This window comes from Oceanobacillus sp. FSL W7-1309, from assembly GCF_038002145.1.
In the GTDB taxonomy this organism is placed as follows: domain Bacteria; phylum Bacillota; class Bacilli; order Bacillales; family Amphibacillaceae; genus Oceanobacillus; species Oceanobacillus profundus.
Window position 1 is genome coordinate 518,544 of the sequence record NZ_JBBOBX010000001.1, and the last position, 230,686, is coordinate 749,229.

Consider the following 230,686-nt stretch of genomic DNA (forward strand, 5'->3'; position numbering starts at 1 on the left):
TCTTGCTAACTTAACAACTTCTTCTCTCGCCACGTCTTTCTTTTTCTGCCAATGATTTGTTGTCATGACAATACTTACTCCTGCAATGATTTCGTTTTTATGGTTAAACACTGGAGCAGCGACACAATGAATTTCTTCGGCAGATTCCTCATGTTCTTCGGCAAATCCACGCTCTCTAGCCAATGTTAGTTGTTGATATAACTCATCTACTGACTCAATAGTTTTTTCAGTCTTTGCTGGTAAAGGTTCATCTGGATAAATCGCTTTTAATTCTTTATAACTAAATTGGGAAAGTAATATTTTTCCAATCGATGATGCATAGGCAGGAAATCTCATACCTGGCTCCGTGACTAATTGGAGCATGGAATCTCCTCTCATTTTACCTGTGTAGACGACATACCCATTATCGAATATACCCATTTGTAAGTTCTCATTAATGACTTTTTGTGTTATTGCACCCTCCTCGTAATAAGCTTGTAAAATATTAAACTGACTTAAATAGGAAGCACCAATATTTGCAATCGTAGTACCTAAAGAATATACACCACCATTATTTTTTCGAATCCATCCTAATTTCTCAAGCGTATTTAACAATGTAAACATACTACTTTTATTAATATCAAGTTTCTTTGATAGATCTATCATCCGGTATTTATTTGGATTCAAAGCAAGTAATTTTAGAATTTTATCTGTTCTCTCTATAGCTGGGCTCCAATACTTTTCTTTCATTTTTTATCTCCTCTAACTTACCTTACTATTATTCAGAAAGAAGTAATAAACTTATCTCTGGTATTATTATAAGTATAACCAAATTTAATAGCATCAGTAAAATAAATGGAATAATACTTTTTATCAGCTGATTAAACTGGATATTAGCTAATGATTTCGCGACAAACAAGTTCACACCTAAAGGTGGGGTAAGCAATCCGATAGCCAAGTTAAAAATCATTAATACACCAAAGTGAATAAGATTAATATCATAAGTATTTAGTAACGGTAGTAAAATCGGAACGATTAAAATGATTGCTGCATTTGTTTCCATAAATGTCCCGACAACTAGTAATACTAGAGTTATAATAAATAAGAATACTAAAGGACTTTCCGTAACAGATGACAATGCACCTGCAATTTTCGATGGAATTTGTTCAACAGTAATTAACCAACTCATTAGGTTTGCTGTTGCTACAATGAATAATACCATTGCTGACAATGTTCCCGCTTCAACAAAAACACTTTTTAACTCAGATATTTTCATCGTACGATAGATAAATAAAGAAACGATTAAACCATAAATACATGCAACAGCACCTGATTCCGTAGGAGTGAACCAACCTAAATAGATTCCACCAAGTATGATAAGTGGCATTAATAAACCAAGGATAGAACTTTTAAGACTCTGAAAGAATTTTTTAATACTTGTTTTTTCTGAACCCTTATATCCTTTTCTCTTAGAAATGATAAAACAATAGATAATTAAAGTTAATCCCATTAGAAGTCCAGGTAATACTCCTGCAATAAATAAGTCTCCCACACTTGCATTTGCAGAGATTCCAAATGTAATAAAAGGGATACTAGGTGGTATAATAATACCAATTGTTCCACTAGCTGCAATTAGTGCGATTGAGAACTTCTTATCATACCCTTCTTTAATCATAGCAGGTACTAAGATACTTCCAATCGCAACTACTGTTGCTGGAGCAGAACCAGATATGGCTGCAAAGAACATACTAGAAATAACTGCAATAATCGCAAACCCGCCGGTAATGGACCCGACAATACTTGCAGCTAAATCAACCAAGCGTTTTGATATACCACCAATCTCCATAATTTTCCCTGCAATCATAAATAAAGGAATAGCCATTAAAGAAAAGACGTCTAATCCTGTAATCATTCTTTGTACCGCTACAAAAAGATCTAAATCCCCCAAGTACAGTACTAAAATGGACGCTAACCCCACAGCGATAGCAAGAGGTACGTTTAATAATAAAAGACCTATTAATGATGAGAATAGCAATGCTGCCATCTCTCTCCCCCCCTTCGATTATTAAGAAACCTTCTGATCTAAATTATTTGTATTTTCAATAGTTTTTCCATAGAAAATATCATTAACAAACAAAATAATATATCGTATTAACATTAAAATAGACCCTACAACAATGGAGAAATAAACAATATACATTGGAATTTGCATTGCAGGAGAGGTTTGCCCCGTTTGCATTAGATTATTAACGAAAGGAATACCTGCTAAAATGACTACAAGACAATAGATCGAAGAAACAATATAACTTATTGTCCGTAACACTTTGTTAGCTTTTTCATTGAAATAAACTACTAAAACGTCCAACGTAATATGAGCTCCCTTTTTCACCCCATAACTCACTGCGATAAACGTTGCCCAGATCATTAAATATCGAGACAATTCTTCAGACCATCTTAATTGGGCATCAAAAAAGTAACGACTAATAAAACTAGCAAAAACAGCCATTAACATCGAGAATAATAGAATAAATATCAAATTCTCCTCAACCTTAGTTAAAATTTTATCTGTCTGGTTTAATATTTTCTTCACATGATTCACCCCTTTAGGAAAAGTAAGAACAATAAAAAAGGATAACTTCTTTATTGTTCTATTTTTATGTTAATTTGACTCTACTTCAGCAATAGCATCTTGTAATTCTTGATATATGTCTTCCCCAATTTTAGGGATATAAGAATCTACAACTGGTTCCGCTAATCTCTTGAATTCTTCTACCTGCTCATCCGTTAATTCTAGCACTTCTACACCTTGCTCTTTAATGTAGTCAATACCCGCTGCTTCTTGATCTCTGTTCATTTGCCGTTGAATATCACTCCAGTTCTTCGTTTCCTCTACTAGAATAGTTTGTACATCTTCTGGCAGACTGCTGAAATAAGCGTCATTTACAATAAATGCATACACTCCATTTACGTGAGAAGTTAGAGAGATATATTTTGTTACTTCATAGAAACGCATTCCCTCGATTAGGGAGAAAGGGTTTTCATATCCATCAATAACATCTTGTTGTAAAGAGCTATATAATTCTGGAAACGCAATTGGAGTCGGGCTACCACCAAATGCTTCAATCATATCCATATGTGCTGGGTTTTCTTGTGTTCTAATTTTTAAACCTTTAACATCATCTGGAGTTTCGATTGGATGAGAGTTGTTTGCCATATGGCGAATTCCGTTTTCTCCCCAAGCTAGACCTCTAATCCCTGTTTCTTCTAACATTGAATCAAACAAACTATCCCCAAATGGACCATCTAGAACAGCATCTGCAACCTCTTGACTATCTAAAATATAAGGCAAGTCAAGAATCATCATTTTTTCAAAGAATCCAGAGAATGGTGCAGTAGACAAAACTGCCATTTCAATCGATCCCATTTGTACACCTTCAAGTTGCTCTCGTTCACCACCTAACTGGCTATTAGGATATGTTTCAATAATAATTTTGCCTTCGCTTCGATCTTCAACTGCTTTTTTAAATTCTTGTAAAGAGTTTTCTAACCTGTCATCTGTTGCAGCAGATGAGTGAGCAACACGAATGGTGAATGTTTCACCATTTCCGTCTGCACTATTATTATCCCCTCCAGAGGCACCGCTAGAAGCATTTCCACAAGCAGCTAACAATAATACTAATACGATGATTCCGCATAACTTACACAAAGCTTTCATGTTTAACATCCCTTTCATTTAAGATTCCGTCATAAGAATTCTTAATAATTTTTTCCACATCTTTTGCAGTAGTTAATCTAGGATTAACCAACACATTTCCACTTCTCATGGAGTCTTTGACAAGTTTATCTAATTGCGAAATATCTACACCTAATTCCTTTGTATTATTAGGGATATCGTATGAGTGATTCCATTCCGCAATAGTATCAATTACTTTATCCGCAATAATTTCTTTAGAGTCATTAGCAGTATCAATCCCCATCGCTATAGCAATATCTACCATTTGATCCAAACATGCTGGTGCATTAAATTTGAGAATAAAAGGCAATAGTGTTGCATTGGCGATACCATGCGGTATATCGAATAGCCCTCCAAAAGATTGAGAGATAGCATGTACATTCCCCAATCTAGTTTGCGAGAATGCTAAGCCTGCCAACATTGATGCCTCTAACATATTTTCTCTACTTTCTCTATCTGTACCGTAGAAATAAGCTTTGGATAGATTTACAGATATTAAAGAAATAGCATGAAGAGCAACAGAACCACTAATTGGATTATTTTCCTTTGAAATATAAGATTCAATGGCATGTGTTAAAGCATCCATACCTGTCGCAGCTGTAATGGATGGAGGACATTTCATTGTAAGTGAAGCATCCAAGATTGCTAAATCAGGGAAAATTTTTTCGCTAATGATAGCAGCTTTAAATAATGTATTTTCATCCGTAATCACTGTAGAAGCTGTTACTTCACTACCAGTTCCTGACGTGGTAGGGATAGCAACGGTGTAAATTGGCTCATTTACAAGTTTCTCTACCCCTTCGTAATCAAGGATATCTCCTTTATTCGTAGCCATTACACCAAGTGCCTTCGCCGTATCAATGGAACTTCCTCCACCGAACCCAATCACCGCATCAAAGGAATGATTGGACAAAACTTCTGCACCTTTTCTTACTGTTGATGTTTTTGGATTCGGCTCTACTTCATCAAATATTTCATAATGAATATTATTCTCTTCTAAAGACTGTAGAGAAGAACTTAATAATCCTGCAGTAGTAATCCCTTTATCCGTAACAATCAGTACGGAATATTTATTTTCATACTTTAATATTTCTCCTATTCTACTTGCACTATTTAATTCAAAGATAACCTTTGTAGGCATATAATAAGTATAATTATACAAACTTTATTCCTCCTCGATTACGATCTTCTAAAATGCCTCAAGCTCCATTTTGAGGCAATCACAATAAATTGTAAGCACTTTCATTTGTTCCACCGACCCATTATCTATTTATAGAATAATAGAGAATCGGTTCTTAGTTTAACTTTTAGTTTGAATAACCTTCGCTACTCCTAATCCTTCAGCTCCTAATTTGGATGTTTTTGCTTCAGGATAATAGCGTTCAATCATTTGTAGACCTAATGCAGCACGGTGCACTCTTTCTTTTACTAAAGATACATTTGTACTTTCCCATTGTTTTCCAGATGGGTAAACATCAGGGTGGTTTCTTAATCCGAACTTAATATATAATGGGGACAACACACGAATAATTTCAGGAATTTCATAATACCTTAGAAAACCACCAAAGTTATCTGGGACTTCAACATATAAATCAATTGGAATATCAATTGATTGTCGAATAGCAGCAAGTTTAGGTAAAGTTAGCGCTGTTGGAACATTATAAGTATCCGCACCAAGATCTTGCATGAGTTTTACCGATACAGGATTACCTGCACCAATTTGTACCGACGCTTTTATGATAAAGTTATTCGGTAATTGACCTTCTTTTTTCATTTCCTTCGTTAATAGCAATAATCCTTCGTCTGCTACTAATGCTCCGCGGAGCCCTAAGCTAGCTCCTCTTTTTAAATCTTCCATAGCATATATTAGTTGGTCAACACCTTCGTGACGTAACCCCATCGCCTTCCCACTAGAAGTAAAAGGTTGTGCACTAATATCCCAAGTACCACGTGGACCTACGAATAAACTTAATTCCATTCCTCTTTCTGCCGTTAACTCACACATTTCTTTAATTTCATCATCCGTTAACAACATAATACCGCTACCTTGGGAAATGCGGTGAATTTCTAGTCCGTATCGATCAATCTCTTTTAAGGTTTCTCTCAGCGCTACCGGACCTTCCGTGCTAGGTAATTCGATTCTATATTGTGCACCATCTGGAAAACGTTTCGGTGATGTCGGTAATTTCCTTAAATCACTAGAAGGGTAACCGAGTTTTTCCAGTAATTCTTGAGATTGTTTCATAATCACACTCCTCCATTCGGTTACGTGTCTTTCCCAGAGATAAGGGGATAAAAGAAGACACCAATATCCCCTGTCCCCGGAGAACTAAGCTCAAATTTAACCTTTAACAAATACAGTCTTGATTTCTGTGTAGAACTCTTTTGCCGCTTCGCCTTGTTCTCTAGAACCAGTACTTGTTGCCTTCATTCCACCAAATGGAGCCTGCAACTCTACACCAGCACTTTCCGCGTTGATTCGAACAAGTCCAGCTTCAATTTCATCTACAAATTCCAGGAAAGATCCGATATTTGTTGTAAAAATAGAAGCACTTAATCCGCATTCAGTATCATTTGCTTGAGTAATCGCATCTTCTAGATCTGTTGCCTTAAATAATGCGATAACTGGTCCAAATATTTCTTCTTTTGCAATTCTCATATCGGCATCAACATCTCCAAAAATAGTTGGTGTAACGAAGAATCCATTACTATATTCTCCATCTGTCAGAACTTCCCCACCAGCAAGTAGAGTTGCTCCTTCTTCCCTTCCAATTTCTAGATATTCTTTAACAGTGTTAAATTGTTGTTCATGCGCACATGGTCCCATCCAAACGTCTTCCCCTAGTGCGTTACCAACTTTGATTTCTTCCGTTTCTTGAATAAGTTTCTCTACGAATTGATTATAGATGCCTTCTTCTACAATGACTCGACTAGTTGCGGTACACTTTTGTCCAGTAGAACGGAATGCCCCACTTATTACTGCCTCGACCGCAACGTTAAGATCAGCATCCTTTGTAACGATAACTGGGTTTTTCCCACCCATCTCTAGTTGGAACTTAATACCACGTTCTGAAGCAGATCTCGCAACTACTTTTCCAATGGTATCCGAACCAGTGAAGGTAATTGCTTGAATTTTTGAATGATCAATAAGGTTTTGTCCAACAACTGATCCAGATCCAGTCACAAAGTTAAGTACACCTGCTGGTAAACCAGCTTCCGCCAAGCATTCTACAACTTTAGCTGCAGTTACTGCCGCTTCTGTAGCAGGTTTAAATACGACTGTGTTTCCATATATTAGTGCAGGTGCAATTTTCCAAATTGGAATTGCAACCGGAAAATTCCACGGAGTGATAATCCCAACAACTCCCACTGGTACACGCTTCGTATATAATAGCGCATCTTTATCTGTCGAAGGAATCATGTCTCCATCTTTTCTCATTCCTTCACTAGCATAATAGCGAAGAATTGCTACACCACGAGCCGTTTCTCCTTTCGACTCAGGAAGAGTTTTCCCCATCTCTCTTGCCATCGTCTCAGCTATTTCATCTAATCTACCTTCTAGGATATTTGCAGCTTTATATAAATATTGAGAACGTTCCACTTTTCCAATCTTTCGCCAAGATTTCCTAGCTTGGACAGCTGCTTCTACAGCCATATCTAAATCCTGCTTATCTGATTTTTGAACATATCCAACAACCTCATGTTTATTTGATGGATTCATACTCTTTAATGTTTCATTTGAAGAAGATTCTTCCCATTTGTTATTGATTAAATTTTTAAATGTCCTTTCGGTAGTAACCGTTTCCATTTTACTTCCTCCTTTTAGAATTGTTCCTAGATTCTTACTTAGAATCAAAAGGCTTAATTAAGTAATTTAAGTTTTGGTTTATTATAATAAACCACATTCTTTATAATAAACTTTTATGTTTTAGAGACTATCATATTTCATGAATTGTTGCAATACTTTATTTAGATTTAATTTACCAATAAATTAAAAAAGCCTTACAGTCAACATTTCGTTAAACTGTAGGGCTTTTAATTAGTTTATTCTAGAATTTAAACTATGCATAGAATCAAATAAAAAAGTGTTTTTAAGATCCTCTCAACTAATAAATATTCAATAGACTTTTAAGTAACCCAAAGAAAAGCTATCCACCTTATTACCAATCTCATAAAATGAATAACTGCCATAAGCCCGCCAAGTACCGCATGAACTGAATAGGAATAGTGCAATAAATAAGAAAGTAAATTCAAGTGGTTCTGTAATACCAGTTAAAACCGCTGTTAATGCAACAGGTACAATTAGTCCCCAATTGTCTTTTTACGTTTTTCTGGTTTACTTGCTAGAATAATAGCAATTGCAATACCTAGTGATCCAAACACTTTTGTATTCCCATACATCATAAATCCAGCTCTTGGAAATAGAGTCGTCATAGACTCAGAGGAAGCAGCAATGTTCCCTAAGTTGGTAAACCAGTTTGTGAGAAGTCCCTCATTAACTGCAGCAGGAACATATACAAATGGTTGCCACATAAAGTGATGTAAGCCAGTTGAACCATCTTGAACCCTTCCATCCATTTCATCTGGTTCCTCAACAATTTGTTGGATGATCGTTATCGTTTCATTCGCCTCCTCCAAAGATTCACTCATGGATTCATTTACAAGCGTTAAGCTAGATGATTCTTCTTGTATTCCAGCCGACATTTGCTGTACAGCATCAAGAATATGCTGACTGGACTCATGTATCGTTGTATTATCGGTACTAAAGTGGTTGATATTATTTTCTAATATATCCGTTCCTTTTTCAATGGCATGGCTTTGGTATTAGACATCTATTTCACTCCTTCTTGGAATCTGTTGATGAAAAACCTTTGTTGTAGTACAACACAAGAATACCTAGAAGCAAGGTCACTGGATTAAAAAATAAAAAAGGCTATTCTCAAAATAATTCTGACCTTTTTAAGCTTGGAACTTCATATATGCTAAATTTAAAACAGACAGTTCACCAATCTCGATGTTTAGAATAAAACCAATTTGTAAATACTAGTTTCAAAGAACAAAAGAAAGGTGGAATTAATATGCCCCGAATTTCCATGGTGCCCTTCGATAATTTAGTGAGGATATACAGTGAAACTCCTCATAAGAATGATATGGAAGCAATGAAACACCTTGAAATTGCTTTTGAGAAAGGTATGATAGAAGTTTTAAAAGAGATTGCTTACACTGAACTCTTAAAGTATGAAAATAGAACTGATAATCTAAACTATAGTGACAATGCATATACAGAATTGGACGATTCATTAAACAATGCCCTAGAGCAATGCAGTACCAAAGAACAAGAAGATGCATTTTTTAATCTTGAATCAGCGCTCAACCGAATAACCGTACTTGAATCTGAAAAACATTTTATTGGCGGTTTTATTACAGGATACAAATTTTTAAAGGAGATTGGACAATAGGGCTATTATTTTAAGATAAAAATCGTTGCATGGTGGAGTGACAGGTAACTAATTATGTTACAGTTGCGTTAATGGATTCAGTCATTCATCATGAATACATCTTGAGCTTTACTAAGAACAGTTATCGCAGTAACAGAGTATCAAATCAACAATCTAAATGTTTTCCTTAAATTCAACAATAATATTGACCTTCACAAATCGATTATAGAATTATTGCATATGGGTAATGTATTCATGTATAATAAGTTAAGAAGCAATATAGAATAAAATAGACTGAGTGCTACTAACGCTCAGCCAAAGCAACTACATGCCGCATGAAGAGCGGCTGACCAGAATAGTTGGTTAAGTTTTAAAAAGTAACCTATCCTAAACTTTGATCGGGCGAAGGACGGTTACTTTTTTCTTGTTTCTTTGACGATCTGCACAACTAGTGCTAGCACATTTACTAGAACTATACTCGATGTCAGTGCAATGATGATTGCTTCATATGCCGTCATTTTATACCACCTCCCCTCATGGAAGATGGTCAACCGTCCATCCGCTTTATGTGGTTGCTACAACTCTATTTATAGCAATATTCTTAAACAATATCTATCGAATCTATTGGGTTGCTTCAGGCGAGAAATATCAGGATGCATACCGAGAACTTGACTTGCCCAATAGGTAGGTCTTTTTTTTGTGTAAAAATCATAAAAATCGAAGTGATTCCTAAAAGCAATAGCGGTCTGACCCCAGAATCTGTAAAAAAGCAAAAAGTACCGTTTCTATCTCAACGGTACTCTAAATCAGTTATTAACTTCCCATTTTACGGCGAGTCATACTCGGTTTCTTCGCGAGTTGGCTTTGCATATGCTTTGCTCCGCCTTTGCCGTTTTTGGTGTTTGTATTGTTTGCTTGCGCTTGTTTCTTTCGTTCCAGCTGCTGTTGTACAATCTCTCTGGTACTAAGTTTTTTTTCGTTGGACATGTATTGTCTCCTCCGTTCATTTACTCTTATTATAATCTATTTTTGTTACATTTAGCTATCTATATTTTCCAAAGCTTTTGATGCTGTCAATCAATAACTTCATACGCAACCTGAAACGGAAAGTGACGGGCCCCGTGTCAAGCACATATGAAACGAGAGAACCCTCCACCTATTTCATGATATACTGGGCTTTAAGCAATACTAAGAAAACAAATATAAGAAAAAATAACATAAAAGAGGTTAACAAATGACAGAGATACGTTTTACCGATTATAAACTAAGCGAAGACATCATGACTGCTCTAAAGAGCTTAGGTTACGAAAAGCCAACAGAGGTGCAAAGCAAGGTTATTCCACTTGTGTTAGAGAAGAAAGATCTCGTTGCGAAATCACAAACTGGTAGTGGGAAAACTGCTTCTTACGGGATTCCAATCTGTGAGCTAGTCGACTGGCTCGAAAATAAGCCACAGGCTCTTGTCTTAACTCCAACAAGAGAACTCGCTGTCCAAGTGAAGGACGACTTGACCAATATAGGAAGATTGAAACGAATTAAGGCCACAGCCATCTATGGGAACAGCCAATTGCCATTCAAAAGACCGAATTGAAACAAAAAAACCATGTAGTAGTTGGCACCCCCGGACGTGTATTTGATCATATTGAAAGAGGTACACTTGCCCTCGAGAAGATTCACTATCTTGTTATTGATGAAGCAGACGAAATGTTGAATATGGGATTTATTGAACAAGTAAAAGCGATTATTAATAAGTTACCTAAAAAAAGAGTAACTCTGTTATTCTCGGCTACCCTACCAGAAGCAGTAAAAAGCTTAGCACAGAATTATATGAAAGACCCGATTGATATTGAAATAAAAGCTTCTGGAATGACGACGGATAAAATCGAACATTTTCTTTATAATGTTCACGAACAAAATAAACTCTCCTTGCTCAAAGACATAACGATTGCTGAAAATCCAGACAGCTGCATCATTTTTTGCCGAACAAAAGATAGAGTCGATACGTTGTGTGAGGCATTAACCGATTCAGGCTATAGCGCCGATAAAATCCATGGCGGTATGGAACAAGACGATCGTTTAGCAGTCATGAATGATTTTAAAAAAGGAGAATTCCGTTATTTAATTGCGACAGATGTAGCTGCAAGAGGAATTGATATTGAGAATATTACCCATGTCATTAATTATGATATTCCATTAGAAAAAGAAAGCTATGTCCATCGTACAGGCAGAACGGCACGAGCAGGCTCCAGCGGAAAAGCGATTACCTTGGTAACACCATTTGAAGATCGCTTTTTGAATGAAATAGAGGGATATGTTGGTTTTAACATTCCAGTGAAGCATGCACCGACAGTGGAAGACGTTGCAAATAACAAGTCTGCTTTCAAGGAAAAAATGAACAAGCGACCAACCTTGAAAAAGTCTAAAAGTGAGCAACTAAATAAAGAAATCATGAGGTTATATTTTAATGGCGGAAAGAAAAAGAAGCTTCGAGCAGTTGATTTCGTTGGCACAATTGCAAAAATAGATGGTGTAGCTGTAGAGGATATTGGTATCATTACAATCCAAGATACGGCATCTTTCGTGGAAATATTAAATGGAAAAGGGCCACTTGTGTTGAAATCGATGAAGCATACGAAAATAAAAGGGAAATTGTTGAAAGTTTATGAAGCGAATAAAAGGTAAGAAAGCAGGCCATTCAGGTGCTTACCCCTAAACATACTAATCTTAGTATGTTAGGGGTAAGCACCTGTTTAAAATAACTTTACATAAATGGGTACTCTCGCTAACTTAATCTATTAAATTACTGTCCCATCCTTCAAATAAAAGGCTGGCATTATCGTAGAGTTTATTTTCCCATCTTTCAAGTAAAAGATTGGCGTCACTATTGAGTCTGTTATACGCTTCTTGTTTGATTAGTCCGTTTTCTCGCTGATTATCAAGTAAAACTTTAAATCCATTCAAATGCTTGACCATTTTCTCGCTATTCTCTTGATTTTCATAAATTTCTAGTGCAGCTAAATGGTTATCTACTAAACGAGCATCCCTATCATTCTCAAATTGATCCTCTTCCGTAAAGCGTACCATAACATCTCTCATGTCAGTTATGTTGTCTGTCCAATACCTAGGTATTTCTGTAAGAAAATCATCGCCATTCAGGTCATCAATAGAACCATCAGCCATGTGAGAAATAATCCCCCATAACCCGTTTTCCACACGATCTACTAGATCTTGATTATAGCCGAATTGGGGTTGTTGACCAGGCATTTCGAAAAGAACAGTTGCCGTTCCATTAAGAGCAAATGCAGATCTAGCTTGTCCAGGAAAATCACGTTCTTGAAAGGCAATATACTGGGCTACACCAGGCTCCTCTTTATCTGAGAATTCCTTTACTCCACGAGCTGCAGCTAACGCATAACGTTTTGATTTATCCTGATCCAGTAATGGATAGTCATCGTATTTTGTACTATCGTCTGGCCCCAAAGGTGGATAGTCTATAGCAATTGTAACGTCTTCACCTGTTTTATTCATTACTGGGGTCCCCATGTGATGCAGATCAACATAAGCTTCTACATGACTAAACTCATCTTGCAACTCCACGTAAAGATCTCTCAGTAGTTGAGATTCCTTCGTTATAAAGAAACCAAAATCATTCGTGTGTCCAGGTAAATCTTCCGCTGCAACTTCATAGTTCAAATCAGCATTAAAATCACGATTAATATCAAAGCCACCATTTCTCTCATTATAATACCAAGCTGGTGCAGCACCCTCTAGATGTGGGTAAGCAGAAACAACTTCGTCCCACGGAAAGATATTTTGTCTTTGCGGTATCTCGAGACCATCAACATTATATCGTGGAATAGCCACTATAGTAATCTCATTACGAACAGATTGAGCGAAGGAGCTATCGCTAGTCCCAAGGTATTCTAGTATTTCCACAAGTGCCTCGCCACCACTTTTTTCATTGCCATGTATGCTACCAGTGATTAGTAACACTTGATCACCAGTACCAACACGTACAGACATTACTTCATTTCCTTGCGTGGAATAACCGGCGACATCCGTCTCAACTTTTCCATCACTAGCCTCCAAAATTTCGCTTAGTTTTACAAGAAATTCTTCATTGGTCATCCAATCTCTTTCAGATTCAGCAGATATTCCACTCACTGGAATCAACATTATCAGAAAGACAATTATAAAAAACATAAATTTCTTCCAACTGTCATTTTTCATATTAGCCACCTTAATACCCTCCTCGTAATATCAATTTACCTTTTCACGTTGTTCCCGATAGTAACAGAAATAGTAGTTTTATCATGAATCCCTATATTCTTTCCTAAAAATCCCTCCCTTCATCTTTACTCCTTTATATATTTATTTTATAATTAAAACTATTCTTTCTACTTATCGCAATTTCCTTCTAGTAAATTAAAAATGAATCTAATCTACTCCTTCGTTTTTTTAAAATCGAGTCCTTATCACTAGCAATTATTCATAAATTAGGTTTAATGGTCCTCTATGTAAGGACTAGGTCTCGCCAAAAAACAAATCATTTTCTTCCTCTTATCATGTCCTCCTAAGAAGACGATGGAGGTTTAACTTTTTGCTGGCTTTTTAATTGAACCATCCGAAGTCTTCTGTGTCTGATAACTATCGTTAATAACATGAAAGATTTCTCTCAGGTCTTTTAGCCAGTGATTGGCGGGTTGGGTCTCGAATAGGTTAATGGCTGCCGGCTGATTTTCCGATCTGAGCAGACGACAATAAAGTAATCCCGATCCACACCGCCTAGAAATTGTTTCAACAAATCATAACTATCTTCTCTGAACGGCTCTTGTACAGCATACTTGATTCTTTCATTCATCTTAGGCTCTAACGATGTACACGTTTTGCTAATGTCTGTTTCGTTTCCTTTCCGTTTACCTCACATGCAACAATTCAAGTTATTCTACAATTAATGCATACTTTTTCATTTACTTTTCCGCCTCAAATTAAAATATGCCCTATTTCCAACAATAGGAATTAGGGCTATATAATTGATTCATAATATATATTTAATAACTTATTTGGAAATTTAGGTTGGATTAATTCTATCACTCTTGAGATATTCGGAGAGAGGCACTCCAAACAATTTACTTTAATCCATTAACGTACAATTACACCCACTGAAATTCACCACCGATTGCCAAACTGTTTACCAGTTAAAACCTCTTATATAATTAGAGAGCACACCTATGGTGGTGTGAAACTTTTATATAGGAGGTTTTTTGTTTGGTTCATTATCGAAAGATTTTGGACTTACATCATGACAACTGTTGCTTGGAAAGACGTTAAAACGATATCTTGATAGTTGTCCCTTTTCCAACTTGGCCCGCAAGCTCAACTTCCCCTCCATGAGCTACTATAATATCCCGAGCAATTGCCATTCCAAGGCCGGTTCCTCGTATATTTCCAGTATTTGTACCACGATAATAGCGGTCAAAAACTTGGGTCTGCTCTTCAGGGGAAATACCTTTTCCATTGTCGTGTATGGTAATAGCGTCTTCTGTAATATTTACAAAAACTTCTACATTTTCATCATTATGAATGAATGCATTATACATAAAGTTGAGCAAAGCGCGTTTCATTAAATGCTGGTCTATTTTCCAGCTTAGTTCGCTATTTTCACTATGGAAATGAATTTGCGACGAGCCAAATTGAGGGTCATTTAGTAAATCAATGACCATTTCTCGAACAAAGCCTTCCATATTTGTGTCCTGTCTTTGAAGCGGCATTTCTTGGTTCCTGAGTCGCATGGTAAGATTGAAGTCATCTAGTAATTCCTTCATATAAAGAGACTGTCGCTCGATTACCTCTGCATACTTTAGGCGTTCATGTGACGAAACATTGTCGTCGCTTAAGAGTTCTGCATAACCACGAATGGAAGCGAGTGGAGTTTTGATGTCATGCGAGACATTACGAATCCAATCATTTCGCATTTTTTCTAATTTATTGCGTTCTTTTTCGTGTTCTTGCAATGTCGCCGAAACATTATTTAGATTTGCAAAAACTGGTTTGTATATACCCGGGCGTTTTGGTTTTTCTGTGTGGAATTGTCGTTCCTTTAGTTCATTAATTCGTTCAATAATGCGATTTATGGGTCTTGTTAAAATAGTACTGAACAAGAGGCCAATGACTGCCGCAATAATTAAATCGACGATGATAATGACTCCAAAAAACCGAGAAGCATACATCATGATTGCGGCTGGATTCAGCATAAATACTTCACGTTTTTCATTGGAATCTGGCACACCAATTAAGTAACTATACCCTTCATACTCGCCTATAAAGTACGTATGCAATTCATCATCCATATACTTATATTTGTGTATAAGCTCCATGGGGGTGTAATTTGTCGCGACATGATCTGGAGTTTGATAGGACGAAATCACATTTCCATTGTCATCTAAGATTTGCAGCCAGGCACCAAATCCTTCTAAGGCAGTCTCTCCTTCTTCTGTCACATATGGTTGATTATCCTCTAATCTTAGGTATTGGCTGAATGTGCGAGTGAAATTTTCACCAGAACTGTTTTCTGAATCACCTGTATTCTGGGATGCTTGATAAATAAGCAGTCCAAATAAGATTATAGTGTTTACAATAATGACAATAAATACGATGCTTAAAATGGATATTAAATAACGAGCGGTTAGCTTCCATTTCATTTTCTATCACCTATCCTTAAAAAGGAAAGTCTATATTTATGCACAAATCCATAACTTAAGTTTAATTATGTGGCACGAATCGATAACCTAGTCCCTTTACCGTCAAAATATAGGAAGGATCAGACGGATTGTCTTCAATTTTTTCCCGAAGCCTGCGAATGTGCACCATTAATGTATTATCAGCACCATAAAAGTCTTCTCCCCATACATTTAGAAATAAGGTTTCTTTGCTGAGGATTTGGTTCGGATTCCGCATAAATGATGCCATTAATCCAACTTCTTTAGCGGTTAACTCAAGTATTTGACCGTCCTTTTTTACCTCCGTTTCATCTGAATTGATTTCAAAAGGACCAACGTTTGTCGCCTTAGCTGCTGTTGTCTTTGCAGTTGCCTCTATCGTATAGACACCTGCGCGCCTAAGTTGTGCCTTCACGCGATAGGCCATCTCCTTTGGACTAAAAGGCTTCGTAATATAATCGTCTCCACCGATTGCCAGACCTAATATTTTATCCACTTCATCGGACTTAGCAGACAAGAAGAGAATAGGGATACGTGAAACTTCTCTTATTCTTTTACACAAATCATAACCTTCACCATCAGGAAGCATAACATCTAATATTACTAGGTTTGGTTGGAAAGCTTGAAATCTTTTCCATCCTTCTTCTATCGTGCCTGCCAAATTGATTTCAGAAAACCCTTCCTTTGTTAAGCTTGTTTTTATTAATTGGCATAAGTCTTGTTCATCGTCAACAATGAGAATCCGTGGTCTTTCCATGTTTATCACCTTTTCATACTTGTTATTATCATCTAATTTATTCTATCTTAACAGGAATTTGCGAGGAAAAAACGTATTTAAGGTTTTTGTAAGGTTCCTGTGATTGTAGTTTAAGGATGGAGGGATATAGTAAAGACAACATACGAAAGAGGTGGAGGAATAATGGAATCCTTATTACAGGTGAAAAGTGTTGAGAAAGTCTTTGGAAAAGGAGCGAATACATTTAAAGCGCTGGAGGACATTTCCTTTACGATAGATCATGGTGAATTTGTAGGAATCATGGGACCATCCGGTGCTGGAAAGTCAACATTACTTCATGTATTAGCGACAATTGATACCCCTTCTAAAGGTGATATTTATATAGAAAATGATAATATCGCAAAAATGAAAAGGGATCAGCTTGCTGATTTTCGCAGGGACCATCTCGGATTTATATTTCAAGATTACAACCTACTAGATTCTTTAACGGTACGTGAGAATATCGTATTACCGCTTGCAATTGCAAAAAATTCTATAAAAGAAATTGATGTAAAAGTAGATTCAATGGCAAAAGCATTCGGGATTGAAGCAATACTCGATAAATATCCCTATCAAATTTCCGGTGGCCAGAAACAACGCACTGCATCTTGCCGAGCGCTCGTTTCTAACCCAAAATTGATTTTTGCAGATGAGCCTACTGGGGCACTTGATTCCAAGTCAGCAACGGATTTATTAAAAGCCTTGAGTTCATTAAATGAAGATCAGGAAGCAACCATCATGATGGTGACGCATGATGCATTTGCAGCAAGCTTTTGCAGAAGAATACTATTTATCAGTGATGGACGTTTATCCAGAGAAATGATTCGTGGTACACACTCACGAAAAGAGTTTTACCAAATGATTTTAGAGAAATTAGCACAACTGGATGGTGACGGGCATGACATTGTTTAATTTAGCACTGAAGAATATCCGTCGAAACATGAAAAGTTATGGACTTTATATTGGCTCAACTATTTTTTCCATCATTATATTTTTTACGTTTGCAACGTTAAAACATAGTGGTGATATTAGTGGGTTGGCAGAACAGTCAAAACAAATCAGCGGTATAATGAGTGCTTCCGCGTTTGTGCTTATCATTTTTGTTGCAATCTTTATTCTGTATTCAAATTCTTTTTTTATGAGGAAAAGAAAGAAGGAAGTAGCATTATACGCTTTAATGGGTGTACGAAAACAAAAGATTGGTTTTCTATTGTTCTTTGAAAATATGGTAATAGGGATGGTTTCCTTAATCGTTGGAGTAGTGTCAGGTTTCTTCCTATCTCAACTACTACTCTCTCTTCTTTTAAAGTTAATGGGATTGAATATCGGGATTGGTCTAGCATTCTCACCAAATGCTGTTATCGAAACAATTATCGTATTCTTGATTATATTCCTCTTTACATCGTTGCAAGGTTATCGAGTCATTTATCGATTTAAATTGATTGATTTATTTCATGCATCGAAAAAAGGAGAAGAATTGCCAAAAGCTAGGGTTATTTCAGTCATTCTTGGACTAGCTACATTGGCGGGCGCTTATTGGTTAGCATTACAAGATTTAACTTCGGAAGCGTGGCGGCTCTTAGGCCTAGCAATGCCAATTGTAATCATTGCCTTAACCGTGTTGGGTACGTATCTCATATTTAACAGTGTGTTGGTTTTCGTACTTCAAATGTTGAAAAAAAGGAAGTTCTGGGCATGGAAAGGTCTCAATTTAATGACTGCTTCCCAATTGTTGTATCGAATTCGTGGAAATGCAAAGACATTAACCATTATAGCTACGTTAAGTGCAACAACGATTACAGCGGGTGGTGCAGTGTTTGGATTGTATTATGACACGGAGGAAAACGTAGAACAATATACACCATTCTCCTTTATGTGGGAAGGGCAAGAAGAAGCTATCGATGATTCTATTGTAAAAGAATCGATTCATGTAGACACCAAGAATATTCGTATGAACAGTGAACAAATGGAAAAAGCGTATACAGTTATTGACCATTCTGCATTTGAGCAGTTGGCCGAAGCGCTTGAATGGGATATTGATTCCTTAAACATAACCGAGGACGAAGTTGCCTTGATAGAACCTTTTTATGATGAACAATGGACGGAAGATGTAAAGGAAGTTTCTTTTAATAAAGTAGATTATGAAGTTGTACAAATTTATGGAGAATCTATCTTCAATATTTCTACAGTGCCTGGTACGGTAATTGTTGCTCATGATAAAGCTTACAATGATTTGAATGCTGAAGAATCGACTTATCAAGCAGTGCAAGTAGAAAATTATAAAGAGCACTTAGACTTGTCCCAGGAATTAGAAGCGAAGTCATCAACAGTAGACTTCTCCAGCGCAGCGCAAGATTTTCAAGATTCTTTAGAAGGATCAGGAATCATGTTATTTGTTGGTAGTTTCTTAGGTCTCGTTTTTCTTGTTGCCACTGGCAGTATTATTTTCTTTAAAATGATGACAGAGGCTGAAGATGATAAGGATAAGTATTCCATATTATATAAGATTGGTGTGCCTGAAAAAGAGATAAAGCGTACCATTCGTTACCAAGTAGGATTCATATTTATAGCACCGCTCATCCTTGGATTACTGCATGGTACAGTCGCTTTGATTGCATTTTCTAGCCTTTTCCAAATGGAACTATGGGTACCAATCACAATTTGGATGTTGGCGTATGTGTTCATTTATATTATTTATTATTTTATCACCATACGAGGGTTTCATAAGACCATTTTTAATACAATTCAGGAGGGAAATTAAATGAAAAAAATAATTGGTATAACGATTGGTATAGTTTCTATTCTATTGGTGGCTGCAGTAGTGATACTGGCCACGGTTGATTTTAATCGCTTTGGAAAAGAAAATGTATATGTGCAGGTTGGAGTCCCTTCTTATACAGATGAGTCTCAGCTTGACTCGGGAGAAATTATGACAACCTATTGGTATGAACTTCCCGCATATCATGAAGATGGTAACGTGTTGAATGTAGAGTTTTCTGCACAAAAAGAATTAAAACAAGGTGCGTACTTGAAATTGTATGTTAAACAAGAAAATGAAGTTACATCTTATGATGAAGTGTCTTGGGAGGAGGTTCCAGAATCCGTCCAAGAAGAATTAGAGCAATAAATACCCGGCGGTAGAAAAAGGATTTATATAGGCCTGCTCTACTTCTGGACAATGTTGCCTTTTAAGTAGAAAGACTATTAACCACATGAAAATGGACCGAAGAAGAGGATTTAAACCATGATGAACGCATTCGTTGGGCCATGGAGATTATTAATATGCAATTAGAAGATAAGAGTTTTAAATGATTACTGAACAGCCGTTGGGACAGTGATATCCCAATGGCCGTTTATCTATAGTTTATTACAAATTACACCCCCCTGTTAGACTTTGGTAAACACACTGCAATCAATGGTAATTTCATGACACTTGATGGTAAATAGCATGGCAAGAGGGGAAATTCGGCAGTATCCATCTAAGAAGATAGGTAGTGACAGACACCTTAAATTAAAGGTTGTGTAAGCAATTTTAAGGCAATAAGGCAATTACACAGTACGAATGCTGTACTTACTACATAAATAATTGGATACAAAAGGATTAAAGTAGCAGATGAAATATTATACATCTCACATGAAAAAACTAGTTATGCACAATGAAGAATTACAAAAAGAGTTAAAAAACTAATGAAAGAACACGATCTTGAAAAGAGCTTTGCGCTTAAGGCTTTGTACCATGCCGAGGTTGCTGCAGGCGCTTCAGGCGGGAAATATCAGGATGCATATCGGGAACTTGACTTACCCAATAGGTAGGTCTTTTTTTTTGAAAATCGAAGTTCTAAAAACAGAAGCGTTCTGATCCTAGAGTCTGTGTAAACAGCAAAAAGTACCGTTTATATATAAACGGTACTTTTTAAATTAGCATTAACTTCCCATTTTACGGCGCGTCATACTCGGTTTCTTCGCGAGTTGGCTTTGCATATGCTTTGCTCCACCTTTGCCGTTTTTGGTGTTTGTATTGTTTGCTTGCGCTTGTTTCTTTCGTTCCAGTTGCTGTTGTACAATCTCTCTGGTACTAAGCTTTTTTTCGTTGGACATGTATTGTCTCCTCTTCTTTCGTCATATTCTTATTATAGTCTATTTTTGTTACATATAGCTATCTATATTTTACACCGTTTTTAATGTTACCAATCCATAACTTATCACTCAAGCGACAGGCACCGGATGTCAATCACATGAGACGAGAGAACCCCTCCCCTTGTTTCATGATATACTGGTCTTTAAGCAATACTAAGAACGGAAATACAAGAAAAAAACAACAAAAAAGAGGTTAACAAATGACAGAGATACGTTTTACCGATTATAAACTAAGCGAAGACATCATGACTGCTCTAAAGAGCTTAGGTTACGAAAACCCAACAGAGGTGCAAAGCAAGGTAATTCCAATTGTGTTAGAGGAGAAAGATCTCGTTGCGAAATCACAAACAGGAAGCGGGAAGACAGCTTCTTATGGGATTCCAATCTGTGAGCTAGTCGATTGGATCGAAAATAAGCCACAGGCACTTGTCTTAACCCCAACAAGAGAACTCGCTGTCCAAGTGAAGGATGACTTGACCAATATAGGAAGATTGAAACGGATAAAGGCAACAGCCATTTATGGGAAACAACCGATTGCCATTCAAAAGACCGAATTGAAACAAAAAAACCATGTTGTAGTTGGGACCCCTGGACGTGTATATGATCATATTGAAAGAGGTACACTTGCCCTCGAGAAGATTCGCTATCTTGTCATTGATGAAGCAGACGAAATGTTGAATATGGAATTTATTGAACAAGTAAAAGCGATTATTAATAAGTTACCAAGAGAAAGGGTAACCCTGTTATTCTCGGCTACCTTACCAGAAGCAGTAAAAAGCTTAGCAGTGAAGTATATGAAAGACCCAATTGATATTGAAATAAAAGCTTCCGGACTGACGACCGATAAAATCGAACATTTTCTTTATAACGTTCCTGAACAAGGTAAACTTTCCTTGCTTAAAGACATAACAGTGCTTGAAAACCCAGACAGCTGCATCATTTTTTGCCGAACAAAAGATAGAGTCGATACGTTGTGTGAGGCATTAACCGATTCAGGCTATAGCGCGGCTAAAATCCATGGCGACATGGAACAAGACGATCGTTTAGCAGTCATGAATGATTTTAGAAAGGGAGAATTCCGTTATTTAATTGCGACGGATGTAGCTGCAAGAGGAATTGATATTGAGAATATTACCCATGTCATTAATTATGATATCCCATTGGAAAAAGAAAGCTATGTCCACCGAACAGGAAGAACGGCACGAGCAGGCTTGAGTGGAAAAGCGATTACCTTGGTAACGTCATTTGAAGATCGCTTTTTGAATGAAATAGAGGAATATATTGGTTTTAATATTCCAGCGAAGCATGCACCGGCAATGGAAGTCGTTGCACGTAATAAATCTGCTTTTCAGGAAAAAATGAACCAGCGACCAACCTTGAAAAAGTCTAAAAGTGAGCAACTAAATAAACAAATCATGAAGTTATATTTTAATGGCGGAAAGAAAAAGAAGCTTCGAGCAGTTGATTTCGTTGGCACCATTGCAAAAATAGATGGTGTAGCTGTAGAGGATATTGGTATCATTACAATCCAAGATACGGCATCTTTCGTAGAGATATTAAATGGAAAAGGGTCACTTGTGTTGGAATCGATGAAGCATACGAAAGTAAAAGGAAAATTGTTGAAAGTTTATGAAGCGAATAAGAAATAAGGAAGCAGGCCATTCTTAGGTCTGCTTTTTATATTTGGAGTTGAAATATGGGTGAAACATGGGGACGGTTCTCTCGTTTCATGGAACGAGGAACCTGCCCACGGATTATTTTAGAGCAGATATGGTAATCTATTGACAGGCTGCAAAGATCTACCTCCCCTTATAATTCGGTTTATCCTTTTCAGCAAATGCTCGTAATCCCTCTACTCGGTCTTCTGTAGCAAAATTAACCAACCACGCTTCTGCTTCTATTACCATGGCCTTCTACAAAGGAACTGAACCTCAACCCCATGATTAATTGCCTTTCTGCTTGCATCACAGCAATTGGACTATTTTTAAAGATACTTTTTGCTAGGGCGATACTTTCTTCCAACGCGCTTCCTATCGAAGCTAGGGGGGACGTTTGAGGATATTGATTGAATCTAATGATTGATGTGTTCGATTGAATATTAAAGTGAACCCTATCCCGAGTATAATAGCTACCAAGGATAGGGTTCGTCGATATAAGTTATTCTATACAGGTAAACGCTCTCTTAATCCCTACTAAACACGTCTCGCGTATAAACTTTCTCTTTCACATCTTTCAACTCATCAGACAAACGGTTTGCAACAATTACATCAGCTTCCTGTTTAAACGCTGCAAAATCCTTAATCACTCGTGAGCTATCAAATTCATTAGAATCAAGTACTGGTTCGTAAATGACTACTTCTACTCCTTGATCCTTTATTCGATTAATTACACCTTGAATAGCTGATTGTCTAAAGTTATCGGAACCTGTCTTCATTGTTAAACGGTAGATACCAACAACCTTAGGATTTCGTTTTGTAATCATATCAGCAATATGGTCTTTTCGTGCAGAGTTAGCATCAACAACTGCCTTAATAATAGTATTCGGTACATCTGCATAGTTTGCGAGTAGCTGCTTTGTATCCTTCGGTAAGCAATAGCCGCCATAGCCGAACGAGGGGTTGTTGTAGTGATCACCAATTCGAGGATCTAGTCCAATTCCTTCAATAATTTGCCTGCTGTTTAACCCTTTTACCTCGGCATATGTGTCAAGCTCATTAAAGAATGAAACACGCATTGCTAAATAGGTATTTGCAAATAATTTAATCGCTTCAGCTTCAGTAGAATCTGTGAATAACACAGGGATATCTTCCTTGATTGCACCTTCAGCTAATAAATCAGCAAACTTCTCCGCACGTTCTGATTGCTCCCCTACAATGATTCGAGATGGATATAAATTATCATATAAGGCTCTACCTTCTCTTAGAAATTCTGGAGAGAAAATGATGTTATCATTCTTAAATTTTTCACGTACTGATTTCGTATATCCCACTGGGATTGTTGACTTGATAATCATGATGGCATTCGGATTTATGCCGATAACCGTTTCAATTATCGATTCAACCGAGCTTGTATCAAAATAATTCTTATCTGGGTCATAATTTGTTGGTGTTGAAATAATAACATATTCAACATCTTTAAAAGCTGCTGTTGAGTCTGTAGTAGCTGTTAAATTTAGTTCCTTTGTTTCTAAGAATGTTTGAATTTCTTCATCAACAATTGGCGATTTCTTATTGTTAATCATGTCTACTTTTTCTTGGTTGATATCTAGTGCAGTTACTTCGTTGTGTTGCGCTAGAAGTACTGCGTTGGATAGGCCGACATATCCGGTACCTGCTACTGTTATTTTCATGAGAACTCACTCCTTATTTAATTTTAAATGTACATAGCGAGCTTTAATAAACTACTTCTTATCATAATACTCTACATACCAATCAGCGAACTTCTGTAACCCTTTTTCAATAGACGTTTGTGGTCTAAATCCAACAGCTTCATGTAGGCGGCTGTTGAAGCATAGGTAGCTAGGACCACTCTAGGCTTAATAGGTTCAAATACTTTATCAAACTCTAATTTTCTCCTGGATGATTTTACTTAAAGCTTTCAAATTCGCAATAGTTACCATCAATTTCTCTAGAATATTGTGTCCAGTGTTAAAAGCACTATGTGTACTCTGATAAAACGTTTCATGACAATTACGATATTATAAATATATGTACGCTTACTGTAAAGACTCTTCTCAAAATCTTCACTGGTATGTTAAGGAAAGTAAAACGAATTTAGGTAGTCTGTATTTAAATTGACTTCTAGTGCATGAATCATTAACTCCTTTGACATTTAGATAGTTGATATACTATAAAAGTTTTACAGTCACTTACTTCCGACACCGGCATATGCCTAAATCTTATTATAGAGCCTGTAAATCAATACAAATAAATGATGACTTTTAAAGGTACAATTATTCACCATAGGATTGGTTCCGCAAATAAAACTTTTGTATGTACTGGATATAAAATCTATATCGATATGAAGTAGTTATGCTGACAATTATGGAGTCAAGTAACTTAAGAAATATAAGTCTCTTACGATATGTCATCGACATGATCTATCTTAAAATTTTAATTTATTTTGCTAACTTTTAATTTTCGATTCGTATACGATTCGACATCATTTCATTTAGATAGTGTACCACATTTTCCCTTCCCCTGATGTTAACTTTTTTATAGATTCGACTGATATGTACTTTTACAGTTCCTTCTCTAATCTGTATATGTTCTGCGATTTCTCTATTCATTAAACCCTTTTTGAGAAAATAAGCAACTAGAGATTCTTTTGTCGAAATGTGAATTCCATTTTCCACTAAACATTTCTGAAATAGGTCAAAATTATCTTTCTTTAATTCATCTAAACGTCCTAATAGATTTATAATTACGCTGGAAGGAGCATAATAATGCGCATCTTGAACAGAAAGAATGACTGGCATCAGTTTTTCTTCAAAGTCCATATGCTTTTCGATGATGCCATCACTGCCAGCTTCAATGAATGCTATTGAATTATCTAGCTGTGAAGCATCTACTATCGTGATAATTTTGACAAAAGGGGTGGCCGCTTTTATTTGTTTAATAGCGGCTGTTGTCTCGGACATTGGAATTAATTCTGCGTCCAACAAAATAACATTCGACTTCTTTTCAATGACGAGAGCGGATGTTGTATACAACACACATCCAATTAACTCCGTTTCTGATTCTTCCTTAATTTTCTGTATAATCAACCTAGAAAATGAGGTCTTACTTATGTATAAAATAGTCACCATTCAACTTTCCTACCTATTCTTTAGTTTTTACTGTCTTAACAACATTTAGTAACAAGCTTCTATTTTAGTGACTTCTTACAATAAAAGTCACTAATAGGTCATTTCCTCTAATTTGAATTCTGCCGTGTGACCTTGTTGATAAATTCAACAATATTCGCTCGGTTTCATATATTCTGTTTATTATAAATCTAGCTAAAGTAATTTTTTACCGTGCCTTCTCCAAGAAATAGTTTTGTGGGCAATTTGCAATATGAATGCAATGCCTGTCTCACGCTTTGTAAAGGAATATCCAAGACGTTCAAGACGTAATGTAAATATTTGCTCACTATTCTTTGTCAGTTGACTTATTCGAGCAACAAGCATCCGTGCGTGCTACTTCGCCTGAAAAGATTGTTTTTTGTTTTTCCCCGATAGGCGATTCGAATAGCTTCCAGCAAGTGCTCAGCGTAAACTGCTTTCACTAAAAATCCATCTGCACCAACATTAATTCTGGAAATTATGAAACACTTACTTCTGGATACTTCTTTTTCATATATTTTGTTGTGCGAATCTCGTCCATTTGTGGTATATGAATATCCATGATCACAATATCTGGTTTTAGGTATTCCATCTGCTTGTTCGCAATTTCTCCGTTATCCACTGCACCGATAACGTTTATATCATCTGTTCTTTTAACAATGGCTTCTATACCATCATAAAAGTAACCTCTAATTTTCTACGATGAGAAAATGTATCACCTGATTAACCCTTTTTTAGATATTTTCTATTCTATCCTTATTCTTGCTATTTTTTTCTAGTTTAGTTTTTAGTCAATATAAGATTGGAATCAATGAATTGATTAGCGAATTTTTGAATGTTGTTCCCAATTTTTCAACGTGGCTTACTACTGTTACTTGTGTTAAAGCAACCATTTTAACGGACTTTGCAGGCAGTTCAATTAGCAACAAATTTCGCTCTTGGGAACGATAATTGACTTTACGTAATTATCATATTCACTATTTCTATGAGAAAGTGCGATTATTGTAGTTATGCCTCGAGCACCTGTTGCTCTTACCATATCTATACAAGTCTACTTTTTTATCACCATCACGTACTCAAAGTAAGATTTGAGAATGTATACAATATCTATCACATTTCCACTCTCACCGATTATTTTATAAAACAAAAGAATAAATAGTTACACAAGCATCAATACAGTTGATATCCATATTTTTTATTGCATCAAGAAGTGATTTAGAATACAAAACCTAATGATTCACGATAATGCTTCTGTATTTATTTCCAATTCGTTGGATTCCAGATTTCACTAAATTACGAATTACTTTATGTATTTGTTTTGATAGCTATAATTCATAATGTATTTTTATGGTAATTAACTAAGTAATTTTACCTAGTATTATTATATCATATAGAACCGTAAAATTATAGGTGTCTAAAGTCATGAAAACAGGATGTGGGACGGTATCTATACTGATCATTTAAAGCATTTTTACTTGAAAAGATTCAACCGTTGTATTCGAAATTTCTGTTACTAGAGCCGGACCTGTTGTAATCTCAGTTACAAACTGATGAATATAACCACTTATCACCTGATTTTTTTCTGATAATTGTTCACTTTCACTGCTCATTTCTAAGTTTAATCCTTCTTTAACGGTATCAGAAAGTGTTGGAGGTGGTGATAAAAGATTTTGGGAATAGTTTTTGATTTGTATGGGAATTTTTTTGTTTCATAAATCAAGGACAAGATGTGACATCATAACACTTTTTTAGATCTTTACCAAACCTTTACATTACAATCATGTTACAAATGTCCTATTAATCTATAATAATTTTGAAATAATAGCTATAATAGTGTTAGTTTCTGTTAGAACATGGATATTCAGAAATAAATTGGCGAATTTTCCAGGATAAAATCATAACCTGCCGAACTGGCAAGTATTTACTGGAATTACTATACTATTTGATTACAACAGGGGGATAAAAAATTGGCGAACAAGAAAATTATTATGTCGGTTACTGCAAGTGCGGCGATTGCATCAGCTATTTTTGCAGCTGAGGAAGCAGAAGCAGCATCACACAAGGTTAAGAGCGGAGATTCACTATGGAAGATTGCACAGCAATATGGTACAAGCGTATCTGAACTGAGATCGATTAATAATTTGAGATCGGATTTAATTTTCCCGAATCAAGTCATTCAGACTACGAAATCATCTTCGAGCACGGGATCATCATCAAGTACGAATACAAACACTTCAACTAATAAATCTACTACATATACAGTAAAACGAGGGGACACGTTAAGCGGCATTGCCTCCAAACATGGAATCTCATTATCTAACTTGATGAAATGGAACAACTTAAACACAACCTTAATTTACCCTGGGAATAAGTTTGTTGTAAGTAAGAACGGAGCGTCTACTGGAAATTCTGGATCATCAAACTCATCTGGTTCTAGTTCTTCTGGATCTAGTTCATCCGGCAATTCTTCAAGCTCATCTTCTGTCTACACCGTTAAGTCAGGCGACACGTTATCACGTATTGCTACACGACATGGTGTTACAGTTAGCAACTTGAAAAAATGGAATAGCTTAAGCTCTGATCTCATTTTAATCGGACAGAAGCTAAGTATCGGAAGTAGTTCAAATGGCTCATCCGGATCTAACTCAGGCGGAAGTTCAAACAATGCTCCAGCAACTGATGTAAGCTACAATGTGGACAAGCTTATTAGCACAGCTAAAAGCATGAGTGGCGTCAAATATGTATGGGGTGGTTCTACACCGAGCGGATTCGATTGTAGTGGATTTATCTACTATGTATACAAACAAGCTGGGATGGACTTGCCTAGAACATCAGCAGCAGGCTACTTCGACCGTTCCTTTTACGTGAACACACCACAAGTAGGAGACCTTGTATTCTTTGAAGGAACATATAAATCAGGCATCTCTCATATGGGAGTCTATCTCGGAAACAACCAATTTATCCACGCAGGAACATCAAACGGCGTACAAATTACGAGCTTAGACAATTCCTATTGGAAGAAGCATTTTGATAGCTTTAAAAGATTTTACTAGAATGATAGAAGACCTTCAGCTGTGGCTGGAGGTCTTTTTTTGTGTGGGCGGGGTGGTGCGTTAATTTTTTGTTTGGTGTCGTAGCTTGAGGCGGATGGTGAGTTAATTTTGTGTTTGGTGTCGTAATGTGCGGCGAGGGGTCGTTAATTTTGTCTTTGGTGTCATAGCTTGAGGCGAGGGTGCGTTAGTTTTCTGTTTGGTGTCATAGCTTGGGTGGATGGTGCTTTAATTTTCTGTTTGGTGTCGTAGCATGGGCGGATGGTGCGTTAATTTTGTGTTTGGCGTCATAGCTTGGGTGGATGGTGCTTTAATTTTCTGTTTGGTGTCGTAGCATGGGCAGATGGTGCTTTAATTTTGCGTTTGGTGTCATAGCGTGGGCGGATGGTGCGTTAATTTTGCGTTTGGCGTCGTAGCGTAGTGGGAGCGTGCTTTAATTTTCTGTTTGGTGTCGTAGCGTGGGCAGATGGTACGTTATTTCTGCTTATTTTTTATCCATCTTTTATTTGCTGGTTCATAGGTTAGATTTATATTCTTTAATGCTTTGTTTACCATGTATCGGGAGTTTACCTGGAGGAAATTTTTACATTCCTGATTCGTTATCCATTGGTACAGCAATAAATATTCTTTAATTGCTAGGTGATGTGCGTGTCGATCTTTATGCTCGCATTTTGGGCACACCCAATTTCTGGGTGTCCGCTGCATTCCAAGCATGTCACAGTTCGTGCACTTTACGCCGTTCACTAAGTCCTCTCTTTTGATCTCATGCTCTTTCATAATATCTCGGTCAAAGTCAATGCATTTCTTTAAAATCATATGTCCGATTTTTTGATGGATGATTTTGTTCGTGTTCTCAAGCTTTTTTTCAATGTCTAGTATGATGTGGGGAATCCGTTCGCCGTGTGCAACTACTTTGGCTATTGGCTCTGTATCTCCTATAACTTTTATTATGGTAGATGGTTCGCTTATTGCGACGAAATAATAGATGGGAATATTTGTGAAGCCGTTATGATGGAGCCAGTTTTGAAGTTTAAGCTGTTGTAATTCTACCTGTGTAATTGGGTGGCTAAACCCTGTCTCTTTCTTGCCGTCTTCTCGAATAAACTGGTTAAGTGTTGTATCAAAAATAATTGTGCCACTATAGTTTTTCACTTCAACGATATAAATTGCGTGCTGCGAAATGATAATATTATCAAGCTGAACACTTTTCCCATCCAGTTTTAAACAGACATCCTGGAGAATCGTAGTGATCTGTTCAAGAAATTGCAGATAATAATCGACCTTCACCTCACCCATATATCCTTTCATGTATTTTCCATATGCTCTATCGATCTGCTGAATTCTAGGAAAATTACGCTTTAAGCGTGTTCGCAGTATTTCATATTTACGTAGTATCAAAGGTTTCGTGCGCTTTCTTATAATCATCCCACCGCTCCTCTCTATCATTAATTTTTCTCTCCTTAATATATACTGGATAAGCAATGTATACAAAAGCCCAAAATAAAAAAACATCTTCTATATAGACCATGAAAAACAAATTATTTCTTAACGATAAATTAAAAATTTGGAGTAGAAGATGGCTAATAACTGCATTTTAATCGTGTTATTTCAAACCTAGTAAATTATTGCTATTTTTTAAGCAAAAAAATCCTCCGAACAGTATTTCGAAGGTGTTTTTGTTCCATTTAATTCGTTGCTTTTAGCAAGATTGCTTGTAATATAAACCCCACAACCACCCCTGGGATAATCCCTAAAGTGGATAGCCAGATTGGCCCTAATAATACTCCAAATAGTTTTAATTCAGACGAAAACATACATGCAAAGGTAACAAAATAGGCGGAAAATACAAACGGTAAAAAGGAAAAGGCTCGCTTTCCTCCTCCCGCATCTTTATATGCATCCCACATCGCAAAGAAATATAAACAAGGATAAAACAAAATCCATTGATAATCCGCTTGTTGAATTGCTTGACTTATTTTTCCATGATAGCTGAGCACGACAACTTTATTAAGATTCCCCTCTACATTAATCAAAAGCTCTAAAAAAATCACCATGATTCCTTTGGCATATTTTTTATTTAATAATTGGCCTAATCCTGGTAAAGCAATACTCCATAAAAGTTTTTCACCTGCGCCCTTATCTGCCATAACATCTCAATGACCACCTTACCTTCAATTGTCTTTTGCTAAATCTTTGCGGTTCGGAGCCATTGGGGGCTGTTCTAACCATTGGTTTTTGATCATTATATCTGCCCCATCTTCAGAAAGCTTCTGGATCTCAAGTGATAACCTGTTATACATTGCACCTAAATCCATTCTGGGGCTTACAGAAATGCTTGTACCATAAAAGCCAACACTTAAAGAAATCAAAGCGGTTGTATAATACATCATTAATCGATCAGAGAATGTGTATGCGGTACTAGTTGTTATATCGGCATCCCATGTCATTGCAACAGGCAAATTGCTTTCCTTTAATTTTCCAGTAAACAGTTCAATATGCTTTTTAGCAACTTCTATACATCTCAGCATAAATTTTGTGACCTCTTTTGATTGAGATACTTGACTAAATCCTGTTAATGTAGCTGTTCCTAAAGCATTTCGTTGAATGTTCGCATAAAGCGTTGCTATTTCAGCTGCTATTAATGGTCTTTTTTCTCCAATAACGTCCCACATAAAACCTTGTTTTTTTACAAATTCAATTTCTCTATCTTTAGACACGTATGGCGCTCTGATATAAATCCCCTTTTCTAACAATAAGTCCTTTGACATCTCGAATAATTCCATTGTTTCTTTTATACATTCTTTATAAAACGCTGTAATGTCTGTTCTTACAGAAGAGTATAAGCTAGATGCTAAAGTTAAAAGTCCTATTCCGGCCATTTGATGGATATAATTTAGTACAAACCCATCAGAATATAATCTGGGAGCGGTCAAATCAACATCACCCTCTACTGAAAAACCAAGAGGGACTTGATGTTTTTCCTTTGTAAGAATTGAGCTGATTTTTTGCAAATGGGACTGCGATAATTTCAAAGCATGTTCGATAACTTGCTTGATCTCCCCATCCTCAGCTTTTTCAAGAAAAAAGCTTAATGCACATACACTTGCACTCTCTTCCATGTATTGATAAAGAAGCTGTGATAGCTCTCCCGATGTCAGCCTTATTTGTTTTTCCTGTTCCACACAAAACCCTCCATTGTAGAATAACTTTTATTCGTAGTTATCCTTTGTCATTAATGGTAAAGTATGCAGGTGTTTTTCTAAAATTACTGCAAAAAATTAGGATATATTTTGTTACGAAAATATATTTAGTACCGAGACAGCAATTATAAAGCTATTTATTATAGGTAGATCAAAAACACCAAAAATCGGCCTACTAAAATAAAATCCCCCTTCAGCTCAAAATGTCTACTTGATAGGGCATGTTCAACAAGTAAAGTCGAGGCAGTTCCGTACATTGCCTCAACTTTTACTTGCACACGCCTTTACATTTTAACCCGCCATTATTTTCACGTAAAAGTGCCGTTCTCTCGGCCCATCAAATTCGCAGAAATATACACTTTGCCATGTGCCTAATATGGGCTGCCCATCTGAAATGATTAAGGTTTCACTTGCTCCGATTACAGAGGATTTCATATGGCCGTCCGAGTTTCCTTCCATATGAATGTATTCCTGCTTGTTCGGAAATGTTTCATCCAGACCGTGTTTAAGATCTGTTTTCACATCGGGATCAGCGTTTTCGTTAATGGTAATTGCTGCTGTTGTATGTGGACAGAAGATAAGCATAATTCCATCTTGGACATTGCTTTCAGCCAATGCTTCTTCTAAATAATGATCTAGATTTGTGAATGATTGCTTTTCGTTCGTATGGATTGTAAACTTTCTCAACAAAATCAACTCCTAACATTTCTTTCGTCTATCATAGCTAAACTTTCGATCCATTCCAAACATAACATGAAACCTTTTTTATGTAGAATCGTATAGCTGAGTTAGAGGGTTATTTTAGTCTGAGGAGGATATGATGAGGAAATTTCTATTGATTGGACTAGTAATATTAGCCGGTTGTTCGTCCGCTTCGCCTACAGCTGAGGAGAGTGCACGGGAAGTGATTGATTTTCTTGTAAATGAAGATTTTGAAAAGGTTCATGATGATTTTTTTGGTGAAAAATTACAAGAATCCACTTCACTAAAGGAATTGGAAGAAGTTTGGAAAGCTGAAGCAAGTGGAACATTTATTGGAGTGGGATCTTTGGAATCTTCCGAAAGAGGTGACGCTTATCAAGTTGTTGAAGCTGAAATCGAGTATAGTGAAGTAATTTTTCAATTACGTTTGACATTCGATGAAGCGCTTCAATTGGTTGGAATGAATTTATCTCCTGGAGGGGTAAATGTTGATGTACCGGACAGTGTCACGGAGGAGCAAGTAACAGTCGGCCAAGGAACTGAATATGAGCTGGAAGGAACACTAACACTACCGAAGCAACATCAGGAGCTGGGTGATCTGTCAGGGGTTGTACTCGTTCATGGCTCAGGTCCTAGCGATAGAGATGAAGCTGTCTTCGGTTATAAGCCTTTCCGAGATATTGCTTGGGGTCTTGCTGAACAAGGGATTGCAGTATTAAGGTACGATAAACGAACGTATACCTATGGCAGCACAATGTCCCCCGATGAATTGCAGTCCTTAACTGTTTACGAGGAAACCATTGAAGATGCTGTTCGAGCTGCTGAGCTGTTAAAACATGATTCGCGCATTGATTCGAATAGCGTTTACTTAGGCGGACATAGTCTCGGTGGGATGCTCGCCCCAAGGATTGACCTAGAGGGAGATTTTGCTGGTCTTATTATACTCGCAGGTTCACCGAGGAGTTTATGGGAGATTATTTATGATCAAAGTATGGATATGTATGAAGATGAGAACCAGATAGCGTTTGTGCAAGCGGAATATGAAAAAGCAAAAGGGTTAAAGGATATGACAGAGGATGAGGCTTTATCAGAAACGCTGTTTGGTCTCCCTGCCTATTACTTTCAAGAAATGGATACCTTTGATGCAGGAGCTTTAGCTGCAGAGTCCGAAAAACCTCTATTGCTTTTGCAAGGAGAAGATGATTTCCAAGTTTACGTCGATAAGGATTTTGCATTATGGCAGGAAGCCTTAGCTGACAAAGAAAATGCAACATTTATTAGCTATCCCGGACTGAATCATTTTTTAGTTGACTATGATGGTCCTGATGCAGGAACAATTGCCGAATACGAACATCCTGGTGTTGTCGATAAGCAGATAATAGAAACAATAGCAGATTGGATTCTGGAGCAAACGAACAAATCACAATGATAGAAAGGTGAGCCTAATATGAAGAAGCTTTTATTTATCTTGCTAGCACTATTAGTTTTAATGGGATGTGGCGAACCAACAGGTGACCAGGCTTCTGAAAATGCAACCGATAGCAGCACTTCGGATGAACAAAATGAAGATACAGATGATGCGGATTCTAGTGAAAAGAACGGTTCAGATGAAGATACAGAAGAGATAGTCACTCTTGCGGTAGAATTTATCGGGCAGCTTGCTAATGGAGAATTCGAAACAGCAACCCAACATTTTAACGGAACGATGGAAGCACAACTCACACCTGTCGCACTCGATGAATTATGGGTGGCACTTGAGGATCAGCTCGGTGGATTCATCGACCAAGAATATAGCTCGATTGAACAAGTCGATGACCACCAAGTTGTATTAATTGATGGGCTTTTCGAAAGTGCCGATGTCGTATTTAGTGTCACGTTTGACAATAACAATCAAATTGCTGGTTTTTACATTCAATAAATGATGGAGAGCTTAAAACTCTCCATCTTAGCCCCAAACTAAATTTTATCGCATCACGATAAGAGCGCCTAAATTAAAATTAACGCACTAACGTATCTCGCTTGGTTTGGACACCTAAATCATATTTAACGCACCATCGCACACCGCTAAAACACCTTCATCCAATTTAACGCACTATCGCATCTCGCTAAGACACCTTAATCATATTTAACGCACCATCGCAACTCACTATGACACCTTAATCAAAATTACAGCACCATCACTCACCGCCAGGACACCCTAATCCAATTTAACGCACTATCTCATCCTACTATGACACCTATATCAAAATTACAACACCATCACTCATCGCCAGGACGCCCTAATCCAATTTAACGCACTATCGCATCTCGATAAGACACCTTAATCATATCTAACGCACCATCGCACACCGCTAAGACACCTAAATCATATCTAAAGCACCATCGCACCTCACTATAACACCTATATCAATTTCATCGCTCCGCTCTCACTATCTAACGAAAAAACAAATCGTAACAATTACTGTTTACAAATCGTAATGATTACGATATGATAGGAAATATTAAAAATACAAAACAAGAAAGGAATACGATAAATGAAAATTATCCAGGCTTTATTTATTTTTAGTTTTACAGCATTTTTAATGATTGGTTGTACATCAACTGAAGAGGATCCAGCCAATGCCAATAATTCAGATAAGCTTACTGTCTATACGTCTGTTTATCCATTTCAGTATGCTGTGGAGCAAATTGGCGGCGATTCTGTTGAAGCCAAAACCGTTTATCCACCTGGCGCAGATGCACATACATATGAGCCAACATCCAAAGATATGACGGCAATTGCTGATAGTGATGCATTTATTTTTATAGGTGATGGTATGGAGGGCTTTGCGACAAGTGCAGCAGATGCGCTTGCTAATCAAGATGTAGAATTAATTGAAATCGGAAAGTATGAAGAGCTTTTCCATGGGCATGGTGGCGGCGATAATCACGATCATAGCGATCATACCGAGGATGGACATAATCATGGGGAAGACAGTCATGGGCATGATGAAGATCACGAACACGATGGCAGCGAACATGAACATGGTGATGATCACGAACACGATGGCAGCGAACATGAGCATGGTGATGAGCACGAACACGATGGCAGCGAACATGAGCATGGTGATGAGCACGAACACGATGGCAGCGAGCACAATCACGAAAATGATCACGAACATGATAACAGCGAGAACAGCGATACTGAAGATGACCACGAACATGATGGTCACAGTCACGGAACAACTAGTGATTCACATGAAGAAAATAGTGTTTCCATTACTATCGATGGCCTGGCTGGACATTACCATACTGGCGATTCTATCCAGTTAACCGCCCATTTAAGCGAAGACTCTGACCATGACCATTGGCATTGGTATACGTTAGAACCTGGTGCTGATGATTGGGAGACGGTGCCCGATAACGGAACCGCTACATTTGGTGGAGAGGCTACTATTGATGGACAGCAAATTAAAGCAGTCCTCTTCGGAGACGATCATGAAGTAGTAGCAGAATCAGAGGTCGCAACAATTTCAATCGATGACCATACTGGCGATCATGATCCACATCTTTGGATTGATCCATTGCGAATGATCGAAATCTCTCGCATTATCAAGGATGAGCTGATTGCATTAAATCCCGATGCAGAGGCTGATTACAATGCGAATTTTGAAGCATTAGAAGCGGAACTTCTAGCATTGGATAAGGAATTTTCAGAGCTGTTAGCGACCAAAGAAAATAAATATATCATGGTACCGCATGCTGCTTACGGATATTGGGAAGAGCGCTATGGTGTAAAACAAATTGCGATTAGCGGGCTTTCAACAAGTCAAGAGCCTTCGCAAAAGCAATTAACTGAGGTTATAAGCCAGGCAGAGGAACATAATTTGGATTATATTCTCTATGAACAAAACAGTCCAAATCGACTTTCCGAGGTTATCCAGGAACAAATTGGTGCAGAAGATTTAACGATTCATAATCTCTCTGTCCTAACAGATGAAGATATTAAAAATAAGGAAGACTATATTTCCTTAATGCGATATAACTTAGAAATACTCGACCAAGTGACGAAATAATTATGTGTTGTCCTCATTTTTTTGGCAGAAAGGAAAGTGTAAAACTTTTCTTTCTGCATAAATGCGACTAAGGCATTTGCCGAATGCCTTAGTTTTCTATAGGGCAACTAACTTATGGAGGGAAAATGAATTTGCTACGACAACTACAACATAAAATTCCAGTTACGATTCTTACCGGTTTTCTAGGCGCAGGAAAAACCACATTATTAAATCGCATTCTTAATGAAGATTCGCAGCAGAAAACAGCTGTGATTGTGAATGAGTATGGGGATTTATCGATTGATAGTCAGCTGATCACCGATACAAAAGAAGAAATTATTGAAATCAACAGTGGCTGTATTTGCTGCAATGTTCGGGGTGACTTGATTTCTATTCTCTCTTCTATGCTGCGACAGCAATTAAATGGCGAAGTTCAATTTGACCGGGTCATTATTGAAACGACAGGACTTGCCAATCCAGCGCCTGTCGTTCAAACCTTTTTAATGGATGAGGCAATGTCCCGCTGGTTTGAACTAGATAGCGTTTGTACGGTACTTGACTCGAAGCACCTCCCTCAACATATTGATTCAGAGGAGTTACAGGAGCAAATCGCCTTTGCAGATGTGCTTATTTTTAATAAAACAGATCTTGTAAATAAAAGAGAACTGAAGAAGCTTCAAACGCGGATTACACAAATGAACTCGAATGCAAACGTAATACACTCTATTAATTGCGATATTAACACCAGTGATATTATTGGCATTCAATCATTTGATCTCGGACACAAGCTTCAAATACACCCCAATTTATTAACGGACGAGCATCATCATCACCATGATACTGTAAACTCTTTTGTATTTACTGACGATCGTCCCCTCAATTTGGATCGTGTAAACAGATGGTTCAGCTATCTCGTGCAAATTAAAGGTGAAAGCTTGTACCGTTATAAAGGAATTCTTCATATTGACGGAATGGATGAACGCGTTGTTTTCCAGGGTGTGCATATGTTATTTTCCGGTACAAAAGACCGTACATGGCTGCCAGCGGAAACGAAGCAAAGCGAAATCGTCTTTATCGGAAAAGAACTGGATAAATATGAATTAGAAAAGGGATTTTACGCTTGTCTGCAATGAACAATCTATTATGAAATAAAAGAAAGAAGGTAATACAGTGGCTAAGAAATCAAAGGTCGCAAAAGCAAAGAAGCAACAAGCACTTGTAGAAAAATATGCTGATTTAAGAAGAGAATTAAAAGCAAAAGGGGATTACGAAGCACTTCGCAAACTGCCGAGAGATTCTTCCCCTACACGACTGAATAATCGCTGTGAAGTAACCGGGCGTCCAAGGGGCTATATGCGAAAATTCGGCATGTCCCGGATTGCTTTTCGAGAATATGCACATAAGGGGCAACTGCCTGGTGTGAAAAAATCGAGCTGGTAGTAAGCGCTCGAGCAAAAAAAGGGTCTCCCTCAAACTCTAGGGAGACCCTTTTTTTAAATTACTTCGTATCGAGGGGTTCTAAACGCGCTTCGATTGCTTCCCGCTGATCTTCGAAGTAAGGCGGCAATGCTAACGATTCACCTAAATGCTCGAATTCCTCATCTGATGTAAATCCAGGACCATCTGTAGAAAGCTCGAATAGGATTCCATTAGGCTCTCTAAAATAAAGTGCTTTAAAGTAAAAACGCTCCACAACACCTGAATTACCAAAGCGTGCTTCTGTGATTCGATCTCGCCATTTTCTCAATTCCTCTTCATTTTCCACACGGAATGCAACGTGATGCACACTACCACGACCAGGACGTTCTTTTGGTAGATCGTTTCGAGTTTCTAGATGGATTTCTGCTCCTGTCCCACCCTCTCCAGTAGAAAAAACTAAAATATCATCTTGCCCCTCAACCAATGATGGATAGCTTCCAACTTGTGTAAATGTTAACAGCTCGGTGAGAACTTTAATTGTTGGTGCTGGATCTTGAACCGTTAATTTTACCGGACCAAGCCCGATAATACTCGTATCCACTGGAACAGGGCTGTGTTTCCATGGCGTTCCACCTGCAACACCCTGATTTGTTTCATCTGAAACTAAGGTTAAACGCTGTTTCTCTGGGTCACGGAAATGAATGACACGACGCCCCCCCTGCTCCATAATCCCATCATGTTCAACCTCATATTCATTAAAGCGGTTTTCCCAGTAAGTAAGTGCGGCATCATTCGGTACACGTAATGATGTTCCCGAAATGCTGCTCACACCTTGATACGTATTCCCTGCTCGTGGAATCTCAAAAAACGTTAAATCTGTTCCTGGATTCCCTACCTCATCTGCATAAAACAAATGATACATGGATGTATCATCCTGATTTACTGTTTTCTTAACAAGACGCATCCCTAGAACAGTTGTGTAAAAATGGTAATTCGCTTTTGCATTGGCAGTGATCGCTGAAACGTGATGGATTCCTTTTAATTGCATGACTTTTCCTCCCAGGATTTTATTATGAATTAAACTATTTTTAATTAATTTATATTTAATTAATTATATAATACAATTTATTTTATTATTTGTCAACAAGCTATAAAATTAACTTAACCGATTATAGCTGGTAAGAAACATAGTCTTATCTGAAAAAAATGTCATATTATGTTCGTCAGCTTCTATGCTATAATACAAACGAGGAGGTGATAAGAATGGACAAGTCGGATCAAATTATTGAAATGCTTGGGGAAATTAAGAGCAAGTTGGATGAGCACAGTCAAATTTTAAAGGAACATAGTCAAATCTTGAATGAACATAGTCAAATTCTCGGAGAGCACAGTCAAACACTAGAAAACCACAGTTCACAATTAAAAGAACACGGGCAAATTCTAACTGCATTGCGTGCGGGACAGGATCATTTAAAAGCAGAATTCGACGGGATGAAACTAGCAAATGCAAAAGAATTTGGAGAATTGAAAGAAGAAATAAATACGATTTCGATCAATCAGGAGCTGCTTCGCGATGACACATGGACAAATAAAGTAGACATACATCGCATCAAGAAAACGATGGGAATGGCCTAACATCACCTCGTTTTGCCTCTTAGAATGAACGCTCCCGAATCTTACCTACACTTAAAAGCAGGTTGGACATCCTATCCAGCCTGCTCTTCTCTTATCTATATGGCTTTTAACAATAACTTCTTCAAAAGCGGTGCAAAATGCTCCGGTAATTCAGCGACACTTGGTACCATCACACGTTCCCTGCCATAGATATTTTCCATCGTTGCATCTTCACGCTCGCCAATTTCACCATCAGATAAAAACATTCCGATAACATCAATTCCTTTTTTGCGCGCTTCGGAAACAGCGAGATGTGTATCGACAATGCCATTTTGATCATAGCCCGCTGCTGCAGGCTCTCCGTCGGAAAATACTAAGAGGAATTTATTTTTCTCGCGCCGTGCTTCTAAATCCTTTAAGGCGACACGAATGCTGAAGCCATCACGATTATCCTCTTCAGGCTCGAGCTGCATGATTTTTGGACCATTGTTTTGATAAAAGGAATCGGTATGGGCATGAATTATATGAAAATAATTTGGCTGATAGCCTTCCCTTACTTCATTCGCATCCTCCCAGAATCCGATGATGGAATGAGGTATTTGTAATTGCTTCAGCACCTCATGAAACAGCACAATTCCTTTTTTCGTTTCTTCCATTTTTCCAACCATGGAAGCCGAACAGTCAATTAGCAATGTAAAAACCGCATCGAATTCTTTCGATTCCTGATCCTTTTTATAAAAAACTCGTGACGTATCATCCAATACAAGCGGCAGTAAGTTTCTCGATAATCGTCCTGCAAGCAGATCTTTTCGCGGTGTCGTTTTCTTATGTTCGATTGTCTTCTTAATCGTATTTGCAAGCTTGCGGTGGAACAGATCAATTTCCGCTACATATTCTCGGTAAAGCTCCTCATCTTCTCTTGACGGGGCATGCGCCTCTTTTATCAGCTTAACAGCATCAGCATTCTCTTCCCCATAGCTGCTTTCCGATCCTTGCTTCTGGTCCTTCGCCGCCTGCTTATCCACTGCTTCCATCTTCGAATAGTCCTCTTGCTTACTTTCGCCGGACGTTCCTTGAATGGAAGCCATCGCCTGATCGGCATCCTCCGTTTCGCGTGCTCCGCCACCTAGCATGCTTGTTTTCGAACCTTGCTCCAGCTCAAATTGCAGGAAGTTTTGCTTCCGGTCTTCATTTTTATTTTCGCGGTGCCAGGTAGAAAACGTCTCATCGAAGTATTCGCTTTTTTCCTTATCCACCTCGTCTTCATCGTCATTGACCAATTCATCTGTACGAGTTAGCTCATCAAAAAGGGTGTTTTTCGTATAGGTCTCCAGATGGCCAATTGGAAAAATAAAATATTCATTAATGGAATCCTTATAATCTCGGTTCAATCGAAAGACAATTTGCTCGCAAATTCTTACGGTTGCATCCGTACTTCTTGCTTCATAAACAGAATAAAGAAGCGGCTTCAGCTGTTCAAGATGTGACAGCTGCTCCTCATTTGCCCTTGGGAAATTAGGATCCGGACTGTCTGCCTGAATCAGTAAATAAATAAGGCAAAATAATTCATCGAGCGCAAAGCTTCTCGTCACATTTGCCGCTAATTGCATGTCAAAGTAATTCCTTAAATAATTTCTCCGTTTTTTGAACATGGCCACTGTTCCCGGACGGGTTTTTTTCACAATTTCTTCTAATCGAATATCCTCAAGGAGCGCGAATAATTGTGTAGCGAATTTAGGCAGATCGGATTCTTGAATACTTTCCATATATGCTTGCACCGTGGGTATATCAGAATAATGCAGCGTACCAATCGTTCTTAGAAGCACATCCGATTTAAATCCTGCTTCCTTCGTGTCCTGATCCAGCTTACGCCAAATCTGGCTTACTGTAACTCTTTCATCGACTAGGTCAATTTGTGAGCCATAGCTATATTCAAAGTCTAGATTCGGATTTCCAGATAAAACGGTCGCTAGATCCTGTAACTGCATAAAAAGTTTGGTGTCCACTTTCGAATCATGGAAACGGGTCATCCGGCATTCTCCTTTTTAAAATAGCGTTTCAGCTAAGTTCTTCACAAATTCACGCTCTCGCTCTTCATCCAATTTGTCAACGATTGAGCGTAAAATCGCACGTTTGGGAGGTATCAAGACACTCAAATCACAAGCATCAAGTAACGCACGAATTGATGCCGCATCCTCGGATAGCTTTCCTTGAAAGACAGCTGTAATTAAATCTCCAGATAATTTTACAAATAAATTAATTAATGTCTCATCTGCCAACTTTGTATTGGAAACGATAAGTTGCTTCAATTGCTCGCCCTCGATGTATGGAACCTCAATGACGATAAAACGGTTTTTCAACGCTTCGTTAAGCGGAACAGTACCAATATACCCTTCATTAATCGCAGCAATCACGCCAAAACCTTCCTTGGCAGTAATCATTTCATTTGTAAATGGATTCGTGATTGTTCTCCGATAATCAAGCACCCCATTAATAAGCGGCAATGTTTCCGGCTTAGCCATGTTTACCTCATCAATATATAAGAAGCAACCAGCCTTCATCGCATTTGTCACCGGTCCCGGGATAAACTCAATCACCTGCTTCTCACCTTCGTAAGCAAGTGTTTTAAACCCAAGCAAGCTTTCCGCATCCAAATCCACCGAGCAGTTCACACTGAACATCGGCTGCTGGAACAGCTGGGATAGCGTCTCCGCAAATTTCGTTTTTCCCGCTCCAGTAGGACCTTTTAACAATACATTTTTTCCCATACTTAACGCAGTAATAGCATCCGTTAGCAAATCCATATGTGGCGGCACATAGCCACCAGGCCGAATTAAATCTTGAAACTCCTCTGCTTGTCTTGCTTTTTGCGTCTCCTCTAGTTGTTGGTTTATATTTTCAGGTAACTGATAGTTTATATTCATTGTAAAAACTCCTTCCTAAGACATTGTATACGTGATTAGGGGGAGAAATCAAAGATTGCCTTCTGCATTATGGCGGAATGATTGTGTGGAAATGCTATTTATTTTGGAAGTGCGTGCTGAGATGGTGCCTTATTTTTGCGTTTGGTGCTTTAGCAGGGCGGGAGGGTGCCTTATTTTTGCGTTTGGTGCTTTAGCATGTAGCGGTGGTGTCTTATTTTTGCGTTTGGTGCTTTAGCAGGGCGGGAGGGTGCCTTATTTTTGCGTTTGGTGCTTTAGCAGGGCGGGATGGTGTCTTATTTTTGCGTTTGGTGCTTTAGCAGGGCGAGATGGTGTCTTATTTTTGCGTTTGGTGCTTTAGCGAAAAGGGGTAGCGTCAGGAAAATGCGTATGAACAACGATAAGGTAATCCAGATATAAAATAAGCCTAATTTCTCGGTAGTTTTAGTGAGAAATTAGGCTTTGATTACTTCCATTAACGACCCTTACAGCTGAAGACGGTTGTTTTCTTAGAATGGAAGTGCTTTTCATGTTCCATCTATCTATGAGTAGCTATCATTTACTTTTTTTGTTATATACAATTGCAGTAATTACATTAAGTACAATAGTAACTATAGAAAGCAGGAAAGAAAGACGAACCACACCCTTAGAGGTGTCCATAAGAGCCGACCAATCCTCTATCCTGACTAAGTAATCGTTATACAAAATTTGAAAACATAGCGAGATTACACAGGCACTAAAACTTGCTATCGAAAATAAAATCCAAGTTTTGTTATTATCTTTATTACGCTTTGCCAGACTTGCAATAGGCAATATCCATGCAATTAAACCCAGCACAAGGCTTCCGATATTTAACAAACCATACATAATCATGTCTCCTTTCTATTTCTAATCCATATTTTCAATTATTTTCTTGAGTTTGAAAAATCCTGATAAATATTTCGTTGAGTAAAGAGTCAGTATTAATCCGCCAAGCCATATCAGCGATACAATGAAAATGATGCCTAATGGGAAGTAACTATAAAGAAACATATTTAATGCTAATACACATGAAATGATAACCGAAATGACTGTTAGAGGGATAAGTTGAACCAGTTTGCGCTTGATAATCTTTCTGCACATAGCGAGTTTCGTTTCACGATCACTGAATATTTTTTCTTCGCTACACTGTAAAGCAGGTTTTGAAAAATAAAATCTGCCGTCTTTTTCAGCCACGAATTCCCATCCAAAATCAGTAAATAATTGTACATATTCACTTTTACGCTGCTCTTTCGGATTAAAGTCTATCTGATAGATAGCAGCTTCTTTATCGCATTTTTCAAAAAAATATTTCTTGCCTCTTGTATCGGTCAATCTCCATCCAGCGTTGTGTTGAGAGGATAAAAATTCTTGCTCCTCCTCAAAATCGGATATATAAAAACTCCTTCTGATTGTTTTCTTTTCAGTCATTATTGCATCCCTCCCTATGCTCTTGTGTTTTTATATAATCTTTCAATACGCAGGATTTCAATGTCTAATATTTCACGTCCTAAATCAGTGATTTTATAAAATTTTCGATTGCTCTCTGTTTTCACAAGAACAATTAGCCCATCTTTCTCCATTTTGGACAAACTGGTATAAACCGTCCCTGCCCCTAAATCTATTTCACCTTTTGTGAGGGTTTTTACGTGTTTCATGATACTATAACCATGCATTTCACTTTGCAAAGCAAACAGGATATAAAAGCTGGTTTCTGTCATTGGCATATAAAACCTACGTATTCTTTTATCCAATCAAACACCACCTTCCTTATAGCGTACTACGATATAAATGATTATAGCGAAGTGTGATATATTTGTCAAAACCTGATTTTAAAGAACGGAATAATCACTGAAAGCCGTGAATTACGCTTCTAATAGCAATTCACTACTAACAAATATAACTAATTTACAAAAAATTTACAAAAAACAGTAATATTATCCTATTTGGTTTTAAGGGGTAGTTTACTAGAATGGAAAGTGACAGGGGTGGTACTTAGGTAGTTTTACTAATGGGCTCAGTTGTGATAGTCGGAGGGGAGTGATACTGACGGGCAATAAGGCAATAAAGCATTAAAACATTTCTATTAATCAACTAAAACTACAAAATACTTTTAAGTAGAATGAGAGGAGAAATCAAAATGAAAAACAAACTGAAAACGGCGGCTTTCATTGCATTAACTACTCTTATGGTATTGGGTAATTTTAATCCAGTTTCCGCAGCAACTGAAACGGATGAATTTAAATATTTAAAGGACGCAATCGAAACAGTTGACGCTGTACCTTCTGAGGAAAGAGATCAATACTTGGAAGATAACCGTGATTGGATTGATGAAGTTGGAGTGAGACTGGAATCTTATGTAGAATCCTTTCCAGAAGGGGAGCAAAATGATGTAGTTACGCGTCTTTTAAGCGATAACGCTATAGGAAAAATCGAAATCGCACTTAGCGGAAATCTTGATGAATACTTTAATAACGTATGGACTTCTACACGTGGGGGTTATTACACATATTCAATGGAACCAAAGTGGTCCGTCAGACTTTGGGGACCAACAATGGAGGCTGCTTGGAATGAATTAGGAAGAAACTATAGTGGTATCCGAAACGACAACGGAAGCTTATGGAACCAATATAAATGCCATTGGGATTATGATGTTTTTGGTGCAGTAGCAGGAAGCTGGGATTTAGAGGTGGGTAGACCGATTGTTTCTGACTGGGAAATGTTCACGTCTCGTTGCAATCCGTCGTAATTAAATAATCAAATTTATTGAGTAGCAAAGAACAATTTTTAATCTAAGTATTGCAGTAGCGCAACAGACGATAGGAAGCAGAGTTGCTATAATCTGGTAGACTGTGTTGGCTAAGAGAAAACGTGGTGAAAACCGGAGGAGCAAAGCGCCATGATAATCTGGCTGCAAACCTAATAGACCAATGTAACCAATCTATTTATATGGTGAGCTCATCCGAGAAGAGGTTGCGTTACATACTCTAAGACCACTAAAACTGTCTTAACGTTGTTAATCCGCATTTTCCTGACGGTATCCCTTACAGGCAAAAGGAGCTTGGATTCGGTTCCAAACTCCTTCTTTTAATACTCTTTCCTCAATTCTAAGAAATGAATTGATAGAAGGATGGTATTCTTTATTTTTGATTGCGTGTCCAGTTACGGAATTTCACATAACATGGAATGCCTTGAGTGAACTACCCACCACTTAGCTAACCTTATGGTCTGCTTGAAGTGGGGGCTTCTCGACTTATCGTTACTTTTACTGTACTAGCTAACGAAAAATGACCGAGCTAACCCTCTTGTTCCAAGAGTTTTTGTTTCTATGATAATGCTAATAAGCGTAATCCTTCATTCTTGATATTGATAGCTGAATTGTAGTCACGATCTGCCACATAACCGCAAGAGCATTGGTATGTACGGTCAGATAGCGCCATAGGCTTTTCTGCACCACAACAAGAACATTTTTTAGTAGAAGGAAACCATTTGTCAATTTTCATGAGTTGCTTCCCCAGTTCTTTTAGCTTGTATTCTAAAAACGTAGTGAACATACCCCACCCATTATCATGAACGCTTTTACCAAAGTAAAGGGTTTTAGACATACCTTTCATATCTAAGTCCTCTATACTAACCGCATCGTAGTTTGAAGCCAATTCCTTTGACTTATTATGAAGGAAGTTTTTACGTTGATTTGCGGTTTTTTCTTGCAATCGAGCTACTTTCAATCGTTGTTTTTCCCATCGTGCAGAACCATACTTTTTTCGAGATAAAATACGCTGTTCCTTTGCTAGTTTGTCTAATGATTGACAATAGAAACGAGGGTAATTGGCTTTCTCACCCTGTTCGCTTTCAACATATAGACCATCCATTGCAAAGTCTAATCCGACAACATGTTGAACGTTTACAGGCTTAATCTCTTTCTCATATTCTGTCAAAATAGAAATATAGTATTTTCCTGATTTTGTTTTGGTAATCGTACAGGGACTTTATTTTATAATCAGAAGGGAGGTCTCGATGCTGTTTGATTTTTAGTGTCTGTTTTATTTTGGGCAATTTGATATGGCGATCTTTCAATTTGATATTTTCATTTACCATATTTGTTGTATAGGATTGTTTATCTTTTTGGCTTTTGAATTTCGGGTAGTTTGCACGACCTTCAAAAAAGTTTTTATAAGCTACTTGCAAGTTAATCTGTGCATTTGCCAAAGCCAATGAATCCACTTCTTTTAAGAATGAAAATTCATCTTTATATTTAGCAGGAGTCGGAAACTTTTGTTTGTTGAGTTTTTCATTGTCGTCTTTGTATTTCTCATACGTTTCTTTACGGTCTGCTAACATTTTGTTGTAGACAAAACGAACACACCCAAACGTTTTAGCAAGAAATATTTCTTGGTCTTTATTCGGTAATAATCGAAATTTGAAGGCTTTATGTTGCTTCGTCATATCCATTCACCTGCTTCGATAAAGAATATATGTTCTTATTATATCGTAGGAAGGGATGCTTGGCTATCGCCAACCGAAATTCATCTCCCACCTACTCATTAGGCTAACGCCATAATGCCATTCACATTCCTTGAGGATGGGAGACTTCTTTCGGAAATCCGTTAAAACGTATGGTTTTATCCGTTTCCCTCACGCCGTGACTTTCCGCTTCTCTATAAATCTTTTTTCTAGCATGGACAGGCACAAATTCCATTAATCCAATGGGTTTCCCGTCTTCGATGAGCTTAATAGAAACGAACGGTCCTTCTTCACCATTTCCGTTATCATCACGTCGATATATTTATAATTAATGACCTTCAGCCATTGATGGGAACGTTTATTGATATGATACTTCGAATCCTTTCGCTTCAGGACAATCCCTTCCAAGTCTGTCTTATTCCTTTACTAAATGGAAATACGGCACGCCACCCCTTCGCCCCATTGAACCTGCACTGTCTTTTCCGAATGGAATTCCAGCTGATTCAGAAGTTCTTTGCGTTCGATAAGCGGGAAAGACGTAATCCTTTCACCGGCATAAGCTTCATCCGCAGTACGTTTCCAGTCACAATTTCATGGAACAAATTTACAGATAAAAGGTTTGCTTCTTCTTTATCACAGATGACCGTCACTTCCCCTCTAGTCCTGTCAGGGTAGCAACTTCCATCAAAACGAGCTGTTTCATCAAGTTTTTCTACAGGTGTTCTATAATCAACCGTTTGTGCAATATACGGGATAAAATTATCTATAACCCCTCTTTTTCAGCAGCTTGATTTTTTCAAAGTGCTTATCTTTATATTTCTGAAAAAGTCCAACTACAATTGTTAGCCAAAATCCACTAGCGAAGTATCCGCCAATAATATCACTCGGATAATGTACACCAAGATAGACTCTACTGATTCCAATCAAAACAATAAATAGGCTGCTAAATAGTATTAAGATGGTACGTCCAGTGCGATTTGGAATATGACGCCATAAGAGGAAAGCTAGAATGCCATAAAATGCAAAGGCATTCATTGCATGACCACTAGGAAAACTATAACCACCAATATCAATTAGACGGTGAAACTCTGGACGTGCTCGATGAAAGATTTGTTTTAAAATCCAATTTAGGATTGGCGTACTAATAACAACCGACCAAAGTAAAATGATTTCTACTCGATGTTTCATTACAACATATAGAAACAGAGAAGTCAGCAGAACAATGACAAGCATGGCAGAAAAAGAGCCAATGAATGTGAAAAACTTCATGATGGACGTTAGTGTTGATGTTTCGAATTCTTGAATATAGGCAATCACTGTACGATCAAAGTTCGTAATATCTTGATTGACTGCAAAAATCACCATTATACTAAATCCGAAAAGCGTGACTAAACCGGTAATCAATGCTCCTGTCGAGTGCTTTTTATGTATCATGCTGAAAAACTCCTTAGGATGAAATTACCTTTTATTTAGAGATATACGGAATCTTACCGCCTTCCCCAACAATACTTTCTTTGCGTATTATTACCTTACTTCCACTACTATATTTAAATTGTTAAAAGTTATCTGCTATCCTGGAGTATCCATTTGTATTGCATTTTTGCGTCTATTTTATTATATATTGGGACAGATGACGGATCTTAGAGGATACGGCACCAGCGCATGGAACGAAATCATGGAAAAACTTATTCAAACGACGTACCACTGTTGAACGTTTTCCATCCTGTCACAATCCTTAATTTCTCTCCAGAACGCGTCCGAACACATGGCTTTCATCTGGTGTTTGAAACTCTATCAACAATGGCTCACTCTTCATTCTATTTTTTTATTATGCTCCAATCGCACCTCAAAACGGACACCCAACAACGTTCGGATACCCCCATACCATGAAAAAATTTTAACTAACTAAGTTCTTAGTCATGAATCAGGAAGCTCGTCCCCGCCAATTAATCACAATAATTCCAGCTGCAACTAGTAAAATCGCAAAAAGAATAAATACATTTAACGTCTCCCCGGGAATAAACATCGCGGATAGCACAGTTCCCGACACAGGAACGACAAATTTGTAAATACTTATCTCGCCAGCTTTATTATATTTTAAAATCGAGTACCATAATGCAAACGCAACGGCCGATAGAATTGCGGAATAGATAAATAAAATCGTTCCGAGACCATTAAAGTTAATCGCATTTTCACCTAGCTGCGGATAGCCGACCGCAAGTAAAAGCACAGCACCTATTGTTAGCTGCCAGCCTGTCAATGCGAATGGATGGATACCAACCGCTAATTCTTTTGCCATAATCGTTCCAATTGCACCTGTCAGCGCAGCTAATATCATGTAGCCTTCCCCAGTAAATTGAAATGCCAGCTCAAATTCCTGTCCCCAATTCGCAACGATAATCCCGGAAAAACCGGCGATTAGGCCGATAACTTTTTTCCAATTCATCCGATCATTTTTGTAGTAGTAATGTGCTAGGATAACGGTAAAGAAGGTGGCACTTGCTGATAAAATCGATCCTTGCATACCTGACACTTTTGCTAAACCATTGTAAAAGAAAAAGTATTGTAACGAAGTTTGAATAAATCCAAGGATAACAATGACCATCAGCTGTCTTTTTGTAATGATAACTTTCTTTGGGTTGGTTAGAAGCAGTCCAACAAGCACAATAAGTCCAGCTAGTAAAAAGCGCCAGCCGGCAAAGACAATTTTTGCAAAGGTATCATCAGGTGCCATTTGCAGTTCTTCATAGCTTACCTTTAAAACAGGAAAAGCACTCCCCCATAAAAGCGAGCAAAAGATTGCAATACCAATGACTGCCCATTTATTTTGAAACATGTTTTTCACGTTTGATTCATCTCCTGCTAATTCTTCTAGTAGTAACAATAGTCTAATGTAGCTTATAGATAGGTATTTGGTCAAGCAAAGAAAACTTGGCATTCGCAAGCTTTTAACGAATGTCTTAGTTGAACTTATATAAAAAGATAGTTTTAAAATAACCCAGCTGGAATTAGCCGGGCTATGCCTTAACAGTTAAATAATCGGATAATACTGTTCATATCCCGGATTGCAGTAATAAGGTGGTCTTGGCCCGATTTTCGGAACAAGCCACAAATTCGGGTTATCATCATATCGCATTTTTTCTTTTTCGTCGGAATGCGTAACTAATAACAGTTTTACCTCTGGATTGTAATAATCATGCATCGTTATAAACCCCTCCTGCCTATGCTTTCCAATTACTTTATTCACCTCACACCGTTCATGAGCACGTACATTTAACCGATGCACAACATCCGCCCATTTTTCATAAATTAATTTCAGTATGAATGATGGAGGAGGAATATAATGACAAAGGATTATGGAGACGAGCAAACTTATCCTATGTATCCCAATTACGGAAAAATAACGCGGTATGAGGATATCGCTATTACGGTTCCTGAACAACGTCAATATCGACAGCCAGGTGTAGAAGCCAAAATGGTACCGAGACCAATCATCGAAAATCCGAATTATAAAGGAAGTGGAAAGTTAAAAGGTAAAGTTGCTCTGATTACTGGCGGTGACAGTGGAATGGGAGCTGCTGCGGCAATTGCTTTTGCAAAAGAAGGAGCAGATATTGCCATTTCCTATTTGGATGAACATGATGATGCAAACCGAACGAAAAACAGAATCCACGAGCTTGGCAGAGAGTGTCTCCTGTTACCTGGTGACCTTAGAAACAAACAGCAATGTATCGCTATTGTTGAAGAGACAATTAATACTTTCGGGAAGCTTGACATTCTGTGCAATCATGTAGGTATCCAATTTCAACAACTAAGTTTGCTCGATATTACCGATGAACAATTCGATGACACATTCAAGGTAAATATCTATTCCCATTTTTACACCACACGCGCTGCACTTAAATACTTAGAAGCAGGTAGCTCCATTATTAACACCTCTTCTGTTGTCGCTTTTGATGGAAATGATCAGCTCATTGATTACACAGCAACTAAAGGTGCAAACATCGGCTTTACACGAGCATTGGCAAACAGCTTAGTACGTAAAGGAATACGTGTTAATGCAATTGCACCTGGACGAATATGGACACCCCTCATTCCATCCAGCTTTTCCGCCGACCAAGTTCCCCTTGCAGGTAATCCAATGGATCGTCAAGGCCAGCCGTTTGAAGTGGCTCCGACATTTGTCTATCTTGCTTCAGATGATTCAAGATTTGTAACAGGACAAACGCTGCATGTGAATGGCGGGCAGGTGCTTTCATAGTATTATGTTTATATCTTAATGAATGACTCTTTACTGTTTGGATGGATCGTGCGTTAGTTTTCGGTTTGGTGTTATAGAGATGGAGGATGGTGCGTTAGTTTTGGGTTTGGTGTCATAGAGATGGGGGATGGTGCGTTAATTTTGGGTTTGGTGTCATAGAGATGGAAGATGGTGCGTTAGTTTTGGGTTTGGTGTTATAGAGATGGGAGATGGTGCGTTAGTTTTAGGTTTGGTGTCATAGAGATGGCGGATGGTGCGTTAGTTTTAGGTTTGGTGTCATAGAGATGGAGGATGGTGCGTTAGTTTTCGATTTGGTGCTTTAGCCAGGACGGATGGTGCCTTATTTTGGATTTGGTGCTTTAGCGACGGTGGATGGAGGGCAGTCAAAACCGACTGCCCTATTTCTAGATTAATCTACTTCAACAGGCCAACTAACTGCAGTCCGTGTAAAATTCCATCTTCTCCTACATCTTTTGTCACAAATTTCGCAGCTTTTTTAGCTAAATCATGTCCATTTCCCATGGCAACACTATTATGAACATACGTCAGCATCTCCACATCATTTAATCCATCACCAAATGCATATACGTGTTCAGGCGAAACACCTAAATGCTTTACTAGATTTTCAATGCCCATCGCCTTTGACCCACCTAATGGCAAAACATCTACTGAATATTGATGCCAGCGGACAAAATCAAGCTGATCTACTGCTTCTTTGTATGCTGCTTCATGCTCATTCTTACAAAAAAGCAGCGTTTGGTAGATTTCATTATTTTCATAGAAACTGGGATCAAATCCCACTTTATTATTCACTTTCAACGAATCGATTGCCTCTGCCAATTCAGCATGCTCTTCCACATTCGAATACCAGCCTTCATGATCCATGTAGATCAGCGGATGCCCATGCTTCCTAGCATGGACAGTTAATTGTTCCAACAAATCGCGTTTGATTGGGTTTTTATAAACGATTTCACCGTCTCTTACAACATATTGCCCATTAAAACCTACAAACGTATTGATATTTAACACTTCACGCAGGTCTTTAAAATTAAAGGGTGAACGGCCAGTCGCAATGGCAATTTCATGTCCTTCTCCTTGAAGCGTTTGAATAGCTTCCTTTGTTGATGCAGGAAGTTGTTTCTCATCGTTATACAACGTTCCATCTATGTCAAAAATAATTAACTTTTTTTGCATGTTGCTACCTCTTTCTATGGGGGTTCTACTGTTTAGCTTAAGGGAAAAGGTGGGGGAATGCAATTTATTCGGTTAGATAGAAATAAGAATGGGAAAGAATTTGTTGCAGAGAGATGTTTCGCTCGGATATTTAAAAATGTCACGCAGCTCTTTATTTTATAAACTCCCAACAAACTCTTTATAATCCCTGGCTTTAATCAACCTTTCAACCATCGTACTACTATCAATTATCTCTCCGAGCATTTCGTACATTGCCTGCAGGTCTTCTTGTGAATCTTTCTTAACACATAGAAGGCATATAAATTGAACAGGTTTGTCCCCCCATTTTATTGGCTTTTCTAATGTACATACAGTCAGAAAGGTTTTTTCTGTTTTTGGTGTGATTGGATGTGGTATTGCCACTAAATTGCCATACGAAGTAGGAGCAACTTCCTCCCTTTCGTATACCGCTTCTAGAAACGTCTCATCCACTAAATCTTTCTTTAGCAATTCATCATTTAGAAAGCTCAAAACCTCATCCATCGTTTGGTGCTTTTTCCGAGGAAACATTAGCTCTTCACTAAAATAGGTATTTATAGATTGACCCCGTTCCCCTATAAATCGCCCAATTTTTGTTAAATCTTGATCTCCTAAAATGGCATTAACTTGAACAACTGGTACTGGGATATTATCTTGAATGGGAATTGAACTGACAATAAAATCTATATCATACAAACTATAATCACGTAATTTATAATATTCTGTTGTTCCAACAATATCTAAATCCTTACCAAATTGATTTTTCAATTTATAATAGATTAATTGCGCTGTTCCAAAGCCTGACGCACATATGATTAAACAGCGCTTTGGTCCACTTTTCAGCTTTCTTCTTTCTATCGCTGCTCCTATATGAAGGGCAATATAGCCAACCTCAGGTTCATCTATTTCAGTCCCTGTTTCTTCTCCGATAATTATTCCGGCATAAACAGCTGCTTCAAATGCTAATGGATAATTCTTTTTTATATCTTCCAGCATCGGATTACGGATGTTCATTCCATACTTATACCGATTAACAGCCGGCTTCAAATGAAGACTTAACCCAAGTATTAACTCCTTATCCTCGTTAATTCCAAGGTTTAATTCTTGCTCGATTTTATTCAATGCCGATGTGACAAGATGAAGAATATCCTCATCAATTACCTCTTCAACGGCATCATTCGCCTGAGAAAGCATTTTTGTTCCAAGTAAATGTATTGCAATATAGGCTACCTCCAATTGTGGAAATTCAACTTGGAACTTTTCTTCTATCTCTTTTACGATTTCCTGCGCAACTTTGTATTCTTTTTGTTTTAAAATATCCTGTAAATCCATATTGTATAATTTCACATGATTACCACTTTTTATTCGCTTATAAGCAATGGCAATATGAACGAGTAAATTATTCAATGCTATGTCTGATAGCGTGATGGAATGAGCGTTAATTTGCTTGATGATAATCTTTAAAAAACCATCAAGTACTTTCTGATCGAAGGAAGCTAGATATGGATCCATCAATTGCTCTCCAATATCTTCATTCCAATCAAAAATATATTCTGCCATACAAAAACGGAGTTTCATTTCATTCCCTATTACTTTCAAACCATAATTTGGACGCACATCTAAACTAAGTTCGTATTTAAATAGTATTTCTCTAACTTGCTTTAAATCATTTTGAATAGTAGACCTGCTGATATACATCTCATCAGCTAAATCATCTAACTTAATATAATTCTTATTAAGCAGAAGTCGTATGATGATATATTTCGTTCTTTCTTCCGGTGTCTTTGGAACAAATCCGTTTATCGACTGACCATCATTTGATATTTCTGTTAAAAAATCTCGGAAAAGTTGTTGTTCTTCCATAATTTTCAGCTGATATCCCTTGCCCTTTAATGACTCAATCATAGCTCCATTTCCCTCTAGTAGCATCGAAAGATTTTTTATATCTTCTCTCGTAGTTCGTACGGATACTTGTGTTATAGAAGCTAAGTACGTCCCGGTAATAGGAGATTCAACTGCGATTAATTCTCGTAATATCACTTTCATTCTGTATTCTAGCATTTTCTTAATCCACCCTCTTTCGGTGTACCAATTACGATTAACATGAATCTTTTATCACTAACCTTGCCCTCTATCATTATTTTAACCATAAAAGGCTCTGATACCTATGCAGAACCAGAGCCTTTTAGAAAAAAATACTATTATAATGGAATCTTCTATACACTTTTTTTGAGTCCGCATCATGTTCTATAGGATATTCTTTAGAAAAACAATCCAATTCTTATTAAAAGCCGTTACGCTCAGACACTTCTTTGATCCAGTGTGCACTTTTCTTCGGTGTGCGTTCTTTTGTCTTTACATCAACTGAAAAGAACCCATAGCGGTTTTTATAGGCGTTCATCCATGACCAGTTGTCCATAAATGTCCAGAGGTGGTAGCCTTTTGCATTACACCCTTCCTGGATTGATTGATGCAACCACTTTAAATGCTCACGGATAAAGTCAATTCGGTAGTCGTCCTGGATTTCTCCGTCTTCTAAGAAGCGTTCTTCATTTTGAACTCCCATACCATTTTCTGAGATGAAGGATTCAATATTGCCATAGTTTTCTTTTAGATTAATCATAATGTCATAGATACCTTTTTCGTAAATTTCCCATCCGCGATAAGGATTCATTTTACGACCTGGCATTTCATAGTTATCGAAAAACCAATCTGGCATGAAAGGTCCATAAGGGTTTGGCAAATGTTCCTTTGCTTTTACACGACGTGGCTGATAATAATTGACACCTAGAATATCAGCAGTGTTTGCTTTAATTAGCTCACGATCTCCATTTTCTGTCATAGGTAATTGACCATGTTCACGTAGAATTTCAATTAATTCTTCAGGGTACTCCCCTAAGACAGCTGGATCCAGGAAGCTACGGTTGAAAAATAAATCTGCAATTTGTGATGCTCTTAAGTCAGCAGGGTTTTGACTACGCGGATAAGATGGCGTCAGATTTAAAATGATACCAATTTTTCCTTCGCTAATATCACATGTACGGAAAATCTCCACTGCTTTTGCATGAGCAACCATTGTATGAAATGCAACTTGTACTGCACGTCTTCCATCGACTACATTAGGATAATGGAAATCATAAAGATAACCGCCTTCTACCGGAACAATTGGCTCGTTAAATGTAAACCATTTGGAAACACGATCACCAAATAGATGGAAAGCTTCTTTGGCATATGCTGCATATGCATCAACAACAGATCTGCTTTCCCAGCCACCTTCTTCTTGTAACTCGAATGGCATATCAAAATGGTATAGGTTTACAAAAGGCTCAATCCCATTAGCAAGCAGTTCATCAATTACATGATTATAGAACTTCAAAGCCTCTTGATTTACTTCACCACGTCCACCAGGGATTAGCCGAGACCAGGAGATTGATAAACGGAATGTATTGTGACCAATTTCCTTCATTAATTGGATATCTTCTTTATAACGGTAATAAAAGTCAGATGTGGACTCTGGACCTACACCTTCAAAAAAGCGATTTGGTTCGACTTCGTACCAATGGTCCCAGATATTTTTTCCCTTTCCTCCCGCATTGGCAGCTCCCTCCATTTGCGTTGCCGATGTTGCACTTCCCCACCAAAATCCTTCCGGAAATTTATATTGAACTGACATTTCATATACCTCCTCATTATTTGCTGCGATAGAGTTCAATAAATTCTACTGCTAAATCCCTCACAGTCATAGCGTTCATTAAATGGTCCTGTGAATGAATTAAAATCACATTTACATTTGCCTCTTCCCCATTAGCTTCTTCCTGTAATAGCTTTGTCTGGAAACCATGTGCCTTCGTTAGCTCTTCACCTGCTTCTGCTATTTTTTGATCAGCTTCTTCAAAATTACCCTCTTTTGCATCTTGAATAGCCTCCATCGCACTAGAACGACCATTTCCTGCATATAAAATAATTTGAAATGCAATTTCTGTAATATTATCCATTCGCAGTCACCTCTCATAAGTTGCTAATCTATCATCTTAAGAATAGAGTGGCCCCGCATAATTGGGGCCACTAATCTATCTACTTATTGCCACTTTTCTCTTTCTCATAATAGTTTTTATCCAGAATTTTCAGGAACGGCCACCAGATTACCATTACGACCATTAAATTAAATGCCTGCAGTACTGCACCTTGCCACGCATTGCCTGTTGCTAAAAATCCACTTATCAGCGGTGGTGTAGTCCATGGGACAATTATTCCAGCTGGCTTCGGTACGATTCCAGTTGACATTGCAATATACGTAATGACCGTTATAACAACTGGAGCGATAATCCAAGGAATCAGGACTAATGGGTTCATAACAATCGGCAATCCAAAGATAATTGGCTCGTTTACGTTGAATATGCCCGCTGGCGCACCAAGCTTCCCTAGCTCTTTTAACTGCCTGCTTCGCCCTATCATAAAGATCAGAATGATAACCGCTAATGTCATACCTGTTCCACCCATACCGACTAAGAAAGTATCAATAAACTGTTTTGTTACAACGTTTGGCAACTCAAGACCTGCCTGGAATGCTTGTAAATTTTCATCGTTTAAGGTGTACCAAATTGGATCAAATACAGAGTTTACGATAATCTGACCATGTAAGCCAAAGAACCAGAAAACTTGAATTAAAAGTACTGCCACAATAGTTGCTGGCAAACCACTGCCTAGAGTAGTCAATGGCTGTTGAATAATGGTATAGATAAAGTTCTGTATGGTTTCAAATGGTGTATAGCTGAAAATAATACGAATTATTAAAAATAATGATAACGTTAATGTGATTGGAATTAATGCGCTAAATGATTTAGAAACTGCATCCGGAACGCCTGGTGGCATTTTGATTGTCCAATTTTTCTGAGTGAAAAACCGATATAGCTCAGCAGATACAAATGCCGTAATGATTCCTAAGAACATACCTTGTGCACCTAAGCTTACTGTTGGAATAACACCTGCCACTCCCTCAAGTACTTGCGGTGTTAAGATTAAAAACGAAGCTAAAGCAGTTGCTCCACCATAAATAGCCTCCAAACCGTATTGCTCAGTTAGCTTATATCCGATACCAATAATGACAAACAGACCCATAATACTTAAGGTTGCGGCTGAAGCTGGTCCTAATGCAGTTTGATACGTTGCAAATGCTTCTTCCCCAATCAATTTATCTAAAAATGGCAGATTTGCCAGAACAACGAATATTGAACCAAAAATAATTAATGGTAGTGAAACCATGAAGCCATCACGCAGAGCTGTCAAATATTTGTTATTGTTAAGCTTGTCCGCAATTGGTAACAGTATATTTTCCAAGACCTCCATAAACTTGTTCATTTTTATGCTCCCCCTCTTGGTGACTATTCACCAATTAACTCCAATGCTTTATTTAAAACCGCTTCTCCATCTACGCGACCATAAGCCATGGGATCAATAATGTCTAATGGAACTCCAGCTTTCTCTGCGACTACAGAGAATTTCTTCTTCATAAATCTCATTTGCGGGCCGATTAAAAGAACATCTGCCTTTTCGATTTCAGTTGGTGCCTTGTCTTGTGCAACAGCCCAAATATTGACTTCAATCCCTTTCGAAGCAGCTGATTCCTTCATCTTGTTCACTAAAAGACTTGTTGACATTCCTGATGAGCATGCTAATAATATATTTTTCATCTGATAATTCCCCCTGAATTATAATGTAGTTTGTTTTTGAACCTATATTTATCGTACAGCTAAAGCGGTTTCATTAACACGCATTGTTTTTCCTCTTTAAAGAGGAAGTTGTTAAACGCTTTCATTTTTTTTTACCAGACACCAAGCAAAAAATAGCAATCTGTTATGAATCATTAATAGAATGAAAAACTCCCTACCATCAAGTAAGGAGTTTAGTCAGTTTAAATTACAGCTTTAGTCAGTAACTCTTCGACAACTAATTGTGATTTTAATCCCTCTACTCCATCGACAAGAAGTTGTGAGTCGTTGGTAACACATTCCACGAAATGTTCAACCGCGTCAACAAATCCTTTTTGCTTTAAGGTCGTTTCCCAGGATGGGGAAGTCTGTATGGTAAGTTTATCTTCTTGAACAGTTTCCATCACATTCAAGTTTTTCACACGAATTAGTGCTCCATCTGTAAGTAACTTTAATTGCTCTAAACTCGTTCCAGCCTTTCGATGCATTGAAAGATTAAATGAAGCTCCATTTTCAGCTTCGAAAACATGCTGAGCAAAAACGAGCTGTTCAGTCAAATTAGTTGTCATCTTTTGATACATCAACTTCAATTCACCACCATGAAACCACCTCATCAAGTCAACGATGTGAATGTAATCGTCAAGCATCGTAAAACGGCAACTCGCCGGACCAATGTTATTTGTACGGTGTTTCTCAACATAAATCGCAGCAGGATCCCCTCCCCTTTGCTTCGCTTCCACATACATCGGTGCAAAACGACGATTAAATCCAACCATTAGTTTTCGACGTTTTTTTTCACTTAACTCAACTAGTTTTTCCGCTTCTTCAACTGTAGCAGCAAGTGGCTTATCCACATAAACATCTTTTCCATTTTTAAGAAGTTCCGATACTACTTCAAAATGGGACTCCGTTGAGCTATGGACAAATACCGCGTCACTTGCTTGTATTAATGCTGACATACTATGAAAATCCTGAATTCGATACTGCTGGCAAATTTGCTTTCTTTTTTTCTCGTTCGGGGAAAAGGCCCCGACAAATTGCCACTTCGTTTCTTTCGTTAAAGTTGGTAAATAAGCTTTTTGTGCAATACCTCCAAGTCCAATCATAGCAATTCTTGGCAATTTCATTTAGACACTCCTTAAATAAGGCTTCTTTTATTTATGTTCTTTCATGTTATTTAATATTGGATAATAATACAAGTACTTAGGTAATGAGAAACATGATTTATGGATTTTCTCGAAACGGTTGCTTTTAATCCATTCATAGATAATAGCAATATGAAAAAAACGAGTAATCACTTCCGTCAGTGATTACTCGATCCTTATTTTAAGCTCCTATTTTTTCTTTTACATACTTTTCATTTTTACTGAATATTGTAAGACCAGTTGTGTTTTTATGGAATTTAGGAAAGAAAAAGCTTGCGATATATCCAAACCCAAATGATGTAAAGAAAGATACCATACTTACAGCAAATGGGGTTAACTCCGTTTGCTGGATAAAGTACGAAGCAATTGCACTTAGGAATAGTCCAACCAATACACCTGGAGCATTTGCTCGTTTCGTGAAAATTCCGAGTGCAAATATACCAGCAATTGGTACACCAAATAATCCGGTTATAGCCAAAAATAAGTTCCATGTTTCTGCACGATTCGTGGAAATGAGATACAAAGCAACAGCTAATCCAAGAACACCAGTAATGATTACTACCCATCTTGCAAGTGCGACATCATTTGTTTTCTTATGATTGAAAAATCGCTGTTTAAAATCAACCAATATACAAGCTGAAATACTGTTAAGACTCGATGAAATGGTAGATTGAGCAGCCGCAAAAATAGCAGCAATTAGTAAACCTGCAACACCTACTGGCAATGAAGTCACAATAAAATATGGAACGATTGCTGAAGTGTTAAACCCATCAGGAAGTGCTTCCACATTACTGTAATAGCTGTAAAGCACCGTTCCCATACCATAAAATATAGGAATTGTGATTAATGCAAGAATTCCATTTGTCCACAAGGATTTATTTGTATCCTTGATAGAACTTGTTGTCTGGTAGCGCTGTACAACATCCTGACTCGCTGTATACTGATGCAGATTATTAAAAATGGAACCAAGGAAAATAATTGGTATTGCTGCAGCTGCAGTACCAAACTGAAAGTTTTGCGCTGTAATAAATTTTTCATTCGAAATCGCATCATTTAATACAGTTGAGAAACCACCATTAACTGCGGATATACCAAGTACAACAACTAATATTGCACCGCCAAGTAGTATAATCCCTTGAATAACATCACTCCAGATTACACCTTCCATACCACCTAAGAATGTGTAGATAATACATAACCCTCCAACAGCTGCAGCAATAAGCACTGGATTAATTTCTGAAACGGAAGTAATGGCTAATGTTGGCAAATAAATAACAATCGCTACACGTCCAATATGAAATAAAACAAATAATAAGCTCCCTATCACCCTTAGTGAAGGGCCGAATCTTTCTTCGAGATATTCATACGCTGTTGTTATATTAAGTTTTCTGAAGAAAGGAATGTAGAAATAAATCAAAATCGGTATAATTGCAAATATTGCAAGGTTTCCTGCTGCATAGGACCAGTCCGTTAAAAATGCCTGCTCTGGAGTAGACATAAATGTAATCGCACTCAAAGTTGTCGCATAAATACTGAAGCCCGCTGCCCATGCAGGAATTTTACCACTTGCTTTAAAGAAGGCATCTGTATCCTTACCGGCTTTTTTCGTGAAGTATAAACCTACGCCAAGCATAGCGATTAAATAAACAACTAATACGATCCAGTTTACTGTACCAAGACCCACTTTTTCCATTATTTTTCCCCCTCTTTGTATGCGCTTAAATATTTATTATTCAAAAAATTAATTGATAGGAAAAGCAGTTCAACTGCTTTTCCTTGTTTGGTCTTATGAAAACTTGGCATACGGTAAATAAATTGTTGAAAGCTTATTTTTTTCTTAGAAGCTCTTATTCTATTATTCTTGAAATTCAAGCTTCCTGAGCGTGCATGATTCTGCATAAAAATGCTTTTCCTCTGAGAAGTATGTGTTTTGGACTATTAATTGCTCACTTGTACAGAAAAAATACAAGTACACTTTCGACTTAAATCACAAATTAAAATCTCTCACCAGTTTTTCCACAGCTTCCCTTTTTGCTGGATCAAATGAACTCATTGGCTGCTTCACTGTTCCGGCATCGATGCCCTTCACATTCAATATCTCCTTCAATGTCTGATACAACCCAAGCTCTAAAACTTTTTCTATGATATCGTTCATAACATGCTGCACTTCATAGGCGCTGGCAACTTCTCCCCGCTGCACCATTTCAAAAATTTGTTTTGCAAGATTACCATGGATATTATAGGTACTTCCAATTGCACCGTCTACACCAGAGACCGCACCATATATTAGCATTTCGTCAAATCCTGAATAGATCAGTTTATTTGGGTATTTCTTACGCAGACGCTCTAACATAAAGAAATTGCCATCTGTATATTTAACACCGATAACTTTTTCATTTTGGAAAAGCACATCAAACTGTTCCAATGACATGGATACGCCTGTCAAAGCAGGAATAGCATAAATAATCATATTGTTGCCTGTTGCTTCTATAATCGTTTCATAGTAATTCTTAATCTCGTCAAACGTAAATTTATAATAGAATGGTGTAACAGCTGAAAGGCTATCATACCCCAATTCTGTTGCATACTTCCCAAGTTCCACAGCCTCATCTAGATTGATTGAGCCAACTTGTGCGATTAGTTTAACCGCTCCATTCGTTTCTTCATGTGTAATTTTAAAAATTTCCTTCTTTTGATCGGTTGTCAGCATAAAGTTCTCCCCAGAGCTTCCGTTTACATATAACCCATCAACCTGCTGCACGTCGATATTATTTCTGATTACTTCCCGTAACCCCTGTTCTTTAATTCTTCCCTGATCATCAAAAGGAACGAGTAACGCTGAAAATATACCTTTCATGAAAATTCCTCCCTTAATTTTATAATTGCTAAAACGCATTCATAAAGTTATAATATTGTCAGACCAATTTTCATTTTCATCATAAAAGGGTTTTCACAAAATGTCAACACTTTTCGTAAGGGGTTTCATTATAACTATGAAAATATGATATGATTTAGGAAAAAAAACGAGGGATCGACGTGGAAATTCAGAAGACTTCTCTAGTGAATATTGTTATCGAAAGAATAAAAAACTCTATTCTAGAAAATAAGTTAAAACCAAATGATAAATTTTTAACGGAAAAGGAGCTTACGGAGCAGCTGAAGGTAAGTCGAACTGTAGTAAGAGAAGCATTAATCTCACTTCAAGCTGTGGGGATTTTAAAGATTAAGCCCGGTGGCGGAATCTACATTGCAGACACGAAGCTTGGAACGATCAATTCCATTTTAAAACATCATTATGAAACATACGGTGTAAAAATAAGGGAATTAATCGAAATTCGAAAGATCATCGAACTTGGGGCATTGCGCCTGATTATTGAAAAGCAGGTTCCATTGGATATACAACAGCTAAAAGAAATAAATGAGTCCTATCTCCAAGCGATTACAACCAATGGAGATACAAAGAAATTCGATCGTATTTTCCATCAATCCCTTATTAAAGCAACTGATAACGATACCTTTTATGACTTCAGTGAAATTATTCATCAGTACTTTGCTCTCGTAAGAATAGATTTGACAGAGAATCAGGATTCCTTAATAGAATCGTACAAACAGCACAATGAAATTGTTGATGCTATTAAGGATAATGATCTGCTTCATGCACAGAAAACAATGACTGCCCACTTTGAACCTATTTTTACTTTTATTAAGAAAATGGAGGAAGAATCGTGAAAATGGATCCAGTCGATGTGACAGAAAGAAAGTCTCTTAAAAAAACGGTCATACAGGAAATTAAAAAATATATAATCGATCAGCAACTAAAGGCAGGAGACAAACTTCCGACAGAGCGTACATTTACTATGATGTTCGGGGTAAGCAGGTCTGTAGTCAGAGAGGCCTTAAGTTATCTCGAAAATACTGGGGTTGTTACAACAACACAGGGAAAAGGTGCATTCATAAATGAATCAAACATAGAAAATCTTCTAAACAGCTTTTTTTTCCTTTGGCAAGTTAATGATGGACAAATCGAGGACATATTAAGCTTAAGAATCATTTTTGAGTCAAGTGCCATTGATGAAATAATTCGGCAAAATCGAATGGACGAACTTACTGAATTAAAACATAGGGTGGATGACAGTAAAAACTGCCAATCATTGGAGGAATTCAGGGAAGCGGATATTGCTTTTCATAAACATCTTCTAGAAGCAACGAATAATAAGCTGTTTATTCAAATGACAAACATGATTACAACCTATTTTTTCGAAACGGAATATATTGAAATGACGATAGACGAATATCAAAAAGCTGCATCAGAGCATTTACAAATTGTAGAAGCAATGATTAAAGGAAATGCCGAGCAAGCAAAAGCATTACTCACAAGACATATTCAAAACACAAAGGTATAGGGGGCTTCATATGGGTATTTACCTATCCATTGATATTGGGGGTACATACATTAAATATGCCCTGATGGATGAGCAGCATAGACTTTATAACCATCAGAAGATGGAAACACCCGTAAATATCAATCATGCCATTTTAAAACAGATTGAAACAATAGTAGAGAACACAACAGCTCAGTACGAGATTAATGGAGTCGGCATCAGCACCGCAGGGATTGTAGACAGAACGACAGGGGAAATAATTTACGCTGGACCGACCATTAAAGACTATAAAGGTACAGCTTTCAAATCTTTGCTGAATGATAAATATAAGCTGCCAGTACATGTTGAGAATGATGTAAATGCAGCACTGCTCGGAGAAATTTGGAAAGGTGCTGCTAGAAATCAAAATAACGTTGTTTGCATTACCTTGGGTACAGGAATTGGCGGTGCACATTATGATCATCAACTAGAGGATGGATTTAATTATCAGGCAAATTCAGTGGGATATTTATTGTATGACCCAGAAACACGAACAAACTATGAAGAACGCGCATCAACAGCTGCTTTACATAAGAGAATAGAAAAAGAATTAGGAACCGAATTCTCAGTAAAATCCGTTTTTGAACATGCGAAAAATGGAAATGAATCCTGTATTTCCATTATTGTACCCTGGGCAAAAGAAGTAGCAAAAGGACTAGCGCAAATTATTTTAATATCAGACCCAAAATGCATTCTAATAGGTGGTGGCGTTTCAGCTCAAGGGGATTATCTTCTCAAACAGATTCAAAATCAGCTCGACGTATTCCTACCGGAGAATTTCCTGAAAACGGAGCTGAAGATAGCTGAATTATTTAATGACGCTGCATTATATGGAGCTGTGTATCCTTTTTTTAATACGAAAAATAACACTTTTTGAATAGGGGGAAGTAAGATATGCTAGAAAAAGTAAAAGGAAATTTGATTGTATCCTGTCAGGCACTACCTGATGAACCATTACATAGTTCATTTATTATGTCCAAAATGGCATTAGCAGCATTACAAGGTGGAGCAAAAGGCATTCGAGCCAACTCTAAAGCGGATATTATCGCAATTAAAAAAGAAGTCGACCTGCCAGTAGTAGGTATTGTAAAACGTGATTATGAAGATAGCTCTGTCTTTATAACTGCAACTTATAAAGAAATAGACGAATTAATAGAGAGCGACTGTGAAATGATTGCAATGGATGCGACAAACAGGAAGCGCCCAAATAATATTGAACTTGCAGAGCTTGTGAGCTATACACGGGAAAAGAATAGTAAAATCCAGCTCATGGCCGATATTGCTACACTCGAGGAGGCTGTTCAGGCAGAGCAACTTGGGTTTGACTGTATATCCACTACCTTGCATGGTTACACCGAAATAACAAAAGGCAAAAAGCTTTACCATGATGACTTTAAATTTTTGAAGGATGTTTTGGAACATGTGAACATACCGGTTATTGCTGAAGGAAATGTGATCACACCAGAAATGTACAAACGTTGCATGGAACTTGGCGCATATTCCAGTGTCGTTGGTGGAGCGATTACAAGACCGAAAGAAATTACAAAACGTTTTATTGAAATGATGGCGTGATAATCAAGTAGGATAAGTGAATAACTCTTCAGAACCCGGAGTGCCGATTTCCCCACACCGGGTTTTCTAGAAATTAGTTCCTAGTATTGCGCAGTTCTTTAACAACTCTGAAAATCGAATTGATAGATTTGGAGCTTTTGGGTTTTTACAGATGACATCGTTCTTTTGACTTCTGCTACTTAACACTAGCTCTTTCTTGGTTAAGTAATTTAGATTATGGCTTTAATCTGCCTTTATAGTGGTTTTTACAATAGCATTAATGCTACTCTTTGTGTTAATGCACGTTTATGTTGTTATTTTAGAATGATAAAAATATTATATAGGGGAGGAACGATATGCTTATAGGCGGAATTGAAGCAGGTGGTACTAAATTTGTGTGTGCTGTTGGAGATGAATCTGGAAATATTTTTGACAAGGTAACTTTCCCTACAGAAGAACCAGAAAAAACACTGGATGCAGCAAAGCAATTCTTTAACAAACATGATATCCAAGCACTAGGTGTAGGAAGCTTCGGTCCTGTGGACTTGAATAAAAAAAGCAAGACATTTGGCAGGATTTTAAATACACCAAAGTTAAAATGGAAGCAGTTTCATCTGTTAGAGCAGCTAAAACAAGATTATAATATACCAGTAACTTTGGATACAGATGTCAATGCTGCAGCATTGGGAGAATATAAATATGGTGCTGCAAAAAATGCCGCTAGTATTCTCTATATTACAGTAGGCACTGGCATTGGAGCAGGGTTTGTGAAAGACGGCCAAACTTATATTGGCAAAAGCCATCCCGAAATGGGCCACATCTTTATTCAACAAAGAAAAGACGATAATTTTGAGGGTAACTGTCCTTACCATGGTACCTGTTTAGAAGGTTTGGCTTCAGGACCAGCGATTGAAAAACGCTTTGGTAAAAAAGGAGATTTATTAGGAGCAGATCATATTGCATGGGAAATAACAGCAGATTATTTAGCACAAGCAATCATTAATTATCTTCTTATTCTTTCTCCTGAAAAAGTGATTATTGGTGGCGGCGTAATGAAACAAAAGCAGTTGTACCCGCTTATCCGTAGAAAGGTACTGGAGTTTTCGAATGCTTATATGGAACTTGAAAATTTGGACGAAATGATTGTAGCCCCTAAATTAAATGATGAGCAGGGGATTAAGGGTGCTATTGCGTTGGCTTTGTTGGGGTGAATGGGAAAAAGCTGTTGCTATGTGTTTGCAACAGCTTTTATAGTGTAAAAAATCAAATTTTAACAGGACTTGTTCCCTCTAGGAATGCGAAACAACCAGCTCTGCTTCCCCAGAAAGTTCATACGCTCCAACACGATGAGGAATGACAAAGTGACTCCCCTTCCCTATTTCAAAATCTTGACCATTCACTGTTAGCTTTGCTTTACCGGCAATTACACTAACCTGTAAAAAGTCTTTGTCCATGTCGAGCGAAGCCTTCCCCTTTAAATCCCAGTGATACACAGAAAAATACTTCTCTTCCACTAATTTCTTAACTGTTAAATCATCTACGGCATTTTCGGTTTGTTCCACCTCTGCATCTTGATGTGGAACTGTTGTTACCTGCTTTGCACGTTCCAAATGCAACTCACGTTTATTTCCTGCTGCATCTGTCCGATCATAGTCATAGACTCGGTACGTAATGTCTGAACTCTGCTGTATTTCCAAGATTACGATTCCCTTACCAATTGCATGAATCGTACCACTTGGCACATATACAAAGTCTCCAGCTTGTACACTGACACGTCGTAACAACTGATCCCATTCGCCACGATCAATCATATCTTCAAGTTCTTCTCGTGTCGTTGCATGATGTCCCAACACAAGCTCTGCACCCTCTTCTGCACTTAAAACATACCAGCACTCTGTCTTTCCATATGGTACATCTTCTACCTCTTGTGCAAATTGATCATTCGGGTGTACTTGTACAGATAAGTCATCAGCTGCATCTAAAACTTTTACCAATAAAGGATAAGCGCCATCATTGTCTTTACCCTTATTAAATAGTTCACCATGTTCCAGCCAAGCATCTGCTAACGTCTTTCCCTTTAATGGACCATTCTCTATAACGCTTGGCCCATTCGGATGAGCAGAAACAACCCATGCCTCGCCAGTGTGTTCATAAGGAATCTCATAATTAAATTGTGTATTTAACTTTTGTCCACCCCAGATTCTTTCTTGAAATACAGGTTGTAGAAAAATAGGTTCGTTATACATAGCGTCCTCCATTAATCGTAATTTTTCTTTTATGTACAGTGTCATTCTAACATAAGAGGAACAGAAGAAAACACAAGGTTCTCTTCTGTCATTTTAGTTCCAATTAGCTTATCGTATCTAATAACTCATAAGCTTCTTCTGAACTGTGCACATTCAATAGTTGCTCTCTAAATGCATCATCCATCAATTTACGTGATAACATTTGTAAAATCTTTAAATGAGCGTCCCCTGCACTTTCCTCTGGTACTGCAATCATAAAAATTAGCTTCGCTTCTGTTCCGTCTAAACTCTTCCAGTCAACACCGTCTCGCTTAATCCCAAATGCTACCGCAGGGCGTTTTACTGTATTAGACTTACCATGTGGGATAGCGATATTCATACCAAGTCCTGTTGTGCTTTGACTTTCACGATTTAAAATCGCTTGTCTAAAAGCTTCCTTCGAATTTAAAATACCGGATGCATCAAACTTTTCAATTAGCTCATCAATCACGTCATCACGTGTTTCCCCAGCTAAATTCGTTTCAATTAAATCAACATTCGTAATAGAAGTTAGCTTATTGATTTCTTCCATTTCAGCTTCTTCTTCAACTTCTTCAGGAGCAGACGCTTCTTGTACTTCCTCATTTGTGTCACGGAGCGTACCACCGCCAGCAACTGCGACAGCTGGCTCACCATTTACATCTTTCTTCAAGAAGTTAACCATAAATGCCGTAACAATAACCCCAACAATTGCTGCAATAAAGAACATCACCACATTATTTACGGCACCTAGTACAGCTACAATTGGACCACCATGTGCAACTCTGCCACCTACACTGCCAATCATCGCAATAACGGATCCGGCCATTGAACCTACAACAATACTTGGGATTACACGAAGTGGATCTTGTGCTGCGAATGGTATTGCACCTTCTGTAATACCAAAAAGTCCCATCGTAAACGAGGCTTTTCCAGCTTCCCTTTCATTATCCAGATATTTTTTCTTATTCAGCATCGTTGCTAGTCCCATTCCGATTGGAGGAATACAGATAGCAACAGCAATTGGTCCCATAATTTCATAGTTACCTTCAGCTATCATGGCAGAGCCAAACAGGAAAGCAACTTTATTGAATGGTCCTCCCATATCTACTGCAATCATTGCACCGAGAATAAGTGCCAGCAAAATCGAGCTTGCACCTTGCATCCCAGCAAGCCATACAGTTAACGCTTCAAAAACCTGTGCAACTGGTGCGCCAATAACAAAGATAAATAATAGTCCAACGATAACCGATGCAATAATCGGGATAAATATGATCGGCATGACAGGTAGAACAGCTTTTGGTACTTTAATTTTCTTAATAGCAAGTGCGACATAACCAGCTAGAAAGCCTGCAATAATTCCGCCGATAAACCCTGCCCCGGCTTCACTTCCGTAAAAACTTCCGTTAGCAGCAATGTAACCACCAATCATACCCGGAACAAGCCCTGGTCGATCAGCAATACTTACAGCAATGAACCCTGCTAATATTGGAACCATAAACATAAATGCCGTACCACCAAGGGATTCAATTTGTTTCCAGATCGAATCTTCCGGTATCACGATTCCACCTGGAGTTTGCTCTCCGCCAAGCGTCAATGCAATTGCAATCAATAAACCACCAACAACAATAAATGGAACCATATAGGAAACACCATTCATTAAATGTTTATAAATAGGATTTTCTTTTTTCTTACGTTCGTTTTTAATATTTGCTGCATCCCTTAATTCAGGACGATATATAGCAACATCACCACTTTGAATTCGTTCAATCAATTCCTTTGGTTTACGAATTCCATCCTGTACACCTGTCACAATCAATTTCTTCCCTATAAAACGTTCCTTTGATACCTCTTTATCAGCAGCAATAATAATTGCATCCGCTTCTTCGATATCTTGTTCTGTTAATGGATTCTCTACACCAATTGATCCTTGTGTCTCCACTTTTATATCAATACCCATTTCTACGCCTGCTTTTTGTAAATTTTCAGCAGCCATGTACGTATGTGCAATTCCAACTGGACAAGCTGTCACAGCTAATACTTTCATCATGTCTCCTCCTCTTTAAGAAGTAATCGCTTTCTAAACTTATTATAACCCTGCCTTGTCCATGAATAAGTTTTTATTTTTACCAGAACTAGTGGTAATAAATGATTAATTAGATTTCACTATACAAAAAAAGAAAGCAGGCATAATAACCTACTCACTTCTCTAAAACGTCTATAAATGCATGCATGTCCTGCGCATCTGCTAATTCCTTTCCTAGCGATGGATCTTCACTGATTCCTGCAATTTGTCCAATAACTTCCCTCGTTATTTTATGATCGACATTTGCTATAGCAAGCATGAAGACAACAGATACAAATTCATTTCCCCATTCAATCGGATTCTCCAAAATAGCTACGGCAATCGCTGATTTATGAATCAGATTTGGATCAGCATGAGGGATAGCAATACCTCCACCAATTGACGTTGCTGATTTTCGTTCTCGAAGTAACGCATTATGCGTAAAGTTTTCCTTTACATATCCTTTTTGAATCAGTGCATTTCCAAGTAGTTCAACTACCTCATAACGATGTTCCTTGTCCACACCTAAGAAAAACAAATCATTAGAGATTAATCTTTGAAGTGAAGTGCCTCCACTTTTTACAACCTTATGATCCAGCTCATCTATAAACTGACTAAGCGTTTCCTTATCTTTTGTCTCCAAGAGAGGAGATATAATGATATAGGGCACCTCCACTTTTTCTAGTGGAACCGTAGATATAATAAAGTCTACTTGTTCTTTCTTTAAAACTTTATCTACCTCTGCTTTACTTACACAAGCGGCAATTTCTATCCCTTTATAATTTTGGGTAATCTTAGCTTCAAGTAAATGAGACATACCTACTCCCATATGGCAAACTATTAAGGTCCTCCTACGTTTACTTTTGGAACCTTCCATTCTTTCTATAGAAGCCTGAAAATGTAAAACGAGATATGCAGCCTCATCCTCTTTAATATCAAGGTTATGCGTCTGTTTTACCTCTCCTAATGTTAGAATAACCATGCTAAACATGTAGGGATACATCTTTTTAATTTCAGATAACATTGGGTTTGTAATGGGAAAACCATATCGGATGCGATTAATCACTGAATGCATATGCACAACTAAACCGCTTTCTAATACTGCATCTTTTTCAAATGGAAACAATGTTAATTTGCTTAGCTTCCTAGTAAGGCTAGATACTACCTCCAGCAAAAAGTCATCGGAACTTAATTTATCTGTCCCGCTGCTTTCTGTCACCTTACTGCTTATAAGATGCCATGTAAAATAAACACGTTCATCCTCAGGGAAAGAAATCCGAAATATCGCTTCCAATTGTTCAAAAAAAGAGGCAGCATAACGATATTCTTCCTGACCAAAAACATGAACTTTTTCTTCCTTAGGAACAAGAACAGGCGATTTTTGTCTCGTACGCTTCAGCATGATGAGAGCATGTACAAGGAGACTCTCCATTGCTTCATCTGTAAAAGATAATTGATAGTTCAGCCGCAGATCACGCAACGCTTTCTTAACTGCCGCAATCTCATGAGGCAAAAATAAATCAAGGACGTAATTTCGATCGGCTGTTGAAACTAGTAGCGGCAGCCGCGATAACGCTTGGCGTTTCTGCAATTCTGTTCCCTTAATCATATGCCCAAGACCTGGTTTAGAAATCAATTTTAAATCAAAAGATGCTAACCAAAGCTCTATGTTTTCTAATTCTTTCTTTATAACAGTCTTTGCCGCATAATATTTATCTACAAAGGCTTGGATAGTAATTGGATAATTACTCGTGAGTAATTGAAAAGCAATTTCAATAATTCGTTCTCCCTTGTCTTGGAAAGGAGACGTTGATAAAAGCAAATGCAATACTTCAAGGCGTTCCGTTTCATCCATTTCGAGCGTAATGCCAACACCTGGTTTTCGCTTGATATTACCTCTTGAAATCTCCGGTAAATATAAATCAATTTGGTTTAAATCATTTCGCACTGTCTTTTCCGAACAATCCAGGCGCAAAGCAAGTTCTTGGATAAGCAGCGGGACTTGATATTCAGTTAAAAGTATTTTTAGTAGTTCTTTTTGTCGCTCATTCATCGTTTATCTACTCCTATGTATGAGTTTAGCTAATAGGTGATGGAGAAGCAATGAATATCTATCGGAAAATTTTTTCTATATTTATCGTTTAAAGTCCGAGTACCACCATAGCTAAACTCATTTGGTATTAACTCCAGCTTAATCCTATATTGAACGACTTTCCCAAATAAAAGAATGCTTAAAAAAAACTGCTACTATCCATTTGTATTACATCCGACTCAGTTAGTACTTAGTCAATTCCCCCTTGTAATAATCCAGTTTCAATGAATATCCTTTGACAGATAAACATTCTTTCAGCTATCGTTAGTACAATCAATAATGTTATGTTACACTAAACCAAATCTTCGAAATGAAAGGAGAATGTTATATGAGTAAAAAATGGTTATTAGGTTTATCCCTTGCCTTATCCGTACTTGTAATAACTGCTTGCAGTAATGGAGATGAGGCAGCTGAAGACAATAAAGAGGAAACAAACACACAAGAAGAATCTCAGGGAGACGGGGAAGGTGCTGAACAGCCCGAGATGCCTCAAGCTGACTTGGAAGGTATCCCTGAAGTAGTTGCAGAAGTAAATGGAGAAGAAATAAGCAAGGAAGAATTTGAAACTACGTACCAAGCGCAATTTCAGCAAATGGCTATGCAGTCTCAGATGACTGGACAAGAGCTTGATCAGGATCAATTAAAAAAGCAAATTGCAGAAAGTATGATTGGTTCGGAACTGCTCATACAGGAAGCGGACAACCGTGGTTTTACTGCTTCGGAGGAAGATGTCAATAAAACAGTGGATGATTTAGTAAAACAAAATGGGCTTCAATCGAAGGAAGAGTTCATAACCGCTCTTGAAGAACAAGGTCTCCCTGAAGAAGAGGTAATGACCCAGGTTGAAACGCAAGTAAAAGTGGATCAACTTATTGCAGACGAGTCTGGTGACACAAAGCCAACAGAGGAAGAATTAAAAGAAGCTTATGATCAAATGAAAACTCAACAGGAGCAAATTGGCGGAGAGGAAGCAGAAGTCCCATCTTTTGAAGAAATGAAACCTAATCTTGAAGAACAACTCAAGATGCAAAAGGAAGGCGAAGCAGCTCAAAAGCTAGTTGAGGAACTTCGGAAAAACGCAGACGTCACTGTCAATATATAATCTAATAAAACCAGGTTCCTTTTCGGACCTGGTTTTATTATGTATGTATAGCCAATGAGTAGTTATAGAGCTGCTTCCCTATTACGCGGAAAGAATAATATAAAATAATTGGCTAACCAGGAGAAAAAAACTCGCAAATGCTAGTATGTTTCATGCGTATTTAGCGTTGGAATTGGACATCCCATTTTTGAAAAGGAATGGTAAACAGGCAAATCCTATACTTTCCTACTTCGGAAAAGAGGTAACTATGGGATCCTTATATCAACATACATTGGACTATTTCAAGCATAAAATCGTTGTATTCCACGATGATCCCACAGGTATTCTAAATGGATAGTAAAGCCGTTTTCCCAACACGCCCTATTATTTTAAAAATTGAAATCCGCATAAAACTTAAGTACAGTAAAGTTAAACGATACATTCATGGAGGTTTAATATGGACAAATTCATGGAACGAGCAATTGAACTAGCGACAGAAAATATTCAAGAGGGTGGACAGCCATTTGGTGCTGTACTCGTAAAAGAGAATAACATCATAACTGAAGGCGTAAATGAACTGCACAAAACATTTGATGTTAGTGGCCATGCAGAGTTACTTGCTATCCGACGTGCGCAAGCTAAATTAGAAACGAACAATCTATCTGGTTATACGATGTACGCGAGCGGTGAACCTTGTCCAATGTGTTTAACTGCGATGTACTTTGCGGGAATCGAACAGATATTTTATTGTGCAACCGTTGAAGAAGCGGCTGAAGTTGGGTTAGGTAAATCAAAGGAAATCTATGATGATCTTAAAAAAGCAAAAACAGAACGCACCTTATCAATGAGACGAATGCCATCGCGTGAAGGGCAAGTAGATCCAATGAAACTCTGGGAGGAGAGATAATTAGTTGAGATATCAGCTAATTCCATCTTAATACGAGTATAATTTTTGATATTTTTCCCATTTTATTGATATGAAAATCTCTAGTTCCAGATCGTAATCAGGGATCCTGTTGCTGTCTTTTTTAGAATTATGCTTGGATTCGACTTATCAAAAAGATTCTGCTCTGAACGAGGATAAACGTCCGTTCTTTCTGCCTATTTGTCAGGTTATTCAACTCTATCCAGTAAACTCGCTGTTAAAAAGGTTCCCATTCGTCTCAATATTAAATAGCGAAGATCCATAAAAAGACAGTTACTCTGCCTTCTTATGGATCTTAATCTTCATTTATTCTTGACCTTATTAACATATAATCAATTAAAACCTATCTAATCTTCTCCAGAGGGAACAGGTATCGAATCGTCAGTTGCTAACGGAATACCAAATTCTGGTGTTCCATCAGCTTTCCAGTAAATCTTTTGGATTCGAGTACTGCGTTGCCCTCCCCCTTCTGATTCAGGAATAGCATGGTAAACGATCCAATCTTCTGTCCCATCTGGTGACTCTACAAAACTATTATGTCCTGGTGCAAACACTTTATTTTCCAAACTTTTCTTAAAAACCGGCTGTGTTGATTTTTCCCAAGCACTTGGTTTCATAACATCTAAATTGGCAGATAGAGTTAACATTCCTAACGAATAATCATCTGACCATGTGGCACTTGCTGAGTAAACCAGGAAAAGTTTAGATTTTCTTTTTAGTATGACGGGGCCTTCATTTATCGCCATACCCCCTTGCATTTCCCATTCATATTCTGGTTTCGTTAACATTACATTTTCACCAGTCAACGTCCATGGGTCAGTCATTTCAGCAATATAAAGCGCTGATCCATAAGCAGGAAAATGCCCATATCCCGCATAAACAAAATATAATTGATCCTTATATTCGAAAACTGTACCATCCAGTCCAGGGTATTCTGTATTTACATATCCGCGTTCAATCCATTGACCTGTAAAAGGATCCTCAGAGTTATTTTCCAGAACAAATATTTTACGTGATTCATCATCGCCAACTCCATCATTTGCAGTAAAATAAACGTACCATTTCCCGTTTATTCTATGAATTTCCGGTGCCCATATATTCTTGCTGTTTATCCCTGCTAATGGAGGAGTCCAGATGGTCTTACACTCTCCTTTGGAAATCCCGCTCAATGTGCGGGATTTCCATAAATCGAGCCTATTGCCTATGGTAATCATTAAATAATACATATCATTTTCTTTATAAACCCATGGGTCAGGACCGGGATCTAATAATGGATTCTTAAACGTTTTCCCCATGAAGTACTTCCTTTCGTATAGCTATTACATTTTTTGTAGCAGCATTATTAATTACAGTTAAGGATTGTTCAAGAATACCTGAATCCTTCTGCTTATTACTATTTAATGGAATCATTAATTTCCTTTATCTTTTTCAGTTCAATTTTTGGTGTTCGATCTTCTTTTAATAATCCATTAATCTCCTGCTGTACATCTGTTGTCTGTGTATAGCAGTATCCAGAAATATACGGAATTGATTTTATTGCATCTGTGATATTGCGGTATCTGGTTAGAAATTCCTCCTCTGTATTCACTTGATTCCCGTATCCCCAGCCGCTTTCATCATTAAAGGCAATTCCGCCATATTCTGTTATCATAATTGGCTGACCTTTATATTCATATCCTTCTGCAAATGCATACTTTCCTTTGTTATGAGGTATTTCATTATTTACTATTCTATTTTTATCTTTATAACGTTCTAAAAATGCTTCCCCAAACTCTTCATAATCATGAAGGGCAATAATATCTGAAACTGTGTGTTCCCACCCATCATTCACGATAACCGGGCGATTTGGATCAATTGCCTTTGTTAAGTAGTAAATTGATTCTGTAAATGCTTGCTGCTTTTTATCCTTTAATATATTTGGCACACCCCATGATTCATTGAATGGCACCCATGTCACAATAGATGGATGATTATAATGCTGCTGAATGATTTCCAGCCATTCTTTCGTAAAATTATCTACTGCTTCATCAGAAAACTCATATGTAGCAGCCATTTCAGACCATACAAGCAATCCCTTTTTATCGCACCAATATAAGAAGCGTTCATCTTCAAGCTTTTGATGTTTGCGTACGCCGTTAAAGCCCATCTGAATTGTCTTCTCAATATCCTCCAGCATTGCTTCATCGGATGGAGGTGTAAGCATCGTATCTGTCCAGTATCCTTGATCCAATAGTAATTTTTGGTATATTGGTACATTATTAAGAAGTACTTGACCATCTTTAATAGAAATTTTTCGCATGCCGAAATATGAAATTACTTCATCTACCAATCTGCCATTTTCATAGAGTCTAAATGTAACATCATATAAATTCGGTTGTTGCGGTGACCAATGCATTACTTTCCATTCATGTATCTCAGAAAGAAGATCCACTGCAAAACTCATTTTTGAACGATCTGGTGTTATCGAAAATTGCTTAACTCTTTCACCCGAAAAGCTGATTATTGTTTCCACATACCAATCCTCATTAAATGAACCATTCAATGTATAGTCAAAATTAACAGAATGTGTATCCACATCAGGAGTAATTTTTACATTATCAATACTAGCTTCCTCCAAGAATTCCAGCCAAACACTTTGCCAAATCCCTGTAGTCTGTACATACCAGCATCCGAAGTTTTCGTCTTTCCACCGCTGTTTTCCTCTTGGCTGATAGCAGCTCATACTGTCTTCCGCTTTAACAACAAGTTCATTCTTTTCATTATAATCAATCGCATCCGTAATATCGAAATGAAAAGAAGAATTACCACCAACATGACTTCCGATATATTTACCGTTTACCCATACCTTTGTTACATAATCCGATGCTTGAAATCTCAAAATTACCCGTTTTCCTATTTCTTCCGCTGGAATTTCAAACGTTCTTTGATACCAAACATAGGGATGAAAAGCTTCTTCTCCAATTCCGCTCGCTTTTGTTTCATACGTAAACGGTACTTGAATATCTGTTGTAAAGCTTGGCTCATTCGACCATTGCTGTTTCTCGCCAATATTTTTGTCATCAAATGCAAATTTCCATGTTCCATTCAGATTTAACCATGAATCTCTTTGAAATTGCGGACGTGGATATTCTGTCCTCTGATATGTTGCAGTTGTTTGTGTCATTTATATTCTCCTATTCTATGATTTAATATTGTTTTGATTGATAGCGTTTACCTAAAAGTTAATTCTCCAATTTAACGCGGGGGTATACATCGGTCTTCTCAGCCCATTCTTTCCAAGTTGCTTTCATCTTTTCCACGAGCTCGGGATAGTCATTCGCTACATTATTCATCTCTGTCCGGTCGTTATTCATGTTGAATAGCTCCCATTCTCTTTCTTTTATTTTCACAAGCTTCCACTCTCCCTGGCGAATTGCACAATGTTCTTCATGTTCAAAACACAATGTTCGGGTATCTGTTGTCTCTCCCTTAAAAACAGGCAGTAAACTTTCCCCTTCCATCGGCGGTATCTTATTTCCTTGATACTCATCTGGATACTGTGATCCGGTAATATCAACAAAAGTTGCCATAAAGTCAATAAAGTGACCTGGACGATGATCAATCTCGCCTTTTCGCTCAACCTCTGCTGGCCAGTGAACAATCAATGGCGTACTAATTCCTCCTTCATGGGAATAGTGCTTATACATTCGAAGCGGTGTACTGCATGCATTTGCCCAGCCAGACCCGTAGCTGTGATAGGTTTCTGGACCTCCCATGCGTTCCAAGTCTTCTTTTCGGTGCAAAATGTTTGAAGTTGTTTGCCAGTCATCAAATCCCCAAGGATCCCATTCCGCGCATGCCCCATTATCCGAGCAAAACAGTATCAGCGTATTTTCAAGTTCATTATGTTCTCGAAGGTTTTCAATCACCCTGCCGACATTCTGGTCCATACGGTCAACCATGGCGGCATAAATCGCCATTCTTCTTACTAGATCTTTTTTACGGTCTGGATCAATCGTTTCCCAAGCTGGATTGACACCGCTGATATTTCGATCCCGATCCCAATATTCTGACCGTGGTGGCAGCTGCATCTCTTCATCCACCTCTTGCAGCTGTTTCATTCGCACCAATCGTTCTTCCCGTATTTTATCCCAGCCTTTTTCATATAATTTCTCATACTTCTTAATATCTTCTTTCGGTGCCTGAAGCGGAAAATGTGGTGCATTATATGCCAAGTACAGAAAATAAGGCTGTTCCTCACTGCGGGATTCCTCTATAAAATCTAATGCGTGATCTGTAATCGCATCTGTAGCATAAAATTCTCCCTCGGTATAACTTCTTTGCGGTCGATCCTCAGGCAAGCGAACATAGTTCTTCTTGTCCCAAAAACTTGCAAAACCTCCCAATAAGCCATAAAAGTCATCAAACCCGCGTTCAATTGGCATATGTTTCCCAACATGCCACTTTCCAGATAAATAGGTGTGATAGCCACCTTCTCTTAACACTTCAGCAAGGGTGACAGATTGTTCTTTCAAATATCCGCGGTATCCTGGTGTTTCCCGATCCTCATCCATTAACCCTATACCAGCCTGATGTGGATATAATCCGGTTAAAAGAGAAGCTCGGCTCGGACAGCAGCGTGCTGAATTATAAAATTGAGTGAAGCGTAACCCATCCTTCGCCAGCTGATCCAGATTTGGTGTATTAATTTCACCCCCATAGCAGCCTAAATCAGAATATCCCAGGTCATCTGTCAAAATCAGTAATATATTTGGCTTGCTTTTTACCATTCCTATCCCTCCAAGTTTGAGGATTGTCACACTGTCTAAATAACCCTCAATTCTTTAATTCATTAAATCACTTGCTATCAAATTCTACTAATCTACCAGCCTTTAGTTATTTCTTTCACTAATCACAATCCCTTTACGAGATTATAAATATTAACTAACACAATAATTAAAATTGTGAAGTTAAAAACGCCCCAAATTGCCTTACTCGAAACCTTAAACAATAAAATATTTCCAATTAATCCTCCAGCAACACCTCCGACAATCATAAATGGAAGCATAGACAGGTCCATCCCCTGATATCTGGTAGTGAATGCTACCAATAGTAACGATGCCAGCTGTGAAAAAAATATAATGAACGTCGAATTAATGACAACTTCCTTGCCAGTCATGGAAAATAATAAAACCAATACAGCTACGTTTAAAGGACCGCCTCCGATTCCTAGAAATGCTGAGAGCAAACCCAATATTAGCCCTGTTGAAAAGATAATGGCTTTATTTGCTATCAGATAACTTGGTGTATGGCTATTCCATTTGAAGGATGCATAGATAATAATCAATAGAAAAGCAAGTAATCCTGATTGTATGGCTCCTACAATATCAGCTAACTTCAGGTTAACTACGTAAAAATTAAATACTCCTTTACCAATTAGACCACCCACTATCGATCCAACAGCAATTAGTAAGCTAATCTTGAAATCTATCTTTACTTTGGTTGTTTTTATTCTTAACAGTGTTACAGTGGACATTGCCATAACGGTTGACGCGGATAAGACTCCGATTGTTTCCAAATCATAATGCCCAACATAATCTAGAACCGGCTTGATAATTATTCCTCCACCTAAGCCAGCCATTGCACCAATTACGGAGGAAATAAATCCAATTAAAAAGTATAGAATAATTATTTATATCATCTCCGTTTGGTAGAACAATCCTATTCAATCATTTTCTAAGACGAACCTCTCTCAGTTAGGGATTATTCTCTTGAGACCTTTCTTTGTCTATTTCACACATCACTTACACAGCGAAAACCTATATTCCCTGAAGAGCTGTCCATCGTATTTGAACTCCTTGCAGCTACACGATAGCGATTACAATAAGATTTATGACATAGATAAGACCCACCACGCATGCTCTTCTGTGTTGAATGTTCCATGTCTTTATTAAACCAATCCGAGCACCATTCCCATACATTTCCGGACATATTATAAAGTCCATAATTATTTGGCGGAAATGACTTTGCTGGGGCTGTTCCTAAATAACCATCTTCTTTTGAATTATATTGTGGAAACTTTCCCTGCCAAATATTGCAGTAATGCTTTTCATCTGGAGTCAGCTCATCTCCCCATGGATATTTCTTCTGTTCAAGCCCTCCGCGAGCAGCAAATTCCCATTCAATCTCTGTCGGCAGACGCTTTCCTGCCCATTCGCAAAAGGTATTGGCATCATGCCAGGATACATGTAATACAGGATGATCCAACCGCTGCTCAATCGTTGATCCGCTCCCTTCAGGCTGATACCAAAAAGCATCTCTCACCGCATACCACCAAGGCACGTCCTGTAATTGCTTTTCATTATTCAACTGTTCAAGCGTTAAAAATTCATGAAATACAAAGGACCAGCCAAACTTTTCTGCCACTGTCTGATAATTCGTCTCTTCAACGAACTGTTTAAATTCTTTGTTCGTAACGGTGTGATTATCGATATAGAACGGTTCTACCTTTACATTTCTTACTGGACCTTCTCTGTCAGAGGGAAAGCCTTCCTCATCATCCGTTCCCATCAAAAAATCACCACCGGATATATACACCATTTTGTCTTTAAATCTGATCTTTCCTCCCCAATAATCAGAGGGGGCTATGCTATGATTAGTTTGAGAAATATCTGTTCTGCTTACAGAGCAACATGAACAGGTTTTATTCGTATTCACTCGAATCTGTTCCCCCTTTAATTAAGTGGATTTGTGGGAAATAAGATTTTCTCGACTACCAAAAACCACTGCCTCATTCATCCTTGCTTTCAAAAGAGTCTATTAAGCTTGCAGTATCCGCGTTTAATTCTTCATATACACGTCCAGGTACATCAGCTTTATTTTTCTCCAGGTGCTTCAGAAAATCATTCAGATGTTTACTAGCCTTGTGCAGATCGCCCTTATCCTTATGATGCTGTGATTGCTTTAGTTTGTTATGCAGTTTCATATATAATGAATGACTGATATTACCTGTATCCCTGTTTAATTCGAGTGACTTCTGTAAAGAATCCAGACTTGGCTCAATAGGTTTCACAAGGAAATTATCAAATTCAGCATTACTGAAATGACTTCTTACCCCGACACTACCATGAGAGAATGCTGTAACACTGTTATCGGTATAATCAATTTTTGGATTGTCCATATCTCCAACATATACTTTTATGTTCGCATCCTTCACAACTACTTTCATATGCTGCCATTCATCTTCTAACTCTGTCATTTCTGTACCTGCTAAATACTCCCAATTGTAATTTTGCTTTCCAAGATGGACGCCTTCTTCGTTCAAATATGCAACATAGCCCTGCATAAAATCAGGATTATTCTGTGCTCGTTCCATCCCATTTGCTGGATTATTTACTCGAAAGATAAGCCCGCCATCTCCAATTCCATCAACAAGTTTAATATCTGCTTCTACACTATAATTCTTCCAATCTTTTTCACCAATTACGGACTTCCCAAAAGTTCCAACGCTAGAAGTATAGGTTCCATCAGTTTCAATTTCTTCTTCTTCTTCTTCAGTATTCTCATAGAATTCTATACTATGAAAATCAAATTCACCATTTACTGTTTCCACCGTAATTGAATGGTTACCAGCAGGAAGGGAGACGTTTTCCTTCACAACATCGGACCAATTATCCCATCCCCCTGTACGAGGAACATTGATAACTCCAGTAAGGTCTATCTCGTCATTAAGCCACAACCTTACCTGGCCACCTTCCAAGTCCGTTGTTACACTCATTTTCATGTTAAAGTTACCACTCTCAGCCATGTTTACATTATATTTATACCATTCCCCTGTCTGATTCCAGCCAATATTATATGTCCCATCTGGATGATTCCTGATGTCGACACCACCCTGTCTGTACACACGTCCAATATTTTCAGGGGTATTATCATGATAAGCGATGCCTTCTCCACCTGTTATATAATCAACTGCCATCACCTTTCCTGGGAGACTTTTATATTCATCAAAGGTATGAAATATCATTTTTGAGAAATCAAACTCTCCTTGAACTGCCTCAACTTTGAGCGTATGCTTACCTTTTGGTAAATGGATGTCTTTTAATGTAATTGTTTCCCAATTATTCTTATCACCAGTGTTTGGAATATCCATAACATCAATCAAATCTGTATCATTCAATACTAGTTTTAACTGAGCATTATCCTGTATGGACGCAACAGCTAAATCAATACCATACTCACCCTCTTCGGCTATATCAACGTCATAGTTGAGCCATTCTTCTGCTTCAAAGCTTTCAACGGCAAATCCATCATCAGGAGTCGAACGAATGTCAACGCCATCATCGCGATACTCTCCACCACTATTTTCTTCCGTTTTATCATGATAAGCTATTCCTTCTCCACCAAGATTATAGTCTTCAGCCTCTATTAATCCAGGCAATGGCTTATGAATATCAAAGGAGCTGAAACTAAATCTTGAGAAATCAAACTCTCCATTAACAATCTCGACTGTGATTGTATGTTCCCCTTCTGGTAAGGTTATACCTTCTTTCGTTACAGGGTTCCAGTTATTCCACCCCCCTGTACTTGGAACATCAATCACTCCTGTTAAATCCGTTTCATCATCCAGCCACAACCTTACTTTCGCATCAGTAAATGTGGTTGAAGCATCTAGTCTTAAGTTATACAGCCCCGTTTCCTTTACATTTACATTGTATTTCAACCATTCACCCGTCTGATTCCATCCAACAGCAGTACCACCCTGAGGCTTATTCCGAATATCAACGGAATCCCCTCTTAGGACACCACCTATATTTTCAGGTGTTGTATCGTGATAGGCTACTCCTTCTCCACCAGAGTTGTAATAAGCGGCTTCTATTACTCCAGGCAATGGCTTATAATTATCAAAAACACTTGGTTCATCTGTATTTGTATCCACCTTCCAGAAACCATCATGTGGTGCCCATCCGTCATCATTACCATCATTAAAGTCATCAAAAAGCACAGATTCAACTTTGTGTTTACTAACTTTCATACTTGCAAAATCAAATTCTCCTTGGACAACTTCCACTTTTATTGTGTGATTACCTTTTGGCAAAGTAATCCCATCAATGGATAAGTTTTCCCATTGATTGCCGTCTCCTGTATTTGGTACATCAACGACACCTGATAAATCCGTCTCATCATCTAACCGTAGCCTGACTTGAGCATTCTTGTCAGATGCTACCCTCAAACTGACATCGTATTTTCCACTATCTTGTATATTGGCATTATATTTCAGCCATTCACCTTCCTGAAAAGAACTTATTTTAAAACCGCCTTCAGAATTAGCTTCAATGTCAACAGCATCCCGTCTGTACTCCTCATTAATTTCATTTGTACTTTCACGGAACCCTTTTCCATCACCACCAGAATTATAATGTACGGCTTCAATAGACCCTGGTAACGGTTTATATGCATCAAATGCATTACTACCGTCTACCTTATTACTCGAAGCAATAAAACCAAATTCTGCATGAACATCGGAAGTGGTATAACCAATTTTTCCACCGTTCAGTCCATCTATTTCCCTAGTCTGTTTTAGCATTCCATCAACATATATGTTAAATTCTCTGTTTGACTTTTCCACTCTTATTTGGTGAAGATTAGCGTAATCATAATCAGACGGAAGTTCAGAAGCCTCCCATTCTTGATCAACTCCATCCACCCGGAAAAATGTTTCCAGTCTATTTTTATCAGGGCTTAATACAGCTAATCCATAGTTATCTTCATCTTTATATGAAAATACTGCACCAAATCTTGGATTGGAACTCGAACCTTGTTCCTTCTTTTTCATGTTAAATTCTGCAGTATAGTCATCATTTGTCTCGTTTTTTGTAACCTGACGATGCCAATTTGTATCACCAAGGGATTCCTGCTCTAACCAATCATTTGAAATACTCCAGTTCCCTCCATTTACCGTTATCCAATCATTACCTACTTCATTACGCTTAAAGCGATCACTGAAATCCGGCATATCGGGATTTTGCTGTTTAAACGTTGTAGGTCCGAGTAATAGCATCTTATCACCGTTCCAAACGATTCTATCAAGGTTCGTTTCACGGCCTGGATTTGCATGACTATGATATACCATGTAATGTGTGTCAAGATCAGGTCCACGGACGATCGAATTATGACCAAGTCCAACATGGGAACCTTCTGTGTTAATTAATATAGGATTTTGTTTTGTTTCATTTGTAAATCCTTCTGTAGGTGAATTACTGCTACCATAATCAACCCGATACGCTTTATTCCAAATATGATTTCCCGTATAGGTCATAAAGTACTTTCCATTTCTTTTCAACAGTGTTGAACCCTCAGTCCAACCATCCATTGATGCTCCTGTATTTATAGCCTCTCCAAATGTATATGGGTCGTCCATAGGTCTTGCCATAATGCTGTTGGTGCCAGTACTATAAAAATACCACTGGCCATCATCATCAATAAAAACACTTCCATCTATTCCCATCCCTAGATTGTCCGTCTGCTTAACAAATGGTCCAAGTGGACCAGAACTTTTATAAACGTAATGACCATTTCCACCTGGTGATGTATACATATAGAAAGCACCATTCCAATACGTTACCTCTGGTGCATATGCCGCTTTCGTACTAGGCTCTTCTGTAACTAGCCCACCATAATCCCAATCAACTAAATCCGTTGACGTCCAAACCTTCACTCCACTTTTATCATCCACAGTACTGACATAAAGATAATAGATGCCATTGTACTTTAAAATATATGGATCACCTTCCCCATAAAAATCCCCATGTTCCCATATCCAGGAATCAGGTATATCCAAGGGGTTACTGTATGAAAAAGACGGTTGCGGAGCACTCAACATAACGGCAAATACAGTTGCAAATAACAGTAAAATCATTTTTTTCATAGAAAGTTTCTCCTTATTCTAATAATGGATTCTATCTATGTTACGTTCTTTAAATATAAGCAATTGCATAACTCAGTAAGCTCAACGTTTCTTAGCCAGTTTCTCTTTGTCTTAACCTTTAAGTCCTGTAAAGCTGATTCCTTTAATAATTTGTTTTTGAAAGATTAAGAACACGATAATAACTGGTATCGATGCAATAGCATTGGCTGTCATTGGCAGTACATAGGCTTGCGAATAGCTGGAATTAAATACTGGCAGACCTACTGGCAATGTATAGAGCTCCTCAGATAATATGGACAGGTATGGCCACAAGAAATTATTCCATGACCCAATAAATGTAAAGATAGCTATTGCGGCTAAAGCTGGTTTAGCTAGAGGTAAAGCGATTTTGTAAAACAGTTTAATATTTGAACATCCATCCATTTTCGCACTTTCGAATAACTCCTTTGGTATTCCATCAAAGAAGCTTTTTAATATGATGACACCTAATGGTGAAGCAATCATCGGTAAAATAAGCCCTGCATAGCTATCAATCAAGTTTAAACTTTTCGCTGTTTCATATAGCGGAATAATCGTTGCTTCTCCAGGTATCATTAAACCTACCAAGAAGAATATAAAAATAGTTCTTTTGAAACGAAATTTCATTTGAGATATTGCAAACGAAGCTAATGATGTCACAATTAACGTTAAAATCGTTGTAATCAGCGCGACGATAAAACTATTAAACGTCCAGCGAAGTATTAACGTGTCAGAAATTATATTCGTGTAGTTCGAGAATGTAAATGGTGGCAAAAACCATTCGATTGGATTAGTTGTGCTGTATCCATCTGGTTTCAAGGAAACAAAGATCATCCAAATGATCGGCAGAATGAACAGAACAGATACTGCAATCGCTACCGTTACTTTAACCGGATGAAAAGGATCGCGACTCCTGTTTAATGCTGCGGATCTTTTCTTTTTACTTTTCGGTCCTTCTCCATTTCTTTTCTCGACTGGTTTTTGTTCCGCTATATTTGGGATTGGATTAGGTTGTCCCATTTTAACTTTCCCCCGTTCTCTGTGGCCTTAGCTGGATTATCGACAAAATTAATAGAATAAAGAATAATGCAAAGGACATTGTAGCAGCATATCCTAAATTATTTTGTGTAAAGCCAGTTTCATAGATATATTGAATGAGAGGTCTAGTCGCACCACCTGGTCCACCGCCAGTGATTAGCATAATTTGTGCAAACACTTTAAATGAGGCAAGAACCTGCAGCAGCAAAATGACTTTGGAAATCGGCTTAAGCTGCGGCAATGTAATGTACCAAAACTGCTGCCAGCGGGTTGCCCCATCTATTTCACTTGCCTCGTATAATGATTCGGGTATGTCCTGTAGTGCGACAAGAAATAGAATCATATTCGTTCCTACCGTCCACCATAAGGTAACAACTACAATCGTAATCCAAGCAAGATATTTATCAGCCAGCCAAAAAGGCTCCCCTTCGATTCCTATGCTATGAAGAATGGTATTAACGAATCCGTTATATGGTTGCAGCATAAAAATTGCTAGAAAGGAAATAACGGCAACAGATAAGATACTTGGGATAAAATAAGCTCCCCTGAAAAAGGTCTGAATCTTCGTATTTAAGTTAGCGAGTAATGCCAGTCCTAGTGCAAGCACCATCATTGTTGGTGTTGTTAAAATAACAAACAGCGTTGTATTTCCAAGACTTCTCCAGAAATAAGAATCACTGAACATGACCTTAAAGTTTTCCAACCCAATAAAGTCCAATTTTCCAATTAATGACCAATCATAGAAGCTCATTTCCAGCCCTTTAATAACGGGAAAAATAGTAAAGATCATGTATACGATAAAAAAGGGAATTAGAAAGGGCACTGCCTTCATATCCTGTAACCATGACTTGTTTTTCATAAAATACCCCTTTTCTATTAAAAGTCAGAAGCTCCTAAAGTATATTAGGAGCTTAGACAGTTCAAATTATCCTCCTATTAACGCCTTTACTTCTTGTTCAATCAATTCAAATGCCTTCTCAGGAGATTCCTCATCTGTCCAGATCAGATCAAGATTGCGAATAAGTATATCTTGGATACCACGTGCATGTACGGTTTGATCTGGAAAATTAACATAGTTTGCTACTTCTGCGTAATCACTCCGATATGGAAGTTCCGCATATTCTTCTGATTCAACAACCGTTGTCTTTGCTGGAATATGTCCTGCTTCTGCCCAAACTACACCTTTATCTGTAGCGTAGTTCATAAATTCAATCGCAGCTTTTTGAACTTCCGGTTCCGCATCTTGACTAGCAGGGATTACGAAGGTGTGCGAATTGCCGAATGCAGCCTCTTTGCCAAATATATTTGGTGCAGGTATTGCTGTAAATTCTAATCCTTCCGTTGCTTCCCAAGTACCAGTTGCCCACACCCCAGTGGACATAGTTGCTGCATTGCCAGATTGGAAATCAGCATAGAAATCCGCTAAATTCAATGGAATAACTTCATGCTCGTACCATAAATCATGCATATAGTTTGCAGCTTCAATTGCTTTATCAACATCAAGTACGTATTCAGGATTTTCTAAATCATCCGTTACAATATTTTCTCCACCTAATTGACTATAGAAGGAAAACCATAACCGATAGGAGTCTACACCAGCAGTAGAAAATGCCATCGGAAATTTATCTTTCGGTAATTCTTCTTTAAGCGTTGTCAAGAATTCAACAAACCCTTCTGGTGTCTGTTCCATTTTTACACTGCCATCTTCATTCAGAAGTCCTGCGTCACCGGCAAGCTGATTATTCACGAAAAAGATATGTGGATGTGTGTCGATTGGTATAGCAAAGTGTTGCCCATCAAAAACTGTCGAATCCAGAACGTTTGGATTGAATTCATCCCAGTTAACGCCAACTTCTTCACCATATGTGTCTAATTCCTGCACTAGTCCCTGATTAACCAATTCCGGAAGTACATTCGAATGGGAAATAGCCAAATCCGGTCCTTTACCTGCGGAGACACTCGTGATCAATTTTGTATAATACTCTTCAAATTCTTGTTGAATATTGTTTATGAAAATCTCATCCTGACTTGCGTTAAATTCGTCAACAATTTCTTTCATAAACGCTGCATCCCCACCACCAAATAAGTTCCACATAACAACCTCTGTAGCACCCTCCGGCACCTTAACTTTCCCACCAGCATCATCTGAACCGCCACTGCATGCTGCAAGTGTGATGGCAGTAATAATTATTCCGATAAGCAACATTAACTTCTTTTTCATCATTGAACCTCCCCTTTATATTTAAGAATTGCAAATGAATAGATACTAACTTTTAGCTGCCTCCTTTCATCGATTACGGTTTTAATGTAAAGTTAAAACACGGCTCATGAATTCGCTTTCAAACAAAAGCAAAAAAATAAGAAACCGCCTAAGAAAAATACTATTATTGCATTAATTAAATTAATTAACTAACATAATAATAAACTCGATCTTTTCACTTGTCAATATCAATTATTCGAATAAACTCAAAATTAATTTATTAAGAATAATGTCTTAATATGTTGCTTATTGGTTTATAATATTCAAGATTCAGATGAGATATATTAGATTAACGAGCATTATTAACAGGATTTTTGATGTCAAACACATATTATTACCGCAATTAAAGAACTGAATCCTGAACCTATCCATCCTCCTATTCATTCTTTTATCTCCAGTCTCTAACTTTAAACATGGCTCTATAAGTGTTCATAGGTGTAACGTCCCTCCATATTTATATCTCATTATATTTCTTCTTGTTTTTTTAAAATAAATATAGTAACATTAACTTAATTAAATTAATTAACTATTATACATTCTTATTATAATTGCAATATCTTAAGTACTTATCTCTTTTTTAAAGACCACGATACTACAGGAGGTTATTATGAATATAAGGAAACTAACAAAAGAATTCCAGGATAAATTCAGCACTTTCCAAACACCAAGACCCTTCTTCGCCCCAGGAAGAATCAACCTAATCGGCGAACATACGGATTATAATGGCGGACATGTGCTGCCAGCTTCAATTTCTTTCGGAACATATGCGCTTGGCCTAAAGCGTCAGGATCGAAAGTTACGCTTTTACTCCGTGAATTTCCCTGATGCAGGGATAATGGAATGTGATCTGGATGATTTAATTTATCAGAAAGTACATGAATGGGCGAATTATCCAAAGGGTATGATTCTTTATCTGCAGAAAGCAGGATATCAATTCGACCATGGTATTGATGTTTTATTTTATGGAAACATCCCAAATAGTGCAGGGCTGTCTTCTTCTGCATCAATTGAAATGGCCATGGGTGTCTTATTAGAAGGTTTGTTTGAACTGAATATTGACCGGATTGATTTGATTCGCATTGGACAGAAAGTGGAAAATAATTATATTGGTGTTAATAGTGGAATTATGGATCAGTTCGCGATTGGCATGGGAAAGCAGGATCATGCGATTCTCTTAAACTGCCAAACATTGAACTACCAATGTGCACCACTCATTTTAGGGGATCATGTTATCATCATCATGAACACGAATAAACAACGGACATTAGCAGGATCTAAATATAATGAACGCCGGACACAGTGTGAAGCAGCACTCTCTGATTTACAGACTGTACTGCCTATTCAAACACTTGGAAATGTAACAATTGATGCTTTTGAGAACAATCAACGGTTCATTAAAAATGAAATAAACCGGAAACGTGCGAGACATATTGTTTACGAGAATGCCAGAACAATAGAAGCCCTTGAAAGGTTAAAGCAAAATGACCTTATTGGATTTGGAAAACTCATGAACGCCTCCCATATCTCATTAAGAGATAACTATGAGGTTTCAGGAATTGAGCTTGACACGATTGTCGAAGCTGCTTGGAATCAGCCCGGGGTCCTTGGTGCACGTATGACAGGTGCAGGATTTGGCGGCTGTGCGATTGCAATTGTAGCGCGTGAGGAAGTGGAGAAGTTCAAGAATATTGTAAGCGCAGTCTACACTGAAAAAATTGGCTATGCACCAACTTTCTATATGGCAGAAATCTGCGATGGAGCAAAAGAAGTCACAGAAGGAGCGTTAAAATGAGTGTATTAGTTTTAGGCGGTGCTGGTTACATTGGGTCACATGCCGTTTATCAATTGATTGATCGAGGGGAAGATGTCGTTGTCATTGATAATCTGCAAACAGGACATCAGGAAGCCGTCCATCCAAGCGCACAGTTTTATCAAGGCGACATTCGGAATGCAGCTTTCCTTCAAGACGTTTTTACCAAAGAAAGCATTGAGGCTGTTATCCATTTTGCTGCAAGCTCCCTTGTTGGGGAGTCAATGGAAAAACCACTCCACTATTTTGACAACAATGTTTATGGAACTCAAGTATTGCTAAAGACTATGGTCGAGCATGAGGTGAAGACTATTGTCTTCTCCTCCACTGCCGCAACTTATGGAGAGCCCGAATCCGTTCCAATTACGGAGACAATACCGACAAAGCCAACCAGCACGTACGGCGAAACAAAATTAACAATGGAAAAGCTGATGAAGTGGACAGAGCGAGCACATGGAATTAAGTATGTATCCTTGCGTTACTTTAATGTTGCTGGCGCCCGGCACTCAGGTGAAATTGGTGAAGACCATCGCCCGGAAACACATCTTGTTCCAATCATTATACAGACAGCACTTGGTCAGCGCGATTATATAACGATCTTCGGTGAGGATTATGATACACCGGACGGAACATGTATACGTGATTATGTTCATGTGGAGGATCTTATTGAAGCACATCTACTAGCACTTGATTATCTAAAGCTTGGGGGTAAAAGTGATGTTTTCAATCTCGGAAGCAACCAAGGCTTTTCTGTAAAAGAAATGATTGATACTGCACGTGAAGTAACCCGTAAGGAAATATATGCAAAGTCAGGAAGGAGACGTGCAGGTGATCCAAGCATACTGGTTGCCAGTTCAAATAAAGCCAAAAGTATGCTTGGCTGGGAACCGAGACGCACTTCTATCAAACAAATTATCAAGGATGCATGGAACTGGCATACATCTCACCCGAATGGATATGGAAAGGACGTGAAGAAGTGATTTTTCAGTATGTTAATGGACTTATTCAACAAGCAATTAAAGCAGAACTAATTGAACAGGCAGATAATATTTATGTTCGCAACCAAGTCATGAATCTATTAAATTTGGAGACTTTTCCTGAAGAGCCTGATTGTGTCACAGATGAATCGATTCCCGACATGCTTGAAAAAATAATCGAATATGCTATTGAACATGAAGTAATCGAGGACGTATTCGACGATAAAGAGATTCTCACAGCTAATATAATGAACTGCTTTGTAGCTCGTCCATCTGTTATTCATGCTACTTTTAATGAAAAATATGAACAGTCACCGAAAGCAGCAACCGATTATTTTTATAACTTGAGCAAAAACAGCAACTACATTCAGATGAATCGGATTGAAAAAAACATTCACTTCAAATCGGACACAGCATACGGCGAACTAGACATCACGATTAACCTGTCCAAACCTGAAAAAGACCCCGTGCAAATCAAACGAGAACGTGAAATGAAACAAAAGCTGGATTATCCAAAATGTCTATTATGTGTGGATAATGAAGGATATACTGGTAGAACAGGGCATCCCGCACGTGCGAATCATCGTGTCATTCGCGTTCCACTGCTAGGAGAAAATTGGTACCTACAGTACTCTCCATATGTTTATTATAATGAGCACAGTATTTTGCTGTCAGAAGAACACCGGGACATGAAAATTGATAGGAAAGCTTTTGAACGCCTATTAACTTTCACAGAAATATTTCCCCATTACTTCATTGGATCAAATGCAGATTTACCGATTGTTGGAGGTTCCATATTAAGTCATGACCACTATCAGGCAGGACGCTATGATTTTCCGATGACGAATGCAGCGAGTGCTTTTGATTTTATCCTGGAAAAGTTTGATAATGTTTCTGCTTCTGTATTGAAATGGCCTTTATCCGTTATCCGTCTGAATAGTTCTAACAAGGATTTACTACTTGACGCTGCTAATCATATTTTACAAATCTGGAAAAGTTATTCCGACGAACTTGCAGACGTGAAAGCATTTACTGGTGATACACCTCACAACACGATTACACCAATTGCTCGTTCTCGCGAAGACGTATATGAGCTTGATCTTGTATTACGAAACAACCGTACATCTGATGAACATCCACTGGGGATTTTTCACCCACATGCAGATGTGCATCATATAAAAAAAGAAAATATCGGACTGATTGAAGTTATGGGGCTCGCCGTTTTGCCAGCAAGATTGGAGATGGAACTGGCTGAAATCAGGCAGTTTTTAATTGGAAAATCCAGCGATGTAGCTGCATATCACCTGGAATGGGCTGATCAAATCCAAAGTGAGTACGGTGAGATTCTCGATTCTAGGATGGCTGATGAAATTTTAAAGAAAGAGCTTGGCAAAAAATTTGCCAGAGTTCTGGAAGATGCCGGTGTTTTCAAGGAACGGCAAGCATTTGAAAGATTTATCCATACATTAAATAAGCAGGTGGCACAATAATGAAGATTGAAACAACTGATATTTTAGGAAAATGGAAAGAATACACACTAGTAAATGAACAAGGAATGTCTGTCAGTGTAATAAATTTTGGCGGAATCATTACAGAAATGCTTGTTCCCAATCGAAATGGAAAACTGGAAAATGTCGTAATTGGATTTAAAAATTATGCAGACTATGAAACGAACCCGAATTATTTCGGTGCTTTAATCGGTCGTGTTGCTGGAAGAATTCAAGGTGGGGAGTTTGTGCTTAATGGTAAAACCTATAGTTTAGATCACAATGATGGGGATAATCATCTTCACGGAGGTGCGTCAGGCTTCCATCAGGTAATCTGGAATGTTGATCCTTTTCAAACAAGTGACACAGTCGGGTTGAAGCTGACTCACAAAAGTTTAGATGGTGATGGAGGATATCCTGGCAATTTAGATGTAACTGTTACCTATATTTTGAATAACGATAACCAATTTACAATCGACTATGCTGCAACCAGTGATCAGGTCACTCCAATAACATTGACGAACCATTCTTATTTTAATTTAAGTGGAGATTTGAAAAACACCATTCATCATCACCACATAACGATAGATAGTGAAGAAATTGTCAAACTTGATGAGAAACTTATTCCAACAGGAAAATTAATGAATGTATTCAATACTTCCTTTGATTTTCGTGAAAGCCGGTCATTGCGCGAAGGATTCAATGACAAGTCTGAACAAAATACAGTTGCTGGAAATGGTTATGATCATTATTTTATTTTCAATAAGAAGAAAGAAAATGCTGTTACTGTAAGTGATGAGAAGTCTGGACGCTTGCTGATGATAAAAACAGATCAGCCAGGGATGGTTATGTATACCTCGAACATGCTCGAAGAGGGGATGGAACTGAAAGAAGGCTTTTCAGAGAAGTATTTAGGAGTATGCTTTGAAACCCAAGCGTCACCTGCATCTTTGCATTATCCAGGATTTCCGTCAGTTATTTTAAAAGCAGGAGAACAGTATAAAAAACAGACCGTATTTTCTTTCAGCATAGTAAGATAACAAGGGTCTAACTGATACCCTGAGAAATGTTAATAAAAGAGGATAGTTCTCCATGTGTAACACGAAGGAATATCCTCTTTTTTAACGCCAGGAAACTATAAAATTTGAATGCTGTGGATAACTTAGTTACCTAAACGGACACGTCCAGCGCTTGTGCTTTTGTTCTTTTTTCATCAAACTGGATCAAACAATTCCACCAATAATAGCGAGACTGCCCCTAACAGGGTTGCATCTTCACCAAGTTTTGTTACTGTTACTTCGGTTTCTTTTGCAGCCGGACTGAGTACACGCTGTTCAATCGTTTGCTTAATTTTTGGCAAGATGAATTTTTCACTCTTCATCACCCCTCCGCCGAGAACAATTTTCCTTGGGTTTATTAGATGTATTAAATTTGTTAAGCCGATACCAATAATCATTCCAGTTTCTTCAAGAATTTCAATATATGCCGTATTACCAGATTCGGCCAATTTGTATACTTCTTCGCCTGTAATTGTTTCTGATTTCTCCTCTAGCTTTTTTCTGGTTCTCTCAGCAATAGCGACACCACTGGCGAAGGTCTGCAAACAACCGCGGCTTCCACATTCACAAATCTCTCCATTAATATCTATCGTCATATGGCCTATCTCACCAGCAATATCCTGAGCGCCGTGGTACAGCTTTCCATTAATAACAACACCTGAACCGACGCCTCTTCCAATATTTACAGCAACCATACTATCCGCATCGCCGTGTCCTCCAAACCATGACTCGCCAAGTGCCATTGCTCTGGCATCATTTTCAACGTTGACCACTAAGTTAAATTCTTCCTCAAGTTTTTGCTTGATTGGAATATTTCTTAAATCCAGGTTTGGTGCTACAAGTGAGGTACCAGTTTCTATATCCACAACCCCATGCATTGCTACTCCAATCCCTAGAATTTTATCATGATACGGTTTTGATGTTTGTAAAATCTTATGTATATTTTCTTTTAAAATACTGATAAACTGATCATTTGTAATTGGAATGTTTAGCTTACTAGAAACACGTTCAACGATCTTCCCAGATAAATCAGCAAGAATACACTCAACCGTTTCTGGACCAGCATCTACGCCAACAACATAGAAGGCATTATTATTAATATGAAGCATCGTCGGTTTTCGCCCACCCTTGGATTCGCCGAGATCACTCTCTCTAACTAATTCCTGTTCGATCAATTCTTTCACAATACTGCTTACCGTTGGTGGGGTGAGCTTTGTATCCTTAGCTATTTGAGCCCTGGAAATAGGTTCCGATGTCCTTATTTTATTGAGAATGATTGATTTATTGACTGATTTCATTAATTGGAATGTGCCCCGCTGCATGAAAAGTCCTCCTATATCTCTTGATACTTGTAAATATATTATAACATAATTAATTAAATTAACTAATTAAATACAACCACTTGTAGAAAATATTCCTGCAAAGAGTACAAGATATGTCTAGAAATATGGAGTCCATTATGTCTGATGTTGAGATTGAAGAATAAAACTATCTAAAAATGATAAAACCATTGTACAAGTAAAGATTTGCAGGCATTTGCATTCCGAAGAGGTTATTCCAAAATCTATTACACCCTCATTATGCATCTTTTATACAACGAAAGCCGATGTTTCCTGATGAACGATCAAGTGTATTAAAGCTTTTGATTGTTTCTTTTATGAAGTGCATTTATTCACCTGCTCTCTCCTTTAATTTAGCAGAATATTTAAATTCAGACAAGAAATCATTTACTAGTGGCAAGATAATCAAAAATGACACGTTATTAATCGAATAAGACGGAGTACCTATTAAGAAAATGCATAAAAAGAAGCGAGGGAAATATCCCTCGCTTCTCTCTCACCTTCTTTACTTCAATTTCATCGCCTCAGCAATAATTTTAGGAAGATCCGTATTATCATGGAACCCAACAAATTTATGTGTTTGTGGACCATAAGCATAGACTGGAATATCAGCACCTGTATGATTAGTACTTGTCCATCCAATGCTTGCACGGTCGCTTACAATCGTATTAATAGCAAGCGGCGCATTATCAGCTTGTTGAATTTCATTAATTTCTTCTTCTGTTAACTCAAATCCAGTATGTGTTTTCAGAACTTCACTTACATTGGAGCGGTCTTCGTTTAATTGGGTTGCCATGTAATCACCTGTAGCTGTTACATCTGTTAATAGATCAGCATTTAAATCCATTGAACCATTCGAACCAGTTGTCATCCCACCAGTATCATGATCAGCTGCAACAATTACTTGTGTCTTTCCATCTTTCTTAGCAAAATCGATTGCTTCTTCAACTGCCTTTTCAAATGCAGCGACATCAGACATTGCCCAAGCTGCATCATTAGCATGACCTGCCCAGTCAATTTGACTTCCTTCAACTACTAAGAAAAATCCGTCTTTGTCTTCTTCCAAAACATCAATTGCAGATTCAGTCATTTCAGCAAGACTAGGTTCTTCTGTTTCAGCACGATGAAGCTCTGGAGCAAGTGCATCATCTGCAAATAAGCCTAAAAGCTTTTCGCCTTTCTTAAGTGCAATTTGCTTATTGTCTAGTAATTGACTTCGTGTTTCTACCAATTCATATCCTTGCTCCTCAGCTTGCTCAATTAAATTAAGCTTTTCCTGATTTCCGCCTTGATCGATTGGTAAGAAATTGTTTTTCCCTCCGCCAAGGATAACATCTACTTCATTTTCAAGCATTTGTCTAGCAATCTCCGTTTCATTATTACGATCCTCGACATGTGATGCAAATGATGCTGGTGTAGCATGTGTAATCGTAGAAGTTGCTACAAGTCCAGTTGCCTTTCCGTTTTCTTGAGATGCTTCTAAAATAGTTTCAAGCTCGTTGCCCTCTGTATCCATTCCAATGACACCATTATTCGTTTTTTCACCTGTAGACATCGCAGTACCTGCAGCAGCAGAATCGGTAATATCAGAGTTAGCAGAATGTGTCGTGAACATTCCTTTTAGATGATCATCCCATACTGCATCTTCCCCCTTGTACACGCGATAGTTACTTGCATAATCAGCACTAAAGCCGTCTGGAACCATGAAGATAACATTCTCTACCTTCTTATTTCCCTTTCCTTTTCTATCTACAGCATCCGGTTTTGCGTCTACCGTTCCTATACTTAATCCAGACAATACAAGGGACGTACTAAGTACAACAGCACCAATCTTCTTAAACATCCTACACTCTCCTCTCAAATTTTTATTACAATTTAAGCGTAAAGGAAAGATATCTAAATGAAGTTACATGCTAGTAAAAGTCTAGTAAACTTTTTTCACCCTAAATAACTACCTCTTTTTTCATAGAGTTATCTGTAACCACTTGTCATTAACCGATAGAACTTGATATAGCTTCATTTAATCCCTTTCACTTGATCCATTACAATCCACCAAAAAAACACTATCACTAGAGAGAATTCCCCTATTAAGATAGTGTTTTTTAACTATAATATATTCTATTCTTCTACCGTGATTGTTATCGTTTGCTCAACTACTTTGGTTTCATCTTCATCGTTAACGAAATCACCTGCAAGATTTTGACCATTCTCTCCATATACTTCTGTGACATGTGGACCATTATTATGATGGGATGGATCCATTGTAATAACAATATCATACTCGGTTAGATTTTTAATTCGACTGTCTTTTTCAGGATCATAAATATATAAAACTGTTGAGCCATCTGGATCCGTGTAGCTATACCCCTGAAATCCTGATGTAATATAATTTGGAATGTCTGCTCTTGCCAGAATAAATGTATCTTCTATAATGTTACTATTTATTTTTACTACAACATAGTCATCTTGTTTCTCGATTACTGGCTCTATCCATACCTTGGGGTTTCCATAATCCTCCGGCAAATCCCAGCTTGGTTCCGTAATCGAAAAATTATGTTGACCACCATCTATTGTGGCCGACTGTTGGAAGGATACTTTTTGATAGATTTCATTTGATTTCGCATAGTTTCGTACGAAGCTCCCACCCAGTTGGTTTAAATAATGATTTTTTATCTCCCCATACTGATTTGCTGGCTCAAATTTCAATTCAATATGTACGATTCCTTCTACTTCGTCTGGAAGAATATATTCCAATTCAAACTCTCCATTTTCGTTAACCTCAGTTCGATCAATTCCTCCAACTAACAATCCATATTCTGATTCAATTGAAAGAACAAGTTTTGACTCAGGCAATAGATTGGTCATGCCTTTTACAGAAACGAGCTTATTATCGATCTGAAATTCCCCTTCCAGCCTTACCTCTGAATCTCCTTGATCTTCTGGAGCCTCTTTTACTTGATTGACTTCAAAGGAAACCTCTTCCGTATTATCTACTGACTCTACTTCCTTTTCCACTTTCTCCGCCTTTGTACCTTCAGTTTCCCCAGCTTGTATACTTCCACTGCTTTGTATATCTGTTTCACTTTGTTCTTCATTATTACTACTACATGCTGCCAAAAATAAAATCATTAGTGCTAAAAACATAAATAATAAACGTTTACATCTAACCACGAAACTGATTCCTCCTAAATATAGTAAACAATCAATCCTAATGATACCGTTTGCCTTTTTGAATAACAACAGTACCAAGTACCTATAAGAAAAAAACTGGTGACAGTTCACTTTGTACTTTCATTATAGGGTCTTAACATTATGTTATCTGCTTCACAAATTAGACATAATTACTATAAAAATTTCCTTGAATGTCTTTACATAAATGCGCTTTCATATATAATGTAATTAAGTGATATATTTCACAAACAAAATCTAAAGGAGGAATAGCAATGGCTAACCTTGATACAGGTCTTACTTGTGTATATCAAACACAAGGTACGATTGCTCGTGAAAATATTCGTTCGAAATTTGTGGATTACCAAATTGCAGACATAAGCCTTCACCCGGATATACCGCTGCCTACTGAAGGCAATCATCCTATTTCCATAAAAATTGAAGGTACTTGGTACAAAGCAATTGCTTCTGTTGTAAGAACGCTGGCAAACGGTAATAGTAAAGCAGTGAAAGCATATATTCGTAACTTTAATCAGCAACTTCAAGCATGTAACGTACTAATTTCCTGGGATAATTATTTAAGCACTTCGAAAAAGAAAAAGCAACAAGACAAATCATTACCTCTAGCTATGAATTTATAAGAGCATACTACTTTATTAAAAGGCATTTTTAGGAACATTCTCGTAATCCATAAAGTAATATCGCTATTCCTTATCCAATAATTTTAATCCTCATCTTCCGACCAAGGAATCGAATAATAAAGCTCTCCTAGATAATCATGATATCCCCAGCCAATTCATTTCTGAATTCCTCTACAATAACTATACAACCGATTATGAAATGTCTTGAAAAGCGCTTCATCTTTTTCACATTCCATCACAACTTTCTGTAGTGGAATTGGCTTATCAGCAATTCATATCGCTTCGTCTAAGCTACTGTCATTGGCGTACACATCAATGACAATAATTTAGAATTAGCAAGGAAGTTTGGTGCTGATGTTTCCGTTGATGCTCTAAGTATTACGGAAACTTGTATGAATGGAATAAGTAGCTAAGAAAAGGTGGACGCCATCACAGGTCAGTGTAATGACGAAAAAGAAGCTGGTTTTATCTGGATTCCATAATCAGAAATCGTTTATTACGACACTCAGTATAGCTCGCTTCACTACACTACCAAGTTGCAAAAGGAAAATTGAAACCAGGGAAAAATGGTAACTCGAGAGATTAAGCTCTCTGAATGTGGAAGGAATTTTTGAAACCACAAGTAATTTTGCAACTTCTGGTACGTTTGTTGTAACGGATTACTCTTAAATAGCGTTAAAGCTGCTTGTGGTTTTTATGCAAGCAGCTTGTTTTTCCAATAGTAATCTTATACCTAAATGATTTTGATTATAAAGATGATAAAAGTTCTGCAAAAAATGATTCACGTAACGATAGGACACCCTTATCTACTCAATCAAACAATTACCAAATTATCTGATCGTTCGCCAATTTGTTTAACAACTTCTTTACCTATCTCTAACGAGGCTGTTGCTGCTGGTGATGGTGCATTACATACATGCAGGCTTTTCTTGCCTTGTATGATTTGGAAGTCATCAACCATTGATCCATCACTATTTAAAGCCTGTGCTCGGACTCCTGCTGGTCCTGGGACTAAGTCTTCACTCTTAATTTCAGGGATAAGCTGCTGTAAGTTTTCCACAAACTTTTTCTTGCTTACAGAACGAACCATTTCATTAATTCCTTCCTTCATATTTTGACTCGCTAATTTCCAAAAGCCTTTGTAGGTTAAAACTTCTGCAAGATCTTTTATGTTGATATCTGACTTTTTATAGCCTTCTCGTTTAAAGCTGAGTACTGCATTCGGTCCTGCTTCAACTTCTCCGTTTATCATTCTCGTAAAATGAACACCTAAAAAAGGAAAATCAGGATTTGGAACAGGGTAAATTAAATTTGTTACTAGATTTCTTTTTTCTGCTTTTAATTTATAATACTCTCCGCGAAACGGTACAATTTTCATATCAATATGATATCCTGCTAGTTTAGCAATTCGGTCACTTTGCAATCCTGCACAATTAATTAAAAATTTGGCTTTATAGCTTTGCTTGTTCGTATCTACTATCACTTCATGTTCAGATTCATTAATTGATAGTACAGTCTCGCCACAATTTATTTCACCATCATGCTGCTCTATAATCTCTGCATACTTGTTTGACACCATTTTATAATCTACAATTCCCGCAGTTGGAACTTGAATAGCTCCAATACCTTTAACATGTGGTTCTATTTCATGTAACTCTTCTTTATTTAGTTGTCTTATAGATAACCCATTCTGTAGTCCGCGTTCATATAGATTATTAAGTAATGGACGCTCCTTTTCATTTGTAGCAACAATTACTTTTCCACAAATATCATGATTAATATCGTATTTACGTGAAAACTCAACCATTGATTTGCTTCCTTGTTTTGCAAAGCGTGCTTTAAAACTACCTGGTTTATAATATATCCCTGAATGGATTACCCCACTATTATGACCTGTTTGATGTGTTGCCAGTTCTTTTTCTTTTTCAAGTACAAGTATTTTTTTGTTTGGATATTTTTCTGTTAAATTCATACCTACAGAAAGCCCTAGAATACCACCGCCTACAATGATGTAGTCAAACATGTCCATTCCTCCTCGTATTCAATTCCGCGGTTCCGCTTGTCATCCACCTTGATGTACGACTAGTTGACTTCCAAAATCTGTTGTCGCCTTTATTTCAGGTTTCGGTACAAATCTATCTTAATGAAAGAATCGGCCACCCAACCTGTCCATCTATCTCTTAAAATTACGAGTCTATAAAATATCTTTTCTTAGCTGCAACTAAGTGATTCCACATAGCTGTCTGAGCTTTTAATTCATCTTGTTCTTCGATTGCCTTGTAGATATCGAAATGCTCCGATAAAATTATTTGCCCTTTTCCACTTTTAATACTTTTTTCACGTAGTATATTTACTCCTTGTATGAATGGGTCTGTAAAAAGTTCTACTGCTTTTAACAACATGGGATTTTTAGCCGCTGTTACGACCGAAATATGAAATTCATAATCTTCTTCTGCTGCAACCAAATCATTTGCATAAGCTTTCTCCATTTTAATATAAGCACTTTTTATCTTTTGTAAATCTGTCTCTGAACGTCTAATTGCAGCTAAATAAGCGGCTTGTCCTTCTAATCCCTGTCGGACCTCTATTAATTCAATAAGGTTTAAACCTTGACTATTTAAAAGTTTATCCAATTTGTTTAGTAATTTCGTATTCTCATCATTTATTAAAAAAACACCTTTACCTTGTAAAACTTCTACTAAACCTGCGGATTCCATCACACTTATTGCTTCTCTAACCGAGGTACGAGAAACAGAAAGGTTTTCAGCCATTTCTCGCTCCGAAGGTAATTTATCTCCTGGTTTAAGCTCATTATCTCGAATCAAAAGCTGAATTTGTTCTATAATATCCTGATATAATCGTTTTCTACGTATTGGCTTTAACATCATAACTAATCTCCCTTTTCCATAATATTATCTACTCTTTTTTAAAGGAACATCACTCCCTATTCTACTAGGTTCTCAATAAATATAATTTTTTATTAGCGATTCCATCCTTACCAACGATATTGGTTCGATTTTAATTTTATCACTTTTTATATACCGAATGAATTTACTGCACCAATAGGACATTTACCTTAAGATACAAACCTTCTAAAGTTTATGGAGTTGTGTTATAACGAATGAAGTGCTCTAATCTTTTAACACCATCTTCAGCAATGGATAATACTTATTATATGAATACTTCCTTATTTATTAAACTAGGAGGGATTTCTCCTTGCAAACCTTTAATTAAATTTTCCGCTGCTAACTTAGCCATTTTATACCTAGTTTCCAATGTTGCAGATCCAATATGTGGTAATGTTACGACATTTTTCATATAAAGGAGGGGATTATTTGGTTCCACGGGCTCTTTTTCATAAACATCAAGTCCTGCTGCACAAATTTCTCTTTTTTTTAAAGCCTCAACTAATGCATCTTCATCCACCATTTGTCCTCTAGCACCATTTACAAATATAGCTGTTTTTTTCATGAGAGAAAATTCCTGTTTTCCTATTAGTTGAACCGTTTCGGGCGATAATGGTGCCATTAGGCAAACAAAGTCTGATTGTTGCAATAACTTTTGTAACGATACATATTCTGCTTGTAATTGTTCTTCTGCATTAAGCTTCCTAGAGCGATTATGATATAGAATCTTCATTTTAAAACCAAAGTGAGCCCTTTCAGCAATAGCTTTTCCGATTCTTCCCATTCCAATAATTCCAAGCGTCTTATGATGAATATCTACACCATATAAATCCTCGCCAATTTTTCCCGTCCACTGACCAGACTTTACATACTGATCAAGTTCTGTGATTCTTCTAGCGGTTGCTAACAGTAAACCGAATATCGTATCGGCAGTAGAATCCGTCAAAACATCCGGAGTATTCGTTGCCATTATTCCACGTGCATTGACAGCTTCCATGTCTAAATTGTCATATCCTACAGAGATATTGCAAATGATTTCTAAGTTCGGTGCTTCATCCAAAAGTGTTCGATCTACTTTCAAACCCGATCCAATGATTCCATGTGCATCTTTTAACTCATGAATAAATTCTGGATTCTCTCCGTTAGTAAGTTCAACTACTTGAAAATGTTTCTGTAATATTTTTAATAGGTCGCTATAGATTGGATTATAAACGATAATCTTTTTCATCTTGGTCACCCACATTCCTTAATTGGAGTACTTATTTTTCAACTAGACTACCTATGACATGATTTGTAAAATGCTTAAATGATTGGTTAATTAAAGATGTAACGGTAATCCCAACGTAGTCTGCCCCCCAATTTTTCCGCATAAGTGCACCACTTCTATCCTTTGTATGGATACCTACTTTTACTCCGTATGTTTTAGCAGTTTCATAAATATTGTCAATTGTTTTTAACACTTCTGGATGATCAATTGATCCTCCGTATCCTAATGAAACGGACAAATCTGTTGGTCCAATATAAACCATATCAATTTCTTTCACACTAAGAATCTCGTTTAAATGAACCATTGCTTTTTCTGATTCAATATGAATTCCAATCAATGTTTCTTGATTGGCTTTTTCCAAGTATTGTTGAATTGGAATATTGCCATAATCAGCTGCTCTCATCGAAAATGCAGCTCCTCTTTTCCCAAGAGGTGGATATTTCACCGCTTCAACAATTCTTTCTGCCTGTTCCTTAGAATCAACCTGTGGAACGTGTACTCCGTGCGCTCCACGATCCATTACTTTTAATAGTTCAGAAGGGTCGCTAGATGAAGTTCGAACCAAAGGAGTAATCCCTTTATTTTCTGCAGCAATTACCATGTTTTCAATATTTTCATAAGAATGCATTCCATGTTCATTATCGATCACAATGACATCAAACTGACTTAATGCAGCCATTTCTATGATTTGTGTGGAAGGAAATCCAACAAAAACACTAAGTGCAGGATTTTCTGTTGGTTCACTCCATCGTCTTTTTAATTGATTATAAAACATGTATCCCTCTCCTCTCTATTCTTCATCTACTTTATAATTGGTTCTATATTCGTATCTTATATCGCATTCATGAAACTTAAATAACTCTTCTAAGGAACTCAGAATGGTTTTTCGACACCTTCTCATTCCATAATTTCTACAATTGCTTCAAAACAGTTATTGTTTTTATCACTTTTGATAAGCACTTAGTTTTTTACTTCCTCTTTTAACATGTTCCAACTTCTTAAAATTCCTCTTACTTCTTCTTTATCAGCTTCATTCAGTGGACTCACTGGTTCTCTAGTGACACCTGCACGTAATCCCACTTCTTCCATTGCTTCTTTAATAACCACAACATTGTTTCCATCATGATGTTTTGCTCGTAAGTTTTCAAAGCCAATGACTTCATTCCATATGTTCCACACGGTTTCATCATCAGCATCACGAAGCGCAGTAAGCATCTTTTGGGAGCTGGATGGATAAATATTGATCAATCCAGATGTAAATCCTTTCGCTCCTGCATAATAAAAGTATGGTGCCCATTTTTCAGCCGTACCACAAATCCATGCAAGGTTATGTTCTTTAGGTACTTCACGAACCACTTGCGTAAAACGTGGTAAATCATTGATGGCATATTTCACACCTATAAATTTCTTAAGAGGTGCTAATTCCTTAATAACATCATCACTTAGATTAGGATTTTTAAAATATATAATGGACGGAATATCTAATGCTTCCATAATTTTTTTGAAGTAAGAAATTGCACCTTCCGTCGTAATGAAGGGATGAATTGGTTGGTGAATCATGACACAATCTGCACCAGCTTCTTGTGCATCTTTTCCTAATTCGATTGCAGTTTCCACCGAGTAACCAACACCAGCAACCACTGTCGCTCTCCCATTAATTAGTTTTATAACTTTTCTCGCTACTTCCTTTGCTTCATCAAGCGTTAGCGCATAAAACTCACCGGTATTCCCATTTGGAACAATGACCTCTGTATCATTCTCTAGTAAAAATTCAATATTTTCTTCCACCCCTTGCCAATCAATTTCTTTCGTACCCTCATTAAAAGGTACAATATTAATTGCACAAATTGTCTCTAATTTTTTTGCAATACTTGTAAAATCCATGTTCAACACTCCTCTTATTATTTTTCATATATTTTGTATAGAACTAAATAAATGCTTATTTACAGAATTGACTGGTTCTTTCTCTTGCAATACATTAATAATTTCTTTGGCAGCACCAGATGCCATTTGACCTAAGGATTCTTTGGTATGCGCTGCCATATGCGGTGTTACAATGATATTTTCTAAGTTCCATAGAGTATAATTATCTTCTGGAGGTTCATTCTCAAACACATCTATACCTGCTCCGCGTATTTCATTATATTTTATTGCTTTATATAGTGCTTTTTCATCAACCAAGCCACCTCTAGCACAATTGATTAGAGATGCAGTAGATTTCATTTTTTGCAATTCTTTTTCACCAATAATATGATGAAGTTCTGAGGTATATGGTAAATGCAACGATACAAAATCGGATTGTTCTAAAATCGTATCTACGGAATCTACAAATACAACATTTTCTAAAGATCTTTCGTTTTGAATGTAAGGATCATAAACAATGACATTCATATCTAATCCTAAAGCACACTTTTTCGCCGTTAATTGACCAATATTTCCATACCCAATTAAACCTATTGTCTTATCCGTTAATTCATTCCCGATAAAATACTCTCGCACCTCAAAATGATTTTTACGAAGAGCTTTATCTGCTTTAAGAATGTTACGAGACAAAGCTATTATCATCCCGACAACATGCTCTGCTACAGCATTCGAATTTACTCTAGGAACATTACAAACATAAATACCTTTCTCAGCTGCAGCAATAATGTCAATATTGTCATATCCTACACCCGAACGAGCGATTACTTTTAATTTCTTCGCCTTTTCTATCAAAGAGCGCGAAATCACTTTGGTTCGAACTAATATCGCGTCACAATCAACGACAATTTCCTCTAGTACTTCATCCTTGGTCGATTCTGGTTGTATGATTTCAACATTAGCATTTTTTAAGACCTCCATTCCGCTACTAGAAATTGGCTGAACAACTAAAACTTTATACTGGGTCATCAAATTACCTCTTTTCTATTATCAATTGCTATATCCAGTCTTTTTTTTCTCCTTAATTGATTGAAAAAGACTAAAGCTAATATAGCAATTCCAATCGAATCCGTCATGATCCCCCCCTGAATTAATAATAATGAAGCACTAAATAGCAGTACACTTTCAATAATCTGATTTTTAACAAGAAAGAAACCGACAACAGATGTAGCAAGAGCAAATACCCCAATGATTGCTGATACTAATGCTAACCCAGACGCTAAATAATCATTGGATTGTAACAATAGTTCTGGAGAATAAACAAAGGCGAAAGGTACGATAAATCCGGCAATCCCTAATCTAAATCCCGTCCAACCTACTTTGGAAGGACTTTCTCCTGCGATACCTGCAGCCGCATAAGATGCAAGTGCAACCGGTGGTGTTATTGCTGACAAACAAGCAAAATAAAGCACAAAGAAATGAGCAACGATTGGTTCTACACCTAATTGAATTAAGGACGGCGCTGCAACGGTAGCACCCACGATGTAACAAGCAGCAGTAGGAAGTCCCATTCCCAAAACAATCGCTGTTACCATCGTTAGGAATAAAGTTAAGAATAACTGTTCATTTGCTAGGACTAAAATGACATTAGCCAGTTTTAATCCTACACCGGTAAGAGATACTACACCGATAATAAAACCAACAACAGCAGTTGCAATTGCAACCGTAAGACCACCTTTTGCTCCCTCTTCTAAAGTTTTTAATAACGTTTTGAAATCCATACGTGTGGATTTTCTTAGGTAAGAGACTAAGAAAGTTGCGACAATTGCAAAGAAAGCTGCATAGATTGGTGTGTAATCCATGAATAATAAAACCATTAGCAAAATAACCGGTAAAATTAAATGCCCTCTTTCTTTAAAAATTGGCTTAAATGCAGGCAACTGTTCCTTTGGTATCCCCTTTAACCCATTTTTCTTACCTTCATAATGGACCATAATCCAGATCGATAAAAAGTAGAGAATAGCCGGAATAATAGCAGCAATTAATACCGATGTATACGGGATACCTAACATTTCTGCCATTATAAAAGCTGCAGCCCCCATAATCGGAGGGGTAAACTGTCCACCAGTAGACGCAGTCGCTTCTACACCACCTGCAATACGCTTGGAGTACCCTATTTTTTTCATCAAGGGAATGGTGAATACCCCAGTTGTAGCAACATTAGCAGTTGCACTACCATTGATCATTCCTAAACCAGCACTACCAAGTATGGATACTTTTGCAGGTCCTCCTACCCTATGACCTGCAATCGCCATCGCACCATTTGTAAAAAACGACGATAGTCCAGTTCCATTTAAAAAAGCCCCAAACAATATAAATAAGAAGATGTAAGTTGCAGAAGTACCTAGAGCAATTCCGAAAATCCCCTCACTTCCAATATACATATGCTCAATTAACGTAGTAGCAGTATATCCACGATGAGCTAGCGCACCTGGCAAATAAGGACCTAAATAGGCATAGGCTAAAAATAGTAGCGATAAAATTACTAATTCTATTCCTACACTTCTACGGGTTGCTTCAAGAATAACAATCATGGTAATCGCCCCCATGATTAAATCAATTGTCGTTGAAGACATTCCTCTACTTGCAATAGTGTCAAACATAACAAATAAATACCCAACAGAAATTGCAGAGACGGTTGCAAATAAATAATCAAAAATCGTTGGTTTACCTTTATTCGATTTTTTTCTACCCGGGTATAGTAAGAACACAAGTACAAGTGCAAATAAAAGGTGTAGGGCTCTCTGCTTCGTACTTACCATTGGAACAACTGCAGTAAATAAATGGAATGAAGACATGGCAATAGCAATAGTAGCAATTAATAGTCCAGTTTTCCCTTTCATAATTCGTGATTTTGATTCGCTGTCTTGGTTTTTTGACAATTCATCAATATCTATTAATTCTATCGTTTTCTCACCTTTTTGCTCTTCAGATAGTTGTTTTGTCATGTAATCACCTCTTTTTAATTTGGTAATTCCTTCTATAGACAGTGGAGTAGCTTTTTCTACTACCCCACTGTTCATCATTTATTCATCAATTTCTAACCCTTGTTCTTCAAAGTATTTAATGGCACCTGGATGTAATGGGATAGTTTTACCATCTAAAGCATTCTCCAAGTTAATATTTTCTGCAGCGATATGAATGTCAACTAGATCTTGTTTATTTTCATACAATACTGTTAAGAACTCATAAACAAAGTCCTTAGACATTTCAGAGCTACCATGCAACCAGTTTGCTACTGCAAATGTTTCTACTGGTTCTGGTTGATTTGGATACGTATCTGCTGGAATAGTAAATGGATAATATGCAATATTTACTTCTTCCGCAAGCTTTTTTACTATTTCTTCATCAAATTCCAAAATTTCAAAGTCACCGCTACTCATCAAATCCAGCATATTAGAGCTACCTAATGATGCAATCATATTCGCACCATCGGCCTGTCTATTTCTTAATAACTCTACGGATTGTGATTCACTCGTATATTCTGGTGTAATATCTTCATAAGTAATATCTGCCACTTGTAATAATTCTTGTGCATTGATTTCCGTAGCACTTCCAGATGCACCTACAGCAATCCTTTTCCCTACAAAATCTTCTACTGATTTAATACCAGCATCTTTTCTTACTGCAAATTGCATTACATTTGGGAAAAGATACGTTATCTGTGTGATTTTATCCATTTGATTCCCTTCAAATTGACCAGTTCCTTCATAAGCTTCTTTCGCAACACCGGCTTGAGCAACCCCCATTTCCGCATTCCCTTTTTGAATATTTTCTAGGATAACCGGTGATCCCGGGGTAGACTGCGCATTTGCATCAATTTCTGGAAACTCTTCCCCAATTAATTGTGCCATTGCATTTGCAAGTAAGAAGAATGTACCACCACTTGTTGCGCCACCAATTGTGATAAATTGGGGATACTCGGAGGATCCACCTCCACTAGAACTTTCTGAAGTACTATTACCACAAGCAGCTAAAATTGTTGCTAAGCCTAAAATCATCACAACCAAAAATATTTTCATATTTCTCATCGATTAGCCCCCTTTTTTTATCTTCACTGAAATATTCCGTGAGCAAGGATATTTGTCCCAAGATTTTAAACACTATTTAATCTGATATATTAAACATACGAAATTAAAATACTTTCAATGGATACTTCACATTGTTTCCCTAACATTTTTAACTCATTGAAGATAGCTTCTGTTAAAACTAATCCTTCACTTTGAACTTTTTCGCGCTTATTCTGTTCTATATCACCAGGCATAAATACTCGTTCCACTCCATCTGCTGCAGGACCTTTTACCGTTTGTTCAATACGGTCTTGCATTCGTTCCTTATACACATCAATATCCATAAAACTATTAATATCTATAACGATAAACATATGACCTAATGTTTGCGGTTCATCGCCATCATACATTAACGGAATCTGATCACCAAATAGGGATCCAGTTAATACCCCTGTCATAATATCGATCATAATGGCTAATCCAGAACCTTTAGCACCAAATGGAAGTAAATATCCGTCAAGCGCTTCTTGAGCATCGGTTGTTGGTTTTCCGTCTTTCGTAATCGCCCAGCCTTCCGGAATACTTTGATTATTTTTTGCAGCAAGATTAATCTTTCCACGAGCTACCGTACTTGTTGCCATATCTAGTACAACTGGGTGTTGGTTTGTTGGTGCCGCAATACAAATAGGGTTCGTACCTAAAGTTGGTCGTTTAGAGCCCCAAGCTACCATTAACGGAGAAGCGTTCGTCATTACAATACCAATACAACCTTGCTTAGCTGCCATTCTTGCAAAGTAGGAAGCAGTTCCAAAATGATTCGAATTTTGAACAGCACTAATTGCTGTACCACATTCCTTAGCTTTATCAATTGCTTTTTGCATGGCTACTTTCCCTGCATATTGTCCCCAACCGTTATTGGCATCGTACAAAATAGTTGCTTTGTTCTCTCTAACTACCGAAAGTTCTGTCTTTGGTTCAATTAAGCCTTTTTCCAAACGTTTCATGTAATCGGCTAATCGCGTTACCCCATGGGAGTCAACACCGATTTCATTAGCATCAACTAAACTATCAGCAATGATCTTTGCTTCCTTTTCTGGGATTGAATTTCCTAATAGGACTTTTTCACAATACTCTTTTAGTCTCGAAGAATCTACCGTATACATTTGAACAGCTCCTATGCACTATTTCATAATAATCATAAATCTCGGGAAAAATTTTATACCTCACCACACCTTAAGTAAGCGGTTACAAATCTTTTTTTAAATACACTCAATCAATACTAATACATGATAATAATCCGACAACAAGTGTCAGGGGTATTCCAAAGCTCTGTCAATCCAAATCATAGAAATACCCTCTGCTTTAAAAATATTACCAAGATGTACCTATCGAGAATGAGAGAATGCACAAATAATCACAGTTCCTGACCACCATTTAATAAACATACTTATATATTTATTCGTAAAAATAAAGTGAATTATTTATGAGTTCAACCTACAAATCTAATTGAAGCGATAAATATTTGTATTCCAGATAATCTTCAATTCCATATTTACCGCCTTCGCGCCCAACACCCGAATCTTTCACACCTCCGAATGGTGCCTGCGCTACGGTAGGTGCTGGATCGTTAATTCCAACAATACCGTATTCAAGTCTTTCACTAACTCGGAAAATACGTGAGGCATCGTTCGTAAAAATATATGAAGCTAACCCGTAAACACTATTATTCGCTTTTTCAATGACCTCATCTTCTGTTTCAAATTCAAAAATTGGAGCTACTGGACCAAACGTTTCTTCATGAGAAATTTTCATTTCATGCGTAGCATTTGTTAATAGAGTAGGTTGATAGAAATAACCGTCCTTAAACTTTCCTTTGTTTAATCTTTCTCCTCCTACTACAACTTTTGCTCCTTTTTCAACAGCATCTTTAATTTGATCTTCAGCTTTTTCAATTGCTCGTTCATTGATCAGTGGGCCAATTGTCACACCAGAATCAAGACCGTTTCCAACCATTAATTCATTTATTTTTTGTGCAAAACGTTCGGAGAATTGTTCAGAAATACCTTTTTGAACATAAATTCTATTTGCGCAAACACAGGTTTGACCTGCATTTCGAAACTTACTTGCGATTGCTCCTTCAACTGCTGCGTCTATATTAGCGTCTTCAAAAACAATCAATGGTGCATGACCACCTAACTCCATGGAAACCTTCTTCATTGTATCTGCCGATTTGCGAACAAGCTGCTTGCCTACTTCTGTTGAACCAGTGAACGTAATCTTTCGAACTTGAGGAGATTCCATCATGACATCAACAATATCATTTGCTGAACCATGCACTAAATTTATTACACCTTTCGGAACCTTTGCCTCATGAAACGCTTTAACTACTTCAATTGCTGTCAGTGGTGTTGCCGATGCCGGTTTCAACACAACCGTGCATCCTGCAGCCAATGCAGGTGCAAGTTTTCTTGTTATCATAGCAATAGGGAAATTCCACGGTGTGATTGCTCCTACTACTCCAACTGGCTGACGAATTACCATAAGTCGTTTGTTCTCTGAAGATGAAGGTATTGTATCACCATATATCCGCTTTCCTTCCTCTGCATACCAATCGATATAATCAATTGCCATCACAACCTCACCTTTTGCTTCTCCTAGCGGCTTCCCCATTTCCTTCGTAATCAATGAGGCAATTTGGTCTGCTCTTGAACGCAGGATAGTAGCCACTTCCATTAAATATTGATATCTCTTTTTAGCAATAAGTTTCGCCCATGATGGAAAAGCTGCTTTTGCGGATTCAATAGCTTTTTCCGTTTCATTACCTCCGCCTTTTGCTACACTTCCAATAACTTCACCTGTTGCTGGATTCACTACTTGGATAACCTCGCCTGTTTGGGATTCAATCCATTCACCATCTATATAAAGCATAATACTCCCTCACTCCTTTGTTTTATTTCATTTTATTGTGTAAGCGTTTGTATTTTCACATTTTTCTCTTGACCTGCAGTAAGAATCTCAGGATTTGTTAAAACTTCTATTAAAGCTGGTTTACCTGCAGACAATGCTCTTTCTAATGCAGGAATAAAATCTACATTCTTTTCGACCCTTTCACCGTGTCCACCAAAGTTTTCAGCTACTTTGGCGAAATTTGGGCTTGTCAATTCAGTTCCAACTACTCTACCTGGGTATTTATTTTCCTGATGTGAACGTATGGTTCCATATATACTATTATTCACTACAATTGCTATAACTGGAATATTATATCTCACTGCTGTTTCAAACTCTTGCATTGTCATCATATAGCCACCGTCGCCCGAAAAAGAAACTACGACTCTTTCAGGTTTAGCAAATTTTGCACCAATAGCTGCTGGCAATCCATACCCCATTGCCCCTGACGTTGGTCCAATATAGGTATCTGCTTGATTGAAGCGATAATAACGTGATAGCCAAGTGGAAAAGTTTCCAGCATCATTCGTTATGATAGAGTCTTTCGGAAGCCTCTGAATCAAGTCATGCATCATCCCATCCATATCTACATAATCTTCGCTGTAATCTTCTTTTGTTGTTGAATAGGTATTATATTTTTTATTTATTTCGTTAAGGTTATAAGAACGTTGCTGATTTTTTATTGGTTCAATATTTTTTAATAGTCCCTTTGTAAATTCTTTTACATCAGAAACAATTGGCAATGTCGGTGTATACACTTTTCCTAGAACATCCGGTGAAATATCAACATGGATTAAACGAGTATTTTCATTTAAAAGAGTATAATTATTCGTAGCAAGTTGCGTAAATCTTGTCCCTAAAGCTAGAATTAAATCGCACTCTTTTATATAATCCAGCAAATAAGCTGGCGCTCCCATCCCTAATGATCCTACATAGTTTGGATGCGAATTTGGAAATGCAGTAAAACGTCTAAACGCAGTAACAACTGGTATTTGCAACGTCTCTGCAATTTGGATAAGTTCTGGTTGTGCCTTTGCTAAGTCTACTCCCCCACCTGCAATGATAATCGGTTTTTCCGCTTTTGATAATTCACTTACTGCTTGTTTAACAGATTCGGTATTCGGTTGAATAGAATTCACATGGTAAGGTGTATGTGTGACATCCCCTGTTAAATCCTCCAACATATCCTCAGGTAATGAAACTAACACAGGACCTGGTCTGCCTGAACGTGCTATATGAAAAGCTCTATGCAATAGTTCAGGAACTCTATCCGCTTGATCTATTTCTACTGTCCACTTACATAAATGACTGAAAAAAGGAACAAAATCAACTTCTTGGAATGCTTCTCTATTTTTAAAAGAGCGTTCAACTTGACCTATTAAGGCAACTAAAGGTGTGGAGTCTTGCTGGGCCGTGTGAATACCTATTGATAAATTAGTCGCTCCCGGCCCTCTTGTAGCCATACAAACTCCAACATCTCCCGAGGCTTTTGCATACGCTTCGGCCATAAAGGAGGCTCCTCCCTCCTGTCTTGCTGAAATATATTCAATATCTGAATGATCATAAAAAGCATCCATTACAGCTAAATAACTTTCACCAGGAACACCAAAAACTTTTCTAACTCCTTCTTTCCTTAAAACTTCCACTACACGTTGCCCACCTGTTCTTTTCATGAGTTTGTCCCCTTTATATTTTTTCAAAGTAATTAATTCAATTCATATGAATCCACTCATAGACTTCTTACAAATCTAATAACTGAGTCAATAAGTGTCTGGGTGGTCTAGCCACTTAAAAGATATCATGGTAACGTTTTCATGTCAATGACTATTTTAAATTTTTTATTTATTTTAAATAGATGGTTATTTAATTAAGAGTTAATGTATTCCGTTAGATAATTTGAGGATGTATTCGAAGACAAAGGTTATTTTTATTTACAATAAACAACCAAGATACTTACAAACTTCATGTAAGCAACTTGGTTGTTTTGATTTAACGACTTAATTTACTGCAGCTTCCCTCTACACTCCACAATTACCTCATCCATAACCTCCTCATCCTGGATTAAATATGCCTTTTCATGCAAATTAGACACAGGACAAATATGATTTGGTATAATTTGTACCTTATCCCCTACATTTACCTGTTCACTAAAGGATTTGTTATAAATAATCGCATGCTCGTCAAAAACGCTATCAATAAAAACATCTTCATATTCTTTTATTTTACCCAGACCAGTTGTCGCAGTAATGCCTTTTGTTCGCTTTTGTGCAGTAATTCCTTTAGCTCCTACATCCGTTATGACACGCTCACTTGTTGGTTTACTAATGATAGTGGTAAGAACTGTAGCAGCAGCTTTTTCAAAACTACCAAAAGCATTCGATTGGGATGCATCCATTAAAATGTAGGTGCCGGGTCTTATTTCCGTTACACCTTTTGGAATATCAAAGCCGAATAAAAATGGTGGTGTAGAACCGATACTTACCACTTCAGGTGGAACTCCTAATTCTGTACATATACCTGCAAAATGCAGCGTCCTATCTACACTGGCAGTATATAACTCCTTACAATGCCCCACATTTTCCGCTGCATACGTGTGGCCATCATGCGAAAAAACGCCTTTCAGATTTATATTGCTGCTATTTTTCACTGCGCTCACTAATTCTCTAAATGCTTCTTCTTCAATAACACCGGATCTATTTTCCCCTACTTCAATTTCAATTAATACTTGTGCTTTTTCCGCTGCACCTTCAAAAACTTTCTCTATTTCATTTACGTGATAAATGGAATCAATTCCAAAAGAAATAGCTATTGATTTCGACAGATCTCTGATTTTCTGGATTTTCTGTTCGCCTACAATCTCATTGGCAATAAAGATATTGTCTAGACCATGTGCAGCCATCACTTCTGCTTCTCCTACTTTTGCAACCGTAATACCAGAAGCACCATATTTTTCTTGCATTTTAGCTAGCTTAGGCATTTTATGTGTTTTGGTATGTGGGCGTAATTTTACATTTTGGTTATCCGCATAAACTTGCATGTCCTTCATATTTTTCATAAGAATAGCATAGTCAATCAAAAGTGCAGGTGTGTCTATTTCTTTATAATGCACCTATTTCCCCTCCCCGATCGCTGCCATCGCTTCTATCTCTACTAGACAGCCAAAATGTAAGGCATTGGTAGGTACAATAGCTCTCGCCGGTTTATGATCGCTGAAAAACTGCGCATATACCACATTAATTTCGTCCCAGTATGCAACATCTGGTGTGTAAACTCTGCAGAAAATAACATCCTCTCGCTGTAAGCCACGGGCCTTTAAAACTAATTCTAAATTAGCTAATGCTTGTTCGGCTTCTGCTTTTATACCACCTGTAGGAATCGTACCTGTTTTAGGATCCTTCGATAATTGTCCGGATATATAGAGTACCCCATTATGTTCCATCGCTGGAACGTAATGGGCCCCCTGCTGCTTCGAATAATCTGTATGGATTGGCTTCACTTTAACATCCCCCGCATCACCTTTTATTTACTTAACCGCCTTAATACCCGCTCCACATAAAGGAATAACCATCGTTTGATTTTCCACATTGCTTCCTTCTTGCGCGATATATGCAAGATATCCTGCATAAGTTGAAGCCGATGTTGGTTCGACGAAGAACCCTTGATGTGCTATCGCTTTTCTTGCACTCTCAATCGTATTTTCTGGGGCAGCTATAATTTCTCCACCAGTTTCTTTTATGACCTGCAAGATTTGGTAATGTCTTGCTGGATTAGCAATTGCAATCCCTTCTGCTTGTGTTCCTACTGTTTCAATGGGTTCTATGTGCTCTGAACCTGCTTGGAATGCCTTAAGTAAAGGTGCACACCCTTCCGCTTGAATGGCAACAAATTTAGGGATACTAAGAATTAATCCTTTATCATATAAATCTTTAAAGCCATAGTACGCCCCTAACAACAGCGTGCCATTTCCAACTGGTACGACAATCACATCCGGAACATTCCCATTCATCTCCTCCCAAATTTCATATGCATAGGTTTTGGTTCCTTGATAGAAAAAAGGGTTGTAAACATGACTTGCATAAAAACTTCCACTTTCTTCTACTTCCTTTACTGCAGCTTCTGCCGTATCTTCTCTCGTTCCAGGGATTAAATGTAATTGTGCTCCATGCGCTTTAATTTGGGTTAATTTATTTGGTGACGTACTAGCTGGAACGAATATGTCACACTTTATACCGGCCTTGGATGCATAAGCAGCAATTGCTGTTCCTGCATTCCCGCTACTATCTGCTACAATTCGCTTTACATGTAACGCTTTCGCCGCTGTAATAAGCATGGATGCACCACGATCCTTGAATGAAAGGGTAGGCATCATATAATCCATTTTAAAGAAAACGTTATTAGAATCATCAGTTGAAACCATTGATGTAAAGCCTTCTCCTAACGTAACCTGCTGAGATTTACTGAACGGAAGTGCTTCCTCATAACGCCACAGAGAAGGTGTTCGTTGTTTAATTTTTTCAAGTGGAAAATCGACATCAAACGGAGTTATATCTAAAAGCCCTCCACATGGACATTTGTGAATAAACGTTTGTGGATCATGAGTTTCACCACATTGGCTGCACTTGTATTTCACCTTCATGCATGATCACTCCTACAACTTGTTATCATGTAATTTTTTATATATAATGAGTTGAAAATATATTATACATATAACTTTATCTATAAAATTAATGCAAGTCAATAAAAAATTATACGTTTTACAACGAAGGAGATTGTGATTTTAGTGTCGATAGAATTTTTTAACCCCTATATTACTGCAGCAAAAATGATTGCTAAAACGTTTGGAAGAAATTGTGAGGTTGTTGTTCACGACTTAACAACTCCTCAAAACTCTGTGATATTCGCTGTAAACAATCATGTTACTGGCAGAAAAGTTGGTCAATCATTTGATCATTTGATTCGAGAAGTACTCTTGTCTGGACAATTTAATGAAGATTTTGTGGCGGGTTACGAGACATCTGACCACAACAAAGAATCTATAAAATCTTCTACGTCTCTGATCCGAGATGGATCTGGAAAAGTCAAAGGAGCACTATGTATTAATTATCGTTTAAATTCTCTTTCCCATGTACAAGAGTTCGTTGAGGATATGATGACATTTGGAGAGGAAACTAAACCAACAGCTGAGGTTCAGAGAGACAATGTCGTCGAGATCGCTGATGAAATCATTGATTCCATTATTAAAGGTTATGATGTTGAACATCTTAAGAGGAAAGACAAAATACAGATTGTAAAATTCATGGATGAAAAGGGGATATTTCTGATTAAAGGAGCTATTGATAAAGTAGCTGAGAAATTGAATACGTCGAGGGTTACGATTTATAGTTATCTGGATGAGATTAAGAAGGGTGAGTGATTTTTTTGAACGCGATAATAGCTGCATCTTTCTCCAGTAAATGCTCTTAGCTTACCAAGGTTCTACTATCAAATTTCGATAATTAAATCCTATCTAAAAAAAGGATAGAGACACGACCCAGCGTATTTCTATCCTTTCTTTGAACATATTGAAGTAACACAGATATCCAACCTTATCTTGCAGTCCAGCTCCACTACTGGTTAGTTCATCAAATCTGGCAATATAGTAACGATCTGGGGAAAAACAACTAGAATCGCTACACATACAATCATTGCGATAATCATCGGAACGACGCCTCTGAAGATCGTCTGCAGCGGAATATTTCTTGCTACGCCCTTAATAACATATACACTTATTCCAAGCGGTGGTGTTAATGCACCGATGTTAATAACCATAATCATAATTACACCAAACCAAATCCCATTAAATCCTAATTCCGTAATAATCGGATAAAGGATAGGCAATGTGATCACGATTAAAGCTAAACTTTCAATAAAACACCCAAGTAAAAGCAATACAACAAGAATACCGATAAGGATAATATATGGGTTCAAATCAAGATTTCCAACATATGTGGTAAGCATGACAGGAATTCTGCTGATTGCCAAAAATTGGCCAAATAAATTAGCACCAATCAAAATAAAGAAAATAAACGCAGTTAATCGAACAGATTCATTTAGTGATCCTTTCAAACTTTCCCACGTAAGTTTTCTGGAAATTAAAGCAAACAAAAGCGCGCCAAACGCCCCCACTCCAGCTGCTTCAGTCGGAGTAAAAACACCTAAATAAATACCGCCAATACTAACTAAAAACAGCCCCATAAATGGCCAAATATTTTTAAGCGTATGTAACCTTTCAGCATTACTTGCTTTCCCCTCTCTCGGCGGTGCAATGGAAGGATCTTTACGAACAAGAACATAAATTGTAATGATAAAAATAACAATCTGTAAAATACCTGGAATGATACCCGAAATTAATAACGCACCAATTGGTTCTCTTGTCAGGATTCCGTATAAAATCAAAATAACACTCGGGGGAATTAAAATGCCAAGTGTTCCGCCTGCAGCAACACTTGAAGTCGATAACCCTGGTTTATATTTGTATTTTTTCATTTCCGGCAGGGCAATTTTTGCTACTGTTGCAGTCGTTGCATTTAGGGAGCCTGAAATAGATGAGAAAATAGCTGCTGTGCCAATTGTCGCCATCGCAAGGCCACCATGTAAGTGCCCAATCCAACTATCCACCATTCTATATAAGTCTTTCCCAATTCCTGTATATGATAAAATCATACCCATCAAAATAAATAATGGAATAACACTTAGTGAATAGTTGCTGGACGTATCAAATGGGGTTCTTCCCAATTGCGCAAAAGCAACATCCCAGCCTCTAATTAAAGTTGTTCCTAGCAAACTGACTATAATTAGGGAAATAGCCACTGGGATTTTCAAAAAAAATAAGATTAGAATCGCAATAATCCCTAAGAAACCAATAAGTTCTGGACTCATTTTCCACCCACCTTTGCAACGTATTTGATAGCTAATAATAATGCAGTTAAGGCAAATACAATTGATCCAATTCCTGACACTGCAGCGAATAAGTAGATTGGAAGGCCTAAGTCTCCTGTGACTGTACCAGAAGTAAGCAAGCGCTCAGCATACCAGAACAGACTTAAAGCCATTAGCACCATCACTGCCATAATAATTAAATTAATAAACCCCTCTACTATCCATTGAGCTTTTTCAGGGAATCGTTCCACCAAGAAGTCAATTGAAATATGTTCTTCTTTTAAATGGGTATAACCAATGCTCAAGAAAATAACCATGGATAGTCCAAGTTCTGTAAGTTCTACGGCTCCCGTTATTGGCTGACTGAACAGCCAGCGGCCAAGCACATCTGCGGTGACTAAGAATACCATAATAATTAAAACAGCTTGGGCAATATAAAGTAGTCCAGCATTTAATTTCGTTATAATCCTCTCCACCTTACTACTCCTCCCTCTCACTCAGTTCCTCTTTCAATTCCATTGCCCGGTCATAGATTTCCTGAGCAGGATAGCCTTCTTCCGTTCTTTCTTTAATCCACTCATCAACCATTGGCTCCAATGCCTCTTGCCATGGGATTAATGCATCACCTTCTAGTTCAATCACTTCAGCACCACTTTCAATTGCCGTCTCAAGGCCAATTTTTCCGTCCACATCATAGACACTTCCAGCTTTTTTTGCTAACTCTTTACCTATTAAATTATCTAGTATTTGCTGATCCCCTTCGCTGAAATTATCATACGTTTTCTGACTCATCACACTAAAAAATGGTGTCGCAGAGAAGTCGCCAATAGTAATGTAATTTGTTACTTCATGAAAGCTATAATTGTAAAGGGTTTCAAAAGGTACGACGGCTGCATCAATTACGCCTCTTTCCAACGATTCATAAACATCTCCCATTGGCATGGAAATTGGTGTAGCCCCTAATGCCTCTATAATTTTGTTTGCCATCGGGGATGGAGAACGGACACGCAGACCTTTCATATCGTCTGGTGTTTCAATTTTAAAATCTTTACTTATAATCTGAGCTGGTTCGGCAGAGAAAAGAAATAATGGGTACGTGTCTGCATGTTCTTCCTGCATTTCCGGAAACTCTTCATATAATGTCATTAGTATTTCCGATGCATGTTCGGCGGACTCCGCTAGAAAAGGCAGTTCCATAATTGTCACGAGCGGAAATCTTCCTGGTGAGTAACCATAAACACTTAATGCAATATCCGCTTCTCTTGTTACAGCCATATCATATTGCGACCCGGCATCACCTAATGTATTCGATGGATAAAATTCCATCGTAATTCTTCCGTCTGTCTGTTCATGCAGATCAGAAGCAAGACCATTAAAAATTTTTGTTTGAATAGGGTGATTCCCTGGCTGGAAGTGAGAAACAATTAAATTATGATTTTCCTCTACTGAATTTTCCGGTTTGAAAGCCAGTGTGCTGTCACAGGAAGCTAGTGCCAATACAAAAAATAACAACACAATCAGCAGAACTCTATTCCTAATAAAACTGAATTGCATAAGTATTCTCCTCTCTTTCATGCACTAATAACTTTAATTTCTTCGTCTAAGCTTAAAATTTAGTCAGACAAAAACTGCCTCGAAGGAAATCGCTTACATTTTTAAATATTTAGTTATAATATATTAAATTATATATAATATTATATATAAAAACAATATAAATTTAATATTTTTATATAAATGGTAGGAAGTTTTAAACAGATTAGATTAGAGCATGATATAAAAATATTTTCAATGAGATTAAGGATACTTTGACACCAAACGCAATACTATCGCAACATTCTATCTCACTATGACACCTAATCCAATACTATCGCACCCATTCCATCTTACTATGACACCTAATCCAATATTATCGCAACATGCCATCTCACTATGACACCTAATCCAATACTATCGCACCCATTCCATCTTACTATGACACCTAATCCAATATTATCGCAACATGCCATCCCACTATGACGCCTAATCGCACCTTTCCATCTACTACTAGATAAACAATAAACACTTCCTTCTCACATGAGAAGGAAGTATAAAATTTGGATTTTAAATAAACAGTTTTTGTATTTCCTTATCTGGATTAACCCACGTATCATTTGTCCAACCGTTAAGGTCGTAATCATTCATTGCTCTTTCAACGAATGATTTGTATATATCTGTTTGGCCTGCTGTATTAGCCATCTTCAGTGCATCCAATCGTATTCCTTCGTTGTTGCCGGCATAGTTTATTTCATACAATTCATTACGTCCGCCAAATTCAGTTCCTGTTGCATCCCAAACCATTTTCAAAAGCTTTACTCTTTCTTCTGCGCTTACACCCGTTCCTTTATAGTATTGGTCAATGTACGGGCGCAGTTCAGGGTTAAGGAAATCCTGAGTGCTCGAAGGGAGAGATATCAAACCACCTGCTACTACTTCGTTAAATGTATTTTTGATGATTGGCCATACGGTCGGTGCAAATGTACGATATGCAGTTGCATAGGTTGAATTCGGGAGTTTATAACCTTCTGGACCATCTTCTGGATCAAGTGCCATTGCTGTAGAAATAGCCCAAAACATATTGCGATAGGAGATGACCTCACCGATTCTTGCCTGTACACCGCGGAAGTTATTCGTTCCAGCGACTTCAGTTGCTTTAAGCAGCATGCCAACCATAAAGTCAAGCTTCACCGCAAAGCGCGTACAGCCTTGGAATGTGTAACGATTCAGCCAGCCTGTTTGTGGTCTAAACCCATTTGCTATTTCCACATTATTGTAAGTTAAAACGTCTTCCCATGGTATCAGAACATTATCTAAAATAATAATGGCATCGTTTTCGTCAAAACGGCTTGATAATGGATAATCATATGGGCTGCCTTGCTTTGCAGCCATTTCTTCGTAAGATTGACGACTGATTACTTTTACACCAGGCGCATTCATTGGCACAAAAAAGATTAATGCATGGCTTTGGTCACCTTCACCTAAATCTTGTGGGGAGTAGTTCGCAACAAAATTATAATGGGTAAGAGCTGCAGAAGTTCCAACCATCTTGGCACCGCTTACAATAATACCATTATCTCTTTCTCCAACAGCCCGTACGAATACATCTTTATTTTCATGAAGTGGCTTATGTCTGTCCAATTGTGGATTTACAATCGTATGGTTACAGAAAGGAACTTCTTCCTGCCCTTTTTTATACCATCTCCTTGCATTATCTTCAAATCCTTTATAGAAATCTGCATATGGACCAAGCGATCCTAAAAATGCTGCTTTATAATCCGGAGTACGTCCCATAAATCCATAGCTATATCTCGTCCACTCGGCCATTGCATCGCGCGCTTCAAGCAATTCTTTAGCACTTGTAGATGCTTTGAAAAACTTATGTGTACGAAAATCACCAACATCTGATTTCGTTGTGATCGTATCTTTTTTTTCTGGATCATGCATGGCATCATACAGCTGGGCTATCGATCTTGCGGCATTGCGATATGCTGGGTGGGTTGTTACATCATCAATTTTCTCACCGTTCAAATATACGTGACGACCATCGCGCAGACTTTCTAAATACTCCTTACCATTCATCATTGTTGTATAACCTCCAAAATAATAGATATTATAATATGGTATAATTTTTCCTTAAGGTAAGATTATCAAGGAGGCAACTATCGTTCTACAACAATTAGTGTTTATCCTCTATGGATAAAACGAACAATTTCTGTTCAATTCCATTTTACTTTAAAATGATTTCTCCCTCTGCATCAAGGACTTGTAACGTGAGTAAAAGTTCATACGTTACAGCAGGCTGGCGAAGATCTTTTCCTAACATTTCTTCTAACCTTCTTATTCGATATCTTAACCCGCTCATCGAAAGACACAGCTCATCCATAGACTTTTCCAGGTTCCCTCCGTTTGCGAGAAATACGTATAGCGTTTTAATTAATTCGGCGCTTTCATCTTTCTTCGCATAAATTGGTCCAAGAAGATGTTTTGCCTTTTGTATCACTGCCTGTTTATCTTTGGAATGTATGAGCAGACCTGCGACACTGATGTCTTTAAAAAACATGATTTCCTCTGATGCATCGGTCATTTTCAGCGCTGTCATCGCTTCTTTGTAATACTCACTCGCTTGTTGAATACTTTCAGACAAGGTGCTTGCCCCCATTCGAAAAACACTGGGCGGAAATTCCTTTTTTAAATAATCAAGCAGTGACTGGCAAACTTCCTTCATTGTCTTCTGGTTATGATCTTTTTGAATAAGAAGAACGAGTATGCCTGAACGCTGTCCAATTAACACATTAAACCGGTTTTTAAAGAAATGCTGTACACTTTCAATCACTTGATCATGTATAAACAATCCGTTTTCTGAACCAGCATTTCCATTATCATATTTCAATGCAGCAATACAATATGGAGCATTTAAATCTGTTTGTATATATTTTCCTCTTGTTAGAATTTCTTTTTCTGTGAGATGACCTCCGTCGATAATCTGATCGAGAAAGTGCCCTTTTATCCGTTCTACTGCTTCAAATGTTGTTTTCTCGTTTAAAATGTAAAGCGAACAGACAGAAGCAACTCTTTCTAAAATCATGAGGTCGACTTTAGTAACCGGTTGATTTACTTCGTATATAAACGAACAGAAACCAAAACACTTTCGCTGCAGCATAATTGGCGTTGTAAGATATTGGTTTACTCCATCAGAAATTTCCCTTGTCTGATAATCCTTTTCCTTTTGTTGAATATGTACTGCTGACTTAAAATCCAAATAACCATTCGTGAAAAAGTCAGAGGAAAATCCCGAACCTGCTAATGGTGACATGTCTGCATTTTCTATTAATATTGGTATACCGATCTCTTCATAGATCGCATCTGCAATCGTTTGTAGATCATTCCCGTTTGTAAATTCTTGTGTAAGACGCTCATGAATGGTAAACGTCTTTTCAAAATTATTCCGTTCCTCCAGCAATTTTTCATAGGTGATCTCAAGTTCCCGAACAATTGGTTCATCATGATAGTACTTTAATTCTTTTTCAATTGAACCGTTCCACTCAGGTATTGTTTTTCCAACATAATAGCAATTATCAGCGCCTATCGCTTTGCATGCCACTTCTTTAAATACAACCGTTTTTTTGCATATTTCGGAGTAGTAGCCACTTGCATAACCAACTAGGGTATAGCATACAGCAGCATCTGAATTGCCAAACTGCTCGATAAATTCCTCTGCTTCATAAGATCCAGACCAGAATCCCTCTACGTGAACACCTTCTATCTGCCCATCTTCATCATAATCCAGTTGTAAATCGACTCGTTTTACTTTTGTAAAACCTCTCATCATGTGTAATTCAGGTCCCTTTTTCAAGAGCTCTTCAATAGAAGATTGATTCTTTTTAAGCACATTTTTCGCATCATTTTTTCCAAGGTTCCATCCATAACGGATTAAAAACCCCTTCATCCTCTCTTCAGATATATTGTCCATCAGATCTTTGCGAAGAATCCCAAAGACAGCCGACGAGGTTAAAATTACCCGCTCATCATCTAAGTAGATTCTTCCCTCGTTATCTGTTTTATTTCGATCTATTTTCTGATCTACACTCATTTTCGTCACCTGCCTGATAACCAATATTCGCTAAGACGTATAGAAACAAAAGGGAGCTGCATTAGCCCCCTTATTAAAATGCAAGTGAAATATATTTCGTTTCAAGAAACTCTTCGATGCCATAGTAACCACCCTCACGACCAAGCCCGCTTTCTTTAAATCCGCCAAATGGGGCTTGTGGTGTGGACGGTGCTCCGTCATTCAATCCGACAATTCCATATTCGAGTGCTTCACTTATTCGGATAGCACGACCAATATTCTCTGTAAATACATATGCAGCTAATCCAAATGGTGAATTATTTGCTCGCTCGATTACTTCTGCTTCATCTCTGAATGTTGTAACGGGAAGCAGTGGCCCAAATGTTTCTTCATACATACAAAGCATGTCATCTGTTGCATCCATAACAATTGCCGGTTCCACATATAATCCTTCTAAATTCTTTCCACCTAAGGTGACGTTCCCGCCTTTGCTTACTGCGTCTTTAACTTGTTCATTTACCTTATCTACTGCGCTTTGATCAATCAATGGGCCAATATCTGTCCCCTCTTCCAGACCATTTCCAATTTTAAGCTTGGACACAGCCTCTGTCAGCTTTGCTTGAAAGTTATCTTTAATCGATTCATGCACATATACTCGGTTTGTACATACACAAGTTTGACCAGCATTACGGAACTTAGATGCGACTACGCCTGTCACTGCTTTATCTAAATCTGCGTCTTCCATCACAACAAATGGGGCATGGCCACCAAGCTCAAGGGAGATCTTTTTCATTGTATCGGCAGCGGCTTTCATCAATATTTTGCCTACCTCCGTTGAGCCAGTGAACGTTAATTTTCTAACTCTGCTATCTTCATTCCACACTTTCCCGATTTGACCTGAGCTGCCAGTTACTATATTAATAACACCTTTTGGAATACCAGCTTTTTCAGCTAACTCAACCAATTTAAATGCCGTTAAAGGGGTTTGAGTAGCAGGCTTAATAACTACGGTACACCCTGCTGCAAGTGCTGGTCCAACTTTACGGGTGATCATTGCGGCAGGGAAGTTCCATGGAGTAATCGCTGCGACAACGCCAACCGGCTGTTTCTGCACGAAAATACGTTTATTCGGATGGGATGCCGGAATAATATCGCCATATACCCGCTTTCCTTCCTCGGCATACCATGATATAAATCCATTTGCATAGTCTACTTCACCAATTGCTTCTTTTAGTGGTTTGCCTTGTTCCTCTGTCATGATTTTCCCTATCGTTTCTCTTTCTTTTTTTATCAGTTCATGCCATTTCACAAGGTAGCTGCTTCTGTCCTCTGCAGTTCTTGCAGCCCATTCTTTTAGTGCACCATACGCGGCATCCACCGCCTGCTTAGCCTCTTCTTTTCCGCCTTTAGGTACTGTTCCAATTGGTTCATTTGTTGCCGGATTAATTACATCAATCTGTTCTAAATCCTTTCCAAACCATTTCCCACCAACAAACATTTCATATTGCTGCATATTCTGATACCTCTCTCATTAGGATGATTAGTAGTGCGACTTACCTTATATTACTTTTTATACCGAGCATGAATGTTATTCTGCTTATAAGTAGGATTTGTAAATTCATGTAATTCCAATGATAATGCTAAATAACGTTTATCATACAAATCCGCAAAGTGTTCTTTTATTGTAGCAAATAGATCATCACAAAGTACCTTTTTATCTTCTTCTGTCCGGCCGCCGCCAAGCTTTAGGGTGGCATGTACAAATGCATCGTCTTCTGTTCCATCCGCTATGCGATAGTCATTTAATTCGATTGCCCTTGTACGGAGACCGCCGATTGGAATGATGGCAGAATAGGAGAGCAGGGAATCATTAACCTTCTTTAAAAGCCCCGGTATATCTGTTTCTTCTTTTAGATTGGCGGTGTATTCAATAATCAGATGTGGCATCGTTAGTCCCCCTTACCTTAATGAAGTTATCTTCAATTAGTTCGTTTGAAAGGTTTCTTCCCCAACGATTGTATTGACAAGTCTGCCTATTCCTTCTACTTCTGTTATCACTTCATCGCCAACCTTCGTATCCACAGATCCTTTTGGCGTTCCAGTCAGAATAATATCTCCTGGATTTAATGTCATAAACCCGCTTAAGTATTCAATCAAATGAGGAACAGAGAAGATCATATCTGCGGTACTGCCCTGCTGCGTAATTTCACCATTTACATAAGTAGTTAACTGCAAATTCATTGGGTCATCAATATCTTCTTTATCGACCAACCACGGTCCGATCGGTGTACATGTATCACGGTTTTTCACACGAAGGTTAGGTCGATAATAGTTTTCTAAATAATCTCGAAGCGCATAGTCATTCGCTACCGTATATCCACGAACATAATCATATGCCTCTTCTTTTTTGACATTTTTAGCCGTTTTGCCGATGACTACCGCTAATTCACACTCATAGTGCATAAATGTTACATCTCCCGGACGAACCGTTTCACCACGGTGGCCGATGAACGTGTTTGGTCCTTTTAAAAATACTAATGGCTCTTTTGGTGCTTCTTTAAACGAAAGTTCAGCAGCATGATCAGCAAAGTTTAAACCAAGCGTAAATACGGTTTTAGGTTCTACTGGTGGGAGCCACGTAACTTCTGATTCCTCGACAATCCGACCATCTTCTAATTGAATACCTTCTTCTGTATCCATTGCATTCTGAATTAAACCATTATACGCTACACGTGCGTGTCTCATACAATACCGCCTCCTACAACTACTTTCTCTTTTACAACCTTATTTGTTAATGTTCCTATACCGTCAATTTCAATTTTAACGCTGTCGTTTTCTTTTGCTAGCGGGGCATTTTCAGGCACACCTACTAATAATATATCCCCTTCATAAAGTGTCATGAAGTCTGTTACCTCTTCCAATAATCGTTCAACTGAACGGATTAAATTTGACGTTGTATTTTCCTGTTTCAATTCACCATTGATCAAAACGCGGATTCCGAGTTCATTCGGATTTCCGATAGCGTCACGGTCAAGTACCCATGGTCCTATTGGGCAGAATCCATCTCTTGCTTTTTCTTTATAGGCAGGACGATAAAAACTTTCATGTGGAATGCTTACATCATTTACGATTGTATAACCAGCTACATAATCCAAAGCATTTTCTTTCTTAATTTTTTTAGCTGGCTTACCAATTACGACACCTAAAGCAGCTCCAATCGAAACTTCATCAAACCCTTCTGGTAAAGGAATTGCCGCATCATATCCGATATGTGTATTGATAGGTTTAATGTATAGTATAGGAGCTTTCGGTGGGGCTTTATATGGATCGTCGTTCATCGAAGACTCTAACTTGGCATACTCACCTTTATAATTTAATAGAGTTCCATAAACTGTTCCGGACACAGGTACATCTAGTGATAAGTCATTTAGCGGACACTGTTTTCCATCGAATTCTATTCGATTCTGATCCGCTTGATAGATTCCTTCTTTTATCTGCTGAATCCCTTGATGTTTAAATTTCACCTTACTCATAATAACAGCACTCCTTTAACAATATTGGGTCCATAACGATGTTGCCTATGAAGAAAAAGAGACCAGTAGCTTACTGGTCTTGATTCAATTTCTTCCTATAAAGCTATCTATTTAAACCGAAGCTGTTTTTTCTAATTTTCCATATTCAACAAGTGTTTCGCGAATTTCTTCTTGCAGTGCCTCTGAAGGCAAGCCCATTGGTTTACGCAAAACTGGTTCAATCATGCCCATCATGCCAAGTGCTGCTTTAACTGGTGCAGGGTTTGTATCTTTAAACAGCACATCATTCAGGTTCATTAATTCAAAGTGAAGATCCTGTGCCCGTTTGATATCTCCTTCTTCCCAGGCATTATGCATTTCTGCTATCTTCTTAGGCTCCACGTTTGCTGTGGCACTGATGGACCCTGCCCCACCAATTGCTAGCATTGGGTAGCATAACAGTTCAATTCCTGAATACAATAGGAAGTCTCTGCCACAATTAAGCAATACTCGATTCACATGTTCAAAATCTTTATTCGATTCTTTCGCTCCCACAATATTAGGACAATCTTTTACCAAACGTGCCATCGTTCCTACTTCCATGTTTTGTGCAGTACGTCCTGGTATATTGTAAATAATAATCGGAATCTCTACAGAATCAGCTACTGTTTTGAAATGATCGTACAATGCTTCCTGGTTTGGTTTGTTATAATAAGGAACAATTACCATTGCAGCATCTGCACCCATTTCTTCAGCTTTCTTTGTTAAGTACATTGTTTCATCATGGTTAGTGGACCCAGTTCCTGGGGCAAATGGAATTCGTCCATTTATTGTTTTGATTGCATTTTCCATTACTTGAACCCGTTCTTCAGTAGTAAGAGAGCTCGGTTCTCCAGAAGTACCGGTTACAGATATGGCATGTGTTCCATTTTCAATCTGGAATTCGATTAATTCAGACTGTTTTTCGAAATCGATATCTCCATTTGCTTTAAATGGCGTAATTACTGGTGCAATGGATCCTCTTAATCTCTTTTTAATAGCCTCGTATCGATTGCTCATTTTATAAAAACCTCCTGTTAGTTTGCTAAATATATAGTTAATTTATATTACTGTTGTGGGCTTTCTTTTTTCTAATGTTGGCTGTTTTGTTTCAACTCTTTTACCTGTATAAACGTTGAGGAATGTTGATGCCTCTTCAAACCAGCTATCTGGCGCTTCATGTCCCCAGAAAGTTTGACGCTGCGGATCATCTAAGTCCCATTCGACTGGATCAAAGTCAGAATCACCAGTGTAATAATCGCCATTATACAATTCGATACGGTGTCCGTCTGGATCTCTTAAATACAAGAAGAATGCGTTAGACAATCCATGACGTCCCGGTCCTCGTTCAATGGATGCAGAAAATCCTTTGGCAGCTAAGTAATCACAGCCATCAATCAAACTCATCGGGTCTTTTAACCAGAAACCAATATGATGAAGGCGTGGTCCTACACTATTCATAAACGCAGTGTCATGTACACCTGGTTTACGGTGTAACCATGCTGCCCAAATATTATCTTCACCTTTTGATGTCGTATATTCAGAGCAAGCAAAGCCAAGTTCTTTTATATAATAGTCATAAGCTTTTTGTACATCAGGAACTGCACAGTTGAAGTGATCGATTCGCTGTACTTTTGCACCTACGTGAATGTCAAAACGCTGCAGCATACGCTCCACTTTATCCATTTCAAAATAAAATTCTACAGGAATTCCTGAAATATCCTGAATCCGAATGGTACGACCAATTCCTTTTTGTGAACCTTTTTCCATCCATTTTACTTCTGTACCTTGGCTTTGAAAGAATAATTCCAGCTTTTCCAGATCATCTTCCGCATTAACGCGATAGCTAACTACCTCAACAGCCGCTTCGGCTTTCTTTTTTAGCCAAAGGCAATGGTGATTATGGTCTTCAATTGCTCGATAGAAAATATTCTCATCATCTGATTCTGTTTCAATTAAGCCAAGTGCATCATAAAACTCTCTCGATTTATCCAGGTCTGTAACATGAAGCACCGCACGCCCTGTACGTTTAATATCAAAGTTCATATTTAGATTCCCCTCTCTCTGTTTTGATCTTATTTTCCAAATTGCGGTATATGATGATCACCAATAGCTACATGGATAATTTTTTGTTCCGTATAGAATTCAAATGCATAGTGTCCGCCTTCACGTCCGATTCCACTGTCTTTTGAACCACCGAATGGCGTTCTTAGATCACGCACATTTTGGGAGTTTACCCATAACATGCCTGACTCAATGGCATGTGCTACACGGTGACCGCGTTTGATATCGTTTGTCCATACATAGCCAGCAAGTCCATATCTTACATCATTTGCTTTTTCAATTACTTCTGCTTCTTCTTTGAATGTCATTACTGCAATTACAGGTCCAAAGATCTCTTCTTGAACAACACGCATTTCATTGGAAGCATTCAACAAAATAGTTGGCGCTACGTAATTGCCTCGGCTTAATTCTGTAGGAATCTCACCACTAATTATTTCACAACCCTCTTCCTCAGCAATCTTAAGATAGTTTTTTACGTTGTTGTAATGCTCTGTTTTAATAAGTGGTCCAACTTGTGTATCGTCTTCCAACGGGTCACCAACTTTGATATTCCAGACTCGTGTTTTTAATTTTTCGATAAATTCATCTGCAATACTTTCATGTAGATACAGTCTTGAGTTTGCCGTACAACGCTCCCCATTAAATGAGAATATCCCCCAAGTGGCTGCATCAAGTGCTCTATCAAGGTCAGCATCTTCAAATACGATAATTGGTGATTTGCCACCAAGCTCCATGGAGAAACGCTTCAACGCATCTGCGCCATTTTTCATAATCGTAGAACCTGTAGTTGTTTCCCCAGTGAAGGAAATAAGCTGTACATCAGGGTGTTTAACTAATGCATCTCCAGCCGTTTCACCAAAGCCATGTACAATATTGAAAACACCGTCAGGGAGTCCAGCTTGATCGATAATTTCTGCCATCCGGTTAGCTGTCAATGGAGACCATTCAGCAGGTTTCAAAATGACTGTATTACCTGTTGCTAATGCAGGTGCTATTTTCCATGTTTCTAGCATAAATGGAGCATTCCACGGCGTGATCAATCCCGCAACACCAACTGCAGAATATACTGTGTAGTTAATGAACTCATCGTCTACTTGGTACACTTCTCCATACATTTGAGATTTCACTGTATCTGCATAAAAACGGAAGTTATTTGCAGAACGTGATACTTGTTTTCTTGTTTGTGCAATCGGAAGACCAGTGTCTAATGATTCTAATAAAGCGATTTCATCTGTATGCTGTTCAATTAGATCACCTATTTTATATACATACTCCAAACGTTCAGCTTGTTTTAAATTTCCCCACTCACCTTTAAATGCTTTCTTTGCACTTTGAACAGCTTTGTCAATATCTGCTGCTTGACCTGATGCAATACTATTAATCTTCTCATTCGTAAAAGGACTGATATTGTCAAACGTTCCTTCATCTTCAGCATCAACGAATTCCCCGTTTATATATAGCTTAATATCATCTAGTTTGTTGGCTAGTTCTTCGTGTTTGCTTACTAATTCTTCATGTTTCACAGACACATGATCCACTCCTTCAATTGAATTTTCTTTCTATTACGATTATATACGAAATAATATATGATTTGAAGTGTTATTCTTTATTTCTTAAAATAAATTTACCGTCCCTCACAAATTTAGCGCTTTCATTTCTTCTCATAATACTGTTATACAAAAAATATCAAGGATGGCACCCTATATAAACGTAGTGCCATTTGGCTGTCTTTTTCTTTCATGAAACGATTGAACTGTATTTAACTTATGCGATCTAACTGCTAATTCGATTACTTGAAAATCTGCATCCTCGCTTAGCAGCTGAATAATATGCTCATGTTCATCAATAGACTCTTTAGCTCTTTTCGGATTAAATGTTGACCCCGTCAAACGGATGGAATCCAGCTGCATCCATGTCTTTCGGATAGACTCAATCAAATACTGATTCGGACAGCTATCGTACGTTAAATCGTGAAACTTTCGATTTAGCTCTCCAAATTTTCCAAACTCAAACTCTGTTAACGCCTCCTTCATTTGCTGATTTAAGTCCTTCAAGATTGTAATTTGATCCCCAGTAAGTGCTGCTTTGCTCAATGCTGTAGCATATCCCTCCATGACAGCCAACGTGGAAAGCGTATCCGTATATTTACTTTCATCAATAGGTGTTACAACTGGACCAATATTTTGCTGGTATTCAATTAAACCTTCTGCTTCTAACGAACGTACAGCCTCTCGAATTGGAATTGCACTTGTTGCTAATTCCTTGACCAGTTGATTAATAACAATCCGTTGCCCGGGTGCATAAAAACCTTCCATAATTCTTGATTTCATATAGTCGTATGCTTTTTGTTTTTTGCTTACTCGTTTAGTATTATTCATAGTGTCTTCATATTATATGAATTGGCGAATTTGGTCAAAGGTTCTCTTTAAGAGGTTGTTCAAAAAGTCCGGTAAAAATGACACATCGAATTTCTTCGTTGGCTTGCTTTTCTGTTCCTCACGTATTAATTGCATACGTTCCGGTACTCAAAGCTTCACCGCCTCGAACTTCTCGGTCCTTTTTATCCTCCTTTTTGAACACGCACATTAAGCGTATTCTTTTTGTCTGTAATCACCGTATTTACCGCAATAGAAAGTTAATGGATTACCATCTGTTACTTTTACATCTTTTACGCTACCGATAAACAGTGTATGGTCACCAACTACAATTTCTTGTTCGACATCACAAACAACCGAAGCTAAAGATTCTTTAATAACTGGCACACCTTGAATGAAGCCAAAATCAACGCCGTCTTCTTTTTTCTTTTGTCCAGCAAAATTCATGGAGATGTCCTGCTGTTGATCCGAAAGAAAGTTTACTGCATATTGCCCTGAAGCCTTTATTTTTTTGAGCATATTTGCATGATTATCAATTGAAATCGTTATCAATTTTGGTTCTAGTGAAATAGACATAAATGCATTCGCTGTCATTCCATGAGCATCAGTGCCATCATTTGTTGTGATTACCGTTACACCTGTAGCGAATCTCCCCATTGCATTCCGAAATTCTCTGCTATTCATTAAAACTCCTCCTTTAAAATTATACCGAAAGACTCTCTGATACGTTGACCCTACTAATAAATTCAATTGAACAAACATCACCTAACTCGTAAGCCGGTTCATTCAATTTCAATACATTATCTGCTCTTGAATCAGAAAATTGATAAAACTCCCCATGTAAGGTTGTTGTTCCTTGTTTCACTTTCACTACATAAGTTCCAGGTCTCGGAAAAATAGATTTATCACTTGGCTGCACAACTATATTTCCATTGATTTTATACGGAAGAATGTTAACGCTCACCTCATAATTCGAGCCTACATAATAAGGCACCACATTCACATTCCCTTCCATGACCAATCTTCTTATAAGCGTAGAGCTTATTTTTTCCTGCAAGTAGGTTTTTTTAGGGATAACCGATAAACCAAACCCACTTTTTTTCGATTCTTTCTGGAGTAGTTGTGTATTTCCCTGCGCCTTAAAACCAAACGTGAAATCAAAACCGACAACGACGTGTTTCGTGTTTGAATTCAATATATATCTCTGGATGAAGTCAGCCGGAAGGAATGAAGCGAAAGTGCGATCAAATTCCATAACAAATAACTTATCAACTCCCATGGCTTCCATTTTTTTAATTTTTTCAGGTAATGTCATCAAGTACTTACGATTCTTATTCCCTTTTAAAACTTCATCTGGATGTGGGCTAAATGTCATCGCAGTAAATAAGACATTTTGCTTTCTCGCAAGTTCCTTGGCACGGTTTAATAATTCTTGATGACCTAAATGCACCCCATCGAAAAATCCGATTGCCATAATATGAGGTTTCTGAGATATTTGGTCATCCAAGTGAGTCAAGTTAATCACTTCCATTACAGAATTCTCCTTCCTGCTGCATTGTTTTCTAGCCTACATTCATATTATTCAATTCCATTCATTACTTCTATGACATTTTTTGTTTAAAATACTTTTATTTTAAAACACTTTCTGTTTGTGTTCCTGATTTTGTTAATATGGATGGTTTCTTAATGTTTTGGCTTTCTAAAAACTCATCGACCATTGCTTTGTATGGTTCTTTATTATAATTGTCAAAGTAAGCCATACCCATTTTTACTGGATCTCCAAAGAAGTAGTACTCATAATGTGTCTGACGGCTTCCAAATGAACTCATCGTCATGTCCCATGCGAGACGGAATAATTGAACACGTTCAAAACCTTCCACGTTTTTACCTTGCATGGCTCTGTTTAAGATTGGTCCAAGTTCCGCGCTAGCAAAATCATCATACGTCGGAATCCCCATTAATCCAGATGCACCCAGTATTCTTAAGATTTCTGCTAGACGCGGATATACGCGTGGGAACCAGTTTCTTGCAGCATTCAATGCTTCAAAGTCTGGTGTCATCATGCCCCATCTATCAATTTTTGCATTGTGTTCAGCTCTGTACAGATGAGACTTCATATTTTCCAGCGTAAGCATGATTTCTGTCCCTTTGTCTTTTACATGCTGGAATCCGTCAATACCGATTGAATCCATCAGCTTAAGCACGACACCAAGCAGAAATTCCACTTTTGCAACATCTTTTGCAATAACCTGATGGGACATGTGCACAACAGCATTTGTTTCAGCAAATGCGCCATTACAAATCTCGGAATCTTCCAGAATGAAAATACGATCCCAAGGAACAAGTACGTTATCAAAGGAAACAATCGCATCCCCTTCTTCGAACTGGGAGGCTACTGGATGATCATACCCATTTTTCCCATAATCAAATGATTCTCGGCTTAGGTATTTCAATCCCGGCGTATTATTTGGTATTGCAAAAGCAAGTGAATAAGGATCATCTTTTGCTCCTGTTCTTACTACCGTCGATGGGAAAACGAAAATTTCATCTGTGATACCAGCTTGTGTTGCAAGTAACCGAATACCGTCAACAATAACTCCATCATCATTCTTCTCCACTACGTGTAAAGCAACATTAGCATCTTTTTGTTCCGCTTGAATTTTTGCACGGTTTACTTGCGGGTGGATCAATGTATGTGTAAGACTGATGTCATTTTCCCTAGCGTATTCTGCATATTTTCTAGCGTTCTCAGCAAATTGCGGATTTCCTTTGCCGTAATAGTCATATGCTTTTTCCATTGTCATAACTTCTGAATTTAAATAGTCTGGAGAGCGTCCCATTAAACCTTTTGTAATGCCCTGCCACTCCATAATCGCTTCTCGACGTTCGATTAAGTCTTCGATTGTTTCTGGTGCCATAAAGGTCTTCCCTACTTTATCACCGGTTGTTGGAGATGTATAAAGCATTTTTTCAGGTTTCTCATATTGTAAATCATACAATTTTGCCATGGATTGGACTGCACCCTTAAACGCTGGATGTGTTGTCACATCTTCTACTCGCTCCCCATGGATATATACGTTGTTATTTGCTTTCTTTAAATTGTCAATGTACTGCTGTCCTGTTTTAGCTGGCATTACTTTATCCTCCTTTAATTTCGATCTGATTTTCTTCCATTTTTTCAAAGTTGTTTTCTAGACCGTCAAAATGTATTCGTTTTCATAATGTGTTAAAAAAATAAAATGATTACATATCGTTGTGGTCAGAGATCAAACCTTGCATATGCTTTTAAAATATTTCAATAATTCAACCTTGTTTGTATAGTAACATGGAATCAAATATATGAAAAATATCTAAAATATATGATTATCATACATTTTAGATATACTATTATATATAATTTGCTATAAGATGAATCTGGGATTAGATGAATTAACTTTTTGACTTTTTCGTTATTTGATACTATTATTTCTTTATACATACTTGGTTTACTATCATAAGAGATATCGAGGTGGAGAAAGATGGATATGAGACAACTGCGTTATTTCTATACAATTGCAACAGAGGGACAAATTACACGGGCAGCTAAAATACTTCATATGGCACAGCCTCCTCTTAGTCAAAGTTTAAAAGCATTAGAAAGTGAAATAGGTGTCCCGCTGTTTGAAAGAAATGGCAAGAAAATGGAACTTACTGAAGCTGGTGAAGTTTTATACAAGAAAGCAGATTATTTTTTTAAGTTTTTTGATGAAGCGCTTACAGAGGTAAAGGAAACAGGGGAAGGTCTAAAGGGACAATTGACTGTTGGCTGTGTAAAGACACTTTTTTCTCATGTACCGCAAAGAATAAAATCTTTTCGTGAAAAATATCCAAACGTCACCTTTGAATTAAGAGAAGGGGACTCTTATCTTCTTGCAGAACAGCTTAATAATCGAAACATTGATTTGGCAATCGTTCGGCTCCCTTTAGATATGGAACCTTATTCAAGCCTCTTTCTGCCAGAAGAAAACTATGTAGCTATTATGCCTGAGCAATGGGCAAAATCCTATGAATCCGAAACCATTACCATGAACGAACTTGCCAATTTACCTTTACTATTATTAAGAAGAATTAGTGGTGTTGGTCAATATGAGCTGATTATGGATAAATTTGAAAAACGAGGACTTACTCCCAATATCGTGACAGTTTGTCCAGATGTGGACATGATTCTCGAATTGGTCAATGTGGAAGTCGGAGCTTCGATTTTACCAGCATCCATACTCAAGAAACATTTTAATGCTGGAATAAAAGGGTTTGCCATTGAAGACGAGACGATTATTTCCAAGTCCGCAATCATTTGGCTAAAGGATCGTTATCTTTCCAAAAGCAAGCAACGCTTTATCGAATACTTTGAGGAATCTATCGAAAATTAAAAAAGGCCAATTCCTTCAGATTTGAAGTAATATAAAGAAATTGACCATAAATAAATGTCCCAGTCGAGGCTCTTTGGCCATAATCAAACCTCGAAGAACAACAAATGACTTCAATCCGGAATGTAGATTTTAACGCTTGTTTTAATGCTACAAAACTCAAATACTTTATAAAAAAGGAAAAAACTATCATTCTTCTTTTTTCAATAATACTGTAATAAACAGATTTGTTTAATAGTATTTAAGAATTTTCAGGAAACAGAGCATCCTATTTCACACCAATTTTTGGCATAAACTTAAAATAAAACATGGCCTAAAGATATTCCTACAATAATATATATCAGAAAAACACCTATTGCCCACTTAGCAGCATATTTTTGGACATCTCCTAAATTAACCTTTGTCATCTCTGTTAACAAGTACATTGCTCCAACCAGCGGACCAATGAAACCAAAAGAGGTTCCGTATAACGATGCAATAGCAATCTCCATTTCACTAACCCCATATATGGAAGCAGTCTCCGCTATTACAGGAATAATGCCAAAATAAAAAGCATCGGGGCCTATTAAAAAGAGTCCGGGAATACTAAGAACAGCAATTACAATTGGAAGAAAGGATCCAATTCCGTCTGGGATTATAGTGATTAAACTCTGCGCCATAGCTGCGGACATTTGTGTTTCTTTCAATATACCGGCAAAAACCCCGGCAGCAAGCATGATACTCGTAACAGATAATGCATTGGGAGCATGTTTTTGAACTCTTTCGCGTTGATCAATAATCGATGGATAGTTTATTAATAATGCGATAGCAGTCCCAAGAATAAATAACACTACTGGTGGCAGCCATTCCAAAAGCAATGCTGCCATGATAACAATCGTTAGAATAAAATTTAGCCATCTTAGTTTGGGACGCTTTATTACCACATTTTCTACAGCAGCAGACATCATACTTTCGGTTTGATCGTTCATGTTCAAATAAGGTTTGTGTATTCCGAGTCGAGCCCTTTCCTTCCGGCCAATAATATATGCAACCAAAACAATATATATCAGGCTAACAATCATCCCAGGTACCATTGTCCTAAATAGACTTGTAGGATCTAAGTTCAAAACACTTGCAACCCGACCGACAGGGCCACCCCAAGGAACTAGTGTTGTAATACCAATTTGCAATACCGTTATAGATGCTAAAATAATAGGTTTTATCCCCAGTTTTATATAAATTGGAAGAAAGGCGCTCACAACTATAATAATCGTAGTGGAACCATCACCATCTAAGCCTACTATACCTGCTAATATAGCTGTCCCTACAATAACTTTTAATGGATCACCTTTTGCTATCTTTATAATTTTGTTTGTTAGTGGCTCAAACAATCCCGTGTCAATCATGATACCGAAATATAGAATTGCAAACAGGATCAGGAGTGCTGTTGGTGCTGTATTTAAAACACCATCCATCATCATCGGACCCAGTTGAAAACCAAAGCCTCCAATAATCCCGTAGATTACCGGTACGATAATCAGGCCAGTAAAAGGTGTCACACGTTTTGACATAATAAGATACAAAAATGTGATTACCATCAGAAAACCTAAAATAGCTAACATAATTGCCCTTCCCCCTTTATAAAAAAACATTGAAATCGTTTACAATTTTGTGGAGTCTTCATTACTATTTTGTTTTTCATTAATAAGTTATTATCCAAGTAGCATGTGATCAATCATCCATTATCAATAGATTAACGAATTCATATATAGATATTTGGGATTATTCCAAAAAATATAGTTAGATTGAATGTAATAGACTTATAATTTACCCTCTTAAAAAAGTCAATTGAATGAAGTGGTGGTTTGCCTAACGATATCCACCACTCCCATTGTCACTTAAGCTAAAATAATATCCATATAATTTGTTTATAGCAATTTTTAAGTTTATTGCTTACTTTTTATTTCCGGTAGATATTCTGAGTTATTTTCACCTAATTCAGGTCCAATAGTTCCAATATCGCCAGGTGTTTCGGATAATTTTGGCACAACCCCCGGGACTCTGACACTTTTCCCATCCGGCAATTCAACTGTTTGGAGCATGTCTCGCGCCTGGTATTGTTCATCATTTACGATGTCTTCTATACTATAAATTGGTCCTACTGGTACACGGGCTTCATCAAGAATTTGCTGTACCTCTTTTTGAGTATGCTGCTTTGTCCAGTCTTCTATAATCTTATCAAGATAATCAACATTTTCTGCCCTGCCTTGATTACTCGCGTACACGGGATCTTCCGCAAGTTCAGGACGTTCCATTGCATTCGCAAAACGTTTAAATATACCGTCACTGTTTGCTGCAATCACGATATATTTCCCATCTCCACAAAGATACGTATTCGATGGTGCTATTCCTTCCAGCGTAGCTCCAGTTCTCTCTCGAATGATCCCTTTTAGGTCATATTCAGGAAGCACACCCTCTAATAGAGAAAAAACAGATTCAGTAAGTGCAACATCAACGTATTGACCTTTTCTTGATGGTACATTATCTCGGACTCTAAGTGCCATCAGTGTACCGAGTGCTGCGTATAAAGCAGCGATAGAATCCCCAATAGCTAAACCGACACGAACTGGTGGACGATCAGGAAAACCTGTTAGATAACGCAGGCCGCCCATTGACTCTGCAACACTGCCAAATCCTACTTTATCCCGATATGGACCGGTTTGACCATAACCGGATATTCGAGTCATAATAATGCTTGGATTTACTTGTTTTAAATCTTCATAACCGATTCCCCACCTTTCAAGTGTACCAGGGCGGAAATTTTCAATTACCACATCCACCTCTTTTGCTAATTCCCTTATCATTTCCTGTCCTGCTTCTTCTCGAAGGTTAATCGTAATGGATTTTTTATTTCTTGCATGCACATACCACCATACAGATGTATCATGGTGCATGACTCGCCAGTTTCTTAAAGAGTCACCTTTTCCTGGATCCTCTACTTTTATTACTTCAGCACCAAATTCACCAAAGATCTTTCCAACAAAAGGAGCAGCTACAAAGTTTCCTAATTCTAATACTTTAATTCCTTCTAGTGGTTTTTTCATTATCCCCATCCTCTCTTAACTCGATAAACTCATTGAATACTTAATATTCTGATATTGTATACAAATAATTACACACTTGTTTGCTTTTTTACCATATCCTGAAACATCTGATCCGTATTTTTTAACTTATCTATATCTATTCCAGTCTCTATTCCCTGCCTTTCCAAAAAGTTTACTACTTGACTTGCCTGCACATTCCCTGGTGCTCCTGGTGCATATGGACACCCGCCCAATCCTGCCTGTGCTGTATCATAGATATAAACGCCTGATTGAATACCTGCTATAATATTGGCGAGCGCATACCCATAAGTGTCATGAAGATGCAGACTTAATGTCAGGTCAGGATACTTGTCTTTAATACGACTGCAATATTCATATATCATTTTTGGTGTTGCTTTTCCTATGGTGTCTCCCAAACCAACTTCATCCACGCCATTTTCAACCATTGTCGTAACGATTCGTTCAACTTCTTGATAAGGAACCTCTCCTGCATATGGACAAACAAAAGCAGTGGCAACTGCCCCCATTGTTTTTCGGTTATGACTTCTTGTTTTGCTTATTAAATCACTTACATGTACCAGCGATTCATTTGTCGTCCGATTCAAATTGGCTTCATTATGTCTCGTACTGGCTGAAAGGAAGAAAACCGCAGTATCAATATTGGTCTTCAAAAACCGTTCGAGACCCTTTATATTTGGAACCAAAGCATCGTATTGAATACCTGGAATTTTAGGAAGTCTCTTCGCCAGCTCATCAGCATCGCTAAGGGCTGGCACCCACTTTGGATGGACAAAGGAAGTAACTTCAATACGTCTAAATCCAGCATCAATAATCTCATTTAAACCACCAAGTTTATTCTCCGCTTCGATGAAAACGGATTCATTTTGAAGACCGTCTCTTAACGTAACGTCGCGAATGCTTACTTTTTCAGGGAAATTCACGTGTAAATCCACTCCTTTTGATTTATGATAATGAAGTAAATGAATCATTTACCAATTCATTTAGTTGTATCCATATTGTTCCAAGTAATAATTATAATCCTTTTGAATATGGTCTCTCATATGTTTCTCTGCAGATTTAGCATCTCTGTTTAAAATATCTAAGCAGATTGCTTCATGTTCAAAGAAGCCTTCTACCATTCTGCTTGTTTTTGTAAGAATAATGTTTCGGTAGAATAGAATCAAGGAATGAAGCTGATTCATCATTTTGATGAGAAAAGGATTTTCACTGCATTCCAAGATTAAATCATGGAAATTTCGACTTAACTTCTTCATATGCTCAAAATCTTCTGCTTCCATAATGTCCTTCATTTTCCTAAGCAGTTCATTTATTTCTGTTAACTGTATATTATTGCTGCGTTCAGCTGCAAGTGATGCAGCCAGAGGCTCTAAACTTAAACGACACTCATATAAATATTTAAAATCATCACTCGTAGGCCTGAAAACTCTCACTCCGCCCCGGGGATGACTTGCTACAAGCCCCTCACTTTTCAATTGCTTTATAGCCTCACGTATGGGACTCCTGCTTACCCCTGTTTCTTCTGCAATTTGTTGCTCCACAACTCGTGTCCCAGGTCCCAGTTTTCCATTTACAATTTTGTCGTGCATATATTCATACACTTGAACTTGAAGTGTCTTGGATGTATCTAGTATGAATGTCAATTACCTCACCCTTTTCATAAAATTCAATTAGTGTATACAATCAACTGCAAATGTATAAATTAACTCTTATATTTTATAATATTTCTCAGTATAGATTAAGTTGAGTTTCATTATAAACATGGAATAATCTACAGTCAATATTTTTTGAATATTTAGCTAGTTTTTGCGTGCTTTGCAGAGATGGGAGGAAGCATCAGCTCCTCCCTTCTATTTATTATCTTCCTGAAACCTATTACCCCATCTTACTTTCTTCAATTGATTCAAACTGAACAGGATTTACTGCTGCAGCTTCCGTATATGTCAGCGTTTTTCCAGTAATTCCAAAAATAATCGTCAGTATTGGGCATAACAAACAAAAGAAAGCAAATGGCAAATACGCTAGAGTCGGTACTCCTAAAACACTTGTGATAAAAACACCGCACACACTCCATGGAACTAGTGGATTAACTACGGTTCCGGCATCCTCTGCAACTCTTGATAGATTTTTATTTGCTAAACCGAGTTTTTGATATTGCGACTGGAACGTTTCTGTTGTTAATAGAATAGATAGATATTGTTCCCCTACCAGCACATTGACTCCGATAGCATGGAGAGCAGAGCCAGTGATTACTGACTTCGCAGATCGTAACATTCTTTCCACGGCTTCAAATAGTCTTGGGACAATCCCTAACTTAAACAATAATCCTCCCATTCCTAATGCTAGCAAAATGATTGCAATCGTAAAAAACATACTTTCCATTCCGCCCCGTGTCAGTAAAGAATCGATTTGTTCAATACCTGTCTCTGACACATAGCCTCCATATAATATTCCCAGTAACCCACCAATTGAAGGAACAGCATGAAAAAATGATATAAGAATAGCACTTACTGCACCAGCTGTAAGCGATAATAATGCTGGGGCCTTGAAGATAGAGAAAATAACTAAGACAGCAAGTGGAATGACCGCATTATACCAGTGAATCAGCCCTGTCCCCAAAAGCCCTTGCTGATATAACTCCATTTCACTGAAATTTGCAGTTGAAATACTCGGTGATATAATTCCGAAAATCACCAGTCCAATCAGGAATGCCGGAACTGTTGTCCACATCATATATCGTATATGGTCAAACAAATCAACCTTCAGAATACTGGAAGCCATATTCGTTGTATCTGAAATCGGAGACATCTTATCACCGAAAAATGCTCCAGATACAATTGCTCCAGCTGTGATTGCCAGTGAAATATCAAGAGCCTGGGATATACCAATAAAAGCTAATCCGACTGTTGCCACCGTTGTTAAAGAGCTCCCCACACAAATTCCAACGACAGAGGTTACGATTAAAACAATGGCATAATAAAAACGTGGTGTCACTAATTCAAATCCAGCATAAATCAAAGTCGGAATAGTTCCACTATAGATCCATGCAGCTATTAAAATACCAATCATAAAGAAAAGAAAAACGGCCCCCATTCCAGATGTAGCCCCTTCTGAAAAACCTTCCTGTAATTTTTCATAAGGGATCTTTTTAATGATTCCATAAATAACTAACATTAACAATGAAATCGTTAAAGGTATATGTGGAGGAGCTTCAAAATAGATAATACTGACACTCATAATAGCGATGATAGCTGAGATTACGAGGATAGCCTCAGGCAACGACGGCATTTGCTCAGATTTAATTCGGAACATAATGAATCTCCTTCATTTTAATTTGTTGTTAGATTAACTGAGTTCTACTAGTAGCAGTTTTGGTTTTTCAAGCAATGCCTTGAACCTATTCGTAAAGGCTATTGCATTTCCTCCGTCTGTAACACGGTGGTCGAATGTGAGCGTCACGTTCATCATTGATCTGATAACGATCTCATCATTTTCGTTTACAACAGGCATTTTTTTCGTTTTATGAAAAGCCATTAATGCGACTTCTGGATAATTGATGATCGGCGTTGCACCGATACTTCCCATTGGTCCAACATTGCTGATCGTAAAGGTGCTTCCGGTCATTTCTTTCGGTGTCAGTCTATTTTCTCTTGCTTTCTTCATCAGTTCTTTCATTTCTTTGTTAATAATGCGGATTGACTTATTATCCGCATTTTTAACGACTGGAACAATTAACCCCTCTTCCGTATCCGTTGCAATGCCCATATGAACCCCTTTTTCCAATCTGATTTCTTCTTTTTTCTCATCAAGTTTGGCATTAAAGATTGGATGTTCTCTCAATGCTATCGTGAGCGCTTTAATAAAAAATGCTGCAACAGATACATCGGCATGAGGCTTAATCTCTTTTCTGAACTGCAGTAACTCAGTCATATCAATTTCTTCCATGTGATGAACATGTGGGATCGTAAAGATGGAGGTTGTCATTTTTTTTGCGATTTGTTTGCGCCTGCCTTTAAACGGAATAATATCCGTTTCCTCTTTTTCACTGACCGACTGCTTTTCTGCTGTCCCTTGAAAAAATTGCTTTCTTAACTGTTTAACAGCAGGCTTGACTTTTGTTGCAGCGCTCTCTCTGTTTTGAGCAAACTGCTGAACATCTTCTACGGTAATACGTCCAGATTTCCCCGTTCCTTCTACAAATTCGATATCCACATCAAGTTCTCTTGCAATCTTCCTCGTAAATGGTGCTGCTTTTATTCGTGTTGGCCCGTTTATTTTTTCGGGTTTCGTTTGTTTTTTTGCATTATCACTTGCTGCAAATTGTATAGAATGATTTGATTCTTCTTTTTGTGTTTCTGCAGCCTCTTTTTTCTCAATAGAACCCTCTGCTTCAATCGTCAAAATCGTTGTTCCTACAGGGATAGTCGTTCCCTCAGCAATATATATTTTTTTAACAACCCCTTTGGCTGGCGCTGTTAACTCGGCAACCATTTTTTCTGTCTGCAATTCTACAATTGGCTGATCTTCCTCAACTTGATCTCCTTCCTGAATAAAATAAGCTAGTACATCCCCTTCTGTCATTCCTTCTCCAATATCATGTAATTTTACTTCTACCATTCACTCCACCTCCTTTAAAAATGAATCACTTTATAAATTGCATCCGTTACACGTGCTGGTGTCGGGATATTATGTTCTTCCAGAGCCCAAAAAGGCACATGAACATCCGCACCAGTGACACGCTCAATTGGTGATTTCATATATAAAAATGAAGTATCATTTACAATCGAAATAATGTCATTTCCTAATCCCCCGGTTGCTGGAGCTTCATGAACAACGACACAGCGCCCGGTTTTCTGCACAGATTCGGCTATAATAGCTTTATCAATCGGATACAACGTGCGTAAATCAATGACGTCACAGCTAATCCCTTTATCTGCTGCCTGTTCGGCTGCCTTCATTGCAACGGGTACCATTGCCCCCCAGGCAATCACCGTTGCATCGTCTCCTTCTCGCAAATACTTCCCTTTTCCAATTTCAATTTCATATTTTTCTTCTGGAACGTCTCCTCTGACAGCACGGTATAATCTTAGTGGCTCAAGAAATAGTACCGGATCTGGGTCCTCTATTGCCGAAATAAGAAGTCCTTTTGCATCATGTGGATTAGATGGACAAACGACTTTTATCCCTGGCATATGGGTGAATAATGCTTCCATACTATCCGAATGGATTTCTGGAGCACGTACTCCTGCTCCATATGGTGCACGAATCACAAGTGGTACGGTAAAGGCACCTTTGGTACGGTAGCGCATTCTCGTCGCATGTGTCATAATTTGTTCGTATGCAGGGTAAATAAAACCTAAAAACTGAATTTCTGCTACTGGCAACAGTCCGTTTATTGCCATCCCAATCGAGGATCCGATGATTCCTGCTTCACTCAATGGTGTATCAAAAACCCTCTTTTCTCCAAACTCTTCCTGCAAGCCATCCGTTGCCCGAAAGACACCGCCATTTTTTCCAACATCTTCCCCTAATACCACGACTTCTTCTTTTTCGTTAAGCATGGTACGCATTCCATCAGTGATAGCTTGAATAAGCGTCAATTGTTTCGTTTTCGCTATCGTTATCATCTCATCTCACCCCTCGCAAATGGTTCATATATTCTTCCTTTTGCTGTTCAATCGTCCATGTCGGTTTTTCGAACATGTAATCATAAATATCATTCACATCCGCTGGTGGCATCGTCTCCAACTCTTTTACTGCCCTATCAATTTCTTCCTTTACTTCCTCTTTTAACTGTTCTACGACTGTTTCATCCCAATAACCGTGCGCTTTCATAAATAATTCTAATCTTGTAACCGGATCATTTTGACGGTGTTTTTCATTTTCTTCTTTTTGATTACGATACTTCGTCGGATCATCTGCAGTGGTATGGGCACCATACCTCCATGTTACGGCTTCAATTAAACTTGGTCCTTCCCCATTTCTCGCTCGTTCTAATGCTTTTTTTGTTTCAAAATAAGCTGCAAAAATGTCATTCCCATCAATTCGAATACCTGGGATTTCATAGGCAATTGACTTCTGAGCAATCGTCTTGGAATTCATTTGTCTCCAGATTGGAGTCGAAATGGCATATTGATTATTCTGATTAAAGAAGACAACAGGTGCTTGAAATACACTAGCAAAGTTTAATCCTTCATGAAAATCACCTTCTGAAGTTGCGCCATCTCCAAAATAAGCAATAACAGCTTGTGAAGAATTTTTATATTTATTTGCCATCGCTATTCCAGCTGCAAGTGGCAGCTGTGTTGCGATTGGAACAGAAGGTGGTAATATATTTTTTCCTTTAGGTGGAAGATTCCCTTCCACTCGTCCATTCCATGAAGATAAAATAGTATAAGATTTTCCAAAGCTAATACTTGCCGCATGATCTCGATATGTTGGCAACATCCAATCATCTTCATCGAGTGCTAGAGCACTTCCCACCTGTGCTGCTTCCTGCCCTTCAAAGCCTGGGTAAGTACCGAGCCTGCCCTGGCGCTGCAGGTTAATTGCCTTTTGGTCAAATGCCCGCATACAGATTAGCTGTCGGTAAAATTGCTGTGCTAATGCATGATCAATTTGATTAAGATATGATTTATCTATTAGTTCTCCATTTTGGTCCATGATTTGCACCATTGGAAATTCTTCCTGGATGTCTCTTTTCATGTCCATCACCTCTTTGACTCTTATTTTTAGATTCTATAAGTAAGCTTTTCGTTCACATAGGGTTTTAGATTATTTATATAAAATTAAATATTTATTCTCTTATATTCCATTTCGGTCTACGCTTGCGAGAATAAAAATTGTTTCGATTTCGCTGTTCATCCAATACGCTGCGTACTTTTCTATTTGCTGCTTCTACTGTTGTAATCGCATCCATTTCTGCTTGCTGATAAATATCATAAAGCGAACGGTAAATTGCTTTTGTCTTTACAAGTACTCGTTTAGAATTCGGACCATATAATTCATCCGCAACCTGAATTAGTCCTCCGGCATTAACAATATAATCCGGGGCATATAAAATTCCTTTTTCGTGAAGTGTTTTTGCGTGATTTAGAGTTTGGAGCTGATTGTTCGCTGAACCAACAATCGCTCTTACTTTTAGCTGACCAATGGTTTGGTCATTAATGATTGCCCCCATTGCACAAGGAATAAAGATATCTGCATTCGTATTATAAATAGCGTTACTCTCTACCTCATGGATTTCACCGTTTGTATCTTTTGCTTTTGTTTTAATCTGTCTCAACACATCTTGATTAAGGTCCGTGACATAGATTTGCGCTCCAGCTTCCAGTAATTGTTCGGCCACCTTATAACCGACTTTTCCTAATCCCTGAATGGCATATGTTCTGGTTCCTAAATCGTTATTTTTAAATAAGTATTCATTGGTTGCCTCTAAGGCATGAATCACTCCACGTGCGGTGGAAATAGAAGAATCTCCGCTGCCTCCATAAGCTTCTGGAATTCCGTTAATAAAATTGGTTTCCTTATATGCCTCCACAAAATCATCGGTTGTTGTTCCCATATCTGTACCTGTATAAAAACGTCCGTTCAAAGAATCAACAAATTGTCCGAATGCGCGGAATAGTGCAGGGGATTTATCTTTTTTGGGATCACCAATAATGACAGCCTTTCCTCCACCAAAATCAAGACCAGATGCTGCACACTTATAGGTCATTCCTTCTGACAATCGAAGAACATCCTCCAGTGCCTCATCAACACTTTCATATGGATACATCCTTGTTCCGCCCAATGCAGGACCGAGTGTCGTATCATGAATGGCTATAATTGCTTGAAGTCCCGTTGCCGGATCATTACAGAACATCACTTGTTCATGATTTGCTATTGTTTCAAATGTATTTTTCTCTATTGGTTTGACTATTTCAAGCTGTTTCAAGAAGACTACCTCCATTTATTTGTTTAACTGCAATTGTTCATTTAATTTGCTTTGCATCGTATTTTTTGGCAGAATTGCCTGCTTTACTTCCCCTTCACCAATGATACCGTTTTCATTTTTAGCAATAACCTTTGTTATCACTTGTTTTTCGGTAATACTTGTTACAACAGCTTCCATCTTAACTTTCGTACCTAGTGCTGATGGGGCGATATGCTTGAGTTTTACAGCTGCTCCTGCACTTTCTTCTTGTCCCCCCAGATAGGGAAGTAACAGATCTCTTGATACCCATTCCATATGATAGACCATGGAAGCGGTGGAATAAGCGGGATGTACTAATTCGTCGCCAAATTGAGCAAACATATCTTCCGTCACTACTATTTCAAGAACGGCCCAATCCCCAACTTTCAATCCTTCCTTCATTTCTTTCATCCTTTCCCCAAAGCCTTGAATGACAGCATATTTGTTTGAATAAGTCCATATAAGGTTAAAAAACATCTAACTTTTTACCATCTTTATTATTTTCAAAATATTACATTTCCAATTATATTCACCCGACAGTTAACTGTCAACCAAAAATAAATAATAAAATAAAAAATCTTAATCCATTTTTGATTGGATTAAGATTTGATATGCATCAAGACACCTTCCAGAGCCTTTTTAATATGGACACTCATTAGATTGGCTGCTTCTTCTTCATTCCCCTTAAGCATCCATTCATAAATTTGTTCATGGTCTTCAATAAAAGAAGGGTAAAACGATCCTCCGACCATACTCTTTCGCATATAATGCGTTTTTACTTTAATAACTTCAAGCAAATTAATCAGTTGGCCGTTGTTAGATGCTTCGGTAATAATTGTATGGAATTGCTGATCCAGCTGACCAAGTTCTGGAGAATCCGGTTTCACTTTTTTCGTTTCCTGTAAATTATGAGCTAAACTTTCCTTCACTTCATCGGTCAGATTCTTAATAGCAAGACGGATCGCTAACACTTCCAGACTTTCCCTGCACTGAAATATATCTACAACATCGTCAACTGTTGGCTCATACACCTTTACGAACCCATCATTATATATTAGTAAGCCATCCTGCGTTAACATACGAATCGCTTCTCTTACGGTTCCCCTGCTAGTCCCTAACGTACTTGCGACCTTAGCTTCTACGACACGTTCAGCAGGCTTTAAATTTCCTTCCATAATTGCTTCTTTAATCAAATGATAGGCTTGTAAATGCAAGGATTCTGACTTAATAATTTTACCCATCGTAACAGCTCCTTCTGCTAAACTACTCTGCATATATAAAATAGTTAATTGTAAGTGTTTACGTCTACTAATATAGCACAAAAATATGCTGGACGGATAGAAGTTGGATGTACACATTATCAGTTTATGATAAAAATTTGAGGACTACTGGAATTACAGACGCTACGTGATTGTATTCTATAAATCAACAAAAATGAGCTACATTCTCAGTAGCCCATTTTTTCACATTTTATCTATCGATTCCCCGATTCGAGATTTTAATTTCCCTCTCCACATCCAGTGTTAAAATGGTGTAGCGAACTAGCTTCTTTTGGATAATAGCAAACTAGCTTTTCTATTAAATTTCACCGACTGATTAGCCTTTTCATTTCCTTAGCTACAATTTTCGGATGAGCTGCCGCTGTTATCGCACTTCCAACAATAATGATATCTGGTTCCTCTTGAACAATTTCAAACAATGATTCCAAATTGATTCCCCCTGCAACCGCTATTTTAAAAGACGATTCCTTTACTAGAGAAAACAAATCAGTTGTAAAACCGCCTTCTGATTGCTTGTCTTTTCCAACATGGAGGCTAATGAGACTTACACCCAGCTGTTCAAGCTCTGTAATTCGGTCCTTTGAATGTACTTCGAGCAAATCAACCATTACCTGAGTCCCCATCTCTTCACCTGCCTGCAGCGTATCTTTTATCGTTAAGTCAGAAGCTAATGCCATAACTGTCATTATATCTGAGCCCGCTTTAAAGGCCTGGTATGCTTCATGCCTGCCCGCATCACATGTTTTCATATCTGAAAGAATCAGCTTATCTGGATAACGCGCTCGCATTTCCTTTACAATCGCCATGCCATATTCTTTGATAACACCCGTCCCTATTTCGATAATATCAATATATTCCTCTACTTCTTCTACCAGACGAAAACATTCATGTTCAGTAAGTCTGTCCAATGCTAATTGCAGTTTCATTATTTGTACCCCATTTCTATCGCTCGATACGTTCAATTTCACCGAGTTTGCCTTGAACATCTTCATAATATGGCAGTCCTTCATTATCGCCAACAACACCGACAACCATCGAACCGATCGTATTTGCAAACTGTAATGTTTTTTCAAGCGGCCACTTATTCAGGATTCCATAAAGCACACCCGCATTGAATCCATCTCCAGCTCCTACCGTATCAGCAACCTTGTTCGCTTTAACAGGAGGTGCTTCCACAATTTCCTCATTGTAATAGCCGACAGATCCATTTTCACCTTGCTTTACAGCTATATAGGAAATCCCCATCTCCTTCGTCTTTTCAATAATTGCTTTGGGATCCTTTTCACCAATAATAATATCCATCTCTTCATCCCCTGCTAACAAGATGTCAACATGGGGGAGGATTTCAGCTAACACACGACTTGCTTCTTCCTTGCTCCACATCCGAAGTCTTATATTTGGATCAAAAGAAATTAATAGATTGTTCTTCTTCGCTAGTTCGATTGCTTTATGGATAACGTCAATATGAATTTCACCAATTGCCGGATAAATCCCTGTTATATGGAGGATCTTTGCCTCTTCAAAATAGCCTTCATCCAAATCTTCCGGATGCATTGCTAATGTTGGAGATTTATCACGATAATAAAACGTTCGGACATTTCCATCTTCCATAATTTCTTTAAAATTTAACGATGTGGGATATCCATCCACTAATTTGACCTGTGACATATCTATTCCTTCGCCACGGGCAAAATTATAAATATATTTGCCAAATTCATCATTGCCTAATCTGCTAATATAACCAGCTTTCAGTCCTAAGCGCGAGCAGCCGATTGCTAGGTTCAGCTCTGCTCCACCAACCTTTTTCTCAAACATATTTACGTACTTCATTGGTCCTGTTGATTGCGGGCTAAATGCAATCATTGCTTCACCAATTGTAATCACATCATTCATTTTTAGCTGCCTCCTCTTGACATTTACCTTTCTAAAATGTCAATCCTTCCTTCTCTTGCAATGATCACATTATGAGCCATTTGTGGAAACAAACCTGTTTCGACGACTCCTGTGATGTGTTTCAATTTCTCATGCAGTGCTTGTGGATCTTCAATACTGGCAAACTTACAATCTACAATATAATTTCCGTTATCGGATATGAATGGTTGACCATCTCTTTTTCTCAATACTGGAGTACATCCAAATGCGGCGATTTGTTCTGTTGTCACCTCAAACCCAAATGGCAATACTTCAACTGGGAGGGGGGAGTCTCCTAATTTAGATACAGCCTTTGATGAATCCACAATAATAATAAGCCTATCAGCTGCTTGATCAACAATTTTTTCTCTGACAAGTGACCCGCCACCACCTTTTAAAAGGTGGAGGTTCGGATCCACTTCATCAGCTCCGTCAATTGCGATATCAATCTTTGTCGTATTAGAAAAATCAGTCAGTGGAATTCCTAATTGTTTCGCAAATCGTTCTGTTTTTAACGAAGAAGGTATACCTTTGATTGTAAGTCCTTCTTTAATACGTTCAGCAAGCTTTTCAAGCATGAAATTGACAGTGGAGCCGGAACCGAGTCCGACCGTCATCCCATCTTTTATATATTGTATAGATGCTTCAGCAGCCATCTGTTTATCTTCCATCATTATCTCTCCTAACAGGGCTTTAACTTTTGCTAAAATAATCCAGGATTAATCATTTTCGGTATAAAAAATGCGATTTCCGGGAAGAAGGCAACAAACAGCAACACGACCAAAATAATTGCAATGTACGGGATTACTGCTATAAACGACCTTTCAATGGACATGTTCCCAATCTTCGCAGCAAGCAATAAACATAGCCCATATGGTGGTGTAATCAATCCAATTGCCAATGTAATAACGACAATCAATCCCAAATGAACGGGCTCAATCCCAAACTGCAATGCTGTCGGAAGAATGACAGGTACAAATAAAATCATTGCTGGAATCGCATCCATAAACGTCCCAACAAACAAGAAAAATGCAATCACGATGATAATAAATAACCACTCTGTTCCAACATTATTCGTAAAGAACTCCTGTGCAAGCGTTCCGAGCTGGTAATAACTCATTAATTCTCCAAGCGCACTTGCTGCTGCTAGGGCAAACAAGGATAAGGAGCTTAATGCAAGGGTATCCATTAAAATACCTGGTAAATCTTTTACGCGTAATGTTTTATAGTAAAACATACATACAAGCAGTGTATATAATGAAGCAACTGCCGCAGCTTCTGTAGCAGTAAAGAAGCCTGTAATAATCCCTCCAATAATAATGATCGGAGTGAGCAGTGCTGGAATAGCCTCCACCAATAATTTCATAAATTTCTTAACCTCAACACGCGCATCCCTTGGGTAATTCCGTTTAATTGCCATGAAGTAAACGAAAACCATCATTCCTAAGCCAATTAAAATTCCTGGTATGATTCCACCAAGGAACAATGCTCCAATTGATGCATTGGTCAGACCTGCAAAAATAATCATTGGGATACTTGGCGGTATAACCACTCCAACTGTTGATGATGCTGCCGTTACCCCAACGGCCGTTTCCTTATCATAGCCTTTTCGGAGCATACTTGGAATCAGTATTTTCCCAACCCCAGCGGTGTCTGCCTGTGCTGCACCTGAAACACCGGCAAACATCATGGATACAAGGATATTGGCATGTGCAAGTCCTCCACGAATTGGTCCAACAATTGCTAAAGCAAGATTGATCAGTTTTTCAGAGATTTTACCGGAGTTCATTAAATTTGCAGCTAATATAAACAATGGAACCGCAAGCAGCACAAATGAATCCAGTCCATTAACCATGGACATTGGCACGGTAGCTTCAGGTGTGTAAGGGATTCCAAAAATACCGAGCAATGCGACTATCCCGATAACAAACGCTATTGGAACACCGATGAGCATTAACACAAGAAATAAACCAATTAATAAAAATCCCATCACTCACTTACCTCCTTCACTTTAGCTGCCTGGACATGATCAATTAGGTGGGACACGGAATAAATAATCATCGTTCCTGCCATTAATGGAATAGCAATCCAAACATATCCCATCTTCATTTCTGGTATCGTTGCCCATGTATAATTCCAAAATTCTGTTACAACTTGCAAACCGAGCAATAATATACAACTATTAAAAACAATTAGAACTAAATCATTGAATATACTTAAGGACATTCTTTTTTTTCCGTTCAATTTTCGGATTAAGAAATCAAAATTAAAATGTTCTCTGCGATTCACCATTACTGCAGCACCCATAAAGATTCCCCAAATAAAGGAATAATTCGCTACCTCTTCTGTCCAAATAACGGATATACCAAGGTGTCTGGTTACGATTTGCAGCATAATGATGAGAAAGAATATACATAGAAATGTGACACCGGTGATAATCTGTACTTTTTCAAGTACGTTTACGAAACGTTTCATGATAGGACCTCCTTCGATTATTTACTCTAGTTCTCTTATCTTTTGCAGTAATTCTTCCGCTTCAATTTCTTTTACAAAGTCATCCAAGATTGGCCGGGCAATTTCAATAAATGGTTCTCTATCAATCTCATTGATGATTGCTCCATCATCTATGGCCTTTTCCTTATATTCAATATCCTGTGCATTCGTTGCTTCACGTTCAGCAACTACAGATTGTTCAGCTGCATCTAAAATAATTTCTTGATATTCTTCTGGGAAGTTATCAAATTTTTCACCATTGAATAAGACAAGTCTTGTTGTATAATCATGAGCTGTTTCCGTTATATACTTACCATTGGAAGTAGTGTGATGTGCTTGTTGCACAAAAAATGGGTAAGCGTTTTCGGAAGAGTCAACAACATCCTGCTGCAAGCCTTGATACAACTCGCCCCATGAGATAGATGAAGGAATTGCACCAGTCTTCTGCCAGAAATCAGATATAACTCCAGATGTTTGCGTTCTTAGAGAAACTCCCTTCAAATCATCTACGGATTCCAAAGGAACTTTTCCATAGAAATGTCTAACCCCCGCTGACCAATAGCCTAATAGTTTAAAAGAGTTATTGGATTTTTCATTAATGATAGCTGCCATCTCTTCTCCAACTTCTCCATCTACTGCTCTTAACCAGTGATCATAGCTATTAAACAAATATGGGGCAGAAAAAATATCCACTTCTCGAATTCCCGTTTGTGTCATTAGACCTGGTGAAACAACAACAAGGTCAGCCGCCCCGAGCTGCAGCTTTTCAATTAGCTGTGATTCTTCCGTACCAATTGTACCGGCATGCACTTCTACCTCAATTTTCCCATCTGATTTTTCTTCAACAACTTCTTTAAACTTCAGCAAACCGACCTGGTATGGATTATCAGGCGATGTCTGATTATGAGCTGTAATCAATTTAATTTTTCCATCGTCCTCTGCCTCTACGTCATCCGTATTACAGCCAGCCAATAGAGCAGCAATGGATATAAAAATAATCATAATAAAAGTATAGTTACGATTTTTCATGTGATAAGCCTCCTTATAAATATTGATATTTATCTTTCAAGCTCATTTACCTTTTCTACATACGCTCTTGCCGTTTGTATTAAATGAAGGTAATCTTCATCTGTCTTTAGTTGTTTTACATTTACAAGATTGCTTCCAATTCCAACTGCTGTACTTCCTTTGGAAAGGTATTCATTTATGTTTTCAAGTGTAATTCCACCAGTAACCATTGCCTTCACATGCGGTAATGGACCGAGGATATTTTTTACATAATTTGGTCCGAATGCATCTGCCGGGAAAATTTTAACCATTTGGGCACCGCTTTCATAAGCGGTCAAAATTTCTGTTGGCGTCAGGACTCCAGGTATATTTAAAATTCCATAGCGATTTGTTAACTTTAACGTTTCGAGATTCAGTGTTGGGGATACGATAAATTTCGCTCCCGCCATAATGACAGATCTTGCTGTTTCTGGATCAAGTACTGTTCCAGCACCGATATTTATTTTATCCCCTACTTGTTTGACAGCGGTATCAATTACTTGCAAAACATTTGGAGTTTCTGCAGTAATCTCGACTGAGTAGACCCCCCCTTCGTATAAAGCATTAAGAATCGGAACAATGTTGTTCACATCTGCTTTTCGAATAACAGCTACTATTTTATGTTGCTGAATTTGTTCTACTAAATTCATTTACGAACACTCCCTATTATTCTAGATTTGTATGTTTTTGATTTAAGCTTGCATGGCTGTTTCTATCTGGCTTATTTTCCAGAAGGTATACAACAATTGCATCAAGCAGCAAATGTGCCGACTGATCAAATTGATTTCCAAGCGGCTGGATGGTAGGTGGTTCAGAGTCCAGACGTTTCTTTGTTGCTGCTGGAATGGTAAGGAGATAATCACTTATGCTTCCTATCTTCGAATCTTTATTTGTTGTTACTAATGCAACTGTGGCATCAATCTCTTTTGCTTTCTCAGCATAATTTATAAGTGAACTGGTACTTCCTGATCCCGAGATAATGAGCAGTAAATCATCCGAACCGATACTTGGCGTTATCGTCTCACCAATAACATATACTGGATAGCCGCTATGCATTAATCGCATAGCTATTACTTTGCCAATTAGTCCTGATCGTCCTGTTCCCGCTATAAATATCCGACTGGCACGATCAATTTCCTCTGCAAGTTTCATTGATTCATTGAAATCGGTTTTTTCCAATACTTCCTTCACTTCTAATGCAACAGTGTTAATTATATTTTTCACGGCTGATCAACCTTTCTTTAACAAGATTCTCTTACGATTAGCTCTGGTTTAAAACGATATACTTTCGCATCGGCAGATACATTTTTGTCACGCATCAAATCAAAAAGAACTTCCGCTGCCTTTTTTCCCATTTCAAATGCCGGCTGGGCTATTGTTGTCAGTGCTGGATTATAAATGCCTGCAAAAGATACATCATCGACATTGATTAATGCCAAATCTTCTGGTATCCGCAGCTGTTCTTCTTTTGTGTACGTTAATATTTCAATTAACGTACGATCATTTATTGCAAGTATTGCAGTTGGAGGCACAGGCAAACACATCATTTGCTTTAATTTCCTGTGCATTTCCTCTATCTCTCCACTTTGAATATAATCTGGATTAAACTGGATGCCATAGTTCTCTAATGCCTTTTTATACCCTTCCATACGTTCAAATCTTGGCGTAACGTTTTGCGTTAATGGAGGAGAAACCACTCCTATACGCTCATGTCCCTTTTTTATAAATTCATCAACCGCTAAAAATGCTGCTTGTTCATTATCCAGTAAAATCGTATTAATGGTAATCCCAGGAATCAATCTATCCATAAAAACTACTGGGTAATTTTCTTCTATTATTCCTTTGTATAACTCAACGTTTTCTCCAGTAGGAAAGGCAATGATCCCATCCACCTGTTTTGCTCGAAGCATCTCAATGTACCGTTTTTCTTTAACCGGGTCATCATCTGCGTTACAAACAATAACGTGGAAATCTTTTTCATTACAAAAATCTTCAATAGCTCGGATAACTTGTGTGGAAAACACATGTAAAATATTCGCTACAATAACACCAATTGTTGTGGAAGATTTTTGCTTCAAACCCCTTGCCAAAATATTGGGACTGTACTTTAACTCAGCAATTGCCTTTTCAATCCGTTCTTTTGTTTGCTCCCCCATATAGTCGAAGCGCTGGTTCAGATATTGAGATACTGTACTTTTTGATACGTTTGCATGTTTTGCAACATCAGCTATTGTCGTCTTTTTCATCTGTTTGCTCCTAAAATTCATTACTAAATCGATTTAGTAAACCGATTTAGTAAAAGTATATAATAGTTGTAAGCGTTTTACAAGGGGTTATTTTTATTTTATTAGAATATAATTAAATTGATCGGATAATCTTAATCCATGTGATTTCCATCACAGAAAAAACGAACAACCTCATTTATCATAAAGATAGATTGATAAATAGGAGGTCATATTATGAATTCATTTACAGTTGAGCATACACCAGCAGAAATCGTGAAGGTTTTTCCAAAAGCGAGTGATTTATTCAAGAAACGACGTATCGACTTTTGCTGTGGTGGAGATCGCCCATTAGGTACAGTATTTACTGAAAAAAACATGGATGAAGTAGCCGTTCTATCAGAATTGAATACAGCATTTGAAATCTGGAGTAAAGAAGATCATGAAGTTATCGATTGGGACCGGGTGCCACTTTCCGAATTAGTAGATCATATTGTCCACAAACACCATGCTTATTTAAATGAAGAACTTTCTCCATTAGGACAGTTTGTAACCAAAATTTTTCGTGTACATGGAGATGCTCATCCCCATCTTCAAGAACTGCACAGATTATATAATGATTTTAAAGTGGATATGGAAGCACATATGGTCAAAGAAGAAAATGAAGTATTTCCGTTGGTTAAGGAATATGAAAAAAATCCAAGTCAAGAGCTTGCAGAGCAGATTCATATAGCGAATGGTGGTTTAGAGGATGAGCACGAATCACAGGGGAACATTTTAAAAAGAATGCGAGAAATTACAAATGATTTCCTCCCTCCGGCTGGAGCTTGCAATTCCTATCAAATAACGTATGCACGATTAGCTGAGTTAGAAACAGATACATTCCAGCACGTTCACTTAGAAAATAATGTACTGTTTAAACGGATTAAATCATAAAATTTGAGATCGGAAGTGATTGACTTCCGATCTCTTTTTTTTCATGTGTACCCAATAAAACTACTAGAAGTCATGTTTTTAGTCTACCCTTTAAAAGAGTGGCCGATAAACGTTTGAAGTTTAAAAAAGTGTTCTGCACTTCTGAAGAATTCTTTGAAGGTCATATTCATGTAGAGATCCAATTCTTTTGATCAATGATGATCGAGGTACCGCATGAATCTTTGTCGTGCGAGCAACTGAAAGGTGTCGTAATCCGGCTTCTTTCCAATAATGAATGATTACATCGAACTCATTTCTTGGTTCACTACTTGTTATAGGAGAAATAATTATGTCAATATCAATCGTGATACCCCGACCTACTATAACAATTGGTCGATGCTTAAATTGCTCCTGCATTTTAAAGTATACCTTTGCTAGCCATACATCACCCTGACTATATATCGGATTCATATTCCTCATCCTTTTCATTTAGCCAGAAATCATAGTTTTCATCTGCTACAAACACTTCATGCTTAGTAAAATACTTTTCATGAAGCTTTTTTAATACATGCTTTTTCGTTTCTTTAGGCAATTTTTCAATTTCCTCAATAATCTTCTCTTCCGCAGACACTTTATCCTTTTCCTCCTTACTAAAGTAAATTTTACACTTTTAATTGTACTGTAGTCATTATATTCCTGCAATGACTGAACGATAAAAGTTACCATACACGCTCACGGACAAAACAAGAAACACCCACAACCACTGATATCAGTAGTAATGAGTGTATTTTCATTTTATATTCCCTGTCAATAGTGTATTTATAAGTGCATTACCTTCACTTCATATACCTGTACTTCAACAAACTATTCAACATATTAATTTCCTGTATCAGCTTTTCGCCAACATTCGTTTCGGACACCTTTTTCCTCTCTAGCTCTTTATCTACTAATCGTCTTACAGACAGCACATCATTACCATTTCGCAAAACATCTTCCTTCGAGCTAAAATGCTGATGGGCAACCAATTGCATGCCGAACGAATTATATAGTAATGTATAACCCGCAATTCCTGTTGTTGGTTGATAAGCCTTTGAAAAGCCGCCGTCAATGACAATCATTTTACCATTTGCTTTGATCGGATTTTCTCCGTCAATCTCCTTCACTGGTGTATGGCCATTGATAATATGACCTTGATCTGGATCAAGATCAAATTCTTCTAAAATCCTTCTGCAAATCTCCTCCTTTTCTCGCAAATAATAATATGGGTTCTTTCTCTCTTTGTGTGTAGCCTTATCCTTAATAAAGTACCTTTCAAAGGTAGTCATTTCCCTTTTCCCAAAAAGGGAGGAATATTCTCCAGTCCATAAATACCAAACCATATCCGTTGCAAGGTCATCGGTTACCTCGCGGTTTGCAAAAGAATATCGCAAATATTGCTCGAAAATATCAAGTAGCTCACGACCTGCATATGCTTTATTTTCAATAACCATTTTTTCCATATTCCCGTTTTCATCTATCGGCATGCAGCCATGTATTAATAAATTCCCATTATATCTTAAATAAAGTGTGCCTTTTTTCATTAAAAATTCCATATGCCTTGCTAGTTTTTCTGAATGCTGGACAGAAAATAATAGCTTATCCATTACTTGTTTTTCTTCCTCCAATAATTCATCAGGCTGGTCTGGATTAATGGTTGCAAAACAAGTATTTTCCAAGGAATAGGTGTTTCCTTGAATCGTAATTTCATTGTTTTCATAATCGATTTTTTCTAGTAAAAGCCTTTTCGACATATTAAAGTAACTACGTCGTTTTATGATTGGCATCTCGAGTTTAAACTGAATCATTGCGATTGCTTGATGTATTTTGGTGATTTGTAATTGTTCTTCTGCGGATTGCTGTTTATTGGAATGTCTTTTTGGTCTGAATGCAGGATTGTCCTCATAGTACTTCTCTGCAAGATTCAAAAGTGGTCTAAGATTGATGCCATACACATCTTCAATAATATCCAAATTGTCATACCGCGCACAGATCCGGAGTATATTAGCTAGACAAACCTTCGACCCTGAAAAAGCACCAATCCATAGTACATCGTGATTTCCCCACTGTATATCCAGGGAATGATAATTGATAAGCGCTTCCATGATTTTATCTGGTTCAGGACCACGGTCATAAATGTCCCCCACTACATGAAGATGGTCGACAACTAACTGTTGCGTCGTATAGGCAAGACCTATAATGAGTTTATCCGCCTGACCAAGTGAAATTACTTTTTGGACAATCTTGGAATAGTAATGCTTTTTATTTGTATATTCATCAGTTTTGTAAAGCAACTCTTCTATGATATATACAAATTGCTTCGGTAATGCTTTACGTAACTTGGATCGAGTGTATTTAGAAGACGCATAGGGAATGAGCCGAATGATCTGATCAATCGTTTTGGAATACCATGCATTTAATTCTTGATTATTGTCAAATTGATCCCGTATTAATTGCAGTTTTTCTTCCGGATAATAGACTAATGTCGCGAATTCATTAATTTCTTCTTCCGATAATTCATGTTTAAAAATATCCCTGATTTTTTCCTTCACTTTACCGGAACCATTTCGTAATACATGCTGAAAGGCTTGGTACTCCCCATGTAAGTCACTTACAAAGTGCTCTGTTCCTTTTGGTAAATCGAGGATGGCCTCCAGATTAATAATCTCTGTAACTACTTTTTCTTCACTATCATATTTCTGTGCCAATAAGTCTAAGAATTTCTCCTTCAACATATCCATCCCCTCTTGAAGTCATTTTATGTAGATATAAGCTATTGCAACTACTATACCAAAAAGACTAGCAGAAATGAATTGCTAGTCTTTGGTTTATCCGTTTTATTTCGTTTATCTCTTAATTATAATGGATACCATTTCCCATCCACGCTGCTGCGGTTTCAAACAATGCTTCTGAAACGGTCGGATGCGGGAAAACCATACTTTCAATTTCCTCTACCGTACCTTCTAAATGCATAAACGCAGTACTTGCACTAATCATCTCTGTTACATGAGCACCAACCATCACAACACCAAGAATTTCACCGTATTTTTCATCTGCAATTATTTTCATGAAGCCATTGTTTTCATTGGCAGTAATTGCTTTTCCATTGGCAGCAAGATCGACTTTTTTAACTTTAACCTGATATCCTGCTTTTTTTGCTTCCGTTTCTGTTAAACCTACACTTGCAATTTCCGGGAATGAATAGACACAACGCGGGATAATTGCTTCTCCATGAACTTCCTGTCCTACGATATGTTTAACAGCCCTGATTCCTTCTTCACTTGCAGCATGCGCTAACTGGTAGCCTCCAACTAAATCACCAATCGCATAAATTCCAGAGATTGACGTTTCCATGGATTGATTTATATCTACAAATTTCCCTTCAAACGCAATAGGAAGGTCTTCGATTCCTGTTACGTTTGGTTCCCTTCCAACTGCAACTAAAACGTTATCTGTTTCAATCATTTGTTTCTTCGAATTTTTTTCCATCTCCACAATTGTTTTTCCGTTATTCGGTTTAAACCCGGTAATCTTCGTTCCTGTATGAATGGAGATGCCGCTTTTTTTCAATTGCTTTGTTAGAAATTTCGTTGCATCTTCGTCTTCATTCGGGATGATACTTTCAGCCATCTCGACAACTTCTACCTCTGTACCCAAGCGATTAAAAATACACCCAATTTCTAATCCAATTACACCTCCACCTACAATAACCAGCTTAGATGGGACCTCTTCAATATCAAAAATCGTGTCACTTGTATGGTAAGAAACTTCATCTAAACCAGGTAACGGAGGTACAAATGGTTTGGATCCAGTTGCAAGTATAATATTTTCTGCTAGAATGGTCGTATTTTCATTAGCTAAAGAAATAATTATTGTTTTATTTTCTGATACGACGCCATAGCCTTCGAAAACCTTAATTTTGTTTTGTTTCAGCAATCCTTTGATTCCATTTTTCAACGTGTTTACAACCGTATTTTTTCTTTTTACCATTGCTTCAATCGAATAGGAAACATCATTTACGGTGATGCCAAACGCTTGTGCATTCTTAATTTGATCTAGTACTTCCGCATGTTTTAATAGTGTCTTCGATGGGATACATCCTCTATTCAAACATGTCCCACCTAAATCTCTTCCCTCAACTAAAGCGACATTTAGTCCTTGCTTTGCTGCACGAATGGCTGCTACATAACCGCCAGGTCCACCACCAACGATTGCTACATCAAACTTTTGCATTGCTCCCAGCCCCCTATACCAATAATGTCCATGGATTTTCTAAACGTTCTTTTAGCTCTGTTAAGAAGGCTGCAGCAGGTGCACCATCAATTGCTCGGTGATCAAAAGAAAGACTTAATACCATCATTGGTCGCACTTCAACAACGTGATCAATCACTACGGCTTTCTCTACGATTCTGCCAACACCTAGAATTGCTGTTTCTGGTGCATTAATAATTGGAGTAAAGCCATCTATTGCATACATTCCTAAGTTACTTATCGTAAACGTACTTCCTCGCATTTCATCTGGTGTCAGTTTGTTATTTCTCGCTTTCGTCCCAAGCCCTTTACTTAGCGTTGTTAATTCTGCCAGACCTGCTTTGTCAACGTTTGGTACAGAAGGAACAATCAATCCATCTTCAACAGCAACTGCCAATCCTAGATTAATTGCTTGATTCATAACAATTTCATTATCAATAAGGGATGCATTCACTCTTGGATGATTTTTCAGTACACTTGCAGTAGCTTTCATAATAATTTCTGTATAGGATACCCGATAGCCAGTTTGCGCTTCGATTGTTGGCAGTAATGCCTTACGTACCTCGATGGCTTTTGACATATCGACATCTGTTGTTAACGTTACATGTGGAATAGAGCGTGCACTTTGTAACATCTTATCCGCAACAGCTTTACGAAGACCTTTTAATTTGATTCGTTCCAGCTCTCCTGTTTCTTGAGCTGAAGTATTTTGCTGACCTAACACATCTTGTTTAACGACCTTCCCTCTCGCACCTGTTCCCTGAATAGAATCAGGGTCAATGCCTTGGTCTGCTGCAATTTTCGCTGCTAGAGGGGTTACAAGTTTACTAGAATCCGTGTTTAGTGCTGCTATGACATCTTGTTCATGGATACGACCATTTGAACCTGTTCCTTGAATGATTTCTATGGACAGGTTATTTTCTCGAGCTACCCTTCTTGCTGCAGGAGTAGCCCGTACTTTACTGATTGATGCTCCACTCGTTGCAGCTTCCTCCTGTGAAACTGCTTTTTCTGCTGCAGTCTCTTCTTCCACCTGTTCCTCATTACTTGCTGCTGGCGGATTATCTGGTGCCTTATCATTTGCCTCCCCGATGAATGCGACAATCTCATTTACCGGAACTTCATCTTCCACATCATAATATTTTTTCAGCAAAATTCCTTCTTCATAGGACTCTACTTCTATATTGATTTTGTCCGTCATGATTTCAAATAAAGGTTCTCCTACTTCAACGGACTCTCCTTCTTCTTTAAACCATTCAAGTAAGGTACCAACTTCCATCGTACTACTTAATTTCGGCATAAATACTTCTTTTAACATGTCCGCTCCCCCTTACTTGGCCACAGCTTTTTTCGTTAACGTTTCTTTTACAGCATTTACAATATCCGGTACCTGCGGAATGGCGGCTTTTTCTAATTCTGGATTATATGGAATCGGTGTTTCTACACCGCCTAATCGCTTGATTGGTGCATCTAAATAGTCAAATGCTTCACTTTCAGCAATCATACTGGCAATTTCTCCTCCAAATCCACCACGTTTTACCGCTTCATGCACGACAACGAGATGCCCTGTTTTTGCAACTGATTCGATAATCGTTTCTGTATCTAATGGAACAAGGGTACGCGGATCAACAACTTCGACACTGATTCCTTCTTTTTCTAGCTCCGCTGCTGCTTCTAGTGCTTTATGAACCATAATAGCAGTAGCAACAATTGTAATATCTGTTCCTTCACGCTTCACTTCTGCTTTTCCTAATGGAATGCTGTATTCCTCTTCCGGCACTTCCGAGCTTGTTTTATATAATAGTTTATGTTCATAAAAAATAACTGGGTTATCATCATCCATGGCTGCTTTCAGTAACCCTTTCGCATCATATGCAGTTGATGGCTGTACTACCTTTAATCCCGGAATATGGGTAACCCAAGCTTCTAAACTTTGTGAATGCTGTGCTGCTGCTCCTGTTCCAGAGCCACTTGGTGTTCGAACAACCATTGGAACTTTTCCTTTTCCACCGTACATATAACGTAATTTCGCAGCTTGGTTTACAATCTGATCCAGTGCAATTGTGATAAAATCCGAAAACTGTAATTCCATAATCGGGCGCATTCCCGTTAATGCAGAACCTACTGCTGCACCTGCTATTCCTGCTTCACTAATCGGTGTATTACGGATACGTTCCGGACCAAATTCCTCAATCATTCCACGTGATACACCAAATGCTCCACCATAAACACCAATATCCTCACCCATTAAAAACACATCGTCGTTTTTACGCATTTCAATACTCATTGCTTCTCTGACAGCTTCTAAATAAGTTATCTCTCTCATTAAAATCCCCTCCTATGCATATACATCCGTTAATAATTCATCCAGTGACGGCATTGGACTATTCTGCGCAAATTCAACTGCATCATCCATCTCTTGCTTAGCTGCTTTCTTCAGTGTTTCTAACTCATCTTCCGTTGCAATTCCAGCTTCCACCAAGTCTTCCTTGAATCGTTTGATTGGATCCCGATTATCTCTCCAATCCTTTTCTTCATCACGTGTACGATATTTTTTTGCATCACTTTTCGAATGGCCCTTCCAGCGATAAGTTTTTGCTTCTATTAATGTTGGTCCTTCTCCAAGACGCGCACGTTCTGTCGCCTCATAGGTAGCATTGATGACTTCGATAATATCGTTTCCATCAATAACAACGCCGGGAATACCATATGCAGCAGCACGATCTGCAATATTCTCCACATTTGTCATTTCACTTACGTTACCAGACATGCCATACTGATTATTTTCACAGAAAAACACGACTGGCAAATCCCAAATCGAAGCCATATTGATCGCTTCATGAAAACTTCCTTCATTCGACGCACCATCACCAAAGAAACAAACCGTTACATAGTCCAGCTTCTTCATATGTGCTGTAAGCGCCGAACCAACAGCTAAAGGTATTCCACCACCGACAATCCCCATTGCTCCAAGGTTACCTTTATCCAAGTCCGCAATGTGCATGGAACCGCCTTTTCCTTTACAATATCCAGTCGTTCTTCCGAATAATTCTGCCATCATCTTATCGACACGGCCGCCTTTTGCAATACTATGACCATGTCCTCTGTGTGTACTTGTAATTTTATCCTCATCGGAAAGCAATGCACATGCACCTGCAGCAGTTGCTTCCTGCCCAACAGCCAAGTGAGTTGTTCCATGAATCATTCCTTTTGCGAAGAATTGATCTACTTGTTCATCAAAGTAGCGAATTAACCACATTTGTTTGTAAAGCCCTTTCAATTTTTCATTTGATAGTTCTGGAACGAGTTTTAATGTTTTGGTTTGTTCCATTCTGTTCACTCTCCCTTTGTTTTTATGATAAAAATGTTCTTCCGCCGTCAATTAGCAGCACCTGTCCTTGTATATAATCGGACTCTTTAGAAGCCAGGAAATTTATCGCATTCGTTGTATCAGACAACGTTCCAATTTTTCTTACGGGTATTTTCTGTACTAATTTCTCCAAGCTCTCTTCTGTCGGGTATAGCCGATCAAGCATTTCGGTTTGAATTACCCTTGGTGCAACAAGATTAATTTTTATTCCTAAGTGACTGTACTTACTGGCAATAGATCTCATTAAGCCAAACGCTCCACCTTTTGATGCTGCATAATGAACACCACCGCCAGTTCCAGTAATAGCTGATCCTGATCCGATGATAATGATATTACCGCCTTTATGATGCAGCATTTCTGGGATTACAGCTTTTACAGCGTAGAATAATCCTGTTAAATTTACGGAAATTGTTTTTTTCCACGTCGGGAAGGTCAGCTCTTCAAAAGATTTAGATACCGTAATGCCTGCAGAATGTACAAGCGTATCTATTCTTCCAAACTGTTTGATCACCTTTTTTATTATTCCCTTCGTATTCTCCCAATCGGTTACATCATGCTGAAAAAAAGTTGCTTCTTTACCTTTTAAAGCTAATTCATTAACTAATGATTCTCCAGCCTCTTTATTTAGATCTGTAAATATTACAGAATCTCCCCTAGCCGCTCTATTTTTCACATAATCCTTTCCAATTCCCGCCGCTCCGCCAATAACCAAGATTGCTTTTTTCTGCTCCATATATTCACCCCATTTTAATAGCCATTCTTAAGCTAGTGTTTTTCCACCATCTAATAGAATCGTTTGCCCATTCATATAGCTCGCCATCGGTGTTGTTAGCATTAATATGGTATTGGCAATTTCGCTTGCTGTTACTTTGCGCCCCAATGGAATAGAATCACTTGTGTCATATTTCCCAACACTTACAGCATTGACTCTAATGTTACTTGACGCTAACTCTCTGGATAGGGCCTTATTCATGGATTCTAATGCACTCTTACTAGCAGCATAGGCAGTATCACCATTCCCCCCATCTATCGCACTCGTTGAGGAGACGTTAATGATTACTCCATCATTTTGTTTTTCCATCAATGGAGTTATCATTTTTATTAATTGAAAAGGTACATCCAAATTAATAAACATTACGTTCTCCCATTCCTCAGGGGTTATATCTATAATTTCCTTTCCTGTATCCGTTTCCAAATTATTAATAATAATATCAATTTGATGTAAATCTGGTAATCCTTGAAGAAATGAACTATTTTCAAGATTCACTGGACCTATATCATTACTAGAAGATCCATCTTTATATTTTAAAATAAATATGCTTTCATCCTCTGGGGCCGTTCTGCTTAAAAACAATATCTTTGCCCCTGCTTCTGTATATAACCGAATAATTTCTTTGCCTACTTGATGATCGCCATCAAAAACAAATACTACCTTGTTCTGTAAATCAAATTGAATCATCTCCAACCTCCTTTACATTTGTTCTTAGTAGTTACATTTGTATAAAATATAACTTATGAATAGCATTTTGTCAACATTCAAGTGACATATGTTCTTATCGTAATCAAAAATACACCTCTCTGCAAATGGAAGAGAGGTGGTATTATTTATGTCCTAAATGAACCGTGTTCAATGAATTCCTTTAGCTATTATTTAATGGAAAAGTTCAACTACTTTATAAATGACATAATGAATTAAGTTACCTGCTTGGTCAATACTTGAAACCATGGTAGCTCCCTCAGGCATATTAAACTCTGCTTTCACCGCCATATCAGTATATATCACAGCTAAGTCTGTCGCCATGTAGAGTGACATAGCAATTACAATGGTTCCTGCAATAACGGAGTGAACAATATTTCCGCGCGCAGCACCTACGATAAATGCAACAATAAACGGAATCGTTGCCAAGTCTCCAAACGGAAGTAATGCGTTACCAGGTAAAATCACTGCTAATACGACTGTTATTGGAACAAGAATCAATGCTGTTGAAATTACTGCGGGATTACCTAGAGCCACAGCTGCATCAAGTCCAATATAAATCTCTCTATCTCCAAATCGCTTATTTAACCATTCCCGTGCTGATTCCGATACTGGCATTAATCCTTCCATTAAAATTTTTACCATTCGCGGCATCAAAACCATTACCGCTGCCATGGACATACCGATTTCAATAATATCACCCACACTATATCCAGCTAATGCACCAATCCCTGCTCCAAGTACGAGTCCAATGAAAATCGATTCTCCTAAAATACCAAATCTTTTCTGAATTGAATCTGGATCTGCATCCCAATCCTTTAACCCAGGGATTTTTTGAAGCAGCTTTACGATTGGAATACCAATCGGGACGTAAGAAAGTGTTGTTGCAGTAGTTAACGACACACCTGGCATTTCATAATAATCAGCAACCATTGGAGCTAAGCGATCAGCCATCACTAGTGTGATAACTTGGAAGATAATCGCTGCGGCAAGGCTTATCCAAACGTTTCCAGTTAGTGCATAAACCATTGCTGCCATAAATGCATAGTGCCAAAAATTCCAAATATCAACATTCATCGTTTTGGTTGTTTTTGTAACCAGCATAACAACATTTACAGCTAACCCTAAAGGAATGATAAATGCTGAAAGCGGGGATGCCCAAGCAATAGATGAAGCTGCTGGCCAACCAATATCAATAACATTTAAGTTAACCCCTAATCGTTCTACCATCCCTTGTGCCGCAGGACCAAGGTTTAAAACAAGCAAATCTATCACTAAGAATATACCTACAAAAGCAACTCCAATAGTTAAACCTGAACGAAATGCTTTTCCAGGCTTTTGTCCAAAAAATAAGCCAAGCAAAAAGATTGCTACTGGTAGAATTACGGTAGCACCTAAATCTAAGAAACCTTGTATAAAATCTACGAATCCTTGCATGTTGTTTCCCCCTTGAGTGAAAAATATAATTCTATTTAATTTAAATTTGCTTACCAATCTTCATATGCTTTTTCATCAATACCTCCTTAGTTAAGCGAATTTCATTTGTTCTCATCGATTTATTATGTAAGTTAGAACTCCCTCCCAAAACGATCCTATTTTTTGATATCGCTTACATTAACTGCATTACTAACCGGTATGAAAGTAAATCCACTATTAACAGTTGCTTAATAATTCTATCTTATCACCAATAATATCGATTTTGTATTCGCTTTCATCACAACTTAATGTCATATCTTTGTATAATATCATGATTAACATTCGTAACCACTCAGAACAATTGATTAATTTATACATAAATTGAATCTAATTTTTTGTAGCAACAAATAAATGCATCCCTTTTCTATAAGAAAAAGGGATGCATTTATTTTAATTATCTAATAAAGCTTGTGCAGTACGATCGTCTGTTATAAGAACATTTAAACATCCACCAACAAGAGCTGCTTCTATACTTTCCAGTTTATGTGAACCTTCAACAATGCCAATTACTTCAGGTATTTTCTTTATCTCTTCTATATTTAAACCGATAAAACGATCATTTAAGGGGTGATCTATCTCCATTCCAACTTCATTAAAAAAGCAAGATCCGATATTACCTACTGCTCCTGCCTTTTTTAATGAAGTTAAATCACTTTCCTTTAAATATCCCATCACTTCTAAAGTTGAATCTTTAAATGGATTTCCTATCCCTACGACAGCCATATCAACTTTTCGGCCTTCTTCTAATACCATAGCGATATCTTTTGTATGAACGAGCATCTCTTTTAAATCGTCACTTTCAACCATTGCTGGTGCATAAAGATACATGCAGGATGTATTCATTTTTTGCGCTAAATTAAACGCAAGCTGATTGGAGTGTAAATGAACATAATTGTTACCCATTCCACCAATAATTGGTACAATACGAATATGAGCATTTCGTTCATATGGATATTCTTCAACCAAAGATAAAAGTGTACTTCCCCAAGAAATACCTATGTTTTTAATATTCTTTAGGTTTTTACTAATATAGGATGCTCCTGCTTTTCCAAGCTGCCTCTTAGCCATTTCCTGTGTAAAACCTGCAGTAGAGACAACAATAACTTCTTTTAATCCAAACTTCTTCTCAAGCTGCTGTTCTAAATCAATCGTATGAATTGTCTCGTCTTTGATATAGATTTCCACGATTCCTTCTTTTTTTGCAGCATTTAACAGTTTTGAAATGACAGGTCTGGAAACATTATGTTTTTTTGCGATTTGGGCTTGAGTCCAACCTTCAAAATAATATAACTTAGCTATCTTCACCATTAAACGTCGTTCTTCCCAATCTAACATAAAACCGCTCTTTTCTTTTTAAAAATTATATTTGTTCTATCGTATTACGTTTGTACATTATCATATAGAACAGATGAAACGCTGTCAATTTTATTCAGCTATTTAAAATAGAGATGGACCAAAATTTGTTTTGCATACTCAGACAGCAGCTCCTACTATATGAATTATGCAGAAATTTCTTCTGGTCAAAGACTACTATTACTTTCTTTCGCAGTACAATTCTAATACTAGCGCACTAAAAAAGGTTAGCATCCTTATAATACTAACCTTCCAGTAATAATCTAGCAGTTTTTTCATCGGTTATTAATACATCAATTAAATCTTCTCTTAATGCCGCTTTAATAGCATTCACTTTTTCGACTCCAGCAGCTACTCCAACAACTAGGGGGATTTGCTTTAACTTATTTAGTTCAAGTGTAATTGTTTTTTCATTCCAGGAATTGTTTACTACTTCTCCATTTTCATTAATAAAGTTATAGCAAATATCACCAGCAATTTCATCAAAATCCAGATCATCTGTTATACCAGAATTAATATAGGATCGAACCATGGTTGAATGCTCTGGTGTTCCGCCTATTCCTACAATCGCAATGTCTGCCTTGCTTCCCAATTCCAATGTATTCTTTATAGACGGTTGTTTCAGAATTATTTCCCTCGTCTCTTTAGAATCAACAACAACTGGAGCATGTAAAAGGTGATAGGTTGCTTTCAATGCCTCCGCAAGCTTAGCAACAATATGGTTTGCATGTATATCTACACGCTCGTCTCCCATTCCCCCAACTATAGGAACAAAGCATACATTTGGGAAATGCTGATTAGATGACATTGCGGTTGCAACCTCATATAAAGTTGTTCCGGAAGACACTCCAACAACCTGATCATCCCTGATCATTCTATGCAAATATTTACTTGCCGCCGTTCCCAACTGAATTTTAGAATTACTTTGTTCCGTATCAGGCACACAAATTGCCTCACGTAATCCGTATTGATTTTCTAGCTTTGTCTCTAAACTTGATACGGTACTATAATCCTCATCATGAATAATAATTTCAACAATACCTAATTCCTTTGATTTTGATAAATACTTCGATATTAATGACCGACTTACTCCAATTTTTTTTGCAATAGTTGATTGAGTTTCACCTGCTTCATAATATAGATTTGCAATCTTAACCATTAATCTCCGATCGTCTAGATAGGACATTTCCTACACCCTGTTCTTATTGAAAATTATTTAGATTACTGTCTTAGCTGAGAGGGAATTTGATAGATTAAATACTGCTCCAGATCCATACAGTTTAAAACGATATCAAAATTCCTCTGTATTACTTCTTTTCCAGTACCAAGTTTACATGTTTTTTACAAAAATTTCTAATTTTAACACTTACATTTTAGCACTTACTATGAAACATTCTACCTTTATAATTGCTTCCTTTAGCTTACCTTTGCTTCTCGTTTCATTTGCTCTTCTACTCGTTTAACAGCATCTTGAACGACTAGCCTATGCTTCTTCTTCTCCCAATCAATAACCTTTATATTTTCACCAACATACTCTTTATACTTTGCAAATCTTGAAAGAACTGTAAGTCCTGATAAAATATTACATTCCTGAATGGTTCCTTTTTTATCTGTAACGACAATAGCTACCTTTCCAACGCGGAACATTTTTTTCGTCATCCCCACACCAAGGTACCCTTCACTATATTGTTGGGTAATCTTCTTTACTTTTTTCTGATAATATTTCACATGTAAAATTCCCGTAAACGCTTGAATAACAAGAACAACTACTAATAACATTAGGAATGCTAAGGGATCCATCTTTTCGCCTCCTGCTCTGATTGATGTTATTTATTCGATAGATTGAAACTGAGGTTGATGAACAATGGATGAAGAATTTAACCGTTCACCCATTGTTCTGATTAATGAACTGTCAGCTCTAAAGCTTCGATAATTCGTTCACTTAATATAATTGGCGAATTAGCAAAGTTACCGATTGTTGAGCCTGCAATATGTGGTGTAATCGTAATATTATCCAGTCCGTTGTAAGGATGATCGCTTGGCAATGGTTCAACATTATATACATCCACGGCAGCACCAGCAATTTTTTTCTCGCTTAATGCTTCTGCCAAGTCCTGTTCGTTAACTAATCCAGAACGAGCCGTATTAATGAGCACTGCGTTATTTTTCATCATGCTAAAATGTTCTTTATTAATCATGTTCTTTGTTTGTTCCGTTAGACGGTAGTGCATTGAAATAATGTCCGCTTCTTTCACTAATTCTTCTAGGGTTTCAACTTTTGTGTCTGGTGTATCACCTTGGTAATAATCATCGAAGAATAGAATTTCACTGCCAAAAGGGCGAAGTAATTCTGCAACCCGCCTGCCTATAGCACCGTATCCAATCAAACCTACTGTTGAGCCCTTTAGTTCGGGAGCAAGCACACCGTTTGGATAATGTTTTTCCCACACACCGTTTCTTAATTTATAGTTAGCTCTGGCAATATTACGGATTTCACTTAGAATCATACCAACAGCAAACTCGGATACACTTGTAGTGCTGCGCCCAGGTGTATTCAAAACCGTAATACCTTTTGATTCAGCATATTCCCTATTCACATTTTCAATACCCGCCCGAAGGACACCTAATACTTTTAAGTTTTTGCATTGGTCAATGACTGCTTTTCCAATCGGTGCAAACTGGGTAATGATAATATCATAGTCTTCCAGGCCATCTGTTAGTTCAGAAGGAAGCGCAATTGCTTCACTGCCTTCATACTCTAGTTTAATATTATCCTTCTGTAACGCTTCCAAATCTTTATGCTTCCATTCTTTGATGGTAATATCAATACCTAGCTCTTTTAAACTAATAAGACCTTCTTCCATCATTTGTTTATCTATAAATAAATCGGCTATTGCTAAACATTTCATTTTTTCACCCTCCGATTATTTTTTCTCTACGCTTATGCATGCAGCAAAACAGAAATACGATAATTACCGCGTGTACTTGCTTTTTCATAGGCTTCTTGAATTCTGGATAATGGAATCTCTTCTTCTATTAAAGGACTTACATCAATTCGGCGCTCACTTAGCATTTTTGCTGCATTATTGAAATCCTCGAGGCTTGAGCCGTACGTACCAATAAGTTCACATTGCTTATAATGAATTTCATTGGAATCTACATTTAAATCCGGTGCTGGATAACCCGCTGCAAACAAAAGAACCTTCCCTTCATCATCTTTGATCATATTCAAAGCTTGCTCATTTGCAGAAGAAGTACCGACTGCAACAATCACGATATCTGCACCGCTGCCATTTGTTCGTTTTCTAACTTCCTCCACTGGATCAGTTTCACCAGCATCAATTAATTCTAAGTCCATTTGTTTAATCTTCTCTACTTTTTTGGGATTACGTTCCGAGACAATGACTCTTGCCCCCATTGCTTGAGCGACTGCTGCATTAAGCAATCCCATTGTACCGCCACCAATAACAACGACAGTGTCAAGTCCTGAGTTAATCCGCAGTTTTCTAATTCCTTTTAATACGGATGATAACGGTTCAACAAATCCTGCCTCAGAAGCAGATAAGTCATCACTAACTTTCACAACACTTTTGGATTTCCGGATAAAATAATTCGCAAAACCAAAAATCCCAAAATATTGATCAGAATAATTTTTCCCAAATTGTTTTATGTTTTTGCAAGAAGTGATGTCACCTTTCTTACACTTCTCACAATCCCCGCAGTAGTCATATAGCACACTGACCCGCTCTCCAACCTCTAAAGAGCTACTTACTTTTTCTCCCTTAGCGACAATTATCCCTGAGCATTCATGTCCACCAGCCATGGGGTATCCTTGATGTTCACGTTTCCCCTGCCATTGTTGATAATCGGTTGTACAAATATTACATGCTTCCTGCTTAATCAGCAGTTCATCATCTTTTAAATCAGGCAGCCTTCCTTCTCTTACTTCAGCTTTTCCTGCTTCTAGAAGAGCTCCAAATCGAAATGAATCTGGCAGCATTTTAATCCTCCTTTCATCATCTTTTCTACAGTGTAAACGACATAAAGTAAGCAATGACAACTGCTAGTGGCCCAGTGATTACTCTGGAGAAAAGAATTGCTGGTGCTCCAACACTAATTGTTTCCGGCTTCGCTTCCCCCAGTGTTAAGCCAACCGGAATAAAGTCAGTTCCAACCTGTGCATTAATTGCAAATAATGCGGGAAGTGCAATGCTCATATCAATGTTACCGTTTGCAATTTCATTTCCAACTAATGTACCGATAATTGCACCGATAACAGCTCCTGGTGCAAGTAGTGGTGACAGGAATGGAAGCGCGGTTATAACACCTAAAATAATTAGCCCACCAATATTATTTGAAAGTGGTACAAATACATTTGCTAATATTTCTCCAATACCTGTATAGTTGATAATCCCGATTAACGTTGCAACGAACGCCATAAAGGGGATTATATTTTTAATGATTGTGTCGATGGTATCACGACCTGCTTGGTACATGATATTCATAAAGCTACCCGCACCCTTGGCTATCTTGTCAATGATTCCCATAACACCTTTATTACCCTCAATTTCATTGTTTGTACTGTTATCTTCTACTGGTTCAGCTGCAGCCGCTACAGTTTCTTTGTTTTTTTCAGCATTCTTTACTTCCGCTTCATCCAATTCTGTTTTTGGTACTGCAGCAACGGTTGTTTCACTATCAGCGAGCTCGACATCACCTACAGTTACACCAGAGACAAAAATATCTTCTGTCATAAATTTTGCAAGTGGTCCAGATGGACTCATTACTTTAACGTTAACAGTAGGTATTCTTAGTCTTGGATAAGTTCCGCACCGTGCTGTCCCACCACAATCAATAACCGCAACCAATGTTTGCTCTTTTGCTACTGGATTTTTAAATGAGTCAACTACCTCAGCACCTGCAAGTCTTGCAATCTCTCTTGCTACTGGATGGATTCCCCCTCCAGTAACACTGATGACATATTTTTTTTCATCGGTTGGAGTTAATTCTAATGGTCCACCCCAGCCATTTTTTCCTTTGGACACTATTACCGTCTTATGGTTAGCCATAAGATTTCCCCCTCTGCGTTTCTACTTTATTTCTCGTTAAGGATTCGTTCATAACCTTGTTTTTTAAACATATAGGCACTGATTCGTTCCGTTACAAGACCTCTCATTAAAATAACAAGTAAACCAGTTAATAAGAACATAAGACCTAATTGCGCTTGACTGCCGCCAGCCGTTGCATACCCTGTTGCGACTCCTAGCCAAATAAATAATTCAGCCGAGTTTGCATGTGGGAAAAGACCGGTAATTGGATGCACGAATGAAACCGCAGAATCATAGAATGCTGGTTTATATTTTTCTGGCATGAAACGTCCAACTGTATAACACATTGGGTTCGTAAAAAAGAATACAGCGATAAGTGGTACAAGGGTATAGCGTAATAAGGCATATTTGGTAATTTTTTGCAGGAATCGATTTATCTTCTCCTCACCAATCATTTTTGTTACCGCATTAACAGCTGTGATTAACGTTACTAATAAAGGTATAATCCCCGTCATATAACCCATGAATACTTCTGCACCCGCCTGAAACATTCCAATAAATCCATCAGCAATAGCGATCATAAAATCCATCTTAATTCCATCCTCTCTTATAACGTAATATAGAAGGAAATGCTCGTTTAGAGGTTGTTAACCCCGCACTATAAGGGCGTATCCACCTTATTTAACTTCAATTGAATCACCAATATTTAACTCTGGAAATTCACTAGGTGTTACTAAAACTGCCCCTGGTAAGATTTCTTCCGTTTCATCGTCTTTAAAATAAATCGAAACGTGACCAAGGCTTTCAAAATTTGGATTTGCTTCATCCCCGACTTTTTGTATCGTATATTCTTTATCACCAATCACAAGTGTTGTTCCTTCCTGCAGAGCATTTTTAGGTTGTTCTTCAAAACGGTGAATTACTGAGATATCTTTTAATTCAAGGGGAGCAGTTTCATTAAAAAGTACTAATAAGCTCTCCTCTTTAAAATCTGGTACTAGTGCTCCAATTTCCAGAACTTTCGTTTTCATCATGATTTTATCCTCCCTTTATGTGTTTGTTGACTTGTAACTTAATCATCTTCCTAACACCAGGAACCCAATATTAATTTCACTTAGGCAGCAAAATACTATTTAACACGAAACATATGATCCTGCAAAGCTCTTAATTTCCATACGGTTGTTGAAGGATCAAGTTCTACATCATCGTGTGTTAAAAATTGGCCTTCTTTAATATCCCTTTTAGCAACAACATTACCACTAATTAGACCAATAGGAATGTGACCATTCACTTCCATATCTTGATGTGTTTCTAATACACCTCTAACAGAATAACCACCAATGCCATCTAGTGTTTCGCCCGCTTTAATATCTCGCTTTGCAACCGTTACAGTTTCTGAGATTGGAGCTCCAAGCGGATGAATAGAAGTATCATGATGTAAGACAGCCTTCGCAATTGTAACGGGTGTTTCTAAACTAGCTAAATGATATGGGCGATATAATGTATAATGGTTTCCATGACTTTTGTCTACTTTTAATAAATAGCGCAGTTCCTCATCAACAGGTTCTAGGTCACTTTTAACAATAACGAAAACCCCTGGTGCTAAACCGTTAACATATTCTACTACTCCTAAGCTGTTTAAAACGCCGCCATTTTCTTTCAAATCTAGTTTTTGTGCAACGTCATCTAGATTAGCATCGACGCCATGCATTCCTACTTTATCTGGCACTAAGCCGATTGCGTTACTTAATAAATTCATTTCAGCCATCGTTTTGGTTCCATCCTGGAATGCTGCTAGCATATGCGGACTCATGTTTTTAGCTTTTGCTTCTGCTGCGGCAGTATCTGGGTTAGCTGTCGTTTTTAATGCGTTATTTTTCCCTTTTCCAGCAACAACGACTTCCATTCCCATCGTTTTAGCAAATTCATATAACTCAACGATTGCAGCTGGCTCATCTCCAGCAGATCCTGAATAAACTAGTCCAGCAGATTGAAACAATGAATTCATATACGAACCTATTGTTATATCAACTTCTACATTTAATAAGACTAGATGTTTCCTAGAATTTAAAGCTTCCAGGGAAATATTTGCTCCAACTTCAGGTACTCCAGTAGCATCTACAATTACCTCCACATTGGATGACTGGATGACTTCTCGATAATCTGAAGATACCAATGTGTTTACTTTCTTATTTTCTTGAGACTGATAATAATCAACTGCCTTTTGAGCTCTTTCAACGTTTACATCCGAAACTCCACCGACGATCATTCCGGGAATGCGAGATATTTGGGTAATAAGTCCAAATCCCATTTGTCCCGCACCAATAACTCCTACTTTGATTGGGTTATTTTCTTGTTCTCTTAATTGAAGTTCATGATAAATTGACATTATAAATCCCCCTCAGAATCTTCTGAAATAAAAACGCATACTTAATAAACCTAGCTTTGATAATGTTCTTTCATAATTAACAATTGTTACATTACGTAAATAAAGTTTAATCTTGTAACATTTGTTACAATGTGTGTCATATGTTAGAATACGCTTTCATTATAGATTGGAAAAATTAGATTGTCAACTACAAAAATTGTCGGATTTTGCAGGAATTTATATTTTCATCGCAGGATAGCTTTATAAATGTAGGTTTAAAATAATAGGTGCCTGTTGTTAGTGGTTAAATTATTGCGATTTCAGATAGTTTTCCTGACACAAAAAGCCATCATTTATCTTAGATAAACGATAGCTATTATATCTAGAGCGTATAGAATGGGGACACTCATAAAAACAACATTTCTAACAACCATGGTTCTAGAATATCAATCTATTTAATCTAAAAGCGTTTCCAATAAACGGTAACTCTCTAGTTTATTTCCATTTTCAATATTTAATTTATCAAAATCTACATCTATTATTTTATTTCCTTTAATACCTACAGCTTTGCCAGTTTGCTCGTCCTTAATAATTCTATTGCTGCAATACCCAACCTGCTTGCAAGTACCCGATCAAAAGCCGATGGGTTTCCACCTCTTTGTAAAAATCCTAATGTAGATGTTCTTACAGATATATTCAGCCTTTCTTCGATACCTTTTTGTAATTCCTGTATATCATGTAATTCTTCTGTTACGATAATCATATTGTTTCTTTTTCCATCATTTATTCTCATAGCTAATGTAGAACAGATTGAATCTAAATCCAATTTCCGTTCCGGTGTAGAAATGATCTCTCCCCCACCGGCTAAAGCTGAGAACAAAGCTAAGTCACCACAGTGTCTGCCCATCACCTCTACAATAGTTGTCTTATCATGAGAAAAGCTTGTGTCTTTAATCTTATGAATGCATTCTAGAATGGTATTTACAGTTGTATCAAAACCGATAGAATAATCTGTATAGACTATATCATTTTCAACTGTTGCAGGAATACCTATTACTTTTATACCTTGTTGTTGAATTTTCCTAGCCGCTTCAAAGGATTTATCATCCCCGATTATAACTAGAGCATTTATTCCGGATCTTTCCAATGTATCTTGTATTTTCATTTTCTCTGTTTCACTTAATTCCGTACTTCTTGATGTCTTTAAGATTGTACCGCCTGAATCAGTAATATTTTCCAAATCAGATGCAGTTAACGGATAAATAGATCCTTCTATCAACCCATTGTAACCATAATTAACTCCCATTACATCAATATTATGATAATTGGCCGCTTTAACGACTGCACTAATTGCAGTATTCATTCCAGGTGCATCTTCACCACTTGTTAATATCCCTATTTTCATCATTTGTAAACACATCCAAGTAATTTAATTGATTTCTGTTATTTATATATAATCAGATATTTTGTTTGTTGTCTATATAAATTAATTTATCCCCTATGATATTCTATATGTTAATTACTCTCGCTATAACAGAAAATACTATACAAGATTCCTATAGGTACCCTGTATAGTAGTAATCCTTGATTTATTTCAACCAAAGATTCTTAAGAAGAAACCTTGATTGTGTTGTTAACCTTGAAAAAAATACATTAACCTTTTATAGGTTACATATTATAAAATATTTTATTTTCCTATCGTAAATTCTTCAACATTTAATTCACTAGATACTTCCGTTTTTTCCGGGTTAAAAATCACTTTAACCGAGTCTATCTCTCTATTTATAACTTTCTGGAATGCTTCTGGGCCCTCTTCTAAAGATAACTTATGAGAAATCATTGGTTTCACATTAATTTGGCCAGTACTCATATAGTGAACAGTTGATGACCACTCTTTCCCAGGGAATGGTGCTGAGATTGCATTCCATGATCCATAAATGGTCAATTCATTACGAACAATTTTTTCAAAGTAGAAACGCTCAATGTTAATATCTGCATATGGAATTCCCATAAATACTACTTCTCCACCTTTTTTAGGTAAGGCAAATACTTGGGCAGATGTAATTGGTGAACCTGCAGATTCAACGGCTAAATCCACACCCCGACCATTTGTATACTCCATAATTTGCTCATGGGCGGGTTTTTCCAATGAATTGATTGCTACATCAGCACCAAGCTCTTTCGCAATTTGTAGTTTTTTGTCATCAATGTCAATTGCATATACTTTTTTCGCACCGAAAATTTTTGCCCATTGTACAGCTAGAAGTCCGATACTCCCAACACCCATTATAGCAACCTCTGCACCTGGCTGAATTTTAGTACGGTAAAATCCGTGTGCTACTACCGCAGAAGGTTCAACCAATGCAGCCGTATCATAATCAACATTATCTGGAAGGGGAACGATGTGGGTTGCAGGTAATTTTGTATATTCAGCATAAGCACCAGGGTGACGTGCACCAATTACACTAAGGTTTTCACAGCGTGCTGGTTCACCACTGAGGCAATATTCACATTCTCCACAAACAAATGCAGGGCATCCTGCGACACGATCACCAACTTTAATTCCTTTTACTCCTGGCCCAACCTCTGTTACTTCACCAGCAAACTCATGGCCAAACGTCATTCCCTCTACATATGGGCCGAGTTTTTTATATCTAGATGTATCGGATCCACATATTCCAACTGATTTTATTTTAATAATAACGTCGGTATCATTTTCGATTACTGGAATTGGTGTATTCTCTTCAAAACGAATATCTTGTACACCATAAAGATTTAACGCTCTCATCCCATTCACCTCAATATATCTAATAATTTGCAGACTCATTTTTTACTTCTTTTTTTTTGCTGAAAAACAGTTTGTATGCTGCGAATCCAACGATAATCGTGTTAAAAATTAATTGGTATTCAAAATAGAATTCACTTATCCCTCTTAGTGGGCCTAACATGAAGTCTAAAAGTGTATCTACCATACTAACCCTCATTTCTATGAAAAGTGATAAAGTGAAACTTCATTCAGTGGGATTCCCTTCCTCCCCACTGAATGTTAGTACCTCAAGGGTATGACCTAAAGGCCCTTGAACAGAATCGGGAATTTATGGGATGTTTCTCCCACAACCTTCACGTTTTAGTTTTCTCAAGCTTTGAGAAAAAATATTACAGTCCGTTAATGCGTGATAAAACGATTAAGTATTATACTTAACCGTTTAGCACGATATTTTTAATATGAAGCCTCTGAAACACCGCCACTGATAATTGCTACAGCACCACTTGCACCAATACGATTTGCACCAGCAGCGACAATGTTAACTGCATCTTCATACGTTTTAACTCCCCCAGCAGCTTTGACACCTATTTTGTCACCCGCTACGGAACGAAGTAATTTAACATCTTCAATTGTTGCTCCACCACCGTTAAAGCCAGTAGCTGTTTTTACAAAGTCAGCACCCGCTTCGATGATTATTTCCGTTACTTTCACTTTCTCTTCATCCGTTAATAATGCTGTTTCAATAATAACTTTGGTTGTTAATCCTTGAGATGCCTTAACAACTTCTGCAATATCATTTTTTACCACATCATATTCGCCTGACTTAAGAGCTCCCAAGTTAACTAACATATCGATTTCTTCAGCACCATTTTTAATTGCCTCTTTTGTTTCTTCCACTTTTACATGCGTTGTTGCACCACCAAGTGAGAATCCTATTGGTACTCCAACTTTAATATTGTGTGGAGATAACAGACTATGCGCGTACGATACATAAAATGGGTTCACAAAAACAGTTTTAAAGCCATATTCGATTGTTTCTTCACAGAATGCTTTAATATCCTCTTTACTTGCAGTTGGAGTTAATAATGTATAATCAATCATGTCAATTAGTTGTTGCTTATCCAATTTCATTCTCCCCCTCACCTTTGTTACAAGGTATAATGTAATTCAGACCTTTGCTGGAAGATTACTAGATTTTTAATCAATCCACAGGCGTTAACAAAACTTTAATTGCTTCTCCACTTTTAATCGCTTGATATGCTTCATCCCACTCGGTAATGTTAAACTCATGTGTTACTAAAGCCTTTGCATTTACTTTTCTATCATTCATTAATGCAAGTGATGGTTCCCAATCAGCTGATTTTTGGCTTCTGCTGCCCACAACCCGGATTTCTTTTTGAATAATTTTTTCAAGATCAAATTGAATTTCAGATTGTGCAAAAATACCTACTTGCGCATAATGACCTTTTTTGCGAAGAATATCCAGACCTTGTCTCGCAGCTGGTACAGCACCAGAGCATTCCAAGACTACATCAGCACCATAACCATTTGTTAACTTATGGACAAACTCTTTTAGATCTTCTTCTTGCGTATTAACGGTATAATCAATACCTACCTCAATTGCTTTATCCAGACGAACTTTATCATTTGTTAGTCCTGTAATGATTACCGTAGCACCACGACTTTTAGCTACCTGAGCCGCTAAAAGTCCAATTGGACCAGGTCCAATGACAACAACAAGATCTCCTGTATTAATTTCTGTTTTCTCAATTGCATGGTGTGTACATGCTAATGGTTCTGTCATTGCTGCTGACTGGTAGTCTACATTTTCCGGCAACTGATGGACACTTTCTTTACGGGCAACTAAATATTTGGCAAAACCACCATCTTGTTGTGAGCCTAGACCTTTTCTGTGGCTACAAAGGTTATAGTCACCTGAGTTACAGTATTCACATTCACCACAAATATAGAAAGTGGTTTCTGAAGTAACTCGATCACCTACTTTAAATTCCGTTACTCCTTCTCCAATCTCAACTACCTCACCAGAAAATTCATGGCCGAGTGTTACAGGTGTTGCAACCTTATAATGTCCTTCATACGTATGAATATCAGATCCACAGATACCCGCATATTTCACTTCAATTTTCACTTGATCTTTACCAGCTTGTGGTTCTTGTTTATCTTGAATTTCTAGGTTACCAAATCCGAGTTCTGTTTTTACTAATGCTTTCACTATGAATTCCTCCTGTTGCTTTTGTTTAACTCGATCAATTAATTAGTTGTATATAGCCTTTTGGTGAAAGGTTTCACAATCGAACACTTCATAACTTTAGAAAAAATGAATCTTTCTAGTTAAAAATCTCAAAGACTCTCCAGATAATCCAGTTTACTAAGTTACCACCTTGGTCGATACTTGAAACCATTGCTGAGCCTTCAGGTAAATTAATGCTTGCAGTTGAAGCCATGTCAGAGAAAAGCGGCGCAATATCTGTCGCCATATAAAGTGAAAGTGCAATCATAACCGAACCAACAATAACCGAGTGGATAATGTTCCCTCTAGCTGCACCTACTACGAATGCAACAACAAATGGAATTGTAGCTAAGTCACCAAATGGCAGTACAGCATTACCAGGTAATACAACTGCAATTAAAACTGTAATTGGTGTTAAAATAAGAGCGGTTGCGATTACAGATGGATGTCCTAACAGTACTGCTGCATCCAGCCCGATATTAATTTCTCGATCACCAAAACGTTTATTTAACCATTCACGTGCTGATTCTGAAACAGGCATTAACCCTTCCATCAAAATCTTAACCATACGTGGCATAAGGACCATTACAGCAGCCATTGATATACCAATGTTAATAACATCACCAACACTGTACCCTGCTAATGCTCCAATTGCTGCACCTAAAATCAGACCAATTACCATGGAATCTCCAAAGATACCAAAACGTTTTTGAATGGAATCTGGATCAGCATGTAAATTTTTCAATCCAGGGATTTTTTGTACTAATTTTACTAAATAAATAAAAGGTGCATAGGAAATTGTACTTCCTGTTGCAACGGAAACACCTGGCAATTCATAAAAATCACTAACCATTGGTTGTGTCCAGTCTGCAACTTTAAGACAAACAATTTGGAATATAACTGCTGCAATTAAACCTTGTACAATACTACCTGATACTGTATACACAACTGCTGCCATAAATGTATAATGCCAGTAGTTCCAAATATCAACATTCATTGTTTTCGTTGTCTTCGTTAAGAGCATAATAACGTTTACAACTAATCCCAGTGGAATAATAAATGCCGCTACAACAGATGCCCAAGCAATTGATGATGTCGCCGGCCATCCTACATCAATAACATTTAAATCTACTCCTAAACGCTCAACCATCCCTTGTGCTGCTGGGCCTAAGTTTAGCGTTAACAAATCAATAACTAAGAAAATACCAACAAAAGCAACCCCGATTGTTAAACCTGAACGAATCGCTTTGCCGAGCTTCTGACCAAACACAAGACCTAAAATCATGATTGCTACTGGAAGAATAACAGTCGCGCCTAAACCTAAAAAACCTTGAATAAAATCTACGAATGCTTGCATTATGATACCCCCTAACAAATTCAACATAAATCTCGATATCACATTAAGAGCTTATCGAGATTTATGTTTTGCTGCTTATTTTTGAAGTTCTTCTAAAATTTGTTTTTTTGTATCTTCAACACCAATACCAGTTAAAAATGTACGTGCATTAATTACTGGGAATGGGTATTCTGTTTTCGTCATTGCAGTTGTAACTAATAGATCAGCTGTATCTACGTAAGCACCAACTTCAGCAATTTTGATTTGTTTTAAGTCAACTTTAATGTTGTTTTCTTTCGCTAATTCTTCAATTGCACTGTTTACAACTGTTGATGTTGCAATACCTGCTCCACATGCTACTAATACTGTTTTCGCCATTATCTCTCACCTCCTTCAAGTGCTACAAAATCTAGCTTTTCCTCCAAAAGACTTTTAACCTTTGTTTTGTCTTTTTGGTTTACTAGGTACTTCAATGTATCCTCTTCTTGAAAAACTTGCATTAACTTTTGGAGTAAAGAAAGCTGTGAATGCGCTTCATCCATTGCTAACATAAAAACTAGTTGTACAGGTGTAGTCTCACTATCGTCGCCCATAATCACAAAATCAACTGGGTTCTTTAGAACGGCGACACTAATCGTCTTTTTATTTACATGTTCCACATCTGTATGTGGTATTGCTACAGATACTCCTGCTGTTGGAAGCCCTGTTGCAAACTCACCTTCTCGTTTAATAATCGCAGGAACAAAGCTTTCTTTCACTAAACCTCTTTCCACTAGATTATTGCCAATTGTTGCTAATACCTCTTCTTTATTATCGCCTTCCACATCTAGTAGAATGACAGATTCATTGAAAAATAACTCACTCATTCTTTGCACTCCTATTCTTTTGCTTCTGTCTTACAAACTTCTGTCAGAACTATAAAATTTTATAATTTCATGAACCTCTTCAATAGAACTCGCATTGATTATTTTGTTCGTATCTTCTTCAGATCCTGCCAAATTCATTAATTGCATTAAAGCATGTATATGTTGCTTTTTATCCACTGCGGCAATAACGAAAATTAGATTAATCTTATAATCCTGACTGTACTGAACACCATCTTTTAAACGTAATAAAGTCATACCAACCTCATTAACACCGTCTTCTGGAGCAGCGTGTGGGATTGCTATATTTGTACCTATTACGATGTACGGATCATCATTCGAGTGGTGAATCATCGCGTGCACATACTCTGGAAGTATTTTGCCTTTTTTAATTAATGGATCGGCACTTATACGTATCGCCTCTTCCCATGAATCAACTGAATCTCTTAACGTGATATTCTCTGGCACAATTAATTCATCCAAATCGATTTCCCGTTGTGCAGCATTCTGCCTTACCACTGCTGAATCATCGTCACGATTAAAATATTGCTCTAAATCTTCTATTAAAGCCTTTTCATTATTAATTGCAGTATGCTTCTTAATAATATCTACAATATGATAAACATTAATATCATTTGGAATATACCCATGAATCGCAAGCATCACTTGCTTTCTTAAACGATAACGTTCATCTTGCCCAAGAAATACTTTTGAGATAAATAACTTTTTCTCTGTTTCTAATTGGGTTGGTGAAAATACAATATCGTAATCTAACTTATAATCGAGAAATTCTCGTACGGACAAGGAATCCAAAAAAACAAATTCCGGAAATAATTCTTTCAGCTCATTAAACATTAATTTTGAAACCGATACACCTTGCGGACAAACCACAACTGCTTTTATTTTTTCTTCAATACTTTCACCTTGTCTGTTCATCCACCCACCAATAAGCATCGTAACATAAGTGGTTTCGCTTTCAGGAATGTCATCACCGATCAGCTCTGCAAGCGGTCCAATGGAACGCTTTACAAGATGATGCAATTCCTTAAACTCCTTGCTCAAAGACCCTTGAAAATTAATTGTATCTGTAAGATGATATTTTATTCGGTAATATGCAGGCTGAAGATGCTGTAAAAGCTTGTCTAATAACTGATTACGCTCCTGCAAATAAATACAAGCACTCTTCTCAAATTGTCTGAGCATATCGTTAATAGCTGGAACTAGATTTGGAATTGCTTCCTCATTAATGTATTCAGACCAATAAACATTTGTCGTCAAAAGATGCAATGTGATAAATAAGCGCTCTGTTACTGGGATCTCATTAAAATCATATAAAATTTCCTCAGTAGCCTGATACTCTTTCGTATCCGATAACTCCTCATAGCGAATGGAAAACGATTTTATCTCACAGCCTTTTTGTATTCTTCTTAATATTAGAATCAAAATGTATGGCATCGTTACCAATTTTTCGTCGGTAAATTTTAAGTTTAACTTATTCTCCACTTTCTCAATACGCCTTTTAAATTCATCTAACAAATCATTTTGAATGCCAGATAAATCCTCTAATCTATTTTTCCCATTACTCATTTGCAGTACTTGATGTGTAATATGGATGAGTAGTTTACGGACTTGAAACTCATTACCCTCAATCAAATATCCATGTTTCCTTGAATACCGAATTGTCAAATCGTATTCATCCAAGAATACTTGAGCTTGTTTCATGTCATTTAGAATCGTATTCTTGCTAACTTCCAGCTCGATTGTAAAATGATTTAACGACAGCTCTTCTTCGGAGCTTAGCAACATCAAAATAATTAATTGAACACGTTGCTCTTCCGTAAATATCGCTGAAGCCACAGCACCTTCATAACTACTATTAAGCTTTGAAAAAACAGCCTGATCAATCACAAATTGACCTTTCCTGGTTCTTTCTATTGTTGGAAGACTATTTATTTTTAACCATTCGTTAATCTTCGTGAAGCTATAGCCAAGCTGTCTTCTTGTTAATAAATGTTTCTCTTCTAATGTCATACTTGTAATACTTGGATTACTCATCAAATCATTTAAGACCCTTTTGTCGCGATCGCTCAGTACCACTCGTAATCCTCCTTTAGCTTTATATTACCATCTATTATACATAAATTGAATTCGTTTTCATCCCAAAAAACAGAACATTTAATGTACAACGTTGTGATTTACACAGAAAATACAAATTTGTACATATATTATTCACAATTACGTACAATAAAATGCTTGTTTTTGAAAACGGTTCATTATACGATAGTTATGTGAAACATATAACATTTATAAATTAAAGGAGCGTTTACTAATGTCAACAAACATCGAGAACTTATCCATTAATACCGTTCGCACCCTATCAATCGACGCAATCGAAAAGGCTAACTCTGGACATCCTGGTTTACCAATGGGAGCTGCTCCAATGGCTTACACGCTATGGACAGATTTCATGAACCATAATCCAAAAAACGCTAAATGGTTTAACCGTGACCGTTTCGTACTTTCAGCAGGTCATGGATCAATGCTTTTATACAGCCTACTTCATTTAGCTGGTTATAACGTTTCAATAGATGATTTGAAAGCGTTTCGCCAATGGGATTCAAAAACCCCAGGGCACCCAGAGGTACATCACACAGATGGAGTGGAGGCAACAACTGGTCCACTTGGTCAAGGTATCGCAATGTCTGTTGGTATGGCAATGGCTGAGGCACATTTAGCTGCTAAGTTTAATAAAGAAGACCTATCTGTCGTGGATCATTATACGTATGCGCTTGTAAGCGACGGAGATTTAATGGAAGGAATATCCCATGAGGCTGCTTCATTAGCCGGGCATTTAGGGTTAGGCAAATTAATTGCACTCTATGACTCTAACGATATTTCTTTAGATGGTGAGTTAAATAAATCTTTCTCTGAAAATACCGAGCAACGTTTCACAGCCTATGGATGGCAGGTTCTCCGTGTTGAAAATGGAAACGATATCAATGAAATCAGAAAAGCAATTAAGGAAGCACAAGCAAATACAACACAACCAACTTTAATTGAAATCAAAACTGTAATTGGTTATGGTTCACCAAATAAATCTGCATCTGCAGCATCACATGGTTCTCCGCTTGGTTCAGAGGAAACAAAGCTAACAAAAGAATTTTATCGTTGGGAACACGAAGCCTTCTATGTCCCGGAAGAGGTATATGCCGATTTCAATGAAAAAATTGGTAAAAACGGTAAAGAAAAAGAAGCTGCATGGAATCAATTGATTGAGATGTATACTGAAAAATATCCAGAACTAGCAAAAGAGCTTCAGCTGGCAATACATGATGCGCTTCCAGTAGATTGGGAGAAAGCATTACCAGTTTTTGAGGCTGGTCAGGATACGCTTGCTACAAGAGCATCTTCTGGTAAAGTTTTAAATGCTATTGCAAAAGCAGTACCTAACTTCTTTGGCGGAAGTGCTGACCTAGCAGGATCCAACAAGACAATGATAAATGGTGAAGGCGATTTCTCACGGGATAGTTACGAAGAAAGAAATATTTGGTTTGGTGTACGTGAGCATGCAATGGGAGCTGCTTTAAACGGAATGGCTCTGCATGGCGGATTAAAAGTATATGGTGGTACATTCTTTGTCTTTAATGACTATTTACGCCCAGCTATTCGCCTGGCATCCATTATGAAAACACCTGTAACTTATGTATTTACCCATGATTCTATTGCCGTTGGTGAAGATGGTCCAACACATGAACCAATTGAACAATTAGCAGCACTACGTGTCATTCCTGGACTATCCACGATTCGTCCTGCTGATGCTAACGAAACCGCTGCTGCATGGCGCCTAGCACTGGAATCAAAAGATCAGCCTACAGCACTTGTTTTAACAAGACAAGATTTACCAACACTGGAATCAACAAAAGAAAATGCCTATGAAGGTGTTAAAAAAGGTGCCTATATCGTAAGCAACTCAGAAAAAGAGACACCTGATGCACTATTATTAGCAACTGGATCTGAGGTTCAACTGGCGATTAATTCCCAGAAAGCACTGAAAGAAAAAGGAATCGATGTACGCGTTGTTAGCATGCCTTCATGGGATCGCTTCAACCAACAAGATGCAGCATATAAAAATGAAGTAATTCCTCCTCAAGTGAAAGCACGTGTTGCAATCGAAATGGGAACCACTTTCGGCTGGGAACGCTATACAGGTGAACAAGGAGGAATTCTTGGAATTGACACTTTCGGAGCATCTGCACCAGGTAATAAAGTGATTGAAGCGTATGGTTTTACAGTTGAAAATGTTGTTAAGCATGTTGAATCAGTATTGAACGTGGAAGCTATTTTATAATTTTTTTCACAAATAGGAGATGTTACAAGATGCAAAATGCAGACGAGTTAAAAAAGTTAGTTGGAGAAGAGGCAGCGAATTTAGTTAAAGACGGCATGAAAGTCGGCCTAGGATCTGGATCTACAGTTTACTGGATGGTGAAAAGATTAGGTGAACGTGTACAAGAAGGACTAAATATTACTGCTATCCCCACTTCCAACACGACAGCCAAATGGGCAGAAGAATTCGGTGTACCACTTACTGATTTCTCAAAGGTACAGCAATTGGATATAGCAATTGATGGTGCTGATGAAGTCGATGAAAACCTGCAGCTTATCAAAGGCGGAGGCGGTGCATTACTGCGCGAAAAAGTTGTCGCAGCTGCTGCAAAAGAGTTTATTGTTATTGTTGATGAATCAAAACTTGTAACTCATCTGGGAGCATTTCCGCTAGCTGTAGAGGTAACGCCTTTCGGTTGGGAACGAACTTCAACAACCATTGAAAAATTAGGCGGCAGACCAGCATTGCGCCATAAAGATGAAGAAGTGTTTATCACCGATAATGGCAACTACATTCTGGACTGCTCCTTTGATGAAATTCTAGAACCAGAAGCATTGCAAAGGGATTTAAAAATGCTTGTAGGTGTTGTTGAAACAGGGTTGTTTGTAGGGATGGCTGATAAAGTTATTGTTGGAAGAGCGGACGGTGTTTTTAATATAACTAAATAATCTTTCAGTAATTCTTCTCTAGTATTTATCCAACAGTTATCGTTTTAATAGCAAGAATCATACTGATAGCTTTAAAATTTATTTTCCTACACGGTTACATTTCAGTATATGTATTTATAAAATCGAGTAGAGGGAAAAGTTAAGTAACTTTTCGCCCCTCTCCCACCACCGTACGTACGGTTCCGTATACGGCGGTTCAATAGTTTGAGTGTACGAACTGGTATTGTAGAGCGATATCTTTATATCCTCTTGATGCCAGTTCTTTATCTGTCAATGAACGGTGAAGAATATAGCTCTTGGATATAGTCCAGTAGCCTTTTCTTGTATTTGACCATTCATAAGCTTTATATTTGTCAATTCCTAAGCGAATTAGATTTCTCCTTTTCGTACGTGGGCTTTTCCACTGTTTCCAGATATATTGTCTAATTCTTCGCTTCAGCCAGCCATTGAGATCCTTCATAAATCCTTTCATTTCCCCTATGCCATAGTAGTTTATCCACCCTGTCATAAGTTGCCGGATTTCTTTTAGAATCACTTCAAGCTCTCTCCCGCGATTACGTTTGGTGATTTGCCTGAGTTTCGATTTCACCGTTACTTTTGCTTTTTGGTGCGGACGAATTTTTATACCCTTCTTCGTAACTAATAAACAGAAACCCAGAAACTTTCGTTTCAGCGGGCTACCGACTGCACTCTTTTCTCGATTGACGGTAAGACTCAAATCCCCCTCAAGAAATTTGGTGATACTGTTCATCACTCGATAACCAGCTCTTCTACTTTTCACATAGATATTACAATCATCTGCGTAACGAACGAATTGATGACCACGCTTTTCCAAGAGTTGGTCCAGTTCATTTAAATAGATATTACTGAGTAACGGAGATAAGTTACCGCCTTGCGGCGTTCCTTGTTCTGATTTTTCGAAGATACCGTTAATCATAATTCCACTTAATAAGTATCTTCTTATCAAGTGAAGCACTCGCTTATCAGATATCTGTTTTTCCACGAAGTACATAAGTTTGTCATGATTCACTGTATCGAAGTAGGATTTCATATCCAAGTCCACCACATATTTGTATCCTTGTTCGTAGTACGATTTCGCCCGTATGATGGCATGATGCGCACTACTTTTTGGACGAAACCCAAAACTATTATCGGAGAACGTTGATTCAAATATTGGTTGTAACACTTGGTTAATAGCTTGTTGAAGCATCCGGTCGATGACTGTAGGAATCCCCAGTTTTCTTTTTCCACCATCTGGTTTCGGAATTTCAACCCGCAGAACGGGTTGCGGTTTGTACTTTCCTTGCCGTAACTGGGTTAATAATTCCTCTTTATGTTCCTTCAAGTATGGAAGTAGCTGGTCGTACGTCATACCGTCTACTCCAGCTGTTCCCTTATTCCTGGCTACTTGAAGGTAAGCTTGATTTAGGTTGTCCCTTGATAGGATTCTTTCAAACAGATTGGATACACCATTTTGATTGTTCTTTTCACCATGAAAGGCACTATGCACTTCGACATACCCTTCATGTTCCACACTATTTCTCTGCCGATAGCCAGATTCTCCTGTTTTCTGCAGTTGTCGCACCTTCCACCCCTCCTAGAGCTTTCAAAATTACTATTGTTCGGTCCTTCATGTTTCGTCCGTTCACATTACTATGACCTCTGCTGACTTCTTGCGATTCACCAAAACGTCACCGCTTTGGTTGTGCTGGTTCGTTATCATTCAACTCCCACTGCACCCTCACAAGACCTCCCCTGGTAAGAGCGAAAACTTTCCTCCCATGTAACTGCTAGATTTACTGTATAGGTTTCGGGCAGTATGGGACTTCGTCTTGTTTAGCAGACTTATCCGACCTAATTCAGCCTTCTATCTAGTTTCTGTTCGTCAGTTCAGGAGTTTGCGTCCAGCTTCCTTCAGCCACTACCTCACGATAGCCACCTTGCCTTTCGCTAACAGTTCCTACTGCCAAGCCTGTAGTGGACTTTCACCACCTAGTTTCCGCCCATGCAGGGCACACTAAGAAAAGCAGTGAACGATTATTAATCGTTCACTGCTTTTTAATATGCATTTATTCTATTATATTATACTCTTATACTTTCAAAAGCATCCACTGCTGCCTGTGCCACTTGAACATCGTGTTCTACAGAGCTGCCACTCACGCCAACAGCACCAATAACCTGATCATTTTCAACTAATGGAATGCCTCCCCCGAAGAGAACGATCCGCCCGTTATTCGTTGTGTTTAAACCATACAATTCAGCTTGAGGAATAGTAGCTTCAGCTAAATCTGATGTTGGCATCTTTAACGCAACAGAAGTCCAAGCTTTATTCTGCGCTATGTCAACACTAGCCAGCCATGCGTCATCCATACGATGTACTGCGATTAGATTTCCACCCTCATCAACAACGGATATAACCATTGAAACTCCAATATTTGCTGCTTCTTGTTCAGCACCCTCAATAAGTTTTTTTGCTAATTCAAGATTCATTTTACTCAACTAAAATTCCTCCCTCATATTAAATAACTATCCATTTCTCGTGATAGGAACGATATTTTAAATGTTTCACATGATTGCAGTTTCATTCTACATTAAACCAAAATATTAAACAAGTTGTAATTATTAGAATTAAACAAATAAATCATTATACCTAGCACAAACTCTCGGCAGGTAAAAAGACTTGATTCATGTAAACTACTGGTTATCTTGTAAAAACCTTAACAAAACTCGAATTAACGGTAACTCCTTCTTCCCTCCACGCAGCAACAATAGCTCCGCCAATAGGTTCCATTTTAGGAACTGTGAGTATTGATTCCAATTGATGTTGACGAATTTCTTTTTCGATTATTGCTTGGAAAAGGTCAAGTCGATTATAAATCCCACCTGTTAGCACAACCGGGACTCTATCCTTTTTTGAAAATCGCTTTGTTTGTAAACAAGCAATTGACTTGCCCATATGTACAGCGTTTTTTTGAATGATCCCTTGTGCAACTTGGTCACCATCATCAGCTGCTCTCATTACTATTTTGCTCAATGAAGCAACACGTTCTTTCTGGTTTTTTTCTTGATAAACAGCATGGATAATATCGGGTAACTTAGCCGCTTGGAAATATTCAAGTAGGAAATTACTAATTGCTGTTGGAGTCCCTAATCCATCATAGGCTAAGAAAGCTGCCTCTAAAGCATCACGTCCAAGTGCAAAACCGCTTCCCATCTCCCCACTTAAATATCCCCATCCCCCCACACGGTCAGATAAACCATCATGATTTATACTAAATGTAATGGAGCCTGTGCCAGCAATTTGTACAATTCCCGGTTTACCTAAAGTACCTGAATAGAGAGCATTAATAGCATCTATATTTACTGTTACATGCACATGATCTGGTAGTAAGTCGACAAGAATCTTTTGCACCATCTCTTTCGTTGTTGGATGGCCAACACCTGACATCCCTGCAAATACATGTTTTAATTGGAAAAAGCAAGAATCACACTGTTGTTTTAATAAAGTAAATAGATTCTGCAACTCTTTTTTCAAACTCCACTTATCTACACTATTTGGGTTGGTCGGACCTACTGTTGCTTCGGCAATTATTTCTCCATTCGACTTTGCTATGATGCCCTTTGTTTTTGTACCACCACCATCAATTCCTAAAACGTACATAATAACTAGCCTCCACCAGTGTTTATAGTTGATTAGTTGATTATCTATTAGATTATATGTGAAGGGAAAATTGATTATTATAGACTCGTGTAGATTATCAATATTGTGGGACAGGGGCTGTTCTATAGAAAATACAAGGGTTACGCACTTAAGAAATTACAATCTAGGTGATGAGGTACCGAATATCCAAAAAGAAGCCTGGTTCAGGCACTCATTACAGACATAAATAACTTTATACGGCAGAAACCTTCGTAATCCATAAAAAAGGAAGCTAAGAATCTAATCTATTTAGACGTTAGCTCCTTTTGTTGTAGTTCATAAGGGAAAGTTATTTACTTCGAATGAAATCTACATTCACACAAATTTATATAAATAATACTCATTAACGGGCTCACCGTTTATCATGAGAGAATTGACTTTCTCTCCCTCTACAACGAATCCCATTTTTCGGTATAAATTAAATGCTTTTATATTTTCTTTTATAACTGTTAATTCTAATCTTGAAATCCCAACTTCTTTTGCCCACTCAAAAATTCGCTGAAATAATTTTGTAGCTATTCCTTGTCCTTGATATGCTTCGAGAATGCCTAAAACAAGGTATGCTGAATGCTTGTTTCTAATCAGTTTCCCACCGAATGCTGCAATAAAGCCAACCAATTTGTTATCAGCTTCAGCTACTAAAAAGACTGTATTTTTTTCAGTTAGAATCCGTTCGATTGATTTTCGTTGTTGCTCGATCGTCGTATCGCGTTCTCCTGGATCATGTAACATAAAGCCAGATGCATCGATTTCCTTACTTAGCTCAACAAAATTTTCTGCATCACTTTCCGCGATTGATCTAATGATCATCCTTATTCCCTCCTTTGTTCCTGACATTCTGCTAAAGATACCTTGATTACACCCATTTAATCCGAAACTTCTGGTTGCCCTTAATCCATGGAAGCAATGGTAAATCATCGTCAATGACTTTTCCAAGTACATTTACTCTTTCATCTGCTGGTAAATCGGCTAATGCAATTTGAATTTCTCCTTGATAACGCATATATTTCTTATTATCGATCGTAATGGATCCAGCTGATCGTTCCACACAGTTGCGGGGCTGAACAACTGCTTCTCCAAATTGCGCATAACCTCTCGATTCAACTGCACGGATACAGTCTCTCGCGTTATCTGCCCGGTTGGTGAATGGACTCACTGATTTGCTAAGGATTTCAGAGTCTGTCAGTTTATCTGGAACAGCTCGAACGACAATTTCATCTTGCTTATAGTCGCGAAATTGTTCTAATGACGCTTCACTTAATTCAACGTCACCTACCACAATTTTATCCACCCCTGCCAGTTTCTCTAATTCCAAAAAAGCAGTAAAAGGTGAGTGCTTGCGATGCTGTTCCAAGGTTGGCAGTTTTTCATATAGCGGACCCCTTAATTGCTTGTCCCCAGGAATGAATGCCATTACAGTAATCCCTGCCGATTTTAACAGCCTGTTTTTTTGGATAAAATCACTTAACCCGAGTCCTGTTTCTGGTCGTGGATAATAATTATGCCAAGCTTCCACTGCTTCAGTGTTTAGCCCCTTTGCTTTCATATCGTGTAACGAATCCGCTGTAATCGTACTTGCATTTAGTGCGATGCGCATTTTGTGAGACAAATTAATAATCGTTTGCTCGTCCACACCATAATCGATCCGAAGACCTGAAAGTCCCCAATTTAGTAATTCATCCGCATTTTCCCAATTAAACCCTAGTGCCTGTAATGAATTCGGCGAGATATCTGCCATCAATTCCATATCTAATTCAGTAGCTACTCTTCCAAGTTCCTGAAGCCGATCCTTATAGGCTGAATGATCATCCTCAGGAATATGAAGCGATGTAAAAATCGACTGAAATCCACTTTCTTTCATCTTACGAATATAGGGAGTCTGCTGTTCAATTGGCTCATTCCCTAGATAAACAGAAATTCCTAACACACTGATTCCCTCCATTTATTTTTTATGTAAGCAAAGATAGGAGGTTAAAGCAACCTCCTAATCTTAAAGCCTATTAAATACCATCTGCCATGCTTTCCTTAAAGCCAAATGCATACGTAAATAGGAATCCAAACGCATACGAAATGACGAGTCCGAGGAAATAGCTTATATATTGTCCGTTTGTTATAAGTGGGATTAGTGACAAACCAGAAACGCCAATTCCCGATGATGCTGTACTCATAACTGCTTGGAATGCTCCACCAACGGAAGCTCCCAGACAAGCTGTTAAAAACGGTCTTCCTAATGGTAATGTTACTCCATACATTAATGGTTCGCCAATTCCCAGGAACCCTACTGGTGCACTCCCTTTGATAATATTTCGCAGACGCGTATTCTTTGTTTTTACAAAAATCGCAATCGCAGCACCAACTTGTCCAGCTCCACCCATCGCTAAAATGGTTAACAATGCAGTCTCATTATAGACATTAATTAATTCAAGGTGAATCGGGGTTAAGCCGTGGTGTAAACCAACCATAACTAATGGCAGAAAAAATCCTGCTAGTACTGCTCCTGCTATCGCCCCACCTGTATCAATTAAAGCAGTTAGCCCCATCGTGATACCATCTGACAAAATACCAGCTACTGGCATAACGGCGTATAATGAAGCAAATCCAACAACAAGTAATGTGATCAAAGGTGTAAAGATAATATCTACTGCATCCCACATCACTTTACGAACATTTTTCTCAACAAATGTCATTAACCAGGCGGCGAAAATAACACCAAACAAACCACCTCTACCAGGAGTTAGGGCTTCACCATAAATCGTAATATCTGCGAGCAGCGGGCTAAATAAGAACATTCCTGCAATGGCGCCTAATACCGGTGTCCCGCCAAATTCTTTTGCCGTATTCCAACCAACCAATATTCCTAATGATGCAAAGACAACGCTTCCAAGCAAAAGTAAAATTTGCATCCATGTTTGCTCTCTGTCTACTCCTGCATTCACTGCAAAGTTAGCTGCTCCATTAAGAATCCCTGAAGCAACCAAACCTGGAATAAGTGGAATAAAAATATTTCCAAGCTTACGCAGAAAATTTTTAAATGGTGTTCGATTTTTTGCTTTGAGTTTTTGTTTATCAAGGGCTGCTTTTTCTTCAAATGTTAAATCATCTGGTGTTGCATCTTCACCGATACCAAACCCGGTTAGTTGACTCATCTCAGCAGCAACTTTATTTACGGTTCCAGGTCCAATAACGACCTGTAACGTTTCATCCTCAACAACTCCCATCACACCTTCTACACGCTTTAAGTCAGTCATATTCACTTTCGAATCGTCCTTTAATGACAAACGCAACCTTGTCATACAATGAGCGACTCGCTGAATATTGTCTTTTCCACCAACATGTTCTAATATATCTGTAGCCATTCTTTGTTCTTTCTTCATAATTGACCCCTCCTTTTTCTTACTTTGCTAATGCGCGTCGCACAAATCCGTCAGAGTTCTTAAGCTTGTTAATAGCATCTTCATAGGAGCATTGCAATAAAATCATAACGATTGCTATCTTCACCTGATGCTTCGATTTCTCAAAATAAGAGGCTGCAGTTTCATAATCGACTCCAGTAACTTCCATAATATTTCGTTTGGACCTTTCTTCTAATTTCTCATTTGTCGGCTTTAAATCTACCATAAAGTTTTGGTAAACCTTACCAATCCCTACCATCGATGCAGTAGAAATCATATTTAAGACCATCTTCTGAGAAGTGCCAGCCTTTAATCTGGTAGAACCAGTTAGTACCTCAGATCCCGTTAGAAGTTCAATCGCCACCGAAGCGTATTGACTCATTACTGCGTCTTTATTACAGGATATACTTACTGTACTCGCTTTTTTCGAATTCGCATATTGTAATGCTCCGATAACGTAAGGGGTACGCCCGCTTGCAGCAATTCCAATGACCGTATCATTTTCTGACAGTTGAATGCTCTTTAAATCGTTTGCTCCAAGTTCTGGATCGTCCTCAGCCCCCTCAGCCGCTTCATAAAGCGCTTTCATTCCACCCGCAATAATTCCTTGTACCATCTCTGGGGACGTACCAAATGTAGGAACACATTCTACAGCATCTAAAACTCCCAATCTACCACTTGTTCCTGCCCCAACGTAAATAAGTCTTCCGTTTTTGTTGAATGATTCAATTGCATATTTCGTAGCCTTCTCAATTTGTGGAAGTTGCTCCTTAATCGCCGTTAAAACCTGTTGATCTTCTTTATTCATCGTGCGCAAAATATCCAACGTAGTCATTTCATCTAAATGCATCGTATGTTGATTTCGCGCTTCCGTTGTTAATTTTTCAAGCATAATTTTTGCCTCCTCTACTTTCTTTCACCTCTATTTTACCTATTTATGAAATTAAAAGTCAATATAAATAATAAATTTTATGAAATTAAATTTCATTTCAAGTAAAAAAAGAAGCTATCTTCTTAATTTCACAACATGATCTCTCGCTTCTTGATATTCGTCCAGCACATTCTCACCAATACTATTAAAAATACTAATATATAAGCTATCTATAATTGTCAGCTGGGTCATTCTTGATGTGATGCTGCCAATCCGAAAATCCTGCTCTACATTCGGGGTTGCTAATCGAATATCTGCTTCTTTATACAATGGTGACTTGTTTATGTTTGTAATTGCTATCACCTTTGCTCCTTTTTTTTGCGACAGTCGCGCTAAGTCCAGAACATCTTTCGTTCTGCCGGACATACTAATCGCAACAAAAACATCCTCACTATTAAAATGCGGCACTTTTGATAGCATGTAATGAAAGTCTAAATTAAACTCCACTTGATATCCGAGTTTCGTAAATTTGTATAGTGCATCCATTGCAGCAATCGAAGATCCTCCGACACCATAAAAAATAATTTTTCGCGCATTTTTTAGGTACGTGACCGCATCATCGAGCTCTTTTTTATCTAAGGATTCCATTATCAGCTCAATCGCATTCTTGTTTACATGGACAACTTTCTGGAACATTTCGTATGGGGAATCCTTTTTCTGCAAAATTGAAAAGTCCGTGATATATCCTTCTTTTACAGCTAATTCCTGTGCTAAGGAAATTTTAAATGTCTTAAAGCTCCCTATCCCAATTGTTTTTGCGAACCGAATTACGCTTGCTTCACTTACATCTGCTTTATTCGCCAGTTCCTTCGTTGTCATGTTTGGGATTAGCTCTGCGTGATTTAATATGTACGCAGAAATTTTCTTCTCCGTTTTGGAAAATTGGTGAAGCCGTTCGTTTATTCTAGCTAGTAATGTGGTTGCCATGTCAACTTCTCCTGTTCTTATCCTTTTATGTTCATTAGTATAGCAAAAATTAAATAGGTGTACTAATTTAAAATCAGAATGTGGTTGCCGACGGGTGGGGCTGATGTGCCTTAGCTGAGAGGGGTGGTGTCTTATTTTTGTGAATGGTGTCTTAGCTGAGAGGGATGGCGTCTTATTTTTGTGATTAGTGTCTTAGTTGCGGGGGATGGTGTCTTGACTGGTGTCTTAGTTGCGGAGGATGGTGTCTTATTTTTACGATTGGTGTCTTAGTTGCGGAGGATGGCGACTTATTTTTACGATTGGTGTCTTAGTTGCGGAGGATGGCGTCTTATTTTTGTGATTAGTGTCTTAGTTGCAGAGGATGGTGTCTTATTTTTACGATTGGTGTCTTAGCTGCGGGGGATGGTTATGGGAGTAAAATAGAAAAGAGACACGTGCACCCACGTGTCTCTTAAGCTTATACTTCCTTCATCACTGCTGCAATCAATGGGTGATTAGCATCCAGTTCTGAAATAGTTTGCAACGTTTTTTCATAACCTTGTTCAGCGATCATTTGCTGTAATTTTACTGCTTCTTCATCCTGAGCATTTTTGTATTGTAATGCAGCTACAATCACCTGAACCAGATAAGTTGGCACGTTTCCTGTTACATCCATATATAAACTTGCGGGACGAATGATACGATCTCGTGGACCTAGCTTACGAATTGGTCCACGTCCAACTCGTGTTACTTCGTCTGAGATATATGGATTCATAAAGCGACCGATAATCGTATCAATATAGTTTTGATGTTCGGTGCGGTCAAAATGATAGGTCTGAATCAGTGCTTCACCAGACTCATTTAAAGCTCCCTTAATGATCTCCTGTACTTTTTCATCATGCATTGCTTCATTGATGGTTGCATATTCAAGGGAGCGCCCAATATATGCAGGCACGACATGACCGGTATTCACCGTAAATAATTTCCGTTCAATGTATGGTGTTAAATCTTCCACATATGTGACACCATCAATTACAGGTACCTCACCTTTGAATGCTGGTTTTTCAACAACCCACTCAAAGTATGGTTCAACAGAGACTAATAATGGATCTTCATTCACTTGGTTTGGAACAATTCGGTCTACTGCAGCATTTGGAAATCCAAACACTTCATCAAATTGTTGTTGTTCGTCTGCTGTTACTTGTTTGTAAATATGTTCTTTAAGCAGTGAACTTCCACCAACCATATTTTCACAAGCAATGATATTTAAGGCCTTATTATTTGTCTTGATTCGTTTCTGTAATCCTTCTGCAATTAACTTTGCGATAATGGCCAAAATGTTTGGTCCGACAGCAGTTGTAATGAGATCTGCTTTCCCAATTGCTTCGATTACTTTATCTGGATCTGTAATGCTATTGATTCCGGAAACATCTTTTACCGTTAATGTTTCACTTTCTTCTGCTGCTAACACAACATTGTATTGCTGCTTCTCGTTTATTTCGTTAATAATGCCTTCATTAACATCGACAAACGTTGTATGATAATTCGCTTGATAGAGCAGAGCCCCGATAAAGCCTCTGCCGATGTTTCCAGCTCCAAAATGTACTGCTAGCATTTAGTTCACCTCATCAAAAATGCTTATGATTTCCTCTTTTGTCGTTGCGTTAACAATTGTTTGGATATTTTCTTCCTCAGAAAGTACAATCGCAATTTTTGATAGAACTTCCAAATGGTCATCACCTTTACCAGCAATACCAATCAAGATTTTCACCGTGTTTCCGTCACCAAAATCCACACCCTCTGGTACGATAACAACTGAAATCCCTGTTTCCTTTACTAATTCCTTTGCATCCTCTGTACCATGTGGGATAGCAACGCTATTACCCATAAATGTAGAAGTTAGCTCTTCACGTTCAAGCATTTTTTCCACGTAAGTTGGCTCAACGTACCCATTATCGACTAGGATCTTACCTGTGAAACGAATTGCTTCCTCTTTGTTAGCTAATTTTGTATCTAACTGAATGTTATCTTTGCTTAAAATTTCTTTTGCCATGATAAAACTCACTCCTTAAATTAATTCTTTTTCATGTATAAATAGCTCTAGTTGTTCGGAAAGATACTGTTTTATCTTTGGTTCATCTCCGGATTCAAATAAAGAAATACTTGTCTGATCCTGGATAATCAAACTGCTTAGAAAGCTTAAGATCTCCAGGACTTCTTGATGGGTTATCTCAGGTGCCAGCATAACGATTACCGTATCCATTTCCATTTGGTTGTTATCCATTCCGCGGATAGCAAGCGGGTGGTTTAATTTATAAATGGAAAACGTCGGCTTGTGGATTGCATTGGAACGTGTATGGTAAAGTGCAATGGACGTAGCTGGAATTCCTAATCCACTTATCTGTTCCCTTAATTGCAGTTTTTTAAATACAATTTTTTCACTTTGTATGATTTTATTTTCTGCTAACGTCTTACAAACCAAACGTAATACCGAGTCTATTGTTAAATTATCCGTAACGTCATAAACTTGGAATGAATCTAGAAGATCCAGAGTTGCTCGTAAATAATTTTGCAGTGCTTCCATGCGAACAGTAAAATTACTGCTATCTGTCGTTACTCGTGGTTCTTTATTATTCATATGAACCGTAAGCTTTCTTTTCTTTATCTCCTTTTTCACCTGATGAATCTCGTTTTGAGTAAGCATCGGAGAAATGAGTAAATAATCGTGGTCAAATTCTTTTAACGGAATCGTCGACACAATGACATCATAAGCTTCCACGTTTAATTTATTTAAGTCAAAAATAGATGCATTTTCAACATGCTTAATCTCTGGTATACGCTGAACGAGCTTTGTCGCTAGCATTTTTGAAGTACCAATTCCACTCGAACAGATGACTAACGCTTGTAAATCTACTGCTTTTTCATTGTTTAACAATGCCGCTGCAAAATGAAGAACAAGGTATCCTATTTCATCATCCGGGAATTCCATATTTGGAAACGTATCCTTAACAGCTGCCGTAATCATATGAAATAACTCATCGTAATCCTGCTTGATTTCCCTAATCAATGGATTTTTTATTGTCATCCCTTGTTTTAATCGATAAATAGCTGGCTTCAGATGGGCAACTAAATCATTTAGCAGCTGTTTATTGTTCATCTGCGGTACATTGATTTGCTTACTGACGGAACGAATTAATTGATTAGCTGAAAAAACGATATCCTCATCAGGATACATGTCAATATAGTTCGAATCAGACCGCAATTTAGCTCCCATTAAATGCATCGTGATGTAGCCAATTTCATCATCGGGGATGGCCATCCCAAGGGGGCCTTCTATATCACGTATCATTTTTTCAGCAACACGATATTCTTTTGTACCTTCCATTTGCATTAGCTGTGCTTGGTCAAATTGAATCGAATCACCCTTCTGCAGTCGCTCAATCGCTAACGCTAAATGAACAACCAACCCAATCAATGCACTATCTGCTAATTCGTACGGTAATTCTTCTCTTGCCTGTTCCACCCGTTGTCGAATCACAATTAGATGCTCTGGATTTACTAAACCTAATAGCCTATTGGAAATCGCAGAAAATTGATCCTGTGATTTCTTTTGAATATTATCCTTTATCAATGACACGAACTCAAATGGATCAATATGCTTTGAAATCAAGCTGCTTAATGCTGCACGTTTATTCGCCTCGTCACCGGCAATTTCCACTCCGTACCCTCTTTTTCGAATCAAAATAAGACGATAGGATGCTATTTCTTTTTCTAATTGATCAAGATCATGACTGATTGTTGCTTCCGTTACTTTTAATTCTGTGCTTAGCGTAAACAGCTTTATTGGTTCCTTCATTTCAAGAAGGGTAGCCAAAATAATCGATTGTCTTTCTTCTGGTGTAAAGTCAAAGACAGTAACATTCGCTAATGCTGAGAGAAATTGCCTTCGATCCTGCTCCATGCCAACTAACCGAAGGCCAACACCGGATTTTTTTTCTAATATTAGGTTGTAGTGATTTGTAATATCTTCTGTGTTTTTTAAATCACGATGAATGGTTCGAGCACTAACTTCTAATTCCTTGGCAATATCTTTTACAGTTATACCCTCAGGATTTCCCAATAAAATTTCAAGGATTTTACGCTCACGATTAGAAATGTTCAGAAGCCTTCACCACCTCAACCTTGCTATTCGAAACTTCTCTTATTTTTTTAGACGTTCTACTAACTCATCATATCTTGGGCTATTTAAGAAATTTTCTACGGAAATATGTTCAGCTGCTGGTACTTTCGCTTTTGCACGATCCGTTAGATCCTTATGCGTGACCACGATATCCGCATCATCTGGAATTTCATTAATCGCTTTATTCGTCACAAATATATCAATATCTGCTTTTTTAAATTTATTTTTTAATAAGGAAGCACCCATTGCACTGGAGCCCATTCCAGCATCACAAGCAAAGATAATTTTATCTACATCGGAAGCTTGCTTGCTTTCCACTGCTGCTCCTTCAACTTGCTCTTCAGTAGCTTGGTTTAATGATCCAGCAACTGAACTTTTCTTCCCTTTCATTGTTTCCATTTTACTGGTAGCTTCAGAAAGATCATCATTAGTAGCTTTGCCTGTTTTCAATATAATTGCTGCAACAGCAAATGAAACAGCAGCTGCAATGAGCACACCAAGGATAACACCGACGTAGCTATCTTGTGCTGTCATCGCCAATACGGCAAAAATACTACCAGGTGAAGCAGGAGCTCTTAGTCCTACATCAAACAATTGGAAGGTAAACACACCACTAACCCCACCAGCGATAGCTGCTAAAATTAATGCTGGTTTCATTAATACATACGGGAAGTAAATTTCATGAATCCCACCAAAGAATTGGATAATTGCCGCACCAGAAGCAGAGCTTTTGGAGGCACCTTTTCCAAAGATCATAAAGGCAAGCAGGATACCTAAACCAGGTCCTGGATTCGCTTCCAATAAGAATAGAATTGATTTTCCAAATTGTGAGGCTTGATCCGCTCCAATCGGACTTAAAATTCCATGATTGATTGCATTATTTAAAAATAGTATCTTTGCAGGTTCAATGATGATATTGGCAAGAGGCAATAAACCTGCATTGACAATAACTTCAACTCCAGCAGCTAAGGCTTTATTCAATGCGCCTACTAATGGTCCAATTCCAAGTAAAGCAACAATTGCTAAAAGCGCAGCAAGAATCCCTGCTGAGAAGTTGTTATAAAGCATCTCAAAACCTTGACGAATTCGATGCTGGAGCACCTGGTCAATTTTCTTCATTAAATACCCTGCGAGTGGTCCAACAACCATTGCTCCTAAGAACATTGGGATGTCTGCTCCTGCAATAACACCCATTGTTGCAGTAGCACCGACAACTCCACCACGTAAATCATAAACCATACGCCCACCAGTAAAACCAATTAAAAGTGGCAATAAGTAATAAAGCATTGGATCGACTAATGCTGCCAAATCTTCATTTGGCCACCAGCCATCCGGTATAAATAAAGCTGTAATAATTCCCCATGCAATAAAAGCACCAATATTCGGCATAATCATACCGCTCAAATAGCTTCCGAAACGTTGTACTTTGGCACGAATTCCTTTTTGTTCAGCCATTTAATATTCTCCTTTCAAAATTGCATCATTATTAATCGTAAGCGAGTATGGTAGGTTATTCAATTAAAAGAAAGTGGCAAATTGGCATAATTATTGTTGACATAATTTAATAAGGAGGGTGGGAAATGTAAAACTTGTCTACGGTTAAGGTAAGGGATTGAATTCAAGCTTGTATTTTCTTTTCTTACTGTACCCTGTTTATTTCTATCTTAATCACGAATTAAGTTAGGAATTCAAATGCGATTGGTGGTGTCTTTGCTGCGAGGAATGGCGCCTTAACCGCATGGGATGGTGCCTTATTTTTGCGAATGGTGTCCTAGCCGCGCGGGATGGTGCCTTATTTTTGCGGATGGTGTCCTAGCTGTGCGGAATGGTGCCTTATTTTTGCGAATGGTGTCTTAACTGCATGGGATGGTGCCTTCGCTGCCAAGAATGGTGTCCTAACTGCTGCTATTTCGCCTGGCATGGTGCTAATGGAAAAGTAAAAGCGCTCAATGCGAGCGCTCGTTGAAATAATTATTTACTTTCTGCAACAGTCAATGCTGCTTCGTCAACAATGACTGTTACGTTTTCATGCTGTTTCAAAATAGAAGCCGGGAAGTCTTCAGACACTTCGCCATTCAGCAATTTTGCCATTGCATCTGCTTTTGCTTCACCAGAAACGAGTAACAGAATCTCTTTACTGTTCATGATTGTCTCGATTCCCATAGAAACTGCTTGTGTTGGTACGTCGTCAATTGAATTGAAGAATCGCGCATTGGCCTGAATCGTGGACTCATCTAAGTCAACAACATGTGTCCTGCTAGAAAAGGAAGTTCCTGGTTCATTAAAACCAATATGTCCATTTCCGCCAATCCCCAAAACCTGAACATCAATCCCACCTGCTTGTTCAATTGCTCGCTCATGTTCCATACATTCTTTTTCCAAATCCTGAGCAACACCATTTGGAACGTGAACACGATCCATTGCAATATCTACATGACGAAATAGCTTTTCATTCATAAAATAATAATAGCTATTTGAATCATCTTTATCTAATCCGACATACTCATCTAAATTAAAAGTAGTTACATTTTTAAACGATACTTCTTTTTGCTCAAACTTTTTAATTGTTCGTTGATAGAGACCTTCTGGTGTTGAACCAGTTGCTAAACCAAGTACTGGGTTCTCTAAGGTATTGATACGATTTACAATAAGTTCGGTTGCCTTTTCACTCATCTCATCGTAGTTTTTTACTTTGATAACGTTCACTTTCCAATCTCCTCCAAATGAAATACTTCTGAACTTAGCAGTTCTTGTCAAATTTTGTATACACTTTGATAATAACATGGAATATCAACAAAGTGTTTATTGGAATGAAATTTCCCCACGGCAAATGGTAAATTTTATATTTAGTTCATCATCTACCAACAGAATATCAGCGTCTTTCCCAAGTGAAATACTGCCTTTTTGATCGTAAATTCCAATTTGCTTTGCCGGGTTAACGGAAGCCATTTCAACAATATTACGAATCGAAACATCGGTTAGCTTCAGCATTTGCTTCGCACCATCATGCATCCTCAAAATACTTCCCGCTAGTGTTCCATCTTCTAATACAGCTTTCCCGTTTTCTACTTTAACCGGTTGACCGCCAAGCTCATAATCGCCATCTGGTAGTCCTTTAGCACGCATCGCATCCGTGATTAAAATAATCCGCTCACTACCCATGTTATTATAAATTAATTGCAGCATTTCTGGAGCAACATGAATGCCATCTGCAATTAATTCTGCTCGTAATTCATTCAGTTGAAATGCCGCACCGACCGCACCAATATCACGGTGATGGATTCCATTCATTGCATTACAAAGGTGGGTTAACTGGCTAACACCATGTACTGTTGCTTTTTTTATTCCAGCAAATCCAGCATCTGTATGTCCTGCTGAAACATTCACACCAGACTGTACTAGGTGTTTAATAAACAGACCTTCTTCATCATGCTCTGGGGCCATCGTGATCGTTTTTATTTTCCCTCCAGATTGCTGTTGCCATTTCTTAAATTGTTCCAAATCTGGTTTAATAATATACTCTCTTGGTTGCGCGCCAGCCTTTGTTTTTTCTACAAAAGGCCCTTCTAAATGAACCCCTATCATCTCTGCTTGGCCTGGTTTGTTTGGATAACGTGCAGCATTTTCCAATGCCTTAGAGATATGCTCTGGTGACTGCGTTATCGTCGTTGCGAGAAAGCTTGTCGTCCCTTCCATTGGTAAAAGCGATGCAATTTTATCTAACGCTTCTTCTGTTGCATCCATGGTGTCCGCTCCATTCGCACCGTGGATATGTCCATCGATAAATCCCGGGATAGCATTTAGGTCAGTTGCATCAATAATGTGAACATGTTGATCAAGATTATGTGGTAGATCCTTACCTTCATGAATGGACTGAATGCGATTATTTTCGATATAAATTCCACCATTTGGAATCACTTTATCCTCCAAATAGAGCCTTGCATTCTTTATAAATATCGACCGATTGCCTTCTACCATGTGTTTCCCCTCCACATATTTCTAATAACAACTATTTATCTTCAGCTGTAATGATAACCGTCTCTTTTGCTTTTGCAAGTTTTTCCGATGTAAAGCGATACGTTTTATTACCTTCTGCACTATTTGTAATTACAATTGGTGTGATAGTGTCCGATGCATGTTCACCAATATATTCCAGGTCTACTTCCATTAACAGCTGCCCAGCGATTACTTCATCTCCTACATTTACTTTTGTGGTAAATCCCTCTCCTTTTAATCCGACCGTTTCCAGTCCGATATGGATAAGAATCTCTACCCCACCTTCCGTAATAAGTCCAATCGCATGTTTTGTCTCAGCAAGCTGAATGATCTTTCCGTTAACTGGGGAATAAACCATTCCTTCTTCCGGAACAATTGCAATCCCTTCTCCCATCATTTTCTGATTAAAGACTGGATCAGGAACTTCTTCCATAGGTACAATTTTTCCGTTTAATGGTGCAACTATATTTTCTTCCTTTTTTTGCTTAAACAGTTTTTTAAACATAGTGTGAATTCCTTTCTATATAAATTAATCACTATCTTCTATTAAAGCATATCTTTGATTTCATGAACAAATCGACTTGTAATGTCTTTCGGTCTTGTAATTGCTCCACCAACAACGGTTGCATATACTCCAAGTTCAAAGGATTTCTTCAACATATCTGGTGTTATAATATTTCCTTCCGCAATTACTGGTTTTTCCACTGCTTGCAATACTTCTTTTAAAAAGGCAAAATCCTGATCATATAATTTCTTCCCTTTTGTATGCTTCGTATAGCCATGCAATGTTGTTCCAACGTAATCAAAGCCTAGTTTTTCAGCAATAATTGCTTCCTCAATGGTTGATATATCCGCCATTAATTCAACATGTGGTGCCTGTTCTCTCGCATAGTTAACTAATTCTTCTAATGACTCTTTCGGTCTTTCGCTAATGGTCGCGTCCATCGCAATAACTTCACAGCCACTTTCAATTAATTCGTCTACTTCTTTACTCGTGGCAGTAATATAGACATCTGATCCCTGATAATTCCGCTTTACAATTCCGATAATAGGAAGGGAGACTTCTTTCTTTATCTCAATAATATCTTCTTTTGAATTAGCTCGAATTCCTTTTGCTCCACCTTGAGCAGCAGCAAGCGCCATCTTGCTCATGATAAAGGATGAATGAAGTGGTTCATCTTCCAATGCTTGACACGATACAATTAAATTACTTGGTAATTTCAAAACGTTCAACTCCTATTATTTCTCTAGTTCTTCTTCGATTTCATTTTTTATAACTGATACCTGTGGACCGTAGATTACCTGTACTCCTTCTCCTTTAACAATAACACCTTTACTTCCTGTTTGTTGTAAAGCTGCTTCATTTACCATTTCCCCATCTTTAACAGTGACACGCAATCTCGTTGCACAATTATCGACATCAACTAGGTTATCTCTTCCACCCAATGCTTGGATGATTGCTAGTGGTCGTTCTTCTCCGGAACCTTGAGCTGTTTGAACAGTAGTATCATCTTCTGCTTTCTTGTCTTCGCGTCCAGGCGTTTTAAAGTTAAACTTCTTAATTAAGAATGTGAACGTAAAGAAATATAAGAAGAACCAAATGATTCCGATTGGAATAACGTACATCCAGTTGGTTAGTGCCTGTCCTTGTAATACTCCAAATAAAATGAAGTCAATAAATCCTCCAGAGAATGTTTGCCCGATTGTTATTTGGAAAATATGAGCCAGCATAAATGCTAGACCATCAAAAATTGCATGCATCACATAAAGTAATGGAGCGATAAACAAGAATGAAAATTCTAATGGCTCTGTAATCCCTGTTAAGAAGGATGTCAATGCAGCTGAAAGCATTAACCCACCAACAACTTTTTTATGTTCAGGCTTTGCAGTACGATAAATCGCATATGCTGCACCTAATAAACCAAACATCATTGTAATAAATCGTCCAGACATAAAACGTGATGTACCTTCAAAGAATTTTGTCGTTGTCGGATCACCCAATTGTGCGAAGAATATATTTTGCGTTCCCTGGATTAATTGCCCTCCAATTTCTAACGCACCACCTAAACCGGTTTGCCAGAAAGGTAGATAGAAAATGTGATGCAACCCGAATGGCCCTAACATTCTTAGTATAAAACCATAGAAAAATGTACCGATATAACCGGTCGCATTAACTATATCTCCAAAATTAAAGATGACATTTTGAATCATTGGCCATACATAATACATGACCGTTCCAAGAATGATTGCAGAAAAGGAAGTTATGATTGGAACAAACCGCGATCCTCCAAAGAAACCTAAGAATTGTGGAAGTTCAATTTTATTAAATCGATTGTGCAATAATCCTGCCATAATACCAACAATAATCCCGCCGAACACACCTGATTCTAATGTTTGAATCCCTAGTGTTACACCTTGTCCAACTGCTGAAAGGCTATCTGTAGCTAATTTATCAGAAATAATTAGGATAGCATTTATCGTTGCATTCATAACTAAATAACCAATTAAAGCAGCTAAGCCAGCTGTACCTTTATCTGATCTTGCCAGTCCAATGGCAACCCCTACTGCAAATATAACCGGTAAATTTGCAAACACAATATTACCCGCGGAACTCATTATTGTAAAAATCGCTTGGAGCAAGAATTGGTCCAAGATTGGATATGCATTAACTGTATTTGGATTGGATAAAGCACCCCCTATTCCTAGTAATAGACCTGCTGCAGGTAGGATAGCAATCGGTAACATAAATGATTTCCCAAATTGCTGCGCTTTACCGAAAAACTTTTTCATAAATATTACACCTCCAGAAAATTATTTTCACAAAAAATATTAACAAACGCTTTCATCTATGTCAATATAATATTTGATGGTATGATAAAATTACTTAGAGTTAAGAAAGGAGATGAATCTGTTGAATTTTGAGAATAGGATTCAAAAATACAATTCTTCATTAACTGATAATGATAAAAAAATCACCAGATATTTACTCGCCAATAAAGCTTCCATACGTGATAAAACCATTATCGACTTATCTGAAGAAATTCAAGTATCTCCAGCTAGTATAACCAGATTTTGCAAAAAAATTGATTTCAATACGTTTCAGCAAATGAAATTTTCCTTAATTGGAAACAGTACGGAAAGCAGAAAAAGCGATCACACCTTTGAAAAAGTTTACAATTATTACCAAACAATTATTAAATCAACACAGGAGTTCTTTAGCGAAGAACAAACAAGTAGAATCGTAAAACTCATTTTAAACAAAAATAAGGTGTTATTTTGTGGGATTGGAAACTCTGGTTTGATCGCACATGAATTCAACAGTAGAATATATCGAATGGGGATTGCTTCTGAATCTGTGACGGATGCACATGATTTATTAATGAAAAGCAGCCTGCTACAGGAAAACGACTTGCTCATTTGTTTTTCTAATTCTGGTAAAACGAAACCAGTTATCGACTCAGCAAAAATAGCAAAAAACAATAACGTTACAATTATCGTTGTAACGAATTTCGAGCAAACTGTATTAAGTGAGCTTGCTGACGAAGTTATACTTATATCAAGCTATAAATACATTGATGATCCTAAGTTCATTAATTCTCAGATACCCGGTCTCTTCCTGCTGGATTTATTAACCTACAAACTGCTTAACAATGAAGACCTAATGCATGCGCGGCAAAAAACATTAGATGCAATTCACAAATATAGTTAATCAGAATGCTAGTGCCGAAATTGAGCACTAGCATTCTGACTCATAAATGAATTTTTCTTTACTTAATATCACTATATCTCTGTTTTAACCCAATCCTTTTCCATCTGCAAATTTCGTAATTCATGCCATCGAAAGCTTCAAAACACCTACCAAAAATAATGAATAATTCATCTATCCCATCAATAAACTCTACAAACAATATTTTTTGGAGGGGTATAATGAACACAGATAATTTGCTGTTAACAGAGGATATGCTAGCCCGTTATTATGATTTGAACAAGTTAAAGAAAGAAATCGAATCTGAAATGAGTCAATTGAAAGCTTCTTTCCATACACATATGGATAAATATAGTGGACCTAATAAAAAGGGGGAGTTTACCGAAGGAGACTACAGACTTCTGCGACAGATTCGAAAAACAGAAAAGTTTAAAGAGATGGATACAGTTGAACGACTAGAAGAATTACAAATGCATGACCTCATTCAAGTAGTTAAAAAACCTGATGATGGAAAGGTAAACGCTGCAATCGAACTCGGACTGCTTAATGAAGCAGATTTAGATGGGTGTAGAGTAACGAGTTATTCTCAGGCTATTTCTGTGAAGAGGGTGTAGAAGATTAAAGAGAGGAGTGCTGAATTTAGTAGCTCTTCTTTTAGTATTGGATTACAAGGCAATGGTGGCAGGTCGCAAAAGAACATTTGTTCTTTTGCTTTTTGATACTTTAAGGTATAATGATTACATGCAATAGTTGCTTTTTCTCATGGGAGGTCGGCGCACTTTTTGCCGTTATAGTGTCATGCGATATGCTATAACGAAGGGAGGTGTTGCCTATGTCTGTTTTCGAGACAATGGTTATCATGATTGCGTTCGCAACACTCGTTGTAGTAATCATCGACCATAAAAAATAGACCTCTCTGAGATTACCAGTCCGGCGAGGTCTATCCTTACTGCGCTGCCTCTCTTGAAGAGGAGCGACTCATTGCTGACCGGAGATATTAGCAGTATCTTCGGTCCTTATTATTTTATGAATAATTTATTCTTCTATGTATACTATACCATAAAAATCGGTTTTCGAACAGGAATATTTTAAAACAGCTAGTAAAGAGGATTCCAAAAACAGGTCTGAATCTTCCTTTCACTAATAGCTCAGTACCATTTTCCAGCATTAATGCTTTTAAACGATCCAAACACCCTCTTGGTAAGATGATGTAGTCTGTGTAATTTTCTGTACAATCAATTATTCTTGGTATCTTATATGTTGATAATCTCTTCGACTTGGCTTTAAAGAATTCAGGGTTAGTAAATGTTGCTAATTGTATTATTTTATTTATCAATACTGGTGGCAAGCTACTTTTAGGTATATGGTTCCCATTACTGTTGGTAACTTTTAATCTTTTAGGCATCTTCACAATATTAGTTCGTTCCTTTACCTTAGAAACGACTCCTTTATTTAGAGAGTTATTTTTAACAATATCCTCAATCTCTTCGCCACAGTTTTTTTCGATCCGGGATAAGAACTGCCATTGATTAGGATATGCCTTATAAATTTCAACAACAAACACTATTTTCATGCTCCCGTAGATGTTTTTCTAGAGGTAGCGCAATTAAATTATAGTGGATATATTAACCCTGTTTTCTCAAGAAACTAACTAGTCTATCACTATGATTTTGTCGATATTTCCCGGGAAATAACTATTAGACTCGATTTTTCTTAGTATCAACTTACCTCAAATCAGGCTAAAATAAAAACATTAAACAGAATTTTGCTTATAACCATAACTTTTTGGTTGAAATTTGGCGAGAAGTAATCAAAAGCAGTGATGCAAAGGAAGTAACTCGAAAAACATTCCGTCTATCAGTGATTATTCCAATCATTCTTTATATTGGTAAAGATAATTGGACAACTCAATTGAAATTTAAGCGAATGTTGAATCAAGCAGTTTTATTTGGGGATAATGTTCTTAATTGTAAGTATCTCTTCCTAGGTAGAACGTTATAAAGAAAAAGATTTACTGGAGAAAAGTAGCAAGGAAACTTTTAGCGAAAAGAATGCCTATTGCTGAAATCACTGAGATAAAGGAGCTAAGCATCTATGAAATTATAAATTTATAAAATTAGGATAAAAAATGTTGGATATCGCCCTTAATTCCTAAAAATTATGTATACCCATTTCGACAGGTATTCACACATAGATAGGAGCCCTGAATCATTCAGCAGCTCCTATCTTCGGATTTGGCATATTTATCCTTAAATCCAAGTTTTATTTCTAGAAAATCAGTATAACGAAACGTCTTATTGTATCTTTTCGAGCAAGACACTTCTATGAAAATGTCAATCTTTCACTTCGATAAAAGAGAGCTTTTTCCGGAAAATCTGTAATAATCGCATTTACCCGGAGGTCTAATAACTGCTTCAATTCATCTTTTTCATTTACTGTCCAAACTCGAATTTTATCAAGCATTCCTTTCCACTCATACGGATCGAATAATGTCATCCTTTTTGATAGATGTAATGCCTCTAAATCAAATACATTCATGTAATCGAGTGGATGTGTAATTGGCTGGTCTAATAGCCATGCAATTTTCGTTTCCTTATCACGACTTTTCATACGTAATAATGTAGGTAAATGAAAAGAAGAATAAATTACATTTCTTCTATTCCCATATTGTTCTACTATTGAAAGAACCTTTTCTTCTATACCCTCATAATGAAATTGATATGTCTTTAATTCGATATTCAAATCAATTGGATAAGGCTCCAGCAGCTCTAATAGTTCTTTTAACGTTGGTACACGTTCCATTTCCCAGTTCGCTGGATCATAATCCTGAAAGTGCATATACTTCACCCCAGCACTAAACTGTTTAATCTCATCTAAGGTTAAATCCTTTATAAATCCAGATCCATCTGTTGTTCGATCTAATGTTTCATCATGAATGACAACAATTTCACCATCTTTTGTCATATGGACATCAATTTCCAATCCATCGACACCAAGCTCAATTGCCTTCCTAAACCCAAGCAGTGTGTTTTCTGGAAACATACCCATACAACCACGATGACCGTAAATCTTTGTCTCACACATAGAAACACTTCCTTTACTAAATTATTAAATAATGGAGCAAGAGCGTATCTTCTCTCTCCCTATACTCATCCTCAATTGTTACCTTACCTTGACCCTTTATCGTATTAGCTTGTTGAATTACTGCATTAAATTGCGTTACTGCAGTTTCCTACACTTTATCTGCACTCTGCCAATAAATACCTTATTCCAGTATTTTGCAAACTACTCAAAAGTCAAATCATTACATTTTTTCTTATCCTGACTTTGAAATATCAACTATACCGTTTTCATAATCCCTATTCGTTATGACAATATTTATTTAATCATAAATAGATACAGAAAAATGCACTTTTACTGATTTCTAACAAATGATTAACGAATCATTTACATACGTAATAGTAAGTTAATGAAAATCAGTTTAATTAAAAACAAACACTATTTACTATTGGGATTAGATGTAAAAACAACCTTGAAATCTAGCCAAGTTTACTTAGTATTCAAAACCAGACGCAAGAGAAATCCAATTTTCCTCATTGTTTGACTGAACCGAGAAGGTTTTTTTAGCAATCGATACAGCCATTCCAAATTTAGCTTTTTCCAATTACGTGGTGTTTGCTCCCTTTCACCAGCTAATAGCTCAAGGCTGTCTCCTACTCCGATAAACACACCTTTTTGAAACTGATTTTTATATGTAGCAATCCATTGTTCTTGTTTGGCTTTCTTTAATGATACAAAAATAAGATCGGGGTTTGCCTGTTTCATATTTGTTGCGATTTGTGAATCTTCAATCGAAATTGAACCATGATGATGACCTGCAATACTTATCTCTGGAAACATTTTCTCTACTTCTAACACAGCCTTTTCATTTATATAATCTTTCCCACCTAAAAAGTAACAGCTTAAATCCTGCACTTGAGCAAATTTGATTAAATCAAGCATGACATCATAAGCTTCAATTCGTTCTTTGAACGGCTCTTTCTTATATTTTGCAGCACTTACAATTCCTTCTCCACCGGCAACAACATAGTCTGCTGACTGAACGATTTGTTTATAAATTCTATCCTTTTCCGCATGCATAAGTGTTGCCGTGTCAGCTAACACAACAAAAGTTTGTTGTTTTCTGTTCAATCGGGGATATAAATGATAATGTAAGAAGTCTTTTTTTGTTTTATTTAATATTTCAATTTGTTCTATGTTCACCCTCGTCATCTATTAACAACCTTTCAAACTTTCCTTTTTTATTCCTGTCATTTTATCTATACATTTAAAATACCATAGTAGCAAACACCCTGGTAGGGGGAAAATTCAGACTAAATGGATTAATATTTAATTATTTCACAATCAATTAACATGTGATGTATAATTTTTATAGAATACATTGAATTTTTTAAAATCCAGATCGCACAGGAGAGAATTCTATTATGAAAATTATTGTTGTAGGCAGTGGTATTGTAGGGGCAAGTGCGGCATATCAATTAGTAAAAAATAATCATGATGTCATTTTGATTGATAAAAAGCATCAAGGAGCGGCAACTGCTGCAGGTGCAGGAATTGTCTGTCCTTGGGTTTCTTCACATGTGCAGGACGAAGATTGGTATCAGATCGCAAGAAGAGGAGCTTCATTTTATTCGCACCTTATCGATCAATTAAAGAACGATGGAGAAGATAATGTGAGCTATAAAAGAATTGGAGCCCTTTGTGTGCGTTCAGACTTACATGAGTTAGATGCAATTGAAAAAGAAGTTAAAGCTAAATATGAAAACGCTCCAGAAATTGGAGACATTAAGCGCTTGTCCGCTCAAGAAGCACGTGAATTATTCCCACCTTTAAACGAACAGTTAGAGGCTGTCTTTATTTCTGGTGCAGCACGGGTTGACGGAAGGTTACTACGAGATGCGATGGTACGTGCAGTTAAAATACATGGAGCAGAAGTCCTTCAAGGGGAAGCAACCCTTGTGAAAGAACAAGACGTCATTACTGGAGTAAAGTATCAAAACCAAACAATTCAGGCTGATGTTGTAATTGCTGCAGCAGGTGCGTGGACACCACAATTATTAGATCCAGTTGGTATTGATTTGAAAGTTGATGCCCAGCGTGGACAAATTGCTCATATTACGTTACCAAATGAGGATACATCCAATTGGCCAGTCGTATTACCAAAGTCGAGTCATTATATGTTAGCATTTGATGATGCTAGAGTTGTTGCCGGTGCAACAAGAGAAACAGGCTCTGGATTTGATTATAAAACGACAGCTGGCGGAATTCATGAGGTTCTATCAAATGCTTTAGACGTGGCACCTGGTCTTTCCAGTGGTACTGTTCAGGAAATGAGAATCGGATTTCGCCCCATGAGTCCAGACGGCTTACCTTTGTTAGGAATGCTTGATAAGGTAAAAGGCATTGTAATTGCAACCGGGCTAGGTGCATCCGGCTTAACGATGGGACCTTATGTTGGATCATTAGCTGCTTCAATAGCTGAAGGAAAAGATGTTGATTTAGATTTAACAGCCTATCAGCCTGAACGAAACTAATAATGTGCAGGGAATTTAGAGTTTAATAGAAATGGCGGTAAGAATCTTTCCTTATTTTTTAAAAGAAAAATAAGGAAATTGTTACTAATGATATCCTAAGTTTATTTACAGAAATATTTTTGAACAACTATTGACGTGAATCCTAATATCAGGACTTCAACCATTTGATTACAGACTTGTAGCTTCGTCTGTCCTATTTGTACTAAAAAAGTCGATTTATGTAAGTTTTAGTTTCACATTTATGATATGATAATTATTAAAATCATCAGTAAAAAATGGAGGCGTAACCCATTAAAAAAATACTAACATATGGAACTTTCGATTTGATTCATGCTGGTCATATCAATTTACTACGCCGCGCAAAGGATCTAGGGGATTATTTAGTTGTAGGAATTTCTACAGATGAATTTAATAAAGTAAAAAATAAACAGGCTTATCATACTTTTGACAATCGGAAAATGATTTTAGAATCGATTCGTTTCGTTGATAAGGTTATTCCAGAGTATTCATGGGATCAAAAAATCGATGATGTGAAACGTTATCATATTGATATTTTTGTAATGGGAGATGACTGGAAAGGACAGTTTGATTTTTTACAGGAATATTGTGAGGTTGTATATTTCCCAAGAACTGAAGGTATCTCAACATCAGAGATTAAAAGAAATATGAATAACAACCAATAGAAATATAAGAAATAATGTATCCTTTTCAGATGTTGAACGTCTAATACATATGGAAACTATTTATCCTTCACATTGTAATTAAAATTTAATTTACGAATTGCTACTTTCATAGTAAAATAAATTGTAGTATGTTTTTGGATGAGTAGTTAATAGAATTGTTATTTAAGGAGAAAACATAATGAGTAATAATCGAATTACCCAGACTCGAATCGTTAAAAGACATAAACGAAAAATACGTAAAAAAGTTTATTTTATCTTGCTACCAATTTTAGTTGCCTTTCTTAGTGTACTAGGCTATGGTACTTATTTGTATATAAAAGCGGATACCGTAATGTCAGACTCCTATGTAGAGACAGAAAGAGAAAAATCCCCATTAAGGGATGCACTTGTTGATCCAAATATTGATAATGTTTCGGTGCTAATCATGGGTATCGACTCAAATGATCATCGGGGGAATGCTGACAGTGCAAGAACAGATGCTTTAATGCTTGCCACTTTCAATAAAGATGAAAAGAGCGTTAATCTTCTAAGTATCCCGCGTGATTCATTAGTTTACATTCCAGAAGTTGGTTATGAGGATAAAATCAATCATGCACATTATTTCGGCGGAACTACTGGTGCGATTGAAACGGTTGAAAACTTACTCGATATTCCTGTCGATTATTATGTAAAAGTTAACTTCCATGCATTTGTAGATGTTGTCGATGCTTTAGGCGGGATATCCGTAGACGTGCCATACGAATTCAAAGAATCCGATTCAATGGATAAGCGTGATTCAATTCACCTCATGCCGGGTGTTCAAGACGTTGGTGGAGAAGAAGCACTTGCACTTGCAAGAACAAGAAAGCTCGATAATGACATTGAGCGTGGTAAGAGACAACAGGAAATTATGAAAGCAGTAATCAATAAAGCAACGTCACTTAATTCTATTTTAAATTATGATGATTTGTTAGAAGCTGTTGGCGATAATATGACGACAAATATGACGTTTAGCGATATGAAAACATTTATTACGTACGGTACAAAAGGAAAGAACATCGAGATTAATACTTTATCATTAGAAGGATACGATTATCAGCCTGCAAATAAATATTATTGGGCACTTGATCAACCATCTTTAGAGGAAACAAAAGCTTTATTACAGGATCATCTAGAAATTAATTCATCCGTTGCAAATAATCAAGATTCAACGATTGAAAGTACTTCAGAGTCCTATTAAAAAAGAAGCATCTAATCTAGTGTTAGTAGATTAGATGCTTCTTTTATTTCATTCTGTTAGGCTTTCGCAGTTTTGTAAGCTGACGAATCCCCCGTAGTATTGGTTGGCGATTATGAATGGTTATCCCAGCTATTTCAGAAAACAGCTGGAATCCTATTAATATACATGCCAATACAGCTAATGATGATAATAGTGTCGCACTATTAAAGATTACAGCCATGATTCCAAAGAATACGCTAAAACCATAGATGATTAGAACGGAAGCACGATGTGAATACCCTCTTTTCATCAACTGATAATGGATATGTTTATTATCTGGTTTAGCAATCCCCTGATGATTCATCGTCCTTCTTATAATAGCCAGCAATGTATCAAAGACCGGAATGGCAATAACAATTATCGGTATGATAAAACTAAAGAACGCTACATTTTTAAATAACCCAAGCATCGATACAACTGCGATCGAATACCCAAGAAACAATGCTCCTGTGTCCCCCATAAAAATCTTAGACGGATGGAAGTTGAAGAAAAGAAAACCTAAAGAGCTTCCAATCAAAATAACACATAAAGCCACTACGATAAATCTGAAATCTGTTACAGCCATTATGAGTATGCTGATTAAAGCAATTATAGAAACCCCAGCAGCCAGTCCATCTAAACCATCAATTAAGTTAATCGCATTAGAGGCTGCCAAAATCCAAAAGATCGTCAAAGCAATTCCGACATATTCATTTAAAAACACAGTTCCAGTAAATGGCAAGGTCACCTTATCAATAATTAATCCAGATGAGACAACTACTACAGCAGCTGCAATCTGACCACATAATTTATAGGCCGCTCTTATTTCAAACATGTCATCAATTATTCCTGTTATCAGCATAATAAACGCGCCAAGTATAATTGCATTCATCTCTGGGCTAGCAGGCTGTAAATACCAAAAACCTGCGGCTGTACCGATAAAAATACCAAGCCCACCCATACTCGGTTTAGGACCTTTATGCATTTTACGGTTATTGTCCGGCTTATCAACGATATTAAATTTAAAGGATAGTTTTATAATTAAAGGTGTTACAAGTAATGCTGTCCCGCAGGAAATTAGAAATGCTATAAGCAATTCGCTTATGTTCCACATAAGTGTGCACCTACTTAGTAGTTTGATATAGTCTTATTTATTTTAACATAAAATATAGGAAAGTATATCTTTATAAAGCAAATATTATATAGATGCCTTACTCAACGAAAAACAATATTTTCCTATGTAAGCGTATTTTAAAATTATACTCTACCTGACTCAATAAAACAAAAAACGCAAGTACCTTTTTATAAAGATAAACAAAGGTATAACTTGCGTTTAGTTGATAGTTATTTATTTTTATTGAAAAACTCAAGAATTGCATCTGCTATTCTACCAGATGCTTCACCGTCTCCATATGGATTGGATGCTTTTGCCATTTTATTGTATTCATGTTGGTCGCTCAATAATTCATTAGCCATATTAAAAATGGTATCTTCATCAGTTCCTGCTAATTTCAATGTACCTGCATCAATTCCTTCTGGACGTTCAGTAGTATCCCTTAATACTAATACGGGTACTCCTAATGACGGTGCTTCTTCTTGAACACCTCCAGAGTCTGTCAGTATTAGGTCTGCATGCGATGCAAAGTTATGGAAATCAACAACATCAAGTGGTTCAATTAATTGAATACGATCATTGTTACCTAAAATATCATTTGCCGTTTCTTGAACTACCGGATTTAAATGAACGGGATAGATCACATGGATATCATCATGTGTCTCTACTAAACGATGAATTGCACGAAACATCTGTTTCATATTACTTCCCAAGTTCTCTCTTCGGTGCGCTGTCATTAGAACAAGTCTCTTATCACCTAATTCATTAAGAATCGGGTTTGTGTATGATTCATCAACTGTTGTTTTCAATGCATCGATCGCCGTATTGCCTGTGACAACTATACGATCAGCTGGTTTATTTTCATTCAAAAGATTTTGTTTTGATTTTTCAGTAGGTGAGAAATGCAGATCTGCCATTACACCAGTAAGTTGACGGTTCATTTCTTCTGGAAATGGTGAATATTTATCCCATGTGCGCAGTCCGGCTTCCACATGACCAACCGCAATTTGATTGTAATAAGCAGCAAGAGAGGCAGCGAAGGTAGTACTTGTATCACCATGCACTAACACAATATCAGGTTGTGTCTTCTTCATTACTTCATCTAATCCTTCTAAAGCACGGGTAGTAATTTGTGCTAGCGATTGTTGTTTCTTCATAATATTTAAGTCAAAGTCTGGTGTTATCTTGAAGATTTCTAATACTTGATCAAGCATTTCTCTATGTTGAGCAGTAACTGTAACAATTGACTCAAATTCCTCAGTTCGCTTGTTTAATTCCAACACAAGTGGAGCCATCTTAATAGCTTCCGGTCTCGTTCCAAAAATAGTCATTACTTTGATTCTTTTCGACAAAATTATCACTCCAAATTTGTTAATTCACTATTGAAAATAGTTTAATCTTTTTCTTTTAAGATGTAACATAAATAATTATACCAGTTTATTTTAGAATTGATAATAAACTTTCCTTATATGTTCCTTAATTATTGTGTTTTATTAAGTTACAATAAAAAAAAGGTTCTCATCAGAAACCGATGAGAGCCCTCTTTTTTAGAGTTCATAAACAGGTATATCTAAATGTAAACTAATTAAGTTTAAATCCTGATAAAGATTATACATTGTATAAACTTGTTTAGAAGCCCAGCCAATATCAGTTGCATATTGATGTGTTGCATAGCCATAACGATCCATTCCTTCTGGATTCCAACGCATTTTATAAAGTGTATTTTGTCCTGCTTTAATATAATTGTTACCAATAAAACTTGCTCCACCAACTATTGCTTTATATGGTGTTGTCCAGCCTTCTTCATAAGCTTTTTTTGCACCGCATTCTATTGGACAACTGTCATAAGCACCTACACCATACATATTATAAACTTTTACACCATTATACATTACTCCCTGTGCTAATGTAGAACCACCATGACCTGTTTCTAATATGGCATGAGAGATTAGATAAATATCGTTTACTCCATGTACTTTGCTTGCATCTTTAAAAGCCTGCGCTTGACCAGAAAGCGTCCCTTTACCAGAAAGATACTTGTTCAACTCTGCTATAACTGCATCACTTGTTTTTGAAAGGTCTAGAAATTGAAATTGCAGTCTCGAATCATTGATAAAATTAGTTGGATCTAGGTAATACAATACGTCTTCCTCGCTAGCATTTACCCATGTTCCATGATTAAACTCAATTTGATACCAACCATTTGTTTCACCTAGTATATTAACCCTTGTACCTTCACTTAATTGACCAACCACACTATTTCCGGAGACACCGGGGCCGCTACGTACATTAAGCGTACTAGCTGTCACTCTATTATTGCTGTCAATATACGTTTTAGAAACATACGCATAACGACTATCCGTTTGTGGTGATACGTTCATTTGCATGTTTAACGCTTCTTCCAAGGTTAAACCATAAGAAGTTCTGGTAACTCCATAAATATCAACATCGGCTTTATTCACGTAACCTACACGATCTAAGTATATTACCCTCCACCAGCTACCATAATCCGTAGCGATGGCATATGTAATATCTTTATCTATTTTCCCCATAGCAACTAGTTTGCCTGAAGTATTATCGTATACTGTCACCTGATTTTTTGTAATCAGTTTACTGCTTGAATTGGTATAGGATTTATTTTTATTTTTTATTTCAGAACCTGTTGCGTAGCCTGTATCAGATTTTTTGACATATCCATAAATATCTCCAAACTGCACACGCCACCAGTTACCATAATCACTTGCAATCGAAAACACTTGATCTTTTTGTAAAGATCCAACTTTTTCTAAAGGACCAGAGCCTCGGTTATCATAAACTGGTAAGTTATTTTGATGCACCCGGAAATACTTATCCCCACTTTTAAATTCAGCCTTCACTTCATTTTTACTGACATAACCGACTCGATCTGCAAGAACAATGCGCCACCAACTACCATAGTCTGTAGCAATCGGGAATATCGTACCTTTGTCAAGGCTAGCAAAAGGAACTAGACTTCCAGATGTATTGTCATACACCGTTACCTTTTGAAGTACTTCAATATCTCGTGATGTGTTCGTATAGCTTTTATTCTTATTCTTGATCGAGTTTCCAATAGTTGGGGTCGTGTCAAATTTCCTTACATAGCCGTATATGTCCCCAAATTGGATACGATGCCAGTTACCATAGTCACTAACAATCGAATACTCTTGCCCTTCGATCACTTCACCAACTTTTTGGAGTGGACCTGAACCACGGTTGTCATAAATTGCTGTGGTTTGATCTGCTTTAAAGTAGTTGTTGAATTTCGCATGCTGAAGGTCGCCTTCACTTTTCCGAATATAACCTACACGATCAGCAAGTACAATTCGCCACCAGTTGCCATACTCAGTAGCGATTGGAAATACAGTGCCTTTATCCAATTTGCCAAATGGCTCTAAGCTTCCAGAAGTATTATCGTATACGGTCACTTTTTGGTTTGATTTAAAGTGATGTTTGGTGTTTGTGTAGTCTTTATTTTTGTTTTTAATAGACTTACCATTATCCGGAGTAGTCTCAAATTTTTCTACATAACCATAAAAATCTCCGAATTGAATACGATGCCAGCTGCCATAGTCGCTAACTCTTTGATAGACTTGTCCTTTTTCTACCTCTCCAACTTGTTTCAACGGTCCATTGCCACGATTATCATAGATTGGTAGATTTTTGTCGGCTCTAAAGTAATCTTGGAATGCTGCATATTGAAGATCACCTTCACTTTTTCGTACATAACCCACGCGATCTAAGAAAATCACTCGCCACCAGTTTCCATAATCCGTGGCAATCGGGAATATGGTTCCCTTATTAAGCTCTCCAAATGGAACTAAGCTTCCAGAAGTATTGTCATATACTGTTACACTTTGGTTAGCTTTATATTTATGGTCAGTATTGGAATATGATTTATTCAAATTATTAATTTCAGATTTATTTCCAAGTACTGTATCTGATTTCTTCACATATCCATAAATGTCCCCAAACTGAACGCGCCACCAGTTACCATAGTCGCTTACAATGGAATAAACTTGGTCTTTTTTCAATTTTCCAATTGGTTTTAACGGACCATCACCACGATTATCATAGACAGTTAAGTTATTCGTGGTAACTTTAAAATAATTCGATGTTGTATTTGCAGCTTTGGCTAAAGAAAAGGTTTTAGCTGTTGCCTTCTGTACAGAGGGCTTTACCGTTTTCTTTTCATCAATTGACCCACTTTTTTCCTCTGCAGCTTTTTCAGTGTCAGATTCTTTTTTATCTAAGTCTGTGGGTTCTTTAATATCCTCTGCCTTAGCTTGCTCTACATCTGGCGTCTCTTCAAGATCTATCTCTTCGTTAGATTCCTCTGTAACTGATTCTTTTTCATTATTCAGAGACTCTTCTATCTCATCTTTAGGTTGACCCGGTTCATCAAGTGTATCTTGTCGTTCTTCGTCTATATCTTCATCTGTAGTATTCTCTTCGAATGCTTCCTGGTCACCTGTATCCTCTCTGCTAGGATCCATTTCAGGTTGAGTTCCCTCTATCGCTGCTTCTTCGCTTTCTGCACTTTCTGTAGCCACTTCATCAGATTTTTCCGTTTCACTTTTTTCTACAATTTTGTCCTCATTTTTTGAAAGAATATCATCGTGAGAAACTAAATCATTCTCAACTATTGGTTGATGTGATTCTTTTTCTTCAGATATTTCCTGAACTACTTTTGCTTCGTTAACTTCCGATGGATGTTCTTGATATGTATCCAGATCTTCAGTTTCAACTTCTGTTTCTATTTCATTCAACGGTTCAGCATGTGTTTGAAATGGGAAAGCGATTTGCGCAAGCATCAATAGTATGAAGGTCAACAAGGAGAAGTAAAAAGCGTTTCTTTTGTTGTACATTTGTGGCCTCCTTTCTTCACGATTATAATAAAAACTATCACCCTATTTGATAGGATGATAGTTTCATTATAGTACTTTCGCACGAGGAAAACAATGGAAATTACTCTGAATATGCATCTACTTTTGAACTTTATTTGACAGTAAAAACAATTACTTTCTTTATGCTGATCAACATTTACATCTACTGTATTGATATAAACCTTAATGGGTACATTTCATTATTTGTATCCAATAGCTTTATAGACGTTCTTGTCACCCATCTGATCTTTCCTTAGAATTATAGTTGATGTAGAAAAGAAGTTTCACCATCCGTAATAATAATTGACGATTATAAGTTTATTGACAAATTACGGTTTCATATTTTCAACAGAGACTTCAAGCTTTCAAATTTGTGTTACCTGGGAGTGTGTATTTCTATATAATTCTAAATCCATTTGAGATTTAAAGAAATTCTACCCATTAATACAAATAAACATAAATGCATCTAAAAGTTATTCAAAGGGGAGTATGATAATAATTTGTATTCTCATAAATAATTGTTACACTAATTAATATACAAAATGTTTAGGGGTTGTTAATTATGCTGTTAAAAGATGAAAAGATTTTTAAAGGAGAAAAAGAGGTAAAGTATCTATTTCAAAAATCATACAGGAAAACTGATGATTTAGTAATTGTTTTTTCCGCTTTCCCTCCAATTGGAAAAAAACCAGGCTATAATTATGTTAGAACATTGGATGAATTTGATTGCAACAAATTATATATACTAGATGATTTCGGTGCACGAGCAACCTATTATCTTTGTGAAAATAAAGAATACACCATTGAAAGAAGTGTTGCTAGATTAATCAATCAAGTTGTAAAAGAAAATGGTATTAAAAACATTATGGCTTGTGGCTCTAGTAAGGGTGGATACGCTGCTCTTTATTATGGTATAAAATATGGGTTCCAACATATCGTTGTAGCATCTCCACAGTACTATTTAGGCGATTACCTCTTAGAACAAACTAACTCACAATCTGTAGTAAAATTTATGGCTGGAAATACAACTCAAAGTGATCATAAATATTTAAATTGTATACTAGAAAATATTATTAGAAAGTCTGAGAATAAGCCCAACATCTTTATACACTTGGGTAAAGGGGAATATCATTATCCTATGCATGTTAAACCCTTATTAGAGGAATTAAAATCAAATGGAATACAATATGAATTAGACTTAGCAGATTACAATAATCATAATCAAGTTATTTACTATTATCCTGAGATACTTAAAAATAAAGTAAGACAAGTTTTAGACTATCCGTTTTTAAAATTATCAATGAGTAACACTGAACATACTATTGGAAATAAATTAATTTTTAAAGCAGAAACCACAAACAACGAAGATTCTATCGCTTGGTATGTATTTAAAGATAATAAAAAAATCCAAGAAGTTAAGTATTCAGAAAACACCAAACGAATCGAAGTTAGTCTTAATGAAACTGGTAGGTATAAAATAAAAGTATTTGCATTAAATACAAAAAGAAACAAAGTGCGACTAAACTCAGAATTAATAGAAGTTAGAGCAAAATAATAATCAGTACTACTATTTTTAAATAATAAAATATACAAAGAAAAATGTTTTTTTATGTAAGTTCTGTGGGCGGACATATGAATATGCTTCTTGCATCGCTATTAAAAGAATCTACAGCGTTAGTAAATAATCCTTAAACAGATGTATCTAGATATTTTATAGGGATTGTCAGAAAACTTTATGATTCTGTTTATAGCGATGACTCTGCAGAATTTAAAAGTTTTATAAGAGATAGAATTAATGTAATAGAATTTTTTTTAAAGCAAAAGTATAATAGCATACATCGTATTTTTTCCTTACAAAATTAAGCTAGTAAACATGATTTAAACAACCATTTAATACCTTTAATAAAAAAGTTCCCTGAACTTGATGAGAATTTGATTTCCAACATAAATATGCAATACTATCTAAATAAAAAAAGGTCATAACCCTATGGATAAAAAAGATACTTTGATGTTTATTAAAATATTATACGTATCAATAAATACTATCAATCTTGGTCAAGGATCAAACCTAATGTGAACAAATAGAGCAATGGAACTATCATCCTTCCTAGTAAAAAGGAATAATAGTTCCATTATAGTTCTTTTTAAGTTAAAAAAATGATTTAAAATGATTTTTATATCAAAATAACTTTCTACATATTGAATTATAATATCTTCTCTACTTATATCCTTCTAATCTCATTTGATTAATACATAGCATACGCTCACCAGGAATACCTTTGATTTTTATTGCAACTTTAAAATGCGTAGCATTAACTAAGATATTACTTACTATACTGACGAACTGAGATTTACTCTTCACTAATACATTACTTTTCTCACTTGATAACCGTGAATTTTTATCATATTGCATAAAATAAACTTCTAATGGTATTTCTTTATTATCTTTCTTTGTCACTTCAAAGATAAATTTTACCTTGCTAAAACCCTTTACTGAGGCTAAACTATTTTTTTCTAATGGTGGTTTTGTAAATGGTTCATCAAATACTTGTATATAATAATTCTGACTAGTATCAATTTTTCCATTTAGTTGAATAGTAGCAGAAAGATCCTCGATATTTTCTATTTTAAGCATTTTGTGCTTTGTTTCCAATATCCGAGATGGTATTGGCCTTATTTCTTGTAGAATATTATTGTTAGTCGTCTCTTTTTTCTCTGGTATCTTAAAACTTGAAGTTCTTCCTTTAGACTCAGCTGTAATCCACTTATTTGAGAGCATAATATTGGCAGTGTATAAACTCCATAAGAATTTATCGTAATAAGCTGTTTTTTTCATTTTAATATCAAAAAGTTTTTTTACTTTTTCTTTATTTATAATATCAAATATTGGGGAGTTTTCATTCGCAAATATACCTTCATAAAATTCATTTTTGAAATTACCGAGAACGTTTACTCTCCAATTAAAAGATGCAGTTGTGGTTTTTGGATAAATAGGCTTTCTTTTTATCCATCTATAAAGTTCATTTTTTTCTCTAGGATGGTCTGCTTCAAAACTCCAACGATCATTTGCAAAGGGGACATCTAATAATTGTGGTTCTATACGGGATAAAATATTATAGATTACATATTCATTAGAACCATACTTTGTCTCTAAAAGTTGAATCTGACGTATTAACTTTGAATCCATCAAAGGGGTATAAGAATATGAACTCATCGTATAAACTGGTTTTGATGCTCCAGACCATCTAGCAGACCTAGTTTCCAAATAAAATTTATTTAAAACATCTTTTGGATCGATAAAATGCCTATGAGAATCAATGTAACCTATCAGCTCCTTCCAGTATGAATCAGCTAAATCGTCATTAATAATATCCAGATAACGTGCAAATCCGTTACGAAATGTCTTTTCAAGTTCTTTAATGGTTTTTACATTAGAGGTTTTAGCAAACCCACCGCGCAACAATTCTCCACCTTGTCCTCCCAATTTTACTTGTTCTGGATTAAATGAACTTCTTAATGTCACATTTTCATAGGCATATAACATTCCTTCAGAACTCTTTATGGTTTGATAGGCTCTTTTAAGTAGATTTATTTTTAGTTCTTTTACTCCGGACTTTGCAGGTTCATTGATTTTATGTTCAATATTAAGTTTTTCACTTATTTGCCGTGCAACAATTACATCAGGATTATCTGGATAACCATTTGTAATACTTTTAAAGTCTACACCTAATTTATGTAAACCTGATACAATCATTCTACTGTCTTTACCTCCAGTAAGCCCTAAAGATAAACCAGTGTGGTCTTTCAATCCCCTATAACTATTCAAAAAAGAGTCTGTAATATCATCGTACATTTTTTTATCTGGTACTATTGTATAAACATTATCCAACAAATCATCTATCTCATTTATAAAAACTTTCCCATTTATTGCTGTTATTTTAGAATTAACTGGTAAAACGTTCAAATTTAAAAAAGGAGTTTTATCATCAGTATAATATCCATTGTTCAGGAAAGATACTAAATTTTCAACTTTATAAACCGGTTTATTTAGCTTAAAAGCTAACAAGTGAACAAGAAGTGCCTTATTTCCAGCAATAATATGTTCATCTGTTTCACACCAATATACTGGTTCCACCCCAGTAACATTATTCCATATAGTGAATTTATTCTTATTAAGATCAGTCATACTTAGACTAAAAATACCGTTTAAGGAACCAATATAACCGTCTTGATTCCCTTTGACCATTCGACGATAAAGTATTTCATCTTTCTCCAATATATAACCTGCATATCCCAAAACAATGTTACTTTCTTTTTGGTTTATATTAAGCATGTCATATTTAGGTTCATTAGTAAAAAGGTAGGAAATTACTCTATCACCGGAATATTCATCAATATTAACTTCTAAATCTAAATAATTTCTAAGTAACTGAGATAATTTCGACTTATAATCATAATACAGATTATTCTTTTTATATATATTTATATACCCCTTCAAAAGGATTCACCAACTTTTATATTATCTATAGGATCAATTTATTTACCGTTAAACTCAACACTACGTTCCTTTATATCCAAAATTACTTCATATCCATCCATCGTGAAATAAAATATGCTCTCGTCGTTATTAGAAAATGTAGATTCCTCTATAATCTCATTCACAACTGATGAATCTAAATCTATATCATCAATCTTAATAGCATACGATAAATTATCTTCATTAAAATAATAAGAATAAGCGCCATATTCATATACAAGAACGTTGTTATCAAACTCATCTGTATATTCATCTGTAAGACCCTGCAATGTAGTTTTTACATTTTCATAATCTGTGTTTATAAATGCAAATAAAAAGGCATAGGATTCACTAACAGACTCTGGGAAAAGAGGTAAAAAGTCTTCAACAGTAAATGTCGAATCCTCTTTATCTATTTCTTTCGGCATTCCCACACTATCTGATTTGATATAACCTTGAATCTTATCTTCGATGCTAATTTTATAAATCGAACCTTCTATCTCTTCCTCTACAAATACCTCAGTCGCAAAAGGTAGTTCCGTTTCAACATTCTTTAATTCAGTATCCAGATAGACAGCTCCATTTCTTTCTTTTATTCTACCAGTTTCATTGATCACAAGAACTTCTGCATTGCTTTCTTCATTAGCATCATTATTACTTTCTGTTTTTGCTACTTGCCCTAATCCATTATTGATAGCTTCAGCTGGATTATCCACAAACAGAAGCATTATACTGATTACAAACATCACGAAAATTAAGCTGAATTGGAATAAAAGAGACCGACTCTTTTTTTGTTTTTTATTCTTTGGTTTATACCGTCGCTGCAAAGTAATATCGATTTCTGTTTCCTCACTAATAAAATTCTTCGCGTCTCTCTGAGTTGCAAGCATTTTTTTACGGTATTCTTTTTGCTCCGATTTACTTAAATCATTAAACCAATCTATAAATGTATTATATTCTTTTGCGACTTCATCTTTATTGCCAAACATCTTAATGCGGCCAAAATTTAACCAAAGAATGCGATCAGAAATAGACTGTACCTGTGAAAGTGAATGGCTAATAAAGAAAATTGTTTTGCCTTGCTTCTTAAATTCATCAAACTTATCTAGACATTTCCGGTAAAATGTAGAGTCTCCTACCGATAATGCTTCATCAACTACTAAAATATCAGGCTGAATATGGGCAGAAATGGCAAATCCCAATCGGGATTTCATACCACTGGAATAGCTTTTTATTGGTTGATTAATAAATTCTCCAATATCTGCAAATTCAATGATAGTAGGTGTAATATCCTCTATTTCATCTTTTGTCAAACCGTGCATCATACATTTTAGTTCAATGTTTTCCATTCCAGTCAAAAAGTTATTTAATCCTGCTGAAATTGCAACTAAAGAAGTCTCTCCCTCAATGGATATATCTCCGCTAGTTGGAGGTGTTACTTGGGCAAGCAGACTGGATAATGTAGACTTTCCAGAACCATTAATACCTATTATCCCAATGGTTTCTCCCTTATACACTTCAAATGAAACACCTGATAGAGCTGAAAAGCTTTTTTTCCCTTGTTTTAAAGAAAAAATCTCTAGTAATTTATCGGATTTTTTCTTAAACATACTATATGTTTTTGTTACATTCATAAATTTTACTACTGGCTTGTTCATACAAAGCCTCCGTTATTACAAATAATCTACAAATTTATTTTTGAAATTATTATGCACAATACAACCAATAAATAAAATCAAAAGTGTTAATGACCAAAAATAAAACATCTGACGCCAATCTTCATAAAACCAACCACCAGACAAAATTGAATCTCTAAAACCAGTTACAATATAAGCAAAGGGGTTCAGATCTATAAGTGAACGATATTTTTCAGAAAAGTTATCGATATTCCAAAATATCGGTGTTAAAAAGAAAAATAATCTCATCACAGATTGAACCAATAATTGAAAATCTCGTACTAATGCAGAGATTGTAGATGAGAAAATAGTGAATGCAAAAATAAATGCATACATACATATCAAATAATAAGGCAATTGAAGGAGCTGTATGCCAAACTCAATTTTATAGAAAAACGTAATAATCACTAATATTACCAACATGATTAAAAAGTTGAATGTATTACTTACTATTGTTATTGATGGAAGTATACTCACTGGAAATCTCATTTTCGAGACCATATTTACTTTACTATATATACTATTGGATCCTTGAATAATCGTAGGACTGATAAACATCCAAGGTATTAGTCCCGTTAATAAATAAATTAAAAATGGCGTATCGCCGACAGGTGCCCCGCCCCTTAATCCAATACCAAATACGAACCAATAAACACATACTTGCATGAAGGGATTTAAGAATTGCCAAAGAATACCTAAATAGTGCATTTGATACTTGCTTTTTATTTCGTAAATAGCTAGGCGGAAGATTAAGGGTAAATGTGTCACCTGATCTTGCAAAATAGCTAAAACCGATCTCATACCAAGACTTTCTCTTTATTGACAAACTGATAGAGATTACCATAGTTAATATATTCTACTTCATCAACTGGGTTTGAAACTACATTTTTTGTGTCAAAGATCCTAGAATTATTCATCACAGAAAATTGATTCCATTCAAGTACTTTGAATTCATTATGATCTGTTAAAATAACAACTAAATCAGAACCGAATAATGCTGTTTGCATATCCTTTTCAACCCATTCCTTATCTACATGTGGGTCAAAAGCTCTTACCTCATAATCCGTTTCATTTTTTAATAGCTCATAAATTTCCATTGCAGGACTTTCACGAATATCATCTACATTTCCTTTATATGCTAGTCCAAACACTG

202 protein-coding genes and 3 pseudogenes (2 of these 205 only partly in view) are annotated in these 230,686 nt (G+C 37.4%); 42 read left to right on the forward strand and 163 right to left on the reverse strand.

Going from position 1 to position 230,686, the window contains the following annotated elements:
* From NST46_RS02400 to NST46_RS02435, 8 genes are all read right to left on the reverse strand, one after another.
* A protein-coding gene (locus NST46_RS02400; RefSeq protein ID WP_095308354.1) for an IclR family transcriptional regulator crosses the window boundary here: on the reverse strand, window positions 1-729 show its 5' portion. Its footprint begins 51 nt before the window's first position; 729 of the gene's 780 nt are visible here — the first part of the coding sequence; the start codon lies at window positions 727-729; its stop codon lies beyond the left edge, outside the window.
* 28 nt (window positions 730-757) lie between these two features.
* Window positions 758-2,023: a TRAP transporter large permease gene (locus NST46_RS02405; RefSeq protein ID WP_251660676.1), complete on the reverse strand. Its 1,266-nt coding sequence runs from the start codon at window positions 2,021-2,023 to the stop codon at window positions 758-760.
* A gap of 21 nt (window positions 2,024-2,044) precedes the next feature.
* On the reverse strand, window positions 2,045-2,569 hold the full coding sequence (locus tag NST46_RS02410) for a TRAP transporter small permease (protein ID WP_341136699.1): 525 nt from the start codon (window positions 2,567-2,569) through the stop codon (window positions 2,045-2,047).
* A 69-nt stretch (window positions 2,570-2,638) separates the two neighbouring features.
* Complete coding sequence (locus NST46_RS02415) at window positions 2,639-3,694, reverse strand: DctP family TRAP transporter solute-binding subunit (protein WP_158586318.1); 1,056 nt, start codon at window positions 3,692-3,694, stop codon at window positions 2,639-2,641.
* Window positions 3,678-4,874 carry an iron-containing alcohol dehydrogenase gene (locus NST46_RS02420; RefSeq protein WP_341136700.1) on the reverse strand — a complete coding sequence of 399 codons (1,197 nt, stop codon included), beginning with the start codon at window positions 4,872-4,874 and terminating at the stop codon, window positions 3,678-3,680. Before NST46_RS02420 ends, NST46_RS02415 begins: the two co-directional genes overlap by 17 nt.
* 138 nt (window positions 4,875-5,012) lie before the next feature.
* Window positions 5,013-5,957: a U32 family peptidase gene (locus NST46_RS02425; protein WP_187393191.1), complete on the reverse strand. Its 945-nt coding sequence runs from the start codon at window positions 5,955-5,957 to the stop codon at window positions 5,013-5,015.
* 96 nt (window positions 5,958-6,053) lie between these two features.
* A complete protein-coding gene (gene gucD / locus NST46_RS02430; protein ID WP_095308349.1) occupies window positions 6,054-7,520 on the reverse strand; it encodes an alpha-ketoglutaric semialdehyde dehydrogenase GucD in 1,467 nt (488 codons plus the stop codon).
* Window positions 7,521-8,014: 494 nt separating this feature from the next.
* Complete coding sequence (locus tag NST46_RS02435; protein ID WP_095308348.1) at window positions 8,015-8,416, reverse strand: hypothetical protein; 402 nt, start codon at window positions 8,414-8,416, stop codon at window positions 8,015-8,017.
* Between the two features lie 446 nt (window positions 8,417-8,862).
* On the opposite strand from NST46_RS02435, the gene NST46_RS02440 reads away from it, so the two are divergent.
* Window positions 8,863-9,171 carry a hypothetical protein gene (locus tag NST46_RS02440; protein ID WP_144029179.1) on the forward strand — a complete coding sequence of 103 codons (309 nt, stop codon included), beginning with the start codon at window positions 8,863-8,865 and terminating at the stop codon, window positions 9,169-9,171.
* A 392-nt stretch (window positions 9,172-9,563) separates the two neighbouring features.
* Here the strand turns inward: NST46_RS02440 and NST46_RS02445 are convergent, their stop codons facing one another.
* Complete coding sequence (locus NST46_RS02445) at window positions 9,564-9,668, reverse strand: putative holin-like toxin (protein ID WP_222863058.1); 105 nt, start codon at window positions 9,666-9,668, stop codon at window positions 9,564-9,566.
* A 295-nt stretch (window positions 9,669-9,963) separates the two neighbouring features.
* Window positions 9,964-10,137 carry a hypothetical protein gene (locus NST46_RS02450; protein WP_168927303.1) on the reverse strand — a complete coding sequence of 58 codons (174 nt, stop codon included), beginning with the start codon at window positions 10,135-10,137 and terminating at the stop codon, window positions 9,964-9,966.
* 247 nt (window positions 10,138-10,384) lie between these two features.
* Here NST46_RS02450 and NST46_RS02455 point away from each other — a divergent pair.
* Window positions 10,385-11,832: pseudogene (locus NST46_RS02455) on the forward strand (DEAD/DEAH box helicase).
* A gap of 105 nt (window positions 11,833-11,937) precedes the next feature.
* Here the strand turns inward: NST46_RS02455 and NST46_RS02460 are convergent.
* The 3 genes from NST46_RS02460 to NST46_RS02470 form a co-directional block, all read right to left on the reverse strand.
* On the reverse strand, window positions 11,938-13,380 hold the full coding sequence (locus NST46_RS02460) for an FIMAH domain-containing protein (RefSeq protein ID WP_341137310.1): 1,443 nt from the start codon (window positions 13,378-13,380) through the stop codon (window positions 11,938-11,940).
* Window positions 13,381-14,477: 1,097 nt separating this feature from the next.
* A complete protein-coding gene (locus tag NST46_RS02465) occupies window positions 14,478-15,851 on the reverse strand; it encodes a HAMP domain-containing sensor histidine kinase (RefSeq protein ID WP_251660686.1) in 1,374 nt (457 codons plus the stop codon).
* Window positions 15,852-15,912: 61 nt separating this feature from the next.
* Entirely contained in the window at window positions 15,913-16,626 is a 714-nt protein-coding gene (locus NST46_RS02470; RefSeq protein ID WP_341136701.1) for a response regulator transcription factor, read from the reverse strand.
* 162 nt (window positions 16,627-16,788) lie between these two features.
* Between NST46_RS02470 and NST46_RS02475 the strand changes: the two genes are divergently transcribed.
* The 4 genes and pseudogenes from NST46_RS02475 to NST46_RS02490 all read left to right on the forward strand — a co-directional run bounded on the left by NST46_RS02475 (window position 16,789) and on the right by NST46_RS02490 (window position 20,457).
* Entirely contained in the window at window positions 16,789-17,556 is a 768-nt protein-coding gene (locus NST46_RS02475; protein WP_341136702.1) for an ABC transporter ATP-binding protein, read from the forward strand.
* A complete protein-coding gene (locus NST46_RS02480) occupies window positions 17,543-19,405 on the forward strand; it encodes an ABC transporter permease (protein ID WP_339316228.1) in 1,863 nt (620 codons plus the stop codon). Before NST46_RS02475 ends, NST46_RS02480 begins: the two co-directional genes overlap by 14 nt.
* Window positions 19,406-19,771 carry a YxeA family protein gene (locus NST46_RS02485; RefSeq protein WP_339316226.1) on the forward strand — a complete coding sequence of 122 codons (366 nt, stop codon included), beginning with the start codon at window positions 19,406-19,408 and terminating at the stop codon, window positions 19,769-19,771.
* Between the two features lie 486 nt (window positions 19,772-20,257).
* A pseudogene (locus NST46_RS02490) lies at window positions 20,258-20,457 on the forward strand (hypothetical protein).
* 111 nt (window positions 20,458-20,568) lie between these two features.
* On the opposite strand, the gene NST46_RS02495 reads toward NST46_RS02490, so the two are convergent.
* Window positions 20,569-20,742, reverse strand: a complete 174-nt coding sequence (locus NST46_RS02495; protein ID WP_168927303.1) for a hypothetical protein — start codon at window positions 20,740-20,742, stop codon at window positions 20,569-20,571.
* Between the two features lie 239 nt (window positions 20,743-20,981).
* Here NST46_RS02495 and NST46_RS02500 point away from each other — a divergent pair, with 239 nt between their 5' ends.
* Complete coding sequence (locus NST46_RS02500; protein ID WP_341136703.1) at window positions 20,982-22,430, forward strand: DEAD/DEAH box helicase; 1,449 nt, start codon at window positions 20,982-20,984, stop codon at window positions 22,428-22,430.
* A gap of 533 nt (window positions 22,431-22,963) precedes the next feature.
* Here the strand turns inward: NST46_RS02500 and NST46_RS02505 are convergent.
* The 4 genes from NST46_RS02505 to NST46_RS02520 all read right to left on the reverse strand — a co-directional run bounded on the left by NST46_RS02505 (window position 22,964) and on the right by NST46_RS02520 (window position 27,216).
* Window positions 22,964-24,130 carry a nucleotide sugar dehydrogenase gene (locus tag NST46_RS02505; protein WP_341136704.1) on the reverse strand — a complete coding sequence of 389 codons (1,167 nt, stop codon included), beginning with the start codon at window positions 24,128-24,130 and terminating at the stop codon, window positions 22,964-22,966.
* Between the two features lie 783 nt (window positions 24,131-24,913).
* Window positions 24,914-25,546 carry a response regulator transcription factor gene (locus tag NST46_RS02510; protein WP_341136705.1) on the reverse strand — a complete coding sequence of 211 codons (633 nt, stop codon included), beginning with the start codon at window positions 25,544-25,546 and terminating at the stop codon, window positions 24,914-24,916.
* A 538-nt stretch (window positions 25,547-26,084) separates the two neighbouring features.
* Complete coding sequence (locus tag NST46_RS02515; protein WP_341136706.1) at window positions 26,085-26,228, reverse strand: response regulator; 144 nt, start codon at window positions 26,226-26,228, stop codon at window positions 26,085-26,087.
* Between the two features lie 838 nt (window positions 26,229-27,066).
* A complete protein-coding gene (locus NST46_RS02520; RefSeq protein ID WP_341136707.1) occupies window positions 27,067-27,216 on the reverse strand; it encodes a hypothetical protein in 150 nt (49 codons plus the stop codon).
* Between the two features lie 357 nt (window positions 27,217-27,573).
* Between NST46_RS02520 and NST46_RS02525 the strand changes: the two genes are divergently transcribed.
* Entirely contained in the window at window positions 27,574-28,659 is a 1,086-nt protein-coding gene (locus NST46_RS02525) for a C40 family peptidase (RefSeq protein WP_340002315.1), read from the forward strand.
* A 471-nt stretch (window positions 28,660-29,130) separates the two neighbouring features.
* On the opposite strand, the gene NST46_RS02530 is transcribed toward NST46_RS02525, so the two are convergent.
* The 4 genes from NST46_RS02530 to NST46_RS02545 all read right to left on the reverse strand — a co-directional run bounded on the left by NST46_RS02530 (window position 29,131) and on the right by NST46_RS02545 (window position 32,546).
* The gene (locus tag NST46_RS02530) at window positions 29,131-30,102 is read right to left on the reverse strand and encodes a nuclease-related domain-containing protein (protein ID WP_341136708.1); all 972 of its coding nucleotides are present in this window, start codon (window positions 30,100-30,102) and stop codon (window positions 29,131-29,133) included.
* A gap of 239 nt (window positions 30,103-30,341) precedes the next feature.
* A complete protein-coding gene (locus tag NST46_RS02535) occupies window positions 30,342-30,803 on the reverse strand; it encodes a hypothetical protein (protein ID WP_341136709.1) in 462 nt (153 codons plus the stop codon).
* Between the two features lie 24 nt (window positions 30,804-30,827).
* Window positions 30,828-31,838, reverse strand: a complete 1,011-nt coding sequence (locus NST46_RS02540) for a DUF3231 family protein (RefSeq protein WP_341136710.1) — start codon at window positions 31,836-31,838, stop codon at window positions 30,828-30,830.
* A gap of 309 nt (window positions 31,839-32,147) precedes the next feature.
* Window positions 32,148-32,546, reverse strand: a complete 399-nt coding sequence (locus NST46_RS02545; protein WP_341136711.1) for a secondary thiamine-phosphate synthase enzyme YjbQ — start codon at window positions 32,544-32,546, stop codon at window positions 32,148-32,150.
* Window positions 32,547-32,676: 130 nt separating this feature from the next.
* On the opposite strand from NST46_RS02545, the gene NST46_RS02550 reads away from it, so the two are divergent.
* From NST46_RS02550 to rpsN, 5 genes are all read left to right on the forward strand, one after another.
* A complete protein-coding gene (locus NST46_RS02550) occupies window positions 32,677-33,987 on the forward strand; it encodes an alpha/beta hydrolase (protein WP_341136712.1) in 1,311 nt (436 codons plus the stop codon).
* A gap of 18 nt (window positions 33,988-34,005) precedes the next feature.
* The gene (locus NST46_RS02555) at window positions 34,006-34,476 is read left to right on the forward strand and encodes a DUF3887 domain-containing protein (RefSeq protein WP_341136713.1); all 471 of its coding nucleotides are present in this window, start codon (window positions 34,006-34,008) and stop codon (window positions 34,474-34,476) included.
* Window positions 34,477-35,092: 616 nt separating this feature from the next.
* Window positions 35,093-36,613, forward strand: coding sequence for a metal ABC transporter solute-binding protein, Zn/Mn family (locus NST46_RS02560; RefSeq protein WP_341136714.1), 1,521 nt, complete (start codon window positions 35,093-35,095; stop codon window positions 36,611-36,613).
* Between the two features lie 125 nt (window positions 36,614-36,738).
* Window positions 36,739-37,725: a CobW family GTP-binding protein gene (locus tag NST46_RS02565; protein WP_341136715.1), complete on the forward strand. Its 987-nt coding sequence runs from the start codon at window positions 36,739-36,741 to the stop codon at window positions 37,723-37,725.
* Between the two features lie 37 nt (window positions 37,726-37,762).
* The gene (gene rpsN / locus NST46_RS02570) at window positions 37,763-38,032 is read left to right on the forward strand and encodes a 30S ribosomal protein S14 (RefSeq protein WP_251660758.1); all 270 of its coding nucleotides are present in this window, start codon (window positions 37,763-37,765) and stop codon (window positions 38,030-38,032) included.
* Between the two features lie 58 nt (window positions 38,033-38,090).
* Here the strand turns inward: rpsN and NST46_RS02575 are convergent, their stop codons facing one another.
* Entirely contained in the window at window positions 38,091-39,059 is a 969-nt protein-coding gene (locus tag NST46_RS02575) for a ring-cleaving dioxygenase (protein ID WP_341136716.1), read from the reverse strand.
* Between the two features lie 215 nt (window positions 39,060-39,274).
* Here NST46_RS02575 and NST46_RS02580 point away from each other — a divergent pair, with 215 nt between their 5' ends.
* Window positions 39,275-39,646: a hypothetical protein gene (locus tag NST46_RS02580; RefSeq protein ID WP_118890006.1), complete on the forward strand. Its 372-nt coding sequence runs from the start codon at window positions 39,275-39,277 to the stop codon at window positions 39,644-39,646.
* Between the two features lie 95 nt (window positions 39,647-39,741).
* Here the strand turns inward: NST46_RS02580 and NST46_RS02585 are convergent, their stop codons facing one another.
* The 5 genes from NST46_RS02585 to NST46_RS02605 all read right to left on the reverse strand — a co-directional run bounded on the left by NST46_RS02585 (window position 39,742) and on the right by NST46_RS02605 (window position 44,318).
* Complete coding sequence (locus tag NST46_RS02585; RefSeq protein ID WP_339316173.1) at window positions 39,742-41,655, reverse strand: vWA domain-containing protein; 1,914 nt, start codon at window positions 41,653-41,655, stop codon at window positions 39,742-39,744.
* 15 nt (window positions 41,656-41,670) lie between these two features.
* Window positions 41,671-42,549: an ATP-binding protein gene (locus tag NST46_RS02590; protein ID WP_118890004.1), complete on the reverse strand. Its 879-nt coding sequence runs from the start codon at window positions 42,547-42,549 to the stop codon at window positions 41,671-41,673.
* Window positions 42,550-43,101: 552 nt separating this feature from the next.
* Window positions 43,102-43,413: a hypothetical protein gene (locus NST46_RS02595; protein ID WP_251660762.1), complete on the reverse strand. Its 312-nt coding sequence runs from the start codon at window positions 43,411-43,413 to the stop codon at window positions 43,102-43,104.
* Between the two features lie 21 nt (window positions 43,414-43,434).
* Window positions 43,435-43,995 carry a DUF2812 domain-containing protein gene (locus NST46_RS02600; RefSeq protein ID WP_251660764.1) on the reverse strand — a complete coding sequence of 187 codons (561 nt, stop codon included), beginning with the start codon at window positions 43,993-43,995 and terminating at the stop codon, window positions 43,435-43,437.
* 14 nt (window positions 43,996-44,009) lie between these two features.
* Complete coding sequence (locus tag NST46_RS02605) at window positions 44,010-44,318, reverse strand: PadR family transcriptional regulator (RefSeq protein WP_095308316.1); 309 nt, start codon at window positions 44,316-44,318, stop codon at window positions 44,010-44,012.
* A gap of 386 nt (window positions 44,319-44,704) precedes the next feature.
* Between NST46_RS02605 and NST46_RS02610 the strand changes: the two genes are divergently transcribed.
* Window positions 44,705-45,313: a DUF2599 domain-containing protein gene (locus NST46_RS02610; protein ID WP_251660766.1), complete on the forward strand. Its 609-nt coding sequence runs from the start codon at window positions 44,705-44,707 to the stop codon at window positions 45,311-45,313.
* Between the two features lie 577 nt (window positions 45,314-45,890).
* On the opposite strand, the pseudogene NST46_RS02615 reads toward NST46_RS02610, so the two are convergent.
* The 5 genes and pseudogenes from NST46_RS02615 to NST46_RS02635 form a co-directional block, all read right to left on the reverse strand.
* A pseudogene (locus NST46_RS02615) lies at window positions 45,891-47,010 on the reverse strand (RNA-guided endonuclease TnpB family protein).
* Window positions 47,011-47,262: 252 nt separating this feature from the next.
* Entirely contained in the window at window positions 47,263-47,436 is a 174-nt protein-coding gene (locus NST46_RS02620) for a hypothetical protein (protein ID WP_251660771.1), read from the reverse strand.
* Window positions 47,437-47,787: 351 nt separating this feature from the next.
* Complete coding sequence (locus NST46_RS02625) at window positions 47,788-48,462, reverse strand: phosphatase PAP2 family protein (protein ID WP_341136717.1); 675 nt, start codon at window positions 48,460-48,462, stop codon at window positions 47,788-47,790.
* A gap of 490 nt (window positions 48,463-48,952) precedes the next feature.
* Window positions 48,953-49,864, reverse strand: coding sequence for a DMT family transporter (locus NST46_RS02630; RefSeq protein ID WP_341137311.1), 912 nt, complete (start codon window positions 49,862-49,864; stop codon window positions 48,953-48,955).
* 195 nt (window positions 49,865-50,059) lie between these two features.
* Window positions 50,060-50,230 (reverse strand): hypothetical protein, encoded by a 171-nt coding sequence (locus tag NST46_RS02635; RefSeq protein ID WP_340002328.1) that lies wholly within the window; start codon window positions 50,228-50,230, stop codon window positions 50,060-50,062.
* Window positions 50,231-50,371: 141 nt separating this feature from the next.
* Here NST46_RS02635 and NST46_RS02640 point away from each other — a divergent pair, with 141 nt between their 5' ends.
* Entirely contained in the window at window positions 50,372-51,289 is a 918-nt protein-coding gene (locus tag NST46_RS02640) for an SDR family oxidoreductase (RefSeq protein ID WP_095308310.1), read from the forward strand.
* A 414-nt stretch (window positions 51,290-51,703) separates the two neighbouring features.
* Here the strand turns inward: NST46_RS02640 and NST46_RS02645 are convergent, their stop codons facing one another.
* From NST46_RS02645 to NST46_RS02690, 10 genes are all read right to left on the reverse strand, one after another.
* Window positions 51,704-52,483, reverse strand: a complete 780-nt coding sequence (locus NST46_RS02645; RefSeq protein WP_341136718.1) for a Cof-type HAD-IIB family hydrolase — start codon at window positions 52,481-52,483, stop codon at window positions 51,704-51,706.
* A gap of 156 nt (window positions 52,484-52,639) precedes the next feature.
* Window positions 52,640-54,562 (reverse strand): BglG family transcription antiterminator, encoded by a 1,923-nt coding sequence (locus NST46_RS02650; RefSeq protein ID WP_341136719.1) that lies wholly within the window; start codon window positions 54,560-54,562, stop codon window positions 52,640-52,642.
* Between the two features lie 223 nt (window positions 54,563-54,785).
* Complete coding sequence (locus NST46_RS02655; protein WP_341136720.1) at window positions 54,786-56,174, reverse strand: glycoside hydrolase family 1 protein; 1,389 nt, start codon at window positions 56,172-56,174, stop codon at window positions 54,786-54,788.
* A gap of 16 nt (window positions 56,175-56,190) precedes the next feature.
* Entirely contained in the window at window positions 56,191-56,496 is a 306-nt protein-coding gene (locus NST46_RS02660; protein WP_251660783.1) for a PTS lactose/cellobiose transporter subunit IIA, read from the reverse strand.
* 79 nt (window positions 56,497-56,575) lie between these two features.
* Complete coding sequence (gene celB / locus NST46_RS02665) at window positions 56,576-57,859, reverse strand: PTS cellobiose transporter subunit IIC (RefSeq protein ID WP_251660785.1); 1,284 nt, start codon at window positions 57,857-57,859, stop codon at window positions 56,576-56,578.
* A 23-nt stretch (window positions 57,860-57,882) separates the two neighbouring features.
* Window positions 57,883-58,191, reverse strand: coding sequence for a PTS sugar transporter subunit IIB (locus NST46_RS02670; protein WP_095308298.1), 309 nt, complete (start codon window positions 58,189-58,191; stop codon window positions 57,883-57,885).
* 221 nt (window positions 58,192-58,412) lie between these two features.
* A complete protein-coding gene (locus tag NST46_RS02675) occupies window positions 58,413-59,336 on the reverse strand; it encodes a Gfo/Idh/MocA family protein (RefSeq protein WP_341136721.1) in 924 nt (307 codons plus the stop codon).
* Between the two features lie 199 nt (window positions 59,337-59,535).
* Window positions 59,536-61,047, reverse strand: coding sequence for a sodium:solute symporter (locus NST46_RS02680; protein ID WP_118889993.1), 1,512 nt, complete (start codon window positions 61,045-61,047; stop codon window positions 59,536-59,538).
* Entirely contained in the window at window positions 61,047-61,253 is a 207-nt protein-coding gene (locus tag NST46_RS02685) for a hypothetical protein (protein WP_095308294.1), read from the reverse strand. Before NST46_RS02685 ends, NST46_RS02680 begins: the two co-directional genes overlap by 1 nt.
* A gap of 88 nt (window positions 61,254-61,341) precedes the next feature.
* On the reverse strand, window positions 61,342-62,211 hold the full coding sequence (locus tag NST46_RS02690) for an N-acetylneuraminate lyase (RefSeq protein ID WP_303450557.1): 870 nt from the start codon (window positions 62,209-62,211) through the stop codon (window positions 61,342-61,344).
* Window positions 62,212-62,390: 179 nt separating this feature from the next.
* Here NST46_RS02690 and NST46_RS02695 point away from each other — a divergent pair, with 179 nt between their 5' ends.
* From NST46_RS02695 to NST46_RS02715, 5 genes are all read left to right on the forward strand, one after another.
* A complete protein-coding gene (locus tag NST46_RS02695; protein WP_340002333.1) occupies window positions 62,391-63,083 on the forward strand; it encodes a FadR/GntR family transcriptional regulator in 693 nt (230 codons plus the stop codon).
* A 2-nt stretch (window positions 63,084-63,085) separates the two neighbouring features.
* The gene (locus NST46_RS02700; RefSeq protein ID WP_095308309.1) at window positions 63,086-63,757 is read left to right on the forward strand and encodes a FadR/GntR family transcriptional regulator; all 672 of its coding nucleotides are present in this window, start codon (window positions 63,086-63,088) and stop codon (window positions 63,755-63,757) included.
* Window positions 63,758-63,767: 10 nt separating this feature from the next.
* Window positions 63,768-64,652 carry an ROK family protein gene (locus NST46_RS02705; protein WP_341136722.1) on the forward strand — a complete coding sequence of 295 codons (885 nt, stop codon included), beginning with the start codon at window positions 63,768-63,770 and terminating at the stop codon, window positions 64,650-64,652.
* Between the two features lie 17 nt (window positions 64,653-64,669).
* Window positions 64,670-65,347, forward strand: a complete 678-nt coding sequence (locus tag NST46_RS02710; RefSeq protein WP_095308290.1) for an N-acetylmannosamine-6-phosphate 2-epimerase — start codon at window positions 64,670-64,672, stop codon at window positions 65,345-65,347.
* 335 nt (window positions 65,348-65,682) lie between these two features.
* Window positions 65,683-66,537 carry an ROK family protein gene (locus NST46_RS02715; RefSeq protein WP_303450572.1) on the forward strand — a complete coding sequence of 285 codons (855 nt, stop codon included), beginning with the start codon at window positions 65,683-65,685 and terminating at the stop codon, window positions 66,535-66,537.
* Between the two features lie 78 nt (window positions 66,538-66,615).
* Here NST46_RS02715 and manA read toward each other — a convergent pair whose 3' ends face one another.
* The 3 genes from manA to NST46_RS02730 all read right to left on the reverse strand — a co-directional run bounded on the left by manA (window position 66,616) and on the right by NST46_RS02730 (window position 71,708).
* A complete protein-coding gene (gene manA, locus NST46_RS02720; protein WP_341136723.1) occupies window positions 66,616-67,572 on the reverse strand; it encodes a mannose-6-phosphate isomerase, class I in 957 nt (318 codons plus the stop codon).
* Window positions 67,573-67,675: 103 nt separating this feature from the next.
* A complete protein-coding gene (locus NST46_RS02725; RefSeq protein WP_341136724.1) occupies window positions 67,676-69,637 on the reverse strand; it encodes a PTS fructose transporter subunit IIABC in 1,962 nt (653 codons plus the stop codon).
* 154 nt (window positions 69,638-69,791) lie between these two features.
* Window positions 69,792-71,708 carry a BglG family transcription antiterminator gene (locus NST46_RS02730; RefSeq protein WP_341136725.1) on the reverse strand — a complete coding sequence of 639 codons (1,917 nt, stop codon included), beginning with the start codon at window positions 71,706-71,708 and terminating at the stop codon, window positions 69,792-69,794.
* Between the two features lie 367 nt (window positions 71,709-72,075).
* Between NST46_RS02730 and NST46_RS02735 the strand changes: the two genes are divergently transcribed.
* Together NST46_RS02735 and NST46_RS02740 are read left to right on the forward strand one after the other, a co-directional pair.
* Window positions 72,076-72,849 (forward strand): SurA N-terminal domain-containing protein, encoded by a 774-nt coding sequence (locus NST46_RS02735; RefSeq protein WP_341136726.1) that lies wholly within the window; start codon window positions 72,076-72,078, stop codon window positions 72,847-72,849.
* 436 nt (window positions 72,850-73,285) lie between these two features.
* Window positions 73,286-73,735, forward strand: coding sequence for a nucleoside deaminase (locus tag NST46_RS02740; RefSeq protein WP_341136727.1), 450 nt, complete (start codon window positions 73,286-73,288; stop codon window positions 73,733-73,735).
* Between the two features lie 365 nt (window positions 73,736-74,100).
* Here NST46_RS02740 and NST46_RS02745 read toward each other — a convergent pair whose 3' ends face one another.
* The 9 genes from NST46_RS02745 to NST46_RS02785 all read right to left on the reverse strand — a co-directional run bounded on the left by NST46_RS02745 (window position 74,101) and on the right by NST46_RS02785 (window position 87,936).
* Complete coding sequence (locus NST46_RS02745; protein ID WP_341136728.1) at window positions 74,101-75,048, reverse strand: glycoside hydrolase family 43 protein; 948 nt, start codon at window positions 75,046-75,048, stop codon at window positions 74,101-74,103.
* A 98-nt stretch (window positions 75,049-75,146) separates the two neighbouring features.
* The gene (locus tag NST46_RS02750) at window positions 75,147-76,916 is read right to left on the reverse strand and encodes a glycoside hydrolase family 2 protein (protein WP_341136729.1); all 1,770 of its coding nucleotides are present in this window, start codon (window positions 76,914-76,916) and stop codon (window positions 75,147-75,149) included.
* A 58-nt stretch (window positions 76,917-76,974) separates the two neighbouring features.
* Window positions 76,975-78,522, reverse strand: coding sequence for an arylsulfatase (locus NST46_RS02755; RefSeq protein WP_341136730.1), 1,548 nt, complete (start codon window positions 78,520-78,522; stop codon window positions 76,975-76,977).
* Between the two features lie 122 nt (window positions 78,523-78,644).
* Window positions 78,645-79,424 carry a sulfite exporter TauE/SafE family protein gene (locus tag NST46_RS02760; RefSeq protein WP_341137312.1) on the reverse strand — a complete coding sequence of 260 codons (780 nt, stop codon included), beginning with the start codon at window positions 79,422-79,424 and terminating at the stop codon, window positions 78,645-78,647.
* Between the two features lie 101 nt (window positions 79,425-79,525).
* Window positions 79,526-80,449, reverse strand: a complete 924-nt coding sequence (locus NST46_RS02765; RefSeq protein ID WP_445321718.1) for a formylglycine-generating enzyme family protein — start codon at window positions 80,447-80,449, stop codon at window positions 79,526-79,528.
* A 73-nt stretch (window positions 80,450-80,522) separates the two neighbouring features.
* Window positions 80,523-84,659 (reverse strand): carbohydrate-binding protein, encoded by a 4,137-nt coding sequence (locus NST46_RS02770; protein ID WP_341136731.1) that lies wholly within the window; start codon window positions 84,657-84,659, stop codon window positions 80,523-80,525.
* 111 nt (window positions 84,660-84,770) lie between these two features.
* Entirely contained in the window at window positions 84,771-85,697 is a 927-nt protein-coding gene (locus NST46_RS02775) for a carbohydrate ABC transporter permease (protein ID WP_095308252.1), read from the reverse strand.
* A 1-nt stretch (window position 85,698) separates the two neighbouring features.
* Window positions 85,699-86,574: a carbohydrate ABC transporter permease gene (locus NST46_RS02780; protein ID WP_095308251.1), complete on the reverse strand. Its 876-nt coding sequence runs from the start codon at window positions 86,572-86,574 to the stop codon at window positions 85,699-85,701.
* Window positions 86,575-86,640: 66 nt separating this feature from the next.
* Window positions 86,641-87,936 carry an extracellular solute-binding protein gene (locus NST46_RS02785; RefSeq protein ID WP_095308248.1) on the reverse strand — a complete coding sequence of 432 codons (1,296 nt, stop codon included), beginning with the start codon at window positions 87,934-87,936 and terminating at the stop codon, window positions 86,641-86,643.
* A gap of 646 nt (window positions 87,937-88,582) precedes the next feature.
* On the opposite strand from NST46_RS02785, the gene NST46_RS02790 reads away from it, so the two are divergent.
* The 4 genes from NST46_RS02790 to NST46_RS02805 are packed head-to-tail and all read left to right on the forward strand — an operon-like array spanning window position 88,583 to window position 93,289.
* Window positions 88,583-89,767, forward strand: a complete 1,185-nt coding sequence (locus NST46_RS02790) for a galactokinase (RefSeq protein ID WP_341136732.1) — start codon at window positions 88,583-88,585, stop codon at window positions 89,765-89,767.
* On the forward strand, window positions 89,764-90,765 hold the full coding sequence (gene galE, locus NST46_RS02795) for a UDP-glucose 4-epimerase GalE (RefSeq protein WP_095308244.1): 1,002 nt from the start codon (window positions 89,764-89,766) through the stop codon (window positions 90,763-90,765). The genes NST46_RS02790 and galE overlap by 4 nt, the downstream gene beginning before the upstream one ends.
* Window positions 90,711-92,252 carry a UDP-glucose--hexose-1-phosphate uridylyltransferase gene (gene galT / locus NST46_RS02800; protein WP_445321719.1) on the forward strand — a complete coding sequence of 514 codons (1,542 nt, stop codon included), beginning with the start codon at window positions 90,711-90,713 and terminating at the stop codon, window positions 92,250-92,252. The genes galE and galT overlap by 55 nt, the downstream gene beginning before the upstream one ends.
* Entirely contained in the window at window positions 92,252-93,289 is a 1,038-nt protein-coding gene (locus NST46_RS02805; RefSeq protein ID WP_341136733.1) for an aldose epimerase family protein, read from the forward strand. Before galT ends, NST46_RS02805 begins: the two co-directional genes overlap by 1 nt.
* Window positions 93,290-93,462: 173 nt before the next feature.
* Here the strand turns inward: NST46_RS02805 and NST46_RS02810 are convergent, their stop codons facing one another.
* The 3 genes from NST46_RS02810 to NST46_RS02820 all read right to left on the reverse strand — a co-directional run bounded on the left by NST46_RS02810 (window position 93,463) and on the right by NST46_RS02820 (window position 97,818).
* On the reverse strand, window positions 93,463-94,629 hold the full coding sequence (locus NST46_RS02810) for an ROK family transcriptional regulator (protein ID WP_341136734.1): 1,167 nt from the start codon (window positions 94,627-94,629) through the stop codon (window positions 93,463-93,465).
* A 523-nt stretch (window positions 94,630-95,152) separates the two neighbouring features.
* Window positions 95,153-96,490 carry an alkaline phosphatase gene (locus NST46_RS02815; RefSeq protein ID WP_341136735.1) on the reverse strand — a complete coding sequence of 446 codons (1,338 nt, stop codon included), beginning with the start codon at window positions 96,488-96,490 and terminating at the stop codon, window positions 95,153-95,155.
* 275 nt (window positions 96,491-96,765) lie between these two features.
* Window positions 96,766-97,818 (reverse strand): hypothetical protein, encoded by a 1,053-nt coding sequence (locus tag NST46_RS02820; RefSeq protein ID WP_341136736.1) that lies wholly within the window; start codon window positions 97,816-97,818, stop codon window positions 96,766-96,768.
* 272 nt (window positions 97,819-98,090) lie between these two features.
* Here NST46_RS02820 and NST46_RS02825 point away from each other — a divergent pair, with 272 nt between their 5' ends.
* Window positions 98,091-98,456, forward strand: coding sequence for a hypothetical protein (locus NST46_RS02825; protein ID WP_095308229.1), 366 nt, complete (start codon window positions 98,091-98,093; stop codon window positions 98,454-98,456).
* An 814-nt stretch (window positions 98,457-99,270) separates the two neighbouring features.
* On the opposite strand, the gene lhgO is transcribed toward NST46_RS02825, so the two are convergent.
* From lhgO to thrC, 14 genes are all read right to left on the reverse strand, one after another.
* Window positions 99,271-100,479 carry an L-2-hydroxyglutarate oxidase gene (gene lhgO / locus NST46_RS02830; protein ID WP_341136737.1) on the reverse strand — a complete coding sequence of 403 codons (1,209 nt, stop codon included), beginning with the start codon at window positions 100,477-100,479 and terminating at the stop codon, window positions 99,271-99,273.
* A 163-nt stretch (window positions 100,480-100,642) separates the two neighbouring features.
* The gene (locus NST46_RS02835; protein WP_095308224.1) at window positions 100,643-101,344 is read right to left on the reverse strand and encodes a FadR/GntR family transcriptional regulator; all 702 of its coding nucleotides are present in this window, start codon (window positions 101,342-101,344) and stop codon (window positions 100,643-100,645) included.
* Between the two features lie 283 nt (window positions 101,345-101,627).
* Complete coding sequence (locus tag NST46_RS02840) at window positions 101,628-102,590, reverse strand: 2-hydroxyacid dehydrogenase (protein ID WP_341136738.1); 963 nt, start codon at window positions 102,588-102,590, stop codon at window positions 101,628-101,630.
* Between the two features lie 31 nt (window positions 102,591-102,621).
* Window positions 102,622-103,404, reverse strand: a complete 783-nt coding sequence (locus tag NST46_RS02845; protein WP_341136739.1) for an HpcH/HpaI aldolase family protein — start codon at window positions 103,402-103,404, stop codon at window positions 102,622-102,624.
* 185 nt (window positions 103,405-103,589) lie between these two features.
* Window positions 103,590-104,513, reverse strand: coding sequence for a dihydrodipicolinate synthase family protein (locus NST46_RS02850; protein ID WP_341136740.1), 924 nt, complete (start codon window positions 104,511-104,513; stop codon window positions 103,590-103,592).
* Window positions 104,514-104,537: 24 nt separating this feature from the next.
* Window positions 104,538-105,518, reverse strand: a complete 981-nt coding sequence (locus NST46_RS02855) for a hydroxyacid dehydrogenase (RefSeq protein WP_341136741.1) — start codon at window positions 105,516-105,518, stop codon at window positions 104,538-104,540.
* Window positions 105,518-107,497, reverse strand: a complete 1,980-nt coding sequence (locus tag NST46_RS02860) for a TRAP transporter permease (RefSeq protein WP_341136742.1) — start codon at window positions 107,495-107,497, stop codon at window positions 105,518-105,520. Before NST46_RS02860 ends, NST46_RS02855 begins: the two co-directional genes overlap by 1 nt.
* A gap of 78 nt (window positions 107,498-107,575) precedes the next feature.
* Window positions 107,576-108,580, reverse strand: a complete 1,005-nt coding sequence (locus NST46_RS02865) for a TAXI family TRAP transporter solute-binding subunit (RefSeq protein ID WP_341136743.1) — start codon at window positions 108,578-108,580, stop codon at window positions 107,576-107,578.
* A gap of 89 nt (window positions 108,581-108,669) precedes the next feature.
* Entirely contained in the window at window positions 108,670-109,722 is a 1,053-nt protein-coding gene (locus tag NST46_RS02870; RefSeq protein ID WP_341136744.1) for an Ldh family oxidoreductase, read from the reverse strand.
* 331 nt (window positions 109,723-110,053) lie between these two features.
* Entirely contained in the window at window positions 110,054-111,487 is a 1,434-nt protein-coding gene (locus tag NST46_RS02875; RefSeq protein ID WP_341136745.1) for an NAD-dependent succinate-semialdehyde dehydrogenase, read from the reverse strand.
* Window positions 111,488-111,519: 32 nt separating this feature from the next.
* Entirely contained in the window at window positions 111,520-113,178 is a 1,659-nt protein-coding gene (locus tag NST46_RS02880) for a thiamine pyrophosphate-dependent enzyme (protein ID WP_341136746.1), read from the reverse strand.
* Between the two features lie 329 nt (window positions 113,179-113,507).
* Complete coding sequence (locus tag NST46_RS02885) at window positions 113,508-114,614, reverse strand: D-TA family PLP-dependent enzyme (protein WP_303450643.1); 1,107 nt, start codon at window positions 114,612-114,614, stop codon at window positions 113,508-113,510.
* Window positions 114,615-115,001 (reverse strand): RidA family protein, encoded by a 387-nt coding sequence (locus NST46_RS02890; protein ID WP_303450646.1) that lies wholly within the window; start codon window positions 114,999-115,001, stop codon window positions 114,615-114,617.
* Between the two features lie 27 nt (window positions 115,002-115,028).
* Window positions 115,029-116,141: a threonine synthase gene (thrC, locus tag NST46_RS02895; RefSeq protein ID WP_341136747.1), complete on the reverse strand. Its 1,113-nt coding sequence runs from the start codon at window positions 116,139-116,141 to the stop codon at window positions 115,029-115,031.
* A 138-nt stretch (window positions 116,142-116,279) separates the two neighbouring features.
* Between thrC and NST46_RS02900 the strand changes: the two genes are divergently transcribed.
* A complete protein-coding gene (locus tag NST46_RS02900; RefSeq protein WP_419776338.1) occupies window positions 116,280-116,918 on the forward strand; it encodes a helix-turn-helix transcriptional regulator in 639 nt (212 codons plus the stop codon).
* Window positions 116,919-117,118: 200 nt separating this feature from the next.
* Here NST46_RS02900 and NST46_RS02905 read toward each other — a convergent pair whose 3' ends face one another.
* The 16 genes from NST46_RS02905 to hpaB all read right to left on the reverse strand — a co-directional run bounded on the left by NST46_RS02905 (window position 117,119) and on the right by hpaB (window position 135,152).
* Window positions 117,119-118,423, reverse strand: coding sequence for a TRAP transporter large permease (locus NST46_RS02905; RefSeq protein WP_303450654.1), 1,305 nt, complete (start codon window positions 118,421-118,423; stop codon window positions 117,119-117,121).
* Window positions 118,420-118,899 carry a TRAP transporter small permease gene (locus NST46_RS02910; protein ID WP_095308135.1) on the reverse strand — a complete coding sequence of 160 codons (480 nt, stop codon included), beginning with the start codon at window positions 118,897-118,899 and terminating at the stop codon, window positions 118,420-118,422. The genes NST46_RS02905 and NST46_RS02910 overlap by 4 nt, the downstream gene beginning before the upstream one ends.
* Before the next feature lie 4 nt (window positions 118,900-118,903).
* Complete coding sequence (locus tag NST46_RS02915) at window positions 118,904-119,977, reverse strand: TRAP transporter substrate-binding protein (protein WP_303450662.1); 1,074 nt, start codon at window positions 119,975-119,977, stop codon at window positions 118,904-118,906.
* A gap of 546 nt (window positions 119,978-120,523) precedes the next feature.
* Window positions 120,524-122,041, reverse strand: coding sequence for a 4-hydroxyphenylacetate 3-hydroxylase family protein (locus NST46_RS02920; protein WP_118888593.1), 1,518 nt, complete (start codon window positions 122,039-122,041; stop codon window positions 120,524-120,526).
* Window positions 122,042-122,186: 145 nt separating this feature from the next.
* Window positions 122,187-124,049 carry a XylR N-terminal domain-containing protein gene (locus NST46_RS02925; protein ID WP_303449813.1) on the reverse strand — a complete coding sequence of 621 codons (1,863 nt, stop codon included), beginning with the start codon at window positions 124,047-124,049 and terminating at the stop codon, window positions 122,187-122,189.
* A 73-nt stretch (window positions 124,050-124,122) separates the two neighbouring features.
* Window positions 124,123-125,541 (reverse strand): NAD-dependent succinate-semialdehyde dehydrogenase, encoded by a 1,419-nt coding sequence (locus NST46_RS02930; protein WP_303449815.1) that lies wholly within the window; start codon window positions 125,539-125,541, stop codon window positions 124,123-124,125.
* A gap of 50 nt (window positions 125,542-125,591) precedes the next feature.
* A complete protein-coding gene (locus NST46_RS02935; RefSeq protein ID WP_303449817.1) occupies window positions 125,592-125,975 on the reverse strand; it encodes a 5-carboxymethyl-2-hydroxymuconate Delta-isomerase in 384 nt (127 codons plus the stop codon).
* 36 nt (window positions 125,976-126,011) lie between these two features.
* Window positions 126,012-126,773: a fumarylacetoacetate hydrolase family protein gene (locus NST46_RS02940; RefSeq protein WP_095308110.1), complete on the reverse strand. Its 762-nt coding sequence runs from the start codon at window positions 126,771-126,773 to the stop codon at window positions 126,012-126,014.
* Window positions 126,770-127,561, reverse strand: coding sequence for a fumarylacetoacetate hydrolase family protein (locus NST46_RS02945; protein ID WP_303449820.1), 792 nt, complete (start codon window positions 127,559-127,561; stop codon window positions 126,770-126,772). The genes NST46_RS02940 and NST46_RS02945 overlap by 4 nt, the downstream gene beginning before the upstream one ends.
* A gap of 111 nt (window positions 127,562-127,672) precedes the next feature.
* The gene (gene hpaI, locus NST46_RS02950; RefSeq protein ID WP_095308106.1) at window positions 127,673-128,599 is read right to left on the reverse strand and encodes a 2,4-dihydroxyhept-2-ene-1,7-dioic acid aldolase; all 927 of its coding nucleotides are present in this window, start codon (window positions 128,597-128,599) and stop codon (window positions 127,673-127,675) included.
* A gap of 42 nt (window positions 128,600-128,641) precedes the next feature.
* Window positions 128,642-129,625 carry a 3,4-dihydroxyphenylacetate 2,3-dioxygenase gene (gene hpaD, locus NST46_RS02955; protein WP_303449824.1) on the reverse strand — a complete coding sequence of 328 codons (984 nt, stop codon included), beginning with the start codon at window positions 129,623-129,625 and terminating at the stop codon, window positions 128,642-128,644.
* A gap of 29 nt (window positions 129,626-129,654) precedes the next feature.
* Entirely contained in the window at window positions 129,655-131,166 is a 1,512-nt protein-coding gene (gene hpaE, locus NST46_RS02960) for a 5-carboxymethyl-2-hydroxymuconate semialdehyde dehydrogenase (protein ID WP_419776332.1), read from the reverse strand.
* Window positions 131,167-131,343: 177 nt separating this feature from the next.
* Window positions 131,344-132,021, reverse strand: coding sequence for a GntR family transcriptional regulator (locus NST46_RS02965; RefSeq protein WP_303449828.1), 678 nt, complete (start codon window positions 132,019-132,021; stop codon window positions 131,344-131,346).
* A 207-nt stretch (window positions 132,022-132,228) separates the two neighbouring features.
* Complete coding sequence (locus NST46_RS02970; protein ID WP_303449830.1) at window positions 132,229-132,702, reverse strand: flavin reductase family protein; 474 nt, start codon at window positions 132,700-132,702, stop codon at window positions 132,229-132,231.
* 19 nt (window positions 132,703-132,721) lie between these two features.
* Window positions 132,722-133,549 carry an FAD synthetase family protein gene (locus tag NST46_RS02975; RefSeq protein ID WP_303449833.1) on the reverse strand — a complete coding sequence of 276 codons (828 nt, stop codon included), beginning with the start codon at window positions 133,547-133,549 and terminating at the stop codon, window positions 132,722-132,724.
* A gap of 97 nt (window positions 133,550-133,646) precedes the next feature.
* A complete protein-coding gene (gene hpaB, locus NST46_RS02980) occupies window positions 133,647-135,152 on the reverse strand; it encodes a 4-hydroxyphenylacetate 3-monooxygenase, oxygenase component (RefSeq protein WP_303449835.1) in 1,506 nt (501 codons plus the stop codon).
* 384 nt (window positions 135,153-135,536) lie between these two features.
* Here hpaB and NST46_RS02985 point away from each other — a divergent pair, with 384 nt between their 5' ends.
* On the forward strand, window positions 135,537-136,427 hold the full coding sequence (locus tag NST46_RS02985; RefSeq protein WP_340002365.1) for a LysR family transcriptional regulator: 891 nt from the start codon (window positions 135,537-135,539) through the stop codon (window positions 136,425-136,427).
* 293 nt (window positions 136,428-136,720) lie between these two features.
* Here NST46_RS02985 and NST46_RS02990 read toward each other — a convergent pair whose 3' ends face one another.
* The 20 genes from NST46_RS02990 to NST46_RS03085 form a co-directional block, all read right to left on the reverse strand.
* Window positions 136,721-138,025: a CitMHS family transporter gene (locus NST46_RS02990; protein WP_341136748.1), complete on the reverse strand. Its 1,305-nt coding sequence runs from the start codon at window positions 138,023-138,025 to the stop codon at window positions 136,721-136,723.
* Window positions 138,026-138,349: 324 nt separating this feature from the next.
* The gene (locus tag NST46_RS02995; RefSeq protein WP_341136749.1) at window positions 138,350-139,507 is read right to left on the reverse strand and encodes a CaiB/BaiF CoA transferase family protein; all 1,158 of its coding nucleotides are present in this window, start codon (window positions 139,505-139,507) and stop codon (window positions 138,350-138,352) included.
* Between the two features lie 68 nt (window positions 139,508-139,575).
* Window positions 139,576-140,496: a hydroxymethylglutaryl-CoA lyase gene (locus NST46_RS03000; protein WP_341136750.1), complete on the reverse strand. Its 921-nt coding sequence runs from the start codon at window positions 140,494-140,496 to the stop codon at window positions 139,576-139,578.
* Between the two features lie 12 nt (window positions 140,497-140,508).
* Window positions 140,509-141,168, reverse strand: a complete 660-nt coding sequence (locus tag NST46_RS03005) for a GntR family transcriptional regulator (protein WP_341136751.1) — start codon at window positions 141,166-141,168, stop codon at window positions 140,509-140,511.
* 232 nt (window positions 141,169-141,400) lie between these two features.
* Complete coding sequence (gene nhaC, locus NST46_RS03010; RefSeq protein ID WP_341136752.1) at window positions 141,401-142,837, reverse strand: Na+/H+ antiporter NhaC; 1,437 nt, start codon at window positions 142,835-142,837, stop codon at window positions 141,401-141,403.
* 33 nt (window positions 142,838-142,870) lie between these two features.
* Window positions 142,871-144,142 (reverse strand): dihydrolipoamide acetyltransferase family protein, encoded by a 1,272-nt coding sequence (locus tag NST46_RS03015; RefSeq protein WP_341136753.1) that lies wholly within the window; start codon window positions 144,140-144,142, stop codon window positions 142,871-142,873.
* A 14-nt stretch (window positions 144,143-144,156) separates the two neighbouring features.
* Window positions 144,157-145,152 (reverse strand): alpha-ketoacid dehydrogenase subunit beta, encoded by a 996-nt coding sequence (locus NST46_RS03020; protein ID WP_095308077.1) that lies wholly within the window; start codon window positions 145,150-145,152, stop codon window positions 144,157-144,159.
* A 1-nt stretch (window position 145,153) separates the two neighbouring features.
* Complete coding sequence (gene pdhA, locus NST46_RS03025; RefSeq protein ID WP_251661123.1) at window positions 145,154-146,230, reverse strand: pyruvate dehydrogenase (acetyl-transferring) E1 component subunit alpha; 1,077 nt, start codon at window positions 146,228-146,230, stop codon at window positions 145,154-145,156.
* A 91-nt stretch (window positions 146,231-146,321) separates the two neighbouring features.
* Window positions 146,322-147,461, reverse strand: coding sequence for a Leu/Phe/Val dehydrogenase (locus NST46_RS03030; RefSeq protein WP_341136754.1), 1,140 nt, complete (start codon window positions 147,459-147,461; stop codon window positions 146,322-146,324).
* A 15-nt stretch (window positions 147,462-147,476) separates the two neighbouring features.
* Window positions 147,477-147,881 (reverse strand): thioesterase family protein, encoded by a 405-nt coding sequence (locus NST46_RS03035; protein WP_095308127.1) that lies wholly within the window; start codon window positions 147,879-147,881, stop codon window positions 147,477-147,479.
* Window positions 147,882-148,078: 197 nt separating this feature from the next.
* A complete protein-coding gene (locus tag NST46_RS03040; RefSeq protein WP_251661125.1) occupies window positions 148,079-148,720 on the reverse strand; it encodes a GntR family transcriptional regulator in 642 nt (213 codons plus the stop codon).
* A 344-nt stretch (window positions 148,721-149,064) separates the two neighbouring features.
* Window positions 149,065-149,685: a 3-hexulose-6-phosphate synthase gene (gene hxlA / locus NST46_RS03045; RefSeq protein ID WP_341136755.1), complete on the reverse strand. Its 621-nt coding sequence runs from the start codon at window positions 149,683-149,685 to the stop codon at window positions 149,065-149,067.
* Window positions 149,686-149,701: 16 nt separating this feature from the next.
* Window positions 149,702-150,652: a sugar kinase gene (locus tag NST46_RS03050; protein ID WP_251661129.1), complete on the reverse strand. Its 951-nt coding sequence runs from the start codon at window positions 150,650-150,652 to the stop codon at window positions 149,702-149,704.
* Between the two features lie 23 nt (window positions 150,653-150,675).
* Window positions 150,676-151,341 carry a ribose-5-phosphate isomerase RpiA gene (gene rpiA, locus NST46_RS03055; protein ID WP_341136756.1) on the reverse strand — a complete coding sequence of 222 codons (666 nt, stop codon included), beginning with the start codon at window positions 151,339-151,341 and terminating at the stop codon, window positions 150,676-150,678.
* A gap of 32 nt (window positions 151,342-151,373) precedes the next feature.
* Complete coding sequence (locus NST46_RS03060; protein WP_095308065.1) at window positions 151,374-152,660, reverse strand: TRAP transporter large permease; 1,287 nt, start codon at window positions 152,658-152,660, stop codon at window positions 151,374-151,376.
* Window positions 152,660-153,145: a TRAP transporter small permease gene (locus NST46_RS03065; protein ID WP_303449855.1), complete on the reverse strand. Its 486-nt coding sequence runs from the start codon at window positions 153,143-153,145 to the stop codon at window positions 152,660-152,662. Before NST46_RS03065 ends, NST46_RS03060 begins: the two co-directional genes overlap by 1 nt.
* A 21-nt stretch (window positions 153,146-153,166) precedes the next feature.
* Complete coding sequence (locus NST46_RS03070) at window positions 153,167-154,192, reverse strand: TRAP transporter substrate-binding protein (protein WP_251661134.1); 1,026 nt, start codon at window positions 154,190-154,192, stop codon at window positions 153,167-153,169.
* 29 nt (window positions 154,193-154,221) lie between these two features.
* Window positions 154,222-154,860, reverse strand: coding sequence for a bifunctional 4-hydroxy-2-oxoglutarate aldolase/2-dehydro-3-deoxy-phosphogluconate aldolase (locus NST46_RS03075; protein WP_341136757.1), 639 nt, complete (start codon window positions 154,858-154,860; stop codon window positions 154,222-154,224).
* Window positions 154,861-154,876: 16 nt separating this feature from the next.
* Window positions 154,877-155,434 (reverse strand): 6-phospho-3-hexuloisomerase, encoded by a 558-nt coding sequence (hxlB, locus tag NST46_RS03080; RefSeq protein WP_095308058.1) that lies wholly within the window; start codon window positions 155,432-155,434, stop codon window positions 154,877-154,879.
* Window positions 155,435-155,451: 17 nt separating this feature from the next.
* On the reverse strand, window positions 155,452-156,456 hold the full coding sequence (locus NST46_RS03085) for a LacI family DNA-binding transcriptional regulator (protein ID WP_095308056.1): 1,005 nt from the start codon (window positions 156,454-156,456) through the stop codon (window positions 155,452-155,454).
* A 213-nt stretch (window positions 156,457-156,669) separates the two neighbouring features.
* On the opposite strand from NST46_RS03085, the gene ric reads away from it, so the two are divergent.
* A complete protein-coding gene (gene ric / locus NST46_RS03090) occupies window positions 156,670-157,368 on the forward strand; it encodes an iron-sulfur cluster repair di-iron protein (RefSeq protein WP_341136758.1) in 699 nt (232 codons plus the stop codon).
* Between the two features lie 120 nt (window positions 157,369-157,488).
* Here ric and NST46_RS03095 read toward each other — a convergent pair whose 3' ends face one another.
* The 28 genes from NST46_RS03095 to NST46_RS03230 form a co-directional block, all read right to left on the reverse strand.
* Window positions 157,489-157,818 carry a type II toxin-antitoxin system PemK/MazF family toxin gene (locus NST46_RS03095; RefSeq protein ID WP_341136759.1) on the reverse strand — a complete coding sequence of 110 codons (330 nt, stop codon included), beginning with the start codon at window positions 157,816-157,818 and terminating at the stop codon, window positions 157,489-157,491.
* Window positions 157,802-157,978: a hypothetical protein gene (locus tag NST46_RS03100; RefSeq protein ID WP_158586190.1), complete on the reverse strand. Its 177-nt coding sequence runs from the start codon at window positions 157,976-157,978 to the stop codon at window positions 157,802-157,804. The genes NST46_RS03095 and NST46_RS03100 overlap by 17 nt, the downstream gene beginning before the upstream one ends.
* A 205-nt stretch (window positions 157,979-158,183) precedes the next feature.
* Window positions 158,184-160,115: a fructose-1,6-bisphosphatase gene (locus NST46_RS03105; protein WP_341137314.1), complete on the reverse strand. Its 1,932-nt coding sequence runs from the start codon at window positions 160,113-160,115 to the stop codon at window positions 158,184-158,186.
* Between the two features lie 121 nt (window positions 160,116-160,236).
* The gene (gene lpdA, locus NST46_RS03110) at window positions 160,237-161,616 is read right to left on the reverse strand and encodes a dihydrolipoyl dehydrogenase (RefSeq protein ID WP_341136760.1); all 1,380 of its coding nucleotides are present in this window, start codon (window positions 161,614-161,616) and stop codon (window positions 160,237-160,239) included.
* Window positions 161,617-161,629: 13 nt separating this feature from the next.
* Window positions 161,630-162,952: a dihydrolipoamide acetyltransferase family protein gene (locus tag NST46_RS03115; RefSeq protein WP_251661142.1), complete on the reverse strand. Its 1,323-nt coding sequence runs from the start codon at window positions 162,950-162,952 to the stop codon at window positions 161,630-161,632.
* A 12-nt stretch (window positions 162,953-162,964) separates the two neighbouring features.
* On the reverse strand, window positions 162,965-163,960 hold the full coding sequence (locus NST46_RS03120; RefSeq protein WP_095308045.1) for an alpha-ketoacid dehydrogenase subunit beta: 996 nt from the start codon (window positions 163,958-163,960) through the stop codon (window positions 162,965-162,967).
* A 12-nt stretch (window positions 163,961-163,972) separates the two neighbouring features.
* Entirely contained in the window at window positions 163,973-164,965 is a 993-nt protein-coding gene (locus NST46_RS03125; protein WP_095308043.1) for a thiamine pyrophosphate-dependent dehydrogenase E1 component subunit alpha, read from the reverse strand.
* Window positions 164,966-164,987: 22 nt separating this feature from the next.
* Entirely contained in the window at window positions 164,988-165,737 is a 750-nt protein-coding gene (locus NST46_RS03130; RefSeq protein ID WP_341136761.1) for an SDR family NAD(P)-dependent oxidoreductase, read from the reverse strand.
* 27 nt (window positions 165,738-165,764) lie between these two features.
* Window positions 165,765-166,463 (reverse strand): SDR family NAD(P)-dependent oxidoreductase, encoded by a 699-nt coding sequence (locus NST46_RS03135; RefSeq protein ID WP_251661147.1) that lies wholly within the window; start codon window positions 166,461-166,463, stop codon window positions 165,765-165,767.
* 192 nt (window positions 166,464-166,655) lie between these two features.
* The gene (locus NST46_RS03140; protein WP_095308037.1) at window positions 166,656-167,918 is read right to left on the reverse strand and encodes a PTS galactitol transporter subunit IIC; all 1,263 of its coding nucleotides are present in this window, start codon (window positions 167,916-167,918) and stop codon (window positions 166,656-166,658) included.
* A 429-nt stretch (window positions 167,919-168,347) separates the two neighbouring features.
* Entirely contained in the window at window positions 168,348-169,292 is a 945-nt protein-coding gene (locus NST46_RS03145; RefSeq protein ID WP_095308035.1) for a sugar-binding transcriptional regulator, read from the reverse strand.
* Window positions 169,293-169,554: 262 nt separating this feature from the next.
* Complete coding sequence (locus NST46_RS03150) at window positions 169,555-170,496, reverse strand: sugar-binding transcriptional regulator (RefSeq protein ID WP_095308033.1); 942 nt, start codon at window positions 170,494-170,496, stop codon at window positions 169,555-169,557.
* Between the two features lie 230 nt (window positions 170,497-170,726).
* Window positions 170,727-171,110, reverse strand: coding sequence for a transcriptional regulator GutM (locus NST46_RS03155; RefSeq protein WP_095308031.1), 384 nt, complete (start codon window positions 171,108-171,110; stop codon window positions 170,727-170,729).
* A gap of 101 nt (window positions 171,111-171,211) precedes the next feature.
* Window positions 171,212-172,219: a 2-hydroxyacid dehydrogenase gene (locus tag NST46_RS03160; RefSeq protein WP_303449872.1), complete on the reverse strand. Its 1,008-nt coding sequence runs from the start codon at window positions 172,217-172,219 to the stop codon at window positions 171,212-171,214.
* Between the two features lie 32 nt (window positions 172,220-172,251).
* On the reverse strand, window positions 172,252-173,310 hold the full coding sequence (locus NST46_RS03165; RefSeq protein ID WP_341136762.1) for a zinc-binding dehydrogenase: 1,059 nt from the start codon (window positions 173,308-173,310) through the stop codon (window positions 172,252-172,254).
* Window positions 173,311-173,335: 25 nt separating this feature from the next.
* A complete protein-coding gene (srlE, locus tag NST46_RS03170) occupies window positions 173,336-174,379 on the reverse strand; it encodes a PTS glucitol/sorbitol transporter subunit IIB (protein WP_303449876.1) in 1,044 nt (347 codons plus the stop codon).
* Between the two features lie 26 nt (window positions 174,380-174,405).
* Window positions 174,406-174,948: a PTS glucitol/sorbitol transporter subunit IIC gene (gene srlA / locus NST46_RS03175; RefSeq protein ID WP_095308023.1), complete on the reverse strand. Its 543-nt coding sequence runs from the start codon at window positions 174,946-174,948 to the stop codon at window positions 174,406-174,408.
* An 87-nt stretch (window positions 174,949-175,035) separates the two neighbouring features.
* The gene (locus NST46_RS03180; RefSeq protein WP_095308021.1) at window positions 175,036-175,392 is read right to left on the reverse strand and encodes a PTS glucitol/sorbitol transporter subunit IIA; all 357 of its coding nucleotides are present in this window, start codon (window positions 175,390-175,392) and stop codon (window positions 175,036-175,038) included.
* Between the two features lie 95 nt (window positions 175,393-175,487).
* Complete coding sequence (locus NST46_RS03185; protein ID WP_095308020.1) at window positions 175,488-176,747, reverse strand: NAD(P)H-dependent oxidoreductase; 1,260 nt, start codon at window positions 176,745-176,747, stop codon at window positions 175,488-175,490.
* Between the two features lie 538 nt (window positions 176,748-177,285).
* Window positions 177,286-178,134 (reverse strand): ATP-dependent 6-phosphofructokinase, encoded by an 849-nt coding sequence (locus tag NST46_RS03190; RefSeq protein WP_341136763.1) that lies wholly within the window; start codon window positions 178,132-178,134, stop codon window positions 177,286-177,288.
* 279 nt (window positions 178,135-178,413) lie between these two features.
* Entirely contained in the window at window positions 178,414-179,514 is a 1,101-nt protein-coding gene (locus tag NST46_RS03195) for a galactitol-1-phosphate 5-dehydrogenase (protein ID WP_095308121.1), read from the reverse strand.
* Between the two features lie 19 nt (window positions 179,515-179,533).
* Window positions 179,534-179,698 carry a hypothetical protein gene (locus NST46_RS03200; RefSeq protein ID WP_168927271.1) on the reverse strand — a complete coding sequence of 55 codons (165 nt, stop codon included), beginning with the start codon at window positions 179,696-179,698 and terminating at the stop codon, window positions 179,534-179,536.
* A gap of 248 nt (window positions 179,699-179,946) precedes the next feature.
* Complete coding sequence (gene deoC / locus NST46_RS03205; protein ID WP_341136764.1) at window positions 179,947-180,618, reverse strand: deoxyribose-phosphate aldolase; 672 nt, start codon at window positions 180,616-180,618, stop codon at window positions 179,947-179,949.
* A gap of 76 nt (window positions 180,619-180,694) precedes the next feature.
* On the reverse strand, window positions 180,695-181,726 hold the full coding sequence (locus tag NST46_RS03210; RefSeq protein ID WP_251661460.1) for a zinc-binding dehydrogenase: 1,032 nt from the start codon (window positions 181,724-181,726) through the stop codon (window positions 180,695-180,697).
* Window positions 181,727-181,841: 115 nt separating this feature from the next.
* The gene (locus tag NST46_RS03215; RefSeq protein ID WP_118888571.1) at window positions 181,842-183,101 is read right to left on the reverse strand and encodes a galactitol-specific PTS transporter subunit IIC; all 1,260 of its coding nucleotides are present in this window, start codon (window positions 183,099-183,101) and stop codon (window positions 181,842-181,844) included.
* Between the two features lie 75 nt (window positions 183,102-183,176).
* Window positions 183,177-183,458 carry a PTS sugar transporter subunit IIB gene (locus NST46_RS03220; protein WP_095308012.1) on the reverse strand — a complete coding sequence of 94 codons (282 nt, stop codon included), beginning with the start codon at window positions 183,456-183,458 and terminating at the stop codon, window positions 183,177-183,179.
* Window positions 183,458-183,946 carry a PTS sugar transporter subunit IIA gene (locus NST46_RS03225; protein ID WP_095308010.1) on the reverse strand — a complete coding sequence of 163 codons (489 nt, stop codon included), beginning with the start codon at window positions 183,944-183,946 and terminating at the stop codon, window positions 183,458-183,460. The genes NST46_RS03220 and NST46_RS03225 overlap by 1 nt, the downstream gene beginning before the upstream one ends.
* Window positions 183,947-183,976: 30 nt before the next feature.
* Window positions 183,977-186,040: a BglG family transcription antiterminator gene (locus tag NST46_RS03230; protein WP_340002382.1), complete on the reverse strand. Its 2,064-nt coding sequence runs from the start codon at window positions 186,038-186,040 to the stop codon at window positions 183,977-183,979.
* Between the two features lie 232 nt (window positions 186,041-186,272).
* On the opposite strand from NST46_RS03230, the gene tkt reads away from it, so the two are divergent.
* Both tkt and rpiA (NST46_RS03240) read left to right on the forward strand, forming a co-directional pair.
* Complete coding sequence (tkt, locus tag NST46_RS03235; RefSeq protein ID WP_341136765.1) at window positions 186,273-188,291, forward strand: transketolase; 2,019 nt, start codon at window positions 186,273-186,275, stop codon at window positions 188,289-188,291.
* A 29-nt stretch (window positions 188,292-188,320) separates the two neighbouring features.
* On the forward strand, window positions 188,321-188,998 hold the full coding sequence (rpiA, locus tag NST46_RS03240; protein WP_341136766.1) for a ribose-5-phosphate isomerase RpiA: 678 nt from the start codon (window positions 188,321-188,323) through the stop codon (window positions 188,996-188,998).
* 196 nt (window positions 188,999-189,194) lie between these two features.
* On the opposite strand, the gene ltrA is transcribed toward rpiA (NST46_RS03240), so the two are convergent.
* From ltrA to NST46_RS03300, 12 genes are all read right to left on the reverse strand, one after another.
* A complete protein-coding gene (gene ltrA, locus NST46_RS03245; RefSeq protein ID WP_303448328.1) occupies window positions 189,195-190,583 on the reverse strand; it encodes a group II intron reverse transcriptase/maturase in 1,389 nt (462 codons plus the stop codon).
* 497 nt (window positions 190,584-191,080) lie between these two features.
* Window positions 191,081-191,497 (reverse strand): GlcG/HbpS family heme-binding protein, encoded by a 417-nt coding sequence (locus tag NST46_RS03250; protein WP_095308001.1) that lies wholly within the window; start codon window positions 191,495-191,497, stop codon window positions 191,081-191,083.
* Between the two features lie 202 nt (window positions 191,498-191,699).
* Entirely contained in the window at window positions 191,700-192,659 is a 960-nt protein-coding gene (locus tag NST46_RS03255; protein WP_340002385.1) for an N-acetylglucosamine kinase, read from the reverse strand.
* Window positions 192,660-193,013: 354 nt separating this feature from the next.
* Entirely contained in the window at window positions 193,014-193,508 is a 495-nt protein-coding gene (locus tag NST46_RS03260; protein ID WP_340002386.1) for a GNAT family N-acetyltransferase, read from the reverse strand.
* A gap of 46 nt (window positions 193,509-193,554) precedes the next feature.
* A complete protein-coding gene (locus NST46_RS03265; RefSeq protein ID WP_341136767.1) occupies window positions 193,555-194,625 on the reverse strand; it encodes a DUF871 domain-containing protein in 1,071 nt (356 codons plus the stop codon).
* 73 nt (window positions 194,626-194,698) lie between these two features.
* Window positions 194,699-196,072: a PTS transporter subunit EIIC gene (locus NST46_RS03270; RefSeq protein WP_118888555.1), complete on the reverse strand. Its 1,374-nt coding sequence runs from the start codon at window positions 196,070-196,072 to the stop codon at window positions 194,699-194,701.
* 19 nt (window positions 196,073-196,091) lie between these two features.
* On the reverse strand, window positions 196,092-196,982 hold the full coding sequence (gene murQ, locus NST46_RS03275; protein ID WP_118888554.1) for an N-acetylmuramic acid 6-phosphate etherase: 891 nt from the start codon (window positions 196,980-196,982) through the stop codon (window positions 196,092-196,094).
* Between the two features lie 114 nt (window positions 196,983-197,096).
* Complete coding sequence (locus NST46_RS03280; protein WP_095307991.1) at window positions 197,097-197,948, reverse strand: MurR/RpiR family transcriptional regulator; 852 nt, start codon at window positions 197,946-197,948, stop codon at window positions 197,097-197,099.
* Window positions 197,949-198,405: 457 nt separating this feature from the next.
* On the reverse strand, window positions 198,406-199,542 hold the full coding sequence (locus NST46_RS03285; RefSeq protein ID WP_341136768.1) for a mannitol-1-phosphate 5-dehydrogenase: 1,137 nt from the start codon (window positions 199,540-199,542) through the stop codon (window positions 198,406-198,408).
* Window positions 199,543-199,980: a PTS sugar transporter subunit IIA gene (locus NST46_RS03290; protein WP_095307987.1), complete on the reverse strand. Its 438-nt coding sequence runs from the start codon at window positions 199,978-199,980 to the stop codon at window positions 199,543-199,545.
* A gap of 15 nt (window positions 199,981-199,995) precedes the next feature.
* Window positions 199,996-202,089 carry a BglG family transcription antiterminator gene (locus NST46_RS03295; protein ID WP_341137315.1) on the reverse strand — a complete coding sequence of 698 codons (2,094 nt, stop codon included), beginning with the start codon at window positions 202,087-202,089 and terminating at the stop codon, window positions 199,996-199,998.
* Between the two features lie 39 nt (window positions 202,090-202,128).
* Window positions 202,129-203,562, reverse strand: a complete 1,434-nt coding sequence (locus NST46_RS03300; RefSeq protein WP_095307983.1) for a PTS mannitol transporter subunit IICB — start codon at window positions 203,560-203,562, stop codon at window positions 202,129-202,131.
* A gap of 332 nt (window positions 203,563-203,894) precedes the next feature.
* Between NST46_RS03300 and NST46_RS03305 the strand changes: the two genes are divergently transcribed.
* Complete coding sequence (locus NST46_RS03305; RefSeq protein ID WP_341136769.1) at window positions 203,895-204,047, forward strand: hypothetical protein; 153 nt, start codon at window positions 203,895-203,897, stop codon at window positions 204,045-204,047.
* 31 nt (window positions 204,048-204,078) lie between these two features.
* Here the strand turns inward: NST46_RS03305 and nagB are convergent, their stop codons facing one another.
* The 5 genes from nagB to ptsG form a co-directional block, all read right to left on the reverse strand.
* On the reverse strand, window positions 204,079-204,813 hold the full coding sequence (gene nagB / locus NST46_RS03310) for a glucosamine-6-phosphate deaminase (protein WP_118888552.1): 735 nt from the start codon (window positions 204,811-204,813) through the stop codon (window positions 204,079-204,081).
* Window positions 204,814-204,909: 96 nt separating this feature from the next.
* Entirely contained in the window at window positions 204,910-206,085 is a 1,176-nt protein-coding gene (gene nagA, locus NST46_RS03315) for an N-acetylglucosamine-6-phosphate deacetylase (RefSeq protein WP_341136770.1), read from the reverse strand.
* 31 nt (window positions 206,086-206,116) lie between these two features.
* A complete protein-coding gene (locus tag NST46_RS03320) occupies window positions 206,117-206,608 on the reverse strand; it encodes a PTS sugar transporter subunit IIA (protein WP_118888550.1) in 492 nt (163 codons plus the stop codon).
* A gap of 41 nt (window positions 206,609-206,649) precedes the next feature.
* Window positions 206,650-207,327, reverse strand: coding sequence for an N-acetylmannosamine-6-phosphate 2-epimerase (locus tag NST46_RS03325; RefSeq protein WP_095307975.1), 678 nt, complete (start codon window positions 207,325-207,327; stop codon window positions 206,650-206,652).
* A 15-nt stretch (window positions 207,328-207,342) separates the two neighbouring features.
* The gene (ptsG, locus tag NST46_RS03330) at window positions 207,343-208,893 is read right to left on the reverse strand and encodes a glucose-specific PTS transporter subunit IIBC (protein WP_095307973.1); all 1,551 of its coding nucleotides are present in this window, start codon (window positions 208,891-208,893) and stop codon (window positions 207,343-207,345) included.
* Between the two features lie 121 nt (window positions 208,894-209,014).
* Here ptsG and NST46_RS03335 point away from each other — a divergent pair, with 121 nt between their 5' ends.
* From NST46_RS03335 to NST46_RS21845, 3 genes are all read left to right on the forward strand, one after another.
* Window positions 209,015-209,812, forward strand: coding sequence for a MurR/RpiR family transcriptional regulator (locus tag NST46_RS03335; RefSeq protein WP_251661489.1), 798 nt, complete (start codon window positions 209,015-209,017; stop codon window positions 209,810-209,812).
* Between the two features lie 218 nt (window positions 209,813-210,030).
* Window positions 210,031-210,423: a hypothetical protein gene (locus NST46_RS03340; RefSeq protein ID WP_251661491.1), complete on the forward strand. Its 393-nt coding sequence runs from the start codon at window positions 210,031-210,033 to the stop codon at window positions 210,421-210,423.
* 245 nt (window positions 210,424-210,668) lie between these two features.
* Window positions 210,669-210,719 carry a hypothetical protein gene (locus NST46_RS21845; RefSeq protein WP_445321730.1) on the forward strand — a complete coding sequence of 17 codons (51 nt, stop codon included), beginning with the start codon at window positions 210,669-210,671 and terminating at the stop codon, window positions 210,717-210,719.
* A 114-nt stretch (window positions 210,720-210,833) separates the two neighbouring features.
* Here NST46_RS21845 and NST46_RS03350 read toward each other — a convergent pair whose 3' ends face one another.
* The gene (locus tag NST46_RS03350) at window positions 210,834-211,373 is read right to left on the reverse strand and encodes a hypothetical protein (RefSeq protein WP_341136772.1); all 540 of its coding nucleotides are present in this window, start codon (window positions 211,371-211,373) and stop codon (window positions 210,834-210,836) included.
* Window positions 211,374-211,594: 221 nt separating this feature from the next.
* On the opposite strand from NST46_RS03350, the gene NST46_RS03355 reads away from it, so the two are divergent.
* A complete protein-coding gene (locus NST46_RS03355) occupies window positions 211,595-211,810 on the forward strand; it encodes an Rpn family recombination-promoting nuclease/putative transposase (RefSeq protein WP_341136773.1) in 216 nt (71 codons plus the stop codon).
* 321 nt (window positions 211,811-212,131) lie between these two features.
* Here the strand turns inward: NST46_RS03355 and NST46_RS03360 are convergent, their stop codons facing one another.
* Together NST46_RS03360 and NST46_RS03365 are read right to left on the reverse strand one after the other, a co-directional pair.
* Window positions 212,132-212,893, reverse strand: a complete 762-nt coding sequence (locus NST46_RS03360; protein WP_341136774.1) for a glycerophosphodiester phosphodiesterase — start codon at window positions 212,891-212,893, stop codon at window positions 212,132-212,134.
* 465 nt (window positions 212,894-213,358) lie between these two features.
* Window positions 213,359-214,081, reverse strand: a complete 723-nt coding sequence (locus NST46_RS03365; RefSeq protein WP_341136775.1) for a WecB/TagA/CpsF family glycosyltransferase — start codon at window positions 214,079-214,081, stop codon at window positions 213,359-213,361.
* A gap of 209 nt (window positions 214,082-214,290) precedes the next feature.
* Here NST46_RS03365 and NST46_RS03370 point away from each other — a divergent pair, with 209 nt between their 5' ends.
* From NST46_RS03370 to NST46_RS03380, 3 genes are all read left to right on the forward strand, one after another.
* Complete coding sequence (locus NST46_RS03370; protein WP_341137316.1) at window positions 214,291-215,403, forward strand: NAD(P)/FAD-dependent oxidoreductase; 1,113 nt, start codon at window positions 214,291-214,293, stop codon at window positions 215,401-215,403.
* Between the two features lie 290 nt (window positions 215,404-215,693).
* Window positions 215,694-216,086 carry a glycerol-3-phosphate cytidylyltransferase gene (gene tagD / locus NST46_RS03375; protein WP_095307956.1) on the forward strand — a complete coding sequence of 131 codons (393 nt, stop codon included), beginning with the start codon at window positions 215,694-215,696 and terminating at the stop codon, window positions 216,084-216,086.
* 178 nt (window positions 216,087-216,264) lie between these two features.
* Entirely contained in the window at window positions 216,265-217,305 is a 1,041-nt protein-coding gene (locus NST46_RS03380) for an LCP family protein (RefSeq protein ID WP_341136776.1), read from the forward strand.
* A gap of 43 nt (window positions 217,306-217,348) precedes the next feature.
* Here NST46_RS03380 and NST46_RS03385 read toward each other — a convergent pair whose 3' ends face one another.
* From NST46_RS03385 to NST46_RS03395, 3 genes are all read right to left on the reverse strand, one after another.
* Entirely contained in the window at window positions 217,349-218,437 is a 1,089-nt protein-coding gene (locus tag NST46_RS03385) for an MraY family glycosyltransferase (RefSeq protein WP_095307952.1), read from the reverse strand.
* 230 nt (window positions 218,438-218,667) lie between these two features.
* A complete protein-coding gene (wecB, locus tag NST46_RS03390; protein ID WP_095307950.1) occupies window positions 218,668-219,789 on the reverse strand; it encodes a non-hydrolyzing UDP-N-acetylglucosamine 2-epimerase in 1,122 nt (373 codons plus the stop codon).
* A 195-nt stretch (window positions 219,790-219,984) separates the two neighbouring features.
* Window positions 219,985-223,323 (reverse strand): SH3 domain-containing protein, encoded by a 3,339-nt coding sequence (locus NST46_RS03395; RefSeq protein WP_341136777.1) that lies wholly within the window; start codon window positions 223,321-223,323, stop codon window positions 219,985-219,987.
* Window positions 223,324-223,903: 580 nt separating this feature from the next.
* Between NST46_RS03395 and NST46_RS03400 the strand changes: the two genes are divergently transcribed.
* Window positions 223,904-224,896: a YqiA/YcfP family alpha/beta fold hydrolase gene (locus NST46_RS03400; RefSeq protein ID WP_095307932.1), complete on the forward strand. Its 993-nt coding sequence runs from the start codon at window positions 223,904-223,906 to the stop codon at window positions 224,894-224,896.
* A gap of 663 nt (window positions 224,897-225,559) precedes the next feature.
* On the opposite strand, the gene NST46_RS03405 is transcribed toward NST46_RS03400, so the two are convergent.
* The 4 genes in view from NST46_RS03405 to NST46_RS03420 are tightly spaced (at most 39 nt apart) and all read right to left on the reverse strand, a layout consistent with a single transcriptional unit that may run on beyond the window.
* Window positions 225,560-227,839 carry a hypothetical protein gene (locus tag NST46_RS03405; protein WP_095307924.1) on the reverse strand — a complete coding sequence of 760 codons (2,280 nt, stop codon included), beginning with the start codon at window positions 227,837-227,839 and terminating at the stop codon, window positions 225,560-225,562.
* A gap of 38 nt (window positions 227,840-227,877) precedes the next feature.
* Window positions 227,878-229,491 carry an ATP-binding cassette domain-containing protein gene (locus NST46_RS03410; protein WP_341136778.1) on the reverse strand — a complete coding sequence of 538 codons (1,614 nt, stop codon included), beginning with the start codon at window positions 229,489-229,491 and terminating at the stop codon, window positions 227,878-227,880.
* 39 nt (window positions 229,492-229,530) lie between these two features.
* The gene (locus tag NST46_RS03415) at window positions 229,531-230,334 is read right to left on the reverse strand and encodes an ABC transporter permease (RefSeq protein WP_341136779.1); all 804 of its coding nucleotides are present in this window, start codon (window positions 230,332-230,334) and stop codon (window positions 229,531-229,533) included.
* A protein-coding gene (locus NST46_RS03420; RefSeq protein ID WP_341136780.1) for a nucleotide sugar dehydrogenase crosses the window boundary here: on the reverse strand, window positions 230,331-230,686 show its 3' portion. 922 nt of this gene lie beyond the right edge of the window; 356 of the gene's 1,278 nt are visible here — the last part of the coding sequence; the start codon falls outside the window, past its right edge; it ends in the stop codon at window positions 230,331-230,333. The genes NST46_RS03415 and NST46_RS03420 overlap by 4 nt, the downstream gene beginning before the upstream one ends.

Bases quoted from the DNA above. Each gene is read 5' to 3' on its own strand.
- NST46_RS02405 (WP_251660676.1), bottom strand. From the start codon at position 2,023: ATGGCAGCATTGCTATTCTCATCATTAATAGGTCTTTTATTATTAAAC.
- NST46_RS02415 (WP_158586318.1), bottom strand. From the start codon at position 3,694: ATGAAAGCTTTGTGTAAGTTATGCGGAATCATCGTATTAGTATTATTG.
- NST46_RS02425 (WP_187393191.1), bottom strand. From the start codon at position 5,957: ATGAAACAATCTCAAGAATTACTGGAAAAACTCGGTTACCCTTCTAGT.
- gucD (WP_095308349.1), bottom strand. From the start codon at position 7,520: ATGGAAACGGTTACTACCGAAAGGACATTTAAAAATTTAATCAATAAC.
- NST46_RS02435 (WP_095308348.1), bottom strand. From the start codon at position 8,416: ATGTCGGCTGGAATACAAGAAGAATCATCTAGCTTAACGCTTGTAAAT.
- NST46_RS02440 (WP_144029179.1), top strand. From the start codon at position 8,863: ATGGAAGCAATGAAACACCTTGAAATTGCTTTTGAGAAAGGTATGATA.
- NST46_RS02445 (WP_222863058.1), bottom strand. From the start codon at position 9,668: ATGACGGCATATGAAGCAATCATCATTGCACTGACATCGAGTATAGTT.
- NST46_RS02450 (WP_168927303.1), bottom strand. From the start codon at position 10,137: ATGTCCAACGAAAAAAAACTTAGTACCAGAGAGATTGTACAACAGCAG.
- NST46_RS02460 (WP_341137310.1), bottom strand. From the start codon at position 13,380: ATGAAAAATGACAGTTGGAAGAAATTTATGTTTTTTATAATTGTCTTT.
- NST46_RS02465 (WP_251660686.1), bottom strand. From the start codon at position 15,851: ATGAAATGGAAGCTAACCGCTCGTTATTTAATATCCATTTTAAGCATC.
- NST46_RS02470 (WP_341136701.1), bottom strand. From the start codon at position 16,626: ATGGAAAGACCACGGATTCTCATTGTTGACGATGAACAAGACTTATGC.
- NST46_RS02475 (WP_341136702.1), top strand. From the start codon at position 16,789: ATGGAATCCTTATTACAGGTGAAAAGTGTTGAGAAAGTCTTTGGAAAA.
- NST46_RS02480 (WP_339316228.1), top strand. From the start codon at position 17,543: ATGACATTGTTTAATTTAGCACTGAAGAATATCCGTCGAAACATGAAA.
- NST46_RS02485 (WP_339316226.1), top strand. From the start codon at position 19,406: ATGAAAAAAATAATTGGTATAACGATTGGTATAGTTTCTATTCTATTG.
- NST46_RS02495 (WP_168927303.1), bottom strand. From the start codon at position 20,742: ATGTCCAACGAAAAAAAGCTTAGTACCAGAGAGATTGTACAACAGCAA.
- NST46_RS02500 (WP_341136703.1), top strand. From the start codon at position 20,982: ATGACAGAGATACGTTTTACCGATTATAAACTAAGCGAAGACATCATG.
- NST46_RS02505 (WP_341136704.1), bottom strand. From the start codon at position 24,130: ATGAAAATAACAGTAGCAGGTACCGGATATGTCGGCCTATCCAACGCA.
- NST46_RS02520 (WP_341136707.1), bottom strand. From the start codon at position 27,216: ATGAGCAGTGAAAGTGAACAATTATCAGAAAAAAATCAGGTGATAAGT.
- NST46_RS02530 (WP_341136708.1), bottom strand. From the start codon at position 30,102: ATGATAGAGAGGAGCGGTGGGATGATTATAAGAAAGCGCACGAAACCT.
- NST46_RS02535 (WP_341136709.1), bottom strand. From the start codon at position 30,803: ATGGCAGATAAGGGCGCAGGTGAAAAACTTTTATGGAGTATTGCTTTA.
- NST46_RS02550 (WP_341136712.1), top strand. From the start codon at position 32,677: ATGAGGAAATTTCTATTGATTGGACTAGTAATATTAGCCGGTTGTTCG.
- NST46_RS02555 (WP_341136713.1), top strand. From the start codon at position 34,006: ATGAAGAAGCTTTTATTTATCTTGCTAGCACTATTAGTTTTAATGGGA.
- NST46_RS02560 (WP_341136714.1), top strand. From the start codon at position 35,093: ATGAAAATTATCCAGGCTTTATTTATTTTTAGTTTTACAGCATTTTTA.
- NST46_RS02565 (WP_341136715.1), top strand. From the start codon at position 36,739: ATGAATTTGCTACGACAACTACAACATAAAATTCCAGTTACGATTCTT.
- NST46_RS02575 (WP_341136716.1), bottom strand. From the start codon at position 39,059: ATGCAATTAAAAGGAATCCATCACGTTTCAGCGATCACTGCCAATGCA.
- NST46_RS02580 (WP_118890006.1), top strand. From the start codon at position 39,275: ATGGACAAGTCGGATCAAATTATTGAAATGCTTGGGGAAATTAAGAGC.
- NST46_RS02585 (WP_339316173.1), bottom strand. From the start codon at position 41,655: ATGACCCGTTTCCATGATTCGAAAGTGGACACCAAACTTTTTATGCAG.
- NST46_RS02590 (WP_118890004.1), bottom strand. From the start codon at position 42,549: ATGAATATAAACTATCAGTTACCTGAAAATATAAACCAACAACTAGAG.
- NST46_RS02595 (WP_251660762.1), bottom strand. From the start codon at position 43,413: ATGTATGGTTTGTTAAATATCGGAAGCCTTGTGCTGGGTTTAATTGCA.
- NST46_RS02600 (WP_251660764.1), bottom strand. From the start codon at position 43,995: ATGACTGAAAAGAAAACAATCAGAAGGAGTTTTTATATATCCGATTTT.
- NST46_RS02610 (WP_251660766.1), top strand. From the start codon at position 44,705: ATGAAAAACAAACTGAAAACGGCGGCTTTCATTGCATTAACTACTCTT.
- NST46_RS02625 (WP_341136717.1), bottom strand. From the start codon at position 48,462: ATGATACATAAAAAGCACTCGACAGGAGCATTGATTACCGGTTTAGTC.
- NST46_RS02630 (WP_341137311.1), bottom strand. From the start codon at position 49,864: ATGTTTCAAAATAAATGGGCAGTCATTGGTATTGCAATCTTTTGCTCG.
- NST46_RS02635 (WP_340002328.1), bottom strand. From the start codon at position 50,230: ATGCATGATTATTACAATCCAGAGGTAAAACTGTTATTAGTTACGCAT.
- NST46_RS02640 (WP_095308310.1), top strand. From the start codon at position 50,372: ATGACAAAGGATTATGGAGACGAGCAAACTTATCCTATGTATCCCAAT.
- NST46_RS02645 (WP_341136718.1), bottom strand. From the start codon at position 52,483: ATGCAAAAAAAGTTAATTATTTTTGACATAGATGGAACGTTGTATAAC.
- NST46_RS02650 (WP_341136719.1), bottom strand. From the start codon at position 54,562: ATGCTAGAATACAGAATGAAAGTGATATTACGAGAATTAATCGCAGTT.
- NST46_RS02655 (WP_341136720.1), bottom strand. From the start codon at position 56,174: ATGTCAGTTCAATATAAATTTCCGGAAGGATTTTGGTGGGGAAGTGCA.
- NST46_RS02660 (WP_251660783.1), bottom strand. From the start codon at position 56,496: ATGGATAATATTACAGAAATTGCATTTCAAATTATTTTATATGCAGGA.
- celB (WP_251660785.1), bottom strand. From the start codon at position 57,859: ATGAACAAGTTTATGGAGGTCTTGGAAAATATACTGTTACCAATTGCG.
- NST46_RS02670 (WP_095308298.1), bottom strand. From the start codon at position 58,191: ATGAAAAATATATTATTAGCATGCTCATCAGGAATGTCAACAAGTCTT.
- NST46_RS02675 (WP_341136721.1), bottom strand. From the start codon at position 59,336: ATGAAATTGCCAAGAATTGCTATGATTGGACTTGGAGGTATTGCACAA.
- NST46_RS02680 (WP_118889993.1), bottom strand. From the start codon at position 61,047: ATGGAAAAAGTGGGTCTTGGTACAGTAAACTGGATCGTATTAGTTGTT.
- NST46_RS02685 (WP_095308294.1), bottom strand. From the start codon at position 61,253: ATGCAGAATCATGCACGCTCAGGAAGCTTGAATTTCAAGAATAATAGA.
- NST46_RS02690 (WP_303450557.1), bottom strand. From the start codon at position 62,211: ATGAAAGGTATATTTTCAGCGTTACTCGTTCCTTTTGATGATCAGGGA.
- NST46_RS02700 (WP_095308309.1), top strand. From the start codon at position 63,086: ATGGATCCAGTCGATGTGACAGAAAGAAAGTCTCTTAAAAAAACGGTC.
- NST46_RS02705 (WP_341136722.1), top strand. From the start codon at position 63,768: ATGGGTATTTACCTATCCATTGATATTGGGGGTACATACATTAAATAT.
- NST46_RS02710 (WP_095308290.1), top strand. From the start codon at position 64,670: ATGCTAGAAAAAGTAAAAGGAAATTTGATTGTATCCTGTCAGGCACTA.
- NST46_RS02715 (WP_303450572.1), top strand. From the start codon at position 65,683: ATGCTTATAGGCGGAATTGAAGCAGGTGGTACTAAATTTGTGTGTGCT.
- manA (WP_341136723.1), bottom strand. From the start codon at position 67,572: ATGTATAACGAACCTATTTTTCTACAACCTGTATTTCAAGAAAGAATC.
- NST46_RS02725 (WP_341136724.1), bottom strand. From the start codon at position 69,637: ATGAAAGTATTAGCTGTGACAGCTTGTCCAGTTGGAATTGCACATACG.
- NST46_RS02730 (WP_341136725.1), bottom strand. From the start codon at position 71,708: ATGAATGAGCGACAAAAAGAACTACTAAAAATACTTTTAACTGAATAT.
- NST46_RS02735 (WP_341136726.1), top strand. From the start codon at position 72,076: ATGAGTAAAAAATGGTTATTAGGTTTATCCCTTGCCTTATCCGTACTT.
- NST46_RS02740 (WP_341136727.1), top strand. From the start codon at position 73,286: ATGGACAAATTCATGGAACGAGCAATTGAACTAGCGACAGAAAATATT.
- NST46_RS02745 (WP_341136728.1), bottom strand. From the start codon at position 75,048: ATGGGGAAAACGTTTAAGAATCCATTATTAGATCCCGGTCCTGACCCA.
- NST46_RS02750 (WP_341136729.1), bottom strand. From the start codon at position 76,916: ATGACACAAACAACTGCAACATATCAGAGGACAGAATATCCACGTCCG.
- NST46_RS02755 (WP_341136730.1), bottom strand. From the start codon at position 78,522: ATGGTAAAAAGCAAGCCAAATATATTACTGATTTTGACAGATGACCTG.
- NST46_RS02770 (WP_341136731.1), bottom strand. From the start codon at position 84,659: ATGAAAAAAATGATTTTACTGTTATTTGCAACTGTATTTGCCGTTATG.
- NST46_RS02775 (WP_095308252.1), bottom strand. From the start codon at position 85,697: ATGGGACAACCTAATCCAATCCCAAATATAGCGGAACAAAAACCAGTC.
- NST46_RS02780 (WP_095308251.1), bottom strand. From the start codon at position 86,574: ATGAAAAACAAGTCATGGTTACAGGATATGAAGGCAGTGCCCTTTCTA.
- NST46_RS02785 (WP_095308248.1), bottom strand. From the start codon at position 87,936: ATGAAAAAGAAGTTAATGTTGCTTATCGGAATAATTATTACTGCCATC.
- NST46_RS02790 (WP_341136732.1), top strand. From the start codon at position 88,583: ATGAATATAAGGAAACTAACAAAAGAATTCCAGGATAAATTCAGCACT.
- galE (WP_095308244.1), top strand. From the start codon at position 89,764: ATGAGTGTATTAGTTTTAGGCGGTGCTGGTTACATTGGGTCACATGCC.
- galT (WP_445321719.1), top strand. From the start codon at position 90,711: ATGGAACTGGCATACATCTCACCCGAATGGATATGGAAAGGACGTGAA.
- NST46_RS02805 (WP_341136733.1), top strand. From the start codon at position 92,252: ATGAAGATTGAAACAACTGATATTTTAGGAAAATGGAAAGAATACACA.
- NST46_RS02810 (WP_341136734.1), bottom strand. From the start codon at position 94,629: ATGCAGCGGGGCACATTCCAATTAATGAAATCAGTCAATAAATCAATC.
- NST46_RS02815 (WP_341136735.1), bottom strand. From the start codon at position 96,490: ATGTTTAAGAAGATTGGTGCTGTTGTACTTAGTACGTCCCTTGTATTG.
- NST46_RS02825 (WP_095308229.1), top strand. From the start codon at position 98,091: ATGGCTAACCTTGATACAGGTCTTACTTGTGTATATCAAACACAAGGT.
- lhgO (WP_341136737.1), bottom strand. From the start codon at position 100,479: ATGTTTGACTACATCATTGTAGGCGGTGGTATTCTAGGGCTTTCTGTA.
- NST46_RS02835 (WP_095308224.1), bottom strand. From the start codon at position 101,344: ATGATGTTAAAGCCAATACGTAGAAAACGATTATATCAGGATATTATA.
- NST46_RS02840 (WP_341136738.1), bottom strand. From the start codon at position 102,590: ATGAAAAAGATTATCGTTTATAATCCAATCTATAGCGACCTATTAAAA.
- NST46_RS02845 (WP_341136739.1), bottom strand. From the start codon at position 103,404: ATGTTTTATAATCAATTAAAAAGACGATGGAGTGAACCAACAGAAAAT.
- NST46_RS02850 (WP_341136740.1), bottom strand. From the start codon at position 104,513: ATGGATTTTACAAGTATTGCAAAAAAATTAGAGACAATTTGTGCAATT.
- NST46_RS02855 (WP_341136741.1), bottom strand. From the start codon at position 105,518: ATGACCCAGTATAAAGTTTTAGTTGTTCAGCCAATTTCTAGTAGCGGA.
- NST46_RS02860 (WP_341136742.1), bottom strand. From the start codon at position 107,497: ATGACAAAACAACTATCTGAAGAGCAAAAAGGTGAGAAAACGATAGAA.
- NST46_RS02865 (WP_341136743.1), bottom strand. From the start codon at position 108,580: ATGAGAAATATGAAAATATTTTTGGTTGTGATGATTTTAGGCTTAGCA.
- NST46_RS02870 (WP_341136744.1), bottom strand. From the start codon at position 109,722: ATGTATACGGTAGATTCTTCGAGACTAAAAGAGTATTGTGAAAAAGTC.
- NST46_RS02875 (WP_341136745.1), bottom strand. From the start codon at position 111,487: ATGCTTTATATAGATGGTGAATGGATTGAATCCCAAACAGGCGAGGTT.
- NST46_RS02880 (WP_341136746.1), bottom strand. From the start codon at position 113,178: ATGAAAAGAACAGGTGGGCAACGTGTAGTGGAAGTTTTAAGGAAAGAA.
- thrC (WP_341136747.1), bottom strand. From the start codon at position 116,141: ATGAAGGTGAAATACAAGTGCAGCCAATGTGGTGAAACTCATGATCCA.
- NST46_RS02905 (WP_303450654.1), bottom strand. From the start codon at position 118,423: ATGAGTCCAGAACTTATTGGTTTCTTAGGGATTATTGCGATTCTAATC.
- NST46_RS02915 (WP_303450662.1), bottom strand. From the start codon at position 119,977: ATGCAATTCAGTTTTATTAGGAATAGAGTTCTGCTGATTGTGTTGTTA.
- NST46_RS02920 (WP_118888593.1), bottom strand. From the start codon at position 122,041: ATGATGAATGGTAAGGAGTATTTAGAAAGTCTGCGCGATGGTCGTCAC.
- NST46_RS02925 (WP_303449813.1), bottom strand. From the start codon at position 124,049: ATGAGTGTAGATCAGAAAATAGATCGAAATAAAACAGATAACGAGGGA.
- NST46_RS02930 (WP_303449815.1), bottom strand. From the start codon at position 125,541: ATGCAGCAATATGAAATGTTTGTTGGTGGGAAATGGTTTGGAAAGGAT.
- NST46_RS02935 (WP_303449817.1), bottom strand. From the start codon at position 125,975: ATGCCACATCTGATTATTGAATACACCGCCAATCTAAAAGAAGAAACA.
- NST46_RS02940 (WP_095308110.1), bottom strand. From the start codon at position 126,773: ATGAGACACGCACGTGTAGCGTATAATGGTTTAATTCAGAATGCAATG.
- NST46_RS02945 (WP_303449820.1), bottom strand. From the start codon at position 127,561: ATGAGTAAGGTGAAATTTAAACATCAAGGGATTCAGCAGATAAAAGAA.
- hpaI (WP_095308106.1), bottom strand. From the start codon at position 128,599: ATGAGCAATCGATACGAGGCTATTAAAAAGAGATTAAGAGGATCCATT.
- hpaD (WP_303449824.1), bottom strand. From the start codon at position 129,625: ATGAACTTTGATATTAAACGTACAGGGCGTGCGGTGCTTCATGTTACA.
- NST46_RS02965 (WP_303449828.1), bottom strand. From the start codon at position 132,021: ATGAATAATACTAAACGAGTAAGCAAAAAACAAAAAGCATACGACTAT.
- NST46_RS02970 (WP_303449830.1), bottom strand. From the start codon at position 132,702: ATGAATAGCAGAGAATTTCGGAATGCAATGGGGAGATTCGCTACAGGT.
- NST46_RS02975 (WP_303449833.1), bottom strand. From the start codon at position 133,549: ATGGAAGTGATTAACTTGACTCACTTGGATGACCAAATATCTCAGAAA.
- hpaB (WP_303449835.1), bottom strand. From the start codon at position 135,152: ATGCCAGCTAAAACAGGACAGCAGTACATTGACAATTTAAAGAAAGCA.
- NST46_RS02985 (WP_340002365.1), top strand. From the start codon at position 135,537: ATGGATATGAGACAACTGCGTTATTTCTATACAATTGCAACAGAGGGA.
- NST46_RS02990 (WP_341136748.1), bottom strand. From the start codon at position 138,025: ATGTTAGCTATTTTAGGTTTTCTGATGGTAATCACATTTTTGTATCTT.
- NST46_RS02995 (WP_341136749.1), bottom strand. From the start codon at position 139,507: ATGAAAAAACCACTAGAAGGAATTAAAGTATTAGAATTAGGAAACTTT.
- NST46_RS03000 (WP_341136750.1), bottom strand. From the start codon at position 140,496: ATGATTCATTTACTTCATTATCATAAATCAAAAGGAGTGGATTTACAC.
- nhaC (WP_341136752.1), bottom strand. From the start codon at position 142,837: ATGTTCCGAATTAAATCTGAGCAAATGCCGTCGTTGCCTGAGGCTATC.
- NST46_RS03015 (WP_341136753.1), bottom strand. From the start codon at position 144,142: ATGGTAGAAGTAAAATTACATGATATTGGAGAAGGAATGACAGAAGGG.
- NST46_RS03020 (WP_095308077.1), bottom strand. From the start codon at position 145,152: ATGATAACGATAGCGAAAACGAAACAATTGACGCTTATTCAAGCTATC.
- pdhA (WP_251661123.1), bottom strand. From the start codon at position 146,230: ATGAAAAGAGACATCCAGGAAGAATTTCCAATGGTGCAAATCATGGAC.
- NST46_RS03035 (WP_095308127.1), bottom strand. From the start codon at position 147,881: ATGAAGGAAGGATTGAAAGTTGGGGATTGGGCCGTTCTTGAAATAGTA.
- NST46_RS03040 (WP_251661125.1), bottom strand. From the start codon at position 148,720: ATGGGTAAAATTATTAAGTCAGAATCCTTGCATTTACAAGCCTATCAT.
- hxlA (WP_341136755.1), bottom strand. From the start codon at position 149,685: ATGAAACTGCAATTAGCATTGGACAGACTTACTGAACATGAATGTTTT.
- NST46_RS03050 (WP_251661129.1), bottom strand. From the start codon at position 150,652: ATGAATGATGTGATTACAATTGGTGAAGCAATGATTGCATTTAGCCCG.
- rpiA (WP_341136756.1), bottom strand. From the start codon at position 151,341: ATGGAAGATAAACAGATGGCTGCTGAAGCATCTATACAATATATAAAA.
- NST46_RS03060 (WP_095308065.1), bottom strand. From the start codon at position 152,660: ATGGGATTTTTATTAATTGGTTTATTTCTTGTGTTAATGCTCATCGGT.
- NST46_RS03065 (WP_303449855.1), bottom strand. From the start codon at position 153,145: ATGAAACGTTTCGTAAACGTACTTGAAAAAGTACAGATTATCACCGGT.
- NST46_RS03070 (WP_251661134.1), bottom strand. From the start codon at position 154,192: ATGAAAAATCGTAACTATACTTTTATTATGATTATTTTTATATCCATT.
- NST46_RS03075 (WP_341136757.1), bottom strand. From the start codon at position 154,860: ATGAATTTAGTAGAACAAATTCAGCAACATAAAATAGTAGCTGTTATT.
- NST46_RS03085 (WP_095308056.1), bottom strand. From the start codon at position 156,456: ATGAAAAAGACGACAATAGCTGATGTTGCAAAACATGCAAACGTATCA.
- ric (WP_341136758.1), top strand. From the start codon at position 156,670: ATGAATTCATTTACAGTTGAGCATACACCAGCAGAAATCGTGAAGGTT.
- NST46_RS03095 (WP_341136759.1), bottom strand. From the start codon at position 157,818: ATGAATCCGATATATAGTCAGGGTGATGTATGGCTAGCAAAGGTATAC.
- lpdA (WP_341136760.1), bottom strand. From the start codon at position 161,616: ATGCAAAAGTTTGATGTAGCAATCGTTGGTGGTGGACCTGGCGGTTAT.
- NST46_RS03115 (WP_251661142.1), bottom strand. From the start codon at position 162,952: ATGTTAAAAGAAGTATTTATGCCGAAATTAAGTAGTACGATGGAAGTT.
- NST46_RS03120 (WP_095308045.1), bottom strand. From the start codon at position 163,960: ATGAGAGAGATAACTTATTTAGAAGCTGTCAGAGAAGCAATGAGTATT.
- NST46_RS03125 (WP_095308043.1), bottom strand. From the start codon at position 164,965: ATGGAACAAACCAAAACATTAAAACTCGTTCCAGAACTATCAAATGAA.
- NST46_RS03130 (WP_341136761.1), bottom strand. From the start codon at position 165,737: ATGGAGCAGAAAAAAGCAATCTTGGTTATTGGCGGAGCGGCGGGAATT.
- NST46_RS03135 (WP_251661147.1), bottom strand. From the start codon at position 166,463: ATGATTCAATTTGATTTACAGAACAAGGTAGTATTTGTTTTTGATGGC.
- NST46_RS03140 (WP_095308037.1), bottom strand. From the start codon at position 167,918: ATGCAAGGATTCGTAGATTTTATACAAGGTTTCTTAGATTTAGGTGCT.
- NST46_RS03145 (WP_095308035.1), bottom strand. From the start codon at position 169,292: ATGTTAGATTGGGAAGAACGACGTTTAATGGTGAAGATAGCTAAGTTA.
- NST46_RS03150 (WP_095308033.1), bottom strand. From the start codon at position 170,496: ATGTCCTATCTAGACGATCGGAGATTAATGGTTAAGATTGCAAATCTA.
- NST46_RS03155 (WP_095308031.1), bottom strand. From the start codon at position 171,110: ATGGATCCCTTAGCATTCCTAATGTTATTAGTAGTTGTTCTTGTTATT.
- NST46_RS03160 (WP_303449872.1), bottom strand. From the start codon at position 172,219: ATGAAATGTTTAGCAATAGCCGATTTATTTATAGATAAACAAATGATG.
- NST46_RS03165 (WP_341136762.1), bottom strand. From the start codon at position 173,310: ATGCTGCCAGATTCATTTCGATTTGGAGCTCTTCTAGAAGCAGGAAAA.
- srlE (WP_303449876.1), bottom strand. From the start codon at position 174,379: ATGGCTAACCATAAGACGGTAATAGTGTCCAAAGGAAAAAATGGCTGG.
- srlA (WP_095308023.1), bottom strand. From the start codon at position 174,948: ATGGATTTTATGATCGCTATTGCTGATGGATTTATTGGAATGTTTCAG.
- NST46_RS03180 (WP_095308021.1), bottom strand. From the start codon at position 175,392: ATGATGAAAACGAAAGTTCTGGAAATTGGAGCACTAGTACCAGATTTT.
- NST46_RS03185 (WP_095308020.1), bottom strand. From the start codon at position 176,747: ATGTCAATTTATCATGAACTTCAATTAAGAGAACAAGAAAATAACCCA.
- NST46_RS03190 (WP_341136763.1), bottom strand. From the start codon at position 178,134: ATGATGAAAATAGGGATATTAACAAGTGGTGAAGATGCACCTGGAATG.
- NST46_RS03195 (WP_095308121.1), bottom strand. From the start codon at position 179,514: ATGAGAGCGTTAAATCTTTATGGTGTACAAGATATTCGTTTTGAAGAG.
- NST46_RS03200 (WP_168927271.1), bottom strand. From the start codon at position 179,698: ATGGTAGATACACTTTTAGACTTCATGTTAGGCCCACTAAGAGGGATA.
- NST46_RS03215 (WP_118888571.1), bottom strand. From the start codon at position 183,101: ATGCAAGCATTCGTAGATTTTATTCAAGGTTTTTTAGGTTTAGGCGCG.
- NST46_RS03220 (WP_095308012.1), bottom strand. From the start codon at position 183,458: ATGGCGAAAACAGTATTAGTAGCATGTGGAGCAGGTATTGCAACATCA.
- NST46_RS03225 (WP_095308010.1), bottom strand. From the start codon at position 183,946: ATGAGTGAGTTATTTTTCAATGAATCTGTCATTCTACTAGATGTGGAA.
- tkt (WP_341136765.1), top strand. From the start codon at position 186,273: ATGTCAACAAACATCGAGAACTTATCCATTAATACCGTTCGCACCCTA.
- rpiA (WP_341136766.1), top strand. From the start codon at position 188,321: ATGCAAAATGCAGACGAGTTAAAAAAGTTAGTTGGAGAAGAGGCAGCG.
- NST46_RS03255 (WP_340002385.1), bottom strand. From the start codon at position 192,659: ATGTACGTTTTAGGAATTGATGGTGGTGGTACAAAAACAAAGGGCATC.
- NST46_RS03260 (WP_340002386.1), bottom strand. From the start codon at position 193,508: ATGATCATTAGATCAATCGCGGAAAGTGATGCAGAAAATTTTGTTGAG.
- NST46_RS03270 (WP_118888555.1), bottom strand. From the start codon at position 196,072: ATGAAGAAAGAACAAAGAATGGCTACAGATATATTAGAACATGTTGGT.
- murQ (WP_118888554.1), bottom strand. From the start codon at position 196,982: ATGCTTGAAAAATTAACAACGGAAGCGCGAAATCAACATACGATGCAT.
- NST46_RS03280 (WP_095307991.1), bottom strand. From the start codon at position 197,948: ATGGCAACCACATTACTAGCTAGAATAAACGAACGGCTTCACCAATTT.
- NST46_RS03285 (WP_341136768.1), bottom strand. From the start codon at position 199,542: ATGCTAGCAGTACATTTTGGAGCTGGAAACATCGGCAGAGGCTTTATC.
- NST46_RS03290 (WP_095307987.1), bottom strand. From the start codon at position 199,980: ATGGCAAAAGAAATTTTAAGCAAAGATAACATTCAGTTAGATACAAAA.
- NST46_RS03300 (WP_095307983.1), bottom strand. From the start codon at position 203,562: ATGGCTGAACAAAAAGGAATTCGTGCCAAAGTACAACGTTTCGGAAGC.
- nagA (WP_341136770.1), bottom strand. From the start codon at position 206,085: ATGGTAGAAGGCAATCGGTCGATATTTATAAAGAATGCAAGGCTCTAT.
- NST46_RS03320 (WP_118888550.1), bottom strand. From the start codon at position 206,608: ATGTTTAAAAAACTGTTTAAGCAAAAAAAGGAAGAAAATATAGTTGCA.
- ptsG (WP_095307973.1), bottom strand. From the start codon at position 208,893: ATGAAAAAGTTTTTCGGTAAAGCGCAGCAATTTGGGAAATCATTTATG.
- NST46_RS03340 (WP_251661491.1), top strand. From the start codon at position 210,031: ATGAACACAGATAATTTGCTGTTAACAGAGGATATGCTAGCCCGTTAT.
- NST46_RS03360 (WP_341136774.1), bottom strand. From the start codon at position 212,893: ATGTGTGAGACAAAGATTTACGGTCATCGTGGTTGTATGGGTATGTTT.
- NST46_RS03365 (WP_341136775.1), bottom strand. From the start codon at position 214,081: ATGACGAGGGTGAACATAGAACAAATTGAAATATTAAATAAAACAAAA.
- NST46_RS03380 (WP_341136776.1), top strand. From the start codon at position 216,265: ATGAGTAATAATCGAATTACCCAGACTCGAATCGTTAAAAGACATAAA.
- NST46_RS03385 (WP_095307952.1), bottom strand. From the start codon at position 218,437: ATGTGGAACATAAGCGAATTGCTTATAGCATTTCTAATTTCCTGCGGG.
- NST46_RS03395 (WP_341136777.1), bottom strand. From the start codon at position 223,323: ATGTACAACAAAAGAAACGCTTTTTACTTCTCCTTGTTGACCTTCATA.
- NST46_RS03400 (WP_095307932.1), top strand. From the start codon at position 223,904: ATGCTGTTAAAAGATGAAAAGATTTTTAAAGGAGAAAAAGAGGTAAAG.
- NST46_RS03410 (WP_341136778.1), bottom strand. From the start codon at position 229,491: ATGAATGTAACAAAAACATATAGTATGTTTAAGAAAAAATCCGATAAA.
- NST46_RS03415 (WP_341136779.1), bottom strand. From the start codon at position 230,334: ATGAGATCGGTTTTAGCTATTTTGCAAGATCAGGTGACACATTTACCC.